This is a genomic window from Micromonospora sp. NPDC007208 (genome assembly GCF_042869175.1).
Taxonomy (GTDB): Bacteria; Actinomycetota; Actinomycetes; order Mycobacteriales; family Micromonosporaceae; genus Micromonospora; species Micromonospora foliorum.
The window spans coordinates 1-210,731 of the sequence record NZ_JBIAFG010000013.1; the positions used below are offsets into that span (position 1 = coordinate 1).

The 210,731-nt window shown below is 71.9% G+C and carries 200 protein-coding genes, 4 tRNA genes, 4 pseudogenes and 1 riboswitch; of the genes and pseudogenes, 124 read left to right on the plus strand and 84 right to left on the minus strand.

The features are described from left to right. Positions 1 to 212: 212 nt before the first annotated feature. Complete coding sequence (locus tag ACFYL6_RS23200) at positions 213 to 2,078, plus strand: glycerol-3-phosphate dehydrogenase/oxidase (RefSeq protein ID WP_387174131.1); 1,866 nt, start codon at positions 213 to 215, stop codon at positions 2,076 to 2,078. A gap of 88 nt (positions 2,079 to 2,166) precedes the next feature. Further along, entirely contained in the window at positions 2,167 to 2,703 is a 537-nt protein-coding gene (locus ACFYL6_RS23205) for a hypothetical protein (protein WP_387174133.1), read from the plus strand. A gap of 10 nt (positions 2,704 to 2,713) precedes the next feature. Here ACFYL6_RS23205 and ACFYL6_RS23210 read toward each other — a convergent pair whose 3' ends face one another. Next, a complete protein-coding gene (locus ACFYL6_RS23210; RefSeq protein ID WP_387174135.1) occupies positions 2,714 to 4,114 on the minus strand; it encodes an FAD-binding oxidoreductase in 1,401 nt (466 codons plus the stop codon). Positions 4,115 to 4,182: 68 nt separating this feature from the next. Between ACFYL6_RS23210 and ACFYL6_RS23215 the strand changes: the two genes are divergently transcribed. Next, positions 4,183 to 4,467 (plus strand): DUF4031 domain-containing protein, encoded by a 285-nt coding sequence (locus tag ACFYL6_RS23215; RefSeq protein ID WP_387174137.1) that lies wholly within the window; start codon positions 4,183 to 4,185, stop codon positions 4,465 to 4,467. On the opposite strand, the gene ACFYL6_RS23220 is transcribed toward ACFYL6_RS23215, so the two are convergent. Beyond that, entirely contained in the window at positions 4,439 to 5,095 is a 657-nt protein-coding gene (locus ACFYL6_RS23220; protein WP_387174139.1) for a metal-dependent phosphohydrolase, read from the minus strand. The genes ACFYL6_RS23215 and ACFYL6_RS23220 overlap by 29 nt on opposite strands. Before the next feature lie 107 nt (positions 5,096 to 5,202). On the opposite strand from ACFYL6_RS23220, the gene ACFYL6_RS23225 reads away from it, so the two are divergent. Next, positions 5,203 to 6,438 (plus strand): aromatic acid exporter family protein, encoded by a 1,236-nt coding sequence (locus tag ACFYL6_RS23225; protein WP_387174141.1) that lies wholly within the window; start codon positions 5,203 to 5,205, stop codon positions 6,436 to 6,438. A gap of 13 nt (positions 6,439 to 6,451) precedes the next feature. Here ACFYL6_RS23225 and ACFYL6_RS23230 read toward each other — a convergent pair whose 3' ends face one another. Further along, complete coding sequence (locus ACFYL6_RS23230) at positions 6,452 to 7,720, minus strand: aminotransferase class V-fold PLP-dependent enzyme (protein ID WP_387174143.1); 1,269 nt, start codon at positions 7,718 to 7,720, stop codon at positions 6,452 to 6,454. Positions 7,721 to 7,766: 46 nt separating this feature from the next. Beyond that, positions 7,767 to 7,887, minus strand: a riboswitch (SAM riboswitch). Positions 7,888 to 7,910: 23 nt separating this feature from the next. Here ACFYL6_RS23230 and ACFYL6_RS23235 point away from each other — a divergent pair. Continuing rightward, positions 7,911 to 9,401 (plus strand): PrsW family intramembrane metalloprotease, encoded by a 1,491-nt coding sequence (locus tag ACFYL6_RS23235; RefSeq protein ID WP_387174145.1) that lies wholly within the window; start codon positions 7,911 to 7,913, stop codon positions 9,399 to 9,401. A gap of 64 nt (positions 9,402 to 9,465) precedes the next feature. Here ACFYL6_RS23235 and ACFYL6_RS23240 read toward each other — a convergent pair whose 3' ends face one another. Together ACFYL6_RS23240 and ACFYL6_RS23245 are read right to left on the minus strand one after the other, a co-directional pair. Beyond that, positions 9,466 to 9,633, minus strand: coding sequence for a hypothetical protein (locus tag ACFYL6_RS23240; RefSeq protein WP_167362445.1), 168 nt, complete (start codon positions 9,631 to 9,633; stop codon positions 9,466 to 9,468). A 93-nt stretch (positions 9,634 to 9,726) separates the two neighbouring features. Next, positions 9,727 to 10,065, minus strand: a complete 339-nt coding sequence (locus ACFYL6_RS23245) for a co-chaperone GroES (protein WP_030327790.1) — start codon at positions 10,063 to 10,065, stop codon at positions 9,727 to 9,729. 105 nt (positions 10,066 to 10,170) lie between these two features. On the opposite strand from ACFYL6_RS23245, the gene ACFYL6_RS23250 reads away from it, so the two are divergent. Continuing rightward, positions 10,171 to 11,535, plus strand: coding sequence for an AI-2E family transporter (locus tag ACFYL6_RS23250; protein ID WP_387174147.1), 1,365 nt, complete (start codon positions 10,171 to 10,173; stop codon positions 11,533 to 11,535). A 170-nt stretch (positions 11,536 to 11,705) separates the two neighbouring features. Here ACFYL6_RS23250 and ACFYL6_RS23255 read toward each other — a convergent pair whose 3' ends face one another. Then, positions 11,706 to 13,910, minus strand: a complete 2,205-nt coding sequence (locus tag ACFYL6_RS23255; protein WP_387174149.1) for an ATP-dependent DNA helicase — start codon at positions 13,908 to 13,910, stop codon at positions 11,706 to 11,708. Between the two features lie 102 nt (positions 13,911 to 14,012). Here ACFYL6_RS23255 and ACFYL6_RS23260 point away from each other — a divergent pair, with 102 nt between their 5' ends. Then, the gene (locus ACFYL6_RS23260) at positions 14,013 to 14,519 is read left to right on the plus strand and encodes a DUF402 domain-containing protein (RefSeq protein ID WP_387174151.1); all 507 of its coding nucleotides are present in this window, start codon (positions 14,013 to 14,015) and stop codon (positions 14,517 to 14,519) included. 24 nt (positions 14,520 to 14,543) lie between these two features. Here ACFYL6_RS23260 and sigJ read toward each other — a convergent pair whose 3' ends face one another. Further along, the gene (sigJ, locus tag ACFYL6_RS23265) at positions 14,544 to 15,509 is read right to left on the minus strand and encodes an RNA polymerase sigma factor SigJ (protein ID WP_387174153.1); all 966 of its coding nucleotides are present in this window, start codon (positions 15,507 to 15,509) and stop codon (positions 14,544 to 14,546) included. Positions 15,510 to 15,743: 234 nt separating this feature from the next. On the opposite strand from sigJ, the gene ACFYL6_RS23270 reads away from it, so the two are divergent. The 3 genes from ACFYL6_RS23270 to ACFYL6_RS23280 all read left to right on the plus strand — a co-directional run bounded on the left by ACFYL6_RS23270 (position 15,744) and on the right by ACFYL6_RS23280 (position 18,451). Beyond that, positions 15,744 to 16,685, plus strand: coding sequence for a PPK2 family polyphosphate kinase (locus ACFYL6_RS23270; RefSeq protein ID WP_387174155.1), 942 nt, complete (start codon positions 15,744 to 15,746; stop codon positions 16,683 to 16,685). Positions 16,686 to 16,812: 127 nt separating this feature from the next. Next, on the plus strand, positions 16,813 to 17,439 hold the full coding sequence (locus ACFYL6_RS23275; protein WP_053655020.1) for a DUF47 domain-containing protein: 627 nt from the start codon (positions 16,813 to 16,815) through the stop codon (positions 17,437 to 17,439). Between the two features lie 4 nt (positions 17,440 to 17,443). After that, complete coding sequence (locus tag ACFYL6_RS23280) at positions 17,444 to 18,451, plus strand: inorganic phosphate transporter (protein WP_091402868.1); 1,008 nt, start codon at positions 17,444 to 17,446, stop codon at positions 18,449 to 18,451. Positions 18,452 to 18,507: 56 nt separating this feature from the next. Here ACFYL6_RS23280 and ACFYL6_RS23285 read toward each other — a convergent pair whose 3' ends face one another. Beyond that, positions 18,508 to 19,476: a Gfo/Idh/MocA family protein gene (locus ACFYL6_RS23285; RefSeq protein WP_387174157.1), complete on the minus strand. Its 969-nt coding sequence runs from the start codon at positions 19,474 to 19,476 to the stop codon at positions 18,508 to 18,510. 186 nt (positions 19,477 to 19,662) lie between these two features. Here ACFYL6_RS23285 and ACFYL6_RS23290 point away from each other — a divergent pair, with 186 nt between their 5' ends. Then, positions 19,663 to 20,496 (plus strand): NUDIX hydrolase, encoded by an 834-nt coding sequence (locus ACFYL6_RS23290; RefSeq protein WP_387174159.1) that lies wholly within the window; start codon positions 19,663 to 19,665, stop codon positions 20,494 to 20,496. Positions 20,497 to 20,727: 231 nt separating this feature from the next. Here ACFYL6_RS23290 and pstB read toward each other — a convergent pair whose 3' ends face one another. From pstB to ACFYL6_RS23325, 7 genes are all read right to left on the minus strand, one after another. Then, on the minus strand, positions 20,728 to 21,504 hold the full coding sequence (pstB, locus tag ACFYL6_RS23295) for a phosphate ABC transporter ATP-binding protein PstB (protein WP_112584183.1): 777 nt from the start codon (positions 21,502 to 21,504) through the stop codon (positions 20,728 to 20,730). Positions 21,505 to 21,521: 17 nt separating this feature from the next. After that, positions 21,522 to 22,610: a phosphate ABC transporter permease PstA gene (pstA, locus tag ACFYL6_RS23300; protein WP_387174161.1), complete on the minus strand. Its 1,089-nt coding sequence runs from the start codon at positions 22,608 to 22,610 to the stop codon at positions 21,522 to 21,524. Continuing rightward, positions 22,607 to 23,698, minus strand: coding sequence for a phosphate ABC transporter permease subunit PstC (pstC, locus tag ACFYL6_RS23305; protein WP_387174163.1), 1,092 nt, complete (start codon positions 23,696 to 23,698; stop codon positions 22,607 to 22,609). The genes pstA and pstC overlap by 4 nt, the downstream gene beginning before the upstream one ends. Positions 23,699 to 23,736: 38 nt before the next feature. Then, positions 23,737 to 24,843, minus strand: a complete 1,107-nt coding sequence (gene pstS, locus ACFYL6_RS23310) for a phosphate ABC transporter substrate-binding protein PstS (protein ID WP_238659677.1) — start codon at positions 24,841 to 24,843, stop codon at positions 23,737 to 23,739. Between the two features lie 291 nt (positions 24,844 to 25,134). Next, positions 25,135 to 26,061 (minus strand): mycothiol synthase, encoded by a 927-nt coding sequence (mshD, locus tag ACFYL6_RS23315; RefSeq protein ID WP_387174166.1) that lies wholly within the window; start codon positions 26,059 to 26,061, stop codon positions 25,135 to 25,137. 58 nt (positions 26,062 to 26,119) lie between these two features. Further along, positions 26,120 to 26,998 (minus strand): polysaccharide deacetylase family protein, encoded by an 879-nt coding sequence (locus ACFYL6_RS23320; RefSeq protein ID WP_387174168.1) that lies wholly within the window; start codon positions 26,996 to 26,998, stop codon positions 26,120 to 26,122. Between the two features lie 155 nt (positions 26,999 to 27,153). Continuing rightward, entirely contained in the window at positions 27,154 to 27,873 is a 720-nt protein-coding gene (locus ACFYL6_RS23325; RefSeq protein WP_387174435.1) for a winged-helix domain-containing protein, read from the minus strand. A gap of 241 nt (positions 27,874 to 28,114) precedes the next feature. Here ACFYL6_RS23325 and ACFYL6_RS23330 point away from each other — a divergent pair, with 241 nt between their 5' ends. The 7 genes from ACFYL6_RS23330 to ACFYL6_RS23360 all read left to right on the plus strand — a co-directional run bounded on the left by ACFYL6_RS23330 (position 28,115) and on the right by ACFYL6_RS23360 (position 33,210). Further along, positions 28,115 to 29,173: a hypothetical protein gene (locus ACFYL6_RS23330; RefSeq protein WP_387174170.1), complete on the plus strand. Its 1,059-nt coding sequence runs from the start codon at positions 28,115 to 28,117 to the stop codon at positions 29,171 to 29,173. Between the two features lie 104 nt (positions 29,174 to 29,277). After that, positions 29,278 to 30,066 (plus strand): DUF2993 domain-containing protein, encoded by a 789-nt coding sequence (locus tag ACFYL6_RS23335; protein WP_387174172.1) that lies wholly within the window; start codon positions 29,278 to 29,280, stop codon positions 30,064 to 30,066. A gap of 105 nt (positions 30,067 to 30,171) precedes the next feature. Beyond that, positions 30,172 to 30,249 carry an Ms5788A family Cys-rich leader peptide gene (locus ACFYL6_RS23340; protein WP_310503780.1) on the plus strand — a complete coding sequence of 26 codons (78 nt, stop codon included), beginning with the start codon at positions 30,172 to 30,174 and terminating at the stop codon, positions 30,247 to 30,249. 206 nt (positions 30,250 to 30,455) lie between these two features. Further along, positions 30,456 to 31,304 (plus strand): sulfurtransferase, encoded by an 849-nt coding sequence (locus tag ACFYL6_RS23345; protein WP_238661998.1) that lies wholly within the window; start codon positions 30,456 to 30,458, stop codon positions 31,302 to 31,304. A gap of 2 nt (positions 31,305 to 31,306) precedes the next feature. After that, positions 31,307 to 31,627 carry a DUF1416 domain-containing protein gene (locus tag ACFYL6_RS23350; protein WP_112674100.1) on the plus strand — a complete coding sequence of 107 codons (321 nt, stop codon included), beginning with the start codon at positions 31,307 to 31,309 and terminating at the stop codon, positions 31,625 to 31,627. Between the two features lie 189 nt (positions 31,628 to 31,816). After that, the gene (locus ACFYL6_RS23355) at positions 31,817 to 32,275 is read left to right on the plus strand and encodes a winged helix-turn-helix domain-containing protein (RefSeq protein ID WP_387174436.1); all 459 of its coding nucleotides are present in this window, start codon (positions 31,817 to 31,819) and stop codon (positions 32,273 to 32,275) included. 167 nt (positions 32,276 to 32,442) lie between these two features. Continuing rightward, positions 32,443 to 33,210, plus strand: a complete 768-nt coding sequence (locus ACFYL6_RS23360) for a hypothetical protein (RefSeq protein ID WP_387174438.1) — start codon at positions 32,443 to 32,445, stop codon at positions 33,208 to 33,210. Positions 33,211 to 33,229: 19 nt separating this feature from the next. On the opposite strand, the gene ACFYL6_RS23365 is transcribed toward ACFYL6_RS23360, so the two are convergent. The 3 genes from ACFYL6_RS23365 to ACFYL6_RS23375 form a co-directional block, all read right to left on the minus strand. Then, positions 33,230 to 35,284, minus strand: a complete 2,055-nt coding sequence (locus ACFYL6_RS23365; protein WP_387174175.1) for a glycogen debranching N-terminal domain-containing protein — start codon at positions 35,282 to 35,284, stop codon at positions 33,230 to 33,232. Continuing rightward, complete coding sequence (locus tag ACFYL6_RS23370) at positions 35,281 to 35,661, minus strand: SCP2 sterol-binding domain-containing protein (RefSeq protein ID WP_387174177.1); 381 nt, start codon at positions 35,659 to 35,661, stop codon at positions 35,281 to 35,283. Before ACFYL6_RS23370 ends, ACFYL6_RS23365 begins: the two co-directional genes overlap by 4 nt. Before the next feature lie 78 nt (positions 35,662 to 35,739). After that, positions 35,740 to 36,102 (minus strand): DsrE family protein, encoded by a 363-nt coding sequence (locus tag ACFYL6_RS23375; protein ID WP_387174179.1) that lies wholly within the window; start codon positions 36,100 to 36,102, stop codon positions 35,740 to 35,742. 23 nt (positions 36,103 to 36,125) lie between these two features. Between ACFYL6_RS23375 and mtfM the strand changes: the two genes are divergently transcribed. After that, positions 36,126 to 36,230, plus strand: coding sequence for a small membrane protein MtfM (gene mtfM / locus ACFYL6_RS23380; RefSeq protein WP_030327764.1), 105 nt, complete (start codon positions 36,126 to 36,128; stop codon positions 36,228 to 36,230). Positions 36,231 to 36,232: 2 nt separating this feature from the next. Then, the gene (locus ACFYL6_RS23385) at positions 36,233 to 36,823 is read left to right on the plus strand and encodes an FABP family protein (RefSeq protein ID WP_387174440.1); all 591 of its coding nucleotides are present in this window, start codon (positions 36,233 to 36,235) and stop codon (positions 36,821 to 36,823) included. A gap of 20 nt (positions 36,824 to 36,843) precedes the next feature. On the opposite strand, the gene ACFYL6_RS23390 is transcribed toward ACFYL6_RS23385, so the two are convergent. After that, positions 36,844 to 37,722 (minus strand): aminotransferase class IV, encoded by an 879-nt coding sequence (locus tag ACFYL6_RS23390; protein ID WP_387174181.1) that lies wholly within the window; start codon positions 37,720 to 37,722, stop codon positions 36,844 to 36,846. Positions 37,723 to 37,791: 69 nt separating this feature from the next. On the opposite strand from ACFYL6_RS23390, the gene ACFYL6_RS23395 reads away from it, so the two are divergent. The 4 genes from ACFYL6_RS23395 to ACFYL6_RS23410 all read left to right on the plus strand — a co-directional run bounded on the left by ACFYL6_RS23395 (position 37,792) and on the right by ACFYL6_RS23410 (position 41,234). Further along, a complete protein-coding gene (locus ACFYL6_RS23395) occupies positions 37,792 to 38,220 on the plus strand; it encodes a Fur family transcriptional regulator (RefSeq protein ID WP_238660121.1) in 429 nt (142 codons plus the stop codon). Continuing rightward, positions 38,217 to 39,329, plus strand: coding sequence for a YgfZ/GcvT domain-containing protein (locus tag ACFYL6_RS23400; RefSeq protein ID WP_387174184.1), 1,113 nt, complete (start codon positions 38,217 to 38,219; stop codon positions 39,327 to 39,329). Before ACFYL6_RS23395 ends, ACFYL6_RS23400 begins: the two co-directional genes overlap by 4 nt. A gap of 23 nt (positions 39,330 to 39,352) precedes the next feature. Then, positions 39,353 to 40,180 carry a 3-keto-5-aminohexanoate cleavage protein gene (locus ACFYL6_RS23405; RefSeq protein WP_238660119.1) on the plus strand — a complete coding sequence of 276 codons (828 nt, stop codon included), beginning with the start codon at positions 39,353 to 39,355 and terminating at the stop codon, positions 40,178 to 40,180. Between the two features lie 94 nt (positions 40,181 to 40,274). Further along, the gene (locus ACFYL6_RS23410) at positions 40,275 to 41,234 is read left to right on the plus strand and encodes an asparaginase (protein ID WP_387174186.1); all 960 of its coding nucleotides are present in this window, start codon (positions 40,275 to 40,277) and stop codon (positions 41,232 to 41,234) included. A 185-nt stretch (positions 41,235 to 41,419) separates the two neighbouring features. Here the strand turns inward: ACFYL6_RS23410 and ACFYL6_RS23415 are convergent, their stop codons facing one another. Beyond that, positions 41,420 to 42,217 carry an alpha/beta fold hydrolase gene (locus ACFYL6_RS23415; protein ID WP_387174188.1) on the minus strand — a complete coding sequence of 266 codons (798 nt, stop codon included), beginning with the start codon at positions 42,215 to 42,217 and terminating at the stop codon, positions 41,420 to 41,422. Between the two features lie 113 nt (positions 42,218 to 42,330). Between ACFYL6_RS23415 and ACFYL6_RS23420 the strand changes: the two genes are divergently transcribed. The 6 genes from ACFYL6_RS23420 to ACFYL6_RS23445 all read left to right on the plus strand — a co-directional run bounded on the left by ACFYL6_RS23420 (position 42,331) and on the right by ACFYL6_RS23445 (position 46,584). After that, positions 42,331 to 42,960 (plus strand): helix-turn-helix domain-containing protein, encoded by a 630-nt coding sequence (locus tag ACFYL6_RS23420; protein ID WP_387174190.1) that lies wholly within the window; start codon positions 42,331 to 42,333, stop codon positions 42,958 to 42,960. After that, positions 42,957 to 43,595 carry a hypothetical protein gene (locus ACFYL6_RS23425; protein ID WP_387174192.1) on the plus strand — a complete coding sequence of 213 codons (639 nt, stop codon included), beginning with the start codon at positions 42,957 to 42,959 and terminating at the stop codon, positions 43,593 to 43,595. The genes ACFYL6_RS23420 and ACFYL6_RS23425 overlap by 4 nt, the downstream gene beginning before the upstream one ends. Positions 43,596 to 43,666: 71 nt before the next feature. Beyond that, on the plus strand, positions 43,667 to 43,981 hold the full coding sequence (locus ACFYL6_RS23430; RefSeq protein WP_030327754.1) for a DUF2516 family protein: 315 nt from the start codon (positions 43,667 to 43,669) through the stop codon (positions 43,979 to 43,981). After that, a complete protein-coding gene (locus tag ACFYL6_RS23435) occupies positions 43,978 to 44,865 on the plus strand; it encodes an alpha/beta fold hydrolase (RefSeq protein WP_387174194.1) in 888 nt (295 codons plus the stop codon). Before ACFYL6_RS23430 ends, ACFYL6_RS23435 begins: the two co-directional genes overlap by 4 nt. A gap of 11 nt (positions 44,866 to 44,876) precedes the next feature. Next, the gene (locus ACFYL6_RS23440; protein ID WP_204942278.1) at positions 44,877 to 45,614 is read left to right on the plus strand and encodes an alanyl-tRNA editing protein; all 738 of its coding nucleotides are present in this window, start codon (positions 44,877 to 44,879) and stop codon (positions 45,612 to 45,614) included. 55 nt (positions 45,615 to 45,669) lie between these two features. Then, a complete protein-coding gene (locus tag ACFYL6_RS23445) occupies positions 45,670 to 46,584 on the plus strand; it encodes an SDR family oxidoreductase (protein ID WP_387174197.1) in 915 nt (304 codons plus the stop codon). 13 nt (positions 46,585 to 46,597) lie between these two features. On the opposite strand, the gene ACFYL6_RS23450 is transcribed toward ACFYL6_RS23445, so the two are convergent. Genes ACFYL6_RS23450 through ACFYL6_RS23470 form a run of 5 tightly spaced genes read right to left on the minus strand, consistent with a single transcriptional unit; the run spans position 46,598 to position 51,163 of the window. Then, positions 46,598 to 47,566 carry a helix-turn-helix transcriptional regulator gene (locus ACFYL6_RS23450; protein WP_387174199.1) on the minus strand — a complete coding sequence of 323 codons (969 nt, stop codon included), beginning with the start codon at positions 47,564 to 47,566 and terminating at the stop codon, positions 46,598 to 46,600. A gap of 23 nt (positions 47,567 to 47,589) precedes the next feature. Next, entirely contained in the window at positions 47,590 to 48,231 is a 642-nt protein-coding gene (locus tag ACFYL6_RS23455) for a response regulator (protein WP_387174201.1), read from the minus strand. Continuing rightward, positions 48,228 to 49,496, minus strand: coding sequence for a sensor histidine kinase (locus tag ACFYL6_RS23460; protein ID WP_387174203.1), 1,269 nt, complete (start codon positions 49,494 to 49,496; stop codon positions 48,228 to 48,230). The genes ACFYL6_RS23455 and ACFYL6_RS23460 overlap by 4 nt, the downstream gene beginning before the upstream one ends. An 11-nt stretch (positions 49,497 to 49,507) precedes the next feature. Continuing rightward, complete coding sequence (locus ACFYL6_RS23465; RefSeq protein ID WP_387174205.1) at positions 49,508 to 50,242, minus strand: ABC transporter permease; 735 nt, start codon at positions 50,240 to 50,242, stop codon at positions 49,508 to 49,510. A 12-nt stretch (positions 50,243 to 50,254) separates the two neighbouring features. Continuing rightward, the gene (locus ACFYL6_RS23470) at positions 50,255 to 51,163 is read right to left on the minus strand and encodes an ATP-binding cassette domain-containing protein (RefSeq protein WP_387174206.1); all 909 of its coding nucleotides are present in this window, start codon (positions 51,161 to 51,163) and stop codon (positions 50,255 to 50,257) included. A gap of 197 nt (positions 51,164 to 51,360) precedes the next feature. On the opposite strand from ACFYL6_RS23470, the gene ACFYL6_RS23475 reads away from it, so the two are divergent. After that, the gene (locus tag ACFYL6_RS23475) at positions 51,361 to 52,152 is read left to right on the plus strand and encodes an EI24 domain-containing protein (protein ID WP_387174207.1); all 792 of its coding nucleotides are present in this window, start codon (positions 51,361 to 51,363) and stop codon (positions 52,150 to 52,152) included. Position 52,153: 1 nt separating this feature from the next. Next, complete coding sequence (locus ACFYL6_RS23480; protein WP_387174208.1) at positions 52,154 to 52,666, plus strand: O-acetyl-ADP-ribose deacetylase; 513 nt, start codon at positions 52,154 to 52,156, stop codon at positions 52,664 to 52,666. A gap of 294 nt (positions 52,667 to 52,960) precedes the next feature. Here the strand turns inward: ACFYL6_RS23480 and ACFYL6_RS23485 are convergent. From ACFYL6_RS23485 to ACFYL6_RS23525, 9 genes and pseudogenes are all read right to left on the minus strand, one after another. Beyond that, positions 52,961 to 53,137 (minus strand): annotated as a pseudogene (locus tag ACFYL6_RS23485) (DUF397 domain-containing protein); the annotation flags it as partial. 9 nt (positions 53,138 to 53,146) lie between these two features. Next, positions 53,147 to 54,043, minus strand: a complete 897-nt coding sequence (locus ACFYL6_RS23490) for a GNAT family N-acetyltransferase (protein WP_387174210.1) — start codon at positions 54,041 to 54,043, stop codon at positions 53,147 to 53,149. Between the two features lies 1 nt (position 54,044). Next, positions 54,045 to 54,458 (minus strand): RidA family protein, encoded by a 414-nt coding sequence (locus ACFYL6_RS23495; protein WP_387174212.1) that lies wholly within the window; start codon positions 54,456 to 54,458, stop codon positions 54,045 to 54,047. 210 nt (positions 54,459 to 54,668) lie between these two features. Further along, positions 54,669 to 55,676: a LacI family DNA-binding transcriptional regulator gene (locus ACFYL6_RS23500; protein WP_387174214.1), complete on the minus strand. Its 1,008-nt coding sequence runs from the start codon at positions 55,674 to 55,676 to the stop codon at positions 54,669 to 54,671. 19 nt (positions 55,677 to 55,695) lie between these two features. Beyond that, positions 55,696 to 57,075 (minus strand): GH1 family beta-glucosidase, encoded by a 1,380-nt coding sequence (locus ACFYL6_RS23505; RefSeq protein WP_387174216.1) that lies wholly within the window; start codon positions 57,073 to 57,075, stop codon positions 55,696 to 55,698. Continuing rightward, positions 57,072 to 57,905: a carbohydrate ABC transporter permease gene (locus tag ACFYL6_RS23510; protein ID WP_238660100.1), complete on the minus strand. Its 834-nt coding sequence runs from the start codon at positions 57,903 to 57,905 to the stop codon at positions 57,072 to 57,074. Before ACFYL6_RS23510 ends, ACFYL6_RS23505 begins: the two co-directional genes overlap by 4 nt. Next, on the minus strand, positions 57,902 to 58,885 hold the full coding sequence (locus ACFYL6_RS23515) for a carbohydrate ABC transporter permease (RefSeq protein ID WP_387174218.1): 984 nt from the start codon (positions 58,883 to 58,885) through the stop codon (positions 57,902 to 57,904). The genes ACFYL6_RS23510 and ACFYL6_RS23515 overlap by 4 nt, the downstream gene beginning before the upstream one ends. A gap of 69 nt (positions 58,886 to 58,954) precedes the next feature. Next, positions 58,955 to 60,262 carry an ABC transporter substrate-binding protein gene (locus tag ACFYL6_RS23520; RefSeq protein WP_387174220.1) on the minus strand — a complete coding sequence of 436 codons (1,308 nt, stop codon included), beginning with the start codon at positions 60,260 to 60,262 and terminating at the stop codon, positions 58,955 to 58,957. A 210-nt stretch (positions 60,263 to 60,472) separates the two neighbouring features. Further along, complete coding sequence (locus ACFYL6_RS23525; protein ID WP_387174222.1) at positions 60,473 to 61,231, minus strand: maleylpyruvate isomerase family mycothiol-dependent enzyme; 759 nt, start codon at positions 61,229 to 61,231, stop codon at positions 60,473 to 60,475. A 114-nt stretch (positions 61,232 to 61,345) separates the two neighbouring features. On the opposite strand from ACFYL6_RS23525, the gene ACFYL6_RS23530 reads away from it, so the two are divergent. Next, positions 61,346 to 62,383, plus strand: a complete 1,038-nt coding sequence (locus ACFYL6_RS23530) for a UDP-N-acetylmuramate dehydrogenase (protein WP_387174441.1) — start codon at positions 61,346 to 61,348, stop codon at positions 62,381 to 62,383. A 151-nt stretch (positions 62,384 to 62,534) separates the two neighbouring features. On the opposite strand, the gene ACFYL6_RS23535 is transcribed toward ACFYL6_RS23530, so the two are convergent. Further along, entirely contained in the window at positions 62,535 to 63,323 is a 789-nt protein-coding gene (locus ACFYL6_RS23535) for a class I SAM-dependent methyltransferase (RefSeq protein WP_387174224.1), read from the minus strand. Positions 63,324 to 63,385: 62 nt separating this feature from the next. Continuing rightward, positions 63,386 to 64,147: an SDR family oxidoreductase gene (locus tag ACFYL6_RS23540; RefSeq protein WP_387174226.1), complete on the minus strand. Its 762-nt coding sequence runs from the start codon at positions 64,145 to 64,147 to the stop codon at positions 63,386 to 63,388. A gap of 205 nt (positions 64,148 to 64,352) precedes the next feature. On the opposite strand from ACFYL6_RS23540, the gene mshA reads away from it, so the two are divergent. Both mshA and ACFYL6_RS23550 read left to right on the plus strand, forming a co-directional pair. Next, positions 64,353 to 65,717 (plus strand): D-inositol-3-phosphate glycosyltransferase, encoded by a 1,365-nt coding sequence (mshA, locus tag ACFYL6_RS23545; protein ID WP_387174228.1) that lies wholly within the window; start codon positions 64,353 to 64,355, stop codon positions 65,715 to 65,717. Positions 65,718 to 65,774: 57 nt separating this feature from the next. Next, a complete protein-coding gene (locus ACFYL6_RS23550) occupies positions 65,775 to 66,290 on the plus strand; it encodes a YbjN domain-containing protein (protein ID WP_387174230.1) in 516 nt (171 codons plus the stop codon). A gap of 240 nt (positions 66,291 to 66,530) precedes the next feature. Here the strand turns inward: ACFYL6_RS23550 and ACFYL6_RS23555 are convergent, their stop codons facing one another. Beyond that, the gene (locus ACFYL6_RS23555; RefSeq protein WP_387174451.1) at positions 66,531 to 67,232 is read right to left on the minus strand and encodes a hypothetical protein; all 702 of its coding nucleotides are present in this window, start codon (positions 67,230 to 67,232) and stop codon (positions 66,531 to 66,533) included. A gap of 61 nt (positions 67,233 to 67,293) precedes the next feature. Between ACFYL6_RS23555 and ACFYL6_RS23560 the strand changes: the two are divergent. Continuing rightward, positions 67,294 to 67,683 (plus strand): annotated as a pseudogene (locus ACFYL6_RS23560) (hypothetical protein); the annotation flags it as partial. Between the two features lie 365 nt (positions 67,684 to 68,048). Here ACFYL6_RS23560 and ACFYL6_RS23565 read toward each other — a convergent pair. Both ACFYL6_RS23565 and ACFYL6_RS23570 read right to left on the minus strand, forming a co-directional pair. Further along, the gene (locus tag ACFYL6_RS23565; protein ID WP_387174232.1) at positions 68,049 to 69,344 is read right to left on the minus strand and encodes an MFS transporter; all 1,296 of its coding nucleotides are present in this window, start codon (positions 69,342 to 69,344) and stop codon (positions 68,049 to 68,051) included. A gap of 75 nt (positions 69,345 to 69,419) precedes the next feature. After that, positions 69,420 to 70,697, minus strand: coding sequence for an MDR family MFS transporter (locus ACFYL6_RS23570; RefSeq protein WP_387174235.1), 1,278 nt, complete (start codon positions 70,695 to 70,697; stop codon positions 69,420 to 69,422). A 152-nt stretch (positions 70,698 to 70,849) separates the two neighbouring features. Between ACFYL6_RS23570 and ACFYL6_RS23575 the strand changes: the two genes are divergently transcribed. Continuing rightward, a complete protein-coding gene (locus tag ACFYL6_RS23575) occupies positions 70,850 to 71,617 on the plus strand; it encodes a phosphoglyceromutase (RefSeq protein WP_196919940.1) in 768 nt (255 codons plus the stop codon). A 63-nt stretch (positions 71,618 to 71,680) separates the two neighbouring features. Here ACFYL6_RS23575 and phoU read toward each other — a convergent pair whose 3' ends face one another. Then, positions 71,681 to 72,334, minus strand: a complete 654-nt coding sequence (gene phoU, locus ACFYL6_RS23580; protein WP_238658334.1) for a phosphate signaling complex protein PhoU — start codon at positions 72,332 to 72,334, stop codon at positions 71,681 to 71,683. Between the two features lie 205 nt (positions 72,335 to 72,539). Between phoU and ACFYL6_RS23585 the strand changes: the two genes are divergently transcribed. Then, positions 72,540 to 73,823 (plus strand): sensor histidine kinase, encoded by a 1,284-nt coding sequence (locus ACFYL6_RS23585; RefSeq protein ID WP_387174238.1) that lies wholly within the window; start codon positions 72,540 to 72,542, stop codon positions 73,821 to 73,823. A gap of 24 nt (positions 73,824 to 73,847) precedes the next feature. Further along, on the plus strand, positions 73,848 to 74,531 hold the full coding sequence (locus ACFYL6_RS23590) for a response regulator transcription factor (RefSeq protein WP_030329696.1): 684 nt from the start codon (positions 73,848 to 73,850) through the stop codon (positions 74,529 to 74,531). 108 nt (positions 74,532 to 74,639) lie between these two features. On the opposite strand, the gene ACFYL6_RS23595 is transcribed toward ACFYL6_RS23590, so the two are convergent. Genes ACFYL6_RS23595 through ACFYL6_RS23605 form a run of 3 tightly spaced genes read right to left on the minus strand, consistent with a single transcriptional unit; the run spans position 74,640 to position 76,055 of the window. Then, on the minus strand, positions 74,640 to 74,990 hold the full coding sequence (locus tag ACFYL6_RS23595; RefSeq protein WP_387174241.1) for a type II toxin-antitoxin system death-on-curing family toxin: 351 nt from the start codon (positions 74,988 to 74,990) through the stop codon (positions 74,640 to 74,642). A 32-nt stretch (positions 74,991 to 75,022) separates the two neighbouring features. Continuing rightward, on the minus strand, positions 75,023 to 75,223 hold the full coding sequence (locus ACFYL6_RS23600; RefSeq protein WP_145790112.1) for a CopG family transcriptional regulator: 201 nt from the start codon (positions 75,221 to 75,223) through the stop codon (positions 75,023 to 75,025). A 34-nt stretch (positions 75,224 to 75,257) separates the two neighbouring features. Then, positions 75,258 to 76,055, minus strand: coding sequence for a hypothetical protein (locus ACFYL6_RS23605; RefSeq protein ID WP_387174443.1), 798 nt, complete (start codon positions 76,053 to 76,055; stop codon positions 75,258 to 75,260). Positions 76,056 to 76,135: 80 nt separating this feature from the next. Here ACFYL6_RS23605 and ACFYL6_RS23610 point away from each other — a divergent pair, with 80 nt between their 5' ends. Both ACFYL6_RS23610 and ACFYL6_RS23615 read left to right on the plus strand, forming a co-directional pair. Then, positions 76,136 to 77,080 carry a Ppx/GppA phosphatase family protein gene (locus ACFYL6_RS23610; protein ID WP_387174244.1) on the plus strand — a complete coding sequence of 315 codons (945 nt, stop codon included), beginning with the start codon at positions 76,136 to 76,138 and terminating at the stop codon, positions 77,078 to 77,080. Positions 77,081 to 77,155: 75 nt separating this feature from the next. Continuing rightward, on the plus strand, positions 77,156 to 77,962 hold the full coding sequence (locus tag ACFYL6_RS23615; RefSeq protein ID WP_091402756.1) for a sugar phosphate isomerase/epimerase: 807 nt from the start codon (positions 77,156 to 77,158) through the stop codon (positions 77,960 to 77,962). A gap of 31 nt (positions 77,963 to 77,993) precedes the next feature. On the opposite strand, the gene ACFYL6_RS23620 is transcribed toward ACFYL6_RS23615, so the two are convergent. From ACFYL6_RS23620 to ACFYL6_RS23630, 3 genes are read right to left on the minus strand one after another with little or no spacing between them, the layout of a single operon-like run. Beyond that, on the minus strand, positions 77,994 to 78,581 hold the full coding sequence (locus tag ACFYL6_RS23620) for a CGNR zinc finger domain-containing protein (protein WP_387174246.1): 588 nt from the start codon (positions 78,579 to 78,581) through the stop codon (positions 77,994 to 77,996). 19 nt (positions 78,582 to 78,600) lie between these two features. Beyond that, positions 78,601 to 79,767: a glutathionylspermidine synthase family protein gene (locus ACFYL6_RS23625; protein WP_387174248.1), complete on the minus strand. Its 1,167-nt coding sequence runs from the start codon at positions 79,765 to 79,767 to the stop codon at positions 78,601 to 78,603. A gap of 1 nt (position 79,768) precedes the next feature. Next, the gene (locus ACFYL6_RS23630; RefSeq protein ID WP_387174250.1) at positions 79,769 to 80,041 is read right to left on the minus strand and encodes a hypothetical protein; all 273 of its coding nucleotides are present in this window, start codon (positions 80,039 to 80,041) and stop codon (positions 79,769 to 79,771) included. Positions 80,042 to 80,147: 106 nt separating this feature from the next. Here ACFYL6_RS23630 and ACFYL6_RS23635 point away from each other — a divergent pair, with 106 nt between their 5' ends. The 11 genes from ACFYL6_RS23635 (at position 80,148) to ACFYL6_RS23685 (ending at position 90,782) form a co-directional block, all read left to right on the plus strand. Beyond that, positions 80,148 to 81,068 carry a proline dehydrogenase family protein gene (locus ACFYL6_RS23635; RefSeq protein WP_091402747.1) on the plus strand — a complete coding sequence of 307 codons (921 nt, stop codon included), beginning with the start codon at positions 80,148 to 80,150 and terminating at the stop codon, positions 81,066 to 81,068. A 106-nt stretch (positions 81,069 to 81,174) separates the two neighbouring features. Continuing rightward, positions 81,175 to 81,975, plus strand: coding sequence for an alpha/beta fold hydrolase (locus ACFYL6_RS23640; protein ID WP_387174252.1), 801 nt, complete (start codon positions 81,175 to 81,177; stop codon positions 81,973 to 81,975). Then, positions 81,968 to 82,543, plus strand: a complete 576-nt coding sequence (locus ACFYL6_RS23645) for a TetR/AcrR family transcriptional regulator (protein WP_387174254.1) — start codon at positions 81,968 to 81,970, stop codon at positions 82,541 to 82,543. Before ACFYL6_RS23640 ends, ACFYL6_RS23645 begins: the two co-directional genes overlap by 8 nt. 69 nt (positions 82,544 to 82,612) lie before the next feature. Beyond that, positions 82,613 to 83,902 (plus strand): hypothetical protein, encoded by a 1,290-nt coding sequence (locus tag ACFYL6_RS23650; RefSeq protein WP_387174256.1) that lies wholly within the window; start codon positions 82,613 to 82,615, stop codon positions 83,900 to 83,902. A gap of 35 nt (positions 83,903 to 83,937) precedes the next feature. Next, a complete protein-coding gene (locus ACFYL6_RS23655) occupies positions 83,938 to 85,320 on the plus strand; it encodes an efflux RND transporter periplasmic adaptor subunit (RefSeq protein ID WP_387174258.1) in 1,383 nt (460 codons plus the stop codon). After that, positions 85,317 to 86,381 (plus strand): ATP-binding cassette domain-containing protein, encoded by a 1,065-nt coding sequence (locus tag ACFYL6_RS23660; RefSeq protein WP_387174260.1) that lies wholly within the window; start codon positions 85,317 to 85,319, stop codon positions 86,379 to 86,381. The genes ACFYL6_RS23655 and ACFYL6_RS23660 overlap by 4 nt, the downstream gene beginning before the upstream one ends. Then, complete coding sequence (locus tag ACFYL6_RS23665) at positions 86,378 to 87,562, plus strand: ABC transporter permease (RefSeq protein ID WP_091402733.1); 1,185 nt, start codon at positions 86,378 to 86,380, stop codon at positions 87,560 to 87,562. The genes ACFYL6_RS23660 and ACFYL6_RS23665 overlap by 4 nt, the downstream gene beginning before the upstream one ends. Before the next feature lie 213 nt (positions 87,563 to 87,775). Then, positions 87,776 to 87,985 carry a helix-turn-helix domain-containing protein gene (locus tag ACFYL6_RS23670; protein ID WP_007465625.1) on the plus strand — a complete coding sequence of 70 codons (210 nt, stop codon included), beginning with the start codon at positions 87,776 to 87,778 and terminating at the stop codon, positions 87,983 to 87,985. A gap of 269 nt (positions 87,986 to 88,254) precedes the next feature. After that, complete coding sequence (locus ACFYL6_RS23675) at positions 88,255 to 88,356, plus strand: 30S ribosomal protein bS22 (protein WP_007465623.1); 102 nt, start codon at positions 88,255 to 88,257, stop codon at positions 88,354 to 88,356. A 122-nt stretch (positions 88,357 to 88,478) separates the two neighbouring features. Beyond that, complete coding sequence (locus ACFYL6_RS23680) at positions 88,479 to 89,555, plus strand: NAD-dependent epimerase/dehydratase family protein (RefSeq protein ID WP_387174262.1); 1,077 nt, start codon at positions 88,479 to 88,481, stop codon at positions 89,553 to 89,555. A 345-nt stretch (positions 89,556 to 89,900) separates the two neighbouring features. After that, positions 89,901 to 90,782, plus strand: coding sequence for a lysophospholipid acyltransferase family protein (locus ACFYL6_RS23685; RefSeq protein ID WP_112584240.1), 882 nt, complete (start codon positions 89,901 to 89,903; stop codon positions 90,780 to 90,782). A 46-nt stretch (positions 90,783 to 90,828) separates the two neighbouring features. On the opposite strand, the gene ACFYL6_RS23690 is transcribed toward ACFYL6_RS23685, so the two are convergent. From ACFYL6_RS23690 to ACFYL6_RS23700, 3 genes are all read right to left on the minus strand, one after another. Continuing rightward, positions 90,829 to 91,698 (minus strand): HAD family hydrolase, encoded by an 870-nt coding sequence (locus ACFYL6_RS23690; protein ID WP_387174264.1) that lies wholly within the window; start codon positions 91,696 to 91,698, stop codon positions 90,829 to 90,831. Positions 91,699 to 91,825: 127 nt separating this feature from the next. Further along, the gene (locus ACFYL6_RS23695; RefSeq protein ID WP_387174266.1) at positions 91,826 to 92,695 is read right to left on the minus strand and encodes a DUF5667 domain-containing protein; all 870 of its coding nucleotides are present in this window, start codon (positions 92,693 to 92,695) and stop codon (positions 91,826 to 91,828) included. 289 nt (positions 92,696 to 92,984) lie between these two features. Continuing rightward, the gene (locus tag ACFYL6_RS23700) at positions 92,985 to 93,941 is read right to left on the minus strand and encodes an ECF subfamily RNA polymerase sigma factor, BldN family (protein ID WP_387174268.1); all 957 of its coding nucleotides are present in this window, start codon (positions 93,939 to 93,941) and stop codon (positions 92,985 to 92,987) included. Between the two features lie 586 nt (positions 93,942 to 94,527). On the opposite strand from ACFYL6_RS23700, the gene ACFYL6_RS23705 reads away from it, so the two are divergent. From ACFYL6_RS23705 to ACFYL6_RS23715, 3 genes are read left to right on the plus strand one after another with little or no spacing between them, the layout of a single operon-like run. Beyond that, complete coding sequence (locus ACFYL6_RS23705; protein WP_387174270.1) at positions 94,528 to 96,135, plus strand: AMP-binding protein; 1,608 nt, start codon at positions 94,528 to 94,530, stop codon at positions 96,133 to 96,135. Continuing rightward, the gene (locus ACFYL6_RS23710; RefSeq protein ID WP_030329740.1) at positions 96,125 to 96,379 is read left to right on the plus strand and encodes a glutaredoxin family protein; all 255 of its coding nucleotides are present in this window, start codon (positions 96,125 to 96,127) and stop codon (positions 96,377 to 96,379) included. The genes ACFYL6_RS23705 and ACFYL6_RS23710 overlap by 11 nt, the downstream gene beginning before the upstream one ends. Positions 96,380 to 96,399: 20 nt before the next feature. Beyond that, on the plus strand, positions 96,400 to 97,062 hold the full coding sequence (locus ACFYL6_RS23715) for an HAD family hydrolase (RefSeq protein WP_387174274.1): 663 nt from the start codon (positions 96,400 to 96,402) through the stop codon (positions 97,060 to 97,062). Here ACFYL6_RS23715 and ACFYL6_RS23720 read toward each other — a convergent pair. Further along, positions 97,043 to 97,696, minus strand: a complete 654-nt coding sequence (locus tag ACFYL6_RS23720; protein ID WP_387174276.1) for a response regulator transcription factor — start codon at positions 97,694 to 97,696, stop codon at positions 97,043 to 97,045. The genes ACFYL6_RS23715 and ACFYL6_RS23720 overlap by 20 nt on opposite strands. 177 nt (positions 97,697 to 97,873) lie before the next feature. Beyond that, complete coding sequence (locus tag ACFYL6_RS23725) at positions 97,874 to 99,178, minus strand: sensor histidine kinase (RefSeq protein WP_387174279.1); 1,305 nt, start codon at positions 99,176 to 99,178, stop codon at positions 97,874 to 97,876. A 371-nt stretch (positions 99,179 to 99,549) separates the two neighbouring features. On the opposite strand from ACFYL6_RS23725, the gene ACFYL6_RS23730 reads away from it, so the two are divergent. From ACFYL6_RS23730 to ACFYL6_RS23755, 6 genes are all read left to right on the plus strand, one after another. Beyond that, a complete protein-coding gene (locus ACFYL6_RS23730; protein ID WP_030329747.1) occupies positions 99,550 to 100,320 on the plus strand; it encodes a redox-sensing transcriptional repressor Rex in 771 nt (256 codons plus the stop codon). After that, the gene (locus tag ACFYL6_RS23735) at positions 100,317 to 101,714 is read left to right on the plus strand and encodes a glutamyl-tRNA reductase (protein WP_387174281.1); all 1,398 of its coding nucleotides are present in this window, start codon (positions 100,317 to 100,319) and stop codon (positions 101,712 to 101,714) included. Before ACFYL6_RS23730 ends, ACFYL6_RS23735 begins: the two co-directional genes overlap by 4 nt. After that, positions 101,711 to 102,679 (plus strand): hydroxymethylbilane synthase, encoded by a 969-nt coding sequence (gene hemC, locus ACFYL6_RS23740; RefSeq protein WP_387174283.1) that lies wholly within the window; start codon positions 101,711 to 101,713, stop codon positions 102,677 to 102,679. The genes ACFYL6_RS23735 and hemC overlap by 4 nt, the downstream gene beginning before the upstream one ends. After that, the gene (locus ACFYL6_RS23745) at positions 102,676 to 104,256 is read left to right on the plus strand and encodes a uroporphyrinogen-III synthase (protein WP_387174286.1); all 1,581 of its coding nucleotides are present in this window, start codon (positions 102,676 to 102,678) and stop codon (positions 104,254 to 104,256) included. The genes hemC and ACFYL6_RS23745 overlap by 4 nt, the downstream gene beginning before the upstream one ends. A gap of 20 nt (positions 104,257 to 104,276) precedes the next feature. After that, the gene (hemB, locus tag ACFYL6_RS23750) at positions 104,277 to 105,260 is read left to right on the plus strand and encodes a porphobilinogen synthase (protein ID WP_366333963.1); all 984 of its coding nucleotides are present in this window, start codon (positions 104,277 to 104,279) and stop codon (positions 105,258 to 105,260) included. 498 nt (positions 105,261 to 105,758) lie between these two features. Then, positions 105,759 to 106,235: a helix-turn-helix transcriptional regulator gene (locus ACFYL6_RS23755; protein ID WP_387174289.1), complete on the plus strand. Its 477-nt coding sequence runs from the start codon at positions 105,759 to 105,761 to the stop codon at positions 106,233 to 106,235. A gap of 68 nt (positions 106,236 to 106,303) precedes the next feature. Here ACFYL6_RS23755 and ACFYL6_RS23760 read toward each other — a convergent pair whose 3' ends face one another. From ACFYL6_RS23760 to ACFYL6_RS23770, 3 genes and pseudogenes are all read right to left on the minus strand, one after another. After that, positions 106,304 to 109,582, minus strand: a complete 3,279-nt coding sequence (locus ACFYL6_RS23760; protein ID WP_387174292.1) for a lamin tail domain-containing protein — start codon at positions 109,580 to 109,582, stop codon at positions 106,304 to 106,306. 92 nt (positions 109,583 to 109,674) lie between these two features. Then, complete coding sequence (locus ACFYL6_RS23765; RefSeq protein ID WP_387174445.1) at positions 109,675 to 110,691, minus strand: GNAT family N-acetyltransferase; 1,017 nt, start codon at positions 110,689 to 110,691, stop codon at positions 109,675 to 109,677. Positions 110,692 to 110,763: 72 nt separating this feature from the next. Further along, a pseudogene (locus ACFYL6_RS23770) lies at positions 110,764 to 112,217 on the minus strand (lytic transglycosylase domain-containing protein). 202 nt (positions 112,218 to 112,419) lie between these two features. On the opposite strand from ACFYL6_RS23770, the gene ACFYL6_RS23775 reads away from it, so the two are divergent. Together ACFYL6_RS23775 and ACFYL6_RS23780 are read left to right on the plus strand one after the other, a co-directional pair. Further along, positions 112,420 to 112,635, plus strand: a complete 216-nt coding sequence (locus tag ACFYL6_RS23775; RefSeq protein ID WP_327042027.1) for a zinc ribbon domain-containing protein — start codon at positions 112,420 to 112,422, stop codon at positions 112,633 to 112,635. A gap of 152 nt (positions 112,636 to 112,787) precedes the next feature. Continuing rightward, positions 112,788 to 115,628, plus strand: a complete 2,841-nt coding sequence (locus ACFYL6_RS23780; protein WP_387174294.1) for an ATP-binding protein — start codon at positions 112,788 to 112,790, stop codon at positions 115,626 to 115,628. A 151-nt stretch (positions 115,629 to 115,779) separates the two neighbouring features. On the opposite strand, the gene ACFYL6_RS23785 is transcribed toward ACFYL6_RS23780, so the two are convergent. After that, positions 115,780 to 116,316: a phospholipase gene (locus tag ACFYL6_RS23785; protein WP_357190242.1), complete on the minus strand. Its 537-nt coding sequence runs from the start codon at positions 116,314 to 116,316 to the stop codon at positions 115,780 to 115,782. Positions 116,317 to 116,496: 180 nt separating this feature from the next. Next, complete coding sequence (locus ACFYL6_RS23790) at positions 116,497 to 118,158, minus strand: glycoside hydrolase family 10 protein (protein WP_387174297.1); 1,662 nt, start codon at positions 118,156 to 118,158, stop codon at positions 116,497 to 116,499. A gap of 200 nt (positions 118,159 to 118,358) precedes the next feature. Between ACFYL6_RS23790 and ACFYL6_RS23795 the strand changes: the two genes are divergently transcribed. Then, positions 118,359 to 119,855, plus strand: a complete 1,497-nt coding sequence (locus ACFYL6_RS23795; RefSeq protein WP_387174299.1) for an amino acid permease — start codon at positions 118,359 to 118,361, stop codon at positions 119,853 to 119,855. 51 nt (positions 119,856 to 119,906) lie between these two features. Here the strand turns inward: ACFYL6_RS23795 and ACFYL6_RS23800 are convergent, their stop codons facing one another. From ACFYL6_RS23800 to ACFYL6_RS23820, 5 genes are read right to left on the minus strand one after another with little or no spacing between them, the layout of a single operon-like run. Beyond that, a complete protein-coding gene (locus ACFYL6_RS23800) occupies positions 119,907 to 120,935 on the minus strand; it encodes a glycoside hydrolase family 43 protein (RefSeq protein WP_387174301.1) in 1,029 nt (342 codons plus the stop codon). After that, complete coding sequence (locus ACFYL6_RS23805) at positions 120,932 to 121,789, minus strand: carbohydrate ABC transporter permease (RefSeq protein WP_387174303.1); 858 nt, start codon at positions 121,787 to 121,789, stop codon at positions 120,932 to 120,934. Before ACFYL6_RS23805 ends, ACFYL6_RS23800 begins: the two co-directional genes overlap by 4 nt. Before the next feature lie 10 nt (positions 121,790 to 121,799). Then, positions 121,800 to 122,765 carry a carbohydrate ABC transporter permease gene (locus ACFYL6_RS23810; RefSeq protein ID WP_387174305.1) on the minus strand — a complete coding sequence of 322 codons (966 nt, stop codon included), beginning with the start codon at positions 122,763 to 122,765 and terminating at the stop codon, positions 121,800 to 121,802. 6 nt (positions 122,766 to 122,771) lie between these two features. Beyond that, positions 122,772 to 124,103, minus strand: coding sequence for an ABC transporter substrate-binding protein (locus ACFYL6_RS23815; protein WP_387174307.1), 1,332 nt, complete (start codon positions 124,101 to 124,103; stop codon positions 122,772 to 122,774). 60 nt (positions 124,104 to 124,163) lie between these two features. After that, complete coding sequence (locus ACFYL6_RS23820; protein ID WP_387174309.1) at positions 124,164 to 125,678, minus strand: alpha-N-arabinofuranosidase; 1,515 nt, start codon at positions 125,676 to 125,678, stop codon at positions 124,164 to 124,166. A 146-nt stretch (positions 125,679 to 125,824) separates the two neighbouring features. Here ACFYL6_RS23820 and ACFYL6_RS23825 point away from each other — a divergent pair, with 146 nt between their 5' ends. Next, complete coding sequence (locus ACFYL6_RS23825; protein ID WP_387174311.1) at positions 125,825 to 126,856, plus strand: LacI family DNA-binding transcriptional regulator; 1,032 nt, start codon at positions 125,825 to 125,827, stop codon at positions 126,854 to 126,856. Between the two features lie 14 nt (positions 126,857 to 126,870). On the opposite strand, the gene ACFYL6_RS23830 is transcribed toward ACFYL6_RS23825, so the two are convergent. From ACFYL6_RS23830 to ACFYL6_RS23840, 3 genes are all read right to left on the minus strand, one after another. After that, on the minus strand, positions 126,871 to 127,596 hold the full coding sequence (locus ACFYL6_RS23830) for a methyltransferase domain-containing protein (RefSeq protein ID WP_387174313.1): 726 nt from the start codon (positions 127,594 to 127,596) through the stop codon (positions 126,871 to 126,873). Positions 127,597 to 127,858: 262 nt separating this feature from the next. Next, the gene (locus ACFYL6_RS23835) at positions 127,859 to 128,167 is read right to left on the minus strand and encodes a hypothetical protein (RefSeq protein ID WP_124822832.1); all 309 of its coding nucleotides are present in this window, start codon (positions 128,165 to 128,167) and stop codon (positions 127,859 to 127,861) included. 38 nt (positions 128,168 to 128,205) lie between these two features. Next, complete coding sequence (locus tag ACFYL6_RS23840) at positions 128,206 to 129,843, minus strand: ABC-F family ATP-binding cassette domain-containing protein (RefSeq protein WP_387174316.1); 1,638 nt, start codon at positions 129,841 to 129,843, stop codon at positions 128,206 to 128,208. Between the two features lie 62 nt (positions 129,844 to 129,905). On the opposite strand from ACFYL6_RS23840, the gene ACFYL6_RS23845 reads away from it, so the two are divergent. The 4 genes from ACFYL6_RS23845 (at position 129,906) to ACFYL6_RS23860 (ending at position 132,366) form a co-directional block, all read left to right on the plus strand. Further along, complete coding sequence (locus ACFYL6_RS23845) at positions 129,906 to 130,676, plus strand: ROK family protein (protein ID WP_387174318.1); 771 nt, start codon at positions 129,906 to 129,908, stop codon at positions 130,674 to 130,676. Positions 130,677 to 130,825: 149 nt separating this feature from the next. Beyond that, positions 130,826 to 131,194, plus strand: a complete 369-nt coding sequence (locus ACFYL6_RS23850) for a tetratricopeptide repeat protein (RefSeq protein WP_387174320.1) — start codon at positions 130,826 to 130,828, stop codon at positions 131,192 to 131,194. A gap of 122 nt (positions 131,195 to 131,316) precedes the next feature. Further along, positions 131,317 to 131,571 (plus strand): Smr/MutS family protein, encoded by a 255-nt coding sequence (locus tag ACFYL6_RS23855; protein WP_007465523.1) that lies wholly within the window; start codon positions 131,317 to 131,319, stop codon positions 131,569 to 131,571. A 117-nt stretch (positions 131,572 to 131,688) separates the two neighbouring features. Beyond that, entirely contained in the window at positions 131,689 to 132,366 is a 678-nt protein-coding gene (locus ACFYL6_RS23860) for a hypothetical protein (RefSeq protein WP_387174322.1), read from the plus strand. 40 nt (positions 132,367 to 132,406) lie between these two features. Here ACFYL6_RS23860 and ACFYL6_RS23865 read toward each other — a convergent pair whose 3' ends face one another. Then, on the minus strand, positions 132,407 to 132,976 hold the full coding sequence (locus ACFYL6_RS23865; protein ID WP_387174324.1) for a DinB family protein: 570 nt from the start codon (positions 132,974 to 132,976) through the stop codon (positions 132,407 to 132,409). A gap of 111 nt (positions 132,977 to 133,087) precedes the next feature. Here ACFYL6_RS23865 and ACFYL6_RS23870 point away from each other — a divergent pair, with 111 nt between their 5' ends. Further along, on the plus strand, positions 133,088 to 133,585 hold the full coding sequence (locus ACFYL6_RS23870; protein WP_387174326.1) for an NUDIX hydrolase: 498 nt from the start codon (positions 133,088 to 133,090) through the stop codon (positions 133,583 to 133,585). Positions 133,586 to 133,739: 154 nt separating this feature from the next. Here ACFYL6_RS23870 and ACFYL6_RS23875 read toward each other — a convergent pair whose 3' ends face one another. Then, positions 133,740 to 134,084: a hypothetical protein gene (locus ACFYL6_RS23875; RefSeq protein WP_387174328.1), complete on the minus strand. Its 345-nt coding sequence runs from the start codon at positions 134,082 to 134,084 to the stop codon at positions 133,740 to 133,742. A gap of 26 nt (positions 134,085 to 134,110) precedes the next feature. Here ACFYL6_RS23875 and ACFYL6_RS23880 point away from each other — a divergent pair, with 26 nt between their 5' ends. The 3 genes from ACFYL6_RS23880 to ACFYL6_RS23890 all read left to right on the plus strand — a co-directional run bounded on the left by ACFYL6_RS23880 (position 134,111) and on the right by ACFYL6_RS23890 (position 136,303). Beyond that, positions 134,111 to 134,449: a hypothetical protein gene (locus ACFYL6_RS23880; protein ID WP_387174330.1), complete on the plus strand. Its 339-nt coding sequence runs from the start codon at positions 134,111 to 134,113 to the stop codon at positions 134,447 to 134,449. Positions 134,450 to 134,544: 95 nt separating this feature from the next. Next, positions 134,545 to 135,345 carry a proline hydroxylase gene (locus ACFYL6_RS23885; protein WP_387174332.1) on the plus strand — a complete coding sequence of 267 codons (801 nt, stop codon included), beginning with the start codon at positions 134,545 to 134,547 and terminating at the stop codon, positions 135,343 to 135,345. 16 nt (positions 135,346 to 135,361) lie between these two features. Continuing rightward, positions 135,362 to 136,303 carry a threonine/serine dehydratase gene (locus tag ACFYL6_RS23890; RefSeq protein WP_387174334.1) on the plus strand — a complete coding sequence of 314 codons (942 nt, stop codon included), beginning with the start codon at positions 135,362 to 135,364 and terminating at the stop codon, positions 136,301 to 136,303. A 4-nt stretch (positions 136,304 to 136,307) separates the two neighbouring features. Here the strand turns inward: ACFYL6_RS23890 and ACFYL6_RS23895 are convergent, their stop codons facing one another. After that, positions 136,308 to 138,458 carry a tetratricopeptide repeat protein gene (locus tag ACFYL6_RS23895; protein ID WP_387174336.1) on the minus strand — a complete coding sequence of 717 codons (2,151 nt, stop codon included), beginning with the start codon at positions 138,456 to 138,458 and terminating at the stop codon, positions 136,308 to 136,310. Positions 138,459 to 138,739: 281 nt separating this feature from the next. On the opposite strand from ACFYL6_RS23895, the gene ACFYL6_RS23900 reads away from it, so the two are divergent. Beyond that, positions 138,740 to 139,228, plus strand: a complete 489-nt coding sequence (locus ACFYL6_RS23900) for a hypothetical protein (protein ID WP_387174338.1) — start codon at positions 138,740 to 138,742, stop codon at positions 139,226 to 139,228. A 63-nt stretch (positions 139,229 to 139,291) separates the two neighbouring features. Here the strand turns inward: ACFYL6_RS23900 and ACFYL6_RS23905 are convergent, their stop codons facing one another. Next, positions 139,292 to 141,712 (minus strand): M28 family peptidase, encoded by a 2,421-nt coding sequence (locus ACFYL6_RS23905; protein WP_387174340.1) that lies wholly within the window; start codon positions 141,710 to 141,712, stop codon positions 139,292 to 139,294. A gap of 290 nt (positions 141,713 to 142,002) precedes the next feature. On the opposite strand from ACFYL6_RS23905, the gene ACFYL6_RS23910 reads away from it, so the two are divergent. The 7 genes from ACFYL6_RS23910 to ACFYL6_RS23940 all read left to right on the plus strand — a co-directional run bounded on the left by ACFYL6_RS23910 (position 142,003) and on the right by ACFYL6_RS23940 (position 150,720). Further along, the gene (locus tag ACFYL6_RS23910) at positions 142,003 to 143,202 is read left to right on the plus strand and encodes a PP2C family protein-serine/threonine phosphatase (RefSeq protein WP_387174342.1); all 1,200 of its coding nucleotides are present in this window, start codon (positions 142,003 to 142,005) and stop codon (positions 143,200 to 143,202) included. Further along, positions 143,199 to 144,932 carry an ATP-binding protein gene (locus ACFYL6_RS23915; protein ID WP_387174344.1) on the plus strand — a complete coding sequence of 578 codons (1,734 nt, stop codon included), beginning with the start codon at positions 143,199 to 143,201 and terminating at the stop codon, positions 144,930 to 144,932. Before ACFYL6_RS23910 ends, ACFYL6_RS23915 begins: the two co-directional genes overlap by 4 nt. Further along, the gene (locus tag ACFYL6_RS23920) at positions 144,929 to 145,381 is read left to right on the plus strand and encodes a response regulator (protein WP_030491688.1); all 453 of its coding nucleotides are present in this window, start codon (positions 144,929 to 144,931) and stop codon (positions 145,379 to 145,381) included. The genes ACFYL6_RS23915 and ACFYL6_RS23920 overlap by 4 nt, the downstream gene beginning before the upstream one ends. Then, positions 145,374 to 146,183, plus strand: a complete 810-nt coding sequence (locus ACFYL6_RS23925; protein ID WP_387174346.1) for an inositol monophosphatase family protein — start codon at positions 145,374 to 145,376, stop codon at positions 146,181 to 146,183. Before ACFYL6_RS23920 ends, ACFYL6_RS23925 begins: the two co-directional genes overlap by 8 nt. A 182-nt stretch (positions 146,184 to 146,365) precedes the next feature. Continuing rightward, a complete protein-coding gene (locus ACFYL6_RS23930; RefSeq protein WP_387174348.1) occupies positions 146,366 to 147,382 on the plus strand; it encodes a coiled-coil domain-containing protein in 1,017 nt (338 codons plus the stop codon). 36 nt (positions 147,383 to 147,418) lie between these two features. Beyond that, a complete protein-coding gene (locus tag ACFYL6_RS23935; RefSeq protein WP_387174350.1) occupies positions 147,419 to 148,981 on the plus strand; it encodes a fused MFS/spermidine synthase in 1,563 nt (520 codons plus the stop codon). 71 nt (positions 148,982 to 149,052) lie between these two features. Beyond that, complete coding sequence (locus ACFYL6_RS23940; RefSeq protein ID WP_387174352.1) at positions 149,053 to 150,720, plus strand: protein kinase; 1,668 nt, start codon at positions 149,053 to 149,055, stop codon at positions 150,718 to 150,720. Positions 150,721 to 150,787: 67 nt separating this feature from the next. Here ACFYL6_RS23940 and ACFYL6_RS23945 read toward each other — a convergent pair whose 3' ends face one another. Continuing rightward, entirely contained in the window at positions 150,788 to 151,456 is a 669-nt protein-coding gene (locus tag ACFYL6_RS23945; RefSeq protein ID WP_387174355.1) for a potassium channel family protein, read from the minus strand. Positions 151,457 to 151,524: 68 nt separating this feature from the next. After that, positions 151,525 to 152,859 (minus strand): TrkH family potassium uptake protein, encoded by a 1,335-nt coding sequence (locus ACFYL6_RS23950; protein WP_387174358.1) that lies wholly within the window; start codon positions 152,857 to 152,859, stop codon positions 151,525 to 151,527. A gap of 140 nt (positions 152,860 to 152,999) precedes the next feature. Here ACFYL6_RS23950 and ACFYL6_RS23955 point away from each other — a divergent pair, with 140 nt between their 5' ends. The 8 genes from ACFYL6_RS23955 (at position 153,000) to ACFYL6_RS23990 (ending at position 162,575) form a co-directional block, all read left to right on the plus strand. Continuing rightward, positions 153,000 to 154,112, plus strand: coding sequence for a glycerophosphodiester phosphodiesterase (locus ACFYL6_RS23955; protein WP_387174360.1), 1,113 nt, complete (start codon positions 153,000 to 153,002; stop codon positions 154,110 to 154,112). 446 nt (positions 154,113 to 154,558) lie between these two features. Then, the gene (locus ACFYL6_RS23960; protein ID WP_387174363.1) at positions 154,559 to 155,758 is read left to right on the plus strand and encodes a substrate-binding domain-containing protein; all 1,200 of its coding nucleotides are present in this window, start codon (positions 154,559 to 154,561) and stop codon (positions 155,756 to 155,758) included. A 2-nt stretch (positions 155,759 to 155,760) separates the two neighbouring features. Continuing rightward, the gene (locus ACFYL6_RS23965) at positions 155,761 to 156,504 is read left to right on the plus strand and encodes an ABC transporter ATP-binding protein (RefSeq protein WP_238659585.1); all 744 of its coding nucleotides are present in this window, start codon (positions 155,761 to 155,763) and stop codon (positions 156,502 to 156,504) included. Next, positions 156,504 to 157,229 carry an ABC transporter ATP-binding protein gene (locus ACFYL6_RS23970; protein WP_387174365.1) on the plus strand — a complete coding sequence of 242 codons (726 nt, stop codon included), beginning with the start codon at positions 156,504 to 156,506 and terminating at the stop codon, positions 157,227 to 157,229. The genes ACFYL6_RS23965 and ACFYL6_RS23970 overlap by 1 nt, the downstream gene beginning before the upstream one ends. Continuing rightward, positions 157,229 to 158,119 (plus strand): branched-chain amino acid ABC transporter permease, encoded by an 891-nt coding sequence (locus tag ACFYL6_RS23975; protein ID WP_203150154.1) that lies wholly within the window; start codon positions 157,229 to 157,231, stop codon positions 158,117 to 158,119. The genes ACFYL6_RS23970 and ACFYL6_RS23975 overlap by 1 nt, the downstream gene beginning before the upstream one ends. Continuing rightward, positions 158,116 to 159,219 carry a branched-chain amino acid ABC transporter permease gene (locus ACFYL6_RS23980; RefSeq protein WP_387174367.1) on the plus strand — a complete coding sequence of 368 codons (1,104 nt, stop codon included), beginning with the start codon at positions 158,116 to 158,118 and terminating at the stop codon, positions 159,217 to 159,219. Before ACFYL6_RS23975 ends, ACFYL6_RS23980 begins: the two co-directional genes overlap by 4 nt. A gap of 99 nt (positions 159,220 to 159,318) precedes the next feature. Then, complete coding sequence (locus ACFYL6_RS23985; protein ID WP_387174369.1) at positions 159,319 to 161,451, plus strand: DEAD/DEAH box helicase; 2,133 nt, start codon at positions 159,319 to 159,321, stop codon at positions 161,449 to 161,451. 197 nt (positions 161,452 to 161,648) lie between these two features. Continuing rightward, positions 161,649 to 162,575, plus strand: coding sequence for a hypothetical protein (locus tag ACFYL6_RS23990; RefSeq protein ID WP_387174371.1), 927 nt, complete (start codon positions 161,649 to 161,651; stop codon positions 162,573 to 162,575). A gap of 123 nt (positions 162,576 to 162,698) precedes the next feature. Here ACFYL6_RS23990 and ACFYL6_RS23995 read toward each other — a convergent pair whose 3' ends face one another. Beyond that, positions 162,699 to 163,115, minus strand: coding sequence for a helix-turn-helix domain-containing protein (locus ACFYL6_RS23995; RefSeq protein WP_355426229.1), 417 nt, complete (start codon positions 163,113 to 163,115; stop codon positions 162,699 to 162,701). A gap of 248 nt (positions 163,116 to 163,363) precedes the next feature. Here ACFYL6_RS23995 and ACFYL6_RS24000 point away from each other — a divergent pair, with 248 nt between their 5' ends. After that, positions 163,364 to 163,804, plus strand: a complete 441-nt coding sequence (locus tag ACFYL6_RS24000) for a hypothetical protein (RefSeq protein WP_387174373.1) — start codon at positions 163,364 to 163,366, stop codon at positions 163,802 to 163,804. Positions 163,805 to 163,815: 11 nt separating this feature from the next. On the opposite strand, the gene ACFYL6_RS24005 is transcribed toward ACFYL6_RS24000, so the two are convergent. Both ACFYL6_RS24005 and ACFYL6_RS24010 read right to left on the minus strand, forming a co-directional pair. Then, positions 163,816 to 164,970 carry a class I SAM-dependent methyltransferase gene (locus tag ACFYL6_RS24005; RefSeq protein WP_387174375.1) on the minus strand — a complete coding sequence of 385 codons (1,155 nt, stop codon included), beginning with the start codon at positions 164,968 to 164,970 and terminating at the stop codon, positions 163,816 to 163,818. Positions 164,971 to 165,058: 88 nt separating this feature from the next. Continuing rightward, complete coding sequence (locus tag ACFYL6_RS24010) at positions 165,059 to 166,747, minus strand: DEAD/DEAH box helicase (protein ID WP_387174377.1); 1,689 nt, start codon at positions 166,745 to 166,747, stop codon at positions 165,059 to 165,061. Positions 166,748 to 167,208: 461 nt separating this feature from the next. On the opposite strand from ACFYL6_RS24010, the gene ACFYL6_RS24015 reads away from it, so the two are divergent. Beyond that, the gene (locus tag ACFYL6_RS24015; protein WP_387174379.1) at positions 167,209 to 167,844 is read left to right on the plus strand and encodes a ferritin-like fold-containing protein; all 636 of its coding nucleotides are present in this window, start codon (positions 167,209 to 167,211) and stop codon (positions 167,842 to 167,844) included. A gap of 75 nt (positions 167,845 to 167,919) precedes the next feature. Here the strand turns inward: ACFYL6_RS24015 and ACFYL6_RS24020 are convergent, their stop codons facing one another. Further along, entirely contained in the window at positions 167,920 to 168,147 is a 228-nt protein-coding gene (locus ACFYL6_RS24020) for a DUF3107 domain-containing protein (RefSeq protein ID WP_179781071.1), read from the minus strand. 64 nt (positions 168,148 to 168,211) lie between these two features. Then, positions 168,212 to 168,850 (minus strand): TetR/AcrR family transcriptional regulator, encoded by a 639-nt coding sequence (locus ACFYL6_RS24025; RefSeq protein ID WP_110563158.1) that lies wholly within the window; start codon positions 168,848 to 168,850, stop codon positions 168,212 to 168,214. 1,208 nt (positions 168,851 to 170,058) lie between these two features. Here ACFYL6_RS24025 and ACFYL6_RS24030 point away from each other — a divergent pair. The 6 genes from ACFYL6_RS24030 (at position 170,059) to ACFYL6_RS24055 (ending at position 177,441) form a co-directional block, all read left to right on the plus strand. Then, a complete protein-coding gene (locus ACFYL6_RS24030) occupies positions 170,059 to 172,284 on the plus strand; it encodes a hypothetical protein (RefSeq protein WP_387174447.1) in 2,226 nt (741 codons plus the stop codon). Between the two features lie 23 nt (positions 172,285 to 172,307). After that, complete coding sequence (locus tag ACFYL6_RS24035; RefSeq protein ID WP_387174381.1) at positions 172,308 to 173,282, plus strand: alpha/beta fold hydrolase; 975 nt, start codon at positions 172,308 to 172,310, stop codon at positions 173,280 to 173,282. A gap of 5 nt (positions 173,283 to 173,287) precedes the next feature. After that, entirely contained in the window at positions 173,288 to 174,142 is an 855-nt protein-coding gene (locus ACFYL6_RS24040; RefSeq protein ID WP_387174383.1) for a DUF3152 domain-containing protein, read from the plus strand. Positions 174,143 to 174,244: 102 nt separating this feature from the next. Next, the gene (locus tag ACFYL6_RS24045) at positions 174,245 to 175,072 is read left to right on the plus strand and encodes a DUF3152 domain-containing protein (RefSeq protein ID WP_387174385.1); all 828 of its coding nucleotides are present in this window, start codon (positions 174,245 to 174,247) and stop codon (positions 175,070 to 175,072) included. Positions 175,073 to 175,195: 123 nt separating this feature from the next. Next, the gene (gene moeZ, locus ACFYL6_RS24050; protein WP_387174387.1) at positions 175,196 to 176,377 is read left to right on the plus strand and encodes an adenylyltransferase/sulfurtransferase MoeZ; all 1,182 of its coding nucleotides are present in this window, start codon (positions 175,196 to 175,198) and stop codon (positions 176,375 to 176,377) included. 176 nt (positions 176,378 to 176,553) lie between these two features. Continuing rightward, positions 176,554 to 177,441, plus strand: coding sequence for a prenyltransferase/squalene oxidase repeat-containing protein (locus ACFYL6_RS24055; protein WP_387174449.1), 888 nt, complete (start codon positions 176,554 to 176,556; stop codon positions 177,439 to 177,441). 154 nt (positions 177,442 to 177,595) lie between these two features. Here the strand turns inward: ACFYL6_RS24055 and ACFYL6_RS24060 are convergent, their stop codons facing one another. Together ACFYL6_RS24060 and proB are read right to left on the minus strand one after the other, a co-directional pair. Continuing rightward, entirely contained in the window at positions 177,596 to 178,837 is a 1,242-nt protein-coding gene (locus ACFYL6_RS24060; RefSeq protein WP_387174389.1) for a glutamate-5-semialdehyde dehydrogenase, read from the minus strand. Between the two features lie 90 nt (positions 178,838 to 178,927). Beyond that, entirely contained in the window at positions 178,928 to 180,085 is a 1,158-nt protein-coding gene (gene proB, locus ACFYL6_RS24065) for a glutamate 5-kinase (protein WP_238657422.1), read from the minus strand. 13 nt (positions 180,086 to 180,098) lie between these two features. Here proB and ACFYL6_RS24070 point away from each other — a divergent pair, with 13 nt between their 5' ends. The 3 genes from ACFYL6_RS24070 to ACFYL6_RS24080 are packed head-to-tail and all read left to right on the plus strand — an operon-like array spanning position 180,099 to position 183,361. Continuing rightward, on the plus strand, positions 180,099 to 180,413 hold the full coding sequence (locus ACFYL6_RS24070) for an MGMT family protein (protein ID WP_387174391.1): 315 nt from the start codon (positions 180,099 to 180,101) through the stop codon (positions 180,411 to 180,413). 32 nt (positions 180,414 to 180,445) lie between these two features. Further along, entirely contained in the window at positions 180,446 to 181,831 is a 1,386-nt protein-coding gene (locus ACFYL6_RS24075; RefSeq protein WP_387174393.1) for an MFS transporter, read from the plus strand. Positions 181,832 to 181,858: 27 nt separating this feature from the next. Beyond that, positions 181,859 to 183,361, plus strand: a complete 1,503-nt coding sequence (locus tag ACFYL6_RS24080) for a pyridoxal phosphate-dependent decarboxylase family protein (protein WP_387174395.1) — start codon at positions 181,859 to 181,861, stop codon at positions 183,359 to 183,361. Positions 183,362 to 183,413: 52 nt separating this feature from the next. Here ACFYL6_RS24080 and ACFYL6_RS24085 read toward each other — a convergent pair whose 3' ends face one another. Together ACFYL6_RS24085 and ACFYL6_RS24090 are read right to left on the minus strand one after the other, a co-directional pair. Then, a complete protein-coding gene (locus ACFYL6_RS24085; protein WP_387174397.1) occupies positions 183,414 to 184,619 on the minus strand; it encodes a hypothetical protein in 1,206 nt (401 codons plus the stop codon). Then, on the minus strand, positions 184,612 to 185,178 hold the full coding sequence (locus ACFYL6_RS24090; protein ID WP_387174399.1) for a SigE family RNA polymerase sigma factor: 567 nt from the start codon (positions 185,176 to 185,178) through the stop codon (positions 184,612 to 184,614). The genes ACFYL6_RS24085 and ACFYL6_RS24090 overlap by 8 nt, the downstream gene beginning before the upstream one ends. Positions 185,179 to 185,376: 198 nt before the next feature. Between ACFYL6_RS24090 and ACFYL6_RS24095 the strand changes: the two genes are divergently transcribed. Further along, positions 185,377 to 185,958, plus strand: a complete 582-nt coding sequence (locus tag ACFYL6_RS24095; protein WP_355005696.1) for an NADH-quinone oxidoreductase subunit B family protein — start codon at positions 185,377 to 185,379, stop codon at positions 185,956 to 185,958. A gap of 99 nt (positions 185,959 to 186,057) precedes the next feature. Continuing rightward, the gene (locus ACFYL6_RS24100; RefSeq protein WP_387174401.1) at positions 186,058 to 187,374 is read left to right on the plus strand and encodes a DUF2252 domain-containing protein; all 1,317 of its coding nucleotides are present in this window, start codon (positions 186,058 to 186,060) and stop codon (positions 187,372 to 187,374) included. Positions 187,375 to 187,390: 16 nt separating this feature from the next. On the opposite strand, the gene ACFYL6_RS24105 is transcribed toward ACFYL6_RS24100, so the two are convergent. Beyond that, entirely contained in the window at positions 187,391 to 188,437 is a 1,047-nt protein-coding gene (locus tag ACFYL6_RS24105) for a glucose 1-dehydrogenase (RefSeq protein ID WP_387174403.1), read from the minus strand. A 105-nt stretch (positions 188,438 to 188,542) separates the two neighbouring features. Between ACFYL6_RS24105 and ACFYL6_RS24110 the strand changes: the two are divergent. Continuing rightward, positions 188,543 to 189,139, plus strand: a pseudogene (locus ACFYL6_RS24110) (NADH-quinone oxidoreductase subunit C); the annotation flags it as partial. 416 nt (positions 189,140 to 189,555) lie between these two features. Further along, the gene (locus tag ACFYL6_RS24115; protein WP_030329816.1) at positions 189,556 to 190,518 is read left to right on the plus strand and encodes a complex I subunit 1 family protein; all 963 of its coding nucleotides are present in this window, start codon (positions 189,556 to 189,558) and stop codon (positions 190,516 to 190,518) included. Between the two features lie 143 nt (positions 190,519 to 190,661). Here the strand turns inward: ACFYL6_RS24115 and ACFYL6_RS24120 are convergent, their stop codons facing one another. After that, on the minus strand, positions 190,662 to 191,681 hold the full coding sequence (locus tag ACFYL6_RS24120; protein WP_387174405.1) for a glutathione S-transferase family protein: 1,020 nt from the start codon (positions 191,679 to 191,681) through the stop codon (positions 190,662 to 190,664). A gap of 82 nt (positions 191,682 to 191,763) precedes the next feature. Between ACFYL6_RS24120 and ACFYL6_RS24125 the strand changes: the two genes are divergently transcribed. Continuing rightward, entirely contained in the window at positions 191,764 to 192,192 is a 429-nt protein-coding gene (locus tag ACFYL6_RS24125) for an ester cyclase (protein ID WP_387174407.1), read from the plus strand. Here the strand turns inward: ACFYL6_RS24125 and ACFYL6_RS24130 are convergent. Then, positions 192,173 to 192,301, minus strand: coding sequence for a hypothetical protein (locus ACFYL6_RS24130; RefSeq protein WP_256442179.1), 129 nt, complete (start codon positions 192,299 to 192,301; stop codon positions 192,173 to 192,175). The genes ACFYL6_RS24125 and ACFYL6_RS24130 overlap by 20 nt on opposite strands. Continuing rightward, on the minus strand, positions 192,298 to 192,747 hold the full coding sequence (locus tag ACFYL6_RS24135; protein WP_387174409.1) for a Uma2 family endonuclease: 450 nt from the start codon (positions 192,745 to 192,747) through the stop codon (positions 192,298 to 192,300). Before ACFYL6_RS24135 ends, ACFYL6_RS24130 begins: the two co-directional genes overlap by 4 nt. Before the next feature lie 90 nt (positions 192,748 to 192,837). On the opposite strand from ACFYL6_RS24135, the gene ACFYL6_RS24140 reads away from it, so the two are divergent. From ACFYL6_RS24140 to ACFYL6_RS24180, 9 genes are all read left to right on the plus strand, one after another. Continuing rightward, on the plus strand, positions 192,838 to 193,449 hold the full coding sequence (locus ACFYL6_RS24140) for a NuoI/complex I 23 kDa subunit family protein (protein WP_387174411.1): 612 nt from the start codon (positions 192,838 to 192,840) through the stop codon (positions 193,447 to 193,449). A 43-nt stretch (positions 193,450 to 193,492) separates the two neighbouring features. Continuing rightward, positions 193,493 to 194,053: an NADH-quinone oxidoreductase subunit J gene (locus ACFYL6_RS24145; protein WP_387174412.1), complete on the plus strand. Its 561-nt coding sequence runs from the start codon at positions 193,493 to 193,495 to the stop codon at positions 194,051 to 194,053. Beyond that, a complete protein-coding gene (gene nuoK / locus ACFYL6_RS24150; RefSeq protein WP_387174414.1) occupies positions 194,050 to 194,412 on the plus strand; it encodes an NADH-quinone oxidoreductase subunit NuoK in 363 nt (120 codons plus the stop codon). Before ACFYL6_RS24145 ends, nuoK begins: the two co-directional genes overlap by 4 nt. Next, a complete protein-coding gene (locus tag ACFYL6_RS24155; RefSeq protein ID WP_387174416.1) occupies positions 194,409 to 196,340 on the plus strand; it encodes an NADH-quinone oxidoreductase subunit L in 1,932 nt (643 codons plus the stop codon). The genes nuoK and ACFYL6_RS24155 overlap by 4 nt, the downstream gene beginning before the upstream one ends. 114 nt (positions 196,341 to 196,454) lie before the next feature. Beyond that, complete coding sequence (locus ACFYL6_RS24160; protein ID WP_387174418.1) at positions 196,455 to 197,963, plus strand: NuoM family protein; 1,509 nt, start codon at positions 196,455 to 196,457, stop codon at positions 197,961 to 197,963. After that, the gene (locus ACFYL6_RS24165) at positions 197,960 to 199,462 is read left to right on the plus strand and encodes an NADH-quinone oxidoreductase subunit N (protein WP_387174420.1); all 1,503 of its coding nucleotides are present in this window, start codon (positions 197,960 to 197,962) and stop codon (positions 199,460 to 199,462) included. Before ACFYL6_RS24160 ends, ACFYL6_RS24165 begins: the two co-directional genes overlap by 4 nt. A 115-nt stretch (positions 199,463 to 199,577) precedes the next feature. After that, the gene (gene htpX / locus ACFYL6_RS24170) at positions 199,578 to 200,453 is read left to right on the plus strand and encodes a zinc metalloprotease HtpX (protein WP_387174423.1); all 876 of its coding nucleotides are present in this window, start codon (positions 199,578 to 199,580) and stop codon (positions 200,451 to 200,453) included. 147 nt (positions 200,454 to 200,600) lie between these two features. Next, positions 200,601 to 201,860: an MFS transporter gene (locus ACFYL6_RS24175; RefSeq protein WP_387174425.1), complete on the plus strand. Its 1,260-nt coding sequence runs from the start codon at positions 200,601 to 200,603 to the stop codon at positions 201,858 to 201,860. Between the two features lie 206 nt (positions 201,861 to 202,066). After that, complete coding sequence (locus tag ACFYL6_RS24180) at positions 202,067 to 202,474, plus strand: hypothetical protein (protein ID WP_387174427.1); 408 nt, start codon at positions 202,067 to 202,069, stop codon at positions 202,472 to 202,474. Positions 202,475 to 203,048: 574 nt separating this feature from the next. Here ACFYL6_RS24180 and ACFYL6_RS24185 read toward each other — a convergent pair. Continuing rightward, entirely contained in the window at positions 203,049 to 203,543 is a 495-nt protein-coding gene (locus ACFYL6_RS24185) for a YajQ family cyclic di-GMP-binding protein (protein WP_124774541.1), read from the minus strand. A gap of 147 nt (positions 203,544 to 203,690) precedes the next feature. On the opposite strand from ACFYL6_RS24185, the gene ACFYL6_RS24190 reads away from it, so the two are divergent. The 10 genes from ACFYL6_RS24190 (at position 203,691) to nusG (ending at position 210,574) form a co-directional block, all read left to right on the plus strand. Further along, positions 203,691 to 203,774, plus strand: a tRNA-Tyr gene (locus ACFYL6_RS24190). Positions 203,775 to 204,927: 1,153 nt separating this feature from the next. Then, positions 204,928 to 207,477, plus strand: a complete 2,550-nt coding sequence (locus ACFYL6_RS24195) for a putative bifunctional diguanylate cyclase/phosphodiesterase (RefSeq protein WP_387174429.1) — start codon at positions 204,928 to 204,930, stop codon at positions 207,475 to 207,477. A gap of 93 nt (positions 207,478 to 207,570) precedes the next feature. Then, positions 207,571 to 207,643: transfer RNA gene (locus tag ACFYL6_RS24200), tRNA-Thr, on the plus strand. Positions 207,644 to 207,667: 24 nt separating this feature from the next. Continuing rightward, positions 207,668 to 207,740 (plus strand) — tRNA-Met (locus ACFYL6_RS24205). A 134-nt stretch (positions 207,741 to 207,874) separates the two neighbouring features. Continuing rightward, on the plus strand, positions 207,875 to 208,042 hold the full coding sequence (gene rpmG / locus ACFYL6_RS24210) for a 50S ribosomal protein L33 (protein ID WP_007073056.1): 168 nt from the start codon (positions 207,875 to 207,877) through the stop codon (positions 208,040 to 208,042). Positions 208,043 to 208,167: 125 nt separating this feature from the next. Further along, positions 208,168 to 208,614, plus strand: a complete 447-nt coding sequence (locus ACFYL6_RS24215) for a MaoC family dehydratase N-terminal domain-containing protein (protein ID WP_387174431.1) — start codon at positions 208,168 to 208,170, stop codon at positions 208,612 to 208,614. Position 208,615: 1 nt separating this feature from the next. After that, the gene (locus ACFYL6_RS24220) at positions 208,616 to 209,008 is read left to right on the plus strand and encodes a MaoC family dehydratase (protein ID WP_387174432.1); all 393 of its coding nucleotides are present in this window, start codon (positions 208,616 to 208,618) and stop codon (positions 209,006 to 209,008) included. 129 nt (positions 209,009 to 209,137) lie between these two features. Beyond that, positions 209,138 to 209,210 (plus strand) — tRNA-Trp (locus ACFYL6_RS24225). 213 nt (positions 209,211 to 209,423) lie between these two features. After that, complete coding sequence (gene secE / locus ACFYL6_RS24230) at positions 209,424 to 209,813, plus strand: preprotein translocase subunit SecE (RefSeq protein WP_030329860.1); 390 nt, start codon at positions 209,424 to 209,426, stop codon at positions 209,811 to 209,813. A 38-nt stretch (positions 209,814 to 209,851) separates the two neighbouring features. Continuing rightward, on the plus strand, positions 209,852 to 210,574 hold the full coding sequence (gene nusG / locus ACFYL6_RS24235) for a transcription termination/antitermination protein NusG (protein ID WP_112584800.1): 723 nt from the start codon (positions 209,852 to 209,854) through the stop codon (positions 210,572 to 210,574). Positions 210,575 to 210,731: the final 157 nt, after the last annotated feature.

Consider the following 210,731-nt stretch of genomic DNA (forward strand, 5'->3'; position numbering starts at 1 on the left):
ATGCCAGGCACCATCTACCAGCACACCCAAGATCCCAACCAACTGACACATGTATCGGGACTTCAACACTGACAGATGTCATGGGACTCAATAGTCAGCGGCTGACGGAAACTGTCCAAGATCTGCGAGAGGTCGGCCTGGATCGGGGCTTTCCTCAGACAGAGCGGCTCGCGCCGGGGTCAGTCAGACCGGAGTCGACGGGCGGGCGGCGAATGTCGACCCGGTGGCACGGCGGTTACGGTGGACGGGTGCGCGACCCCAATGTCTCCCGATCCGTCGCCGGTCAGCTCTCACCGGTCCGCCGTGTCTCCGACCTGCGTCGACTGCGCGCCGAGCGCTTCGACGTGCTGGTCATCGGGGGCGGGGTGACCGGTGCCGGTGCCGCCCTGGACGCGGCGTCCCGGGGCCTGAAGGTGGCGCTGGTCGAGGCGCGTGACCTTGCCGCCGGCACCTCCAGCCGGTCCAGCAAACTCATCCACGGCGGCCTGCGCTACCTGGAGCAGTTGGAGTTCCACCTGGTCCACGAGGCGCTCACCGAGCGCGGCCTACTGGCCACCCGGCTCGCGCCGCACCTGGTACGCCCGGTGCCGATCATGGTTCCGCTGCCGGCCGGGCGGGGCCTGCGGGACCTGCCGGCCCGGATCTTCCGCCGCTCGTACTACGGCGCCGGGGTGGCCGCCTACGACGCCTTCGCCGGGGTGTTCGGCGGTGGCCGGGGCATGCCCCTGCACCGACACCTGACCCGGGAGGGCGCTCGGCGGATCTTCCCGAGTCTGCGGGCGGACGCGCTGGCCGGGGCGATCCGCTACTACGACGGTCAGGTCGACGACGCCCGGCTGGTGGTCACCCTGGCCCGCACCGCGGCCAGCCTCGGCGCCACGGTGGTGAGCAGTGCCCGCGCCGTCGGGCTGATCCGGCAGGCGCGCGAGGTGACCGGCGTCCGCGTCCGGGACCTGGAGGCGCCGCCGGGCTCGCCGGACGCGGAGTTCGAGGTGCAGGCCCGTACCGTCATCGCCGCCACCGGCGTGTGGAGCGACGACATGTCCCGGATGCTCAACGACGTGGGCCTGCGGCCCGGCGTCCGGGTGCGCGCCTCCAAGGGGGTGCACCTGGTGGTGCCCCGCTCGGCGATCACCGGCGAGACGGGCCTCATCCTGCGTACGGCGAGTTCGGTGCTCTTCGTCATCCCGTGGGGCGGGCACTGGATCATCGGCACCACGGACACCGACTGGCGACTGGACCGCTCCCACCCGGCCGCCTCGGCCCGCGACATCGACTACCTCCTCCAGCAGGTCAACACCGTGCTGGACCGGCCGCTGACCACCGCCGACATCGAGGGGGTGTACGCCGGGCTGCGCCCGCTGCTGGCCGGCGAGGCCGACTCGACCTCGAAGCTCTCCCGGGAGCACGCGGTCTTCGAGCCGATGCTCGGGCTGCTGCTGGTCGCCGGCGGCAAGTACACGACGTACCGGGTCATGGCGTCCGACGTGGTCGACCGGGCCGCTCGCCGGCTCGGTGGCGCCCGCTCGTCGCGCACCGCCGACCTGCCGCTGCTCGGCGCCGACGGCTACCCGGCGATGTGGCGGGACCGGGCCGACCTGGCTCGCCGGCACGGGGTGCCGGTGGGTGTGGTGGAGCACCTGCTGGAGCGGTACGGCACCCTCACCCTGGACCTGCTGGCGCTTGTCGACGCCGATCCGCTGCTGGCGTCCCCGCTGGCCGGTGCCCCGGAGTACCTGGCGGCGGAGGTCGCCTACGCGGCGCGGGCCGAGGGCGCCCTGCACCTGGAGGACGTGCTGACCCGGCGGACCCGGATCTCGTTCGAGACCAGCCACCGGGGCCTGGAGTCGGCGGAGCACACCGCCGAGTTGATGGGTGCGGTGCTCGGTTGGGACGCGGCCACCCGGGCACGGGAGGTCGAGCACTACCGCGCCCGGGTGGAGGCGGAGCGGCAGTCGCAGTTGATGCCGGACGACGCGGCGGCGGACGCGGCCCGCCTCGGTGCCCCGGACGTCCGGGGTTACGCGGCCGACCGGGGTGGCGACGATCAGGCGGAGCTGCGCTCGTCCGCTCGGTGACGAATTGCGACGTTACCGATGGGTAACCATCGATACCGGCCCGGATGGTGGTTTCGAACGCTACCTACGGTGGGGTAGGTTTCCGCGCGTGCTACCCCGCGCGCGCCCTCGTCTCCTCGTATCCCTCGTCGCCGTCGCGCTCGTCGGTGCCCTGACCGGGTGCTCGCTCTTCGACCGGGACAAGCCGGACGGGCCGGTGGCGCAACCGACCGCAGGCACCGCGGGTGGCGGATCGCAACTGGAGATCCCCACCACGGTCGCCGCCGGTCAGGTCAGCCTGCTCCAGCGGCTCGGCGAGGACGGGCCGATGCGCACCCTCAGCGTCGAGCGCAACGGCGCGTGGCAGTGCGTCGACTGCGCCGGCGACGGCGTGACCTCCCGGGGCACCCTCGCACCGGAGCTGACCGAACGGCTCCAGGTGCTGCTCGCCAACCCAAGGCTGGCCGACGAGACCGACCAGGCGCGGCGGTACCGGACCACCTGCATCGACGCGCTGACGTCCAGCCTCATCACCTCGACCGGGCTGATCACCTCGCAGGACTGCCCGGGTGAGGAGCTCACGCCGGTCGCCGGGGAGATCCTGCTGCTGCTCACCCAGGCGACCCCGGCCGAGGTCAAGGGCTGACCGCAGCCGGTCAGAGCACCTTGCCCGGGTTGAGCAGGCCGGCCGGGTCGAGCGCCGACTTGATCGCCTGATGCACCCGGACCCCGACCGGCCCGATCTCCCGGGCCAACCAGTCTCGCTTGAGCAGCCCCACCCCGTGCTCGCCGGTGCACGTGCCGCCCAGGCCCAGGCCGAGCCGCATGATCTCGTCGAACGCCCGCCGGCCCCGCTCCACGCTCGCCGGGTCGGCCCGGTCGACCACGATGTTCGGGTGCATGTTGCCGTCCCCGGCGTGCCCCACCACGCCGATCGGCACCTCGCACTCGACCGCGATCCGGGCCACCCCGTCCAGGAGCGCGGCGAGGGCACCGCGCGGCACCGCCACGTCGTCGATCACCAGACCGCCGTTGCCGCCAGGGTAGGCGTCCGCCGCGAACTTCTCCATGGCCGGGTGGGCCAGCCGGCGAGCCTGGAGCAGCGCCGCCGCCTCCACCGCGTCGGTGGCCGCGTAGACCTCGTCGGCGCCGACGGCCTCGCACACCTCGGCCAGCATGGCCAGGTCCTCCGCCGCCCGGGTGCCGGTGTCGGCGGCGGCCAGCAACAGGGCCTGCGCGTCGGTCCGCAACCCCATCGGCTGGTACGCCTCGATCGCCCGCAGGTGAGTCTGGTCCAGCAACTCCAGCAGGCTGGGGGTGAGCCCGCGAGCCGCGATCTCGGCCACCGCCGCGCCGGCCGTGGCGGTGGATCCGAAGACCGCCACCAGGGTCAGCGAGTCGGCCGGGGCGGGCCGCAGCGCCACGGTCACCTCGGTGATCACGCCGAGGGTGCCCTCCGAACCGACGAACAGCCGGGTCAGGTCGTAGCCGGCCACCCCCTTGGCCGTACGCCGGCCGGTGCGCAGCACCTCGCCGGAGGCGAGCACCACCTCCAGGCCGAGCACGTACTCGGTGGTCACGCCGTACTTCACACAGCACATGCCGCCGGCGTTGGTGGCCACGTTGCCGCCGATGGTGGACGACTCCCACGAGCCGGGGTCCGGCGGGTACCAGAGGCCCTGCTTGGCCACCGCCCCGGCCAGCGCCGCGTTGACCACCCCCGGCTGGACTACCGCGATGCGGCTCACCGGGTCGATCTCCCGGATCTCGGCCATCGCGACGGTGCTGAGCACCACCGCGCCGTCCACCGCGTTCGCCGCGCCGGCCAGCCCGGTCCGCGCGCCCTGCGGCACCACCGGTACGCCGTGCCGCGCCGCGGCCCGGACCACGGCGACCACCTGCTCGGTGGTGCGCGGACGGGTCACCACCAGCGGAATGCCCGCGGCGCACAGGTCGGCCTCGTCCCGCTGGTGCATGCGCAGCAGGTCCGGGTCGGTGAGCACGGCGTCGTCACCGAGCGCGGCGCGCAGGTCGTCGAGGAGCGCGGTGGGGGCCATACAGCCGAGGCTAGGTCGCCGACCGGCGATCATCAACATGATCGACTGCGCGGGATAACTTGGGCACCATGCTCTATCTGGACCGGCCGGCCTGGCCGTGGCGCGGTCGGCTCTGGTCGCACCTGATCAGTGATGTCTCGTACGCCGAGCTGCACGCCTTCGCCGAGGCACTCGGCGCGTCCCGGCGCGGCTTCGACCGGGACCACTACGACATTCCGGCCGACCGGTTCGCGGCGGCGGTGTGGCTCGGTGCTCAGGTGGTGCCGAGCCGGGAGCTGGTCCGGTTGCTCCGCGCCGCCGGTCTGCGGCGGCCGAAGCACCTGGTCAGCCCGCGTTCTCCGGCTCCCCGGTGAGGGTGGCCAGCTCGCGGCGCACGTTGTCCCGGGCGGGCCCCTCCCAACGGCTCGCCAGCGGTGGCAGTCGGAACAGCGCCGGCAGCGCCAGCAGACCGGTCAACACGGCGGCCCGCCCGGCCCGGAAGGCCGGCTCCGGCACGTGGGCGTACTCCCGGCGGATCGCCGCCGCGTACCGCTCGTAGCGGGCCGGCGGCGCGGCCAGCACGGCCAGGTCCGCGTCGCAGAGCAGCGCGCCGTCCCGGTCGCCCGGCGCCACCGTGTGCCCGGCGGTGAGCAGCACCAACCGGCGCACCTCGGCCACCGTGGGCGTCGGCACCCCGAGCCTGGTGAGCACGCTCTCGGCCAGTGCGGCGCTGTCCCGTTCGTTGGCGTCGCCAGCGGCCCGGGGGTCGTAGACCGCGTCGTGGAACCAGGCCGCCAGCCGGACCACGTCGGCCCGAGCGGCCAGGTCGGCGTGCTGGTCCACCACATCGAGCACCGCCGTCAGGTGGGCCGGCGTGTGATAGTGCCGGTGCGGCTCCCGCCACCGGGCGAGCAGCTCCTCCCCGGCCCGGGTGGTATCCGGATCGGACCTCGCGCCGGCGGCCCGGGCCGCCGCCCGCCACCGGTCCAGCAGTTCACCCACCCGCCCGAGTCTGCCGCATCCGTCCGGGACGCGCCGGAAGGGAGGATTCAGCGGGCCCACCACGGGTAGTCGCGCCCATGGCCGTGGCCCGGGACAAGCGAGCTCCGATGGTGCGACGTACCGCGCTGCGCGACGGGCTGGTGGACGTCGACGGCGCGCGGATCGCCGAGGCCACCGAACAGCTGCGCCACCGTGGCCGGGCCACCCTGCACGACCGGCTGCACCGGGTACGGATGGCCGGCGGACTCGCCGTGCAGGCCGGGTTGGCCGCCGGGCTCGCGTACCTGATCTCGCACAAGGTGCTCGGCAACCCGCAACCGGTCTTCGCGCCGATCTCCGCGGTCGGCACCCTGGCCGCGTCGGTCGGACAGCGGTTCCGCCGGACCATCGAGTTGATCGTCGGGGTGGGGGTCGGGGTGTTCGTCGGCGACCTCCTGATCTACCTGCTCGGCACCGGGGCGTGGCAGCTCGGCCTGGTGGTCACGGTGGCGATCCTGCTCACTATCTTCGCCGGGGCGAGCGTGGCCATCGTCATCCAGGCGGCGGCCACGGCGGTGCTGATCGTGACGCTGAGCCCGTCGACCCAGAACCTGGAGATCCCCCGCTTCGTCGACGCGTTCCTCGGCGGTGGGATCGCGCTGCTGGTCACGGCCGTGCTGCTGCCGCTGAACCCGCTCCGAGTGATCAACCGGGCCGCCCGACCCGCCCTCGACCTGCTCGCCTCCCAGCTCGACGCCACCGCCGACGGGCTACGCAACCGGGACCGCGCCGCCATCCAGAGCGCGCTGGAGAGGCTGCGCAACAACAAGGATGAACTGGCCACGTTGGGCGAGGCGATCGAGGGGGCGAAGGAGACGGCTACCCTCTCCCCGGCCCGCTGGCACCGCCGCGACGAACTCACCCACTACGCGGAGGCAGCCGACCCGATCGACCGGGCGATGCGCAACAGCGGCACGCTGATCCGCCGGTCCGTCACGCTTGTCGAGGACGAGGAACCGGTGCCCGATCCGATGCCGGACGCGATCGGCCACCTCGCCGAGTCGGTCCGGCTGCTCAAGCACGAGTTCGCCGCCGGCGAGGAGCCGCAGAAGGCCCGGGAACGGTCGCTGCGGGCGGTCAGCGAGGCCGGCCGGGCGTACGGCGCCGGGGTGGGCTTCTCCGGCAGCGTGGTGATCGCCCAGATCCGCACCACCGCGAGCGACCTGCTGGTCGCCTCCGGGATCGAGCAGGAGGAGGCGAACCGGTGGATCCGCACCGCCTTCGGGGAGCAGGAACGCCCGGTCGGTGAACCCGCCGAGGCCGGCGAGGCGCCCAAGCCACCCACCGCCCCGCCGGTCGGCTGAGCGCAGGCCGCGGTCAGCCCAGCTCGGCCAGCGCCGCGAGCAGCCGGTCCACCTCGGCTGCCGTACTGCCCAGCCCGATGCTGGCGCGGAGCGCGGTGGGCGGCAGGTCCCGCCGGCCGGTCCGCCCCGCCGCCTCGCTGAGCAGACGCCGGGCCAGCGGGTGGGCGCAGAACAACCCGTCCCGTACGCCGATGTGGTGCTCGGCGGCCAGCCGGGCGGCCACCTCGGTGGAGTCCCATCCGGCGACCACGAACGAGACGATGCCGACGCGGGGCGCGTCCGGGCCGAAGGTGCGCAGCTCGACGACGTGCGGCAGGGCGGCGAGGCCGGTCCGCAGCCGGGCCAGCAGGGCCTGCTCGTGGGCGGCCAGCGCGGCCTGGTCCGCGTCGTCGAGCGCCGCGCACACCGCCGCCAGGGCAACCGCGCCGAGCAGGTTCGGGGTGCCGCCCTCGTGTCGGGCCGGGCCGGTCGCCCAGGTCACGTCGTGGGTGGCCGGCCCGACGTGGCTGGTGGCCCCACCACCGGCCAGGTACGGCGGGGCGGCGTCCAGCCAGTCCGCCCGGCCGATCAGCACGCCCGCGCCGAACGGCGCGTACAGCTTGTGGCCGGACACGGCCAGGTAGTCGACGTCGAGCGTGAGCAGGTCGACCGGGGCGTGCGGGGCGAGTTGCGCGGCGTCGAGCACGATCCGGGCACCGTGCCGGTGGGCCACCCGCGCCAGTTCGGCGACCGGCCACCGCTCACCTGTCACGTTGCTCGCACCGGTCACCGCGACCAGCACCGGCAGCGCCGGGCTGCTGCCCCGGCGCAGCTCGGTGAGGGCGGCGGCGAGGTCGCGTACCGCCCCGTCGGGGTCGGCGGGCACCGGCAGCCGTACCGACCCGCGCGGCCAGGGCAGCAGGTTGGCGTGGTGCTCGGAGGCGAACGTGACCACCGTGGTGCCGGCCGGCACGGCCCGGGCCAGCAGGTTGAGCGCGTCCGTCGTGTTGCGGGTGAAGATCACGTGATCGTCGGCGCGAGCGCCGAAGAAGTCACCGATCGTCTGCCGTGCCTGCTCGTACGCGAGGGTGCAGCGCCGCGACAGCGCTCCCGCTCCGCGATGCACGCTGGCGTACCAGGGCAGCAGCTCGGCCACGGCGTCGGCGGCGGCCCGCGCGCACGGCGCACTGGCCGCGTAGTCCAGGTTGATCTCGCCGGGCACGCCGAGGACGTCGAGCGGCGCGGACGGCGCCGACGGCACGGTGGGCAGGCTGGGCAGTGCGGGAACGAGAGTGACGGACACGCCGGAACCTCCGGGGTCAGGGACCCCGGGTGCGACATCGGGACGGGGTCCGCGCTTGCCCAGCACACCGATCGGGCTGGGCCCGGTCATCACCCGGGGCACCCCACCGCGAACTCGACGAGGGTTGCCGGCCAGCAAGCCGGGGCTTGACGCTGGCGCTCGTGACCTGTCGGCAGCATAGCGGCTACCGATGCGACCGAACCAGCCGGCGGGGGATGGCTACGCTGACCGCATGGCCGACACCCCGCCCGGTTCACCGCTGCCGCCGTCGCCCGCCGCCCCGCCCGCGCCCGCCGCCCCACCCGTGGGCGAGACGCCCCGGATGCCGCTGCGCCGACTGGGCTGGCGGCGGTTCCTGGTGCTGGCCGGGGTGGTGCTGTTGATCGCGGCGTGCGCGGTGTTCATGGTCTTCACCCTCGGCCAGTCGCTCGGTGCGCAGGCCCTGCTGATCGGGGTGGTCGCCGCCATCCTGCCGGTGCCGGTGCTGGTCGCCTGCTTCCTCTGGCTGGACCGGTACGAACCCGAGCCGCTGAAGTACCTGATCTTCTGCTTCGCCTGGGGAGCGTTCGTCTCCACCGCCGCCTCGCTCACCGTGAACGACTTCGCCGCCAACCGTTTCGCCGACTGGGGCCTGCCGTCCGCGCTCACCGGGGTGCTGGTGGCGCCGTTCATCGAGGAGCTGACCAAGGCGCTGGGCCCGATCCTGCTGCTGGTGTTCCGCCGCCGCGAGTGGTCCGGGATCACCGACGGCCTGGTCTACTGCGGGCTCGCGGCGGTCGGCTTCGCCATGGTGGAGAACATCCTCTACCTGGGCGGGTTGGGCTACGCGTCCGGCGCCGACCGCTACGGCCCGGCCACCGGCATCCAGCAGGTCATCGCGATCTTCATTCTGCGGATCCTGCTGTTCGGATTCGCTCATCCCCTTTTCACCTCGATGACCGGTGTGGGGCTGGGTATCGCCTCCCGGACGGCCGACCGGCGGATCCGGGTGCTCGCCCCGATCGCCGGCCTGCTGCTGGCGATGATGCTGCACGGCACGTGGAACCTGCTGCCCACGCTGACCCAGGCCACCGGCGAGGCCATGATCATGCTGTACGGCTTCCTGGGCCTCATGGTGCCGGTCTTCTTCGGCACCGTGGGGCTGGCGCTGTGGCTGCGCGCCTGGGAGGGGCGGCTCACCGAGCGGGCACTGCCCGACTACGTACGCGCCGGCTGGCTCAGCCCGCCCGAGGTGGCCGCCCTGAGCAGTCTCGGCCGGCGACACGCCGCCCGTAGTTGGGCGCGGCGGGTGGCCGGCGACGCCGGGGTACGGGCGATGCGGGGTTACCAGTCCGCCGCCACCCGGCTGGCCCTGCTGCGCGACGGGACGCTGCGCGGCCTGGACCGCAAGCCCGCCGACCAGGAGCGGACGGCCCGCGAGGAGCGGGAGTTGCTGGACGCGATCACCGCGTACCGGTCGTTCTTCGTCGGTCGGGACCCGCAGGCCCCGGCGGGCGTCTGGGACGGCAGCCGCTACCACCTGCGCTTCCCGGACGGCACCGAACGCCCGGTGGACGCGCCGGACGAGCCGGTGGTGCCGATCCCGGTGGTGCTGACTCCCGCCCCGGCTCCGGCGGGGTACGCCCCGCCCGGCTGGCCCGGCCCGCGATCGGCGCCGCCCTGGCCGCCGACCCACCCCTGACGGCTGCCGCCTGCCGGCCGGTGGTCGCCGGCCGGCGGTCGGCGGCACAGGTCAGCAGAGCGGTTCAGGCCAGCAGCGAGGTGAGGAAGTCACCGAGGCCCTGGAACATCGCGATAAGCGCCGCCCCGATCCCTCGGAACATCTGCGCGGCGCCGTCCGGCCGAAAGGCCATGAAGTAGATCAGGAACGCGACACTGCCCCAGGTCAACAGCTTCTTCACGAATACCGGCATCGTCCCTCCCCAGGGCCACGGTCGCCGGATGGCTTCCCGTCGTGCGGCTGGGCAAACGGCGCGCGGCGGGGCCTGGTGGCCGGGGGAGGCGCGTCAGAGGTAGAGGCCGGTCGAGTCGTTCTCGATCCGCTCGGCGGCCACGGCGTGCACGTCGCGCTCCCGTAGCAGCACGTACCCGCGGCCGTGCAGCTCGACCTCGGAGCGGTCGTCCGGGTCGAAGAGCACCCGGTCGCCGGAGACGATGGCGCGGACGTTCGGGCCCACCCCGACGGCGGTGGCCCAGGCGAGGCGCTTGCCGACCGCGGCGGTCGCCGGAATGACGATGCCGGCGGTGGAGCGGCGTTCGCCCTCACTGCCCTCCATGCGCACCAGCACACGGTCGTGCAGCAGGCGGATCGGCAGGCCGGCGTCGAGATCGTTGTCGGCGGTCACGCCGCAGACGCTACCGTGTGGCCGACAGTGGCCTGCCGGTGGTTACGCCGGAGGTGGTCGGGGCATTGTGTGGCGGAACCGCCCTACGGTGTCGGGAACGGACGTATGCTGTCCGACCTGTCGCCGTTGGCGGGCCGGGTTTTCTGCCAGGAGGTGCGCTTGAGCCGCTTCGAGCGGGTACGCGGGCGGCTTCGCCGCGCCTACCAGTCACGACAGGAGTCGGCGCGCGCCGACGAGGGCGCGTCGAGTGAAGCGCTGAACGACGCGTCGGACTCGGCCCGGGTGGCGTCGCCGGCCGTGCCGGGGCCGACCGCGCCGCCGAGCGCCACGGTCTACGGCGCGGAAGCTCCGGTGGACCTGCACAGCTCCACCACCAGCCGGGACGACGCCGACGTTCCGCACGGGCTGCGGATCGCCGCCGCGTGGTGTTGGCGGCTGATCGTGATCGGCGTGGTGGCCTGGGCGCTGCTGCGGATCGTCGGCACGATCAAGATCGTGATCATTCCGCTGGCCATCGCGCTGCTGCTCTCCGCGCTGCTCGCGCCGGCGGTGGGCTGGCTGCTGCGGATCCGGTTCCCCCGGTCGCTGGCGACGGCGGTGGTGCTGGTCGGCGGCCTGGCCGCGGTGATCGGCACGCTGACGCTTGTGGTCAACGAGTTCATTCGTGGCGTACCGGAGCTGAGCGAGAAGTCGTCGGAGGGCGTCCGGCAGATCCAGAACTGGCTGAAGACCGGGCCGCTGCACCTCTCCGACACCCAACTCGACCGCTACATCGACGAGGCGCAGGCCTGGATCAACGACAACACCTCGAAGTTCACCAGCGGCGCGCTGAGCACCGCCGCGACACTGGCCGAGGTGTTGACGGGCACGCTGCTGGTGCTCTTCGCGACGTTCTTCTTCCTGCGCGACGGCAACCGGATCTGGCGCTTCCTGGTCCGGCTACTGCCGGTTGCCGCCCGGTGGAAGGTCGACGACGCCGGCCGCGCCTCCTGGCACACGCTCGGCGCCTACGTCCGGGCGACCGTGCTGGTCGCCTTCATCGACGCGGTCGGCATCGGCATCTTCCTGGTCGTCTTCGACATCCCGTTCGCCTTCCCGCTGGCCGCGCTGGTCTTCCTCGGCGCGTTCATCCCGATCGTCGGTGCGGCGCTCTCCGGTGGCGTGGCGGTGCTGGTGGCCCTCGTCGACAGCGGCCCGGTCACCGCGTTGATCATCCTCGGCGCGGTGATCGGCGTGCAGCAGATCGAGGGGCATGTGCTCCAACCGCTGATCATGGGTCGGGCGGTCGCCCTCCACCCGCTCGCGGTGATCATCGGCATCGCTGCCGGTGTCGTACTCGCCGGCATCACCGGCGCCCTGGTCTCCGTGCCGCTGATCGCGGTGCTGAACACCGCGGTCCGCCGGCTTGCCGCCCGAAGGGTCCCGGACACCCCACCCGACGCCGTCGTCGTCGCCTCCCAGGCCCCCTAGACCCGGCGCGCGTCCCGCTGCGCGCCGGCGTCTGGGCTGCGCGTCCCGCCGCCCGCTAGATCACGCACGATCATGGAAAGAGTGGCCTCCCGCCAGCGGGAGACCACTCTTTCCATGTTGTAGCGCGATCTTGGGTTTGCCCACCCGGCGGCTCGCCTGCGGCGCGGGGGTCAGGACTTGGCCAGGCGTTCCAGGGCGCCCCGGGCCACCTCTGGGCGGGTCGTGTACCAGAACGGGGGCAGCGAACGGCGCAGGAACGGCCCGTAGCCGCGGGCCGTCTCCAGCCGGGAGTCGAGCACCGCGACCACGCCCCGGTCGCCGGTCGCCCGGATCAGCCGGCCCACGCCCTGAGCCAGCCGGACCGCCGCGATCGGCACGCTGACCGCCGCGAAGCCGGAGCCGCCGCCCGCGTCCACGGCCGCCGCGCGGGCAGCAGCCAATGGTTCGTCCGGCCGGGGGAAGGGCAGCCGGTCGATGACGACGAGCTGGCAGGCGTCACCCGGCACATCCACCCCCTGCCAGAGCGACATCACCCCGAACAGGCAGCTGGCGCGCTCCTCGCGGAAGCGACGCACCAGCAGCGGCAGCGCCTCCTCGCCCTGGAGCAACACCGGCAGGTCGGTCCGCGCGCGCAACAGCTCCGCCGCCTGCTGCGCGGCCCGCCGGGAGGAGAACAGCCCGAGAGTACGACCACCGAGTGCCTCGACCAGCCCGAGCAGCTCCTCTCCGGCAGCCTCGGGCAGCCCGGAGACGCTGGGGCGGGGAAGGTGCGCGGCGACGTACAGGATGCCCTGCCGGGCGTAGTCGAACGGCGAACCGACGTCGAGTGACCGCCACCCGGGGCCCTCGGTGGCCGGTACGACGGCGTTCGGGGTGACCTCGCCGGCGAGGCGACGGCCCGGCGTCTCGGCGGCCGGCCGGCCGGGGCCGGTGCGGGCGGCCAACGCGGCTGCGGCGGGGGTCGGCGGGGCGGGCGGTGGCGCGTCCAGCCCGAGGGCGCGGGCGACCGTGTCGAACCGGCCGCCCAGCGCCAGGGTCGCCGAGGTGGCGACGACGGTGCGTTCGTCGTACAGGTGGGTGGCGAGGGTGCCGGCCACCGACAGCGGGGCGACCACCAGCGCCCGGCGGCTGCCGCTGTCGTTCTTCTCCACCCAGGCCACGTCGTGGTCGCCCTCCTCCAGCAGCCGCTGCGCGGTGGTGGAGAGCTCGTCCAGGGCGGCCTTGGCCTGCTGCTTGCGGACCGGGTCGGGGTCGTCGGCCTTGACGTCGCCGATCGCATCCAGGGCGGAGCGGGTCGCCGCGTCGAGCAGCGTGCACGCCTCCCGCAGTGGCGTCGGCAACCCCGCGGTTATCCGCCCGGCCGGCGCCTCGGCCAGCCCGACCGCGAGGGCGTCGCCGGCGGCGGTGAGCGCCTCGGCGGTCTCCGGGCGCAGCAGCGTACGGGCCCGTCGGGTGGTCCGGTCGATCAGCTCCGGCACCAGCTCGGCCTGGGCCGCGGAGGAGACCCGGTCGGCCAGCTCGTGCGCCTCGTCGACGATGAGCAGCTTGTGCGGCGGCACGATGTGCCGGTCGGCGAGCATGTCGACCGCGAGCAGACTGTGGTTGGTCACCACGATGTCGGCCTCCCGGGCGCGGGCCCGCGACGCCTCGGCGAAGCACTCCTGCCCGAACGGGCAACGGGTCGCGCCGACGCACTCGCGGGCCGGCATCGACACCAGCCGCCAGGCCTGGTCGTCGACGCCCGGGTCTAGTTCGTCGCGGTCGCCGCTGGCGGTCTTCTCGGCCCAGTCGCGCAGCCGCTCGACCTGCTTACCCAACCGGCCCGCCTCACCGAGCCACTTCGTCCCGCCACCGGGACGCGCCGCGGGGGCGTCGAAGAGGGTGTCCTCCGGCTCCTCCTCGGTGGAGTTGTCCAGTCGGGCGAGGCAGAGGTAGTGGTGGCGGCCCTTGAGCACGGCGAAGGTGGGCCGACGGCCGAGCACCGGCTCGACCGCGTCGGCGAGCCGGGGCAGGTCGTGGTCGACAAGCTGGGACTGCAACGCCAGGGTGGCGGTGGAGACCACCACCGGGCCGTCCACAGTGAGCGCCGGCGCGAGGTAGGCCAGCGACTTGCCGGTGCCGGTGCCCGCCTGCACGAGCAGGTGCTCGCCGCCGGCCACGCACTCCTCGATCGCCGTGGTCATCTGCAACTGGCCGGGGCGTTCCGCGCCGCCGGGCACCGCGCCCACCGCCGCCGCCAGCAGCTCCGTGCCACTGGGCCGGGCACCCCGCCGCCGGCCCTTGGCACGGGCCGACGGGGTGGCGGAACCGGTGGCGGTGCGGGGCGGAGTCACCGTGCGACGGTACCCGGCGCCGCCGACACCGGCCGCGCCCATCCGCCGCGTGGCGCGAAGCCGACCAAGCAGGGGTCGTGGCCGACCCCGTCCGGTTACGGCCGCGCTACGACGCGTTGGGCTGTATCGGTTAGGGTGCGAATCATGCCGAGCGACATGGTCCGCGTGATCTACCGCAAGTACGACGGCAGCGCCCACCGCGACTACCCGGCCCGCCGGCTCACCGAGGACGATCTCGGCATCTGGCTCGGCGTGCCCGAGGGCACCGAGTCGGTCTACCACGGCCGGCCCTCGGTGGAGAAGATCCCGTTCGTGCTGCTGGTGCCACATCGCGCCTGGTGGACGGCCATGTTCAACCCCCCGCCCCGCACCAGCGAGGTCTACTGCGACATCGCGACCCCGGCCCGCTGGGAGTCCGACGACACCGTCCACCTGATCGACCTGGACCTGGACGTCGTCCGGCGTCGGGCCACCGGCCTGGTGGAGCTGCTCGACGAGGACGAGTTCGCCGAGCACCGGGCCCGGTTCGGCTACCCGGACGACGTGGTGGCCGAAGCCGAAGCCGCGGCACAACGGCTGTTCGGGGCCCTGGGCGACGGCACCGAGCCGTTCGCCACCGCGTACCGCAAGTGGTTGGCCCTGGTGGTCTGACGCCGCCCGCCCGGTCGGGCCGGCTCACCAGCGCGGTGGCCAGCAGTCGTCGGCGTCGAGCGGCGGCAGGTCGGTCAGTTTCTCCGGGTTGAGTTGGTTGTAGATGGCGGTGATCCGGCCCCGGTCCACCGCGAACGCGGTGACCAGACGGACCGGCCGCCCGTCGCTGTGCGCCGTCTCCAACTGAAGACCGAGCGCGCCGTCGACGAGCACGAGCCGCGCCAGGACCCGGTCGGCGTACCGGCCGGTCCGGCCGAACAGGCCGAGCGTGAGGCGACCCACGGCGTCCGCGCCGAGCACCGGCCGACGGGCCGCGGGGAAGTGCCCGCCCGAGTCGCCGACGAAGACCACGTCCGGAGCGAGCACCTGGAGGAGCTGGTCCAGGTCGCCGGACTCGGTGGCGGCGACGAACGCCTTGAGCACCCGACGCTGCTCGGCCGGGCCGGCGGTGTGTCGGGGTACGTCCGGCGCGGTGACCGCCCGTCGCGCCCGGGAGGCGAGCTGCCGGGCGGCCACCTCGGTGGTGCCGAGCACCCCCGCGACCCGGGCGAACGGCAGCGCGAACACGTCGTGCAGCACGAGGGCGACCCGTTGCTCGGGCGCGAGCCGCTCCAGCACCACCAGCAGCGCCGTGCCGACCTGGTCGGTGCGGACCGCCCGTTCCGCCGGGTCGGGCGCGTAGCCGTCGGCCGGCGGCCGGCCCCCCAACGGGCTCACCACCGGCTCCGGCAGCCACTGCCCCGGGTACGCCTCCCGGCGGACCCGGGCCGAGCGGAGCACGTCCAGGCAGATCCGGGCGCAGGCCGTGGTGAGCCACGCGGACAGGTCACGGATCTCGGCGCGGGCCGCCGGGTCGGCCAGCGCCCCGGCGTAGCGCAGCCAGGTCTCCTGCACCGCGTCCTCCGCCTCACTGCGGCTGCCCAGCATCCGGTGGGCCACCGCGAGCAGTCGGCCCCGCTCGGCCTCGAACTCCGTCGCCAGTTCCCGCACGACCCACCACCCCTTCCGGTCGGCGTCCCGGCCTACATCCTCCCGCCGAGCGGGGGTGCCGGCTGCCCCGCAACGGCCCGGCGGGCCGACGCTTTCGGCGGGCGGAGGTCGGCGGACGCCGGTCGGCGGGCCGACGCTTTCGGCGGGCGGAGGCAGCGGGCGCAGGTCGGCGGGCCCAGGCCCGGAGGCGGCTCTCGGCGGGCGGAAAGGCGGTGGGTGGGCGATGATCCGTGCATGAGCGCACCCCAGCAAGGGCGGATCGTGGCACCGGACGGCGGCTCCGTGCGGGACCTGCTGCGGGTCACCGCGCCGGTGGATCTCGGCGCGATCGACCCGCGGTCCATGCCCGGCCTGCCGGAGGTGGCGGGCCGCAGCGAGCACCGTAAGACCTGGGCGCGGGAGCAGGTGGAGCTGGTCGGCGAGGAGCTGGCCCGGCAGCAGGAGATGCTCTTCGCGATGGCCAAGACCGGGTCGGAGCGGCCGGCGCACCGGGTGCTGCTGGTGCTCCAGGCCATGGACTGCGGCGGCAAGGACGGCACGATCAAGCGGGTGGCCGGCGCGATGAACCCGCTGGGCCTGCACATCCGCTCGTTCGGGCCGCCGACCAGCGAGGAACTGCGACACGACTTCCTCTGGCGGATCCGCCGTGAGCTGCCGCCGCCGGGGTACGTGGGGATGTTCAACCGTTCGCACTACGAGGACGTGTTGATCGCCCGGGTCGGCTCCCTGGTGCCGGAGACGACCTGGCGAGTCCGCTATGACGAGATCAACTCGTTCGAGCGGGAGCTGACCGAGGACGGCGTCACCCTGATCAAGGTGATGCTGCACATCTCGTACGCCGAGCAGGGCGAGCGCCTGCTGGACCGGCTCACCGACCCGCGCAAGCACTGGAAGTACAACCCCTCGGACATCGACTCGCGCGGGCACTGGGACGACTACCAGGCCGCGTACGCCGAGGCCCTGAGCCGGTGCGGCACGGAGGCCGCGCCCTGGTTCGTGGTGCCGGCGGACCGCAAGTGGTACCGGGACTGGGCGGTGGCCCACCTGCTGCGTGAGACGTTCGACACGCTCGATCTGGGGTATCCGGCTGCCGATTTCGACGTGGCGCGGGAGCGGAAGCGCCTGCTGGCTGGGGGCGTGGGTGCGGGTGGGGCAGCCGAGATGAACAGCAGGTGAACGAGCGGTGAATGGTGCTTGGCCAGGGGTGGGCCGGCGAATTCCCCGTTCAGCCGTTTCCTAGCATTCACCGAGCGGGCGCTCTCGGGCGCCGCCACCCTTCCACCGACGCGACGAGGTCTGTGCTGTGAAGTTTTCCTTCCGCCCCACCGAGGGCGCCTTCTACGAGCTCTTCACCAGGGCCGCGCAGAACCTGGTCCGGGGCACCGCGCTGCTCAACGAGCTGGCCCTGCCCGGCGTGGACGTGCAGTCCGTCAGCGAGCGGCTGACCGAGGTCGAGCACGACAGCGACCAGATCACCCACGACCTGTACAAGAAGATCAACTCGACCTTCATCACCCCGTTCGACCGGGAGGACATCTACCGGCTCGGCTCGCTGCTGGACGACGTGATGGACCACCTGGAAGCGGTCGGCGACCTGCTGTACCTCTACGGGCTGACCGAGCTTCCGGCGCTTCCCCGCGAGCTGCACGAGATGGTCAACGTGCTCGACCAGCAGGCCAAGCTGACCGCCGACGCGATGCCCCGGCTCAAGTCGATGAAGGATCTTGAGGACTACTGGATCGAGTGCAACCGGCTGGAGAACGAGGGCGACCGGATCAACCGGCAGTTGCTCGTCCGGCTCTTCTCCGGTGAGTACGACGCGTTGACGGTGCTGAAGATGAAGGAGGTCGCCGACGAGTTGGAGGCCGCCTGCGACGCCTTCGAGCACGTGGCCAACACCGTCGAGACCATCGCCGTCAAGGAGTCCTGAGCCGGTGTCCCCTGAACTCATCGCCGTGCTGGCGGTGATCGCGGTGGCCTTGGCGTTCGACTACACCAACGGCTTCCACGACGCCGCCAACGCGATCGCCACAAGCGTCTCCACCCGGGCGCTGACACCCCGGATCGCCCTCGGGCTCGCCGCGGTCGGCAACTTCGTCGGCGCCCACTTCGGCGCGGGCGTGGCCAAGACCGTCGGCGACGGTCTGGTCACCCTCCCGACCGGGGTGAACAGCCTCGGGGTGGTCTTCGCCGGGGTGCTCGGGGCCATCGCCTGGAACCTGATCACCTGGTACTTCGGTCTGCCCTCGTCGTCCTCGCACGCGCTCTTCGGCGGCCTGGTCGGCGCGACCCTGCTCTCCACCGGCGGCATCGTGCAGTGGGGCAACATCGGCGAGAAGGTGCTGCTGCCGATGGTGCTGTCGCCGATCGTCGGCCTCACCCTCGGTTACCTGCTGATGTTGGCCATCCTGTGGCTGTTCCGGAAGGGGCAGCCGGGCAAGCTCAACCGGGGCTTCCGCTGGGCGCAGACCGCCTCGGCCGCCGCCATGTCGGTCGGCCACGGCATGCAGGACGCCGCCAAGACCATGGGCATCGTGGTGCTGGCGCTCTACACAGGTGGTTTCCAGGAGAGCAAGACGCACATCCCGGGGTGGGTGTTCTGGACCTCGGCGACGATGCTGGCCCTCGGCACGTACGCCGGCGGTTGGCGGATCATCCGGACCCTCGGTCGGAAGATCATTGACCTGGGGCCGCCGGAGGGCTTCGCCGCCGAGACCGTCGCCAGCGCGGTGCTCTACTTCAACGCCCTGGTGCTGAAGGCGCCGATCTCCACCACCCACACCATCACCTCGGCGATCATGGGTGTGGGCGCGACCAAGCGACTCTCCGCGGTTCGCTGGAACGTGGCCGGCAACATCGTGCTCGCCTGGATCATCACGTTCCCGGCCGCCGCGCTGATCGCGTGCGTCACGTACCTGCTGGTCCGGCCGCTCTTCGGCTGAGTTTCTGGAAGGGCCCCCGGTCACGGTCTCGCCGTGGTCGGGGGCCCTTCCCCTGTTCAGACGTACCGCACGCCGATCTGCTCGCGGACCGTGTCCAGCAGGGCCATCACCTCGAGGGTCGTGGCGTGCGGCACCACCGGGCTCTCGGTCAGGCCGGCGGCCAGGCAGCGCTGCACCTCGATCGCCTCGTACTGGTAGCCGTTGCCGGCCCCGTCGGCGACGATCGTCTCCGGCTCCGCGCCGGCCCGGTGCACTGTCACCGAACCCGGCCGGAAGAACGGCTCCGGCAGGTCGATCCGGCCGGTGGTGCCCGTTATCGAGGCGGTCTGCCCGCTCAACCCGACCATGCCGCAGCTCAGCGTCGCCAGCGCGCCGCTGTCGTAGCCGAACAGCATGCCGGTGTTCTCGTCCGTCCCCTCCGGGCCGAGCTGCGCCCAGGACCGGACGTGCTGCGGCACCCCGAGCAGCAGGTGGGCCAGACTGATCGAATAGATCCCCAGGTCGAGCAGGGCACCCCCGCCCAGCGCCGCGTTGCGCATCCGATGCTCCGGCGGGAACGGCCCGGCCACCCCGAAGTCGGCCCGGACCCCGGTCACCGTGCCGATCGCCCCGTCCGCGATCAGCTCGACCACCCGCAGGATCATCGGATTCAGCCGCATCCACATGGCCTCCATCAGGAAGACCCCGGCGGCGCGGGCAGTCTCCACCAACTCGGTGCTGGTGGCCAGGTCGAGGGTGAACGGCTTCTCCAACAGCACCGCCCGCCCGGCGGTGAGGCAGGTCATCGCCGCCTCGTAGTGCGCGGAGTGCGGGGTCGCCACGTAGATCGCGTCCACCTCCGGGTCGGCGGCCAACTCCACCCAGGAGCCGTAGGCCCGCTTCGCGCCGTACGTGTCGGCGAAGCGCCGCGCGCTCTCCGCGGCGCGGGAACCGACCGCGACCAACTCGGCGTCCGGCACCAGCCGGAGGTCTTCGGCGAAACGGCTGGCGATGTGGCCGGTGGCCAGGATGCCCCAACGAGTCATGCCGGAACGCTAGCCGAGCCAGGTGAACCGCCCGCTGCTGCCCGCCGTGCTTTGCGCGGCTCGCGTGTTGCGCGGCTCGCGTGTTGCCTGGCCCTGTTTCCTGCCCCGACGCCACCCGACCGAGTCGACCGCTTCGTGGCTTGGCGCGCGGCCGGCGAGCGCGCCGCCGGGAACTAGGCTCGCGGCATGACGATCGACAGTGACGGCTTCGCCGCCCCGGCCGCCCTGGTCGAGCACGCCCGCCGGTTCCAGGCCGAGGGTGGCACCCCGGCGACGCCGCGGGTCGCGGCCACCGTGTTGCTGCTGCGTCCGACCGACACCGACTTCGAGGTGTACGTCATCCGCAGGGTCGCCGCGATGACCTTCGGCGGAATGTACGCCTTTCCCGGAGGCGGGGTGGACCGCTCCGACTCGGAGGCGCACCTGGACTGGGCCGGCCCGACACCGGGCGAGTGGGCGGACCGGCTCGGGGTGGCCCCGGAGGCCGCGCAGGCGGTGGTCTGCGCCGCCGCGCGGGAGGTCTTCGAGGAGGCCGGCGTACTGCTCGCCGGCCCGAACCGGGAGACCGTGGTGGGCGACGTCAGCGGCGACGACTGGGAGGCGGCCCGGCAGGACCTGGAGGGGCGCCGGTTGGGCTTCGCGGCGCTGCTCGCCGACCGTCAGCTCACCCTGCGGTCGGACCTGCTGCTGCCCTGGAGCCGGTGGATCACTCCCGAGTTCGAGCCGCGCCGCTTCGACACGTACTTCTTCATCGCCCTGTTGCCGGCGGGCCAGCGGACCCGCGACGTCTCCGGCGAGGCCGACCACACCCTGTGGATCCGGCCGGCGGACGCCCTGGCCCGCGCGCGAGCCGGCGAGCTGACCATGCTGCCACCGACCATCGTCACGCTGGCCGAGGTGGCGGCAGCCGGCGACCTGGCCGGCGTGGCGCGCGCGGCGGCAGAGCGGGACGCCGCCACCCCGATCACCCCGCGCCTGGACCTGCCCTCGGACGGCGAACCCCGTTTCGTCCTGGGCTGACGCCCCACCCACCCGCCAACGCCCGCCCGCCGAGATCGCGCCGCCACTGGCCGCCCTCGCTGCAAGATCGTGCTCGATCCAGGAAGTAGTGGTGTGGTCGCGCGGAGGAGGCCACTGCTTCCAGGTTCCAGCGCGATCTTGGGGATGGGGCGGGCCGCGAACCGCTCCGGGTACGCAGAAGGGGCGCCGGTCAGGTCGACCGACGCCCCTCGCGGACCGGGAGCCAGCGGCTCAGCCGAAGCGGCCGGTGATGTAGTCCTCGGTCTTCTTCACGCTCGGGTTGCTGAAGATCTTCTGGGTGTTGTCGTACTCGATCAGCCGGCCCGGGTCGCCGGTCTTCTCGATCGAGAAGAAGGCGGTCCGGTCCGACACCCGCGCGGCCTGCTGCATGTTGTGCGTCACGATGATGATCGTGAACTTGTCCTTGAGCTGGAACATCAGGTCCTCGATCGCCAGCGTGGAGATCGGGTCCAGGGCGGAGCACGGCTCGTCCATGAGGACGACCTGCGGCTCGACCGCGATGGTCCGGGCGATGCAGAGCCGCTGCTGCTGACCGCCGGAGAGGCCCGCGCCGGGCTTGCCCAGCCGGTCCTTGACCTCGCCCCACAGGTTCGCGGCGCGCAGGGCCTTCTCGGCCGCGTCCTCCAGGATCGACTTCTTGCGGACCCCGTTGAGCTTCAGCCCGGCCACCACGTTCTCGAAGATGCTCATGGTGGGGAACGGGTTCGGTCGCTGGAAGACCATGCCGATGGTGCGCCGGACCGCGGTGACGTCCACGTCCCGGTCGTAGATGTCCTGGTCGTCGATGGTCAGACTGCCCTCGACCCGGGCACCCGGCAGCACCTCGTGCATTCGGTTGATCGACCGCAGGAACGTCGACTTGCCGCAGCCGGAGGGCCCGATGAGGGCGGTGACCGTCTTCGGCTCGACCGTCAGGTTGATGTTCTCGATTGCCTTGAAGCCGCCGTAGTACGCGGTGACGTTCGAGGCGGAGACGCGCTTGGCCATGGTGGTACCTCCGGGGTTCATCGGCTGAGCCTGTTGCGACGGGCCAGCAGCTTCGCCGCGATCGTCAGGATGAGCACGAGGGCGACCAGGGTGAGTGCCGCGGTCCACGCCCGTGCCGGTGCGTACTTCGACGCGTCACCGGCCTGCTGGTAGACGAAGAGGGACAGCGACGACTGGTTGTTCTCGAACGGGTTGGTGTTGATCGCGGCGCCACCGCCGGCGACCAGCAGCACCGGCGCGGTCTCGCCGGCCGCGCGGGCGATGGCGAGCATGACGCCGGTGACGATGCCGGGCAGCGCCGTCGGCAGCACCACCCGCAGGATGGTCTTCCACTTGGGTACGCCGAGCGCGTACGCGCCCTCGCGCAGTGGCGCCGGTACGAGGCGGAGCATCTCCTCGGTGGACCGGACGATGGTGGGCAGCATGAGCACGCTCAGCGCGAGCGCGGCGGCGAAGCCGGAGAAGCTGGGCCGACCGTCGTTGAACCACGGCGACACGATCAGCACCCAGAACGCCAGCACGAAGAGGCCGGAGACGATCGACGGGATGCCGGTCATCACGTCCACGAAGAACCGGATCGCGAAGGCGAACTTGCCCCGCCCGTACTCGACGATGTAGATCGCGCAGAGGACGCCGAGCGGGACGGTGATCAGGGTGGCGATGCCGACCTGCTCCAGCGTGCCGACGATCGCGTGGTACGCGCCGCCGTTGGCGTCCCGGGCCCCGATGTTGTTCATCGAGGTCTGGAAGAAGTTGACGTCCAGCCGGTCGGTGCCCTTGCTGACAAGCGTCCAGACCACCGACACGAGCGGCAGCACCGCCAGCACGAAGGCGGAGTGGATCAGTGCGCTCCAGGTGCGGTTGCGGGCCGATCGGCGCCCCTCGACCGCGTTGGCCGCGGCGAAGAGCCCGACCAGGTAGAGGATCGCGCCGAGGACGACCACGAGGACCGGGCCGCCGATGCCGGTGCCGTAGACGACCACGGCGGAGAGCGCCAGGGCTGCCACGGCGATGGCCGGGGCGGCGTACCAGGGCAGCCGCTTGGCCCGCAGTGAGTCGGGCTGGGCCGGCGGCCGGGTGCGGTGGGAGGTGACGGTTGTGGTCATGCGGCCGACTCCGTGAACTCCCGGCGGCGGTAGATGATCGCCCGCGCCGTGATGTTGACGATCAGCGTGATGGTGAACAGCACCAGACCGGAGGCGATGAGCGCGCCCCGGCCGGTCTCGTTCGCCTCGCCGAACGCGTTGGCGATGTTGGCGGCGATGGTGTTGCCGCCGTTCTGGATCAGGTTGAACGAGATGCCGAAGGTGATGCCGAGGGTCAGCGCCAGGGCGATGGTCTCGCCGAGTGCCCGGCCGAGGCCGAGCATCATCGCGGCGATGATGCCGGGACGGCCGTAGGGGAGTACCGCGGTGCGGAGCATCTCCCAGCGGGTGGCGCCCAGGGCGAGGGCTGCCTCCTCGTTCGCGGTGGGAGTCTGGAGGAAGACCTCGCGGGAGAGCGAGGTGATGATCGGCAGCACCATGATCGCGAGCACCAGGGCACCCAGCATGACGGACGCCCCGAAGGGACCGTCGCCACCGAACAGCGGGATCCAGCCGAAGTGCTGGTTGAGCCACACGGAGAAGTCCCGGACCGGGCTGCTGAAGACGTCCCGCCCCCAGAGGCCGAAGACCACGCTCGGTACGGCGGCCAGCAGGTCGACCAGGAAGCCGAGCGCGGTGCCCAGCCGGCGCGGCGCGTAGTGCGACAGGTAGAGCGCGATGCCGAGCGCCACCGGCACCGCGATGAGCAGCGCGAGCGCCGAGCTGAGCACGGTGCCGAAGGCGAGCGCGCCGATGCCGAACTTCGGCTGGGTGTCGTTGGGGGACCAGCCCTCGTAGGACCAGAAGTTCTCGGTGTTGGCGCATAGGGCCGGCACCGCCTTGGCGACCAGGAAGATCGCGATGGCGGCGATGATGACCAGAACGGCGGTGCCGGCGGCCAGTGTGAGACCGCGGAAGGCCCGCTCGGCGCCGAACCTACGGCTGCGCGGCAGCGCGCCGCCGCCGCCCAGCCCGGTGCCGCCCGGGGAACGGGTGCTGACTGGTGCCTCGGCCACACGCGCCGAGGCACCGGCGGGCCACTCGTGACTCTGGGTCACGCGCGTCCCGCCGGTGCCGGCGTCGGCCGAGCGGTGAGGGGTTTCACCCATCTGCTCGCTCGATTCGGTTGCGGAGGTGTGGAATCGGGTCAGGAGAGGTTCTTGACCGCGGTCTCGACCTTGGTGCGGACCGTCTCCGGCAGCGGGGCGTAGCCCAGCTCGGTGAGAGAGGCCTGGCCCTCGGCGCTGGCGGCGTGGCCCAGCAGGCCCTTGACCAGCTTCAGCTTGTCGGCGGCGAGGCCCTTGCTGCAGACGATTTCGTACGTCGCCAGGACGATCGGGTAGGCCCCGGCCTCCTTGGTGTTGTAGTCGATCTTCAGCTTGAGGTCGTCGCCCTGACCCTCGACGGCAGCACCGGCGATGGTCTTGCCGGCCGCCTCGGCGGTCAGCGCGGCGAACTCGCCGTTACCGTTGCCGATCTTCGACATCTTCAGACCGGCGTTCTCGGCGAACGACCACTCCATGTAGCCGATGGAGCCGTCCGCGCCCTTGACCCGGCTGGCCACGCCGTCCGAGCCCTTGGCGCCGGTGCCGCCCGGGGCCTTCCAGGCCTTGGCGTTGCCCAGGGTCCAGTCGGTCTCGGCGGTCTTCGAGAGGTACTTGGTGAAGTTGTCGGTGGTGCCCGACTCGTCCGAACGGTGGACGGTCTGGATCGTGGTCGCCGGGAGCTTGGCGTCCGGGTTGTCGGCCTTGATCGTGGCGTCGTCCCACTTGGTGACCTTGCCGGCGAAGATCTTCGCCAGGGTGGCCGGCTTGAGCTGGAGGTTGTCCACGCCGCTGACGTTGTAGGCGACGGCCACCGGGCCGATCACCATCGGCAGGTGGATGGCCTTGCCACCGACGCACTTGGCGTCCGCCTGCGGCTGCTCCTCCGGCTTGAGCGCGGAGTCGGAACCGGCGAAGTCGGCGGTCCCGGCGATGAACGCCTGGATGCCGGCGCCCGAGCCGGAAGCCTCGTAGTTGATCGTGGTGCCCTGGCACTTCTGCTGGTACGCCTTGATCCACTCGGCCATGGCGTTCTTCTGTGCCGACGAGCCCTGGGCGTTCAGCGTGCCGGTAGCGCAGTCGACCGCGGCGGCCGAGCCCGAAGCACTCGCGCCGGAGGCGGGCTCGTTGTTGTCCGAGCCGCATGCACTGAGGCCGAGCGTCGCGGCAAGAGCGAGGCAGGCAATAGTGCCGTACCGCTGGAGCTTCACCTGAGGGGTTTCCCTTCGCGTCTGACTTGGCGCCCCGATCCCGGGGCCCGAGGACCGGCACTGACCGGCTGACACGAAAGTTAGAAGTGCCAGGTAGCCGGTTCGCCGGTCGCAAGTGAACGCAAGGTGAACACGTACGGCCCCCGAGGTGACCGCTTGCTGAGGGTGAGTTGTCCGTTAAGTGAACCCGGGTACACCTGTCGGAAGTATGCGTATATTTCCGGTTCGGCGTTATCCCGCCGATGCCCTGCCGTTACCCACCGGTGACCCGGTCGAGGCGACGGCCGAGGGTCAGCCGAGGTGGTAGTTGATGTGCGCGGACCAGCGGGCGAAGCCCAACCGCTCGTAGAGCGCGACGGCCCCGGTGTTCGAGTCGTCCACGTAGAGCATCACCCGGTCCAGGCCGCGCTTGTCTCGCAGGTGGGCCAGCCCGGCGGTGGTCAGGGCCCGGCCGAGCCCGCCGCCGTGCGCGGTCGGCTCCACCCCCAGGACGTACACCTCGCCGATCCGGGCCGACCCCGGCCGCTCGTGCACCTTTGTCCAGTGGAAACCGAGCAGCCGACCCGTCGCGGTCTCCTCGGCGAGCAGGAAGCCCTCGGGGTCGAACCACGGCTCGGCGAGGCGGACCCGCAGGTCGTCCGACGTCCACCGGCCCTGCTCGGGGTGCTCGGCAAAGGCCCGCGCGTTGAGGGCCAGCCAGGCCGTGTCGTCCGCCCCGGGGCGGAACGCGCGCAGCGCCACCCCGTCGGGCAGGCGGGGCTCACCCAGCGGCGCGGCCAACGGCCGGCGCAACTGCCAGAGCACCCGGGCGCGGGTGAAGCCGAGGTCGACGGCGAGCGCGGCGGCCGACGGGTGGTCGCCGTGCGCCCAGGCCCGCAGCGGCCCGGTGGCCGAGGCGAGTACGCCCCGGGCGAGCGCCCGCCCGGTGCCCCGTCGCCGGTAGGCGGGGTGCACCACCAGTTCGACCCCGATTCCGCCGACCGGGTCCGTGGTGTCCAGGTGCGCGTACCCGGTGAGGGTGCCGTCGTCGGCGCGAGCGATCAGGTGCACGGCGGGGGCCTCGGGGTCGCGCAGCCGAAGCAGGACGTGTTCGTCGAGCGGGTCCGCTCCGTCCGTGTCACCCGAGGTGCTGGCAAGGGCCAGCACCTCGGCGATCTCCGCCGGCGCCAGTCGGTCGCTCCGGGTCACCTGGTCGCTGGTCGGCTCCGCGCTGCTCATTCCGCCACCGTATCCGTTGCGTGTCGTGGCGCCCGGACCGTCGCTGTAAAGCCGAGGCTCACGTCGGTTCGGCGGGGAGTGCCTCCAGCTCGAACCGGGCGGTCAGGTCCGGCAGGATCCGGCGCAGCGCCTCCACCGTGCCCTCTCGGTCCCCACCGGCGTCGTGCAGCAGCACCACCGAGCCCGGTTGGGCCTGGCTCAGCACCGTCGCGGTGATCTTGCTGGCGCCGGGCAGCTCCCAGTCCGACGGATCCACCGACCAGTGCAGCGGGGTCATGCCGAGTTGCCGCGCCACCGACACCACCGGGTACGTCCAGGCCCCGCCGGGCTGTCGGTACCAGACGATCGGGGCGTTCGGCACCGCCGCCCGGATCGCCGCGTTGGTGCGCAGGAGGTCGGCGCGGATGGCGTCGGCCGACCGGGCGCCCAGGCCGACGTCGTGGTGCCAGGAGTGGTTGCACAGGGTGTGCCCGGCGTCCACGATCGACTGGACCAGTTCGGGGTGGTTCTGCGCGTTCTCGCCGACCACGCAGAACGTGGCGCGTACGTCGTATTCGTGCAGGAGGGCGAGGACCTGCGGGGTGTAGCGCGGGTCCGGCCCGTCGTCGAAGGTCAACGCGAGCCGCGGGGTGCCGGTGGTGGAGTGCGCGCCGAACAGGTTGTCGCCGCCGGCGTCCTGTCCGGACCCGTCCTGGCCGGCTTCGGCCGGGCCGGTCTGGGTCGGGCTGGCGCTGGCGCTCGGGGCTCCGCCCGGCTCACCAACGCTGGGTTGGTCGGCGTAGTGCGGCCCGTCGGCGTTCGTGGTGACACCTGTGGAGTGCCGAGGCGTCTGGTCGGGGACGAGGCTGCGGCCCAGCACGTACGCGGAGCCGAGCAGCCCCACCACCACCAGCGTCACGATCCCCGCGGCCCGCGCGGTGGAGCTGCCCCGCGTCACGACTTCCGCCCGGCTCGCCGGTCACGCCGGCCCGTCGCCCCCGTGGTCAGTACGCGCACCGTCGCCCCTTTCTCCGACAAACCCGGCAGTCAGAATAGAACCGCCAAGCTGCGCAAAAAGGGCATATGGGAAATCGGCCGGACCTGGTCCGCAGGTCAGACCGGCAGGGGCGCGTGCTCCGTCTCGGGAAGCGACCGCGACGGCGGGACGACGAACTTGTAGCCGACCTGGCGGACGGTGCCGATCATCGACTCGTACTCCGAGCCGAGCTTGGCGCGCAGTCGCCGGACGTGCACGTCCACGGTGCGGGTGCCGCCGAAGTAGTCGTAGCCCCAGACCTCGCGCAGGAGCTGGTCCCGGGTGAACACCCGGCCCGGGTGTTGGGCCAGGAACTTCAACAGCTCGAACTCCTTGTAGGTGAGGTCGAGCGGACGGCCCTTGAGCTTGGCCGCGTAAGTGTCCGGGTCGATGGTCAGCTCGCCGGCCCGGATCGAGCCACCCGCGCCAGCGGTCGCGTTGCTGAGCCGGCCGACCGCAAGCCGCAGCCGTGCCTCGACCTCGGCGGGGCCGGCCGAGGCGAGGATGACGTCGTCGACGCCCCAGTCGGCGTTGAGCGCGATCAGACCGGCCTCGGTCACCACCGCGACCAGCGGCACGCCGAGCCCGGTGGCGTGCAACATCCGACAGGTCGCCCGGGCCTCGCTCAACTCCGATCGGGCGTCCACCATGACGGCGTCCGGGCTGGGGCCCGCGACCAGGGTGCGAACGTCACGCGGCGCGGTGCGGACCGAGTGCGGCAGCAGGTCGAGTGCCGGCAGCACAGCCGACGGTTCTCCTGCGCGTGCGGTCACCAGCAGCAGGATCTCCACGATCACCTCCGTCCCGGCGGCGCGAGGCCGCACGCGACCAGTCGCACCCATGAAGGAGTGCGCTGAGAAATTGCGTGGTCCCGGCGTCGCTGACGGGCGGGTAACGCGTTGAGCGTAACCGATCGCCTCGGCCGCGCCGTCAGGCCATTTCCCGTTTGTCTATCTTGCCCCTGATCGTGGCACGGATTTTAACGTCGCTGAAACCCGTGACCACCGCGTCGGCCGGTCGGTCTGGCACGATCGGGTCGTGTTTCCCTCCACCTCGCCCGAGGCCGGCCGCGAATCGTGGCCCGCTGGGCCCCAACCGGGCCCGGCCGCCGCACCGACGCGCGGCCAGCCGCCCGCGCCGCGTACCGGTCCGGCCACCACCGATGGCGATCACCGCGAACGGGGTGGGCCGCGCCGTGCCCGCCGTGCCGGCGAGCCGGCCCGCCGATCCGAGGACGAGATCGACGAGCCGGAAGAGGAGGTCATACCCCCGGTCGAGGTGCACCGCCAGCTGGCGCTGACCATCGCCGGCTTCGCCGCGCTGCTCGGTGTCGGCCTGGTGCTCGGCGCGCAGACGTCGGGCCCCGGTCACCGGCTGCCGTTCGCCTTCATCATCTTCGGCGTCCAACTGCTGTTCGTGCTCGCCTGGACGATGGCCATGCGCCCGCCCGCGCTGCTGGTGGTAGCCGGGATCAGCGCCGCGGTCGCGGCGCTCGCCGACATCGCCGCGGTGCAGACCGACGTTGCCGGCCTGGCGCCGCTGGGCTACCTGGCCGCTGGCGGTCTCCTCGCCGCGGTGCTCGGCCAGCTGGTGCGGCGGGTCGACCGGGTGCGGGTCACCGACTCCCTCGGGGCCACGCTGCTCATCGTGGTCGGGGTGGTGGCCTTCGCCACCCTGATCGTGCTCAGCCGGATCCCGGCCGGCACGCAGGCGATCACCGTCTGCCTGACCGCGAGCGGTGTCGCGCTCACCGTCGCCCGGCTCACCGACGCCGTGCTGCCCTGGCCCCGGCTCGCCCCGCAGGTGCCCCGGGGTGCCGCTGGCGTGGTGGCCGGCGCGATGGTCGGCACGTTGACCAGCGCCCTCCTCGGCAGCTATCTGGTGGCTCCCTTCACGCCGACCCGGGCCGCCGTGATCGGTCTGGTCGCGGCGGTCACCGCCGTCCTCTCCGACCTCGCCGTGGGGTACGCGGAGGCGGGCCGGCTGATGGCCGGTGAACCGCCCACGATGTGGGTGGCCCGGCACATGCAGGGTCCGCTCGGCGGCTTCGCCCTGGCGGCGCCAGCCGCGTACGCCATGTGCATGCTCTTCCTCTGAGTCACGGTTGAGCGCGGAGCCGGTCGGGTACCTACGGGTGCGCCGCCCTGCGGCGTCAGTACGAGCGACCCGTCGCGGCGCGACGGGCGGAGACAGGAGGCGGCGTGGCGCAGGACTATCCGGTGGACGAGGCGCGACCCCGACGGCGTGGCCGCAAGGTGCTCATCGGGCTCTTCGTTCTGCTCCTGCTGCTGGCGGGGTTGCTGGTGGTCGCCGACCGGGTGGCGGTCGGGGTCGCCGAGCGGATGATCGCCGACCGCGTGCGTCAGGAGATCACCAAGCAGGGCGCGCAGTCCGCCGCCCCTGAGGTGGAGGTGGGCGGAACTCCGTTCCTCACCCAGGTGCTGGACGGCCGTTACCAGCGCATCACCATCAACCTGCGGGACGTACAGGCCTCGGTCGAGGGCGACGCCGTCCGGCTGCCGGTGCTCGATGTGACCGCGCGCAACGTGCGGGCCTCGCTGGACACCCTGCGCACCGGCCAGGGTGACGTCGTGGCGGACACCGTCAACGGCGCCGGCACGATCAGCTACGAGAGTCTGGCCGCGCTGCTGAACCGCCCGGGCCTCACCCTCGGCGAGCAGAACGGCAAGCTCACCGTCAAGGCTCCGGCCGACATCCTCGGTCAGAAGCTCACCATCAGCGGCACCGCCGACGTCACCGTCGCCGACAACGGCGCGGTCGCCCTGCGCTTCAACGACCTGGACGCCGCGGGTCTGCCGAACCTGCCGCTGGCCCGTGCCTTCCTGAGCAACTACGCCAAGAGCATCTCCATCGACGTTCCCCTCCCGGACCTGCCGTTCCAGCTGGCGGTCCGAGAGGTCCGTCCACTGCCGGAAGGGCTGGCGGTCACCGCCGACGCCAAGAACGTGCCGATCAACTCCGCTGGCTGACGCCGGAGGCGCGGTGGGACGCCGAAATCCTCGGCGGCCCCGGCGATTCCCGGATGGTGGTCGGCTGAGTGGCAGCACGGTCACTGGCTGGTATGGTTCCTGGCCATGGGGACCCACCTCACCAAACGGCGCGCGGTCGACCTGTGCCGCGTGGCCACCTGCCTGTGTCGCCCCGTCATCTGACGGCGGGGCTGTCTCCGGCCGCCTGACGGCGGCCACCGGCACGGGGTTCTCGCACCCTCCGGTTATCCCACCGAACGCCCGGCAGCGGCGCCGTCGCACGAACCCGTGATCCCGTCCTTCCGCTGGGTCCCGCGCGTGGTGCGACTGATACAACCATCGATTCGCGCGCGTTGGCTCACCATCCATCCTCACCAGGGAGTGATTCGATGAGTCGCGACACCGCACTCGTTTCGGCCGAGTGGGCCGAGAAGAACCTCGACGCCCCGGGCGTCGTCTTCGTCGAGGTCGACGAGGACACCTCGGCCTACGACACCGGCCACATCGCCGGCGCCATCAAGATTGACTGGAAGACCGACCTGCAGGACCAGGTCCGCCGGGACTTCGTCAACAAGACGCAGTTCGAGGCGCTGCTCTCCGAGCGGGGCATCAGCAACGACGACACCGTCATCCTGTACGGCGGCAACAACAACTGGTTCGCCGCCTACGCCTACTGGTACTTCAAGCTCTACGGGCACCGTGACGTGAAGCTGCTCGACGGCGGCCGCAAGAAGTGGGAGCTGGACGCCCGCCCGCTCGTCACCGACGCGGTGTCCCGCCCGGCGACCCAGTACGTCGCGCAGGAGCCGGACACCTCCATCCGGGCCTTCCGCGACGAGGTCGTCGCCGCGATCGGCACGAAGAACCTGGTCGACGTGCGCAGCCCCGACGAGTTCGCCGGTCGCCTGCTCGCCCCCGCCCACCTGCCGCAGGAGCAGGCACAGCGGGCCGGGCACATCCCCACCGCGATCAGCGTGCCGTGGTCCAAGGCGGCCAACGAGGACGGCACCTTCCGGTCCGACGACGAGCTGCGCAAGATCTACGGTGACGCGGGGCTCGACGACGGCAAGGAGACCATCGCGTACTGCCGGATCGGTGAGCGCTCGTCGCACACCTGGTTCGTGCTCCAGGAGCTGCTGGGTCACCGCAACGTCAAGAACTACGACGGTTCCTGGACCGAGTACGGCTCGCTGGTCGGTGTGCCGGTCGCACTCGGCGACGAACCCGGGGAGGCCTGATCATGACTCTCCCCACCGCCGCGGGTTGCGCCGCACCGGACCAGGCCGCGCCGCTGCCGGCCAGCCTGGACCTGGAAAAGGAAACCGTCATCACCGGCATCGTCCGTTCCTCCGAGGCCGAGCCGGTGCCGGGCGCGTACGTCCGGCTGCTCGACTCGACAGGTGAGTTCACCGCCGAGGTGGTCACCTCGGCCGCCGGGCAGTTCCGGTTCTTCGCCGCGCCGGGTTCCTGGACACTGCGGGCGTTGTCCCGGCACGGCAACGGCGACACCGCGGTCACCGCCGGCCGGGGTGTCAACGAGGTTGCCGTCACCGTCGCCTGACCCACTGCTCTGATCGACAGGGGCCGGTCACCCTCCCGGGGTGGCTGGCCCCGGTCGTTGCCACGCAGCCGCACGCCGGGGCGGGTGCCGAAATCCATCGGCATACGTCACTATCTACGGGTGGAATTCAGGGATGAAGGTGGCGGGTCCGACGAAGCGGTTCCCATCGTCCTCTGTGTGGGCACCGACATGTCGATGCGGGAGCGGGTGCTGGGCCAACTCGGCGGGCTCGCCCCGGTGCTCACCTGCGCCGACCTGACCGAGCTGCGTGAGCTGCTGTCGTCGCCGACGGCCCCGGCGTCGGTCAATCCCACAGCCCTTCCGCCCACCGAGGCGCAGGGCCTGGTGGAGTGGGGTGAGCTGGCGGTCGACCGGGTCCGCCACCGGATCACCTGGCGCGGCGACCCGCTCCCGCTGACCCCCACCGAACGGGAACTGCTCACCCTGCTCATGGGCCCGCCGCTGGTGGTGTGGAGCTACGAACAGCTCTGCGCCTCCGCGCTGGGTGGCGCGGACATCGCCGCTCTGCAGTCCACGATCAAACGGCTGCGCCGCAGGTTGCGGGGGCTGCCGGGCGGGCCGCAGCTGCACACCGTGCGAGGGGTCGGCTACCGACTCGACCCGCCGGCCCGGCTGAACGACCACTGACCCGCCGTCGTCCCGTCCCGCCGACCGCCTCCGCCGCCGGACCGGCGGCGGGCGCGTGACACCATGGCCGGGTGAGCGGTGCTGTGCAGACGGGTTGGGCCTCCTCGGCCGGACCCGCCGCGCCGGCACCGGCCCGGCCGCGGCGACGTTGGCTGCTGGCCGTGAGCGTGGCATGGGCCGTGTTGCTGGCCGGGCTCACCTGGATGTCGGTGCGGGACGACCCGCCGACCGTGCGCGAACAGCGTTCCCTCGATCAGGCCGGCCCGGTGGTCGACCGGGCGGTCGGCGAGTTGGCCCACGCGGCCGGTGTGGCCGGTCTGCTGGAGCTGGGTCCGGCGCGGATCGCGTCCGGCTGCCGGGTCACCCCGTTCGAGGACGGGGCGAGGCTGCGACGCGAGGTCGGGGTGCTCGCGGCCACCGGAGACGAGCAGGCCGTGCTGGCCGGCATCGCCGAGCGGCTGCCGGCGACCTGGCGGGCCGGGGTCGGGCCCGGGTTGGACGGCCCCGAGCTGCGCGCCGACGCCGGAGAGTTCGTGGCCGTCGAGGGGCGGCCGACCGTCGACGGCCGGGTGCGACTGGTCGTCGACACCGGTTGCCGGCCGGTCGGCGCCGGCTACACGCCGGCTCCGGCCACCGCTGCCGGCCCGGAGACCGCCGCGCTGAGCGCCGCGCTCGGGGCGCTCGATCGGCCGGCTGACGCCGCGCCGGAGCTGGTCACCGCGCCCTGCCCGGGCGGCGGGCTCGCCCGCACCGCCTGGTCCGCGAACGGTCCCGGCCCGGCGGCCTCGCCGGCCGCACTCGCCCCGCTGGCCGGCAACGCCCCACTGCTGGACCAACCCCCGGTGTACGCGTACCGCAGCGGTGCGGTCACCGTGCTGGCCGAGATCAGCCCGGACGCCACCCGACTGGCCGCCACCGTCGGCTGCCCGGGCTGAGCCGGGCCACCCGCTCGGGTCAGCCGTCGCCCGGCTCATCGTCCGGGCCACGGCTGCGGCCCAACGCGTCGACCATGCCCCACCGGCCGGGGATGTCCAGCAGCTCGACGCGGCCCATCCCCGGTGGCACGGCCGGGTCGATGATCAGGTGCTCGCCCTGCGGCTCCAACCCGAGCATCACCCGCAGCAGCAGCAGTGGGGTGCCGGTCGACCAGGCCTGCGGGCTGCACGCGGTCGGGTACTCCACCGGGTAGTCGGTGAGGTCTCGGGCGTAGCCGGCGAACGCCTCCGGCAGCCGCCCCTCGAAGTACCGGGACGCCGCCAGCATCGTGTCGCAGAGCAACCCGGCCTCCTTCCGGAAGCCGTACCGCCACAACCCCCAGGCGATGATCGAGTTGTCGAACGGCCAGACCGTGCCCACGTGGTAGCCGATCGGGTTGTACCGTCCCTCGTCCACGGCGAGCGTCCGTACCCCCCAGCCGGAGAACAGGCGTGGACCGAGCAGGTGCTCGACCACCTTGCCGGCGCGTGACTCGTCCACGATGCCGCTCCACAGCAGGTGCCCGATGTTCGAGGTCAGCGCGTCCACCTGCCGGCCGTCGGCGTCCAGCGCGAGCGCGTAGTACTCGCGGTCGGGGATCCAGAAGTCGCGGTCGAACCGCCGTTTGAGGTCGGCGGCCTGCCGCTCCAGCTCGTCGGCGAAATCCGGGTCGTTCCAGAACGTCCGGGCCATTCGGGCGGCTCGGAGCTTCGCGTCGTACGCGTAGCCCTGCAACTCGCAGGTGGCCCGGGGGAAGCCGGGCAGTTTGCCGTCGGCGTACGAGATGGCGTCCCAGGAGTCCTTCCAACACTGGTTCTGCAGACCGGTCTCCGGATTGCGGGTCTGGTACCAGAGGTAACCGGTGCCGAGCAGGTCACCGTAGGTGTCGATCCACTCCAGCGCCGCGCGGACCTGTGGCTCCAGCCGGCGGACGAGTGCGGTGTCACCGGTCCACCGTTCGTACTCGTCGATCAGGATGATGAACAGGGGCGTCGAGTCGGCCGACCCGTAGTACGGCGAGTGCGGCTGCTCCTCGAAGCCGGCGGTCTCGCCGTACCGCAGCTCGTGCAGGATCTTGCCGGGTTCCTCGTCCCGGAAGTCGTCGACCCGCTGCCCCTGTAGTCCGGCCAGCATCAGGATCGTCGGCGGGACCAGCTCCGGCAGGAACGGCAACACCTGCAACGAGGTGATGATGCTGTCCCGGCCGAACAGGGTCATGAACCAGGGAAGCCCCGCGGCGATCAGCCGCACGCCCAGGGCGATCGACTCGTAGCGCAGTGCGGCCAGGTCGTTGAGGCTGCGCCGGTACGCCCCGGCCAGCGGCTCGCAGTCGCAGCCGAGCTTCGGCGCCCGGTCGATCAGCTCCTGCTGCTCGGCGCGGATGGCGTCCGCGCTGCGGCTGCCGCCGTACGGCAGGGTGGCTCTGATGTCCTCGCCACGGGCTCCGTAGACGACGCTGGACACGTGCAGCCGGGTAGCCCACCAGCCGTTGCTGGCTATCCGGACCTGGAAGGTCATCCCGGTGTCGTCGACCTGCGCCGGCGCGGTGGTGCTGACCACCATCTCCCGGTGGAACGCCTCCCGCCGGTAGGTCAGCCGCAGCTCGTTCTCGGCGACCGTGACGGTGGTCCGGCCCCGCTTCTGCCGAGAATTCTTGATCTCGAACAGATCGGCGAAGTCGGCCCCGATCTCGATCCGAACGGTGCACTCGACCTCCGCGCCGAGGTGGTTCAGCACGGTCAGCTCCTCCTCGAAGCTGCCCACGATCGCCCGGCTGCGGATCACCGACGCCTTGGCGTCCAGGTAGTGCGTGGGTTCGCCGGGGGCGAGGAAGAACTTGGTGCGGTACGACTCGGCGTCGTCGACGGAGAGGGCGTGCAGCCGTTTCCCGTCCAGGGTGAGCACCCAGGTGGACAGGAAGCGGGTGTCGAAGGAGAACAGCCCGGTGGGGAAGTCGTAGGACGGTTCGATGTCCCCGCGCCGGTCGCTGACCAGGAAGGTGTTGCCGTCCAGAATGCTGACGAGTTCCTTCACCTGAGTCGCCCGGCTGCTCGACGGGCCGTTTCCCGGGGGTCGCGGGTGCCGGGCGGGTTCGGAAAGAACCGGCGGAAGGCCAGGAAGAGCACCACGTTCCCGCTGAACGTGCTCTCGTTGCGCAGCACCGCCGCGACCCCCTGGGCCTCGCCGGTGATCAGTCGGTCGAAGAGGGCGGCGCTGCTGTACCAGATGGCGTCGGCCGGGCCCCGTCCACGACTGACCTCAACGAACCCGGGTCGCATCCGGACCAGCCAGTGTTCGGTCCGGTGGTCGTCACCGAGGTCGATCTGGAGGGTGCCGTCGGCCAGGCCGCCCAGGACGTCGGGGGCGCGCGACGGCAGTGCTTCGAAGAATCTCTCCGCCGCCTCGGTCACATCCGAATCGTAGGCAGCCGTCCGAGATGTCGGGTCGGTATCGGCACTCCGCCCGGATCGACCCACCGCCTCGTGCGGTCAGTAGACGAGTGCCTGCGCGCCCTCGGCCAACGCCTCCTCGACGAAAACCGCGGCACCGGCGATCCGGACCCCGGGGAGTACGTCGTCCGGGCCGATCTCCCGTCGAGCCGCGCACTGCGTGCAGGCGGTCACCCGGCCGCTGGTGAGGATGACGTGCAACAACTCGGCCAGGGGTGCGGAGTGCGGCAGGTCGAACTGCTGGGCGCGACCGGGCAGCGCGAACCAGGTCGACTCACCGGTCAGCCAGAGCGAGACGTCCACCCCGGCCGCGACCGCCGTCGCGGCGACGGTGAATGCCTGCGCGCACCGCTCCGGGGCGTCCGCCCCTGCGGTGACCTTGACGACGAGAGAGCGGGCCATGGGCCCAGCATAGGATGGCCGGGATGGTTACCGAGATCGGGTTTGTCAGCCTGCTGGTCGCTGGCCTGGGCGGGCTCGCCGGTGGCCTGGTCTACCTTGCCGTACGCATTTCGAGAGGACGTTGGTGACGCTGGTGAGCGAGAACCCGCTGCAGCCGCCGTGGCTGAACGCGCCGCCGGTCGAGGAGTACCCGTTCGAGGAGAGTCACGACCTGCGGGTCGGGCCGAAGCTGCACCCCGCGTTGGACGCCCTGCTGCCGTACATCGGTCTGTGGCGTGGTCGGGGCAAGGGCGGCTTCCCCACCATCGAGGATTTCGACTACGCGCAGGAGATCCGGATCAGCCACGACGGCCGACCGTTCCTGCACTACGAGTCGCGTGCCTGGATCCTCGACGAGCAGAGCAAGCCGGTCCGTCCGGCCGGTCGCGAGGTCGGCTGGTGGCGGCCGGTGCTGGTGGATGGGCGGGCGACCGACGAGTTGGAGGCGCTGCTGACCACCCCGACCGGGGTGATGGAGCTGCACCTGGGCAAGCGCACCGGCACGCAGATCGAGTTCGCCACCGACGCGGTGATCCGGACTCCGACCGCCAAGGAGGTCACCGGCGGGCACCGGCTCTTCGGCATCGTCGAGGGTGCGCTGCTCTACGCCCAGGAGATGGCCGCCATGGGGCACGGGCTCAGCCCGCACCTGTCGGCCCGACTCGTCCGGGTCGGCGGCTGACCTCGACCGTCGGCGGCTGCCTAGACGGGGAAACCCAGCAGGGCCTGTAGGGCGGGGGTACGCGGGCAGCGAGCCCGACGTACCCCGTCCAGGGTGTGGACCTCGGCGGCTCCGCGCAGCGACGACGTGAACCACACGCCGTCCGCCGCGTGCAGCTCGGCAGCGGTGATCATCCGCTCGGCGGCGCCCAGGCCCAGTTCGGTCGCGTGGGCGAGCAGCCAGGCCGCTGTGGTGCCGGCGAGGATGCCGGTGGTGGCGGCCGGCACCGTGCAGAGCGTGTCGTCGGTGAGCCACACCACATTGGCTGTGGGGCCCTCCAGCGCGTACCCGTCCGAGGAGATCCAGAGCACGTCGTCCACGCCGGCCCGGCGGGCCCAGCGGCGGGCGGCGCTGTTGACCGCGTACGACGTGGACTTGATGCCGGCCGGCAACCAGCTCAGCCCGTTCCGGGCGGCGGCGGGCAGCCCCAGCGGCAGGGTGGCCACCGTGATTCCGTCCCGTCGGGCGGCACGGGCGGGCGCCGGCACCTCGGCCAGCGTGGCGTAGACCGTGGGCGGGCCGCCAGCCTCCGGGCCCCGGGTGCAGACCAGCCGAAGAGCGCCTTCCACCGGCGCTGGCCAGCCTCTACGCACCTCGTCCAACAGGTCGATCAGTGCGGCGGTGGGGGGCAGGGCCAGCTCGACGGCGGCGGCCGCCGTGGCCAGGCGGTCCAGGTGTTCGTCGCGCAGCCACGGCTGGCCGTCGCGCAGGTGCATGGTCTCGAAGAGGCCGTCACCGTGCAGCACCCCGAGGTCGTCACCGCGGAGCACCGGGGCGCCGGGCAGCACCCGGCCGCGGCCCAGGACGGCGATCCGCGCGGTCGGGTCGGCCGCGACCTTCCCGACGGACGACTCCACCATGACCGTCGAGCGTAGTGGTGATCGATCGCGGTGCGGAGAACAGCCTGGTGGCCGAACTATGATCGGACGGTGTCCGAATCCTCCCTCGCGGAAATGCTGCGGGCCCGTGGGCTGCGGCTGACGCCCCAACGGCAGCTCGTCCTCCAGGCGGTGCTCGATCTGGGCCACGCCACCCCGGAGCAGGTGCACACCGCGGTCCGGGAGGTAGCCGCCGGCGTCAACATCACCACCATCTACCGCACGCTTGAGCTGCTGGAACGGCTCGGCCTGGTCACCCACACGCACCTGTCGCACGGCTCACCGACCTATCACGCCGCCGGTGAACACCAGCACGTCCACCTGGTCTGCCGGGAGTGCGGCGCGATCGACGAGATCGATCCGGAGCTGCTCCGCCCCCTCGCCGACCAGTTGGCCGCGCAGCGCGGGTTCCGGGTGGACATCGGGCACGTGTCACTCTTCGGCGTCTGCGTACGCTGCGAGAACGGGGACGAAAAATGATCGACATCGCAGGTGCGGTGGCCGTCGAGAGCATCGACGAGGCCAGCCGTGACCAGCCCGATCCGGCGCACGTCGCGGCCGGCGTCCGGGGGGTGGCCGCGCACTACGGCGATCCGCTGCGTGAGCAGCGCACCCTCGACACCGAGGTCGGTCTGGTCGACCGGTCGCATCGAGGGGTCATCGCGGTGCCCGGGGAGGAACGGGCCGGCTGGCTGCACACGATCACCTCGCAGCACCTGACCGCGCTCTCCGCGGGCGAGGGCACCGAGTTGCTGGTGCTGTCGCCGCACGGCCACATCGAGCAGCACGCCATGGTCGCCGAGGACGGCGAGACCACCTGGCTGGACACCGACCCCGGTGCAACCCAGGGCCTGTTGACCTACCTGGAGAAGATGCGGTTCTTCAGCAAGGTCGAACCACGCGACGCGACGGCCGAGCGCGCACTGTTGTCGCTGGTCGGGCCGGCGGCCATGGAGGCGCTCGGCACGCTCGGCGTGACCGGGCTCGCCGCGCCGGACGTGGTCGCGGTGCCGGGTCCGAAGTTCCCGCACGGTGCCGTGCCACTCCGGGCGAGCGCGCGGTACGACGTACGACCGCTGCCGATCGGCGGCTGGGCCCGACGTGGTCCGCTCGGGGTGGACCTGCTGGTGCCCCGGTCGGCGATGGACCAGGTGGTGGCCGAGCTGCGCGGTGCCGGCGTGCCGGTCGCGGGCCTGTGGGCGTACGAGGCGATCCGGGTGGCCGCCCGGCAGCCCCGGGTCGGCGTGGACACCGACCACCGGACCATTCCGGCCGAGGTCGACCTGATCGCCCCGGCGGTGCACCTGGACAAGGGCTGCTACCGGGGGCAGGAGACGGTGGCGCGGGTGCACAACATGGGCCGGCCGCCGCGTCGCCTCGTACTGCTGCACCTGGACGGGGTGACCACCGATCAGCCGCCGGTGGCCGGTACGCCCGTGACCCTCGACGGCCGGGCGGTCGGCTTCGTCGGCACCGCCGTGCTGCACCACGAACTGGGCCAGGTCGCTCTCGCGGTGCTGAAGCGGAACGTCCCGGACGACGCCACGTTGCTGATCGGCGAGACCGCGGCGGCGATCGACCCGTCCTGAGCGGGCCGTCTAGGATCGCCGGCATGACGACAGGGACGTTGATCACGGTGGCCCCGACCGGCGCTGAGTCGGCCAAGGCGGAGGTGCCGGCACTGCCGGTGACCCTCGACGAGTTGCTGCTCACCGCCAAGGAGTGCGAGGCGCTCGGCGCCGCCGTGATCCACGTCCACATCCGCGACGACGAGGCCCGGCCGACGCTCGACCCGGTGCGTCTGGCCGACACGGTGGCGGCGCTGCGGGACAGCACCGACCTGATCGTGCAGCTCTCCTCCGGCGGCGCGGTGACCGACCCGGAGGCCGCCCGACTCGCCGTGCTCGACGCCCGTCCGGACATGGCCTCCTGCACCATGGGCACTGTCAACTTCGGCGACGACGTCTTCCTCAACCGCTGGGAGTTCATCGTCGACCTGCACACCCGGATGCAGGAACGCGGGATCGTGCCGGAGTACGAGATCTTCGACCTCGGCCACCTGTCCGCGTTGCAGCGGTTGCTCGGCAAGTACGGGCTGCCGGCCGGCGGGCACGTGCACGTCGACTTCGTGATGGGCGTGCCGGGCGGCATGCCGGGCACCACCGAGACCCTGGTCGCTGCCCACCGGATGCTGCGGGACCTGCCCGAGGGCACCACCTTCTCGGCAACAGGCGTCGGCCGGAGCACCATCGCGGTGCTGCTGGCCTCGCTGTCGGCCGGCGGGCACCTGCGGGTCGGCATGGAGGACACCGTGACGTACGCGAAGGGCCGCCCGGTGGAGTCCAACATGCAGTTGGTCGCCCGCGCGGTGGGTTTCGCCCAGCTCGCCCAGCGCCCGCCGCTGACCACCACCGAGGCCCGCGAACTGCTCGGGCTGTAAGGCCGGGTCTGTCCCGCGCTCCTGTCACCCGGGCGGTGGACCTCCTGGTCACCCCGCCGCCGGGCACCCCCGGACCGTCGGTACCGTCCAGCGCGTGACGAAGACGTACGAGGGCGGCGCGCCGCTCGCCGAGGTGGTCCGGTCCGGGTTCGTGGAGGGTGCGCACCGGGGCTCGGTGGTGGTGCTGGACGCCACCGGTTTCGCGGTGGCGTCCGCCGGGGACGTGACCTCGCCGATCTTCCCCCGCTCGGCCAGCAAGCCGATGCAGGCGATCGGGATGCTCCGGGCCGGCCTGGCCCTGACCGACCCGGCCGACGTGGCGCTGGTCTCGGCGAGTCACGCGGGCGAGGAATTCCACCTGGCCCGGGTCGGTGCGCTGCTGGAGCGTGCCGGGCTGGACGAGTCGGCGCTGCACTGCCCGCCCGACCTGCCGGTGGGTGCCGCGGCCCGGGAGGCGGTGCTCCGCGCCGGTGGTGGCCCGAGCCGGTTGCAGATGAACTGCTCCGGCAAGCACAGCGGGATGCTGCTGACCTGCGAGGCCGCCGGTTGGTCGCGGGAGGGCTACTGGCGGCCGGAGCACCCGCTGCAGCAGCGGTTGCGAGCCGCCATCGAGGAGTTCACCGGCGAGCAGGCGGCGGCGGTGGGGGTCGACGGCTGCGGTGCCCCGGTGCTCGCGGTGTCGCTGACCGGCCTGGCCGGGGCGTACCTGCGGCTGGTCGACGCCGAGCCCGGCTCGGTGCCGCGCACGGTGGCCGACGCGATGCGGGCGTACCCGGAGATCGTCGGCGGCACCCAGGCCGACGACACCCGGCTGATGCGTGGTGTGCCGGGGCTGCTGGCCAAGGTCGGCGCCGAGGGTGTGATCGCCGTGGCGCTGCCGGGCGTCGGCGCCGTCGCACTGAAGATCGACGACGGCGCCGACCGGGCCCGGATGCCGGTACTGGTCTCCGCGCTGCGCCGGCTCGGCGTGGACGCCCCGGTGCTGACCGAGTACGCCGAGGTGCCGCTCTTCGGCGGCGGGGTCCCGGTCGGGGCGGTCCGCCCGCTCTGGTGACACCGCCGGCCCGCCGGCCCGCGGCTCGACGCGGCCTGGCGGCTCGACGCGGCCCGGCTGCTTGGCTTGGCGCGGCCCGGCTGCTCGACGCGGCCAACTCCGGATCGAGCGCTATACCTCGCGGGTATGAATATGACTCTGAGGTATAGCGCTCGTCGCGGCAGGTCCGCCGGCGGCGGTGGTGGCTAGCCCAGGAAGTCGAGCAGCGCGGCGTTGACCGGCTCCGGTCGCTCCAGCGGCAGCAGGTGCGCGGCGTCCGGCACGTCGGGCAGTCGTACCGCGTTGGGAACCTCGGCGGCGATCCGGTCCGCGAGCCGACTGATGTCCGGCACGTCCGCGGCACCGGCGGTGACCAGGACGGGGATCTTCAGCTCGCCGAGACGGCCGATCGCCGGTGGCGTCAGCTCTCCCACCTCGACGGCGCCGAGCGCCAGCTCGGCGGCGAGGGCGCGCTGGTCCATCTTGTGCGCGAACGCGAGCAGCTCCGGGTCGACGTCCTCCGGCTGGCGGCCCGGGCCGACCACCCAGAACCGCACCTCACCGGCCGCGCCGGCGACGAAGTCGTCCGGGTCGACCTCGCCGACCAGGTCGTCCCAGAGGTCGTTCGCCTCGTCGGACCACTCGTTGCCAGAGACCGCCGTGTCGAACAGCGCGAGCGCGCTCACCCGGTCGGGGTGGGCCAGCGCGGTGTCGATGGCGACCGCCCCGCCGAAGGAGCAGCCGACCAGGGCGGCCCGGGGCAGGTCGAGCGCGTCCAGCAGTCCGGCCACGTCGTCGTGGTGCGTGAACGGGGCCGGGGGGAGTTCCGAGTCGCCGTAGCCGCGCAGGTCCGGGACGATCACCCGGTGCCGGGCGGCGAGCACGTCCACCTGTCCCCGCCACATCCGCCGGTCGGCGATTCCGGCGTGCAGCAGGACGACGGGCGAACCGGTGCCGGCCTCGTCGTACGCGATGCTTGCTCCATTGACTGTGATCTTGTGCACGGAGGGACCGTACGGATCGACCCGGGCGGCGCGCAAACGGGATGCTGAGACCTTGCTAACTATGGCTAGCGTTTTGCTTGCAAGAGCTAGCGCGGGCAGTTAGCGTCGCTGCCATGGCCACACCCAAGGACCTTCCCGACGTCGGCGGGTTCATCCGCGATCTGCGGCGCAACGCCAAGATCTCGCTACGGCAGCTCGCCGAGCAGGCGGGGGTCAGCAATCCGTACCTCAGCCAGATCGAGCGCGGCCTGCGCAAACCCAGCGCCGAGGTGCTCCAGCAACTGGCGAGCGCGCTGCGGGTCTCCACGCCGGCGATGTACCTGCGCGCCGGTCTGCTCGACGACAAGGAAGGCCACGGGGTCCTCGCCGCCATCGCCGTGGACACCGACCTGACGATGGCGCAGAAGCAGTCGCTCAGTCAGATCTACGAGACGTTCCGCCGGGAGAACACCCGGCTGGCCGAGGCCCAGGCCCAGGCCGAAGCCGAGGCGGCTCAGGCCGACCAGCCCGCTGGTCAGCCCGCCGGTCCGGCCGCCGGCCCGGCCGTCAGCCAGCCGGCCAGCCAGGCCGCCGACCTGGCCAATGTGGCCGCCACCGGCCCCACCACCGTGGGCGGCACTCCGACCGAGGCCGTGCTCGAGTCGGTCGCCGTCACCGAGGCGGGCACCGCCCCCGCCCCGGGCAGCACCAACATCCCCCAGAAGAAGAAGGCCGCCCAGGCGGCCGAAGAGGAGACGTCATGAGCGAGCCGAAGACCAACCGCATCCCCGCCCCGATCTACGCCGCAGCCGGCGCCGGTGAGCTGGCCATCGAGCAGCTGCGCAAGCTGCCGGCCGTGGTCGGCGTCCTCAGCACCCGGGTCGTCGCCGACCTGGGTGGTCGGGCCGTGCTGACCGGCTTCGAGCTGAAGCAGAAGGCCACCGAGACGCTGCGCACCGCCAACGAGACCGCCGACCTGGCGAAGCTGCGCGAGGTGGCCGACATCGACAAGCTGCGCGCCGCCGCGACCCGCAACGCCGCCCTGGTGGTCGCGAGCGCCCATGTCGCCCAGGAGCGCGCGTTCGCCGCGTACGGCGCGCTCGTCGCCCGGGGCGAGCGGGTCGTCGGTGCCGGCGTGCTGGAGGCCGCCGAGACGGTCAACGCCGACATCGAGGCCACCGAGGCCGTGACGCCGGCCACCACCGCGGCTGCCACCACCACCCCGGCCGCCCCGGCCGCCGTCGACGTGCCGACCCCGGCCGATGTGGCCGAGATCGCCGAGGCCAAGCCGGCGGCGGTCAAGAAGGTCGCCCGCGCGCCGAAGGCTGCCAAGCAGCCCGAGACGCCGTCGGCGAAGCTTCCCCGGGCCACCAAGCGGACCCGCCCGGCCGCCGAGTAGCTCGTCCTGTCCACGACCCCGGCGGCGTCCTTGTCGGACGTAGCCGGGGTCGTGGACATAAACTTGCCGGCATGGCCAACGCCGCGCCGATCTTCGCGTTCGAAGTCCGCTACGTGATCGAGCTGATTCTGCTCGTCTTCGCGCTGATCATCCAGGGTGTCGCGCTGGTGCACGCCGTCACGCAGCGCTCCGACGCCTTCCCCGCCATCGGGACGCTGCCCAAGGGCGGCTGGATCGCCATCCTGGCGGTCTGCCTCGTGCTCACCCTGCTCGGCTTCGGTCCGATCAGCCTCTTCGGGCTGATCGGCATCGCCGCCGCGCTCATCTACCTGCTCGACGTCCGGGTCGGCCTGCGCGACCTGAGCGACGGCAAAGGGTTCTGGTGAGAGGTTTTCGCTGGCCGCCCCCGCCCGACAGCGGGCCCCGCACCTGGGGGCCCGGGCCGGGCGGGCCGCGTACCGGCCGGCCGGCGCTGCCGGAACCGGAGACCGAGCTGGTCACCACCCCACACGGCGTACGGCTGGAGCGGCTGGTCACCGGCACAGGTGATCCGGTCACCGTGTTCGCGCACGGGCTGGGCCACGGCATCGCCACCACCCGCCCGTTCGGCAGTGGGGTGAACGGCCGCAAGGTGTTCTTCCAGTTCCGCGGGCACGGCCGTTCCGAAGCCCCGGACGGGCCGTGGGACTACCTGGACCTGGCCCGGGATCTGCGGGCGATCGCCGATCTCGGGGGCGCCAGCCGGGCGTTCGGCGCGAGCCTCGGCGCGGGTGCCCTCTGCCGACTCCTCGCGGAGAGCCCGGAGCGTTTCGACAGGCTGGTCTTCTTCCTGCCGGCGGTCCTCGACGAGCCACGCGGGCCGATCGCCCGGGAACGCGTCACCGACCTGCTGGAGGCGGTGGAGAGCGGGGACGCCTCGGCGGTCGCCGACATCGTCACGCTGGAATTGCCACCGGCGGTGCGCAACACCCCGGCCGGCTGGGCGTACCTGCGGCAACGGCTCGACCAACTGCTCCGCGACGGTCTGGCCGACGGTCTGGCCACGCTCACCGAGCAGACACCGCTGCGCCAGATCGGTGACCTGACGGCGGTCACCGCCCCGGCTCTGGTGATCGGTTGCGCGGGCGACGACCTGCACCCGGTCGAGGTCGCCGAGCGGCTCGCCGTCGCGCTGCCCCAGGCCACCCTGCACGTGTACGACCGGCCGGGCGTGCTCTGGTCGGAACGCGCCGACCTGCGGGACCGCATCTCGGGCTTCCTGAACGAGTAACCTGCCCTGTCATGGGCGTCACACAGCATGGCCGGACGCACCGGCTGGACCTTGCCGACCCGACCCTGCGCGAATGGACGTGCACGGTCCTGCACGCCGACGCGGAGCAGGGCATCGTGCTGGACCGTTCGGCGTTCTACCCGGGCGGCGGTGGTCAGCCACCCGACCACGGCGTGCTGCTCTGGCAGGGCGTGCAGACCCGGATCGTCGGCACCCGCAAGGGCGACGACCCGTACCTGATCCCCGCCGAGGGTGACCCGCTGCCGCCGGTCGGTACCGAGGTCGTCGGCGCGGTGGAGGACGAGCGCCGCACCCGACTGATGCGTACCCACTCCGGGCTGCACGTGCTCTGCGGCGTGGTGTTCCGCGACTTCGGCGCGCTGGTGACCGGCGGCAACATGGAGCCCGGGGAGGCCCGGATGGACTTCAACCTCCCCGAGGTGCCGCCGGACTTCAAGAGCCGCATCGAGGAACTGGTCAACGCCGAGGTGGCCGCCGACCGCTCGGTCGCCACGCGGGTGCTGCCGCGCACCGAGGCGTTGGCCCTGCCGGACATCATCCGCACCCAGTCCAACCTCATCCCGCCGGACGAGCAGGAGGTCCGGATCGTCGACATCGTGGGGTTGGACGTGCAGGCCGACGGCGGCACCCACGTCGCCTCCACCGCCCAGATCGGCAAGGTGCAGGTGGTCAAGGTGGAGAGCAAGGGCCGGGCCAACCGCCGGGTTCGCGTCCGGCTGGTGGACTAGGTCGAGTAACCAAATCGGACGTCGGTTGTCAGGTATTCCTGACAACGTCGCAGGCATGACACAACCGCTCACTGGAAAGATCGCGCTCGTCGCCGGTGCCACCCGTGGTGCCGGTCGGCAGATCGCCGTTCAGCTCGGCGCGGCCGGTGCCACGGTCTACGCCACCGGTCGCAGTACCCGGGCCGGCCGCTCCGAGATGGGCCGACCGGAGACCATCGAGGAGACCGCCGAGCTGGTCACCGCGGCCGGCGGCACCGGCATCGCCGTCCAGGTCGACCATCTGGTGCCCGAGCAGGTCCGCGACCTGGTCGCCCGGATCGACGCCGAGCAGGGCCAACTCGACGTGCTGGTGAACGACATCTGGGGCGGCGATCCGCTGGTCACCTGGGACAAGCCGGTCTGGGAGCAGCCGCTCGACGCCGGCTTCCGTACCCTGCGACTGGCCGTCGACACGCACATCATCACCAGCCACTTCGCCCTGCCGCTGCTAATCCGCAAGCCCGGCGGGCTGGTGGTGGAGATGGGCGACGGCACCAAGGCGTACAACGACGAGAACTACCGGCTGTCGGTCTTCTACGACCTGGCCAAGGTCTCGGTCAACCGGCTCGCCTTCAGTCAGGCGCACGAGCTGAAGCCGCACGGCTGCACGGCCGTGGCGCTCACCCCCGGCTGGATCCGCTCCGAGGCGATGCTGGAGCACTTCGGCGTGACCGAGGAGAACTGGCGCGACGGCGCCGCCACCGACCCGAACTTCCTCATCTCGGAGACCCCGGCCTTCGTCGGCCGGGCGGTGGCCGCGCTCGCCGCCGACGAGGAGAAGGACCGCTGGAGCGGCAGGTCCGTCGACGCCGGCACGCTGTCCAAGGTGTACGGGTTCACCGACCTGGACGGCAGCCAACCCGAGGGCTTCCGCTACATCACCGAGGTGGTCGACGCGGGCAAACCGGCGGACGTGACCGGCTACCGGTAGAGCCCAGAACCGGCTAGAGGTAGAGCGCAGCGAGCCGGTCGGCGCTCTCCGCGAACAACTGCCGCAGCTCGGGTGGACCGAGGACCTCCACCTCGGGGCCGAGCCCCAGCAGTTGGTGGTACGCCACCTGGACCGACTCGACGGGCAGCCGGGCCACCACCCAGCCCTGCCCGTCGGGCGGGCTGGCGGCGGCGAGCATCTCGTCGTACACGAAGGGGGCATCGACCAGGCGCCGGAGCTGGCGCAGGCCGGCGGGGCTCAGCCGGACGGCGACCTCGGCCCCCAGCATGGTCCGCAGGAACGACCCGGCCTGCTCGCGCCAGTGCCCGGCCAGGTCGAAGCCCTCGTCGCGGTCGAAGTGCTCGTCACCGACCTCGACCCCGGTGACGCGGTCCACCCGGTAGGTACGCACATCGCCGCCGACCCGGCCGACCAGATACCAGACGCCGCTCTTGAGCACCAGGCCGTACGGCTGCACCCGGCGGGTCACCTCCCGGTCGCCGCGCCGGTAGCGCAGCTCCACCACCCGGTCTGCCCAGACCGCCCGGGCCAGCTCGGGCAACCAGAGCGGTGGCGCGGTCTCCCGGAACCAGCCCGGCACGTCCAGGTGGAACCGCTGCCCGGCACGGGCCGGCGCGTCACGCAGGGCGGGTGGCAGCGCGGCGAGCACCTTCAGCTCGGCGGACGCGACCGCGTCGGCGAGCCCCATCTCGCCGGCCGGCCCGGGCAGCCCGGCGAGGAAGAGCGCCTCCGCCTCGTCCCGGGTCAGCCCGGTCAGTCGGGTGCGGTACCCGCCGAGCAGGCGGTAACCGCCGGCCCGCCCCCGGTCGGCGTAGACCGGCACGCCCGCCGCGGAGAGCGCCAGGACGTCCCGGTAGACGGTCCGCTCGGAGACCTCCAGCTCCCGTGCCAGCTCGCTCGCGGTCATCGACCCGCGCGCCTGCAACAACAACAGCAACGAGATCAGTCGGGACGCACGCACCCGCCCATCCTGCCCGGTGCCGCTCACCGCCCGCCGGGCGTGAGCAACCCCCGGTCGTACGCGGTGGCCACCGCGGCAGCCCGGTCGTTGACCCCGAGCTTGGCGTACACGTGCAGCAGGTGCGTCTTGACGGTCGCCTCGCTGATGAACAGGCGGGCCGCCGCCTCCCGGTTGGAGGCGCCACGGGCCACCAGCGTGAGCACCTCCAGCTCCCGTTGACTGAGTGGCTCCTCGGCGGGAGCGCGCAGCCGACCCATCAGCCGGCCGGCGACGCTCGGCGCGAGCACCGACTCACCCCGGGCCGCCGCCCGGACCGCGCGAACCAGATCTTCCCGGGGAGTGTCCTTGAGCAGGTAACCGGTCGCACCGGCCTCGATCGCCGGCAGCACGTCCGCGTCCGTGTCGTAGGTGGTGAGCACCAGCACTCGGGCGGCGCTGCCGGCGCGGGCCAGCCTGCCGATGGCGGTCACCCCGTCCATCCCGGGCATCCGCAGGTCCATCAGCACCACGTCCGGTCGCAGCGTCGCGACCAGGACCAACGCCTCCGAGCCGTCCGCCGCCTCGCCCACCACCTCGAAATCGGGGTCACCGGTGAACATGCCCCGCAGGCCGTCCCGCACGACCGGGTGGTCGTCGACGATCAGCAGTCGTACCGGGGAGGTCAACCGGCACCTCCGGGTAGCGCGGGGACGGACGCCGAGATGGCGGTGCCGCTGCCGGGCTCGGACTCGACGGCCATCTCGCCACCGACCCGGGCCACCCGCTGCCGCATGGCGGTCAGCCCGTACCCGCCGCCCGGCTCACGGGGCACCGGCTGGTCGGTGAGGTCGAAGCCCGTCCCGTCGTCACGAACGTCGAGGGTGACGACGTCCGCCATGTACGACAGGGTCAGCCCGACCCGCGACGCGGCGGCGTGCCGGGCCACGTTGGACAGCGCCTCCTGGGCGGCCCGGAGCAGGGTCACCTCGACCTCCGGGTGCAGCGGGCGGGGTGTGCCGGTGGTGGCCACGTCGGCCCGTACGCCGTTCAGCGCCGACCAGCGCCCGCCCAGCTCGACGAGGGCGTCCGGTAGCCGGGCCGTCTCCAACGGTTCCGGACGGACCGCCTGGACCGAGCGGCGGGCCTCGGTGAGACTCTCCCGGGCCAGTGCGAGTGCGTTGTCGACGTGCCGGCGCCAGTCGGCGGACCGGTCGCGGGTCTGCTCGGCCGCCTCCAGTTGGGTGATGATGCCGGTCAACCCCTGCGCCAGGGTGTCGTGGATCTCCCGCGCCATTCGTTGCCGTTCGTCCAGCACGCCGGCCTCCCGGGCCTGGGTGAGCAGTTGGGCGTGCAGCCCGGCGTTCTCACTGACCGTCTCGGTGAGTTGGCGGTTGGTCTCGCCGAGTTCCGCCACCAACCGCTTGCGTTTGGCGTCCTCCTGTTCGGCGACCATCGCGAACCAGCTCACCGACCCGGCCACCAGCAGATTGAACAGCACCAGCACCAGCCAGAGCGGCCAGTGCGACACCACCACCGACAGGCCACCGCCCTGAGACGTGGCGACGAGGGCGGCCGTGGTGACCACGCCGGCGACCCTCCACCGCCCGGGCAGCACCGGAAAGGCGTGGATGTAGCCGATCCAGGCGAAGAAGCCGTACCACGGGCTGGCGGCCACGAGTGCGGCGGCGAACGTGAGCAGCCCGGCGTAGTAGACCGCCATCAGCCTGCGGCGGTTCTGCCAGCCGGGATGCAGGGTGACGAACCAGGCGACCCAGCATCCGGCCGCCACAGCGACCGCGAGGGTGGGCAGCGCCGCCAGATGATGGGGTGCCGGTGCGACGAGGGCCAGCAGGGTGCCCAGGACCAGCCCGCCGAAGGGGAAGACGCGGTAGAGGGCCGCCTCGCGTTCCCGCCAACTGGTCAGACGGTCGTGCCCACCGTTGCAGGTCATCGCATCTCCGCTCACTCCCAGCGGAACAGTTTCGCCGCGCCGACGCCGGCCACCACGGCGATCACCGCCATTATCCCCAGGTGCAGCGGCCGCGGCGGGGTGCCAGTCCAGGCGTCGAGGAGCGCCTGCACCCCGGGCGGCGTGTAGTCGCCGATCCGCGCCACGAAGTCCGGAAGCAGGAAGCGGGGGAGGTAGACCCCGCCGAAGAACATGGTGACCAGGAACAGCGGCACGGCCAGGGCCTGTGCCGCCTTCGTCGTCCGGGCCACGGCGGCGACCAGCAGGCCGAGCGACAGCAGCGCGGCCGTGCCGAGGATGAACGCCAGCGCGAAGCCGAGCGGGTGCCGAGGGAACGGCACCCCGAACGCGAGGCGGGAGACCAGGATGAGCAGCAGCGCGCTGGCCAGGATCCCGGCCAGGGCCAACACCAGTTGGGCGGCGAGCAGAGCCGCCGGGTGCGCCGGGGTGGTCGCCAGCCGGCGCAGCACGCCGCGTTCCCGGTAGGTGGCCAGCACGGCGGGCAGGGTGTTCACCCCGACCATGGCGAGGGTGACCACCAGCAGCGACGGGGCGAAGTAGCTGACAAAGGTCTGCCCGTCGAAGGTCGGGTCCGGCTTGCGCAGCGAGGGGACCAGCCCCAGCACCACCAGGATCAGGGTGGGCAGCCCGACGGTGAGGAGCAGCGTCGGCAGGTCCCGCAGATACAGCCGCGCCTCGATTCTCAGGATGTTGCGGAAGGCGTGCACGCTCGCTCCCTCTCAGTTGGCGGGCCGATGCCCGGTCAGCTCGACGAAGGCGTCGTCGAGGGTGGACTGCTCCAGCCGCAGGTCCGCGGCGACGATCTGGTGGCGGGCGAGCACCGAGGTGACGGCCTGCAGCAACTCCCCGGTGCCGGTCACCACCACCTGGCTGCCGGTCCGCTGTACGGCGGACACCTCGGGCAGGTCGGCGAGGAGCCGGTCGTCGACCGGAGCCGAGGGCCGGAACCGGATCCGCTGCTGCGGAGACACCGTCGACACCAGGCCCGCCGGGCTGTCCAGGGCGACCACCCGGCCCCGGTCGATCACCGCGACCCGGTCGCAGAGCCGCTCGGCCTCCTCCATGAAGTGGGTGACCAGCACGATCGTCACCCCGCTGTCGCGGACCTGTTCGATGAGGCCCCAGGTGTCCCGGCGGGCCTGCGGGTCCAGCCCGGTGGTCAGCTCGTCGAGGATCGCGATCTCCGGGTTGCCGACCAGGGCCAGCGCGATGGAGAGCCGCTGCTTCTGACCGCCGGAGAGCTTCTTGTACGCGGTGTTCCGCTTGTCGCCGAGGCCCAGCCTGTCGATCAGCTCGGCGGGGTCGGCCGGGTTCCGGTAGAACGAGGCGTACAACTCCAGTGCCTCCGCCACCCGCAGCCGGTCCGGCAGTTGGCTCTCCTGTAGTTGCACGCCGACCCGCTGGCGCAGCTGGGCCGCGTCCCGGCGGGGGTCGAGCCCGAGGACCGACACCCCGCCCCCGTCAGGGACACGCAGCCCGGCGACGCACTCCACGGTGGTGGTCTTGCCGGCGCCGTTCGGACCGAGGACGCCAAAGATCTCGCCGGCCTCCACGGCGAGCGACACGTCGTCCACCGCCACCAGGTCGCCGTACCGCTTCTTCAGGTGGGTCACCTCGATGACCGGCATCGTGCCGCCTTCCGCCGTCGACTTCGTACCCCTCAAGGGTCGTCGGGGTGACCCGGCGGCGAATCGACCGGTCGGCGACGGGTCCCGGCGTCCCCGGTGGATCGCCGCCGTCCGCCAACCGGTTGATGTGTACGCGACGAGTCGCTGCTAGCGCTCCGCCCGGCGGATTCGATCACCGGTCGTTAGGCTGCTCGTTCGTGGATGCCAGCAGAATCGCCAGCCCGGTGACCGGGGCCGTCGGACGTTTCCTCGCCGGGGCGGGGCTGCTCCTTCGCGGGTTGGGCCTCTACGTCCGCAGCCCCGGTTTGGTGCTGCTCGGCATCGTGCCGGCGCTGATCTCCGGCGTGCTCTTCCTGGCCGCGCTCGCCACGCTCGTGTACTTCGTGGACGACCTCGCGGCGCTGGTCACCCCGTTCGCCGACGACTGGTCGAGCACCGGCCGCAGCCTGGTCCGGGTGATCGCCGGGCTGGCCTTCCTGGGGCTCGGCGGCCTGCTCGGCGTGCTCACCTTCACCGCGGTCACCCTGGTCATCGGCGACCCGTTCTACGAGAAGATCTCCGAGCAGGTCGAGCAGCGGTACGGCGGCACACCGGGGGCGGTGGACGTGCCCTTCTGGTCGTCGCTGCGCCGCAGCCTCGCCGACTCGGTACGCCTGGTGGCGCTCACGGCGCTGGTCGGCATCCCGCTCTTCCTCGCCGGCTTCATCCCGGTGGTCGGCCAGACGGTCGTCCCGGTCATCGGGGCGGCCGTGGGCGGCTGGTTCCTCGCCGTGGAGCTGGTCGGCGCACCGTTCTACCGGCGCGGGATGCGGCTGCCGCAGCGCCGGACGATCCTGAAGGCCGACCGGCCCACCGCGCTCGGCTTCGGAGTGGCCGTCTTCCTCTGCTTCCTGATCCCGCTCGGCGCCGTCCTGATCATGCCGGCCGCGGTTGCCGGCGCCACCCTGCTGGCCCGCCGCTCGATGGGCCAGTCGATCGAGGAGAGCTGACATGGAGATCACCCTGGTCGAGGGGGACATCACCACCCAGCGGGTGGACGCCATCGTGAACGCCGCGAACTCGTCCCTGCTCGGTGGTGGCGGGGTCGACGGCGCCATCCACCGGCGCGGTGGGCCGGCCATCCTGGCCGAGTGCCGGGCGCTGCGAGCGTCCCGCTACGGCAAAGGCCTGCCCACCGGCCAGGCGGTGGCGACCACGGCCGGGGAGCTACCGGCCCGCTGGGTGATCCACACCGTCGGGCCGGTCTGGTCGGCCAGTGAGGACCGGTCGGGGCTGCTGCGCGACTGCTACGCCAACAGCCTCGCGGTGGCCGACGAGCTGGGCGCTGGCACGGTGGCCTTCCCGCTGATCTCCGCCGGCATCTACGGCTGGCCGGTCGACGATGCGGTCGGTCAGGCGCTGGCGGTGTTGCGCGCGGCCACCCCGGCCACCGTCACCGAGGCCCGCCTGGTGCTCTTCGGCGCCGACACCCACGCCGTCGCCCGTCGGGTGTTCGAGAAGTAACCCTCCCCGTGATCACTTGATGCTGAGTAGTTCAACCCCCGCGCTGCCTCGTCGATCATGGAGTTGTGGTGGGTGACAAAGTGCCCGCATGGCCCCAAACCAGGCACCACAACTCCATGATCGACGAGTTCGGGCTCGCCCTTTCCGCGATCTTGCACTTTCTGTCGCGGCATAGGGGGCATTCCGCGCATTCCGGCGACAGAAACTGCAAGATCGACGCGCGGGTGGGGAGATCGCTACTGCGGGCCAGCGGGGCAGAGACTGGACGGGCGCTAATCGCGCGGCTTGACGCGGTTATGGCTGCTCGGAGAGGTCCGCGACGAAGGCGCGCCAGGCTGCCGGCCCGAAGGTCAGGGTTGTGCCGTCACGGTCCTTGGTGTCCCAGACCAGTACGACGCCGGGCAGGTTGTCGGCGACCTCGACACAGTTGCCACCGTTCGTCCCGGACTTCGTCGACTTGCGCCAGCGGGCGGCTGCTGATCAGGTCAGGTCGGCCAGACAGCTCCACTCGGCTGCCACGGGCCGGTAGCCCAGCCGGGTGTTGATCGCGAGCATCGGCCCGTTCGCCTCGTCGTTCGAGGTGTACGCGACGCGCACGCCGTTCGCGGCAGCCCGGTGCAGCGCGGCGGTCTTGGTGAGCCGGGCGAGGCCCCGCCCCCGGTACGCCGGGAGACTGCCGGTGAAGTCCGACCACATCCGGTCCCCGTCCCGCTTCACCAGGCTGAAGGCGGCGATCTCACCATCGACTTCGGCGGCCATGCTGGCCATCTTGTCCAGACCGAGGTTGTCCCAGACGTCGTACTGCCAGCTCTCGTAGCTGATCGAGTCGACCGGCACGTCGCCCGGCTCGTCCAGCGAGGCGGCCACATCGGCCGCGTAGAGCCGGTGCGGGTCGAGGTCGGAGATCGGGAGCAGCCGTACGCCCGGCGGCGGGTCGGGCAGCGCGGGTGCCGGATTCAGATCGAGTGCCGAGAAGCGCAGCTCGCGACTGGGCTCGTAGCCGTGCCGACGGGCGAACGGCAGCGCGTCCGGCTGGGCGAAGGCGCGGAGCCGGCGCACCCCCAGCGGGGCGAGGTGACCTGTCGCGGTCGCCAGCAGCGCGGTGCCGATGCCGCGCCGCCGGTGCTCCGGGTGGACGTGCAGGAGATTGATGTCACCGAAGTTCGCCGTCGAGGTCGAGGCGTTGCGTTGGGCCGTCACCCAACCGACGATCTGGGCATCGACCTCGGCCACGAAGGCGACCCAGTCCCTGCCCGGTACCGGCTTGGCGATCATCTTCCGGGTCGACTCGACGCCGCGCACCTGGTACGGGTAGACGATCGCCCGCAGGGCCACCACGCCCGCAGCGTCGTCCGGCTGCGCCACCCGAATACGCATGTCAGGCCCCCATCCGTACGGCCGCGACTGCCTCGACCTCGACGAGTTGGTCGGTGTAGCCGAGCACTGCCACGCCGAGCAGGGTGCTGGGCGGATCATGGTCGCCGAAGAAGTCCCGTACCACATCCCAGACGGTCACCAGGTCCTTCTGCTGCGACGACGCCACGTAGACCGTGGTCTTGACGACGTCGGTCAGCCGCGCGCCGGCCGCGTCGAGTGCGGTCGCCAGGTTCGTCATCACCTGCCGGGCCTGCGCGGCGTGATCGCCCGGCGCGACAGTGCGTCCCTCGGCGTCCAGCGGGCACGCCCCGGCGGTGAACACCAACCGGGCAGGTGACTCGACGGTGGCCGCGTACGCGTACTCGGCTGCGTCGGAGAGTGCGGGGACGTGCAGCAGCGCGACGGGATCCGGCATGTCGGCGAGGCTAACCATGATCCTCCGTCCGGGCGACGCATTAACCACGCGCCCCCGCAGGCCGCGACCGGGCACCAGGCAGCAACTTCAGGGAAATCGTGGCCTCCGAGCGCCGTGAGACCACTATTTCCCCGAAGTTGTGCGGATCTTGCGGGACGAGCCCGGCGTGGGGCAAGCCCGGCGCGGGACGGGCCCGGCGCCGGCTGCGGGTCAGGCGGAGGCGCGGCGGATCAGTTCGGTGGGGAGCATGACCGCCTGCTCGATGGCCTCCCCGGCGGCCAGCCGGAGCAGTTGTCGGGTCATGCGGCGGCCGAGTTCCACGATCGGCTGCCGGACGGTGGTCAGCGGCGGCTCGGTGTAGGCGGCGGTCTCGATGTCGTCGAAGCCGACCACCGCCACGTCGTCGGGCACCCGCCGACCAGCCTCGCGCAGCGTCCGCAGGGCGGCGTGCGCCATCAGGTCGCTGGCGGCGAAGACGCCGTCCAGGTCGGGATGTTCGGTGAGCAGGCGGCGCATCGCGGCCGACCCGGATTCCCGGGTGAAGTCACCGATGGCGATCAGCTCGGGCAGCCCCGCGTCGGCGACAGTGCTGCGGTAGCCGCTGAGCCGTTCGATTCCGGCGACCATGTCCTGTGGCCCGGCGATGGTGGCTATCCGCCGACGACCGCTGTCGATCATGTGTCGGACGGCCGCGGTCACCCCGCCCACGTGGTCGACGTCGACGTACGGGACGGGCACGTCGCCGAGTGGCCGGCCGCTGACCACCACCGGGATGCCGAGTCGGGCCAGTGTGCCGGGCAGCGGGTCGGCACCGTGCAGCGACGCGAAGAGCACGCCGTCGACGTGCCGGCCGGTGGTGTACCGCTCGACCCGAGCGTGCCCGGCCGGCGAGCCGGCGAGCATCAGCACCAGTTGCTTGTCGGCCGCCTCCAACTCCTGGCTGACGCCCCGGATGATGCCGGGGAAGACCTGGTCGTCGGAGAAGACCCGGGTGGCCGCCTCCGGCATGACCAGGGCGATCGAGTCGGTGCGTTGGGTGACCAGGCTGCGGGCGGCCAGGTTGGGGACGTACCCCAACTCGGCGACCGCCCGGGTGACCGCCTCGCGGATCGGTTCGGCGACGGTGGTGGAGCCGTTGACCACCCGGGACACGGTGGCGCGGGACACCCCGGCCCGCGCTGCCACCGCTTCGAGCGTCGGCCGCTGCGCCGTCGTCATCGCGCCTTCCCCCCGCTCGTCACAGCCCGTTCCGGGAGATCACCTCCTGGTACCACCGGGCGCTGGCCTTCGGTGTGCGCCGCTGGGTCAGGTAGTCGACGTGCACGATCCCGAACCGCTTGCGGTAACCCTCCGCCCACTCGAAGTTGTCCAGGAATGACCATACGAGATAACCGCGCAGGTCCACGCCCCGGGAGATCGCCTCATGTGCCGCACGGAGGTGCCCGTCGAGGTAGGCGATGCGATCGGCGTCGATCACCTGTGCCGGACCGTCGGGCGCGTCGGCGCCGGGTTTGTCAGGGAACGCCGCACCGTTCTCGGTGATCAGCAGCGGCACCCCGGGGTAGTCGGCGGCGATCCGCTCCAGCAGTCGGGTGAGCCCGGCCGGCTCGATCATCCAACCCATGTCGGTGAGCGGCCCGGCCGGCGGCAGGAAGTGCACCGCGCCCTCGGTGCCCGGGTAGGCGCCGTTGCCGGCGCCGTCGGGCCGGCCGGCCACGTAACTCGGGGCGTAGTAGTTGATGCCGAGCAGGTCGATCGGGGCGGCGATCAGCTTCTCGTCACCGTCGCGGATGAACGTCGGCTCGACGATCCGGGCCACGTGCTCGCGGACGTCGTCCGGGTAGCCGCCGGCCAGCAGCGGGTCGAGGAAGATCCGGTTGTGCAGGCCGTCGACCAGGCGGACCGCGGCGGCGTCGGCCGCGCTCTCCGGGTCGGCCGGGCGTACGTCGGCCGGGTTGACGGTGACGCCCACGCTGCGCGCGCCGGCCGCCCGCAACGCCCGCGCCGCCAGGCCGTGCCCCAACAGCAGATGGTGTACGGCGGTGAAGGCCGCCGCCGCATCCTGCTCGCCCGGAGCGTGCAGCCCGTTGGCGTAACCGAGGTAGGCCGAGCACCACGGCTCGTTGAGCGTGGTCCACACGTCGATCCGGTCGCCGAGGCGGGCGTACACCGCCGTGGCGTAGGTGGCGAAGTGCTCGGCGGTGTCCCGGTTGGTCCAGCCGCCCCGGTCGCCCAGGGCCTGCGGCAGGTCCCAGTGGTAGAGCGTGACGATCGGGTCGATTCCCCGGGCGAGCAGTGTGTCCGTGAGTCGGTCGTAGAAGTCCAGCCCACGGGGGTTGGCCGGGCCGGTGCCGTCCGGTTGGATCCGCGGCCAGGCGACCGAGAACCGGTACGCCCGCAGGCCCAGCTCGGCCATCAGCGCCACGTCGTCGGCGTACCGGTGGTAGTGGTCGCAGGCGACGTCGCCGGTGTGGCCCTGGTACACCTTGCCCGGCGTACGGCTGAAGGTGTCCCAGATGGACGGACCGCGACCGTCGTCGCGGGCCGCACCCTCGATCTGGTACGCGGCGGTGGCCGCTCCCCAGAGAAAATTGTCGGGAAAACGGAGTTCCTTCACGCCTTGACCGCACCTTCCATGATTCCGCCGATGATCTGCCGGCCGAACAACACGAAGACCAGTAGCAGGGGCAGCGTCGCGATGGCCGTTCCGGTGAACACCTGCGACATGTCCTGGTAGTACCCGTCCGACAGTGCCCGTAGGGAGAGTTGCACGGTCGGATTCGCCGGATCGTTCAGTACAGCGTACGGCCAGAGGAAGTCGTTCCAGGTGGTCATGAAGGTGAGCAGACCGAGGACGGCGGCGGCGGGACGCAGCGCGGGCAGCACGACGTGCCACCAGATCCGGGCGGTGCCACAGCCGTCCATCCGGGCGGCCTCGATCAGCTCGTCACTGACCGCCTGGCCGGCGTACTGCCGCATCATGAACACCCCGAACCCGGTGACCAGGGCGGGCACGATGACCGCGGGCAGCCGGTCGTTCCACTGCAAGCGGGTCATCATCAGGTAGAGCGGGATCACGCCGAGCTGGGTCGGCACCATCATGGTCGCGATGATGACGAGCAGCAACGCGTTGCGGCCGCGGAACCGCAGCTTGGCGAAGGCGAAGCCGGCCAGGCTGGAGAAGAACACCACGGACACGGTGACCGTGGTGGCCACGATCGTCGAGTTGATCAGACCGGTGAGGAAGTACGCGTCGGTGTTGTCGAACAGCCGGGCGATGTTGGCGCCCAGGTTGCCGCCCGGCGTCATCGGTGGCGGCAGTTGCCCCATGGCGTCGCTGGATCGGCTGGCCACCACGAACATCCACCAGATCGGAAAGACCGACAGGCCGGCGGCGACGACCAGGGCGAGATAGGTGAGCGGGCTGGCCCGCCAGAGTCGGCTCATCGCGCCGCTCCCTTCTGTGGGCGGTCCCCGCCGCCGAGGCGGCGCAGGAGCAGCACGTTGACCGCCGCGACGATCGCGATGAGCGCGAAGAGCAGCCAGGCCACGGCCGAGCCGTACCCGAAGTTGTAGTGCGGCGCGAAGGCGTTCTCGAACATGTACATGGTGAGTGTCTGCGACTCGCGCATCGGGCCGCCCCGGATCGGGTTGGTGCCGGAGTGGAACAGCCGGGGCTCGGTGAAGAGCTGCAGGCCGCCGATGGTGGCGATGATGGCGCAGAAGATGATCGTCGGCTTGAGCAACGGCACGGTGATCGACCAGAACTGTCGGGCCCGGTTGGCGCCGTCGATGGACGCCGACTCGTACAGGTCGCGGGGGATGGCCTGCATCGCGGCCAGCAGGATCAGCGCGTTGTAGCCGGTCCACCGCCAGTCGACCATGGCGGAGATCGCCACCCAGGAGGCGAACCGGTTGGACTTCCAGCCGATGGCGTCCAGCCCGACCAGATCGAGCAGCCAGTTGATCATGCCGAACTCGCGGCCGAAGATCACCCCGAACACGATCGCCACCGCGGCGGTGGACGTGACGTTGGGGACCAGCACCGCCATCCGCCAGCCGGTGCGGGCCCGCAGGCCGCGGTTGAGCAGGTTGGCCAGCCAGAGCGCGGCGAGCAACTGCGGCACTGTCGAGATGACGAAGATCCCCAGCGTGTTCACAAGCGCGTGCCAGAAGTCGGCGTCGGCCAGCAGCCGGGCGTAGTTCTCCGCCCCGACGAAGGGGTGGTCGGCGCCGAGCAGATCCCAGTCGTGCAACGAGACCCAGAAGGTGTACGCCAGCGGGTAGGCCCCGAAGACCGCGAAGAGCAGGAAGAACGGGGCGATGTACAGGTACGGCGAGAGCCGGGTGTCGAGCCGGCTGAGCCGACCTGACGAGCGCTGGGGGGCCGGTACGACCGGCGGACGGGCGTCGAGCTGGACGGTCATGCCCGGGAACTCCTTTCCGCCGTGCGGGCGGGACTCCGGTCGTCGGAGCCCGCCCGCACGCTGGTTGGGCTACTTGGCGGCGGCCTTCTTCGCGTTGGTCACCGCGTCGGTCCAGCCCTGCGTGGGGTTGCGCTGACCCAGCTCCACGGTCCGTACGGCGTTCTCCACCTCGGTCCGTACGGCCTGGTTCTTCGGGCCCATGTAGACCGGCTTCAGGCTCTTCGCGCCGGTGCCGAAGATCGCGCCGACCGGCGCCCCCGAGAAGTACGCGTTGGTCGCGCCGGTGATCGCCGGGTCGTCGAGCGCCTGCGGCGACGAGGGCAGCGGACCCTTGGCCTTGAACGCCCCGATCTGCCCCTTGGCGCTGGTGAGGAACTTGGCCAGCTCGATCGCCTCGGCCTGGTGCTTGCTCTGCTTGGGCACGGCGAGGTGCGACCCACCCCAGTTGCCGCCGTTACCGGGCACCCGGGCGATGTCCCACTTGCCCTGGGCGTCCGTGCCCGCGTTGGCCTCGATGACGCCGGTCATCCAGGCGGGGCAGGCGATGGTGGCGAACTTCGACTGCTTGAAGGCGGAGACCCACTCCTCCGACCAGGAGCCGTACTTTCCGGAGAGGCCCGAGTCGATGATGTCCATTGTGGTGTCCCACGCCTGCCGTACCGATGGGTTGCTGTCGACGACGAGGTTGCCGCTGGTGTCGTAGTAGCTGTAGCCGGTCGTGTTGCCGGCGGTCTGCAGCAGGATGGTGTTGAAGGTGTTGGTCGCCCCGTCGAGGAAGGACGCGCCGGTCTTCGCCGCGGTGAACCGCTCGCCGGTGGCGATGTAGTCCGGCCAGGTGGGCCAGAGCTTGGAGACCGCGTCCCGCTCGGTGGGCAGGCCGGCCTTCTGGAAGAGGTCCTTGCGGTAGCAGATGGCGATGCCGCCGACGTCGGTGCCGAGGCCGATGAGCTGCTTGCCGTCGGCGGTCAGGCCGGCGTTCCACTTCCACTCCAGGAAGTTGCCCTTGAGGTCGGCGGCGCCGTGGTCCAGCAGGTTGACGAAGTTCGCCGGATTGGCCTTGTACTCGACCAGCAGACCCTCCTCGATGGCCACCACGTCGCCGGCGCCCCGGCCGGCGGCGAGCCACTGTGTCAGCTTCGGCGAGTACTCGTCGAGGTTGGTGCCGGTGCCACGCTCGACGATCTTCACGTCGGGGTTCGCGGCCATGTACTCCTGGTAGAGCTGCTCGTAGCCGAACTGGCCGAAGACGTCGACGGTGAGGGTGATCTTTCCGTCGCCCGGCTCGTCGCCGCCGCCGCAGCCAGCGGTGACGAGCAGGGCGGTGGCGGCGGCGAGGGCCACCGCGGCGAGGCGGCGGCGGCGCGGGAAGGCAGCCATGGTTATCGACCTCTCTCAAGGCGGGTGGGTGATGGCAGATGGCTAAGAGAGCGCTCTCACGACAGGGTGGTGGGTCGCCAACCCGCTGTCAAGAGAGCGCTCTCTCAGCGTTGTGCTCCCGTGATGGACGGGTGAGCGGTGGATCCCTGGACGCCGACGAGGGCGCCACCCCGGATGGGGTGACGCCCTCGTTCGTTCGTGGTGGGTCGGTCAGCCGGTGCGCAGACCATCCAGCAGGGTGCGGTCGCCCGCGACGTCCAGCGTCTCGAAGCTCACCCGCCCCCAGAGCGCCAACAACAGGTCGCTCGCGGTGCCACTGACCTGGGCGCGGGCGTGGTGATCGTCGTGATCGAAGATGGTCGCGGTGTCGAGCAGCGCCACCCCCTCGCCCCGCAGCCGCAGATACCACTCCTGGGCCGCATCGGTCGCGCCGAGCTGCACCACCCCGTGCCAGTCACCCGGCACCTGCCGCCGGCCCGCGGGCAGCCAGGTGTCCAACACCTCGCTCACCCCGTCGGCCGCGAGCTTCGCCTCCACCGGGTCACCAGCCCCGATGGCGAGCTGGGCGTCCCAGCGGTGCACAGCCGTCTCGTGCGCCATCCGACGCGGCCAGAAGCCGGCCTTCTTCGGCTGTGGGGCCCAGTTCCACGCCGGCGCCTCCGGGTCGAGCCCGTCGAAGAGAGTCATCACCCGGTCGTACCCCTGCTGCCACAACTGGAGCGCGTTCACGCCCGGGTCGGCCTCAAGCTTCTCCCGCCGCGGCGGTTGGCTGGTCTGACCAGAACCGGCGAACGACGAAACCCAGTGGTAGATCCCGGCCATGTGCAGTGTGAGGTCGTTGACCGTCCAGCCCGGACAGGACAGCACCGGTGTCTCCGGCGGCGCCTCGGCCACCGCTGCCGCGAAAGCCGGACCCTCCGTCCGGAGCGCCCCGATCCAGAAATCCTTGCTGCCCTGCAGTCTGCTCATCGCCATCCTCCCGGGGGTGCCGGGCGACCAGTAGGTGCCACGGCTAGTTGTCAGCCTAAGGTGAAGGGCGTGCCAGACGCCTCCGCCCAGCCGACAACCGACGCCGATCGTGCCATCCCCGGTCCACTCGCCGGCTACACCACCCTACGCACGGGTGGGCCGGCCGAGCGGATCGTGGCCGCCGGCAGTGCCGACGAGCTCGTCCGGGCGGTGCGGACCGCGACAGAGCCGGTCCTGATCCTGGCCGGGGGCAGCAACGTGGTGATCGGCGACGCCGGCTTCCCCGGCACGGTCGTGCTGGTGCGCTCCCGCGGCGTGCGGGTCATCGCCGAGGACGCCGACTCGGTCACCGTACGGGTCGACGCCGGCGAGCCGTGGGACGACCTGGTCGCCGCCACGGTCGCCAACGGCTGGGCCGGGCTGGAGTGCCTGTCCGGCATCCCCGGCTCGACCGGTGCCACCCCGATCCAGAACGTCGGCGCGTACGGCCAGGAGGTCGCCGAGACGATCACCGGCGTCGAGGTGTACGACCGGGTCGAGGGCACCCGCCAGGTCATCCCCGCCGCCGACTGCGGCTTCGCCTACCGGGGGAGCATCTTCAAGTACGTGGACCGCTGGGTGGTGCTCTCGGTCGACTTCCGGCTCACCCGGTCTCCGCTCTCCGGGCCGGTGCGCTACGCGGAGCTGGCCAGAGCCCTCGGAGTCGAGGTGGGTGATCAGGTGCCGCTGGCGGACGCCCGAGCGGTGGTGCTGCGGCTGCGCGCGGGCAAGGGGATGGTGCTCGACGCCAACGACCCGGACACTCGCTCGGTCGGCTCCTTCTTCACCAATCCGGTGCTCGACCGGGCGACGTACGAGCAGCTCCTGGAACGCTCCGCCGAGCTGGGCGACCCACCCGCCTGGCCCGGGGCCGACGGCCTGGTCAAGGTCAGCGCCGCCTGGCTGATCGACAAGGCCGGCTTCGCCAAGGGCCACCCCGGCGAGGGTGGGGTGGCCATCTCCAGCAAGCACACCCTGGCCCTGACCAACCGCAGCGGCACCGCCCACACCGGCGACCTGCTGACCCTGGCCCGCACCATCCGCGACCAGGTGTACGCCCGTTTCGGCGTGACCCTGCACCCCGAACCAGTCCTCATCAACTGCACCCTCTAACCCACCCCGCCCCCGCCCCTCCCGCCCAGTCGCGTCGATCAAGGAGTTGTGGCGGGAGACATTCGCCTCCCCCGGGCTTAAAACGCCCACCAGAACTCCATGATCGCCGGGGCCGGGGCCGGGGCCGGGGCCGGGGCCAGGGCCGGCGGGGTTAGGGGAGGGGCCAGGGGAGGGTTAGTTCGCCCTGGCGCCAGCGGGTGGGGTTGTCGAGGATGGGCCAGCCCGTTTCGCGGAGACGGGTCACCGCGCGCAGCCAGCGTTGGCGGGGGCCGAAGGTGGCGTACGGGGCGGCGGCCTGCCAGGCGTCGTCCAGGGCGCGGATCAGCGCGTACACCGGCTCACCCGGAACGTTGCGGTGGATCAACGCCTTGGGCAGCCGCTCGGCCAGCTCGGCGGGGCTGCCCAGCGTGGTGAGCTTCGCGGCCAGGGTCAGCGTCCGAGGGCCCTCGGCGTCGATCAGCAGCCAACTGGCGAGCCGCCCCAACTCGTCACACGTGCCCTCGACGAGCACCCCACCGGGGGCGAGCGCGGCGGTCATCGTCTGCCAGGCTTCGGCCACCTCGCTCTCGTCGTACTGTCGCAGCACGTTGAACGCGCGGACCAGCACCGGCCGGAGCCCGGCCAACTCGAACCCACCCCGGGCGAACGTCAGCCCGGGTGGGTCGGCGGCCGACCCCGCGGCCGCCACCCGGGCCGCGTCGATCTCCAACCCGACCAGCCGTACGTCCGGACGGACCCCGGCCGCCAGTCGAGCGCGCAACTCCACCGCGGTCACCGGGGTGGCGCCGTAGCCGAGGTCGACCACCAGGGGGTCGTCCGCCGTCAACAGCAGGTCGGCGCAGGTGGCGACGATCCAGTTATCCACCCGACGGAGCCGGTTCGGGTTCGTCGTGCCGCGCGTGACCACACCGAACGGCCGACGCCGCGCCGCAGGGCTCATGTCGACCTCAGGACCAATCTCCGTTCGCGACTGCGGGGCTCGCAAACCCGGCTCATTCCACGCTAGACCCGGTGAACCTTGTGCTGGGCGGCCTGTGCCCGTGGCCGGACCACCAGCCGGTCGACGTTTACGTGCTCCGGGCGGGTGGCGCACCAGGCGATGCAGTCGGCGACGTCCTCGGCGACCAGCGGGCCCGGCACCCCGGCGTAGACGGCGGCCGCCCGTTCCGCGTCGCCCTCGAAGCGGACCAGCCCGAACTCGTCGGTCTTCACCATGCCCGGGTCGATCTCGATGACCCGCAGCGGCCGGCCACACAACTCCAAGCGGAGGGTGCCGGCGATGGCGGTCTGCGCGTGCTTCGCGGCGGTGTAGCCGCCCCCGCCCTCGTACACGGTCAGGCCGGCGGTGGAGGAGACCACCACGATGGTGCCGGAACCGGAGGCCTCCAGCGCCGGCAGCAGCGCCTGGGTGACCCGGAGGGTGCCGAGCACGTTCACGTCGTACATCCACTGCCAGTCGGCGACCGAGCCGGACTCCACCGGGTCCAGCCCCCGGGCTCCGCCGGCGTTGTTGACCAGCAGGGTGACCGGCCCGGGTGCCTGGGCGGCGGCCTCGGCCAGCCCGGCCACCGACTCGTCCGAGGTGATGTCGCAGGTCACGGCGGTGGCCTGCCCGCCGGCGGCGGTGATCTCGGCGACCAGCTCGGTGAGCCGTTCGGCGCGGCGGGCGGCGGCGAGCACGTGGAAGCCCTCGGCGGCGAGCCGGCGGGCGGTGGCCGCGCCGATCCCGCTGGACGCTCCGGTGACGATGGCGACTGAGGTCATTCCGACATTGTCACCCCGGGCGTACGACCCACCCCGACCGGGCGCAGGGCAGCCATCGGAGGGCGTTCGGTGATGAGGTCCGTCACCCCGAGGGGCCGCGCCGGGGAATTTCCGAAGCCCGATGGGGAAGATGACATCCGGCGTACAGGTTGACCGAGAAGCGCCGGTCGTGCGAGACGGCATCAACCGTGACGAAGGAGCGGATGTGGCGGAAATGCACACCGGTGTCGGACGTCAGCGAGGTGCCCAACCGTGGCCCCAGCCTCGCCGTATCGCCACCCTGTCGGTACACACCTCCCCCCTGCACCAGCCCGGCACCGGTGATGCCGGCGGAATGAACGTCTACATCCTCGAGGTCGCCCGGCGTCTCGCCGAGGCCAACGTGGAGGTGGAGATCTTCACCCGGGCCACGTCCGGCGACCTCCCCCCGGTGGTCGAGATGGCGCCCGGCGTGCAGGTCCGACACATCACCTCCGGCCCCCTGGAGGGTCTCACCAAGGAGGAGCTGCCCGGGCAGCTCTGCGCCTTCACGGCGGGGGTGCTGCGCGCCGAGGCGTCCCGTCCGCCCGGCCACTACGACCTGATCCACTCCCACTACTGGCTCTCTGGCCAGGTCGGCTGGCTGGCCAAGGAGCGCTGGGGCGTGCCGCTGGTGCACACCGCGCACACCCTTGCCAAGGTCAAGAACGCCCAGCTCGCGGCCGGTGACCGCCCGGAGCCCAAGGCCCGCGTCATCGGCGAGGAGCAGGTCGTCGCCGAGGCGGACCGGCTGGTCGCCAACACCCGGTTCGAGGCCAGAGACCTGATCGACCGGTACGACGCCGACCCGACCCGGGTGTCCGTCGTGCAGCCGGGCGTCGACCTGGCCCGGTTCCGCCCGGCGCCGGGCGACCGGTCCGCGGCCGCCCGCCAGGCCCGCCGCCGGCTGGGGCTTCCAGTCGACGGGTACGTGATTGCCTTCGTCGGTCGGATCCAGCCGCTCAAGGCCCCCGACGTGCTGATCCGCGCGATCGCCGCGTTGCGGGAGCGCGACCCGGCGCTGGCCGACCAGGTGACCGTGGTGATCTGTGGTGGGCCCAGCGGCAGTGGGCTGGACCGGCCGACCGCCCTGATCGAGCTGGCCGCCAAGCTCGGGGTCACCGACGGGGTGCGGTTCCTGCCGCCGCTCACCGGGGACGACCTTCCGGCCCTGTACCGGGCGGCGGATCTGGTCGCGGTGCCGTCGCACAACGAGTCGTTCGGCCTGGTCGCCCTGGAGGCGCAGGCCTGCGGTACGCCGGTGCTGGCCGCCGCCGTCGGAGGGCTGGTCACCGCCGTACGGGACCAGGTCAGCGGCGTACTGATCGACGGGCACGATCCGGTCGACTGGGCCCGTGCGCTGGGCAACCTGCTGCCGAACCGGGCTCTCCGGTCGGTGCTGGCCCGAGGTGCCGAGCAGCACGCACGGCGCTTCTCCTGGGACCGTACGGTCGAGGGTCTGCTCGGGGTCTACGGCGAGGCCATCGCCGCGCACCGCACCCGGCTCGCGGCCGACCTGGTGGGCGACGCGGCGCTCTCCTGCTCCTGGTGACCCGGGGCGCCGGTCGTCACCCGGTGCGTGGGCCGGGTCGGTCGTAGAGTGGGTCCGGTGAGCCCGAAGAGCGATCTTGCGTCCCTGATCGAGTCGGTCTGCGCCGAGCGGGACCTGGCCTGGGAGTCGACCGGCCCCGGCTCGTACGCGGTGACGCTGCCGGGCACCCACAAGCTCAAGACGATCTGCAACCTGATCGTCGGCGAGCACGCGCTGCGGATCGAGGCGTTCGTGATGCGCCAGCCGGACGAGCGCCGCGAGGAGCTGTGGGCCTGGCTGTTGCAGCGCAACGCCCGGATGTACGGCGTCTCCTTCTCCACCGACGCGGTCGGCGACGTGTACCTGACCGGGCGGGTCAACCCGGCCGGCGTGGACGCCGACGAGTTGGACCGACTGTTCGGCGCCGTGCTCACGTACGCCGACGAGTCGTTCGACACGATGCTGGAGATCGGCTTCGGCAGTTCGATCCGGCGCGAGTACGAGTGGCGGGTCAAGCGGGGCGAGTCGACCGCCAACCTGGCCGCCTTCGCCCACCTCTTCGAGCCCTCCACCGCCGGCCCCGACCCAACCTGACGCAACACCCGGCGCTCCGCACCCGCACCCGCGCCCCGCGGCCCCATCCCATGATCGTGCTCGAACCAGGAAGTAGTGGTGTCGCCGACGCGGCGATGCCACTCGATCCTGGATCGAGCACGATCATGGCGAGCTGACGGTGGTTCGGACTGCTCCTGACGGGTATGCCGCACCGCGCGGTGCGGCAAGGGACCCCCGCGCGCCGATGACAGAGTGCCAAGGAGCGGAGCGTCCCATGGCTCAGCGGAACAGCTCAGGTCGCGGCGCGACTGCGACCAGGACGAAGCGACAGGCCGGCAACCAGACGCCGGGTACGCCCGGAGTCTCCGAGTCGGAGATCTCCCGGATGCGGGTGGACGACATCCGCGGGCAGCTACGCAAACGCGGGGTCTCCGGGATCTCCGCGCTGCGCAAGCCCGACCTGGTGAAACAGTTGGTGCGCTCGATGCGCGCCGGCGCGGGTCGGAGCAGCACCGGCCCTTCGGGCCGGGCCACCGGCACCCGGGCGTCGGCGGGTCGTGCCGCCGCCACCAAGAAGTCGGCGGCCAGGCCGGCATCGAGCCGCGCGAAGGCCGCGCCGGCGAACAAGAGCGCGCCCGCGAAGCGGGCCGCCGCAACGAAGGCGACCGCCGGGCGGAAGTCGACGGCGGCGGCGAAGAGGGCGCCGGCGAAGAAGGCGACCACCGCGAAGAAGACGACAGCGGCGGCGCGCAAGACCACGGCCGCGAGCAGGACGACCGCCGCCCGGAAGACCGCTGCCGCCCGGAAGACCACGGCGGCGCGGAAGAGCACGGCGGCCCGTAAGACAGCGACGGCGCGTACCGCGCCCGCTCGGAAGGCGCCGGCGAAGAAGGCGCCGGCGCGGCCGGCGGCGAAGCGTACGACGGCGGCCAAGAGCGCGCCGGCGAAGCGTACGACGGCGGCCAAGAGCACGGCGGCCAAGCGCACGGCACCTGCCAAGGGCACGGCGGCGGCCAAGCGCACGTTTACGCCGTCGAGCGGTGGCGGGACGACGGCCGGGGGGATCCGGACCGGACGGGGTACGGGTCGGTCGGTCCGCAGTTCGCAGGTGATCTCGTCGATCACGGACCGACCGGAGCGCCCGGGGCGGAGTCTGATCACGGCGAACCACGAGGTGATCCAGCGCTGGGCCCGGGAACGTGGGGCGAAGCCGGCGACCATCGCCGGTACCGAGCGGGATGGCCGGGCGGGTGTGTTGACGTTCAACATTCCCGGATATCGGGAAAGCAGCCGGATCCGCGAGATCACCTGGGATGACTGGTTTTACACCTTTGACCTGCGCCGGCTGAACCTGATTTATCAGGAACAGATGCGGGACGGCCGGCAGAGCAACTTCTTCCGGACCGAGTCACCCGATCGGGAAGACGGTTGAGGTGTTTGGGGGAATGGCCGACGGGTACCCGGCTGTTGCCAACGGACGAGGCCGGAGCAGCGGATACTCGCCAGTTGTGACGGGCGAGACAGCCGTTCTGGGTTGAATCCAGAATCCGGGCGAACTAGCTTTATTGCACCGCGCCACGTTTGGAAACGTTCGGGGGAGCGGCGGATCGATCAGATCCGCGCACCAGACGAGGCGCGAGGGGACGGGTGGATTAACCGTTGGGGGACGGTGCCCACCTGTTAGGACCGGCGGCGTGAGCGGGCGATGCTTACGGGGGTGAGTGTTGCCCGCCGCCGCCGGCCCCACCGGCGGGCGCCCACCACGACCTCAGGGACGTGGTGGGCGCTTTGCGTTGGTTATCCGGTCGGTACGCGGTCTGTGGGGGCTTTCGGCTCCATGCCGGCGACCCGGCGCAGCGCGGCGACGTGCCGCTCCCGGGGTGGTCCGGCGAGCAGGTGCCCGAGCGCGGCCAGCAGACCCAGCCCGCCCACGATCAGCCAGTGTCGGTCGCCGAGGTGCTGGAGGCTCACCCCGCCGAGGGTGGGCGCGACGAACGCCGCGGCCGGGAACGTCAGGTAGAAGACCGACTGGTAGCGCGCTCGTAGCTGCGGTGGTGCCAGGTCCGCGTTGATCTGCGCGTTCGGCGGGGCGGCGAGCATCGAGCCGACCGTCCAGACCACGGCGGCACCCAGGTAGATGGCCAGTTCGTCGGCGATGGCGAGCGCCCCGAAGCCGAGCGCGAGCAGTGCGGTGGAGGCGGCCAGCACGACGTCCTTCCGGTGCCGGTCGATCAGCCGGGGCACGAACAGTTGCCCGACCACGATCAGCGCGCCGCCGAGCGCCACCACCAGCCCGTACGCCGATGGGCCGAGGCCGTCCGCGCGCATGGCCAGCGGCATGATCGTCGACGTCTGCATGGTGAGTACGGCCAGCACGAAGGTGAGCCCGACGAAGACCAGGAAGGTACGGTCGGTGAGCGCGGTGTGCAGACCCGGCCGGCGGGTCCGGACGGAGCTTGGCGCCGCAGGGGTGACTGGCGGTAGGTCGGCCGCCGGCCGGGCCAGCCGCAGGGTTTCCGGCACCTTCCAGCCGATCACGGCGGCGGCGGTCAGGGTGGCGCCCGCGTCGACCAGGAACAGCGCCGTGAAGCTCGCCTCGGCCAGGACTCCGGCGAGCAGCGAGGCGACCGCCATGCCGAGGTTGAACGCCCAGAACTGGAGATTGAACGCGCGCGAGCGGCGTTCGGCCGGCACCACGTCGACGATCGCCGCCACGAACGCCGGGCTGGGCATCGAGTGGACCACGCCGATCAGCGCGGAGAGCACCGCGATCAGCAGCAGGGGTCGAGTGAAGGCGAGCGCCACCATCAGGCCGACCGTGGCCAGGTGCGCGGCGAGCAGGGTCGCACGGCGGCCCCAGCGGTCGGCGAGAACTCCACCGAGCAGTACGCCGGCCGCCCCGCCGGCCCCGTACGCGCCGACCACCGTGCCGGCCAGCGCTTCGCTCGCGCCGCGGACGTCGGTGAGGTAGAGCGAGAGGAACAGCATGGCGAACGCGCCGGCCCGGTTGATCAGCAGGCCGGCCCACAGGTACCAGAAGGTGGCGGGGAGGCCGCCTGCGGTGTCGTGCCACCAGCGCCGCAGGGCGTACACCCGACCTCCCGACAGTTCAGATTGTTAACTGTTTCCACCGCACAGTAGGAAACTCCGGCACCGCCGCGCCAGTCATTACGCCTCGGCCGGCTGCGGCGTTCGGGACGCGGTGGTCGGTGCCAACGCCTCGCCGGATCGGCGTAGCGCGGTCGCTCGCCGTTCGCGGGCCGGCCCCGACACGAGGTGGGCCACCGCGGTCAGCAGGCCGAGCGCGGCGCAGCCGTACCAGAGCGTGTCGTTGCCGGCATGCTCGCGCACCAGGCCGCCGAGGATCGGCGCGCTGGCCCCGGCGATCTGCCACGAGAGGGAGAACACGCCCTGGTAGCGGCCGCGCAACTCGGCCGGGGACAGCTCGGCGATCAGCGTGGAGTTGGAGGGCGAGTTCAGCATTTCGCCGACCGTCCAGATCAGCACGGTCAGCCCGTAGAACCAGGCGGTCCCGGCGAACGCCGTCAACCCGAACCCCACGCCCATCACCACGGACGCCAGCGCGAGCACGTGCGAGCGGCTCCGACCCCGGATCAGCCGGGGTACGAAGAGCTGGCCGACCACGATGAGGACGCCGTTGAGCGCGATCACCGAGCCGTAGGTGGCCGGGCTCAGACCGTCGTCGCCCATCGCGATCGGCAGCATCGAGATGTGCTGGAGGAACACCAGCGCGGCGAACAGGTTCAGTGCCACGAAGCCGAGGTAGACCCGGTCGGTGAGGATCGTGCGCAGGGCGCCACGCGGTGCCGCCTGCGCCGCGGCGGCGGCGGGGCCGGCCTGTCGGGTCTCCGGCACCCTGCTGAAGATGATCAGCGCGGTGATCAGCATGGTGGCCGCGTCGACCACGAACAGCAGCAGGTAGTCGGCCTGTGCGGCGAGGCCGGCGAGGACGGCGGCGCAGGCGAAGCCCAGGTTGATCGCCCAGTAGTTGAGCGAGAAGGCGCGCAGCCGGTCCTTCGCCGGCACCACGTCGATCATCATCGCCCCGAACGCGGGCCGGGCCGCCTCGGCGAACATGCCGAGCAGCAGCGCGCCCAGCGCCACCGCCCAGAGGTCCCGGGCCAGCCCGAGGCCGAGCATCATCGCCGCCGCGCCCACGTGGGCGGTGAGCAGCGTGGGTCGGCGACCCCAGCGGTCTGCGAGAGTGCCACCGGCGGTCGTGCCGAACGCGCCGCCGACGCCCCAGAGGCCGATCACCAGGCCGGCCTGCGAGGCCGAGAAACCACGTTCCTGGGTCAGGTAGATGGCGAGGAAGACGAGGACGAACGAGCCGAGCCGGTTGATCAGGGTGCCGGACCACAGGTACCAGAAGGTGGTCGGCAGGCCGCCGGTGGTGTCCCGGAACCAACTCCGCATCGTCCGCATATGGCGCCCCGCTTGCAAGTAATGACCGATGTGACTGGCGTGCCTTACAACCCTAGTGGCGGGCGGATCCGCTGGTCATCCGCTTTTTCACGTGGTGGTCGTCACGACGGCTGCCCGCGTGTCCGCCGGGCGGTTGAGGCAGGATGATCCGCATGACTGCGAGCGAAGGGCCCACCGTCGGGACGCTGGTCCTGCTGCGACACGGTGAGAGCGACTGGAATGCCAAGAACCTTTTCACCGGCTGGGTGGACGTCGACCTGACCGAGAAGGGCGAGGGCGAGGCGCGGCGCGGCGGCGAGTTGATGCGCGAGCACAGCCTGCTGCCGGACGTCGTGCACACCAGCGTGATGCGCCGTGCCATCCGCACCGCCGAGCTGGCGCTCAACGCCGCCGACCGGCACTGGATCGCCGTACGCCGGTCGTGGCGGCTCAACGAGCGGCACTACGGCGCCCTGCAGGGCAAGAACAAGAAGCAGACCCTCGACGAGTACGGCGAGGAGCAGTTCATGCTCTGGCGCCGGTCGTACGACACCCCGCCGCCGCCGATCGACGACAACGACGAGTGGTCGCAGGTGGGTGACCCGCGCTACGCGCTGCTGCCGACCGAGCTGATGCCGCGCACCGAGTGCCTCAAGGACGTCGTCGAGCGGATGCTGCCCTACTGGTACGACTCGATCGTGCCGGACATCCTGGCCGGCCGGACGGTGCTGGTGGCCGCGCACGGCAACTCGCTGCGCGCCCTCGTCAAGCACCTCGACCAGATCTCCGACGAGGCGATCGCCAAGCTGAACATCCCCACGGGCATCCCGCTGCGCTACGACCTCGACCCGCAGCTGCGCCCGCTCACCCTGGGCGGCACCTACCTCGACCCGACGGCTGCGAAGGCAGCCGCCGCGGCGGTGGCCAACCAGGGGCGCTGAGCCACGGAAAAGGGGCCCCTCGTCATCGCGGAGAGCGACGACGAGGGGCCCCTGCCGTAGGCGTCAGGTGCTGCTGGGCGCGCTCTGCCCGGTGATCAGGTAGATCACGTGCTCGCCGGCGTTGACCGCGTGGTCGGCGAAGCGCTCGTAGAAGCGGCCCAGCAGGGTGGCGTCGATCGCCGTTTCCACCCCGTACGGCCAGTCGTCGCCGAGCAGCACCGCGAACAGGTTCTTGTGCAGCTCGTCCATGGCGTCGTCGTCGCGGTCCAGCTCGCCGGCGAGGTCGGCGTCGGGCTTCGCCAGCACCGAACCGATCTTCACGGCCATCCGGTCGGCGATCTCGGACATCTCGGTGAAGACCGTCCGCAGCTCGGCCGGGACGGCGGGGGAGGGGTGCCGGCGCAGCGCGGTCTTCGCCACGTGCTCGGCGAGGTCGCCCATCCGCTCCAGATCGGCGGCCACGTGCAGCGCGGTGATCATGGCCCGGAGGTCGGAGGCGACCGGCGCCTGTCGGGCGAGCAGGTCACAGACCCGCTCCTCGACGTGCCGGTAGAGGTCGTCGATCTCGGCGTCCCGCTCGATGACCGTCTCGGCGGCCTGCCGGTCGGCGGTGAGCAGGGCCCGGGTGGCCTGGCGCATGGCGGCGCGGACGCCCTCCGCCATGTCCACCAGCAGTTGGCTGACGATCTGGAGGTCGGCCCGGAACTCGTCGCGCATCATCACGTCCTGTGGTCGGTCGCCGCCGACGGGTGCCGGCGCAGGGGGTTGAGCAGGTGCGACGCCAACGGTAGGGGCGCGCGGACGGATCCCGGATGAACCACGGTGAACGACGCCAGACGTGGGGGTGAACACTTCCGTAAGTGAGGGTAGTTCGTCCCGGTCTGTGTGGTAGCCAGGTTAACAATGGCCCTACGATCGCCGGGTGGAGTGGGCGGTGGCGGTCGTGGTGGCCGTGGCGTTGGTGGCCGGGATGGTCGCCGGTCTGCTGCTGCCCCGGTTCCTGCCGAGGCGGGACGGTCGCTCCACGTCGACGGGGAGCGGCAGCTTCCGCTGGAGCAGGGGGAGGCCCGCGATAGCCGACGAGCAGCAGGCCGGGCTCGGCCGCCGGACGATCGACTCACTCCGGGCCGGTGTCGTGGTACTGGACAACGACGACGTCCCCGTGTTGATCAATCCGGCCGCCCGCGCGATGGGACTGCTGCGGACCGGCAGCACCCCCGGCTCCATCGCCGCGCACCCGCTGATCCGTACCCTTGCCGGCCAGGTGCGACGCACCGGCGTGCGGCGCGAGATCGAGCTGGACCTGCCCCGGGGTCGCGACAGCGCGGGGGAGAACCCGCTCGGCGTGCACCTGCGGGCGATGGGTCTCGGCAACGGCTTCATCGCGGTCGAGGCGGTCGACGTGACCGAGTCGCACCGGCTGACCCGGGTACGACGCGACTTCGTGGCCAACGTGAGCCACGAGCTCAAGACCCCGATCGGGGCCCTGCAACTGCTCGCCGAGGCGTTGCTGGACGCCACCGAGCCGGCCGACGCCGCGGCGCCCGACCTCTCCGAGGACCTGGTGGCCGCCCGCCGGTTCGCCGAACGGATCCAGCACGAGTCGACCCGGTTGGGCCGGCTGGTGCAGGAGTTGCTGGAGCTGACCCGGTTGCAGGGGGCTGAGCCGCAGCCGCCACCGGAGCCGGTCGCGCTTGACTGGGTGATCGCCGAGGTGGTCGACCGGACCCGCACCACGGCCTCCGCCCGGGGGGTCGCGGTGACCGTGGACGGGCAGCGTGGCCTCACCGCGTACGGCAACGACTCCCAACTCGCCACTGCGGTGGCGAACCTGGTGGAGAACGCCATCAACTACTCGGGCGAGGACACCACGGTGCGGGTGACCCTGCGCGGCGACGACGAGCACGTGGAGGTCGCCGTCGCCGACCAGGGCATCGGTATCGCCCCGACCGACGTCGATCGGATCTTCGAGCGCTTCTACCGGGCCGACCAGGCCCGCTCGCGTGCCACCGGCGGCACCGGGCTCGGCCTGGCGATCGTGAAACACATTGCGAGCAACCATGGCGGACGGGTCGAGGTGTCGAGCACTCTTGGTGGTGGATCGACGTTCACCCTCCGGCTGCCCGCCAGTCCACCGGACGACCTCCTGGCGACACTGCCGCCGGTTGGGATCGAGTCCGGTCCGACTGGGCTACGGCAGGTCTGACAGCAAATGGAAAGGAAATCCCCGTTGAGCCGCGTTCTCGTGGTCGAGGACGAGGAGTCGTTCTCCGACGCCTTGTCGTACATGCTCCGTAAGGAGGGCTTTGAGGTTTCGGTCGCCGCGACCGGCACCGACGCCCTCACCGAGTTCGACCGGACCGGCGCCGACATCGTGCTGCTCGACCTGATGTTGCCCGAGATGTCGGGGACCGAGGTCTGCCGGCAGTTGCGGCAGCGCTCCGCCGTGCCGATCATCATGGTCACCGCCCGGGACAGCGAGATCGACAAGGTGGTGGGGCTGGAGATCGGCGCCGACGACTACGTCACGAAGCCGTACTCGCCACGGGAACTGGTCGCCCGGATCCGGGCCGTGCTGCGCCGGCAGAGCCCGGAGGTGGCCGAGGCGGGTGCGCCGACGCTGGCCGCCGGGCCCGTGCGGATGGACATCGAACGGCACGTGGTGACCGTCGACGGCGGGGCCGTGCAGCTGCCGCTGAAGGAATTCGAACTGCTGGAGCTGCTGCTGCGCAACGCCGGTCGGGTGCTCACCCGCGGCCAGCTCATCGACCGGGTCTGGGGTGCCGACTACGTCGGCGACACCAAGACGCTGGACGTGCACGTCAAGCGGCTTCGCTCCAAGATCGAGCCGGAGCCGTCCGCGCCGCGCTTCATCGTGACCGTGCGGGGTCTGGGCTACAAGTTCGAGCCGTGAGCGGCGTACCCGATGGGGGTCTGCGCTCGACGCAGGCCCCCTCTTGGGCTGTGCTGCAGTGCCTTTGGAGGCCGTCGGGCGAGAAGTGCGGTGATCGGCGCCCAGAGCTCAGAACAGCTTGCGTAACGCCGCGGCGATCTCGGCCACTTCCGTCAGCCGGCTCTCTGCCACACCGATGACCAGGTCGTACGCGACGTCCTGATCGGTCTCGTCGAGCTGCGTGATCGTGATGGCGCGGTTCTGTAGCAGGAAGGTGATGGCCACGATCCAGCCGATCCGTTTGTTGCCGTCCACGAACGGGTGGTTGTTGACCAGTGAATGCAGCAGCGCGGCGGCCTTGGTCCACAGGTCGGGGTAGGCGTCTTCCCCGACCACGCTCGTCTGCGGCCGGGCCACGGCCGACTCCGCGAGGCCGGCGTCCCGGATTCCGACGCCGAGCTTGCGGGCGATGCCCGCCACGTCAGCGAGCGTGGGATAACGGACGTCTGTCATCACTCCGCCAGGCGGGCGAGCAGCGTGGCGTGGCGTTCGATGATTTCGTCAGCGAGGTCGCCGAACTCCTTGGCGTTCCGTCGAGCCAGGTAGTCGTCGATCGCGGTGACGACGACGGCGTGCATCGACCGCGCCTCCTCGTCCGCCACGAGACGGAGCCGCCGTTCACGATCGTCGTCAAGCCGGAGCGTCATGGCCACGACGCAATGGTAGCAGGACTGCTACCAAGATCAGCTAGACCTCGTCGGCGGGGTGCGGGGCGATCATGCCCTGCTGCGTCCTGGTCGCGCACAGCTCGGCAAGCCGCTCGTACGCGGGGGCGCCGATCAGGGCGGTCAGCTCCGGCCCGTACGACAGGTACATCGGCTCGGTGCCGACGTGCGCGTCGGTCGAGGAGGTGCACCACCAGTCCAGGTCGTGCCCGCCGGCTCCCCAACCCCGCCGGTCGAACTCGGACAGCGTGGAGACCAGCACCTTGCTGTTGTCCGGCCGCTTCACCCAGTCCTGGTCGCGGCGGATCGGCAGCTGCCAACACACGTCCGGCTTGTATTCCAGCGGGTGCACCCCGTCGCGCAGCGCCTGGGCGTGCAGCGCGCAACCGCCCCCGCCGGCGAAGTCGGCGTCGTTGAGGAACACACACGGACCGTCGGCGCCCTGGGTGGCGGTGCGGCGGGCCGGGTTCTTACCGTCGATGGTGTCCTCGTCGGTCCAGTTCTTGAACCCGCGCCGGAAATGCTGCCAGGTCGACGGGGTGAGCCCCCGGACCGCCTTGCGAACCCGCTTCTCGTCGTCCGAGTCGGTGAAGAACGCCCCGTGCGAGCAGCAACCGTCGGCGGCCCGACCGGCGATGATGCCGTGGCAGCCCTTGCCGAAGATGCAGGTCCAGCGGGAGAGCAGCCAGGTCAGGTCGGCCCGGATCAGGTGCGTCTCGTCGGCCGGGTCGGCGAACTCGATCCACTCGCGAGGGAAGTCCAGGGGCACCTCGCGGCTGCGCGGGTCACCCGGGTCGTCCACCAGCACACGGAGCTCCATCGTCACTCGGCCCAGCCTACGCGCGGTCACGTCCGCAGGCCGGTGAGCCGCGCAAACGTGTTGCGCCTAGGGTCTTCACCATGCGACTGGGTGTCCTCGACGTCGGATCCAACACGGTGCATCTCCTCGTGGTGGACGCGCACCACGGCGCGCACCCGTGGCCGGCGCACTCCGAGAAGGTGGTGCTCCGGCTGGCCGAGCAGATCGGCCCCGACGGCGCGTTGACCGAGGCGGGCGCGGACGGCCTGGTCAAGGCGGTGGGCATGGCCAAGGCGGCGGCCACCGGGTTGGCGGCCGACGACCTGATCGCGTTCGCCACGTCCGCGGTGCGCGACGCCACGAACGCGGCCGAGGTGCTGGCCCGGGTCCGGGACGAGACCGGCGTACGCCTGGCGGTGCTGTCCGGGGCGGACGAGGCGCGGATGACGTTCCTGGCCGTACGGCGGTGGTTCGGCTGGTCGGCGGGCCGGCTGCTGGTGCTGGACATCGGTGGTGGCTCGTTGGAGATCGCCGCAGGCATCGACGAGGACCCGGACGTCGCGGTCTCCCTGCCGCTCGGGGCCGGTCGGCTGACCCGCGAGCGGCTGCGGGTCGACCCGGCCAGTGCGACCCCGCCGTCGGCGGAGGCCGTCGACAAGCTCCGGGAGTACGTGGACGGCCGGCTGGACAAGGTCGTCGACCAGATGACCGAGGTGGGCTGGGGTCGGGCGGTGGCCACCTCGAAGACGTTCCGCACCCTGGCCCGACTGGCCGGGGCAGCCCCGTCCGGTGCCGGGCTGTGGGTGCGACGCAGCCTGACCCGGGAGGGCCTGCGGCAGGTCATCGGCTTCATCCGGCACATCCCGCCGGCGCAGTTGATGGAGCTGGAGGGGGTCAGCACGGGTCGGGCCCACCAGTTGCTGGCCGGTGCCGTGGTCGCCGAGGCGGTGATGCGCCGCCTGGATCTGGACTCGCTGGACATCTGCCCGTGGGCGCTGCGGGAGGGGGTCATCCTCCGCCGGCTCGATCAACTCGAACCGATCTGATCCGGCGGCCGTTTTCGGTCGATTTGCCGGTGCTCGTCACGATGCCCCCGGCGCTGCCGGGCTACGCTGGCTGATGTGACTTCCCGCGTTCCCGTGCTCCTGTCCAGCTCGTCGGTCTTTCCCGAGCCGACCGCGGCGGCGTTCCAACTGGCTGCGGCGCTCGGTTACGACGGCGTCGAGGTGATGGTCTGGACCGACGTGGTCAGCCAGGACGCGGGCGCGCTGCGCGGCCTCTCCACGCACTACGACGTGCCGGTGCTCTCGGTGCACGCGCCCTGCCTGCTGGTCACCCAGCGGGTGTGGAGCCCGGACCCGTGGGAGCGCCTGCGAAAGGCCGCCGAGTTGGCCGAGACGCTGGGCGCTCCGACCGTCGTGGTGCACCCACCGTTCACCTGGCAGCGCGACTACGCGCGTAACTTCGCCGAGGGCCTGGCCACCGTCGCGGACCGGTTCACCGGGCTGCGCTTCGCGGTGGAGAACATGTACCCGGTGCGGATGGCGGGTCGGCAGTTCGTCCCGTACGTGCCCGGCTGGGATCCGACCGACGCCGGCTACCCGTCGTACACCCTGGATCTGTCGCACTGCGCGGCCTCGCACAGCGACCCCCTGGAGATGGCCGACCGGATGGGCGCCGGGCTGGCGCACGTGCACCTCGGTGACGGCACCGGCGAGGGCCGCGACGAGCACCTGGTGCCCGGGCGCGGCACCCAGCCCTGCGGGGAGTTGCTCTCCTCGCTGGCCGGCCGGGGTTTCACCGGGGCGGTGGCGGTGGAGGTCGCCACCCGGGGCGCGAAGAGCCGCGCGGTGCGCGAGGCTGACCTGCGCGCCGCGCTGGAGTTCGCCCGCCAGCACCTGACCGCCTCGTCACCTGTCGACGCCTGACCCGTCCGCCCAGGATCGGGCGGTGGCGGTGTCAGCTGACCGGTGCGAGGGAGTCGACGGCGGAGGTCGGCTGCGGGGCGACCGGCACCTGCTCGCCGACCGCCGCCCGCTTACGGGCCCGGTGCGCGGCCACGTGCGAGCGGGTGGCGCAGCGCTCCGAGCAGAACCGCCGGCAGCAGTTGGACGACGTGTCCAGGTAGACGTTGCCGCACCGCTCGTCGGCGCAGACCCCGAACCGGGCGCTGCCGTACTCGCAGAGCCAGACCGACAACCCCCAGACCGCGCCGGCCAGGTATTCGGCACTGACCGACGCACCCCGACTGGTCACGTGCATGTGCCAGTCGCTGGAGTCGTGCCCGGAGATGCGCGGCTGCACCGGGAACGCCTCAAGCAGCGCGTTCAGCTCGGTGACCGCCTGGGCGTCCCGCCCCGAGGTGCCGTACTCGAAGACGTCGCGCAACCGTTTCTGCGCCCGGCGGAAGATCGCCACGTCCCGGTCCGCGACCTCGTCGCGCATCCAGGCGTTGTCGTCGGGGAAGAGGGCTCGCAGGTCGTCGAGGTCGTCCAGGCGGGCGTTGACCAGGTCAACGCCGGTCCGGGCGTACGCGTCGAAGTTCACGCCCCCAACGGTAGACGACTCAGCGGGTGCGCGGCGCGTCGATGTAGTGCGGCAGGAACCGCGCGTAGCCATCGGTGATCAGACTCGCGCTCTCCCGGACACCCACGCCGGCCGACTCGCCGTCGACGATCCAGCTGCCCAGCACCATCCGGTTGCCGGCGAACTGTGGCAACGCCCGGAACTCCTGGTAGCACCAGCCCTCGTCGCCGTAGATCCCCGGGTTGGTGATCTCCTCGTCGGCGGTGACGATGCGTACCGACCCGCCCTCGCGGCCGAGCAGTGGCTTGGCGACGTACTCCGGCATGCCGCGCGGTGAGTCGAGGTACGCCGGGAGCAGGTACTCGTGGCCGGGGTACAGCTCCCAGAGGACCGCGAGCAGCGCCTTGTTGGAGAGCAGCAGTTTCCAGGCCGGCTCGATCCAGGTGGTCGGGGTGCCCGGGGCCAGGGCCGCCGGCCCGTACGGCTCGGCCAGCATCCACTCCCACGGGTAGAGCTTGAAGCAGGTGGTCACCGGGTTGTCGTCGGCGTCGACGAAGCGGCGGCCGTCCCAGCCGATCTCCTGGATGGGCTGGAGCTCGACGGTCAGGCCGGCCTGCCGGGCGGTCTCGGCGAGGTAGCCGGCGGTCATGTGGTCCTCGCCGGACTCCTCCTCGTTCGACCAGAGCACGTGCACCCGAGGGTCGTGCAGCCCGGCCCCGATCTTGGCCCAGGCGCCGACCAGTCGCTCGTGCAGGCTGTTCCACTGGTCCAGCTCCGGTCGGGTCTGCTCCAGCCAGTACCACTGGATGATGCTCGCCTCGACCAGCGCGGTGGGGGTGTCCGCGTTGTACTCCAACATCTTCGGGGGCCAGCTGCCGTCGTACGCCAGGTCGAAGCGCCCGTACAGCGTCGGTGGCGCCTCACGCAACGACCGGGCCACCGCCTCGGCCGCCCACTCCGGGATGCCGAACTCGGCGTACCGGCGCTGCGCCACCACGTGCTCGGCGGCGGCCACCGACATCCGGTGCAGTTCCTCGGTGGCCTCCTCCAGCCGCAGCACCTCGTCCAGCTCGAAGGCGTACGCGGCGGTTTCGTCCCAGTACGACATGATCCCGCCGTCGGGCAGCTCGGTGTCGACGTAGACCAGCCCCTGCGACCGGATGGTGGCGTCCCAGTCGGGGCGCGGCGCGACCGTCTCGCGGCGCACGTCAGCCGCCGCAGGCGGCGAGGTGGGTGCCGAATCCGCCGCGTTCGGGCAGGGCCGCGGTGGTCGGCTCCGGGGCGGTGCGACCGGCGGCCGGGTCGGTGACCCGCATCGCCAGCGCGACGGTTCCGCCACCGCCGACCGGCCCGAGGGCGCAGTCGTCGTCATCGTCGTCGTCCGAGGTCATGTTGCAGCCGGAGAGGGCGAGCGCGAGAGCGGTGAGCGCGCCGAGCTGCACGGAGGCCGAGCGGAGTCGGCGGCGGGGGCGTTGGTCCACGGCATCGTTGTAGCCGATCGACGCCACCGCCGCCGCCCCGCCCCCGTGCCGAGGTGGCCCGGCCGCCCCTCGGCGAGGGCCCTGGCAGGGGCGTTACGCTCGGCTCATGCTCCGTTCCGTCATCCTCGCCGCCTCCCGGTCATCCCAGGTCGAGCGGCTCGTCGCGACCGCCCCGTACACCCGGGACGTCGTCCGCCGGTTCGTCGCCGGTGCCGCCACCGACGACGCGTTGCGCGCGACCCGCGGGCTCGTCGACGACGGCCTCGCGGTCACCCTCGACCACCTCGGTGAGGACACCGTCCGTCCCGAGCAGGCCACCGCCACCCGGGACGAATACCTGAAACTGCTGAAGATGCTCGGCGCCGCAGGGCTCACCCCGGCCGCCGAGGTGAGCGTGAAGCTCTCCGCCCTCGGCCAGATGTTCGACGAGCAGTTGGCGTACGACAACGCGCGGGCGATCTGCGCGGCGGCCGACGCGGCGGGCACCACTGTCACCCTGGACATGGAGGACCACACCACCACCGACTCGACGCTGGAGGTGCTGAGCCGGCTGCGCAAGGACTTCCCGTCGACCGGCGCGGTGCTCCAGGCGTACCTGCGCCGGACCGAGTCGGACTGCCGGGAGCTCTCCTCGGCCGGGTCCCGGGTGCGGCTGTGCAAGGGCGCCTACAAGGAGCCGGAGTCGGTGGCGTACCAGTCGGCCCGTGAGGTGGACAAGTCCTACGTCCGCTGCATGAACATCCTGATGTCCGGCGACGGGTACCCGATGCTGGCCACCCACGACCCGCGGATGATCGCCATCGGTGAGGACCGGGCCCGGTGGTTCGACCGGGGGCCAGAGCGCTTCGAGTTCCAGATGCTCTACGGCATCCGCCCCGAGGAGCAGGCCCGCCTGGCCGGTGAGGGCTACACCGTGCGCACCTACGTCCCGTACGGCGACGAGTGGTACGGCTACCTGATGCGCCGGCTCGCCGAGCGCCCCGCCAACCTGGTCTTCTTCGGCCGCGCCCTGATCTCCAAGAAGTAGTTTCTCCGGTTCGGCCGACGGGCCGGCGGCGACCGCTCGGGTCACCGCCGGCCCGTTTCGCACATCTGACTTGCCAATGCTGGCTAAGTCGCTTAGCTTTAAGGCTATGACAACTAGCCAGGTGCGGCGGGACGGCGGACACATCGCGTACGAGGCGCGGGGCGAGGGGCCGTTGGTCGTCCTCGCGCACGGCATGGGCGAGAACAGGGCGAGCTTCCGGCACCTCGCGCCCCTGCTGGTCGCCGCCGGTCACCGGGTCGCCTCGGTCGACGTCCGGGGGCACGGGGAGTCCAGCGCCGGCTGGCCCACGTACGCCCCGGCAGAGGTCGGCGCGGACCTGCTGGCCGTGGTCCGTGACCTCGACGCCGGTCCGGCCGTGCTGGTCGGCAGCTCGTCCGCCGCGGCGGCGGTGGTCTTCGCCGCCACCGACGCGCCCGAGCTGGTCACCGGCATCGTGCAGATCGGCGCGTTCGTCGGTCAGCCGAAGCTCAACCCGCTGCTGCGGATGGCGATGTGGTCCGTGCTGCACAGCCCTCGACTGTTCGGGATGTTCCACAACACCCTGTTCCCGGTGCACCGACCCGCCGACGACGCGGCCTACCGCCGCTCGATGGTGGCCAACCTGCGCGAGCCCGGTCGGATGGCCGCGACGCGCGGCGTCATCGCACCGGCCGAGCCACACTGGACCGCCCGCGCCCCGCAGGTGCGCCAACCGGTGTTGGTGCTGATGGGGTCGAAGGACCCGGACTTCCCCGACCCGGGAGCCGAGGCGCGAGCCGCCCGGCGACTCTTCGGCACCGCCGAGGCCCGGATGATCGAGGGGTCCGGCCACTACCCGCACGCCGACCAGCCGCAGCGCACCGCCGAGGAACTACTCGGCTTCCTGGCGGTGTGCGCCGGTGCCTAGGGTCGGCCTCAACCAGCAGACAGTCGTACGGGAGGCGGCCCGGCTGGCCGACGAGGTCGGCTTCCAGCAGCTCACCCTCGCCGCGCTCGCCAGCCGGCTCGGGGTCGCGCTGCCCAGCCTCTACAAGCACGTGAAGGGCGCGGACGCACTGGTCCAGAAGTTGGCCGCGCTGGCCACCGCCGAGCTGGCCACCGAGATGACCACCGCCGCCGTCGGCCGCTCCGGTGGCGACGCGCTCCGGGCCATGGCGGACGCCTACCGTGACTACGCCCTCCGCCACCCCGGCCGCTACCCGGCGACGCAGCGGGTGCCCGACCCGGCCGACCCGGAACACGTCGAGGCGGGCGAACGCGCCGTCGGTGCCATCTTCGCGGTGCTGCGCGGGTACGGGCTCACCGGCGACGACGCCGTGGATGCCACCCGCGCGTTGCGCAGCGCCCTGCACGGCTTCGTGACCCTGGAAGCCGGGGGCGGCTTCGGCCTGCCCCGCGACGTCGACCGCTCGTACCACCAGTTGGTCGCCGGCTTGGACATCTCGTTCCGCTCCTGGCCGCGTACCGGCGGGTGAGCGAGCGGCCGGGCCGATCGGTCCGGGGCGGCCTCGCCGCGTCCAGGTGTTGGTCGTACCCTTCGGCGGGTGACTGACGAGGTGCAGCAGCCAGCACCACGGCGGCTTTGGCCGCTGTGGACGGTGCTCGTGGTGGTCGTCCTCCTGCTGGGCTGCGGCCTGCCGGCGGCGCTCGTCGTCGGAGTCATCCGGGAGACAGGCTCGCGCCCCACGGTCAGCCGGGTCGGTGCCTCGGCGGCCGACGACCCGGCCACCGCCGTGGCCCGCGGGTTGAACGACCGGATCACCGCCCAGCTCCACCGGCAGTCCGCGGCACTCCTCGGCGGCGACCGCGCCGGGTTCCTCGCCGTCGCCGATCCCGCCGCCCACAACGACCTGCGCCGACGCTTCGCCGCACTCCGCGAGCTCAAGGTGACCGGCTGGCGGGCCGAGCCGAGTGGCCTGCCCGTGCCGATCATCGGCAAGCCCGGCGAGTGGCGGCTGCTGGTGCGCTTCCAGTACTGCTTCGTGACGCCGAACTGCCGGCCCAGCCCCGTGCTGATCGGCACCCGGTGGCGGGAGAACGGCGACCAACCCCGGATGGTCGCCATGGAGGAGTCCAAGTCGGTGGAGACCGGCACCCGGCCGTGGGAGATCAGCGACCTGGCGGTCGCCATCGGCGCGCGGACCATCGTCGCCACCACCCCGGCACTGCGCGGCAAACTGCCCGGCCTGCTCGCACAGGCCGAGGCGGCGGCCAAGGTCGCCGACGGGTACGCGGTGACCGGATCACCGCCGGACCGGTACCGGATCTTCTACGCCGGGCGCACCGAGTGGCAGCGCTGGTACGGCGGGGAGCGCCCAGAATGGACCGGCGGCTACGCGGTGACCGTTGGCGGCGGCCACCACGAGGTGGTGCTCAACGCCGAAGGGCTCTCCAACAGCGGCACCGACGACCTGCTCCGGCACGAGCTGACCCACGCGGCGTCGCTGCCGGAGCGCGGCTACCCGGGCAAGCTCACCTGGTGGTTGGTGGAGGGCCTGGCCGAGTTCGCCGGTGCCGGCGGCCAGGCGGTCGACCGGTACGAGGGGATCGCCGACGTACGCAAGATGGTCCGGGGCGGCTGGGACGGCAAGTTGGAGGGCATCAACCCCGCTGACGACGCCTCCGCCGAACGGGTCGCCGCCAGCTACGGCATCGGCTACCTGGCCGTTCGACACCTCGTCGACCGGTACGGGCCGCTGCGGCTGCTCACCTTCTTCAAGACCGTGGTGCACGACGGCCGGACCATCGACGCGGCCTCCGAGAAGGCGTTCGGTGAGCAGTGGTCGACGCTGCACGACGAGTGCGTGGCGTACATCCGCGCCACCGCCGCCTGACGCAGCTCGGAGGCGGTGCGCCGTACCATCGATGGGTGCGCCGCCCCTACCCGCCGCGGCCGCTCAGCGCCACGCGGCCCCGCCTGCTCATCGCCCTGACCGCCGTCGTCGTCCTCACCGCCACCACCGCCGCGTCCTGCGGCGACGAAGGCCCCGACCTCGCGCTGGCGTCGGCCGCCCGCAACCCGGTCACCGAGGTGATCGACGCTCCGGCCACGGTGACCGCCCGCGCCGCCGCCACCCTCACCGCCCCGGCCGACGGCACCCTGTCCAGCCTGCGGGTCCAGCCTGGACAGCGGGTGAAGCGCGGTCAGGTGCTGGCCGTGGTCGACTCACCGAACGCGCAGCAGCGTCTCCGTCAGGCGAAGGAGGCGCTGACCGCCGCGAAGCGCGCCGGCCGGGGCGTCGGCGCGGGCAGCCTGACCAGCAGCCGGCGCGGCACCGACAAGGCGGCCGACGAGGCGTTCGACGCGGCCCGGAAGGCCGCCGACAAGATCGCCGACCCGCAGTTGCGGGACGCGCTGCTGACCCAGGTGACCTCCGCCCAACGCCAGTACACGGCCGCCGCGCGCAGCGCCGACCAGGCGGTACGCGCGGTGCAGCGGGGAATCAACGGGCTGAGCTCCGCCGTCGGCGCACTGTCCGCGGCGCAGCGGCTCCAGGCCCAGCAGGCGTACGACCTGGCGAAGGCGACAGTCGACGCGCTCACCCTGCGCGCCCCGATCGCCGGGGTGGTGCAGCCCGGCGGTACCCGGGCCAGCGGTGGCGCGAACGCTGGTCTGGCCGGTCTGTTGGAGCAGGCCGGTGGCGCCGGCCTCGACCCGTCCGTGCTGGCCCCCAGCCAGGGCGGGCCACCGGCCGGCGTGGACGACGCGGTCGCGGTCGGCGGGCTGGTCACCGCCGGCGCGCCGGTGTTGACCGTGGTGGACATCGGACAACTGGGTCTGCTCGCCGAGGTGGACGAGACCGACGTGCTGTTGGTCAAGGCCGGCGTGACCGCCACTGTCGAGCTGGACGCCGTCACCGGCGCCAGCTACGACGCCACCGTCCGGTCGGTCGACGTGCTTCCCACCAACTCAGCGCAGGGCGGGGTCACCTATCGGGTACGCCTCGCGTTGGGCGCCGGGAAGTTGGCCGAGGACGAATCGGCCCCGACGCCCCGCCCCGGCATGAACGCGATCGTGCACCTGCGGGTACGCGAGGCGGCGGACGCGGTGACCGTCCCCGCCTCGGCGGTGTTCTCCGCTGACGGCCGGGACGCGGTCTGGGTGGTCCGTGACGGTAAGGCCGACCGTGCGTCGGTGACCGTGGGCGTCCAGGGGTCCGACCTGGTGCAGATCCTCAACGGCGTGCAGCCCGGCGACCGGATCGTGGTGCGCGGCGCCGACCAGGTGCGCGACGGCCAGGAAGTCCAGTGACCGAACCCGCCGTGGCAGGTTCGCGCGGCGACCGGCCGGCAGGGGAGCGCGTTCCGGCCATCGAGGCGGTGGACGTGTCCCGGACGTACCAGCTCGACGGGGTCTCGGTGGAGGCGCTGCGCGGGGTGTCGCTCACCGTGCAGGCGGGGGACTACGTGGCCCTGGTCGGCCCGTCCGGCTCGGGCAAGTCCACCCTCATGCACCTCCTCGGTGGGCTGGACCGGCCCACCGGTGGCCGTCTGGTGATCGGCGGGCGGGACGTCAACGCCCTGGCCCCACCGGAGATGGCGACCCTGCGCAACGAGACGATCGGCTTCGTCTTCCAGGCGTTCCATTTGCTGCCGCGTACCTCGGCGGTGGAGAACGTGGCGTTGCCCCTGGTCTACCGGGGGGTGTCGGCCCGGCAGCGCCGGGAGCGGGCGGCGGCGATGCTGGGCCGGGTCGGCCTCGGGCACCGGCTCGACCACCGGCCCAACCAGATGTCCGGCGGTGAACAGCAGCGGGTGGCGATCGCCCGCGCGCTGGTCACCGAGCCGACGGTGCTGCTGGCCGACGAACCCACGGGCAACCTGGACAGCGTCACCGGCGCCGCCGTGCTGGAGCTGTTGGAGCAGTTGAACGCGGAGTCCGGGGTGGCGCTGGTGATGGTCACCCACGACCAGGAGGTGGCGGCCCGCGCCCACCGCCGGATCACCATGCGCGACGGCGTGGTCGTGGCGGACAGCGCCGCGACCGCACCCCCGCCGGGCGCGGACAGCGCCGCGACCGCACCCCCGCCGAGCGCGGGCACCGCCGACCCGCCCGCTCATGATCGACCGCCGTCCGTTGATCACGGTCGACCTGCGACACTGGTCCCCGCTCCCAGCGCGGAGCCCCGGTCCGCGTCCGGAAGCGGTCCGGGGCACCCGTCCGGTGGCTCCGGTGGCGCCGCCGGAGCCACCGGGCGCCTTCCGCACGACGCCGAGCGGTCCGATACCAACCCGCGCGACGCCGACCCGGGCGAGGCGCGCGAGGGCGCTGCGGGTGGGCGAGAGGTCGAGCAACCCGGGGGTACGGCGTGAGGGTCGCCGAGGCGTGGCGCGTGGCGCTGGACGCCCTACGGGCCAACCGGCTACGCAGCGCGCTGACCATGCTCGGGGTGATCATCGGGGTGGCCTCGGTGGTCCTGCTGGTGGCCATCGGCACCGGTACCAAGCAGAAGGTCGAGCAGCAGGTCGAGGGCCTCGGCTCCAACCTGCTGCTGGTCGTGCCCGGCCGGATCGAGGTGGGCAACGCGCCGGTCGTCTCGCCGCTGACCCTCAAGGACGTGGACGCGGTCACCCGCGTGGTCGGCGATCCCGATCGGGTGGCGGTCACCGTCGCCTCCGGGGCGACCGCGCGGGCCGGCGCCCGTTCCGACTTCACCACCGTGCAGGGCGTCCTGGAGACGACCCCGGCGGTGTTCACCCGGTCGCTGGCGCGGGGGCGCTACCTCACCGGCACCGACGTGGACACCAGCCGACGGGTGGCGGTGCTCGGCGACTCGGTCGCCCGTGCGCTCTTCCCCGACCGGGACCCGCTCGGGCAGCAGGTGGCGCTGGCCGGGGTGCGGTTCCGGGTGATCGGTGTCTTCGCTCCCCTCGGGCAGAGCCTCGGCGTCGACCGGGACGACGAGGTGCACGTGCCGGTGACCGCCGCGCAACGGCTCTGGGGCACCCAGCGGGTCGACGGAATCGCGGTGAAGGCGCCGGACCGGGAGCGCATCGACGAACTGGGCGAACGGATCGTCGCCGAGCTGAACCGCCGTCACCCGGACACCGAGTTCAGCGCGGTCACCCAGCAGCAGATCCTCGGCGTGCTCGGCGACATCCTCGGTGTCCTCACCGGCGTACTGGCGGCCATCGCCGGCATCTCGCTGCTCGTCGGCGGCGTCGGCGTCTCCAACATCATGCTGGTCAGCGTCCGGGAGCGGACCCGGGAGATCGGGCTGCGCAAGGCCGTCGGCGCACGTCCCCGCGACATCGGCGTGCAGTTCCTGCTGGAGGCGGTGCTGCTCACCACGATCGGCGGGCTCACCGGAATGGCGCTGGGCGTGGGTACCGCCCTGCTGGTCGACGCGCTGTCGCCGATCCCGGCCGCGATCACCTGGTGGTCGTTGGCGCTCGCCTTCGGCGTGTCGGCGGTGGTGGGCATCGTCTTCGGGGTGGTCCCCGCCCAGCGCGCCGGCCGTCTCGACCCGGTGGTCGCGCTACGCACCGAGTGAGCGGCGACCGGAGCAACCGGACGGCGGACGCGCAGGGGCGGATACCGGGAGCACGGATCGGGTGAACCGGCCACCGAAGCATGATCAGTTGCAGGAAGGGATCGCGCCGGTCACAACCGCCCCGCTACCGTACTGGTAACACGCGCGTCGTCGGCCCGGCCCGGAGCATCCGTCGGGTTGGCACGCGCCGGGCATGGGATGGGTCGGTGAGCCATGGCCGGGTCACAGTCCGACGGACGGCTGTCGGAGGTCAAGTTCCTGACCGTCGCGGAGGTGGCGACGGTCATGCGGGTGTCAAAGATGACGGTCTATCGCCTGGTGCACAGCGGTGAACTCACCGCCGTCCGGGTCGGCCGGTCATTCCGGGTGCCCGAGCATGCGGTGCACGAATATCTCCGGGGTGCTTTTCAGGAGACCGCCTGAGCCACCGCCCGCCCCCCGATCGCCAGCTGACCGGCATCGGTGAGCGTAAGGAGTGGGCCTGCGCGCGCCGCGGTCGCGAACCAGAGGCGGCCGCGACGGGGGCGCGTTGGTCCGGCTGACGCCCTGCGGCTACCCTGGAGCCCGACCGAGACCCCACCGGTGCGCCCCGCCGCCCAGACTGGTCCGGTCCGTTGTCCGCAAGCGGTCGCCGTCGCCACCTGCGTGGTGTCATCCGGTCCGCCCCGCACGTTGTATCGAAAGGCTGTCGTATGGGCTCGGTGGTCAAGAAGCGCCGTAAGCGCATGGCTAAGAAGAAGCACCGCAAGCTGCTGCGCAAGACCCGCGTCCAGCGTCGCCGTCTCGGCAAGTGATCGTCGCCGGGCGCAAGGCCCGGCATTCGGCGTCACTTGCCAAACTGTCGACCTCCGGAGGCTCAGGTGATCAGGCCGTGGTCGTCCCGGCTCGGTCCATCCTGCCGGGGTAGGTGCGTCAGATGACCCCCGGTGGCACCTCAGGTGCTCCGGGGGTCGTCGTCGTCACCGGAGTGGGCCGTTACCTGGGTGCCCACGTGGCGGCCCGACTGGCCGCCGACCCGCGTATCGAACGGGTCATCGGGGTCGACGCACCGGACTCCGGCACCGAGTTCACCGACCTGCTGGACCGGGTCGAACGGATCCGCGTCGACAACGGGGCGCTCGGTGGCCTCCTCGCCGACCTGGACGTCGACGCGGTGGTGCACCTCGCGCTGGTCACCTCACCCGACCCGCAGCATGGTGGGCGGTCCGCGATGAAGGACCAGAACGTCATCGGCAGCATGCAGATGCTCGCCGCCTGCCAGCGGGCACCCCGGCTGCGCAAGCTCGTGGTCCGTTCCTCGACCGCCGCGTACGGGGTGTCGTTCCGGGATCCGGCCGTCTTCACCGAGGAGACCGAGCCCCGCGAGGTGCCGCGCGGTGGTTTCGGCCGCGACATCCTCGACCTTGAGGGGTACGTGCGTGGCTTCCGGCGCCGCCGGCCCGACGTCACCGCAACGGTGCTGCGCTTCGCTCCGTTCATCGGCTCGACCGCCGACACCACGTTGACCCGCTACTTCTCCCAGCCGTTCGTGCCGACCGTCTTCGGCCGTGACCCCCGCCTGCAGTTCCTGCACTTCGACGACGCGTTGGAGGTGCTGCACCGGTCGATCGTGGAGGACCATCCCGGCACGTACAACGTCGCCGGCCCCGGGGTGCTGTCGCTGACCCAGGCGATCCGGCGTGCCGGCCGGGTGGCCGTGCCGGTGCTGGAGCCGGGTCTGTCCGGGGCCGCCGCGCTGGCCCGCACCATGGGCTTCGGCCGCTACGGCCTGGACCAGGTCGACCTCTTCGTGCACGGCCGGGTGGTCGACACCAGCCGGCTTGAGCAGGAGTACGGCTTCACACCCCGGTCGACCGCCGAAGCGTTCGAGGACTTCATCCGCGCCCATCACGGTGGGGTGGTGGTCACCCGGAACCAACTGGCCGCTGCCGAGCAACTCGTCCTGGACGGCATCCGGCAGGTCCGCTCAGCGGTCCGGGAGCGGTCATCGTGAGCGCGAGGAGTGAGCCGGTCTTGCGAGCCCCGCAGTCGCGAACCGAGGCGGCATCGTGAGCGCGAGGAGTGAGCCGGTCTTGCGAGCCCCGCAGCCGCGAACCGAGGCGGCATCATGAGTGGGCCGGAGGAGGGGCGCGACCCGCAGTCGGTCGGGCGTTTCGACGTACCCGAGCAGGTGCCTCCGCCGGACGCGGAGCCGGCGCGGCGCAACGGACATCGTCCGGCCGCGCAGGCCGCGCCGACCCCCGCACCGTCGGCCTCGACCGCAACGCCGGCCCCGACCCCGACCCCGGCCCCGACCCCGGCCCCGACCCCGCCGTCGGCCGACGAGGTCGACGCCGGGTTGACCGGCGGCACCGAGCCGGCGGTGTCGGACCGGCCGGGGGACCACTGGGACCGCAAGGTCGCGAACGGGTTGGCGTTCCTGCGCCGGCGGCTCTCCGGTGACTACGAGGTCGACGAGTTCGGCTTCGACTCGGAGCTGACCGACGCGGTCTTCCACCCGCTGCTGCGGCTGCTCTACCGGGACTGGTTCCGCACCGAGGTCAGTGGGGTGGAGCACGTCCCCGTGGACGGGCCCGCCCTGGTGGTCGGCAACCACTCCGGGACGGTGGCACTGGACGCCCTGATCCTCTCGGCGGCGTTGCACGACAAGCATCCCGCCCACCGCTACCTGCGGCTGCTCGGCGCCGACCTGGTCTTCCGGATGCCGGTGGTCTCCGAGCTGGCCCGCAAGACCGGCGGCACGGTGGCCTGCAACCCGGACGCCGAGCGGCTGCTCGGCGGCGGCGATCTGGTCGGTGTGTTCCCGGAGGGCTTCAAGGGCATCGGCAAGCTCTACGCCGACCGGTACAAGCTGCAACGCTTCGGGCGGGGCGGGTTCGTCTCGGCGGCGCTGCGCACCGGCACCCCCATCGTGCCCGTCGCCATCGTCGGCGGCGAGGAGATCTACCCGATGCTCGCCGACATCAAGCCCCTGGCGCGGCTGCTGAAGCTGCCGTACTTCCCGGTCACGCCGACGTTCCCGCTGCTCGGCCCACTGGGCATGGTGCCGCTGCCCAGCAAGTGGCTGATCGAGTTCTGCCCGCCGATCCCCACCGCCCACCTGACCGACTCGGCGGACGACCCGCTGGTGGTCTTCAACCTCGCCGACCAGGTGCGGGAGACCATCCAGCAGACCCTGCACACGCTGCTGGAGCGACGGCCCGACCCGTTCGGCCCCTAGGGCGCGGTGGGCGCCGAGGCTTCCACACCAGTCCGAGCGGGGGGTCTCAGCCGGCGCGGCGGCGGCGCTGGAGGGCCAGGCCGGCGGTGACCGCGCCGGCGACCAGCCCGGCCGCCGCGGTCGACGGTACGGCGATCTTGACCGCTCGGCGGCCGGTGCGGAAGTCCCGCACCTCCCAGCCGTGCTGGCGGGCCTGCCGCAGCAGGGCGCCGTCCGGGTTGACGGCCACCGCCCGGCCCACTGAGCAGAGCAGCGGCAGGTCGTTCGCCGAGTCGCTGTAGGCCGCGCAGCGGGCCAGCTCGAGCCCTTCCACGGCGGCGAGCTGGGTGACCGCCTCGGCCTTGGCCGGCCCGTGCATCAGGTCACCCACCAACCGCCCGGTGTACGCCCCGTCGAGCACCTCGGCCACCGTGCCGATGGCACCGGTCAGACCGAGCCGGGCGGCGATCACCCGGCCGATCTCGACGGGGGCGGCGCTGACCAGCCAGACCCGCTGACCGGCGTCCAGGTGACGCTGAGCGAGCTGGTGGGTGCCGGCCCAGATCCGAGGGGCCATCATCTCGTCGAAGATCTCCTCGGCGAGGTGTTCGACCTCGTTGACCCGCCAGCCCTGGACGAAGGCCAGCGCCGCCTCCTTGGCCAGGGACATGTCGCCGGCGTGCTCCCGGGCCAGCAGCCGGAAGCGGAGCTGCTGCCAGGCGAATCGGGCCAGGTCGGCGGTGGTCACGTAGTTTCGGGAGGCGAGCCCACGGGCGAACCAGTAGATCGACGCGCCCTGCATCATCGTGTTGTCCACGTCGAAGAACGCCGCGGCGGTCGGGTCGGGTGCGCTGACCGGGGCCAGGTCGGTCTCCGCCCAGCCCGCGGTGTGCCCGTCGGTGTCGGTACTGACCGTCACCTTACGGCTACGCGCCACGCGATTCCCTTCCTGACCGGTACGACGGATGCCTCCTCGCGAAGGGTATCCGCCGTAGACGGGCGACCGGCCGGGCACACAGCGAACTGTGGCGCGGCCGGTCGGACGTGCGGTATAGGGGCGCGGGTCAGCGGGCCCCGGGGCAGGCGCTCGGGTTTGGGCCGAGGGCGTCGCTGGCGGTCGGTGCCGGCAGGCCGCAGGTGATCGCCGCGCGCAGGTCGTCGGAGCGTTCCCGGATGCTGTCCAGCAGCAGCAGCGACCGCTGGGTCCGGTCCCGGTCGACTCGGGTGCTGCCGTCGAGCAGGCCGCGTACCGCCCGGCGCTGGCTCGACACGAAGGTGTTGAGGGTGTCCAGGCTGCCCGGCTCGGCCCGCTGCACAGCGGCCGAGGTCAGCAGGCGAACTCCCTGCCGGCTGTCGGCGTCCATGTCGTCGAGGACTGCGCTGTAGCCGATCCGGTCACCGCGAAGCTTGGCGGCCTCGCCGACCCTGGTGCGGGCGAAGTCCAGGAAGAGTTGGCCGCGGCTGATGTCGGAGCTGGCCAGGGCGAGCTGTGCCCGTTCGGTCGAGCGCTTCATGCCGTACAGCGCGTCACCGGGCACCGCGTTCTCGCTGGCGGCTGAGATCCCGGAGACGGCGATGGCCCCGGCGGCGATGCCGACCAGGATCGCGCCCCGTGCTCGGGCCCGCCGTGCGGTGACCGCCGGCAGCAGCCGCCCGCGGGTGGTCGTCGCGGTCGGTTCGCTGACCGCCGCTGGTGTGCTGCCCAGCCCTTCCCGCTCGGCGGTGGCGAGCAGCATCGCTCGCAGGCCGGTACGGAAGTCCTGGTCCACCTCGACAGCCGGGGGGTCGACGCTGAGCCGCTGACCCACTGCGACGAGCGGCGCCAGTTGGCCGTCCACACGGGATCGCACGTGGTGTCGTCGAGCGCCGTTGGCCTCGTCGAGAAGCTGCGCGAAGCGCTCCGCGCGCCGGCGGGAGAAGAGGGTGTTGTCCACCGCAGGCACCTCCTCTCGCTGGTCACGGCCGGTCGGCCGCCGTCGTTGCCAGCGACCGGGCGGCAGTGTGACACCACGGAGGTGAGGTGCCGCCGGCGTGCCGGTCGGACCTCGGTGACCCGGGCCTGCCGGGACTTCCACCGGTCGCACCCGGAGAAACGCGGCGGACCGGGCACGGGTTACGGGCCTGGCGGAGCGGAAATTACAGAAAGTGATGGTCATCACCGGGCGGGACCGACTCTGAGCTGCGCGGACGTTGATCGACGTCCGTCGGTCCCGCCGTAACAAACTACGGCTGGAAGCCGTCGGGCAGGAGGCGGGCCAGGGCGCGGACGGCGCGGTACTGGAGGGCCTTGATCGCTCCCTCGTTCTTGCCCATCGCGCGGGCCGTCTCGGCGACCGAGAAGCCCTGGAGGAACCGGAGCACGATGCACTCCTGCTGCTCCGGGTTGAGCTGCTTCACGGCGGTGAGGAGCGCGACGTTGGTGATGTGCTCCACCACCGCCGCCTCCGGGCTGCCCTCCGGGCCGCGGTCCTCCCGGTCGGCGTCGAGCACGTCGCCGGTGGTGACCTCCAGCCGGTACCGGCCCGACTTGAAGTGGTCCGCGACGAGGTTGCGGGCGATCGTCACCAACCAGGCGCCGAGGTCGCGGCCCTGCCAGGTGAAGCTGCCGATCCGCTTGAGCGCGCGCAGGAAGGTGTCCGAGGTGAGATCCTCGGCGAGTTGCCGGTTGCCGACCCGGAAGTAGACGAACCGGAAGACGGTGTCCACGTACCGGTCGTAGATCAGACCGAACGCCTCGGACTCGCCGGCCTGGGCCCGCTCGATCAGCGTCCAGACCTCGGTTGCCGGGTCGGACGGGTCCGGGCGGCTCGGGAAACCGGTCGGGGTGGTGGCGGTGGTGGCCGGCACCGCCGGGATCACCGCTGTCTCACCCGCCGCCGGGTCGGTGGTGACCGCCGGTGTGTCGGTTACCCGACGGCCCTGCACGGGCATGGTGGGTCGGGGCGGCACGACGACCCGGCCGCCGGCCGGCTTCGCGTTTCCACCGGGCACCGCGGGCCGCGGCGGTGGCTCGTTGTGGTGTGGCCGGCTGCGGGTCCGTTGCGCCGCGCCGTCGCCCCGCACGACGCCGTTGTGCTGCTCGTCCAGTGGGGCACGGGCCGCGGGGCGTTCGTTGGTGTGGGAGCGGGCCGGTTGACCGGTCAGGCCGACCGGGCGTTCCGCGTAACCGAAGGTGGTCACCGTGTTGCCCCCGTCCCGTCGGTCACCGGGCGGGCCGGTCTAGGTCTGGTCGGGGCGGACCGACCGGGGGACCGGTCGGGCAGGACGGTCGCGGGAGTTGCCGACGGGCGGCAATTCCCCTGGAGGTGCTGGTCCAATGCGCTCACAGGCACGGGGGCCTCCTCGGGCTGAGGGGTGTCGACTCACGGCAAATGGGGTGACCCGACCCGAGTGATGATAGGGCCAACGTCACCCGCGCGTGGCAAGTCCGTTACACAAGGCGGAAGTATTTCCCGCTCCCTCGCACCGACGGCGGACCGGTTGTCCGTCGTGTGCGATTGACTTTCCGTCGGCCCGGTGATCCACGATGGATGCCCTGGTAGGAGGCGTGTCGCCTGTTCGGCTGACCCGGCGTGCCGGCCGGTTGGCCGGGGGTGGCCGAACTGCCCGTGGCCGGCGTCGCACGTCCCATCGACAGGACCTGATCGGATCGTCGATGGCACACGGGACAGTCCCGTACATGGGACTGTTGGGGTGCCGTCCTCCGGGCGTGGCCCCGACCGTCGGGCGTGGCCCGTCGCCGCCCGCTGTGCCAGACTCGATCACCGTGCAGGACGCCTCGGAAAGCCTCGCGCCGAACCTCGCCGACCGGGTCCGCCGGGTGGCTCTCGACCGCGCCGACCGGCCCGCGCTGCACTGGCGTGCGCACACCCTCAGCTGGTCCGAGCTGGACGCCGCGGTCGACGCCGCCGCCCGCGGCCTGTCCGTCGCAGCGCCACCCACCGACCCCGCCGGTACGCCACCACGCGTCGCCATCGCGCTGCCCAACACGCCGGACTTCGTGATCTCCTGGCTCGGCGCCCTCCGCGCCGGGCTGGTCGCCGTGCCGGTAAACCCCGGCTTCACCGCCCCGGAGCTACGGCATGTGCTGGCCGACTCCGGCGCGTCGGTGCTGATCGCCACCGACCGCGTACGGGAGTTGGTCGCCGGCGTGGCCGCCGAGTTGCCCGCGCTGGCCCGCGTGTACGGCACCCCACCGACCGCCGAGGCGCCCGGACCGGCCCCCCGCCCTCGACGAGGCGGCGCCGACCTGGCTGTACTGCTCTACACCTCCGGCACCGAGGGGCGGCCCAAGGGCGCGATGCTCTCGCACCAGGCGCTGCTCGCGAACCACGAACAGGTCGCGGAGATCGAACCGCCGGTGGTCGGGCCGACGGACACTGTTCTCCTCGCGTTGCCGCTGTTCCACGCGTACGGGCTCAACTCGGGGCTCGGCGCGGTGGTGCACCACGGCGCGACAGGCGTGCTGCTCGACGAGCCCGGCCCGACAGCGGGGCTGGACGAGGTCGCGCGGCACCGGGTCAGCGTGCTGGTCGGCGTACCGTCGATGTTCCTGACCTGGGCCGAAGCGGCCACGGCCCGCGCGGCGACCGCGTCGGTGCGGGTGGCGGTCTGCGGCGCGGCGCCGCTCGAACCCGCGGTCGCGGCCCGCTTCACCGAGGTCACCGGGCACCAGGTGCACATCGGGTACGGCCTCACCGAGACCGCGCCGGTGCTCACCTCCACCCTGGTCGGCGGTGTGGCCAAGCCGGGTTCGATCGGCCGGCCGCTGCCCGGGGTGCGGCTGCGCCTGGTCGGCGCGGACGGGGTGGACCTGTGGCGCGACGGGCTGGCCGTCCCCGACGACGACCCGGATGAGCTGGACATCTCCGACGTGGCGCCGGGCACCGACCCGGGACAGATCGTGGTGTCCGGCCCCAACCTCTTCACCGGCTACTGGCCCGACGGTCGGGGTGGCCCGGACGCCGAGGGTTGGTGGGGCACCGGTGACGTCGCGTACGCCGACGAGGACGGCGACCTCTTCCTGGTCGACCGGCTCGGCGAGTTGATCCTGGTCAACGGGTTCAACGTCTATCCGCACGAGGTCGAGCTGGTGCTCGCCGGGCACCCCGGGGTGGTCGAGTCGGCGGTACTGGGTGTGCCGCACCCGCGGACCGGCGAGACTGTGCGGGCGTACGTGGTGCCTGTGCAGGGCCGATCGGTGACCAGCGAGGAGTTGCTCGCCCACTGCGCACGGAACCTGGCCCGGTTCAAGTGCCCGACCGCCGTCGAGTTCGTCGACGCCCTGCCACACTCGGCGATTGGCAAGGTACGTAAGACCCAGCTCCGGTCGGCGCCGCCGACCGACCGCACGGAGGTAACCGATGGCCACTGACGCCCGACTCGCCCTGATCACCCGACCCGGCTGCCACCTGTGCGACGACGCCAAGGCGGCGCTCGACCGGGTGGTGGCGGTCACCGGCGACAAGTGGGTCGAGTGGGACGTCACCGGCGACGAGGGGCTGGAGCGGGAGTACGGGGACCGGCTGCCGGTGGTGATGCTCGACGGCAAGGAGCACGGGTACTGGCGGGTCGAGGAGGACCGGCTGCTGCGGGACCTGACCACGCCGCAGCTCTGAGAAGTGCCTATGGTGCTCTGATGACCCCTGCGCCCCCGCACCTCGTCTGGGACTGGAACGGCACCCTGCTCAACGACCTCAGCCTGGTGGTGTCCGCCACCAACGTCGTGTTCGCGAGCCTGGGCGGGCCGACGGTCACCCCGGAGGAGCACCGGGTGCGGTTCCGCAGGCCGATCGCCGAGTACTACGCCGAGGTGCTCGGGCAGGCCGTGGACGACGACGAGTTCGGCCGACTGGACAAGATCTTCCACGACGCGTACCGCACCGGGTTGACCACCTGTGAGCTGGCCGCCGACGCGCGCGCCGCGATGGCCGCCTGGCCGGGCAGCCAGAGCCTGCTGTCCATGTGGTTCCACGAGGAGCTGGTCCCGACCGTGCACACGTACGGGTTGACCAGCCACTTCGCCCGGGTCGACGGGCTGCGGGCCACGGTCGGCGGCGGACGCAAGGCCGAGTCGCTCCAGCTGCACCTGGCCGAATTGGGCGTGGACGGCGCCTCGGTGGTGCTGATCGGCGACTCCATCGACGACGCGGACGCGGCGCTCGCGGTGGGCGGCCGTGCCGTGCTCTACACCGGCGGGTTCACCGACCCGGCCCGGCTGCGCGCCTCCGGTCACCCGGTGGCCGACACCCTCACCGACGCGGTGGCCCTGGCCCGGGAGATCAGTTCCGCAGATAGGTGAGGACCGCCAGCACCCGCCGGTGCTGTTCGGTGTCCGGCGGCAGGGTGAGCTTGGTGAAGATGTTGCGCACGTGCTTCTCCACCGCCCCGTCGCTGACCACCAGGGCACGCGCGATGGCGGTGTTCGAGCGCCCCTCGGCCATCAGGGCGAGCACCTCGCGCTCACGGGGGGTCAGCTCGCGCAGCGGGTCGTCCCGGCGACGCCGGGCGAAGAGCTGACCGACCACCTCCGGGTCGAGCACCGTGCCACCGCCCGCCACCCGGCGCAGCGCGTCCAGGAACTCGTCGATCGCGGCCACCCGGTCCTTGAGCAGGTAGCCGATCCCGCCGCCGGCGCCGCCGGTGGTGGCGAGCAGATCATCGGCGTACGAGACCTCGACGTACTGGGAGAGCACCAGGATCGGGGTACGCGGCACCAGCCGGCGTGCCTCCACCGCAGCCCGCAGCCCCTCGTCGGTGTGCGACGGCGGCATCCGGACGTCGACGATCGACACGTCGGGGCGGTGCTCGACCACCGCCTCGACCAGGGCGCCACCGTCCCCGACGGCGGCCACCACCTGGTGTCCGCTCTCGGTCAGCAGCCGGACCAGCCCCTCCCGGAGCAGGACGGCGTCGTCGGCGATCACGATGCGCATGGCTGTGTTGTCTACCACGTCTGTCCCGTCGTACGGGTTCGACGCGGTCCCCGAGCGCTCACGGCATTCTCCTTTGTTCGCGACTGCGGGGCTCGCAAACCCGGCTCACTCCTCGCGCTGACGGCATCTCCTTTGTTCGCGACTGCGGGGCTCGCAAACCCGGCTCACTCCTCGCGCTCACAGGGGAAGCTCGGCGCGGATCTCGGTGGGGCCGCCGGTCGGGCTGACCACCATCAGTTCGCCACCGGCGGCCCGGACCCGGTCGGCGATGCCGGCCAGCCCGTGCCCCTTCGCCAGGTGTGCACCGCCCTGCCCGTCGTCGCCCACCCGTACCTGCAGGTGGGTGCCCTTCCGGGCCACGGCCACCGTGGCCTCGGTGGCCCGGCTGTGCTTCGCGACGTTGGTCAGCGCCTCGGACACCACGAAGTACGCGGTGTTCTCCACCGCCGGGTCGAGCCGTCCGGCCGGGGTGCCGAGCTGCGGGTCCACCTGGAGCTCGATCGGGATCAGCCCGCGGCCCGCGATCGCGGCCAGGGCGCTGGGCAGGCCCCGGTCGACCAGGATCGGCGGGGCGATTCCCCGGGACAGCGCCCGCAGCTCGGCAAGCGTGTCCCGGGTCTGGGTGACCGCCTCGTCGATGGTGCGGCCGGCCGCCTCCGGGTCCGAGGCGAGCTGCATCCGGGCCCGGCTGAGGTCCATCGCCAACCGGACCAGGCGCTGCTGGGGGCCGTCGTGGATGTCACGTTCCAACCGGCGCAGCGCGGAGGCCTCGGCGGACACGGCGGCCCGCTTCTGCTCCTCCAGCACGGTGATCCGGTCACGCATCTCGGCCACCCCGGTCAGCATGGCCTTGGCGAAGCTGGCCTGGAGCAGTGCGCAGCCCCGCACCACGATCGGCAGGGTGATCAGGAAGAACACCCCGAGCGCGGTGTACAGGCCGATCCGGGCGGTTGTCGAGTCGCCCAGGCCAAGCAACTGCGCCAGATCCTGGTCACCCTCGCCGTCGGCCCGGGGCAGGGCCCAGTCGTAGGCCCAGTAGAGCGAGCCGGCGATCGCCGCGGCCCACCAGGACAGCGTCACCACGAAGGTGCCCGCCGCCGCGATCAGCCGCAGGATGCCGTGCGCCAGGTCGAGCCAGGACTGGGCGTCCCGCATCGGCACGAAGATCCGCCGCCAGGCGTTCGCGCCCGCCTCGGGCAGCCGGTAGTGCGGCCGGATCCGGGGTTGGTGGAGCACCGCGGGCAGCCGCAACCGCTCGACGTCGGCCAGCCCACGGGCGGCGTACAGGGTGCCGCTGAGGATCGGCAGGCCGATCACCGTGACCACCAGACCGATGCCGACCGCGAGGCCGACGATGAGGACGACGAAGCTGGCCACCGCCAGGGGCAGGCCGAGCACCACGTACCCGGAGTCGACGAAGAGCTGGCGGGGGATGCTCGGTGCCAGCGTCGGTCGGTCGCTGGTGGCGGCAACGGCGGTCATGCTCAAAGGCTAGGCAGCTGGGCTCGGTGTCCCCATCCCGAAACCCCGCCTCTCCTCCGTAGTGCTGCCCCTACCACCGCCGGGACGTCCCGGGGAAGGGGTCGGCGCGGGATTGGTCAGAGAAGTCGGGATTGAGTAATAATCGCCTGGGCGGTGAGCGGACCAGGCCGTTCAATCGATCTTGCGGAATGGAGGTGCTGGTGGGGTTGCGGCACGCAGCGACAAGATCGCGATTTGTGCACGTCTTCACAAGCGCCTACGCTGTGACTCCGACGCGCCCTGCTAGCACAGCCGGCAACCTCGGTCGCCAGCGGGAGTCCATAAACGGCCGACCAGCGGAGTTGGCCGAGGATCGCACCGCACGGAGTCTCATGAGTCAGCACCGTCACCCAGGCGCGCCCGGCCGCGCCGGTGCCGTACCAGCGCTCCCGGATCTGCCCGAGGCGACCGTCGCTCGGCTCCCGGAGTACCTGCGCGCGCTGCACAACCTCGCCGACACCGGGCACGAGACGGTCTCCAGCGAGGGCCTGTCCGCCGCCGCCGGGGTCAACTCCGCCAAGCTCCGCAAGGACCTCTCACACCTCGGCTCGTACGGCACCCGGGGCGTCGGCTACGACGTCGCGCTGCTGATCGAGCAGATCGAGTATGTGCTCGGGCTCACCCAACGCCGGGCGGTCGCCCTGGTCGGCGTGGGTAATCTCGGTCACGCCCTGGCCGGCTACGACGGCTTCGCCAGCCGGGGCTTCCGGATCGCCGCACTGCTCGACGCCGATCCCTCCCGGGTCGGTGAGGAGATCAACGGCCTGGTGGTCCGGCATGTCGACGACCTGCCGACGGTCGCCGCGGAGGAATCCCTCGCGATCGGCGTGATCGCCACCCCGGCCGCCGCCGCCCAGCAGGTCGCCGACCAACTGGTCGCCGTCGGCGTGACGAGCATCCTCAACTTCGCGCCGTGCGTACTCTCGGTTCCGGAGGGGGTCGACGTGCGCAAGGTCGACCTCGCCATCGAGCTGCAGATTCTGTCCTTCCACGAACACCGCAAGGCATCGCTGACCGCGCTGCCCGCCACCGGCGGGTCCGCGCTCACCGCCCTGCCCGGCGGGTTCGCGGCCACCGACACCCAGGAGGCGATCGGCACGTGAAACTGCTCGTCGTCGGCGCGTCCTACCGGACCGCCCCAGTCGCCACGCTGGAGCAGCTGGCCGTGCCTCCCGCCGACCTGACCCGCACACTGGACCGCCTGGTCGCCCAGCCGTACGTGGCCGAGGCGGTGATCGTCTCCACCTGCAACCGGGTAGAGGTATACGCCGCCGTGTCCGGTTTCCACGGTGGGCTCGGCGACGTCTGCGCCGTGCTGGCCGAGCAGGCCGGCAGCTCGCCGACCGCGCTCGCCAGCCACCTGTACGTGCACTACGACACCGCCGCCGTGGACCACGTCTTCCGGGTCGCCACCGGTCTGGACTCGATGGTGGTGGGCGAGGCGCAGATCCTCGGCCAGTTGCGCGACGCGTACCACTGGGCCACCGGCGCCGACTCGGCCGGCCGCCTGCTGCACGAACTGATGCAGCAGGCGTTGCGGGTCGGCAAGCGGGCTCACGCCGAGACCGGCATCGACCGGGCCGGCCAGAGCGTCGTCACCGCCGCGCTGGAGCTGGCCGCCGGGCACCTCGACGGCGACCTCGTCGGCCACCCGGCCCTGGTGGTCGGTGCCGGCGCGATGGGTTCGCTCGGGGTGGCCACGCTGTCCCGGCTGGGCGCCGGGCCGCTCACCGTCAGCAACCGGGGCGCCGACCGGGCCGTCCGGCTCGCCGAGTCGTACGGGGCGAGCGCCGCGCCGATGACCGAGCTGGCCGACACCCTCTCCACAGTGGACATCGTAGTGGCCGCCACCGCGTCCACCGAACCGGTCCTCACCCGGGCGGTGGTCACCGCGGCGCTGGCCGAACGCGACCCGGCCCGGGGCCCACTGGTCCTGCTCGACCTGGCCGTCCCGCGCGACGTCGAGGATGGCGTCGCCGAGCTGCCCGGCGTCGAGGTGATCGACATCGACCGGATGGCGGCGCTACTCGCCGACGGTCCGGCGGCTGCCGACGCCGCGGCCGTCGAACGCATCGTGCTCGCCGAGGTGGAGGGCTTCCTCACCTGGCTGCGCGGCGCCGACGTGGCACCCACCGTGGCCGCGCTGCGTGGCCGGGCCGACGACGTGGTCACCGCCGAGCTGCGTCGGCTGGCCCAGCGTCGCCCCGACCTCGGCGACGACCTGCGGGCCGAGGTGGCCCGCACGGTGCACCGGGTCGTGCAGCGGCTGCTGCACCAGCCCACCGTCAAGGTCCGCCAGTTGGCCGCGGAGCCCGGCGGCGACCAGTACGCGGCACTGCTGCGCGAGCTGTTCGACCTCGAGGTGCCGCAGACCTCGCCGGTGGACACCGTCCCGGACGTGCTGACCCCCGACCTCGGCCTGGCGCTCCCCGGCACCGACCCGGTGTCCGGAGCCGACGCCGTCGAGCCGACCCCACCCACCGGAGGTGCGCGTTGACCGCCCCCCTGCGCCTCGGCACCCGGGGCAGCGCCCTGGCGATGGCCCAGTCCGGCCAGATCGCCGAGGCGGTGACCGCCGCCACCGGCCGCCCCGTCGAGCTGGTCGAGGTGGTCACCGCGGGCGACCGCTCCAGCGCACCGGTGCACCGGCTGGGCGTCGGGGTGTTCGTCTCCGCCCTGCGTGACGCGCTGACCGCCAAGACGATCGACTTCGCGGTGCACTCGTACAAGGATCTGCCCACGGCTGCCGCCAGCGGGCTGCACATCGCCGCGGTGCCGGCCCGGCAGGACCCGCGCGACGCGTTGGTGGCCCGCCACGGCCGGACGCTCGCCGAGCTGCCGCCCGGGGCCACCGTGGGCACCGGCGCGCTGCGCCGGATCGCCCAGTTGCACGCCCTCGGCCTGCAACTGGAGGTCACCCCGATCCGCGGCAACGTCGACACCCGCCTGGCGCGGGTGCTCGGCCCCGAGGCCGACCTCGACGCCGTCGTCCTGGCCCGGGCCGGTCTGGCCCGACTCGGCCGGCTCGACGTGATCACCGAGTCGCTGGACCCGATGCTGATGCTGCCCGCGCCCGCTCAGGGTGCGCTGGCCGTGGAGTGCCGGGTCGACGACCAGGACCTGGTTGAGCTGCTCGCGGTGCTCGACCACGGACCGTCGCGTGCCGCGGTCACCGCGGAACGCGCGTTTCTGGCAACCCTGGAGGCCGGGTGCAGCGCACCCGTCGCCGCCTTTGCCGAACTCGCCGAAGGCGAGACCGGCGATGAGATCTACCTGCGCGGGGCGGTGATCAGCCCGGACGGCACTCGTGACCTCCGGCTGTCCCGCACCGGAACGCCCGCCGACGCGGCGGAGATCGGTAAGGCACTCGCCGCCGAACTCCTCGACCTCGGCGCCGACTCGATCCTCGGCCACGAAGGACACACCGGCCCGGGGACCCAGCAATTTGGGAGCACAGAATGACCCGCACCCGTAAGCCCGTCGGCCGTATCGCGTTCGTCGGGGCTGGCCCCGGTGACCCGGGCCTGCTGACCCGTCGGGCCCACGACGCCCTGGTCGACGCCGACCAGGTGATCTACGACCGGGGAGTCCCGGAGTCGTTGCTCACCGTCGTTCGCGCCGAGGCCAGGAACGATGCCGAGTTCACCCCGGCCGAGGGCGCGCCGGGGGACGTGGCGAAGGTGCTGATCTCCGCGGCCCGCTCCGGGCTGAACGCGGTGCACCTCGTCGCCGGCGACCCGTTCGGGCACGACTCGGTGGTCAAGGAGGTGCAGGCGGTGGCCCGCACCGCCGCCCACTTCGAGGTGGTGCCCGGCGTCGGCCAGGCCGAGGGCGTGGCCACCTACGCCGGGGTCCCGCTGCCGGGTGTGCGTACGGCCGCCGACGTCGAGGACGTCAGCGCGCTGGACTTCGAGGCGCTGGCCACGGCCGTCGGCCGGGGTTCGCTCGCGCTCGCTGTGGACGCCGGTGACCTCGCCGCCGTCCGGGACGGACTGCTCGCCGCCGGGGTCGACGGCACCACCGGCGTCGGGGTGACCGGCGACGGCACCGGCGAGACGCAGTACACGACCACGTCGACCGTGGACAGCTTCGTGGCCGCCGCGCTCGGCTTCACCGGCCGGGTGGTGCTCACCGTCGGTGTCGGCGTGGGGCAGCGCGACAAGCTGAGCTGGTGGGAGAACCGCCCGCTGTACGGCTGGAAGGTGCTCGTACCCCGCACCAAGGAGCAGGCCGGCGCGATGAGCGCCCGGCTGCGGGCCTACGGGGCGATCCCGTGCGAGGTGCCGACCATCGCGGTCGAGCCGCCGCGCACCCCGGCGCAGATGGAGCGGGCGGTCAAGGGCCTGGTCGACGGCCGGTACGCCTGGGTGATCTTCACGTCGGTGAACGCGGTCCGCGCGGTCTGGGAGAAGTTCGCCGAGCACGGTCTCGACGCCCGGCACTTCGGCGGCGTCAAGATCGCCTGTATCGGTGAGGCCACCGCGGACGCGGTCCGCGCGTTCGGCATCCAGCCGGAGCTGATCCCCGCCGGGGAGCAGTCCTCCGAGGGTCTGCTGGCCGAGTTCTCGCCGCACGACGAGATCCTCGACCCGGTGGGCCGGGTGCTGCTGCCGCGCGCCGACATCGCCACCGAGACGCTCGCCGCCGGGCTCACCGAGCGCGGTTGGGAGGTCGACGACGTGACCGCGTACCGGACGGTGCGGGCCGCTCCGCCGCCCGCCGAGATCCGCGACGCGATCAAGTCGGGCGGCTTCGACGCGGTGCTCTTCACCTCGTCTTCGACCGTGCGCAATCTGGTCGGTATCGCCGGGAAGCCGCACGCCCGGACCGTTGTTGCCGTGATTGGGCCCAAGACGGCGGAGACCGCGACGGAGTTCGGCCTGCGGGTCGACGTCCAGCCACCGCACGCCTCGGTGCCCGACCTGGTGGAGGCGCTCGCCGCCTACGCCGTCGAGCTTCGGGAGAAGCTGGCCGCCATGCCGGCCAAGCAGCGCCGTGGCTCGAAGGTGCAGGGCCCGACCGCCCTGCGCTTCCGGTAGCCGTTCGAGGAGGCCCTTCCATGTCGTACCCCGAGATCCGGCCCCGCCGACTGCGCCGCAACCCGGCGGTCCGCCGGCTGGTGTCCGAGACCCGGGTCGACCCGGCCGAACTGGTCGTGCCGATGTTCGTCAAGGAGGGGCTGACCGAGCCCCGGGCCATCGGGTCGCTCCCGGGGGTGCTCCAGCACTCCCGGGACTCGCTGCGCAAGGCGGCGGCTGAGGCGGTCCAGGCCGGTGTCGGCGGGATCATGCTCTTCGGCGTGCCGGAGCAGCGGGACCCGACCGGCTCCGGTGGCATCGACCCGAACGGCATCCTCAACGTCGCCATCCGCGACGTGGTCGCCGAGGTGGGTGACGCCACGGTGGTGATGAGCGACCTGTGCCTGGACGAGTTCACCTCGCACGGGCACTGTGGGCTGCTCACCCCCGACGGCGAGGTCGACAACGACTCCACCCTGGCCGCGTACGCGGAGATGGCGGTGGCCCAGGCCGCCGCCGGGGTCGGCATGGTCGGGCCGTCCGGGATGATGGACGGCCAGGTCGGCGTGGTACGCCGGGCGCTCGACGCCGCCGGGTACCAGGACGTCTCCGTGCTGGCGTACGCGGTGAAGTACGCCTCCGCCTTCTACGGCCCGTTCCGCGAGGCGGTGGAGTCGGCGCTGGAGGGCGACCGGCGCACCTACCAGCAGGACCCGGCCAATCTGCGGGAGTCGCTGCGGGAGGTCGCGCTCGACGTCGCCGAGGGCGCCGACCTGGTGATGGTCAAGCCGGCGTTGCCCTACCTCGACGTGGTGTCGGCGGTGCGGGCCGCGGTGGACGTCCCGGTCGCCGCCTACCAGGTCTCCGGTGAGTACGCGATGGTCGAGGCGGCCGCCGCGAACGGCTGGATCGACCGGGAGCGGGTGATGCTGGAGACGCTCACCTCGATCAAGCGGGCCGGCGCACAGGTCATCCTCACCTACTGGGCCGTCGAGGCCGCCGGCCTGCTCCGCCAGCGCTACTGAGCGGCCCGCCTGCGGCCATCGGCTGATCGCGCACCGATCCTGGCGCGCTCGGTGCAGCGGGCACAGGACGCGGCCTTGACGGTTGGGGTCCTGTCTCGTCCGCCGGATTCCTGGCCTCGACAATTCCCTCCGTGGCTGCCTTTGCTCTGCACCCGCGGACGCGACGGCTGTGGCCGGCGACCGGTGCCTATCCGGGTGCAGAGCAAAGGGGAAGGGTCAGCGGTTGGCCCCTTGCTCCGCTGCGGCGCGGACGTGCCGCTCAATGCCGCCGTTTCGCCGGCCGTGCGGGAGCCACCTTCCCAGCGCTGACGAGCCCTCGGTTGTCCACAGGTGCTTCCGTTGTCCACAGGCCCGCAAAACGGGACTGCGAGGAACGGAGCGAGCCGGGACGGTGGCGGCATGGACGACTCACCGACACCCCCGGATACAGGAGCACCTGGCGCCGACAGCTGGATCCCCGACGGTCCGAGCCCCAACGTCGCGCAGCGGAAAGTCACAGTGAGCGAGCCCTCCGACTCCCCGTGGCCGGTCGCTGGCATCGTCCGGGCGGTCCGTCGTCACGCCGACCTGAGTCAACGTGAGCTGGCCCGGTGGGCGGGGGTGCACCATGCGACTATTGGCCGCATCGAGGCCGGTCGGACTGTTCCAAGTATCGAGCTGCTCCGCCGGATCATCGGGGTCGTCGGATGTCGGCTGGCCGTCGTCGACGAGTTCGGCCGGGTGCTCAGGCCAATGCGGGACTGGGACGAAACGCGCGATGGTGCGGGGCGCCGCTACCCGTCGCACCTGGACACCATCCTCGACCCGGAGCCGGGGGAGTGGTGGGCGGACATTTACGGGCTGGCCCGCCCGCCCGAGACGTTCTACCGCAATCGGGAGGTCCGGGACGCGATGCGTCGGCGCAGCCGATGGGAGGTGCGGGTAGCCAGGCACCGCGGGGATCCGCCGCCGCCACAGCTCTGGCGGTACCGCTGACGCAGGATGGACGACGGCCCGCCGAACCCCACTCGGGGCGGCGGGCCGTCGTCGACCTCGTTCCCCGGTCAGTCGTCGTTGGTGATCGTTCCGGTCGCGAGAGGGTCGGCCAGCCGCAGGCCGGGCACGCCGGCCACCAGCAGCGTCAGCTTCTCGTCCGGCTCCCGCTTACGGTCACCGCGCACCGTCACCGGGAACGCCACCGACGTCTGCCCGGCGGCCAACACCTTGCAGCCGGCGTACGGGTCGAAGTCCGAACCCGCCTGCGCCGTGAGGCCCACGGTGGCGGCGCAGAGCAGCACCGACTGGGACAGCGGCCGGGACACGGTGGCGCTGAAGGTGAGCTGACGGGTGCCCTGGTCGCCCTCGACCACCGCCGTGTCGGCCACTGTCAACGACGCACGGGACCGGAACCGGGCCACCTGCGGGTCGTGGTCACTGGAACCCCGTGAGCCGTCACCGGCGAACTCAGCAGGCCAGTCGGCGTTGATGTGCGCCGCCCGCACCTGCACCAGGTCGGCGTAGAACGCGTCGTTGACGAACAGGTGGTCGAGCGTCTGCGCCTGCCCCTCGAAACTGTACGAGTAGGCCGAGGCCGGCACGTCCGCGACGAGGTTGTCCCACAGGTTGTGCAGGCCCGCCTCGTACAGCGGGGCGAGCTGGTCCGACGGCGTGGGCTGGCTGCCCGTCGCGATGGGATCGTCCGGGCGGGGGAAGACGTTCAGGTCCCCGCCGTAGACCACCCGGGCGGTCTGGTCGGCCGCCTCGATCGCGGTCACGATCGCCGCGCCGTAACGGGCCTGCTCCCGCCGCTGCCCGACCCGGCCGTCCGGGCCCGAGGAGTAGTGGTTGCTGAGCGCGTACAGGGTGAACCGCTCGGTCGAGCCGGGTGCCGCGGCCACGCTGAACTTGCCCAACTGCGGAGCACGGGTGAAGACGTTGTTCCCGTCCCGACCGGTCGAGGTGTCCACATCCGCCGGCAACACCGCGTTGAGGGCCTTCGGGTTCTGCACGTCGGCGTTGGCCGGCAGCCCCGGAGCCCGGTACTCAACAGTCGGCGCCGAGCCGAGCAGGGGGTCGTTCGCCGTCGCGGCGGCCAGCGACACCCGGTCCGTGCGGTACAGGAACGCGGCGGTGATACCGCGGGCGTCCGCGCCGGTCCGGTCATAGGCGGCGGCGTACGCGGGCCCACCGGCCGCCGACACCGTGAGCGCCAACTCCTGGATGCTGTCCGGGGCGCCATCGGCGTTGTTGGTGTCGCCGCAGCTCAGGGCCGCCCCTGAGACCGTGCAGATGTCCTGGTCCTCGGCCTCCTGCACCAGGATCAGATCCGGTGCGTGCAGATCCTTGACGATCTGGTCGGCGAGCGCCGCCAGCTGTTCGCGGTATTCCGCCTCGCTGCCCGGAACGTAGTCGAACGGCGGGTCGACGCCCACGCACCCGGCGTTACCGGCGAAGTCGCAGCCGTCGAACGGGTCGTCGCGGTAGTCGTACAGGTTCTCCACGTTGTAGGTGGCCACGGCCACCTCCTGCGACCGGTCGGCCGGCTTGGGCGGGTTGTTCTTCGACGGGTCGGCCCCGGCGGCGAACTCCGCCCGCTCGACCTGGACGCCGTACTTCTCGAACGAGTAGTAGACCCCGCCCACCGCGTCCGTCCGCAGCGTGTCGAAGGTGTGCGCCGGCGGGAGCAGCGCAGCGCTGTCCCCGGCGGTGGCCTTCACGCCCATGCTGCCGAGCAGCGTCCGCTGGCCGTTGCCGTCGTCGAAGCGGCGGGTCGGGTCGTTGTCCAGCGGGTGCGAATCACGGAAGACGCGCCGGGAGTACGGGTCGGCGCGGTCCAGCAGAGGGTCGTCGCGGTCGACCACCCACAGCTCCGCGTCGGCGGTGGAGGCGAAGACGTCCCGGCCGCTCACCGCGCCGCTGCCCGCGCGTACCCGCATGCGGGTGCCCTCGTGCCGCTCCCAGAAGCGCTCCGCGTCGGTCAGCACGGCCGGCGGCACCGCGTCGGTCACCGCGACCGCGGTGTCCACGGCCAGGCCGCCGCCGATCCGGCGGACCAGCGACGCGCCGGAGAGCTGGGTGAAGTTGTAGTACTCCGACACCCGGGCCCGCAGCACGACCTCGTCGCCGACGGTCGGCACGTAACCGCCGATCAGCGAGGTGAACGTGCCCATGAACACGAAGATGCCGTCGGAGCTGGTCGGGTCGCCGTCGGTGTCACCAACGCGGCTCTGCAGGAAGAACCCGTGCTGCTCCGCCCCGGCCGAGGTACGGGCCAGGGTCAACTGGGTGATCACGCCGCGTACGTCGTACAGCGTGCTGCTCGTGCCGTTGCCGCTCGCCGGTGCGAGCGGCGACCGGTCGGTCGGACCCGACTCGGCGTCGGTGGTCGGACCCTGCACCTCGCCGACGGTCAGTTCCCGCGTCACCTGCACGACCAGGGCGCAGCTCGCGGTGCCACCGCCGGCGTCGGTCGCGGTGAGGGTGACGGTGTACGCCCCGGCGGCGAGGTCGGCGCTCACGCCGACCGTGCCGCGGGCGGTGCCGCCCACCCCGTCGGCGGGGGTGAAGGCGGTACGGGTGATCGAGCCGGCGGTCGGGCTCGGGCTGATCGCGGTCACCGCCAGGTCGACGATCGTGTCGTCGGGGTCGGCGGCGGTCACCTCGCGGCTCGCGGCCGTGCCGGCGGCGGTGACCAGCGGCCCGCCACAGGTCACCGTGGCCGGCACGTCCACCGGGCCACCGCCGTCCACGGTGTGCGCGCCCAGTCCGTCGAACGTGTCGACGGGGAAGCCGGCCCACTGCGTGGCGGGGTCGAACGCGTCCGACGGGTCGGTGTCACCGGCGGCCACGCTCGGCAAGCGGCGCAGGGTGTTGTCCGCGGTGCTGGTGACGCCGGCACCCCACTCGGTGCCCGGGTCGACGCCCACCTGGCCGATCGAGTCGAGCACTGTGGTGCCCCGGCGCAGCACGATCGCGTCGTCACCGTTGAAGAGGCTCGCCCCGGTGGTCTGGTCGGCCTGGGCGAGGATGGCGGCCCCGGCCGAGGCGCTGGCGAACACGAACGCGTCGCCGGCGGCCACGCTGCCGGTCAGGGCGATCGTGGTGGCCGTGGTGGAACCGTTGAAGTAGAGCTGCAACTGGTAGCCGCCGGCCGCCAGGTCGACTGCGGCGCCGGTGCCGTTGAACAGCTCGATCGCCTTGTTGTTCGACGAACCCTCGACGTACTCCGAGATGAAAAGGTCGGTGGGCGCGGCGCTGGCCGCGGTGGGTGCGACGCCGAGCGCCGTGATGGTCACGGCGGCGGTGGCGGTCGCGAGCGCGGCGATTGAGCGGCGCGGGCGCATAGGGCCTCCACGATGGGTGGATGGGGGTCAACGCACGTTAAGGTGCGCGACTGTCCACCGTCCATCCCCTAGTGGACAGTTTCGTGAATTCCTCAGCGCGGCGGGTCGAGGCGGTGCACCAGCTCAGCGACGTCGACGCTGTATTCGCACCAGTCCCGGTCGGGGCGGTAGCCCAGCTCCGCGTTGACCTTGAGCATCGCCTCGTTGGCCTGCGCGTTCCAGGTCTGCACCTCGATCAGCTCCGGCTCGGCGGAGCGTAGCTCCAGCAGCATCCGGGCCTTGATCGCCCGATCGATGCCGTAGCCCCGGTGATCCTGCGCGACGATCGTGTCGTACTGGTCGGCACGGGTCGGGTGCTGCGCCGGCACCACCACCTCGGTCAGGCCGGCCACCTCGCCGCTCTGCTCGTGCCGGGCGAGCACGATGTACGGCTTCATGCCCCGCCGGTGCAGCGTGTCGAGGCTGTCGCGCAGCCGCTCCGGGTCGTAGGAGCTGGGCCGCAGCTCACCGTCGTCGACGTCGCGCACCTCGGCCTTGGCCCGCGCGTACGCCTCGATCAGGTCGTCCGGCGGCCCGCCCGGGAAGAACTCCAGCTGGTAGCCCGCCCCGATGCCGGTGGCCATCTCGGCCAGCTCGGCCCAGTCCACCGCGGTCAGGTCGAGGACGCTGCGCGTCTCCACGTACTCCCGGGTGAAGCCGAGCGACTCGTAGAACCCGATCGCGGGCGTGTCGCCGACGACCTCGACCCCGATCGACCGGAAGCCCTCCTGGTAGACCCGGCGGGCGGCACGCAACACCAGGTCACGACCGAGGCCGGTGCGCCGCGCGGACGGGTGCACCAGCACCTCCAGCACGCCGATGTCACCCAGAAGGAGTACGTGCACCTGGCCGAGCACCGCGCCCGTGTCGCCCGGGGTGGTCGGCTCGGCCTGGGCGATCCAGGAGATCCGCCGCTCGCCGGGCATCACCTCGGCGAGGTATTCCCGCAGCGAAGTCTCCCGCCAGGGCGGGTCCTGCGGCAGATCGGCCGCCAAAACCGCGTTCAGCGTGGCCAACAGCGACGCGATCTCGGCGGACGACGCGGTCCTGGGGTCCCACTCGCGCACCATCACCCGTCTAGCTTGCCGCTAACAGAGGCCCGGGGGAAGTGTCCAGTTCTCCAACGTATCGAGACGATCACTTCACGACCGACTGGACCGTCCGTACCGGTTCGCGGTGTCGTAGACGTCCTGGGCGTACCGCCGTACATCGTTGTAGGAGAGGATCGCGTTCCACCAGTCGCCCGGAATGCTCAGGTTTCGGCCGCCCTTGCAGAGGTAGTGTCCCGCTGCCAGGGCGGCGTCGTCCAGGTCGTGCGGGTCCTTGAGCCCGTCGTTGTCGGCGTCCGCGCCGATCTCCTGCCAGGTGGTCGGGATGAACTGCATCGGCCCGATCGCGCGGTCGAGGGTCGAGTCCCCGTCGAGCGCCCCACGGTCGGTGTCGATGATCCGCATCCGGCCGCCGTTGCCGTCCAACGGCAGCCCAATGATCTTCGGTGTTGCCTTGCCGTCCTGCCCCAACCGCGCGCCGTTGGCCGAGCCGTGCCCCGATTCGACCTGACCGATCGCGGCCAGCGTGGTCCAGCTCAGCGCACAGCTGCGGTTGGTCTGGGCGAGCACCAGCTCGGCGTAGCCGTACGCCTGCATGGCGACCGGGGGGACACCGACCTTGGCGCCGACCTGCTGCGCCCAGCCGGCCAGGGCGTCCGACGGTCGGCCACCGATCACCGACCCGGTCGGCAACCCGTTGCCGGGCAACCCGCCGCTGGGCAGCGGAAGGGTCGGCAGCGGCCCGGTGGGCAGAGGGCTGGTGGGCAGGCCGGACGGCACCCCCGGCGGTGCGACCCCGGTCGGCGCGGCCGAGGCGTCGACCGCGACCGGGCGCGGTGCGCGGATCGCGGCCGGCACGAGCAGCGCTCCCGCCGCGGCGGTCACCGCCACCAGCGCCAACAGGAAGACGCCAGGCAGGGTCAGCCGACCACTCGGCCGGCGAGCCCAGGCACGCGTCGCCCGAGCCGCGGAGGCCGCTGCCTGGCGTGGCGGCAGCCGTACCGCGTGCGCGAACTGCACCCGCCGCCGACGGGCCGGATCGGACGCCGGCACGACCGGCATCTCATCCACAGTGGTCTTCGCCGGATCCGCGGCACCGGCGGCGGTCTTCGCGTCGTCTGCCGGCGTGTCGGCGCTCGACCCGCCGGCCGACTTCGGCGCGGCCGGGTCGCTGGCCTTGCCGTCCGCCTCCGGGTCCGCGCTTTCCGTGGCGTCGGTCCTGGGGGTGTCGGCCTGGTCTTCGGTCTTGGGGGCGTCGGTCTTGACCGCGTCGGCCTTGGCGGCCTCGGTCTTGACGGCCCCGGCGTTCGCGGCCTCGGCCTTGGGTGCCTCGGCCTTGGCGGCCTCGGTCTTCGCGGCCTCGGCCTTGGGTGCCTCGGCCGGCGGGGCGGCGGCCGGGGCGGGCTCGGCCGGGGCCTTCGTGCCGGTGGCGCTCGCGCGCGGGTCGGACCCGGCGAGGTCGGTCGCGGTGGGCTCACCCGCTGGCGGGGCCGGCGCGGTGGCCGGTGGTGTGGTCGGCGCGGTGGCCGGTGGTGTGGTCGGCGCATCCGCCGAACGCCCGCTCAGCCAGGGGCGGCGGGGGCGGGGCACCTTGCGCACCGGATCGGGCGCGGCCCCCGAGCCTGCGAGCGGCCCGTCCAGCGGCGCGGCCGGTCGTAACGGTTGCACACGCGTGTCGTCCTCGCCGTCCACCACCTGTCGAGTATCACCCATGCTTCGCCAAGCGTCAGATCCACTACCCTGGGTGGCATGCCCCGGTACGAGTTCCGCTGCCGCGCCTGCGGCGACACCTTCGAGGTCAACCGTTCGATGGCGGCGGCCGGTGAGCCGGCCAGCTGCCCACAGGGACACGCCGACACGGTCAAGCTTCTTTCCGCGGTCGCGGTCACCGGCCGGGGTGGTGCCGCCGGTGGCGCCCCGGCACCCGCCGCTGGTGGCTGCTGCGGCGGTGCCTGCGGCTGCTGATCGGGCCAATTCGCCGCCGCCTGGTGGGCCGGCCTTGCCGGGAGCGGGTCCGAGTGGCACGTTGAGGCGGCACTTGCCCAACCGTTCTCACGATGTGTGATCGTCCGGACTCAGGCAGCATGAACCCGACGTCACGGGCGGAGGTTCCTCGCATGTCGCCACGGATCCAGCTCCCGAGCGGTTGGGTGACCTTCGTATTCACCGATATCGAGGGCTCGACCCGACTGGCCCAGCTACTCGGCCCGGACTACCGCCCGGTGCTCGCCGAGCATCGACGGCTGCTGCGTCGCACGCTGGCCAGCACGGGTGGCGCGGAGCTGCTGACCGAGGGCGACTCGTTCTTCCTGGCCTTCGAGGAAGCGACCGCGGCGATGACCGCGTGCCTGACCGCCCAGCGCGCACTGTCCAGCCACGACTGGCCCACCTCCGAAGCCGCCCCCCGCGTGCGAATGGGCCTGCACACCGGCTACGCCGAGCCACGCGACGGCGAGTACGCCAGCCCCGAGGTGCACCGGGCCGCCCGGGTGGCCGCCGCCGCGCACGGCGGGCAGGTGCTCTGCACGGCGTCCACCGCACGTCGAGCCGAGCCGTTGCCGCCGGGTGCGACCCTGCTCGACCTGGGCCTGCACCGACTGCGCGGCTTCGACGACCGGGAACGACTGTTCCAACTGATCGCACCGGGTCTGGAGCGGCAGTTCCCCCGGCCCCGCACCGCCGACGCGGTGGCGCACAACCTGCCCACCCAGGTGACCTCGTTCGTCGGCCGGCAGGCCGAGCGCATCGAGTTGGGCCTCCTGGTGCGACAGCACCGCCTGGTCACCGTGCTGGGCGCGGGCGGGGCGGGCAAGACGCGGCTCGCGGTGGAGCTGGCCAGCGGACTCGTCGAGGCGTACCCGGATGGGGTCTGGTTCGTCGACATCGCCTCGGTGACCGACCCGGGGCTGGTGGCGTTCGCCATCGCCGCCGTGCTCGGCCTGCGACCCGAGCCCGGCCGGCCGATGCTGGACACCCTCGTCGAGTACGCGGCCGGCCGCCGGATGCTTGTCGTACTGGACACCTGCGACACCCAACCGGCCGCCTGCGCGGAGGTGATCGCGCGTCTGCTGTCCGGCGGGGCCGGCGTACGGGTGCTGGCCACCAGCCGTGAGTCGTTCAGCCTGCCCGGCGAGGTGGTGTGGCGGATTCCGCCGCTCTCGGTCGACCCGCGCGCGGACGGTGCGGAGAGCGACGCGGTGGCGCTGCTGCTGGACCGTACGGCGGCGGCGCGCGGTGGTCGGCAACCGGACCCGGCCGAGTCCGCCGACCTGCGTCGGGTCGTGCAGCGGCTGGACGGACTGCCACTCGCCATCGAGTTGGCCGCCGCCCGACTGCGGGTGCTCTCCGTCGGTCAGCTCGCCGAGCGGCTGGACGATGTCCTCGGCACCCTGGACGCCGGCCGGGAGGACCATGATCCGCCGCCGGTGGAGCGGGGCTGGTCCGGCAACCAGCAGGACACCGTGGACCTGGTCGCGGCGGCGGCCGGTGCGTCGCCGCCCACTCCGGCGAGCCGGGCGGTGCAGCGCTCGGCCACCGAACGGCACCTGACCATGCAGGCCACCGTCACCTGGTCGTACCGGACGCTGGGGCCCCGGGCCGCCCGCCTGCTGCGGTGGCTGGCGGTCTTCGCCGGCCCGGTGGATCTGGCGACGGTGGAGTGGCTGCTGGGTGACGATCCGCTGGACCCGCTCTCGGTCCTGGTGGACAAGTCGATGGTGTTGGCCGAGCCTCGTGCCGCCGGCAGCACCTACCGGATGCTCGACCCCATCCGGGCGTACGCGGCGCGGCGGCTGGCCGAGGCGGGTGAGGAGCAGGCCGCTCGGGACCGGCACGTGGCCTGGTCGGCGCACGCGTTGGACCGGGCCCACCTGGGCCAGGACGGCCGGCCGGTGACGCTGTCGTTGTATGCCCTCGATCCACTGGCCGGGGAGTTGCGCGCCGCGCTGCGGTGGTGCGCCACCGGCGGCAGCGCCCGTGCCGGTCTCGGTCTGGCGGGCGGGCTGGACCAGTGGTGGCTGGAGCGGGGCCTGGCCCGCGAGGGGCGGCTGTGGCTGTTCCGGCTGTACGGGCGGATCGCCGAGACGGGGGAGCGGATCCCGGAGGCGGAGCTGGCGGCGGCGTACCACATGCACTCGCTGCATGCCGGCGCAGACGGCGAGTTCGCCGAGGAGCTGCGCTACTCCCAGCGCGCGGAGGCAGCGGCCCGGCAGGCCGGCGACGCCGGGCTGCTGGCCCGGGTGCTCGCCGGCCGGGCCGCGCCGCTGGTGGACATGGGGCAGTTCGTCGAGGCCGAGCGGGTGTGCCGGGAGGTCATCGACTGGGCGCACGGGCAGGACGTGGTCGGCGAGGCACTGTTCGCGGTGTTCAGCCTGGCCGAGCTGCTCTGGCGGCGGGGCGCCCTGGAGGAGGCGGCTGAGCTGCTGGGCGCGGTGCGTCCGGTGGAGGCGGCCCGACCCGTGGAGCGGGGCCGGCGTTCGGTGGACATGCTGCTCGGCATGGTCGCGCTGGCCCGCGGTGACGTGATCGCCGCCCACGAGCATCTGCTGGTGGCGCTGCGCTCCCGGATGGGCCACGGCTACCACGGCCGGGCGTGCGACACCTTGAACGCGGTCGCGGTGCGTTGCGCGATCGGCGGCCAGCGGTTGACCGCAGCCCGCCTGTTCGGGGCCGCGCAGGCCACCCGGGCGAGCATGCGTGCCACCCCCGGCATCTACGGCGGTTACTGGGCCGAACAGCAGGCGGAGTTGCGCGCGGTGTTGGGCGACGCGGCCTTCGACGACGCGTACGGCGAGGGCGCCGAGTTGGGGCTGGACGAGGCCGCGGCGCTGGCACTCGACGTGGAACACCCGGACCTTGCGGCGGACTCGACCCGCTTCAGCACCGGCCTGTCCCAACCAATCCCCCGCCGTCCCACCGACTCCGACCGCCACCCAGCCACCCGAACCGAACGCGCCTAACCCCTGCCCCACCCATCCCCCCCACCCCCACCCCCACCCCCACCCTTGTTGATCAAGAGGTTTGCGTCAGGAAACGCGCTTCCGATGACCGAAATCTCTTGATCAACGCGGGTGGTGCGGGGGAGGGGGCGGGGGAAGGGGTGGGGTGGGGTTAGTGGGTTGCGGCGTTGGCTTCGGCTTGGGCCTTCATTCGGGCGGCGCGGTCGATGTCGGCCTGCTGGACGGCCGCTACCGAACCGAAGATGCTGACCGCCTGGTAGTACGTCCAGGCCAGGCTGTAGCAGGCCGGCCGGACGACCGAGTTGTACGTGGTGCAGACGCGCTTCAGGTCCTCGTAGAAGGCGCTGTCGAGCCGGGACTTGTTGGCGGAGAACTGGCCGACCGCCTTGTAGTTGCGGTAGCCGAAGTCGTGCCGGTAGCAGCCCAGGTTGAAGGTGAAGCCGAGCGGGTTGTCCGGGCTGGACGAGCAGTAGTCGGTGGACCAGTTGAAGTTGTACTCGGCCCAGGGGGCCCGGTTGACCCGGGCGCTGTTCCACGAGTTGTAGCTGGACGCACTGGTCTGGGTCCAGCTGGACAGCACCGAGAGCCGTTGGGCGGGGGTGACGGCGGCGGCGGGGGAGGCGATGGCGAGGGTGGCGAGCAGCGCTAACGCGCCCGAGGCGAGCAGGGTGGCGAGACGTCGGGGCACGGGTTACCTCCGCAGGGGTGAGCGGGTGGGACGGAAGTTACCGGCGGGTTACCGGATGTCGATGAGTGTCGATCAGCTGATCAACTAGGCGGTATGCGCGTCGCCAACTATTGGTGACATACGTTGAAACAGACGAATGCCCCGGACGCGCGAGGCGTCCGGGGCATTCAGCGAAGCGGGTCAGTGCCTGACGAATACCGGCGGGCTCGTGGGGCTCTCGTTGGCCGACCGGTCCAGCGCGGTGAGCTGGTAGGTGTAGTGCCGACCGGGCTCGGCCGAGGTGTCCACCCAGGACTGGGTGCCGCCGGGCGTGGCCCGGACGGTGTCGACCAGGTGCGCGGCGTCGGCCGTGGCACAACGGCCGGGCAGCGTGGTGCCGTCGAAGCGGTAGATCGCGTACGAGGTGGCGGTGCCGAGCGGGCCGACGCCGTCGGCGGGCTGCCGCCAGGTGAGCCGGACCCCGTCGGCCTGCCGGGTCGCCTTGCTGAGCACCGGGAAGAGCAGCGGCCGGGCCGGCAGGTGGGGCATGGCCGGCACCAGCGCCGGGCGGGAGTAGTGCTCGCCCGCGTAGATGTCGGTGGCGCCGAGCCGGTTGGCCCGCACCTGCACCGCGGAGAAGTGCACGTTGCCCTGCACCTCCGGGTACGACCGGTTGAGCGTCAGGTGGTCGGACAGCTCACGCGGGTTCTGCCAGTACGGCCCGTACGCCGGGTCGCCGCTCTTGTAGTCGGCCTGGCCGATGTAGAGCTGCACGCGGGTGCCGCGCACCGTCTCGGCCCACCACGGCACGAGGCGCGCATAGTCGGCGGCGGGGTACTGGCCGATGTACCAGTACAGCTGCGGCACCACGTAGTCGATCCACTCCTGCTTGATCCACTTGCGGGTGTCGGCGGAGATGATGTCGTACGACTGGCTGCCGGTGGTGTCCGAGCCGAGCGGGTCGGCGGTCTTGTTGCGCCAGATGCCGAACGGGCTCACGCCGAACTTCACCCACGGCTTCGCCGCCTTGATCTTGCCGTTCATCTCCTGGATCAGCAGGTTGATGTTGTCCCGCCGCCAGTCGGCCCGGTCGGTGAAGCCCCGGTTGTGGGCGGCGAAGGTCGCGTCGTCCGGCACCTGGTACGTGCCACTGGGGTAGGGGTAGAAGTAGTCGTCGAAGTGGACGCCGTCGATGTCGTACCGCTTGACGGCGTCCATCATTGCGGTCTGGACGAACTCGCGAACCTCGGGGATCCCCGGGTTGTAGTAGAGCCGGCTGCCGGCCACGCCAGCCGGTGGGTAGGCGAAGGTCCAGTCGGGGTGCTGCTGGGCCGGGTGGCCGGGGGCGAGCTGGGCGAGGTCGGCGCCGGCGCCGCCGGGGGCCGGCATGGACACGCGGTACGGGTTGAACCAGGCGTGGAACTCCAGGTTCCGCTTGTGCGACTCGTCGACCAGGAAGGCCAGGGGGTCCCAGCCCGGGTCCTGGCCGCGTACCCCGGTCAGGTACTCCGACCAGGGCTCGTACGGTGAGGGCCAGAGCGCGTCGGCGGTGGGTCGGACCTGCACCACGACGGCGTTGTGGTGCAGTCGCCCGGCCAGGTCGAGCAGCTCGCGGTACTCGGCCTGCTGGGCCGCGATCCGGTCCGGGTTGGTCTGGGACGCCTTGCTGGGCCAGTCGATGTTGACCACCGACGAGATCCACATGGCCCGGAACTGCCGCTTCGGGGTGGCCGGGTCGGTGGCGCAGGTAGCGGTGCTGGTGATGTCGGCCGCGCCGGGTGCGGCGCTCGCGGGGGTGGCGGTGACGAACGTGCCGAGCAGGGCTGCGACCAGCCCGGCGACTCCGAGTCGGGTGGCTTTCATGCGGTCTGTCCCTTCGTTGGGGCTCCCGGATGTTTCACGCGGCGCGGCAAGATTCGCCGTCGATGTCCGCGTTGCTGGTAGGAAATTTTCACAGTCTGGCCATCGCCGCAAGAGTTCGTGGTTGACCAATCGCGCCGGTGGGTAGCAACGGCGGTCACCGGCCGCCGCGGAGGTGGTCGCACGGTGGGAGGGGTGACCGGGTGTCCGTGCTGCGCACAAAACCAATCAAGGACGTGATAGCCCAAGGTGAGGCGGACGGCAGCGACGGCCAGCTGGGGCTGAAGAGGCGGCTCGGCGCGATCGACCTCACCGGCTTCGGCATCGGCATCGTGATCGGCACCGGCATCTTCACGCTCACCGGGATCGAGGCCCGGGACAGCGCCGGGCCCGGCGTGGTGATCTCCTTCGCCATCGCCGGCGTGGTGGCCCTGCTTGCCGCCCTCTGCTACGCCGAGCTGGCCTCCAGCGTGCCGACCGCCGGCAGCGCCTACACCTACGCGTACGCCACGATGGGCGAGATCGTCGCCTGGATCATCGGCTGGGACCTGCTGCTGGAGTTCGCGCTCGGCGCCGCCGTGGTGGCCCGAGGCTGGTCCGGCTACCTCGCCGAACTGCTCGACCTGCCGACCCGGTGGTTCGGCGAGGAGGGCAGCACTGTCAACGTGGGCGCCATCGCCATCGTGTTGATCCTCGGCATCGTGGCGATCGTCGGCATCCGGGAGTCCGCCCGGATCACCAACCTGCTGGTGCTGGTCAAGGTGGCCATCTGCGTCTTCGTGGTGGTCGCCGGGCTGTTCTTCGTCAAGGCCGCGAACCTCACCCCGTTCATCCCGCCGGCCGAGCCCGCCGGTGGCGGCGACGACGGCATCAAGCAACCGGTCACGCAGGCGCTCTTCGGGCTGGAGCCGTCGGTCTTCGGCTTCGTCGGGGTGCTCAGCGCCGCCGCCGTGGTCTTCTTCGCGTACACCGGCTTCGAGGCCGTGGCCAACCTGGGTGAGGAGACGAGGAAGCCCAAGCGGGACCTCACCCTGGGTCTGCTCGGCACGCTGCTGATCTCCACCGTGCTCTACATCGGCGTCTCGCTGGTGGTGGTCGGGATGGTGCCGTACACCGAGATCGACCGGGGCGCCCCGATCGCGTCGGCCTTCGAGTCGGTCGGCGCGGGCTGGGCGGCCGTGCTGGTCTCCATCGCCGCCGTCGCGGGCCTGACCAGCGTCATCCTGGTCGACCTCGTGGCGATGGGCCGGATCGGCTTCGCCATCGCCCGGGACGGGTTGATCCCGCCCTCGATCGCGAAGGTGCACCCGCGCTGGGGGACCCCGTACCGGATCTCGGCGATCATGACGGTGGCGGTCGCGCTGCTGGCCGGCTTCCTGCCGCTCTCCGCGCTGGCCGACCTGGTCAGCATCGGCGCGCTCTGCGCGTTCGTCCTCGTGTCGGTGGCGGTGCCGATCCTGCGCCGCAAGCGTCCGGACCTGGAGCGGCCGTTCCGGGTGCCGTTCTCGCCGGTGCTGCCGATCGTCTCGGCGCTGGCCTGCTTCTACCTGATGCTCAACCTGTCGGTGGAGACCTGGCTGCGGTTCCTGGCCTGGATGCTGCTCGGCGCGTTGATCTACTTCGGTTACGGCTACCGCCGCAATCGGCTGGCCCAGCACGAGCCCGCCGTCGCCCCGGCTCCGCGCGAGCCGACCGACTGACCTGCGAGGTGCGGAAGGGCCCCGTTTCGGGGGCCCTTCCGCACGATCAGCTCAGGGGCGGGGCTGCGGCGTGGCCGTCGGGCCCTTGACGACCGGCTTGCCGTCGACCCAGGTCACCTCATCGAGCCACACCTGCCGGCCCGGGTCGGTGCTGCCCTCCTGGCCGGGCGGCCAGGCGTGGTACAGCAGCCAGGTCCGCCCGTCCTTGACCACCATCGACGCGTGGCCGGGGCCGGAGGCGGCCTCGTCGCTCTTCAGGATCGGGTTCTCGGCGGCCTTCACACACGGGCCGGTCGGGCTCTCGCAGACGGCGTAGCCCTCGGCGTACTCCGCCCGGTCGTACGCGTTGGCGGCGAAGAAGAGCAGCAGCCGGCCGTCCTGACGGTGGAAGAACGGCCCCTCGATCAGTGTGCCCTCCCACGGTTCGGTCTGCTTCAGCAGCTTTGTCGGCTCGCCGATGAGGGTCAGGCCGTCGTCGGCGAGGCGCTGCGACCAGAGCCAGGTGTCCATCCCGATCGCGTTGCCATCGTTCTTCCACAGCAGCCACAGGCTGCCGTCGGTGTCCCGGTACGGGCTGGCGTCGATCGCCCCGCCAAGGTCGGCCTGGCAGATCAGCGGGCCGGCCGCATCGTCCCGGTACGGCCCCTGCGGTGCGCTGGCCACCGCCCGCCCGACGCACTGCCGCCCCGACTCCCGGCCGGCGACGGTGTAGTAGAGCAGGAAGCGGTCCGGCGCGAGCTGGATCGCCTCCGGCGCCCAGGTCTTACCAGCGTCCGCCCAGTCCGGCAGCGCCGGCAGGGCGTCCCCGGCCTCGGTCCAGTCGACCAGATCCGTCGAGGTGAGCACGGGGACGTTGCGGCCCCCGGAGTTGGTGTGGAACAGGTACCAGGTGTCGCCCACCTGGATCGCCTGCGGGTCCGGGGCGTCCGTCTTCACGACCGGGTTGGTGAACATGCTGGGGTCGCTCCCGCTGCTCGTGGTGGGGGTGGGTTCGGTGTCGTCGGAGCAGCCCGCAACGAGCAACGCGGCGGCGAGAACGATCGCCGCCGCGCCACGTCGCCGGGCGGTCGTGCGCGTCATCCCTTCAAACCGCTGCGGGAGACACCCTGGATGATGTGCCGCTGGGCCAGCACGAAGAGGATCAGCACCGGCAGGCTGGCCAGCACCGCGCCCGCCATGATCACCGGGTAGTCGGTGACGTACGAGCCTTGGAGCAGGCCCAGACCCGGCGGCAGGGTGAGCTGCTCCGGGCTGAACAGCACGAAGATCGGCCAGAGGAAGTCGTTCCAGTTGGTGAGGAACGACAGCACGGCCAGGGTGGCGAGCGCCGGCTTGGACAGCGGCAGCACGACCTTGTAGAAGATCTGCCACTGGTTGGCGCCGTCGAGCGTGGCCGCCTCCTCCAACTCGTTCGGGAGCGAGAGGAAGAACTGCCGCAGGAAGAACACCCCGAACGCGCTGGCCGCGCCGGGCACCACCACCACGGCGAGGGTGTCGATCCAGTTGAGCTGGTCGACGATCAGGAAGTTCGGGATGATCAGCGAGGTCGGCGGGATGAACAGCGTCCCGACGATCAGGGCGAAGGTCACCCCGCGACCGCGGAACCGCAACCGGGCCAGGGAGTACGCGGCCATCGAGGCGGTCACCAGCACCAGCGCCGAGTGCAGCGTGGCGGCCACCATGCTGTTGAGGAACCAGCGCAGCACCGGGTTCGCCGAGTTGTTGAGGATCTGCTCGTAGCCGTAGCCGGCGAGCGGGTTCGGCAGCCAGCTCGGTGGGATCTGCTGAGCGGCGGTGTAGGTCTTCAGCGAGGTGATGACCATCCACACCAGCGGGACCAGGAAGATCAGGGCCAGGGCGACCAGGGTGGCGTAGAGCCCGACCCGGCGCAGCCCCGGTGCGGAGCCGTCGGTGGTCGGCGTGGGCTTCGTCATGGCGGTCCCCTCAGTCTTCCTTGTAGCGGAAGAGGCGGAAGTTGGCGATGCTCACGACCGCCAGCAGCAGGGCGAACACGATGCTCATCGCGGCGGCGCGACCGGCGTTGTTGTTCCGCAGGCCCTCCTCGACGATGAACCACACCACCGTGCGGGTCTCCGTGCCGGGCGTCCCCTGGGTGATCAGGAACGACTGACCGAACATGTTGGCCGAGGCGAGCACGGTCGTCGTGATCACGAAGAGCAGCACCGGCCGCAGCCCGGGCACTGTGACGTTGCGGAACCGCTGCCACGCGTTCGCGCCGTCCATCCGGGCCGCCTCGTACAGCTCCGGCGAGATGTCCTGAAGACCGGCCAGGTAGATCACCGCGTTGAAGCCGGACGTCCACCAGACGGTCACCCCGACCAGTGAGATCCACGCCCACGGCATGTTCGTCACCCAGGGGGTGTCCGACGGCAACCCGACCACGCCGAGGAGCCGGTTGACCAGGCCCAGGTTGGCGTCGAGCAGGAACCGCCAGAGCAGGCCGATCACCGCGACACCCAGCACGTACGGCGCGAAGTAGATCGCCCGGAAGAACGTCCGGCCCGGGAAGGAGCGGTTGAGTAGCAGTGCCAACCCCAGCGGTACGACCACCAGCAGCGGCACCGACAGCACCGTGAAGATCGCGGTGGCCCGGATGCTCTGCCACCAGTCGCCGTAGACGGCGGAGTCGCTGGAGAAGAGCTGCTTGTAGTTGTCCAACCCGACGAACGGACGGTTGGGCAGCTGGAAGTCCCACTGGTGCACGCTCAGCCAGAGGCCGAGGACGATCGGCAGCAGGCCGAACACCCCGAACAGAACCAGGTAGGGGGCGAGGAACAGATATGGCGTCGCCCGTCTGGTCCGACCCGCCGAGGCGGCCCGGCGGGCTGCGTTGGCCGCCGGGGGCGGCGCGTCACCGCGCGCCGCCCCGACCTCGATCACGTCCGCCACGGGGTATCAGCTCCCGTACTTCTTGCGGTTGTCCTCGAGCTGCTTGTTGGCCTTCGCCACACCATCGTCCAGCGCCTGCTTGGGCGACTTCTTGCCCAGCGCGGCCTCGTTGAAGGAGTTGTAGAAGGTGGTCATGACCTCGCCGAGACCCGGGGCCGCCGGCGGGAACGCCGCGTACTCCAGCTCGGGGGCGAGCGACGAGATCTCTGGCAGCGCCTTGAACTCGGCGCCCTCGCGGACGGCCTTACGGGCCGGCACCTGGCCGCCCTTCGCCCAGTCCAGCGAGTGCTCACTGAGCCAGTTGATGAAGACCTTGGCGCCGGAGACCTTGTTGGCGTCGTTGGCCCGCTGCTTGACGATGGTGAAGTTGTGCGAGTTGGCCCACGCGGCCGGCTTGCTGCCGATCTGCGGGAGCGGAGCGACGCCCCACTGCACCTCGGGGCTCTTCTTTAGATCGTTGATCTGCCAGATGCCGTTCCAGGTGAAGGCGTTCTTGCCGCTCTTGAACGACAGGTAGTCGGCGTCCTGACCGACGTTGGCCGGCGAGAAGCCCTGCTTGATCATGTCGACCAGCCACGTGCACGCCTCGACCGCCGGGTCCGAGTTGAAGGTGGCCTTGGCCACGTCCGCGTCGAACAGGGTGGCACCCCACTGGTTGAGCAGCGAGTAGAAGGTCATGCCGCCGGTGAACTGGAACGGGCTGACCCAGAAGCCCTGGATGCCAGCCTTCTTCAGCTCGGTCAGCGCGGCGACGTAGTCGTCCTTGGTCGTCGGCGGCTTGTTCGGGTCCAGGCCGGCCTTCTGCATGACGGTCTTGTTGTAGTAGAAGCCCAACGGGTGCATGTCCAGCGGGATGCCGTACCGCTTGTTGTTGTAGAGCCCGCCCTTCCACACCGTGGGGGCGAAGTCGCCCTCGGCGAGCTCCAGGTTCTTGGCCACGTCGTCCAGCTCGGTGATCACGCCGCGGGCGGCGAAGGTGGCGAGCTGGTCCATGTGCATGACCGCGATGTCCGGGCCGTTGCCGCTGGAGGCCGCGCCGGGGAGCTTGTTGTAGTAGTCCTCCCACTGGTACGTGGCCACCGACACGGCGATGTTCTTGTGCTCGGTGTTGAACTGGTTGACCAGCGTCTTGAAGATCTCGCCGTCACCGCCGGTGAAGCCGTTCCACAGCTTCAGGTCCACCTTGGGGCCGGTGTACGCCTTGCCCCCGTTGCCGGCGGCGGGCCCGGAGGCGCTGTCATCGCCGCCGCCGCAGCCCGCGAGGGTCAGCGAGGCCGCGGCGCCGAGTCCGAGACCGAGGCCGAGCAGGCGTCGCCGGCTCATGTCGTTCTGGATCATGCTTTATCTCTCCTTGAGGGGGAACGGAATGAATTGTGCCTGCTCAGGACCGGTGCGACATCAGGCGCTGGTCGGGCCGAAGCGGAGCACGCTCCAGGACACGGCGGGCAGGCGCACGGTGCACCTGCCGCCGTCGGGGGTGGGGGTGGGCAGGTCCCGCGGCGTCACCCGGTCGGGGTCGGCCTCGGTGTTCGTCGCCGTCGGGTCAGACCCGGCAGCGATGCTCTGAAAGGAATAACCGGACAGTCCTGGCAGACCGCGCAAATCGATGTCCAATGCGAGGTCCGTCTGGTCCCGGTTGACCGCGAAGACGGTCAGCTCGCCGGTCTCCTCGTCGTGCACGGCGACGGTGTCGAGCACCGGCACGTCCCCGTACCTCTTCGTGTCGTAGCGCGGCGACACCGGGTCGGTGCGCAGCACGGTGCCCCGGGCGTAGCGCGCGGTCAGCGCGAACGGGTGGAAGATGCTCTGCCGCCAGGCGGGGCCGCCGTTGCGGGTGCGGATCGGCGCGATCACGTTGGCCAGTTGCGCCTGGGCGGCCACGCCGACCCGGTCCGCGTGGCGCAGCAGGGTGATCAGCAGGTCGCCGACGACCACCGCGTCGACGGCGGTGAAGTCATCCTCGATCAGCGCCGGAGCCTCGACCCAGCCGCGCCGGTCCAGGTCCGCCTGGAGGCGGGACTCGTACCAGACGTTCCACTCGTCGAAGGAGATCTTCAGCTTGCGCTTGTGCCGCTGCTTGGCGGCCACGTGGTCGGCGGTCGCGACGACCTCGGTGATGAAGTTGTCCATGTCGACGGCCGAGGCCAGGATGCTGGCCTGGTCACCGTCGGACGGGTCGTAGTAGGTGTGCGCCGAGATGTAGTCGACGTGCTCGTAGGTGTGCTCCAGCACCGTTGCCTCCCAGGAGGCGAAGGTGGGCATCCGCCGGTTGGAGCTGCCGCAGGCGATCAGGCTGATCGACGGGTCGATCATCTTCATCGCGCGGGCGGCCTCGGCGGCGAGGCGGCCGTACTCGTCGGCGGTCTTGTGGCCGACCTGCCACGGGCCGTCCATCTCGTTGCCCAGGCACCACAGCCGCACGCCGTACGGGTCCTCGGCGCCGTGCTTGCGCCGCAGGTCGGAGAGCTCGGTGCCGCCCGGGTGGTTGGCGTACTCCAACAGGTCCAGTGCCTCCTGGACGCCCCGCGTGCCGAGGTTGACCGCCATCATCGGCTCGACGTCGGCCTCGGCGGCCCACGTCATGAACTCGTCAAGCCCGAAGGCGTTGGTCTCGATCGTCTTCCAGGCCAGGTCGAGCCGACGCGGCCGGTCACCGACCGGGCCGACCCCGTCCTCCCAGCGGTATCCGGAGACGAAGTTGCCGCCCGGGTAACGGACGACCGAGACGCCCAACTCGCGGGTCAGATCCAGCACGTCACGGCGTAGGCCGCGGGAGTCGGAGGTGGGGTGGCCGGGCTCGTAGATGCCGCCGTAGACGCACCGCCCCATGTGCTCGACGAAGGAGCCGAAGAGGCGTCGGTCGGCCGGGCCGATGGAGAAGGCCGGGTCGATCGTCAGCTGCGCGGTCCGCAAGGGGGTGCCACCTTTCCTCGTGCCGATGCTCAGGTGAGCGCGGTCACCGTTCACCTGGTGTCCACCGTTTTACAACGTTGTAGGCAACGTTGTAAAGGGTTGCTGAGGCGGTAGGGTGCGGAGTGTTACATCGGGGAGGTTTCGGAGTGCGGCAAAGGCTCAAGGATGTGGCCGAACGGGCCGGGGTGTCGGTGAAGACCGTCTCCAACGTGGTCAATGGTTACGTGCACGTTCGGCCGGACACCCGCGCCCGAGTCGAAGAGGCGATCGCCGAGCTCAACTACCGGCCCAACCTCTCCGCCCGTCACCTCCGCAAAGGCCGCACGGGCGTGATCGCGCTGGCCGTTCCGGAACTGGACATCCCGTACTTCGCCGAGCTGGCCCGCCATGTGGTCACCGCCGCCGCCCAGTACGGCTGGACGGTGCTGATCGACCAGACCGGCGGTCGGCGTGAGCAGGAGCGGGTGGTCGCCTCCGGCATCACCGACCACCTGATCGACGGGCTCATCTTCAGCCCGTTGGCGCTCACCGCAGAGGATCTGGCCGGCCTGGACGGCACTCCCATGGTGCTGCTCGGCGAGCGGGTCGATCATGGCCCGGCGGATCGAGTGGTGATCGACAACGTGACAGCGGCCCGGGAGATCACCAGTCAACTGATTCAGCTCGGCCATCGCCGGATCGCGGCCATCGGCTCGCAGCGCACCGACGAGGGTGCCAGCGCCCGACTGCGCCTGGCCGGTTACCGCGACGCGCTGCTCGCCGCCGGGCTCGGCTACGACGAGACCCTGGTGGCGCCCGCGCCGGCCTGGCACCGCGCCGACGGCGCGGCCGCGATGCGCGGCCTGCTCACCTCCGGCGTACGCCTCGACGCCGTCTTCTGCTTCAACGACACGCTTGCCCTGGGTGCCCTGCGCGCTCTGCACGAGGCCGGCCTGCGGGTGCCGGAGGATGTGGCGGTGGTCGGCTTCGACGACATCGAGGACGGCCGCTTTTCGATTCCGACCCTGACCACCGTCGCCCCGGACAAGGAGCAGATCGCCCGCCTGGCCGTCGAACTCCTGGCCAACCGTCTGGACGGCGATCGTGCCGCCCCTGCGAAGGAAGTCAAAGCCCCGTACCACCTGGAACTTCGCGAATCATCCCAACCCCGGCCCCTCCGGTCCGCCATTCAGCAGTAACGGTGGCTCGGCGGTCAGTCGAAGAAGCGGGCCAGGTGGGACTGGGGTGCCGGATCGGCGTCCGGGGGGAGGGGGGTCAGGTCGGCGAAGATCGAGGCGCCGTCGCAGCCGGCGTGCAGTGGATACCACCGCGGCGTGCCCGGTGGCCGGAGCTGGCAGATCCCCTTGAACGTCTGCACGTCCATCAGCCGGACGTGGGTCGGGTCGGCCACCGCGTTCACGTGCCCCCACCAGGGGCTCATCACGTGCAGCACGCCACCGGGGCGGAGCACCCGATGACACTCGTCGACCAGCGGCAGGAAGTCGATCAGGTGCTCCAGGATGTGCACCGCGAAGAGGACGTCGACCGAGTTGTCGGCGAGCGGCAGTGAGCCGGACAGGTCCGCGACGGCGTCCACGCCGGGTGCCGGGTAGATGTCCAGCCCCAGGTTGCTCGACCACTGCTTGGTCGGCCCGCAACCGAGGTCCACGATCACCGGCGCCCGTCCGCCGATGCCCACCCGGCACCAGACGCCGTAGACACCGGCCAGCCGCCCCACCAGATCCCGCACCAGCCGTAGCTGAGCGGGCTCGGCCACGTCCCCGCTCAGATGGGCGACACCCCGGTCGAACCGCACCTCGACCGCCAGGTCCCGCAACCGATCGTCGTGGCGGACCTGGTCCGCCCATGCCTGACCGAGGAATTCGTCGATCGCCCGCAGCCGGTCGGCCGAGGGCGGAGTCTGTGCCAAAGCGACCATTCGGGCCACCTCCCGCCGCGCGATACCCGCAATCGCGCCCGTTATGCCCCGCTCGTCCGCCTCGTTGCCGACTCGGGTGCGGCCCACCGATGGGGATGTCGCAGGATGCGGGGCAGGACCGCAGTCATCGTGATGCCACACAGGCATCAAGATGACTCTGAGGCATCACGCTCAACGGAGACATCGGCTCCGCCCGGGCACGGGGCCGAGCGGCGAACGACCAACTCGGCCCACGCCACCGCAGTCGGCGCGGCGCCCTCGGTCAGCCGGAGAGGGTGCGGCGGCCCCCGCGCATCCGCTGGCGAGGTGGCGGGTCGGCGGGCTTCGGCCGCTTGAGGTGGTAGCGGTGCAGTTCGTGGTTGCCGGGCAGGGACGGGTCCTCGCTCATCGCGACCAACTCCCAGCCCTGGTCACCGGCCCGGTTCAGGTGGGCCAGCGAGGTGTCGCCGTACGGCGTCACGTCGACCATCGAGCCGTCCGGGCCGTACCAGACGAAGACGACCTCCCAGCCGAGGTCGTTGGTCGCGGCCTGGCGGCGGCGGACCAGCAGGGCGTACTCCCACTTGAGCATGGCGTCATTCTCACCCCGCGCCGGCCCGCGGGCACGGATCAATCCTCGGCGATCCGCCCGCCGTCGACGCGGAGTCGCCTGTTGGTCTCGATGGCGGCCAGCATCCGCCGGTCGTGGGTGACCAGCAGCAGCGTTCCGGGGTAGCTGGCCAGCGCCGATTCGAGCTGCTCGATGGCGGGCAGGTCCAGGTGGTTGGTGGGTTCGTCCAGCACCAGCAGGTTGACCCCACGGCCCTGGAGCAGGGCCAGCGCGGCCCGGGTCCGCTCACCGGGGGAGAGGGTGGCCGCCGGTCGGGGCACGTGCGCCGCCCGCAGGCCGAACTTGGCGAGCAGGGTCCGCGCGTCCGCCGGCGACAGGTGGGGTACGGCCGCCTCGAACGCGTCGATCAGCGGCACGTCGCCGAGGAACAGCCCGCGGGCCTGGTCCACCTCGCCGACCACCACGCCGGGCCCGAGCGACGAGGTGCCGGCGTCCAGCGGCAGCCGCCCCAGCAAAGCGGCCAACAGGGTGGACTTGCCCGAGCCGTTCGCCCCGGTCACCGCGACCCGATCCGCCCAGTCGATCTGCAGGTCGACCGGGCCGAGGGTGAAGTCACCCCGGCGTACCACCGCTCCGCGCAGCGTGGCCACGACGGCGCCGGCGCGGGGCGCGGCGGCGATCTCCATCCGCAGCTCCCACTCCTTGCGGGGCTCCTCGACCACGTCGAGCCGTTCGATCAGCCGTTCGGTCTGCTTGGCCTTGGCGGCCTGCTTCTCGCTCGACTCACTGCGGAACTTGCGGCCGATCTTGTCGTTGTCGGTGGCCTTGCGGCGGGCGTTCCGCACGCCCTTCTCCATCCAGCCACGCTGGGTGCGGGCGCGTGCCTCCAGCCCGGCCTTGGTGTCGGCGTACTCCTCGAAGTCCGCGCGGGCGTGCCGGCGGGCCACCTCCCGCTCCTCCAGGTAGGCCGCGTAGCCGCCGCCGTAGTGGTTGACCTGCTGCTGCGCCAGGTCCAGCTCCAGCACCCGGGTCACCGTGCGGGTGAGGAACTCCCGGTCGTGGCTGACCAGCACCGTGCCGGCGCGCAGCCCGGTGACGAACTCCTCCAGCCGCTCCAACCCGGCCAGGTCCAGGTCGTTTGTCGGCTCGTCGAGCAGGAACACGTCGTACCGGCTGAGCAGCAGCGACGCGAGCCCGGCCCGCGCCGCCTGGCCGCCGGAGAGCCCGGTCGTCGGGTGGTCCAGGTCGACCGCGAGCCCCAGGTCGGCGCTCACCTGCTCGGCGCGTTCGTCCAGGTCCGCGCCGCCGAGGGCGAGCCAGCGCTCCAGGGCGTCGCCGTACGCGTCGTCCGCGCCCGCCGCTCCTGCGGTCAGCGCCTCGGTCGCCGCGTCCAACGCCGCCTGCGCGGCGGTCACCCCGGTCCGGCGGGCCAGGAAGTCCCGTACCGTCTCGCCCGGTCGCCGTTCCGGCTCCTGTGGCAGGTGTCCGACGCTCGCGGTGGGCGGGCTGAGACGCACGCTGCCGGCCTCGACCGGCAACAACCCGGCGAGGGTACGCAGCAGCGTCGACTTCCCGGCCCCGTTCGGCCCGACCAGCCCGACCACGTCGCCGGGGGCGACCACCAGGTCCAATCCGGCGAAGAGCGGGCGGTCGCCGTGCCCGGCGGCCAGGTCCTTGACGATCATCGTGGCGCTCATCAGGACGGCAGCCTATCCGGCCCCCCGCATACGACCGACCGGCAGCGGGCAGACTCAACGACGTGGTGACCACACTGGCGATCGACTGTGGCGGCGGAGGCATCAAGGCGTCCGTGCTCGACGAGGCGGGAACGATGCGGGCCCGGCCGTTGCGGGTGCCCACCCCGTACCCGTTGCCGCCTGCGCTGTTTGTCCGGACCCTGCGGGATCTGGGCGGGCGCCTGCCAACGGCGGACCGGCTCACGGTCGGCGTACCCGGGATGATCCGGCACGGAGTGGTCGTGAGCACGCCGCACTACGTGACCCGCAACGGCCCCCGCACCCGGGTCGACCCGGACCTGCTCGCCGAGTGGTCCGGCTGGGACGCGCGAGGCGCGCTGGCCGACGCCTTCGGGGTGCCGGCGCTGGTGCTCAACGACGCCGAGGTGCACGGCGCCGGAGTGGTCGCCGGCACCGGCTGCGAGCTGGTGCTGACCCTGGGGACAGGGCTGGGCAGCGCGCTCTTCGACGGTGGGGTGCTCGCTCCGCACCTGGAGCTGTCGCACGCGCCGGTGCGCTGGGGCACCACCTACGACACGTACGTCGGCGAGCCGGAACGGCGGCGGCTCGGCGACGCCTTCTGGTCCCGACGGATCCGGCAGGTGGTGGACGGGCTCCGCCCGGTGTTCCGCTGGGACCGGCTCTACCTGGGCGGAGGCAACGCCCGACTGATCCGGCCCGAGCAGCTGACCCGGATGGGCGACGACGTGGTGGTGGTGCCGAACACGGCCGGAATCGTCGGCGGTGTCCGCGCCTGGGAACTGTCCGCCGGACGCCGGGACGCCCGCACCTGACCCTCCGGCGCCCGTCGGCACCCGTCGGCGGCGTTCGGCGGCCTTCGACGGCCCGAACTGACCCGATCTCGACCCCGGGAACAGTCGCCAAACGCCCGGTGTTGTGCCAGCGTCGGAACAGGTGACGGTGCGACCCGAGGAGGTGGCAGATGGATCTTCTGGCGGACTACCGGCGGGCGGCCATGTTCTTCGAAACCGGTGACCCCAGCGGGGCAGCCCGACTGCTGGAGCCGATCATCGACGCCGAACCCGGCAACGCGGCGGTCCGGCAGCTGCTGGCCCGGGCGTACTTCCAGTCGGCCCAGCTCAACCGGGCCGAGGAGCACCTGCGCGAGCTGGTCGAGCGGGACCCGAGCGACCACTACGCGCACCACGTGCTCGGTCGGACGCTGGAGCGGCTGAACCGACACACCGACGCGCTGCGGCACCTGCGGATCGCCGCCGCGATGTACGCGGCGAACGACGACTACCGGACCGCGCTGGAGCGGGTGGAGACCCGAGTGGGCGGCCGGCGCTGACCGTGCGGCGTGACGTGAGATGGGGCGGTCCTTCGGGGCCGCCCCTTCCGTCGCCCGGTTGGCGGGCCGGCGGGCGTGCCTAGGATGGCGGACATGGGACCTGACCGGCCGGGGGCTGCGGCATGAAGCTCAAGCTGGACCTGCACGAGATCTTCAACAAGGGCCAGGACATCGACCGGGCGTTGCGCGGGATCATGGACGAGGCGGTGGCGAAGAAGGCCACCCTCGTCGAGATCATCCCCGGCAAGGGGTCCGGCCAGCTCAAGAAGCGGGTGCTGCGGTTCCTCGACCAGAAGGACGTCAAGCAGCTCTACCACCGCGTGGAAAAGGACTCGAAGAACTTCGGCCGCCTCTTCGTCCACTTCCGCTGGAAGTAGCCCCGGCTTCCCGACCTCCCGCGTCAACCCGGCATTGCCCCTGACCTGCGGACGCGCCAACTGCTCGCTGTGACCGAGGTCGGCGAACGGACGTATCCGGGCTCTATGCTCCCCCGCATGCCGATCACCGCCGTGCTGCGCCGACGGCAGGGCGTAGCCGTCGTGGCCTGTTTGCTCCTACTGCCCATCCTGTCTGGCTGCTTCGACCAAGAGCGAGATGGCGTCGTGCCGCCGGGCACGTTCTCGACAACGACGATGTCTCCGCATGCGGCGGGGGGCACACGCGCCGGCAACCCCGCGCCGTCACCGACCCCGGTGCCCGTGGTGTCTTCTTCCACATCGGTCGCCCCTATCGGCACGGCGGCACAACGGGTACCCGGGATTCGGTCACTGATCGCGGACCCAGGCCGAGTGGACCCACTCTCCTGTACACCGCCCGACCCGCCCGAGCGGCCCGAGGTGGTCGTCGAGTTGGACGAGACGGGCTCAGGTCTCGCCGCCATTGTGGTGACGCTGAGCTACGGGGTCTTTGGGACGGACTATCAGGGCGAGGTTCGGATGAGGTACGACCCGGACCGGAAGGTGTTTACCCACCGGTTGCCGCCAGTGACTAGGACGGCGGCAGGCGAGAGGGTGCATGGCATCTGGCTGTCGGCTCAGGCCGAGAACCCGTCGATCGGGCCGAATTGGGTGCCGCCCCCGACGCGCGGTTGGATCGCCTTCGCCAGCCGGTGCCTCGGTGAGGTCCAGAATGGCCCGCTCCCGGAACCGGTGCCCGAAGTGTCCCAGGGCTAGCGCCCGACCGGCGGTGGCCCGGTGACGAGCCGGATTGTGCCTAATCTGTTCCCGCACGCGTTTGACCTGCGTACTGCCAGCGGTAGAGGTCGCGCAGCAGGGAAATCTCGGCGCCGTGATGGATCAGCTCCCTGTTGACGTGCAGGACGATGCCCTCCATGGGGAACCGCTCGGGACCGGCCGTGGGCGGGTTTTCCAGGTCGGCGTCCGAGAGCTCGCGGACCCCCGCGTTCCATCTCCCGTACATCTCATCGAGCTGGTTCAGCGCCTCGTCAGCGGTCCCCGCGTAGGCGAACGTCTGGGAGTCGACGTCCTGGCCGCCGAAGTGCCATCCGACCCGATAGCTGAGGCAGGAGACGATGATGTGCGCCAGCCGCCAGGCGATCGTGGTCACCGGCGCCGGCACTGGGTCAGGGGACGCGGAGTCCATCGTCCATTCCCCCGAACCTGCCGACATCGCTGCGGCCGACGTGCCACGTGGGCGGATGCTCCAGCAGCCACGCACCGGCTCCCAGAAGTACTCCTCATCGACAAGGCCGTGCAGCCGAGGCCGCAGGTTTTTGTGCCAGTGCCGGTCCAACTGGTCCGCGATTCGCTCGCTCCTTGTCATTTCCGCACGTTACCTACAGCGGAGGACCGCATTGATCGGCGGGAGCGGTTAGCGTGCGGAGGTGCACCACGATCCCGTCGGCCCGCACGGTCTGACCCGTAGGGTGTCCTGATGTCGACGGTGAACCTGCGGCGTTCGGCGCGGGCGGTCGTCGTCGATGAGGACGACCGTGTTCTGCTGCTCCGACTCGCCATTCCCGATCCGGCTGGCACGATCGCCGTTTGGATCACTCCCGGGGGTGGCGTCGAAGACGGCGAGACGCCACTGGCCGCGCTGCGGCGAGAGCTGCACGAAGAGGTCGGAATTGCTCTCGATGCCGACCCGCCTCAGGTCTGGCGCCAGGAGATAGTCGCCGCCGGGTTCGCACCCGGCCACGATGGCGTCCTGAACGACTACTTCCTCGTTCGGACCGCGTCGTTCACGCCGCGCGGTGCGATGAGCGATGAAGAACTCGCCGCAGAGCACGTCATCGGCTGGCGTTGGTGGTCACTGTCAGAGATCAGGGAACACGGCGGTCCGGAACTGTTCTCGCCACGCGACCTCGCCACGCCGTTGGCCGCATTGATCGCTGACGGAGTACCAACCCAACCCGTCGCGCTCGGCCTCTGAACCACATCCCTGCGGGACGTAGTGCCCGGCGAGGTCGATCAATTCATGATCATGTGATGAGAAGTAGGTTCCAGGAGCGAGTTCGACCTACTTCTCATCACAGGATCACCACGCCGCCCAAGGTCAGGCGTGGCGGATGATCAACGGAGCCCGGTCAGAGGCTGGTGGCGAGGAGACCGCAGACGAGCAGCGGAAGCACCGCGGCGAGAGAGCCCACCATTGTCGACGAACGGATCCGGGTGCGGGCGAGGAGCACCGCGAGCGTCGCCAGACTGATCAGAAGCGCCAGAAACATCGCCGGCAGGGCCACGTATAGCCCGAACATCAGCATCTCCGATCGTTCGGAGTCGCACACCTCACCGCAGTCCGCCGGAACCGACCCGGAGAGCATGCCGAGGAACAGGCCGAATGCCACGACGACGGCCACGTACCAGCCGGCCAACACCAGCAACGAGGAGCGCCCGTCGGCGAGGTCGGTGCGGGGCGGCGCAAGGGTCATGGGCGAAGTATCCGCCGTCACGAGCGGTGTCAGCCCGCGAGGGCGTCGGCGCGGGCGGGGCGTCGGGACCAGCACTGCGGGCGCTGCCGGACGGCGAGCTCCAGAGCCTGATGGTCGGACTCGATCATTTCCCGGGCTATTCGACGCGCCATTTCCAGGCGGTCGACGTGCAAGTCAAGATCCGTCGGGCCGGCGCCTGCCATCTCGAACTCCTTGTCAGCGTTCGAACTAGTCGCATCATGCTTCACGCCGAGAATCGTCACCATTCCCCGATCGGTGGAAAGCTTCCGCCGTACGGTTCGGTGTCGCGTACCCCGCTTGCGCCGATGGTAGCGGTGGCCGTGCCAACTCGCCCGGAACTGTGAATGCCTCGCCTTGCTTGTGGTTTGTACATTGCACGGTGCGCGGATCGGGGGGCGCGACAAGTCCGGTGAGGGATCTTCGTTACGGGAGGACCGCCGTGCAGCATTCGAGCAGGACCGACCCCTTGTTCGTCGTCGTCGAATCAGAGTCGATCACCCGCGCGGATGTCGCTGGGCTCATCGCGGGACGGCTGGCCGCCGTTCGGGTGCCGGGGTTGCTCTCCGCGGCCCGGTGTCAGGCGATCACGGCCGCCCTCGCCGACGCGCCGATGGACCGCTACGACGAGAGCCGGGTCTTTCCCGTCGTCGCCAAGTTCGGCCCGGCCATCAACGATCACCGGTCCACCGGTGAACTCCGCGAGGACTACTGGGACGCGGCCCGCGCGGCCGAGAAGAGCTGGTCGACGCTGGGGTTGGCGGACTCGCCCCGGGACCTCTGCCTGGCCGCGTTCCGAGGGGCCTGGCCGGACGTCGCGGCCGGGCGGCGGCAGGGCCGAGAGATGCACGTCGGCATCGTCCGTGAGATCAACGCGGGGCTCCAGGTGCACTTCGACGACGCGGTCCGGGAGTACGCGGGTCGGCTGCTCGACAGCGAGGTGGTGGCGCAGTTGGCGTTCAACATCTACATCCGGGTGCCACCGGCCGGTGGTGAGACCGTGCTGTGGCGGCGGCGCTGGCAGCCGGACGACGAGACGTTGCGGGTTCCCGGCGGGTACGGCTTCCAGGAGGCAGTGGCCGCCGACACGCAGTCGTTGACGCTGCGCCCCGCGCTCGGCGAGGGGTTTCTGTTTGATCCGCGGCAGTACCACACGGTGCGTCCCGCGTCGGATGGCCGACGCATCTCCATAGGATGTTTCGTCGGGCTCACCGACGATGGTCGACTGGCCCTCTGGTCGTAGTGAAGGGCGTTTCCCCATGGTGGACAGAAGCGACGTCGAGGCGGCCGCGGCCCTAGTCGAGGGACGGGTCCGGGAAACCCCGGTCATCGCCATCGACGGCGCCGATCTGGGTGTGCCCGGGCAGCTCAGCCTCAAGCTGGAGTTGCACCAGCACACCGGCTCGTTCAAGCCGCGTGGCGCGTTCAACCGGATGCTCCAGGGGGCGTTGCCCTCGGCCGGGGTGATCGCCGCGTCGGGTGGCAACCACGGCCTCGCCGTCGCGTACGCGGCCCGGTCGCTGGGCGTGCCGGCGGAGGTCTTCGTGCCGGTCACCGCCTCGCCGGTGAAGGTGCAGCGGTTGGCCGGGTTGGGCGCCCAGGTGCGCCAGGTGGGCCAGCACTACGCCGAGGCGTTGGCGGCGAGCACCCAGCGGGCCGGGGAGACCGGCGCGCTGGTCGTGCACGCGTACGACCAACCGGAGGTGGTGGCCGGTCAGGGCACCGTCGGCCGGGAGTTGGAGCGGCAGGTGGACGGGATCGACACCGTGCTGGTGGCGGTCGGTGGCGGCGGGCTGGTGTCCGGTATCGCCAGTTGGTTCGGTGGTTCGGTACGCGTCGTCGCGGTCGAGCCCGAGCAGATCCCCACGCTGCACTCGGCTCTCAAGGCGGGTCGGCCGGTCGACATCGAGGTGGGTGGCATCGCCACCGATTCACTGGGTGCCCGGCGGATCGGCGAGATCGCCTTCGACACCGCCCGCCGGACCGAGGTGGTGTCCGTGCTGGTCCGCGACGAGGACCTGGTGCGGGCGCGCCGGTTGCTCTGGTCGGAGCTGCGGGTCGCGGCCGAGTTAGGTGGTGCCGCCGCGCTGGCCGCGCTGGTCGGCGGCGCGTACGTGCCGCAGCCGGGGGAGCGGGTGGCCGTGATCATCTGTGGCGGCAACACCGACCCGAGTGACCTGGGCCCGGTCGCGCCGCACTGAGCAGTCAGTCGCCGTCGCGCAGCCGGCGCAGCGCGTGCTCCACCTGGAGGGTGTCCAGGTGGGTGTCGCCGAGGAGTCGCCGGCGGTCGGCCAGCAACTGCTCGTACACCTCGATCGCCGCGTCGACCTGCTCGTCCAGCAGCAGCACCAGGCCCAGGGTGAACCGGATGGCGAGCACCTCGCTGCGGTCGGCGTGCCGGGGCTCGACGGTGGCCAGGGTGGCCCGTAGCTCGGCCTCCGCCTCGGCGAGCCGGCCCTGCGCCTGCATGCACCGGGCCAGCGTGTGCCGCGCCTGCCAGGTCTCCGGTTGGTTGAGCGGCCACAGCCGGTAGCGGACCTCCAGGATGGCGTGCAGCATCTCCTCGGCCTCGGGCGCCCGTTGCTGGGCGAGCACCGCCAGCGCCAGGCTGTGCCGCACGATCATGGTGTCCCAGTGTTCCGGGCCGCGTACCTGGTCCTCGGCGGCGACGATCTGCCGCAGCTCCACCTCGGCCTCCGGCCACTGGCGCTGCGCCATGATCGCCTTGGTGAGCTTGTGGCGGCTGGCGAGGGTGTCGGCGTTGTCGCTGCCCAACACCCGGGTACGGTCCGCGATCACCTCGCGGAGCACCCGGTCGGCCATCTCCGGCTGGTTGCGCTCCAACCAGGTGCGGCCCAGCTCGTGGCGCAGCGCCAGCACCTGCGGTCGGTCCAGGTCGTGGTCGTACGCGGCGCAACCGCGCACGATCGGGTCGAGGATGTCGAAGGCCGAGCCCGGTAGGCCGACCGCGATGAGGTAGCGGGCGGTGAGTCGGGTCAGTTCCAGCGCGCGGCGTACCGTCTCGGGGTCGTGCTTGTGTTTCTGCGGCACGAGGTATCCCCGCACGGCCTCGACCAGGTGCGGCACCAGCACGTCCCAGTTGGTCCAGGCCGCCGAGTCGTCCGGGTTCTGCCCCTCGGTGGCGGCGAGCAGTAGCTTCATGACCAGCCCGTGGTAGTCGGCGATCTGCTCACGGACCTCGTCGCGGTCGCGGAACATCGCGTGCACCAGTGGGTGCAGCGAGAGTACGTGCGCGAACGCCGGGTCGGTGACCTCCTCCTGAACGTCGAAGTCGACCAGGGCCAGGTTGCCGATGCCCTCCAGCACCTTCACCCGCTGCCGGCCGGTGAGCCCCTTGAAGAGCGGCGACTCGGCCAGGATGGCCGGCTTGAGCACCACCTCGTAGGGCACCGGGGAGGTGCTCAGGCAGGCCAGCACGTTGAGCAGTGGTCGGCTCTGTTGGAGCTGGCGGCGGGCCAGCAGGTCCAGTGAGATGTCGTCGACCTCGCGGACGATCTCCAGGCCGAGGGACTCGTCGAGGTCGACGTCGGCGGCGTCGCGCGGCGAGCGGAACCGACGCTGCACCGCCGTCCGGTAGTCGGCGAAGGTGGTGATGGTGGACGAGCCGCGCCAGACCGGGCTGGCGTTCACCGACCGCAGGTAGTTGCCGGCGGCGCGCAGGGCGAGGGGCAGCCCGCCCAGCTCCCGGGCGAGTTCCCGGGCGTCGGCCAGGCCGCCGGCCTGGGCGCCGGCCCGGTCGATCAGCACCTGCGCGCCGGCGTCGGCGTCGAGCGGGCGCACCTGGTGCAGCATCGACCAGGTGCCCCAGGTCGCCCGGTTGCCATCCCGGCTGGTCACGATGACCATGCCGTCGTCGGCCTCCGGGCTGCGCAGCCAGCCGGTGCCGTCGGCGAGCACTCCGTCGGTGGGGCCCAGGCTGGCGGGCTCGTCCGCGCTGTCGAAGATCAACAGCCAGGGCTGCGCGGCCTGGTTGAGGTAGCGCCATACCAGGTCGGTGGCGCTGATCATTCCGGTCCAGGCCTGGTCGACCTGGGTCTCCGACGCGCCGAGTTGGCTGACCACCTCCCGCATCCCGGAGTTGAGCCGCCCCGCCTGCACCCACCAGACCGTCCGGCCGTCAGCCCGGGCCCGACGGGCGATCTCCAGCGCGACGTGGCTCTTGCCGGACCCGCCCATGCCACACAGGATGTGCACCGAGGGTTGGCCCCCGGCGCCTTCCCCCGGCTGCACGATCTTGTCGATCAGGTCGTCGCGACCGTGCAGGGGGCTGTCCAGTCGCCCGAGCGGTGGATCTACGGAGACCCGACTCGGCCGGTCGTAGGCAGGCCGAGGCACGCCGGCATCCTCGGGTGGAACGTCCGCAGTCAATGCGGTCCCCCTTCGGTGGCGAATTCGCAATGGGCCGGCGACGAAAGATCCTGTCCATCTGGTGGACAGTCGGAGGGATTGCCACCCGCACCATGTCGACCGCAAGCGTATCCACCGCCGTACTGGGTTGCACACTCTCCGTTTAGGCCGCCCGACCGACCGGAATCGGTGCCCGAATTCCCAATTCGCGGTTGATTCCGGCCGATCCGCCGTGCGTGGCACTCGACAGGTGCATCCACGATGGACTTATGAACTGGTCGCCAATCCAGGACGTCATCGACTGGGGAACCGTGCCGGACTGGTTCGGCGCGGTCGGCTCCATCGCCAGCGTGCTCTTCGTCTATCTCGGATTGCGGCGGGAAATTCGCGCCCGGCGCAACGACGATCTACGAAGCCGGGCCACCCAGGCGCGTTTGGTGTCGGCGGTGGCCGAGATCCGCGGCACCTCGGTGCTGCGGGTCGCCGTGGCCAACGAGAGTGACGCCCCGGTGCTGGACGTGGTGGTCCTGGCTCGGCTCGCCCCGCCCGACGACCCGGACGCCCCGCCGGTCGTGCTGGCCCCGGCGAAACAGGTCCGTCGGATACCCGGCCGCGACGTGCACGACCTCTTCGTCACCGTCGCGGCGGAGCACCGGCTCCGCCCGGCCGACACCGTTCTGGTCGACCTCACCTTCACCGATCACGACGGCAATCGCTGGCACCGGATCGGTGCCGGCCAACCCGAGCCGGTGGGCTGACCGGAGGAAACGAAACGGTGGTCCGGCGGAAAAGACGCTCCGCCGGACCACCGTTTCGGTCGGTCAGATGGGATAGGTGCGGGCGACCGCCAGCATCTCCGAGCTGTGCGACCCGACGACGCCGACGGCCGGCGGCCGGGGGCGGAAGCCGGGCAGCGCGTCCAACCCGTCGCTGGCGTCCATCACCCGCAGCGCCACCTGCCCGGCGATCGGCCGCAGCGTCAACGTGACCTCGACACCCTCCGTCGGCGGGGCGTGGAACACCAGCCCGAAGCCCCACGTGCCCGCGCGGGGCTCCACCGGTACCGACCGCCCCGCCACCTCGGCGCGCAGCACGGTGGCGGTCGACGTGTCGACGTGCAGGGTGGCGAGCCGGGCCGCCCGCTGCGAGGTGAGCCGCAGCCGCAGCGTGCGTTCGCCACCGGAGGTGGCGTCGGCCACCACCTCCAGCTTCGGCGCCGGCAGGTTCGCCGACTGCGCCGGGCCGGCCCGTAGCTCACCGTCGCCGAGCCCGGGGAAGTCGTCGCCGACGTCGGTCACCCCGTCCACGTAGCCGTCCGTCCACGGCTGGGGGTCGCTCTCGTGGCTGAGCCAGCGGGCCTGGCCGGTGTCGGCGTCCATGGCGTACATCAGGTGGGTGGGCGCGGGGTGGGCGGCGTCGAAGCGGTCCACGGCCAGCCCGACCCCGGCGAGCACCACCGCCGCCACCGCGGCGGCGCCGGCCGGTAGCACCGCGAGCCGCCGGGCCCGCAGCGCGAGCAGGCCACGCTGGCCGCCGGCCTGCGGGTGCAGCAGGTCGACCACCGGCAGGGCGACCAGGCCGAGCAGCACCGCGACCAGCGCGGCCACCCCGCCCATGGCCATCCCCAACGCGGGGAAGAGCAGCACCACGGTGGGCAGCAGGATGACCACACCGACGGCCGCGGCGGCCGTCACCGCCACCACCGGCCACGGTCCGGTCTGCCGGGTACGCAGCGCGGCCAGCCCGCCGAGGGCGCCGGCAAGCGCCGGCAGGGTGGTGAGGTACGCCCCGCCCGGCACCGCCACGGCGAGCAGCACCCCGAGCAGGGCCAGCCAGGCCAGCCCGCCCACGGCGAGCGCGGCCGGTCCGATCCGGCGGCGGGTCAGCGCGTACCAGGTGAACAGGATGGCGGTGGCGAGCGCCACGACGGCCAGCCGGTACCAGATCGGTCGGTACGGGTCGAGCAGCTCCGCGTACCCCGGTCGGATCGTGGTGATCGCGAGCCAGAGCAGTTGGGCGGCGACCGGCGCGGCGACGATCGGCACCAGGGTCAGCGCGAAGGCGGCGGCCAGCCGGCCGGTGCTGGCCCGGCCGCTGCGGCGGGTCAGCCAGCCCAGGGCGGCAACCAGGGCCACCGCGAGCAGGGCCAGCGGCAGGGTGAGCCAGCCCGGGTAGCGGACCAGCCCGCCGGGGACGGGGAAGTAGGTGGCGTCGTGCCCGGAGCGCAGGTCGGTCAGGTCGGTACGGCCGAACTCCCGGGCCAGGCCCAACGCGTTGTCCCCGTGCTGCTGGAGGCTGCTCCGGTCCATGGCGGCCGGAGTGTCCAACGGCGTGTGGTAGATCGCCCCGCCGTCGATGTACGCCGAGTTCAGCCCGACGAACTTCTGGTCGAGGAAGGCGGTGAAGTCGGTGTCGTTGGGTAGCGCGCGGTAGATCTCCACCGCGAACGAGGTGCCGACCGGGTGTGGGGCGGCCCGGCCGAAGAAGTCCACCAGCTTCGCGTTGTTCCGGGACGTCTCGAACATGATCACCGGACCGGTGGAGCCCCGCGCCTCCAGGTTGAGCACCACCCCACCGTCAGCGGCCAGCGGGTGACTGGCGGCGAACGCGGACGCGCCGCAGAGGCACGCCTCCTCGGCGTCGGTCAGCACGAAGACGATGTCGTTGCGGGGCCGGGGGCCGGTGGTCAATGCGCGGGCCACCTCCAGGATGGTCGACGTGCCGGCCGCGTCGTCGTTGCCGCCCGGCCCGGTCTGCACCGAGTCGTAGTGGGCGACCAGGAAGACCCGGCCCGTCGAGTCGGTGCCGGGCAGCCGGGCCACCACGTTGCGGACCCGGGCCAGTGTCGCCCCGCCTGCCGCCCCGCTGAGCTGGCCAGCCTCCGGTGCCACGGTGTCCTGCACCTCGGTCTCCAGGCCCAGCCCCCGCAACTGTTGCTCGAGGTGCGCACGGACCTGCTCGTTCGCCGGGCTGCCGGCGACGTGCGACCGGGCGGCGATCACCTGGACGTCCTCGTACGCCCGGCCGGCGCTGAACGCGCCCGCCGGCGCGTCGGCCGGCTTCGGGGCCGGGGTGCGCAGGTCGAGCAGACTGCCGGCGCCGACCGCGGCCAGCGCGACCAGGGCCGCAGCGGCGGCCACGAGGCGCCGACGCGGCCGGGTCAGTGCGCGGTTGGCAGAGGGTACGCCCGGAGTCGGACGGGGCGGCGTGCCCGTCGTGGCCGGGGTGGTGGGTGCGCCCACGTGAGCTCCTCGGGGGGTGGTGGGGCCTGGGGTGGGATCATCCTGCCCGTCAGCGGCTGCGGATGGGATGGCCGGTACGCCAGGCGTCCACCAGCCGCCCGGTTTGTCCTCGGGCGGGCAGTGACGCGGCCCATCCCCGCCCGCGCCGCAGGCATCGTGTTGTGTGCGACCGTTGTCTAATACAGGATCAGCAGGGCACTCGGAAGGAGCCCGACATCACCAGCGAACTCCCGCGTCTCGCGGCGGTGACCCGGCCGCACCGGGGGGCCGGCTTGGCCGGTTCCCCAGTTGTGCCGTACCCGCACGGTGGCCTGGCGCGGCACGCCAACCTGCCGCCGGGTGAGCGGCTGCGGGTGCTGCTGGTGGAGGACGACGAGGGCGACGCCTTCCTGGTCGGTGAGCTGCTCGCCGAGACGAACTCGATGATCGACTTGCTGGTCGCCACCAGCCTCCGAGAGGCGCGGCAGCGGATCGGCGGCGTCGACTGCGTCCTGCTCGACCTGGGCCTGCCCGACGCGCAGGGGCTGGACGGGCTGCGCCAGGTGCTGGAGATGTCCAGCGGCGCCGCGGTCTGCGTGCTGACCGGCCGCACCGACGAGCACCTGGGCGTTGTGGCGGTCGCCGAGGGTGCCCAGGACTACCTGGTCAAGGGCCAGGTCGACGGGGTGCTGCTGACCCGGGCGCTGCGCTACGCCGTGGAGCGTAAGCGCGCCGACGAGAACGCCCGCCGGTTGCGCGAGGTCGAGCTGCGCCAGGCCGAGTCGGCCCGACTCGAACGCGGCCTGCTGCCCCAACCGCTGATGACAACCGATCAGGTGGCGGTGCACACCTTCTATCGGCCCGGCCGGCACGCCGCGTTGATCGGCGGCGACTTCTTCGACGTGGTGCAGACCCATCCGGACCGCCTCGACCTGATCGTCGGCGACGTCTGTGGGCACGGGGTGGACGAGGCCGCGCTCGGGGTCGAGCTGCGGGTGGCCTGGCGGGCCCTGGTGCTCGCCCGCGTGCCGGACGACGAGGTGCTGCCCGCCCTGGAACAGGTGCTGATGAGTGAGCGCCGGCTCCAGGAGATCTTCGCGACGGTGGCCACCGTCAGACTCCACCTGGACGCCAACCGGGCCACCGTCCGTCTGGCCGGGCACCCGCCACCGCTGCTGCTCTCCGGCGGCCGGGTCGCCCCGGTGCCCGCGCCCGGCGGCCTGCTGCTCGGCGTACGTCCTCGCCGGCCGATCGCCTACGACCTGGAGTTCGACACCGATGACTGGTCCCTGTTGATGTACACCGACGGCCTGATCGAGGGGCGGGTGGGTGCCGGCAACGAACGGCTCGACGTGCCGGGCCTCAGTGGGTTGCTGGACGAGCCGGCCAACCGTTCGGTGTCGCTGCCCGAGCTGCCGGCCTGGCTGGTCGGGCGGGCCGAGCGGCTCAACGGTGGCCCGCTCGCCGACGACGTGGCCATGCTGCTGGTCAGCCGGGGCGGTGGCCGGTGAAGCCCGTGGTCGGCGGCTGGAGTCTGCGCCGCCGGGTGATCACCCTGCTCACCGTCGTGGGTGTGCTGCTGATCGGCCTGGCCGCCGCCGAGGCGGCGATGGCCGCCCGTAACCGCACCCAGATCGACGCCGTGCTGAACGAGACCGGTCCGTTGCGGGTGCAGTCCCAGGAACTGCTCAACGCGCTGCTCGACCAGGAGACGGCGATCCGCGGGTACGCGGTCAGCGGCGACCCGGACGACCTGACCCCCTACCGGGAGGGGCTCGCCCAGGAGAAGAGCGTCACCGCCTCGATGCGGACGCTGCTCGACAACTATCCGCAGATCAGCCAGGAGTTGCAGACCGTCGAGGAACGCGTCACGCGGTGGCGGCAGTCGGTCGCGGAGCCGGTGATCACCACCACCGAGCAGAGCGGCACCCGCGCCGGCCAGGCGTTGGTCACCGAAGCGGCCCGGCAACAGTTCGACGAGGTGCGCTCGGCGGTGAACGACCTCCAGGGGGAGGTCCTGGCCGCCCGGGAGCAGACAGCCCACGATGTGCGTACCAGCAGCAACGTACTGGTCGTCCTGCTGATCGTCGCCGCGCTGGTGGTGGTCGTCGCCGGTGCGGTGCTGCTGCTCTCGCTGGACCGGATGGTCATCCGTCCCCTGACCGGCCTTGCCACCCAGGTTCGCGAGGTCGCCGAGGGCGACTACCAGCACGGCATCGCCACCGTCGGCCCGCCGGAGTTCATCCAGCTCGGCGAGGACGTGGACGCGATGCGGCAGAAGATCGCCGCCGACCTGGCCGAGGTCCGGGCCGCCCGCGAGCGCATCGAGTGGGTCAACAACCAACTCCAGAAGCAGGCCGAGGAGCTGACCCGGTCCAACCGTGACCTGGAGCAGTTCGCGTACGTGGCCTCGCACGACCTGCAGGAGCCGCTGCGCAAGGTCGCCAGCTTCTGCCAGCTGCTTCAGCGCCGTTACGCCGGCCAGCTCGACGAGCGCGCCGACCAGTACATCGCCTTCGCGGTGGACGGCGCGCAACGGATGCAGCGCCTGATCAACGACCTGCTCGCGTTCTCCCGGATCGGGCGGCTCACCACCGGCTTCGTCGAGGTCGACCTCAACAAGGTGATGGGCGACGTGGCCGGCCAGACCGAGGCCGCCCGGCAGTACGCGGACGCCGAGCTGACCTGGGCCGACCTGCCGGTGATCTTGGGTGAGGAACCGCTGCTCACCAACCTGCTGGCCAATCTGGTCAGCAACTCGATCAAGTTCCGCCGTCCGGACGTACCGTCGAAGGTGCACGTCTCGGCCCGGTTGGTGGGCGCCGAGTGGGAGATCACCTGCCAGGACAACGGCATCGGGATCGAACCGGAGTTCGCCGACAAGATCTTCGTGATCTTCCAGCGGCTGCACTCGAAGGACGCGTACCCGGGCACCGGCATCGGGTTGGCTATCGTCAAGAAGATCGTCGAGTACCACGGCGGTCGCGTCTGGGTGGACACCGACGTGCCGGAGGGCACCGCGATCCGGTTCACCCTGCCGGCGCTTCCGGAGGACGTGGAGGCAGCTGCCGCTGCCGATTCCGCGGCGGAGCCGAACGCCCTGACCGCAGGCGACACGACGCCCTCGACCGAGGCTCCGGCTGCGCTGACGGAGCAGGCCGACGGGCCGGACCAACCGGACCGGGCCGACGACACGCTGGAAAGCGGTAGAACGGGTGACATGAGGGAGACGGTGGGATGACCGCGCCGGCGGATGGCAAGAGCCCGATCGAGGTCCTGCTCGTGGAGGACGACCCGGGTGACGTGCTGATGACCCAGGAGGCGTTCGAGGAACACAAGCTGCGCAACCGGCTGACCGTCGTCTCCGACGGGGCCGAGGCGCTCGCCTACCTGCGACGGGAGGGTCAGTACGCCGACGCGGTGGCGCCCGACCTGATCCTGCTCGACCTCAACCTGCCCCGGCGTGACGGCCGGGAGGTGCTGGAAGAGATCAAGAAGGACCAGGACCTGCGCCGGATCCCGGTGGTGGTGCTCACCACCTCGCAGGCCGACGAGGACATTCTGCGCAGCTACCAGCTGCACGCCAACGCCTACGTGACCAAGCCGGTGGACTTCGAGCGCTTCATCTCGGTGGTCCGCCAGATCGACGAGTTCTTCGTCAGCGTGGTCAAGCTGCCGCCACGTGGCTGACACCCTGCTGGACGACGTTGGCGACCTGCTCTGGGAGGCCGCCGAGCAGGTCGTGCTGCCACTGTTCCGCAAGCTCGACGACGATGACGTGTCGGAGAAGGCGCCCGGCGAGGTGGTCACCGTCGCCGACCGCCGGGCCGAGGAGCTGCTCTCGGCGGGTTTGCGCCGGCTGCGGCCGGGCTCGATGGTGGTCGGCGAGGAGGGTGTCGCCGACGACCCAGGGTTGCTGCGGCACCTACGCGACGGCGGGGACGTCTGGCTGGTCGACCCGGTCGACGGCACCGCCAACTTCGCCGCGGGTCGCCGGCCGTTCGCCCTGATGGTGGCGCTGCTGCGCGAGGGGCGGCCGACCGCCGGCTGGATCCTCGACCCGCTCGCCGACACCCTCGCCGCCGGCTCGGTGGACGAGGGCACCCTGCTCAACGGTCGGCCGGTGGACGGGCCCGGCCTGGTGCCGCCGCTCGGCGAGTTGCGCGGCGCGGCGATGACCCGGTTCCTGCCGCCGGAAACCCGCGACCGGGTCCGCGCGGGCGGTCGGCGGCTCGGTGAGCTGCTGCCCGGCCAGCACTGCGCCGGCCGGGAGTACCTGGACATCCTCACCGGCGAGCAGCAGTTCGCCCTGTTCTGGCGCACCCTGCCGTGGGACCACGCCCCGGGCACCCTGCTGGTCCGTGCCGCCGGGGGCGTCGCCCGCCGGTTCGACGGCGTCGACTACCACCCCGCCGACGACGGCCGCGGTCTGCTCGTCGCGGCCAACGAGCAGGTCTGGGCCGAGGTGCACGACGCACTGCTCAGCACCTGATCCGCGCGCTGCGCAACCGCGTTGGGACGCTCCGTCGACATCGAGACGGCCCGGGGGTCGGGGGGCTGGTCACCGGCCCACAGTCCGGTATCGTGACCGGCGGTCTCCCGCCAGCAGGCCGCCGACCGGCGCCGCCGTGCAGTGTTCAATGGGGGGCCGGCGGTCGACGGAAGGACGCTTTCGTGCCCAGGACCAGGCTCAGCCCGCGGCTCGGTCGCCGCGCTCTGCTCGCCCTGCTCGCCGCCGCCGCGCTGGTGCTCGGCGGTGCCGCCGTGCCCGCGTACGCGGAGCCCGGCGAGGGGGGCAGCAAGAAGCTGCAGGACGCGCTGGAGCTGACCGCCAAGGGCCACATCGAGGCCAAGGCGAAACTGGACAACTCCAAGCGTCGGCAGACGGCGCTGACCGGTGAGCTGACGTCACTGGAGGGTCGGCTGGTCGGGCTGAGCAGCCAGGTGGGCGAGGTGGCCGCCCAGTCGTACCGCGTTGGTCGGCTGAGCGCGGTGTCGATGCTGCTCAACACCGCCACGCCGGAGGCGTTCCTGCAACGCGCGGGCGACCTGGACCTGATGGCCCAGCGGGACAGCAAGCGGCTGCGTGATCTCACCGCAGCCCGGCAGCAGGCGCAGCAGGCCAAGGTCGCCATCGACGCCGAGGTCCGCGAACAGCAGAAGCAACTCGCCGTGATGGCGAAGAAGAAGAAAGAGGCCGAGGAGGCGCTCGCCGAGGTCAGCTCCGGCAGCAGCAACGGTTTCAGCGGTGGCAACTCCGCCTCGGCGAAGCCGGCCCCACGTAACTCCGACGGGTCCTGGCCGTCGGAATCCTGCTCGGTGAAGGACCCGACCACCTCCGGGTGCATCACTCCCCGCACCCTCAACGCGCTCAAGCAGACCCAGGCGGCCGGCTACAAGCGGCACGTCTCCTGTAAGCGCAGCGGCGGCGGTGGCGAGCACCCGAAGGGACGGGCCTGCGACTTCTCCGCCGCCACGAACGGCTTCGAGGACAAGAACGCGACCGGCGGCGACAAGGCGTACGGGGACAGCCTGGCCGCCTGGCACGTGCGCAACGCCGACCGGCTGGGCGTGCTCTACGTGATCTGGTATCGGCAGATCTGGCATCCCGGCACCGGTTGGCGCTCGTACAGTGGAAGCGGCAGTCCGGCGGCGTCCCACACGAACCATGTTCATCTCTCGATGTACTGACCCGAAGCACCAGCTTCGCTGCGTACCATCGCGACGATGAGTTCCCCACCGTCCGACGTAGCGGCCCCGCTGGCTTCCCCGGCCCCGCCCGTGCCGGTCACCGGCCGGGCGCTGCCCAACGGCCTGGCCGCCTTCCTGGTCTTCTTCTCCAGCGGTGCCGTGCTGGTGCTGGAGACCGTCGCGCTGCGCCTGGTCGGCCCGTACGTCGGGGTGACCCTCCAGGTGACCAGTTCGGTGATCGGCATCGCGCTGGCCGCGATCGCGTACGGGGCGTGGTCCGGCGGCTGGCTGGCCGACCGGCGCAACCCGCGGGGCCTGCTGGCGCCCGCGCTGCTGCTGGCCGGCATCGCCACCGCTGTCACCCTGCCCGTCGTCCGCTACGCCGGTGAGGTGCTGCGCGGTGGTGCGGCCAGCGGCATCCTGCTGCTGGTGGCGCTGGCGGTGTTCGTGCCGGCCGCGCTGTTGGCCGCGGTCACCCCGTTGGTCGTGAAACTTCAGCTCGCCGACCTGCGCCGCACCGGACAGGTGGTCGGTCGGCTCTCCGGGATCGGCACCCTGGGCGGCATCACCGCAACCCTGCTCACCGGGTTCGTGCTGGTCGCCGCCCTGCGCAGCACCGTCATCCTGCTGGCCCTGGCGCTCGCGCTCGGGCTGGTCGGTATCGGTCTCGGCTGGTACCTGCGCCGGCAGGAGCCCACCGAGCTGCCCGGTCCGGCCCGGGCCCGAGCCGCGCTGGCCGTGCTCGGCCTGGTCGGGGCGGGGCTGACCACCGTGGCACCCAACCCGTGCGACATCGAGACGGCGTACCACTGCGCCCGGGTCACCTCGGACCCCTCCCGGCCCAGCGGCCGTACGCTGCTGCTCAACTCCGCCCAGCACTCGTACGTGGACCTCGCCGACCCCAAGCACCTGGAGTACGCGTACACGAAGTGGATCGGCGCGGTCGCCGACGTCGCCGCGCCGGCCGGTCAGCGCCTGGACGCGCTGCACCTGGGCGGCGGCGGGTTCACCGTGCCGCGCTACCTGACCGCCACCCGACCGGGCACCGACAATCTGGTGTTCGAGATCGACGGTGGGCTGGTCGAGCTGGGCGAGCAGGAGCTGGGCGTACGGCCGGGGCCGGAGCTGCGGGCGGTGGTGGGTGACGCCCGGATGCTTGTGGCCGGCGAGCCGGCCGACAGCCGTGACCTGGTGGTCGGCGATGCGTTCGGGCACCTGGTGGTGCCGTGGCACCTGGCCACCCGGGAGATGGCCGCCGACGTCCGGCGGGTGACCCGCCCCGGCGGGGTGTACGTGCAGAACGTCATCGACTACCCGCCGTTGCGGTTCATCCGCGCCGAGCTGGCCACGGTGGCCGCCGAGTTCCGGCACGTCGCGTTGATCGCGCCCCCGGAGGCGCTCGCCGAGGAGCAGGGCTCCAACTTCCTCATCGTCGGCTCCGACGCGCCGCTGCCGCTGGAGGCCGTACGCGCCCGGCTGGCCGAGGTGGACCCGAAGGTCAGCCTGATCGCCGGCGCGGCGCTGACGGACTTCGTCGGCGGGGCGATGGTGTTGACCGACGACTACGCCCCGGTGGACCAACTGCTGGCCACTGCCTGATCGGGTGACAATCCTGACCGATTCCGATACCCCAGGTGTAGGCGGGCAGTTCCTGGGCAACATCGCTCACCATGGGTGGTGGGGATCGAAACGGCGCGCAGTTGCTCGATGAGCGGTACCGGCTGATCGAGCAACTCGGCGCTGGCGGAATGTCGGTGGTCTGGCGTGGCTACGACGAGGTGCTCGGCCGCCAGGTCGCGGTGAAGGTGCTGGCCTCCCGGCTCGCCAGCGACCGGGCCTTCCGCCACCGCATCCGGATCGAGGCGCAGGCCGCCGCGCGGCTCTGCCACCCCAACATCACCAACGTGTACGACTACGGCGAGTCCGAGCAGGTTGGCCTCACCGTGCCGTACGTGGTGATGGAGCTGGTCGACGGCGCTTCGCTGGCCCACCGGTTGGGCCGGGAGAGCCGGCTGCCGTGGCGGGACGCGGTGACCATCGGCGCGGAGGTCAGCTCGGCGCTGGCCACCGCGCACGCCCGAGGTGTGGTGCACCGCGATGTCACCCCGGGCAACGTCATGCTCACCTCGACCGGGGTCAAGGTGGTCGACTTCGGCATCTCCGCGCTCGTGGGGGAGAGCGAGAAGGGGCCGGACGGCGCACTGTTGGGCACTCCCGCGTACCTTGCTCCGGAACGGCTGGACAACGGCCAGGTCTCCCCGGCCACCGACGTGTACGCCGTGGGGCTGTTGCTCTACCGGATGCTCACCGGCCGACTGCCGTGGCAGGCCAGCACGACGACCCAGATGCTGCGCGCCCACATGTACAACGACCCGGAGCCGATGCCCAGCGTCCCGGGGCTGCCCGACGGGGTGGCCGAACTGGTCGCACGCTGCCTGGCCAAGCGGCCCGCCGACCGGCCGGCCACCGCCGAGCTGACCCGGACGCTCGCCGACGCGGCCGGCATGCTGGCCGCGGTGCCGGTCTCTCCGGCCGCCGGGCCGCTGGACGAGGCCCTGCTCGGCAGTGTGGGTACCACGATCCTGCCCTGGTCGGCGGCGACCGACGCGTTGCCGTTGTCGCGGACCCGCAACCGGGACCGTCGGACGCAGCAGCGGGTGACCCGGCGTCGACGGGTGGAGGCCGGAGTGGCCGCCGTCGGTCTGATCGCGGTCACCGGGGCGATGTGGGGGTTCACCTCGCGCAGCCCGGCCAGCGGCGGGGACCGGCCGACGACCGAGGCGCGGATGGGTCTGCCGGCGGCCGCACCCTGCGAGGTGGCGTACGCGCTGCGCACCGACTCCGGCAGCGAGTTCGCCGCCGAGCTGACCCTGACCAACACCGGGGGCCGTGAGCTGCGGGACTGGACGATGAGCTTCAGCTTCCCCGGAGAGCAGAAGGTGACGAAGGCGGAGCCCGCGCCGGTGCACCAGCAGGGGAGCACGGTGCTGGTCCGGCCGACGGCCCAGCGCACCACGCTGGCCCCCGGTGCGGCCGAGAAGGTGACCCTCACGGGGCGGTACAGCGGGGCGAACCCGTTGCCTGTCGAGTTCCGGCTCGGCGAGGCGACCTGTGGGGTCCGGGTGTCCGGGGTCGCCGGCAGCGCACCGTCCACGGCCCCGCCGAGCAAGGCCGCCACGACGAAGGCCCCGCCCAAGCCCGCCACGCCGAAGGCCCCGACGGTGCGGAGCGGCTCCGGTTCGGGCGGCGGTGCCACGAAGGCCAAGCCGCCGAAGGCGCCGAAGGGCCCCGAGAAGCCCAAGGCCGCGGGTGGTGGTTCGGGAAAAGCGGAAAGGTGACCAAGGGGCCGGGTGGTCACCGGAAGAAGTAAGCAGGCCACACCGTGTCGCCGACGCGCGCATTAGGTCATTGCAGACCCGCGAATCGCTGCACCTGGTCGATCCGGCCCTCGACGATGACCACCCCGCCCCGGGGAAGTGCGATGTCGTCGGACGCGTACTGGAAGCGTTCGCCCGGCAGCTTGGCACCGACCACGCGGACCCCGTAGCGCTCCTCCGGTCGCAGGTCGAGCAGGGTGCGCCCGACCAGGGACTCCGGCACCCGCACGGTGGCGATGGCGAAGTCTTCGTCGAACTCGATGAAGTCGAGCAACCGACTCACGATCAGGTGCGCGACCCGGTCCCCGGTCTCCGCCTCCGGGAAGATCACGTGGTGCGCGCCCACCGACGCCAGGATCTTGGCGTGCTTCTGCGAGGTGGCCCGCGCCCAGATCTGGGGCACACCCAGCTCGACCAGCGCCAACACGGTGAGCACACTCGCCTCCACCGAGGCCCCGATGGCCACCACCGCCCGCCCGAAACTGGTGATGCCCAGCTGCCGCAGCGCCCCCTCCTCGGTCGCGTCGGCCTGGACCACCCGGTCGAGCTGCGCCGACCAGCGCTGCACCTTCGCCGGGCTGCGGTCGATGGCCAACACCTCGCGGTTCATCCGGGTAAGCGACCCCGCCAGGTGACAACCGAATCGACCCAGCCCAATCACCACGACGCCGCCGCTGTCCGCCCGTCTAGCCGACACCTCGGCCCTCCCTGCTTCCAAGGGCTCGTTCCCGACCTGCGGGCCGGCCGACACGTCGGAAACACGCCCTAGCCGACAATGGGTTGCTCCTGGGGATAGCGGTAGAGCCGGCGTCGAGTGTTCAGGGCAATCGCCGACCCCAGGGTGAGCGTCCCGACCCGGCCGATGAACATCAGCACCGTCAGCGCCAGTTGGCCGCCGGCCGGCAGTTCGGCGGCAAGACCGGTGGTCAGCCCGGTGGTGCTGAACGCCGAGGTGATCTCGAACAGGGCCGCCACGAAGCGGACGCCCTCGGTGAGCAGCAGCAACAACATGGTTCCGGCCGTCACCAGTGCGACGCTGAGCAGCGCCACGGTGATCGCCTGCCGCTGGCTCGCGGTGGCCACCCGCCGGTGCCCGACCGTCACGTCTGGCTCACCCCGCAACTCCGCCCAGATGGTGAACGCCAGCAGGAAGAACGTGGAGACCTTGATGCCACCGGCCGTGCTGGCACTGCCGCCGCCGATGAACATCAACACGATCAGCAGGGGGTAGCTCTCCTCCTGGAGGGCGGTGATGTCCAGGACGCTGAACCCGCCGGTGCGGCTCAGCGCGATCTGGGTGAACGACGCGAGGATCTTGCCCGGTACGTCGTACTGGCCGATCGTGCCCGCGTTGGTCCACTCGGCGGTGAGCAGGCCAGCGAAGCCGACCAGCAGCAGCACCACGCTGCCCCAGATGGTCAACTTCGTCGCCACCGCCCAGTGCGCCGGCTGACGCCACTCCCGGACCGCCTCGAACAACGCGGGAAACCCGAGACCGCCGATGATCGCGCCGAACGCCAGCGGCAGCGACACCCACGGGTCACGACTGAAGGCCAGCAGGCCGTCGGTGTAGAGCGCGAAGCCACCGTTGTTGAACGCCTGCACGGCGTGGAACACGCCCGACCAGAGGGCCTGCCCGAAGGGATAGTCGTAGGTCAGCCAGAGCCGACCGGCGACCAGCACGGTCATCACCGCCTCGCAGGCGAAGACGGTCAGCGCGATCCGGCGGAGCAACCGGCCGACGTCACCGATGCCGAACTCCGCCGTCTCGGCCTGCACCAGCAACCGGTTGCGCAGCCCGAGCTGACTGGAGACCACCAGGATGACCAACGCCGCGACGGTGAGGATGCCGAGGCCGCCGAGCTGGGTGAGCAGGGTGATCACCAACAGTCCCCCGCTGGACCAGTAGTTCGGCGTGTCGGTGATGGCCATGCCGGTGACCGACACGGCCGAGGTGGCGGTGAAGAGCGCGGTGACCAGGGGCGGGCGCTGGTGTTCGACTGTCGCCCAGCGCGTCATGAGCAACCCGGTACCGAGCAGGATCGGCACCAGGAACGCGAACGGCACCAGCCGCACGGGATTGCGGAAAAACCGGCGCACCAGACAATCTTCCTGTCCGCCCGCGGCTCCGGAGTGGGAACGGGCATTCCGGAGATTCATCTGCCGGCCAGCCATCGACCAACTCCTGGCAAATCGCGGGCGGTCTGCTTACCCGGACCAATCGATGACAGGAGACGGCGTTGCGACGTACCCTCTCGACCCTCGGCGTGGCCGGCGCTCTGCTCGCCGCCGCCGTGGCCCTGCCAACCACGGCCGTGGCCGAGCCGGCCGCGAACGCGAACCGCTCCCAGGCCAACGACCGACCACTCGTGATCGGTCACCGTGGCGCCAGCGGTTACCGGCCGGAGCACACGCTGGAGGCGTACCGGTTGGCGATCCGGATGGGTGCCGACTACATCGAGCCGGACCTGGTCTCGACCTCCGACGGCGTGCTGGTGGCCCGGCACGAGAACGAGATCTCCGGCACCACCGACGTGTCGACCCGCCCGGAGTTCGCGGCCCGCAAGACGACGAAGACCATCGACGGCGTCGCGGTGACCGGTTGGTTCACCGAGGACTTCACCCTCGCCGAGCTGAAGACGCTGCGGGCCAAGGAGCGGCTGCCGCAGGTACGCGTGGCGAACACCGCCTTCGACGGCCGCTTCGAGGTGCCCACCCTCCAGGAAGTCATCGACCTGGCCCGGACCGAGGGGCGGGCACGGGGCCGCACCATCGGCATCTACCCGGAGACCAAGCACCCGAGCTACTTCGCCTCGATCAAGCTGCCGTTGGAGGAGCCGCTGCTCCGGGTGCTGCGGCAGAACAAGTTGGACCGGAAGAACTCGCCGGTCTTCATCCAGTCGTTCGAGACGGCGAACCTGCGTCGCCTGAGCCGGCTGACCGACGTGAAGCTGGTCCAACTGCTCGACGCGACCGGCCGCCCCTACGACTTCACCGTCGTCGGTGACGCCCGCACCTACCAGGACCTGGCCACGCCGGCCGGGCTGAAGTGGATCGCCGGGTACGCCGACGGCATCGGCGCGAACAAGAACCTGATCGTCCCCCGGAACGCCGCCGGCGCCCTGCTCGCCCCGACCAGCGTGGTGCGTGACGCGCACCGGGAGCACCTGCTCGTGCACTCCTGGACGTTCCGCGCCGAGAACCAGTTCCTCCCGGTGGACTTCCGGATCGGCACCGACCCGAACGCGCGCGGCGACATCACCGCCGAGTACGAGCTCTTCCTCGGCCTGGGCCTCGACGGTGTCTTCAGCGACCACCCGGACACCGCCGTCGCCGCCCTCGCCGGCCGCTGACCCAAACCCCGGCCCGGAGCTGATCCGCTCCGCGCCGATCACCGGGCCGACCACGCCCGGCACACACGCTGGCCCGTCGTCCGCCACCCGGACGACGGGCCAGCGGCACGCCGGGGCGGATCCGCCGCAAGATCGCACTCGATCCAGGAAGTAGTGGTGTCCAGGCCGCCCGACGCGACTACATCCAGGATCGAGCACGATCTTGAGTGGGTGGCCCTTACCGAACCGGGCGAATGGCGCGGGGCGACACACGGCTCGGGTGGTCCGTGGGGGTTCGGGCCATCGAGGGCGTGGGCTCCCGCCTGGTAGTGCGGCCCGTTGTAACCTCCGGCCACCTCAATCCTGTTACTTGTGTGTTTCCGCCACATAGCTCGTGGGTGACGTCACTTCTAGCGTGAGCCGTCACGAAGAAGTTCTCTCCCTCTGAGTCCTCATGTGGAGTCGCAATGACGGTCCGGACGACGCGGCGGGCGTTCCTCTCCGCCGCCACGATGATGGCCGCGGCGCTGGCCGCCACGGCCTGTGGCAGCCCGCAGGACACCGCCACCGGCGGCGGCGACAGCGCCGCGCCGGTCAAGGTCGGCCTGGTGTACTCCCAGTCGGGAGCCCTGGCCAGCTACGGAAAGCAGTACATCGAGGGGTTCAAGGCGGGGCTGGACTTCGCCACCAAGGGCACCGGCAAGGTCGGTGACCGGAAGATCGAGCTGACCGAGGTCGACGACGCGGGCGATCCGGCCAAGGCGGTCTCCGCGGCGAAGGACCTGATCGGCAAGGGCACGAAGATCATCGCCGGCTCCACCGCCTCCGGTGTGGCGCTCCAGGTCGCGCCGATCGCGGCGCAGAACAAGGTCCTGTTCATCTCCGGTCCGGCCGCCACGGACGCGGTGACCGGCGCGAACAAGTACACCTTCCGCTCCGGTCGGCAGTCCTACCAGGATGTGGTGACCGCCAAGTCGTTCATCGGCGACCCGACCGGCAAGAAGGTAGTGGTCTTCGCCCAGGACGGCGCGTTCGGCGACGCCAACGAGGCGGCCGTCAAGGCCGTCATCGGCACCGCTGGCGCGACCGTGAGCAGTGTCCGGGCCCCGGCCAGCGCCACCGAGTTCACTCCGTTCGCCAGCCAGATCAAGGCCGCCAAGCCGGACCTGCTCTTCGTGGCGTGGGCGGGCACGACCGCCCCGGCCATGTGGCAGACCCTCGACCAGCAGGGCGTCCTCTCGTCCACCACTGTCGTCACCGGCCTGGACATCCGCGCCTCGTGGCCGACCTTCGGCGCTGCCGGCGCGAAGATCTCCTTCCTGTCGCACTACTTCGACGGTGCCAGCGACACCGAGGCCAGCAAGGCGCTGAAGGCCAAGGTCAACACCATCGACCTGTTCCACCCGGACGGCTTCGCCGCCGCGCAGATGGTGGTCCGTGCCGCGCAGGAGGGCGGGGACGACGTCGACAAGATGGTCACCGCGCTGGAGGGCTGGAGCTTCGACGGGGTCAAGGGCAAGATGACCATCCGGGCCGCCGACCACGCGCTGCTCCAGCCGATGTTCCAGGCCAAGCTGACCGGCAGCGGCACCGCGTTCACCGCGACCGCGCAGAAGAGCCTCACCGGTGACGAGACCGCGCCGCCGGCCGTGGCCATGAAGGGCTGACCATGCTCGCCACCCGTGGTCTGACCTGGCGGATCGGTGAGGTCGCCATCGTCGACAGCGTCTACCTCGATCTGGCGCCCGGGGAGTTCCTGGGCGTCATCGGGCCGAACGGCGCCGGTAAGACCTCACTGTTCAACCTGATCACCGGCCTGCGCCGGGCCACGGAGGGTCGGATCACCCTGGACGGGCAGGACATCGGGGAGCTTCCGCCGCACCGGCGGGCCCGCCTCGGTCTGGGCCGTACCTTCCAGGCGTCCTCGGTCTTCGGCTCGCTGAGCGTGCGGGAGAACGTCCGGCTCGCCGTGCAGGCGCACCGCGGGGGCTCGATGGCACTGTGGCGGCGGGCGGCGGCCGACCGGGAGGTCGCCGCCGCCGCCGACGCGGCGCTCGACCGGGTCGGCCTCGCCCACCGGGGTACGGCCCTCGCCGGCACCCTGGCCCACGGCGAGAAGCGCAAGCTGGAGATCGCCCTGCTGCTCGCCGGTGAACCGCGGGTGATGCTGCTGGACGAGCCGATGGCCGGGGTCAGCGCGGAGGACGTACCGGAGCTGGTCGCCGTCATCAAGTCGTTGACCGGCGACAGCGGCCGGGCGGTGCTGATGGTCGAACACCACATGGACGTCATCCTCGAACTGGCCGACCGCATCGCCGTCATGCACCACGGCGCGCTGCTGGCCTGCGACACCCCGGAGACGGTGATGGCCAACCCCACGGTGCAAGAGGCCTACCTGGGGGAGTCGCTCTAATGGAACCGATCCTCACTGTGGAGGAGCTGTCGGTCCGGATCTCCGGGTTGCACATCCTCCAGGGGGTGACCTTCACGGTCGCCCCGACCGGCGTGACCGTCCTGCTCGGTCGCAACGGCGTCGGCAAGACCACCACGCTGCGCGCGATCGTCGGCCTCACCCCGCCCGCCGGGGAGGTCCGCGGCACCATCCGGATGGGCGCTCAGAGTCTGCTGGCCCGGCCGACGCACCGGCTGGTCCGTGGCGGGCTCGGCTACGTACCCGAGGACCGCTGCGTGTTCGCCGGGCTCACCGTCGCCGAGAACCTGCGGCTCGCCGAGCGGCGCGGCACCAGCCCGGCGTACGACAAGGTCTTCGCGCTCTTTCCGGAGCTGGACCGGCGCGGACGGCAACGGGCCGGTTCGCTCTCCGGTGGGCAGCAGCAGATGCTGGCCATCGGTCGGGTGCTGCTCAACGACAACCGGCTGCTGCTCGTCGACGAGCCGACCAAGGGGTTGGCGCCGAAGGTGGTCACCGAGGTGGCCGAGGTGTTGGAACGGGTCGCGGAGTCGGTGCCGGTGCTGCTCGTCGAGCAGAACCTGGCCGTCGTACGCCGGCTGGCCCGTGACGCGGTCGTGCTGGCCGCCGGCAAGGTGGCGTGGACCGGCGACGCCCACGAGTTGCTGTTGGAGACCGCGTTGACGAAGTCGCTGCTGGGTGTGGGCTCGGCGGAGGTGAAGCACTGATGGGCACCGTGATCCTGTTGGCGCTGACCGGGCTCGGCCTGGCGGCGCTGTACTTCCTGGTCGCCTCCGGTCTGTCCCTCGTGTTCGGCCTGGCCGACGTGCTCAACTTCGCGCACGGGCTGTTCCTCGGTGTGGGCGCGTACGGCACCTGGTGGGCGGCGGGCAACCTGCCGGGCGCCGGGCCGGACGGGTTCGGTTTCGTGCTCGCGGTCGCCTTCGGGGTGGCCGCCGGCACGCTCGTGGCGATCCTGGTCGAGCTGGTGCTGATCCGCCCGCTGTACTCCCGCACCATCGAGCAGGTGCTTGTCACCGTCGGGCTGTCCCTGGCCGGGGTGGCGTTGCTCCAGGCCACCTGGGGTGCGGACGCGCGGCCGTTCCCGCGTCCGGACTGGACCCGGCAGGTGACCGGGATCCTCGGCGCGCAGGTGCCCAACGGCGGCCTGCTGCTGATCATCGCGGCGGTGCTGGTGCTCGGCGCGATCCTGGCGTTCCTGCGCTGGACCCGGTACGGCCTGGTGATCCGGGCCGGGGTGGAGAACCGGGAGATGGTGACCGCGCTGGGCATCGACGTTCGCAAGGCGTTCACCCTGGTCTTCGCGATCGGTGGGGCGGCCGCCGCGCTCGCCGGCGCGCTCGGCGGGGTCTACTTCGGCACCGTCTCGCCCGGGCAGGGCGGCTCACTGCTGATCTTCGCGTTCATCGTGGTGGTGATCGGCGGGATGGGCTCGGTGGTCGGCTCCGCGTACGCGGCGGTCGTGGTCGGGTTGGTGCAGCAGTTCGTCAACTACTACGGCACGTCCGGGCTGGGCGACATCTGCGTGGTCGGACTGCTGGCCGTGGTGCTGCTGCTGCGCCCGCAGGGCATCGCCGGAAAGGTGGCAACGGCATGACGGTGATCGACGCGCCTCGCGCGCAGGTACCCGACGAACTGAGTCCGCAGCGGGGGCGATGGCACCGGGTCCGCCCGTTCCTGCCGCTGGTCGCGCTTGTCGTGCTGGCGATCCTGCCGTACTCGACGATCTCCCTGCCGGGGATCTTCGAGGGGCCCGTCAACTCACCCGGCACCCTGCAACTGCTCGCCATCTGCCTGATCTTCGGCGGGTTGGCGGCCGGGTACGACCTGCTCTTCGGCCGGACCGGGATGCTCTCCTTCGGGCACGCGCTGTACTTCGCCGCCGGCGTCTACGGCACCGACATCCTGGTCACCCGGGCCGGTCTGCCGCTGTGGCAGGCGGCGCTGCTGACCATCACCGGCGGCACCATCCTCGCGGCGCTGCTCGGCGCGGTGGCGCTGCGGACGGTGGGCATCGCGTTCGCCATGGTCACGTTGGCCTTCGCCCAGGTGGGCGCGATCCTGGTGGCCCGGGACTTCGGCGGGCTGACCGGCGGCGAGGAGGGCCTGCCACTGGACGTGTCGGGGCTGCCCGCCGGGCTGGTGGGGGTGACCAACACGGTCAACCTGTACTGGTTGGCGCTGGCGTACCTGACCCTGGTGGTCTTCGTGGTGCACCGGGTGAGCGGGTCACCGACCGGTCGGGTGCTCGCCGGGCTGCGCGACGACGAGCGGCGGATCGGCGTGCTCGGGTTGGACCCGTACCGCTACAAGCTGGTGGCGTTCACCCTGGCCGGCGGCTTGGCGTCGGCGGGCGGGGTGGTCTACGTCCTGATCGTCGGCGGCGCGTCGCCGCACATCACGTCCTCCGAGCTGACCCTGTCGCTGCTGGTCATGGTGGTGCTCGGCGGGCCGGGCACCCGGTGGGGTCCGGTGCTCGGCGGCGTCCTCTACATGTACCTGGACCACCGGCTCACCGCCTTCGGCACGAGCGACGCCGTGGACAACCTGCCGGCCGTCCTCAGCCGCCCGCTGAGCCAGCCGCTGTTCGTGCTGGGCACGGTCTTCATCCTGGCCGTCTACTTCTTCCCCGGAGGCCTGACCAGCCTGGCCCCCCGCCTCTCCCACCTAACCCGCGCCCTCCGCCCCCGCCGATAACCCCGTTGATCAAGGGGTTTGCGTCAGAATCCGGCCGAATGATGACGCAAACCTCTTGATCAACAAAGGCTTGACGGACGGCGCTGGTAGAAATGCCGGGTGGAGACAGCAGAGCGGGCAGGGGTACGGGAGCGGGCTGAGGCGGTGCTGCGCCGGCTGGCCGGTGACCACGCCCGGCTGCGCGAGGATCAGTGGCGCGCCATCGAGGCACTTGTCGTCGACCGGCGACGGGTGCTCTGCGTCCAGCGGACGGGTTGGGGCAAGTCGGCGGTCTACTTCGTGGCCACCGCCCTGCTCCGGGACCGCGAGCAGGGCCACCAGGCCGGGCCGACAGTCATCGTCTCGCCGCTGCTGGCGTTGATGCGCAACCAGGTCGAGGCGGCCGCTCGGGCCGGCATCCGGGCCCGCACGATCAACTCGGCGAACCTCGACGAGTGGGACGAGATCACCGCCGAGATCCAGACCGGCGCGGTGGATGTGCTGCTGATCAGCCCGGAACGGCTCAACAACCCGGACTTCCGCGACGGCGTCCTGCCCAAGTTGGCCGCGACCACCGGCCTGCTGGTGGTCGACGAGGCGCACTGCGTCTCCGACTGGGGGCACGACTTCCGGCCAGACTACCGGCGGCTTCGGACGTTCCTCGCCGAGCTGCCCGAGCGCACCCCCGTGTTGGCGACCACCGCCACCGCCAACGCCCGGGTCACCCAGGACGTCGCCGAGCAGCTGGGTGACGCCCTCATCCTGCGCGGCACCCTGGACCGCGAGTCGCTGCGCCTCGGGGTGCTCGACCTGCCCAGCCCGGCGCACCGGCTGGCCTGGCTCGCCGACCACCTGGACCAGCTGCCCGGCTCGGGCATCGTCTACACGCTGACCGTGGCGGCAGCGGGGGAGACTGCCGAGTTCCTGCGCTCCCGGGGCTACCCGGTCGCCTCGTACAGCGGGCAGTCCGACGACGCCGACCGGCGGGCCGCCGAACAGGACCTGCTCGACAACAAGATCAAGGCGTTGGTCGCCACCAGCGCCCTCGGTATGGGCTTCGACAAGCCCGACCTGGGCTTCGTCGTCCACCTCGGCGCGCCGCCCTCGCCGATCGCGTACTACCAGCAGGTCGGCCGCGCCGGCCGCGCCGTCGAGCACGCCGAGGTGCTGCTGCTGCCCGGCGTCGAGGACGCCGCGATCTGGCGGTACTTCGCTTCGCTGGCGTTCCCACCGGAGCAGCAGGTCCGGGCCGTGCTGGCCGCCCTGCACACCGACCGTCCGCTCTCCACCCAGGCCCTCGAACCCCTCGTCGACCTTCGCCGGGCCCGGTTGGAGCTGATGCTCAAGGTGCTCGACGTGGACGGCGCGGTCCGCCGGGTGCGCGGTGGTTGGCTCGCCACCGGCGAGCCGTGGGTCTACGACGAGGCCCGGTTGCGCCGCGTCGCCGAGGCGCGCACCGTCGAGCAACAGGCCATGCGGGAGTACGCGACCACGTCCGACTGCCGGATGCGGTACCTACGGGAACGCCTGGACGACACCGGGGCGGTCGACTGCGGCCGGTGCGACAGGTGCGCCGACCCCCTCTTCGCCGCGGACGTGTCGACGGCCGCGCTCGCCGCCGCGCAGACCTTCCTGGGCCGACCCGGCGTGGAGATCGCGCCCAAGAAGCTCTGGCCGACCGGGCTCGACGCGGTGGGCGTACCCCTCAAGGGCCGGATCGCCCCCGCGGACCAGGCGCTGCCGGGCCGGGCCGTCGGGCGCCTCTCCGACCTGGGCTGGGGTGGCCGGCTGCGTGATCTCGTCGGCCCGGAGGCTCCGGACGCGCCGGTGCCCGACGACGTCGCCGGCGCCGTGGTGGAGGTGCTGAAGGCGTGGGCGCACGGCGACGACCCGTGGCCCCGCCGGCCGGTGGGGGTGGTCGCGGTCGGTTCCCGGCGGCGGCCCCGGCTGCTCGGCTCGCTCGCCGAGCGGATCGCCACCGTGGGCCGGCTGCCGCTGCTCGGCGAGGTCACGGCCGAAGGGTCGGGCGGGCCAGCCGGGCCACGCGGCAACAGCGCCCAACGGGTACGCGCACTGCACGACGCCTTCACCGTGCCGACCGACCTGGCCGACGCGCTGGCCGGGCTGGACGGCCCGGTGCTGCTCGTCGACGACCTGATCGACTCGGGCTGGACGATGACGCTTGTGGCCCGGGCCCTGCGCCGGGCCGGCGCGACCGACGTGCTCCCGCTCGCCCTCGCCGTTGCCGGCTGACCCCCTGCCGAGGTCGGTGGGAAGTTCCCGGGCGGCGTCGAGTGCGACAGTCGCCACGCTGTCCGGGCGTCGGCCTGACCCGGCCGGACGCGACGGTACCGTGGGCGGCATGACCGACCAGCAGCCCGTCCGCCGCGCGTACGCCGGCACGGACCCGACCGCCGGTGGCGAGGCCGGCCAGGCGCTGGGCGTCGGTCGTGACTGATCAGGGTTCCGCCGGGCCGGACCGGAGCACCCTCCGGCTGGCGCTGGTGGTCGGCGGGCTGGTGCTGGCGGTGTTGCTCGGCTTCGGCCTCGGCCGGCTGAACACCACAGGTGCCGCCACCGGCAACCCGTCGTTGGCAGCCGAGCACACCGATCCGCCGGGCGTCGCGCCGCACAACCACGGCTCCGCCACGGTCACCGACCAGGGCGCGGCTACCGAGCCGGGCGGTCTGGCGGTCAGCGCGGCCGGGTTCACCCTGGCCCCCCTGGCCAGCGAGTTCGTGGCGGGCCGCCCCGGTCAGCTCCGCTTCCAGGTGCGCGACGGGCAGCGCCGGCCGGTCACCCGGTTCGCCATCGTGCACGACAAGCCGATGCACCTCATCGTCGTCCGACGGGACCTGACCGGTTACCAGCACCTGCACCCGGCCATGGCGGCCGACGGCACCTGGTCGGTGCCGTTGACCCTCGTGCAGCCCGGCCTCTGGCGCGCGTACGCCGATTTCACAGTCGTCGCCGACAACGGCGCGCAGACCGCGGTGGTACTCGGCACGGACCTGGTGGCGCCCGGCGACTACCAGCCTCGTCCACTGCCGGTGCCGGCCACCTCGACGACCGTGGACGGCTTCACCGTGGGCTACCAGGGCACTCCGCAGGCCGGGACGACCGTGCCGCTGACCTTCCGAGTGGACGGCGGTGGCGGCGCAGCCCCGCTGGAGCGGTACCTCGGGGCGTACGGGCACCTGGTGGCGTTGCGCGAGGGCGACCTCGGCTACCTGCACGTGCACCCGGAGACCGAGCTGGTGGACGGTCAGATCAAGTTCTGGTTGACGACTCCCGGCCCGGGCCGCTACCGCCTCTACCTCGACTTCCAGGTGAGCGCCGAGGTCCGAACCGCCGAATTCACCCTGACCGTCCCCTAGGCCTCGGCCCCCACCCTCTCCCGGTGATCATGAAGTTATCGCCTCTCGCCACGGCGTGTCGGGGCAATAACTTCATGATCAACAGCCCCGGAACCGGGGGGTGGGGTGGGGGTTGGGGTTGGGTTAGCCGGCTCGGCGGATGGGGCGACGGGCCAGGTAGCGGAGCAGGTCGCGGATGTGGTGCTTCTCCTCGGCGGGGACCGTGGGGTCGGCCAGCCGGTCCAGGATGGCCCGGACGTCGGCCTCGACCGGGCCGTCGTCCTGGCGGCGGCGGGGCGCGGGGCCGGCATCGGGCAGCCCGAGCGCGCGGAACGCGGCGGCGACCGGCAGATCCAGTGCGGCGCAGAAGCCGCGCACCTTGGCCAACTCGGGATAGTCCTGCCAATCACCGGCCAGCCAGCGGAAGACGGTGGATCGACCCACGCCCGTGTGCGAGGCAAGATCAGTCACGGTCCAACCACGTTCGTCGCGAGCGTCATCGATGGCGCGCCGGACGAAGCGGGCGAAGGCCATCTGCGGTGATACGTCGGCGGATCCCATCCCTGTGTGTCTTCCCCTCCCACCGGAGCACCGGGACGATGCGCCTTCCGAGGGTAGTACGCCCAGACCCGGAAACAATTGACTGACCGCACAAACTGTCCCGTGGACGAGACTTTTCTCTGGAACCGTGTGTGCAGAACGAAAATTGCATCCAGCGATCATCATCGTTCTTCCATTAAGCTCGGTGCCCGTCCCGACATGGCGTCCGTCGCCTGCCGCGTCCGACCGGACCACCGCCGAGGAGCACCATGGCCGAATCGAGCCGCCCCCAGCCGTACCAGCCCGGTGCGGTGAGCCTCTTCTTCGTCGCCAAGGCCGGCGTCTTCGCTGCCGGGTTCTGGGTCTGGTTGCTGGTCCTGGTGCTCCGCACCGACTCGGCGACCGGTCTCCAGGTGCTGGCCGCCACCGGCACCATCACCACCACGCTGGTCGCGGTCCTGCTCGGTGCCCGGATGGCGTTGCAACACAACGCCGCCATCCGGCACGCCGAGGTGAAGAGGCTGCTGGTGGACATCTCCTGGAACGCCTTCGCGGCAGCCGGCAACGCCGAGACCGGCGGCAAGGTCGTACCATTCCCGACCGCCCCGGGCGACGGTGAGTGGGCCGCCGAGCGACCCGCCGCCGACCGGGTGTCGGTCCTCGACCGTGGTGCCAGCGGGCGCAACGGTGGCCGGGACCGCCGACGCTAGCCACCCAGGAGCTAGGGCGTCTCTCCGGCGGCCAGCAGCGTCTCCAGCCGGGGGGTGACCTGCCACTGGTCCACCAGCTCGCGGTACTCCGCGCGCTGCGGCTCGGTCGCCCCGGCACCGGTACGACGTGCGCGGATCAGCAGGTTACGCGGGGTGTGCTGCGAGTCCACGAACTCCACCACCTCCGCCCGGTACCCGTGTACGCGCAGCAGCCCGGCGCGCACGGCGTCGGTGAGCACGTCGGCGAAGCGTTCGCGCAGGATGCCCTGGCGGGTCAGCAGCTCGTACGGGGCCGGGGCGGGGTGCGCGCGGAGCTGCTTCGCCAGGTCGTGGTGGCAGCACGGCGCGGCGAGCACCCAGCGGGCCTCCCAGCGCACCGCGCGGGCCAGCGCCTCGTCGGTGGCGGTGTCGCAGGCGTGCAACGCCAGCACCAGATCGGGGGCGGGGTCGACGACGGCGTCGGCGATCGTCCCGGCCACGAAGCTGACCTGATCGGCCCAGCCCAGCCGCTGCGCCAGCTCGGTGTTGCGCCGCCGCTGGTCCTCGCGGACGTCCACGCCGATCAGCTGGACGTCGAGCCCTCGGCTCGTCAGGTAGCGGTACGCGGCGAACGTCAGGTAGGCGTTGCCGCAGCCCAGGTCGACCACCCGTAGCGGACCGGTCAGGTCGTCGGGCAGGGTCGCGGCCAGAGCCCGCAGGAACGCGTCCACCTGGCGGCGCTTGGCCGCCGAGCCGCCGATCTCGGCGAAGATCGGGTCACCCGGGTCGAGCAGGTATTCCTTCGTCCGGTCGTTTCCGGTGGGGGTCGCCGCCGGGCGGGACGCCGCGGCCCGGTGCACCTGCGCCTCACCGGACTTGGTCACCCGCAGCTGGAGCGTCGCGTCGGCCGTCTCGACGTGCCAGTTGCCGAACGGCTCGGCGAGCAGTTCGTCGACCGCCGCAGCGGCCTCGGGACCCGAGGCGATGTTGCGGGTGTACGGGCGAGCGCCGTCGGACGTGGTGATCTGCATCCGGGGCCCGGCCTTGAGCGTCACCGGCCGCAGCTCGGCCCGCTCAACGGTGGGGCGGCGCCCGCGGCGGCGTCCGGCGGCGACCGCCCGGGTCAGCGCGGGGTCGAGCAGCAGCGCCCGAACCTCGGTCAGGGCGGCGTCCAGTGGTTGCGGCATCGTTCCATTTTCAGCAGGTGGGGTGGGAGAAGGGAACATCCCCCGCACCGCGCGAGGCGGTGCGGGGGATGTCAGGTGTGGCTGGTGGTCAGTCCGCGGTCGCCTCGGCCGGCGTACCCGCGCCGGAACCGCCACCACGGCGGCGCCGGCGGCGGCGCGGCTTGGACGCCTCGCCGTCGGACGCGGCGGCCGGCTCGGCGGGGCTGGCGTCGGCGGAGATCACCGCGGTCGCCTCGCCCGCGACCACCTCGCCGGACCGGCGGCGACGCCGGCGGCGGGGGGTACGGGTGCCTTCGTCGTCGGCGTCCGCCACGGGCGCCTCGGCGACGGCCGGCGTTCCGGCGTCGGAGCGGTCGCGGCGGCCATCGCCCCGACCACGGCGCTCGCCGCGACCCTCGCCGCGGCTCTCACCGCGTCGGGGGCCCCGACCACCGCTGTCGCCCCGGCGGGAGCGGGTCGTCCCACCCAGATCCTCTTCGATCTCGGCGGACAGCCCGGCCCGGGTGCGCTCGGCCGTGGGCAGCGTGCCGCTGACCTCGGTGGAGATGTGCAGGTCGGTGTAGAGGTGCGGCGACGTGTGGTACGTCTCCGGCGGCTCCGGCATCTCCAGACCGAGGGTCTTGTCGATGATCCGCCAGCGCGGCATGTCGTCCCAGTCGACGAAGGTCACCGCGACACCCGTCGCGCCGGCCCGGCCGGTACGACCGATCCGGTGGGTGTAGGTGTCCTGGTCTTCCGGGCAGTCGTAGTTGATGACGTGGGTGACGCCGGTGACGTCCAGCCCACGGGCCGCCACGTCGGTGGCGACCAGGATGTCGATCTTGCCGGCCCGGAAGGCCCGCAGAGCCCGCTCGCGGGCGCCCTGGCCGAGGTCACCGTGCACCGCGGCGACCGCGAACCCGCGGAAGTCGAGGTCCTCGGCGACCCGGTCGGCGGCCCGCTTGGTACGCGTGAAGATCATGGTCAGCCCACGCCCCTCCGCCTGGAGGATGCGCGCCACCACCTCGACCTTGTTCATCGAGTGGGTGCGGTAGACCAGTTGCTGGGTCTGCGGCGACGGGCCGGTCTCGGCGGTGTGCCCGGCGTGGATCGTCATCGGTTGGCGCAGGAAGCGCCGCGACAGGGTGACGATCGGGTCCGGCATGGTGGCCGAGAAGAGCATCGTCTGCCGGTCTTCCGGGAGCATCGCCAGGATCTTCTCGACGTCGTCGAGGAAGCCCAGGTCGAGCATCCGGTCGGCCTCGTCGAGGACGAGTGCGTGCACCCGGTCCAGTCGGAGGTGCTTCTGCTTCTGCAGGTCCATCAGTCGGCCGGGAGTGCCGACCAGGATCTCGACGCCCTTGCGCAGCGCGTCGATCTGCGGCTCGTACGCCACTCCGCCGTAGATCGGCAGCACCCGGACGCCGCGCGTCCGGCCGGCAGCGGCCAGATCCTTGGCGACCTGGATGCCCAGCTCACGGGTGGGGACGACGACCAGCGCCTGGGGGACGCCGTCGCTGCCCTCGCCCGGGGCGAAGACCCGGTCGAGCAGTGGGACGCCGAAGCCGAGGGTCTTGCCGGTGCCGGTGGGCGCCTGACCGATCAGGTCGACGCCGCGCAGCGCGATCGGAATCGCGTACTCCTGGATGGCGAAGGCGCGGGTGATGCCAGCCGAGGCCAGGGCCTCGACGGTCTCGGCGCGGGCGCCGAGTGCGGCGAACGTGGGGGCCTCCGGTCGAACCGGGGCGATGGGGGCCAGTTCCTGGCCGTCCAGCAAATCTTGAGTCAGGTCGCTCATGTGGATGTGGGGGTGCCCTCTCGTGGGTGCGCCCGTCATGTCCTCAGGGCGCGTTCGGTATGACGCGGGCCACACGGTCGGCGGCAGATTGCCGAGCCGGACCGGGCCGCACGCGCGCCGCGGGCTGAGCTTCGATCAGATCGGCGCCCACGGCAACTGCTCCATGTTACCTGAACAGGCACGCCCCCGTCCCGATTCCCAGTCGGCCCCTCGCCACGCGGGGCAAGCAAATGTGACCTAGACCACAACCGCTGCCCTGCCTCGCGCTGCGCAGGCCTCGCGCGGGCCTCGCGCAGGCCTCGCGCGGGCCTCGCGCAGGCCTCGCGCCCGTCGGCGTCGATCATGGAGTTGTGGTGGGGTGCAAAGTTCGCAAATTATGTCAAGGCGGGCACCAGTACTCCATGATCGACCCGGAGATGGCGGGACGCCCGCGCAGAGCGATACGCGGTAGCCTGCCGCTCGTGTCTGCTTTCGCCGTCGCTGACCTTTTGGGTCTCGTCGCCTTCGGTGAGCTGCTCGCCTTCGAGCGGATGGCCGGCGACGCCCGGCTCGCCCCCGACCTGCGCCGCCGGGCCGCGTTGAACGAGATGGCCGCGGCCGAGATCGTCAACTACCGGCGCCTCGCCGACCGGCTCACCGCGCTGGGCGTGCCGCCGGAGGATGCGATGGCGCCCTATGTCGAGCCGGTGCAGGCGTACCACGACTCGACCGAGCCACGGGACTGGGCGGAAGTGGTCACCAAGGCGTACGTCGGCGACGCGATCACCGACGACTTCGTTCGCGAGATCGCCGATGCGCTGGAGGAACCGGACCGGGGGTTGGTGCTGGACGTCCTGCACGACTCCCGGTACGCGGACTTCGCCGCGGCGGAGATCCGGCTGGCCGTCGCCGACGACCCCCGGGTGGCTGGTCGGCTCTCGATGTGGGCCCGGCGGCTGGTCGGAGAGGCGTTGTCCCAGGCCGGCCGCGTCGCCGCCGAGCGGGCCACCCTCACCGCGCTGGTCGCGCGGGACGGCCGGGTCGACGTGCCTGGGCTGTTCGGCAGGCTCACCACCGCGCACACCGCGCGGATGGCCGCCGCCGGGCTGAACAACTGACCGCCCGGCCGGGTCGGGCCGGTGCCGGCCTGCGGCAGGTGGCCAAGTGCCGACCTGCCGCGATGGCCGGACCGGTCAGCGGACGGTGAACCCGACCGCCCGGGGCGACGCCTCGGCGATCTCCACGTAGGCGACCTTCTCGACCGGAACGATCACCCGCCGGCCCTTCTCGTCGGTCAGGGAGAGCGTGCCGCCGTTGCCGGCGAAGGCGTCGGTCACGATCTGCTCGATCTCGGCCGGCGACTGCGCGCTGTCCACTACCAGCTCGCGCGGCGCGTACTGCACGCCGATCTTGACCTCCACTGTGCCTCCTCAACTGGGGCGAAAGAACCGCCCTGCGAAGGCTATCCGATCACGGGGTCGACGGTCAGGCTGACTCACCTTGCAGCGGGAAGCTCGCGATGCCCCGCCACGACAGCGCGGCCACCAACGCCTCGGCCTCGGCCTTCGGCACCTGCCGGCCACCGGCCAGCCAGAACTGCGCGGCCGTCTCCGCCGCGCCGACCAGCCCGGAGGCGAGCAACTCGGCGTGCGCCCGGCTCACCCCGGTGTCGGAGATGATGGTGTCGGTGATCGCCGCGATGCAGCCCTGCTCGACCCGCTCCACCCGCTGCCGCACCGCCGGGTCGTTGCGCAGATCCGACTCGAAGACGAGCCGGAACGCCTCGCTCTCGTGGTCGACGAAGTCGAAGTACGCCCGCACCGACGCGCCGACCCGCTCCTTGTTGTCGCTGGTGCCGCGCATCGCGTCCTGCACCTGAGCGACGATGGCGTCACAGTGCGTGTCGAGCAGCGCCAGGTAGAGATCCATCTTTCCGGGAAAGTGTTGGTAGAGCACCGGCTTCGAGACCCCGGCCCGCTCGGCGATGTCGTCCATCGCGGCGGCGTGGTAGCCCTGCGCGACGAACACCTCCTGCGCCGCAGCGAGAAGCTGCTTACGGCGCGCGGAGCGGGGCAGGCGGGTGGGCCGGCCGGCGGTCTGTGCACCGTTCCCCGCAGCGGTCATGGGATCCTCCGAGTTCTCCGTACGAGCCGGCATTTTCCCCCCAGACCGGGCGAGGCCCGTGACCTCGGTCGTGGAAATGGCCCGCCGCTGTAACTTATCGCCACTCTCGGCACACGGTAGCCTCAGCGGGGGCGACCAAGGAGCGCGCGGTGAGTGAAACAGGGCAACCCGGAGCCGCCACCCCGGGAGAGCACGGTGACGGAGCGGGTCAGCACGACGACCCGAGCCGTTCCGTCAGCGGGTGGGCGCCTCCGGCGGGTGGGTGGCCCCGAGCCGCCGACCGCGAGGACGCCCGGGACGAGGCGCCGCGCTGGCAGCCGGACCCGGCGTCGGGCTGGCGGACGTCCTCGACACGGCACGGCGACCTGCCATCGCCGCTGGTCGGGCGGTCGGGCGACTCGGAGTCGCCGGCCCGCAGCAACGGCCACCACGTCAACGGCGTGCACCACCCGGACGACGTCAACGGCGTCCATCACCCCGGTCTCGAACCGCCGACGGGACGCCCCACCCCGGTGAGCGCGCCGCCCGGGCTGCCCGCCGAGGGTCGACCCGGGGCGGCCGGCGACCGGCTCGTGGTGCCCGCCCAACGTCCCGCACCTCCGGCGGAGCAGGGTGCCGTCGAGCCCGACCCGGGCCCCGCCCCGCACTCCACCGTCGATCCGGCCGCCGCGCACCGTGCCCGCTGGGCCGAGCCCGGGTTGCCCACCTCGGCCCCACCGGCCGTCCAGGTGCCGCCCGTCGGCACCGCGGCGTCGGGTTTCGAGGTGCCTCCCGGTTTCCACGCGCCGACCGGCGAGCGACCGGCCGCCGACGAGAATCCGACCGCGCCACGCGACTGGCGGGACCCGCTCGCCCCGGAGCACGCGGCGACCGCGGGACGCACCCCGGGCCCGGCTGGGCCCGCCGACGAGGGCGAGCCCGGTCGCGCCGCCGAGGGCGCCCGGCCGGCAGAGACACACCGCGCCGGAGACACGCACCTGCCCGGCGACACGCACCGGGCCGGGGAGTCGTCGGCCATCGAGCCCGACTGGTCGGGGCCGAGCTGGAACCGTCCGAGTTGGGGTGGCGGGTGGGCCCCACCCTGGTCCCGTCCGGACGACGAGCCGGTTGGCCCGGCAGCACGGGACGAGTCGGCGCCGGGCTGGGTCGCCGAGCCCAACCAGCCGTACGAGCCGGTGCGCGCCGAGGTGCCCCGCCCGTACGAGCCGGTGCGCGCCGATCCGCCCCGTGCGTACGAACCCGGCCGGGGTGGATCCGAGTCCACGCCGGAGCGCCCCGCCGAACCGACCAGCGCACCACCGGTTGACCGTCCGTCCTGGGCGGGGGGTGCGTCGCCGACCAGTGGTCCGCCGGCCGACCGTCCGTCCTGGGCCGGGGGTGCCACGCCGACCGGTGGGTCCCGGGCCGACCGTCCGTCCTGGGCTGGCGGGGCCGCCCCCGACCCCACCAGCGCGTCGCCCGCGCGTCCCTCCTGGGCTGGGGGGTCCGATCCGACGCCGACCAGCGTGCCGCCGGCGCGGCCGTCCTGGGCCGGCGGGTCCGAGGCAGCGACAAGCGTGCCGCCGGTACGACCGTCCTGGGCTGGCGGGTCCGAACCGCCGACGACCAGCGCGACGTCGACGCGGCCGTCCTGGGCCGGGGGTTCCGATCCGGCACCGGCCAGCGCGCCGCCGACGCGACCCTCCTGGGCCGCCAGCCCGTCAGCTGCCGACCCGCCCGCAGCGGCCGAGGCGTCACCTCCGGCACCCGCCAGCCCGCCTCCGGCACCCGCCGGGCCACCTCCCACGCTGACCGAGGCGCCACCGGCTCCGGCAGGCCCGTCGCTGGTCGCGGAGCGGCCGACCTGGACCGGCGGTTCGCCGACGGCGAGCAGTTCGCGGGCCGAGCGGCCGGACTGGTCCGAGGGTCGGATCCCCGCGACCCCGGTCGAGCGTCCGTCCTGGCCGGCCAGCCGATCGGCCAGCACCGGTGGGGGCGACGTCGGCGAGACGCCCGGCCGGTCCCGGCCCGAGGTCCGGCCGACCGCACCGTTCCGGCTCCGGCCGGAGTCACCCGAGCCCGGTCCGTCACCCGTCGAGGCGCCCCGACCGGCCGCGCCGGGCAGTGACCTGCCATCGAGTGACGCCACGCCGTCCTCCGCCGCAGCGGTCCCGCCCGCCGCCGCGAAGGGTTCCGGCCGCCGCGATCAGCCCGCGTCGGCGTCCGCCTACGCGGCGCGCCGATCCGCCCCCGACCCGACGTCGCCGGGGGACGATGGCCGGCAGTCGGACCCGAGCGCGGTGGTGCTGCCGCAGCGCGTCCCCGCGGAACCGGACGTGCCCGTCGTGCCGGAGCCGCCAGCCGTGGAGCCACCCGCCGAAACCCCGGAACTCGCCCGCATCGCCACCCACCTGCGTCGGGACGACGAGCCAGCCCCACTGCGGGAGCGCCCCGAGGGGTTCGACGTCAACGCCATCCTGGACGCCGTCCGGGAGGTGGCCGGTGTCCGCGACGCGGCCCTGCGCCGTACGCCGGCCGGGGCGCACAGCCTGCGACTGGACCTGGCCGACGGCGCCGACCCGGCCGAGGTGAGCCGGCAGGTGGCCCGGCTTCTCCAGGAGCGGATGGGGTTGGCCGCGGCCCCGCAGAACGTGCCCGGCCTGCCCAGCACGCCACCTCCACCGGTTCGCCGTCGCGCGGCCGAGCCCCGACCCGCCGAGCGGCGTACCCCGGAAACCAAGAACGCGGCTTCGCGCGATTCCGGCGAGGTTCGGGCGGCCGAGTCGCCAACTGTCGTCCGCCCTTCCGGCGCTCGGGTCGAGGCCCCGCCGGCCGGCCCGGAGCAGCGGACCAGCACGGACCCGACGCGCCGCCGCCGGTCGACCGCTCCGCACCGGGGTCGCGCCACGGTGGAGGAGCCCGGCTCGGTCTCGGCAGCGCCGACCGGCGGCGCGACCGGTAGCCCGGCGACGCTTGGCACGTCGTACTCCGGTGGTCAGGTGACCACGACGGAGTCGGCGCCGTCCCGGCCGCTGGAGACCGGCGACACGCCGGGGCCTCGCGTGGTGATCGACCACGTGCAGGTCAGCACCTTCGGCCTGGACGCGAACGTGGAGGTCCGGCTGCTGGCCGGGGGCGACAGCGCCTCCGGGTACGCCACCGGGCCGGCGGTGGACGGTTACGTGCTGCGGCTCTGCGCGGTGGCCGCGGCCGCCGCGGTGGACGAGTTGCTGCGCGGCGCCGACAACGCCGAGCGGGGGCGCTGCTTCGTCGAACACGCGGCGGTGGTGCCGTTCGGCAATTGCGAGGTGGCCACCGTGGTGGCGTTGCTGGTCTGTGAGGGTTGGGTCGAGCAGCTCGCCGGGTCGGCCCTGGTCGCGGGGGATCCGCGTCAGGCGGTGGTCCGGGCGACGCTGGCGGCGGTCAACCGTCGGCTGGAGGCGCTGCTGTCCTGAGTGGTCCGGGGCAGACTGGAACGATGAGAAGCGCCACCCTCTGGCCGGACCATCTGCTCCCCGATCACCGTGTCCCGCCGCCGTGGCCGGGTCGGGAAGTCCGGCTCGACGGCCGGGTCACGTACGTGCGGGACACCCCGGCCACCGCCGCTGGGGCGGAGCCGGCGCTGTACGTGCACGGGCTGGGCGGGTCGTCGCAGAACTGGACCGACCTGGCCGGGTTGCTCGCCGACCGGCTGGACGGTCAGGCCATCGACCTGCCCGGCTTCGGCCGTAGCGAGCCGGGCCCGCGTTACACGATCCCGGCCTTCGCGGATCTGGTCGTCCGCTGGATCGAGCATTCCGGTCGGGGTCCGGTGCACCTGTTCGGCAACTCGCTGGGCGGCGCGGTCGCGGTCCAGGTCGCCGGGCTCCGGCCGGACCTGGTCCGTACCCTCACCCTGATCTCCCCTGCGCTGCCGTTCCTGGATTTTCGGCGCTCGTTGCAGGGGCGGATGCTGCCGGTGCTCGCCATTCCACGCGGGGAACGGCTGGTCGCCCGACGACTCACCTCGCTCGCGCCCGAGGTGATGGCCCAGCAGGTGCTGGAGGCGTGCGTGGCCGACCTCAGCCGGATCTGCGATCAGCGCCGGGCCGAGGCGCTGGAGGAGATCCGGGTGCGGTACGAGGCCGAGCACTACGCCGCCGCGTACGTCCGGACGTTCCGTGGGCTGGTCTCCAGCTTCCTGCGGGCGTACCTGCCGGGGCCGGGGTCGCTGTGGCGTCTCGCCGAGGCGGTTCGCGCGCCGACCCTGGTCGTGGGCGGTCGGCAGGACCGCCTGGTCGACGTGCGGGTCGCGCCGCAGACCGCACGGGTCATTCCGGACAGCCGATTGATGATGCTCGACGGTGTGGGTCATGTGGCGCAGTTGGAGGTTCCCCGGCTGGTTGCCCGCGCGGTGGTCGGCCTGCTCGCCGAAACGGAGGACGCCGCGGGGCGGTCCGATCTGGCAGGCTGACGTGGATGCCCAGCTCAGCCCGCCTCCCTGGTCGCCGTCGGCGACGGTTCGCGCTGCTCGCCCAACTGGTGGCGGTGGTGGTGGCCGTCGGCGCGGCGGTGACCGTGATCGCCGAGGGGCCGGGCGGGCACCCCGGCGCCGACCGGCTGGCCGCCGAGGAGATCGGCACGCCGCCGCCGCTGGTGGCCGGGCCGCTGCCGCCGTCGGCCGAGCCCTCGCCCTCCGACGCGGTGCCGTCCAGCTCGCCCCCGCTGTTGCGGGTGCCCGGGGCGGTTCCGAGCGCCGGCACGGGCAGGTTCGGCTACCACCCCCGCTCCGGCCCGGTGCTGGGTCGGGCGGGTGAGCTGCGGCGTTACCGCGTCGCGGTGGAGTCGGGCAGTGGTGCGGACGCCGCCGAGTTCGCCCAGGCGGTTCAGGTGGCGCTCGCCGGGCCGGGCAGTTGGGTCGACAGCGGTCGGCTGCGGCTACAGCAGGTGCCCGGGGCTGCGCCTCGGGACTTCACCGTCTACCTGGCCACCGCCCGCACCGCGGGTCGGATGTGCGCCGAGGGTGGGGTGGACATCCGCATCGACGGTCGGCCGTACACGTCCTGTCGGGCGCCCGGCCAGGTGATCATCAACCTGGATCGGTGGCGGTTGTCCGTGCCGCACTTCGTCTCGGCCGGCGTGCCGCTGACCGTCTACCGGACGTACGTGGTCAACCACGAGGTGGGTCACCAGCTTGGGCATCGGCACGAGCGCTGCCCCGGTGCGGGCCGGCCGGCGCCGGTGATGATGCAGCAGACGCTCTTCCTCAACGGGTGCCGGGTCAACCCGTGGCCGTACCTGAACGGGCGTCGGTACACCGGCCCCGCTCTCTGAGCCGATCGGCCCGACACGCCGAGCACTGACCCCCATCAGGCGGGGTGCGGCAATAGCGATAAAAATGGAGAAATGCCCGAATAATCTGGCACGCTTGACTCCATGACGCCGTCGTCCCCTTACGGCCCGCCCCGGCCGCCCGACCACCGGTCGGCGTTTCGGGGTGTGCGTCCCGCGTTCGTCCGGATGCACAGGCGTCGTCGCCGCAGCGTGCTGCTCGGCCTGCTCGTGCTCGTGCTCGCCGCCGCCATCGGCGTGACGGTGAGCCGAGGCGGTGAGCCGTCAGGCGAGCCGCCGGCCACCACCCAGGGCGGAATGGGCCACGGAGGTGGGGTGGCCGCGCACCCGGCGCCCACCAGCTACCCGTCGGTCGGAGCGGGACGCTTCACGGTGGCCGACGGCGAGACACCTGTGCACGGCACGGACGGGCCGCTGCGCCGTTACCGGGTCGTCGTCGAACGCGGCGCCGGCCAGGACGCCGACGTGTTCGCCGCCAGGGTGGACGAGGTGCTGGCCGACCCGCGCAGTTGGATCGCGTCCGATGGGCTGCGGGTCCAACGGGTGGACGACGCCGGGGCCGCCGACTTCACCATCTACCTGGCCACCCCGGTCACCTCCGAGCAGATGTGCGCCGAGGGCGGGTTGACCACCGAGCGCTACACCTCCTGTCGCCTGCCCGGCCAGGTCATCATCAACCTGGCCCGCTGGATGGAGGCGGTGCCCGACTACGGCGCTTCGCTGGACACCTACCGGACCTACGTCATCAACCACGAGGTGGGCCACGAGTTCGGCGAGGACCACGAGGCGTGCCCCGGCCCGGGGGAGCCCGCCCCGGTCATGCAGCAGCAGACGTACGGCCTGCACGGCTGCGTCGCCAACGCCTGGCCATACCTCGACGGTCGTCGCTACGCGGGGGACATCGTCCCCTGATCGGCCGGGTCGTCGGTTATTCCCGCTCCCGCATACCGGACCACGTGTCGTCCCTCATGGCCGAGCGGGGCTCCCGCGAGCAACAATGGCGCGGTTCACACCGCCGATCCCGGGGAGTCCACCGTGTCGTTGCCCCCGCTCGTCGAGCCCGCCGCCGAGCTGACCGTAGACGAGATCCGCCGCTACTCACGTCACTTGATCATTCCGGACGTCGGGGTGACCGGCCAGAAGCGGCTGAAGAACGCCCGGGTGCTCTGTGTCGGCGCCGGTGGCCTCGGGTCGCCCGCCCTCATGTACCTCGCCGCGGCCGGGGTCGGCACGCTCGGCATCATCGACTTCGACACCGTCGACGAGTCCAACCTGCAGCGCCAGATCATCCACGGCGTCTCCGACATCGGCCGGTCCAAGGCGGAGTCCGCCGCCGCGTCGATCCGCGAGATCAACCCGCTGGTCAACGTGGAGATCCACAACACCGCGCTGGACCGGGAGAACGTCCGCGAGATCTTCGCTGAGTACGACCTGATCGTCGACGGCACCGACAACTTCGCCACCCGCTACATGGTCAACGACGCGGCGGTGCTGCTCGGTAAGCCGTACGTCTGGGGCTCGATCTACCGCTTCGACGGCCAGGCGTCGGTGTTCTGGGCCGAGCACGGCCCCTGCTACCGCTGCCTCTACCCGGAGCCGCCGCCGCCCGGCATGGTCCCGTCCTGCGCTGAGGGTGGCGTGCTCGGCGTGCTCTGCGCGTCGATCGGCTCGATCCAGGTGAACGAGGCGATCAAGCTGCTCACCGGCATCGGTGAGCCGCTGGTCGGCCGCCTGATGGTCTACGACGCCCTGGAGATGGAATACCGCAAGATCAAGGTCCGCAAGGACCCGAACTGCGCGCTCTGCGGCGACAACCCGACGGTCACCGACCTGCTGGAAGACTACGAGGACTTCTGCGGCGCGGTCTCCGAGGAGGCCCAGGAGGCGACGCTCGACTCGACCATCACCGCCCTGGAGCTCAAGGAGTGGCAGGACGCCGGCAAGGACATCTTCCTCGTCGACGTGCGCGAGCCGGCCGAGTACGAGATCGTCCGGATCCCCGGCGCCACCCTGATCCCCAAGGGCGACATTATCTCCGGTGAGGCCCTCGCGAAGCTGCCGCAGGACCGGCAGATCGTGCTGCACTGCAAGTCCGGCGTCCGCTCGGCGGAGGCGCTCGCCGCGCTCAAGGCGGCCGGATTCAAGGACGCCGTGCACGTGCAGGGCGGCGTGCTCTCCTGGATCAAGCAGATCGACCCGTCGCTGCCCGCGTACTGACCAATCGAGCCGGGGCGGCCAGGCCGCCGTGCCGGGGCCGCCCACCGGCCGTGCCGGGGCCGCCCACCGGCCACACCGCCACACCGCCGGGCCGGGGCGGCCCACCGGCCGCCCCGGCGAATCGACGCAGATCACGCCGAGCGGCCGTCCGGCGGGAGCGACGCAGCCATTCCGGGCTGGCCGATTCTCCGAGGCGGCATCGCGTCTGCGCAGGTAGCGTCTCCGCCGTGGTCGACTTGGAAGCCGCGATCGGGTTCGTCGTGGCGCACGGGGATGCGGTGGAACGCGCCCGCCTCTCCTGGCTCCGCAACGGCACCCCCGTGCCCGCCGAGTTGCTGGAGACGGCCGAGGTCGGCCAGTCACCGGACGGCGGTTGGCCGGCCACCTGGGGCGGCGAGATCGCCTCGATCGACGCCACCTGCTTCCGGCTCGCCGAGCTGGACGACCTGGGCGCGCTCGGCCGTCCCGCCGCCCGCCGCGCACTGGACTGGCTGGCGTCCCGACAGCAGGCCGACGGCGGTTGGGAAGAGGACGTGTCGCTGACCGACTCGGCACCGGAGTGGGCCCGGCCCGGCGACCCGGAGGCCGGGTTCCTCGTGTCGGCCAACGCCGGTTTCTGGCTCACCGTCGCCGGCCTCGACGCCCGGGCCTCGGGTCCGCTCGATCATCGGGTCGGCGGGGCGTACGCCGGGGTGGTGCAGGCGGCGGCCCACTCGCTCGCCGCGCGGCTGCGCCCGGACGGTAGCTGGCCGTCGTTCCTCGCCGCCGGTTGGCTGAGCGCGGCCGTGCTGCACCGGCAGGAGATGTTCCAGGAGTCGGCGCGGATCCAGGTGGTGCTCGCCGAGCGGATGCCGAAGATGTCCCCGGGGGACGTGGCGTGGCTGGCGGCCACGCTGCGCTGCGCCGGGATCGACCTACAAGACTGGATCATGGTGCGGGCGCTGCGTCGGCTGACCGAGACCCAGCGCAGCGACGGCGGCTGGGAGAGCGAGGACGGCCACCAGTTCGACGTGCACGCCACGCTGGCCGCGATCCGGGCGGCCCGGCCCGCGCCGCCCGGCTGACCCCGCGCCCCCGCGCGCCCCCGCCCTCTGCGGCGATCTTGCAGTTCCTGTCGTCGATGTGCGCTGATTGCACCTTATGTCGACGCAGTAAGTGCAAGATCGCCATGTCGACGCAGTAAGTGCAAGATCGCCGCAGGGGGGCGGGGGTAGGGCTCTAGCGCAGGTGCCCGTCGCCGGTGACGACGTACTTGGTGCTGGTCAGCTCGGGCAGGCCCATCGGACCGCGGGCGTGCAGCTTCTGGGTGGATATGCCGATCTCCGCGCCGAAGCCGAACTCGCCCCCGTCCGTGAACCGGGTCGAGGCGTTCACCATCACCGCCGCCGCGTCCACCCTCGCGACGAAGTCGCGGGCCGCGCTCGCCGAGTCGGTGAGGATCGCCTCGGTGTGCCCGGTGCCGAAGCGGCGGATGTGCGCGACCGCCGCGTCCAGCGAGTCGACCACCGCCACCGAGATGTCGGCGGACAAGTACTCGGTGGCGTAGTCCTCCTCGGTGGCCGGGACCACGGCTGCGGAGTACGCGGCCACCTCGGGTGAGCCGTGCACTGTCACCCCCGCCTCGGCGAACGCGGCCAGCACCGACGGCAGGAACGCGTCGGCGATGCCGGCGTGCACCAGCAACGACTCGGCCGTGTTGCAGGTGGACAGGCGTTGCGTCTTGGCGTTCAGCGTCACCGCGACGGCCTTCGCCAGGTCGGCGGCGGCGTCGACGTAGACGTGGCAGTTGCCCACCCCGGTCTCGATCACCGGCACTGTCGACTCCTCGACCACGGTGCGGATCAGCGACGCGCCACCGCGCGGAATGAGCACGTCGACGAGCCCTCGGGCGCGCATCAGCTCCTTGACCGAGTCACGGGAGCTGGCGTCGAGCAGCTGCACCGCGTCGGCGGGCAGACCGGCCCCGGCGACCGCGTCGCGCAGCACCGCGACCAGCGCGGCGTTCGAGTGCGCGGCCGACGACGACCCCCGCAGCAGCGCCGCGTTGCCGGACTTGAGGCAGATCCCGGCGGCGTCCACTGTCACGTTGGGCCGCGCCTCGTAGATGATGCCGACCACTCCGAACGGCACCCGGATCTGGCGCAGCTCCAGGCCGTTGGGCAGGGTGGACCCGCGGACCACCTCGCCGACCGGGTCGGGCAACGCGGCCATCTCGCGCAGCGCGTCGGCGATGCCGGCCACCCGACCGGCGTCGAGCGCGAGCCGGTCCAGCACGGCCGCGCTCAGTCCGGCCTCGCGGCCGGCCGCCAGGTCCGTCTCGTTCGCGGTCAGGATCTCCGGGGTACGCGCCACAAGCGCGTCGGCCATCGCCACAAGCGCGGCGTCCTTGACCGTACGCGTGGCCACGGCCAACTCCGCGGCGGCGTCCCGCGCCCGTCGCGCCTGCTCAACCACGCTCATGCCGGCACTCCGCTGCGCTCCGTGCCGCCCTGAGGCACCAAAGCCCTGAGCCGATGACTCGCTCGCTGACGCTCACTCATTGTTGACTCCTTAGAGCAGCACCAGGTCGTCGCGGTGGACGACCTCTCGTTCGTACGCCGGGCCGAGCGCCGCGGCGAGTTCGGACGTGGAGCGGCCGAGCAGCCCGGGTAGCTCCACCGCGTCGTAGTTGACCAGCCCTCGGGCGACCGATGCGCCGGCGGTGTCCACCAGGTCCACCGGGTCGCCGGCGGTGAACGTGCCGTCCACGGCGGTGATGCCGGCCGGGAGCAGCGACTTGCGCCGCCCGACGACGGCGGCGACCGCGCCCGGGTCGAGGTGCAGCCGGCCCCGGGGTGAGGTGGCATGGGCCAGCCAGAACAGCCGGGCCGTCGGGCGTTGCCGCTGCGGGTGGAAGAGCGTGCCCACCGGTTCGCCGGCCAGCGCCTGCGTGGCCAGGTCGGCGGCGGTGAGCACCACCGGGATGCCGAAGCCGGTGGCGATCCGGGCCGCCTCGACCTTGGTCACCATGCCGCCGGTGCCGACGCCGGACCGGCCGGCCCCGCCGATGGTGATGCCGGCGAGGTCCGCGTCGTCGCGCACCTCGGCGATCCGGGTCGAGTGCGGGTTGGTGGGGTCGCCGGTCCAGAGCGCGTCCACGTCGGAGAGGAGCACCAGCAGGTCGGCGTGCACGAGCGCGGCCACCAGGGCGGCCAGCCGGTCGTTGTCGCCGAACCGGATCTCCTGGGTGGCCACCGTGTCGTTCTCGTTGACGATCGGCACCGCCCGCAGGTCGAGCAGCTTGCGCAGCGTCCGGTACGCGTTGCGGTAGTGCGCCCGCCGGGTCACGTCGTCGACGGTGAGCAGCACCTGCCCGACGGTGCGGCCGTGCCGGGCGAAGCTGGCCGCGTACCTGCCGATCAGTAGCCCCTGCCCGACGCTGGCGGCGGCCTGCTGGGTGGCCAGGTCGCGCGGGCGTCGGGACAGCCCGAGCGGGGCGAGCCCGGCGGCGATGGCGCCGGAGGACACCAGCACCACCTCGCGGCCTTCCGCGGTGAGCCGACCGAGGGTGTCGACCAGCGTGTCGACGCGCTCGTCGGCCAACCCGCCGGTGGCGGTGGTCAACGAGGAGGATCCGATCTTGACGACGACCCGCCGGGCCGTCGTGACTGCGTCGCGCACCCGACCATTCTGCGTGGTCACGGCCGCACCGCCCGGCGGCGTTCCCATATGGTGGCGGATTGTGACTCCTGACGAGTACGTCGAGGCGGTGCTCGACCTGGTCGAGCGGATCCCGGAGGGCCGGGTCATGTCCTACGGCGGGGTGGCCGACGCGCTGTCCGAGCGCTCGGGACGCGCCTCGGCCCGGCTGATCGGCAACATCATGGCCCGGCACGGAGGCTCGGTGCCCTGGCACCGGGTGGTGACGGCGAGTGGTCGCCTGCCGCCGGGGCACGAGCGGGAGGCGCGGGCCCGACTGCGGGCCGAGGGAGTGCCGCTGCGCGGCGAGGGAGTGGACATCACGGCAGCGGGCTGGTCGCCTGATGAGGGGATGTGACCGCCGTCCTAACGTGAGTAACATTCGGGCCCATGAAAACGCCGCCGGGCGCCGGCTCGTCAGCCAACGGCTCGCTGCCCCGCTCGGTGCACGCCGGCTACGCGCTCGGTTCACTGGCGACCGGAGCGTTCGGCACCGTCCCCGGCCTGCTGCTGTTGCCCTACCTGACCGACACCCTGGGCGTGGCCGCCGGGCTGGCCGCCCTGCTGGTGCTGCTGCCCAAGGCCTGGGACGTGTTGGTGAACCCGGTCGCCGGGCGGATCTCCGACCGCACCCGGTCACGGTGGGGAGCCCGCCGGCCGTATCTGCTCGTCGCCGGCCTCGCGCTCGCCGTCCTGTTCGCGTCGATCTTCGCCGCGCCCTTCGGCAACGGCCCGGCCGCCGTGGCGTACGTGGCGTTCGCCTTCCTCGCCACCGCCACCGCGTTCGCCTTCTTCCAGGTGCCGTACGTGGCGATGCCGGCGGAGCTGACCGGCGACTACGCCGAGCGCACCCGGTTGATGACCTGGCGGATCGCGGTGCTGGCGCTGGCCATCCTGGTCTCCGGCGCGGTCGCGCCGCTGGTGGTGAGCGCCGGCGGTGACGGTGTGGTCGGGCACCGCTGGATGGGTCTGTTCGTGGCCGTGCTGATCGCCCTCGGCGCGATCGGCGCGTTCCTGGGCACCCGGTCCGCGCCGACCGGCACGGTGGGCGAGAGCGAGCCGACCCTGCGCGCCCAGCTCGCCGTGGCCGGCGCCAACCGGCCGTTCCGGGCGCTGCTGATCTGCTTCGTGGTGCAGTCCGCCGGGGTGGCGACGATCCTGGCCGGGGTCAACTACTTCGCCGGGCAGATCCTGCGCGACGAGGAGAGCGGGCCGACCCTGCTCTTCGTCTGCTTCGTCGGGCCGGCGCTGTTGGTGATGCCGATCTGGACTCGGATCGGTGCCCGCCTGGGCAAGCGGACCGCGCTGGTCGTCGCCTCGCTGATCCTCGCCATCGGTGCGTTCGCCCTGGTCGCCGCGCCGGTGCTGCCGCCGGTCGCCGTCTATCTCGTGGTCGCGCTGATCGGCGTCGGGTACGCCGGGCAGCAGGTCTTCGCGCTGGCCATGCTGCCGGACTGCATCGCGCACGAGACGGCGCGCACCGGTCGACGGCAGGCGGGCGTCTTCACCGGGCTGTGGACCGCCGGGGAGACCTTCGGCCTGGCGCTCGGCCCGGGAATCTACGGCCTGGTGCTCCAGCTCTCCGGCTACGTCTCCTCCGACACCGGCTCGGCGGCGGCCCAGTCCGACACGGCGAGACTGGGAGTGCTCCTCGGCTTCACGCTGATCCCGGCCCTGCTGATCGCCCCTCCGATCCTCCTGCTCCGCCAGTACACCCTCACCGCCCACAGCGACCGGGTCGATCACGGAGTTGTGGTGGGGGACGAAAGTCGTTGACCGTCACGAGAAGGGCACCATGACTCCATGATCGACGAGAACAGGGTTGAGGCTGGGGCGCTTCCCGCTGCCGGCGTTCCCGCCGAGGTTGCCCTTTCCGAGGTTCGGCAGTTGCGGGGCGCGGACCGGCCCACCCACGGGGGACGGCTGTTCGCGTACGTCTACGACCCGGCGGTACCGGGGCTGGACGACCTGGCCGCCGCCGCCCACCGGGAGAGCGCCCACGTCAACGGCTTGGACCCGACCGCGTTCCCGTCCCTGCTGGCCATGGAGAACGCGCTCGTCGGCGCCGCCGGCCGGGTGCTGGGCGCCGGCCCGGGCACCACCGCCCCGGACGTCGTCGGCAGCGTCACCAGCGGCGGCACCGAGTCGCTGATCCTCGCCGTCAAAACGGCCCGGGACGCCCACCCGGAGATCACCGCACCCCGGATCGTGGTGCCGTCGAGCGCGCACGCCGCGTTCGCCAAGGCGGCGCACTACCTGCGGGTGGCGCTGGACGTCGTGCCGGTCTCCCCGGAGACGCTGCGCCCCGACCCGGCCGCGATGGCCGCCGCGATCCGCCCGGAGACGGTGCTTGTCGCCTGCTCCGCGCCGTCGTACGCGCACGGGGTGGTCGACCCGGTCGCGCAGATCGCGGCCGCCGCGGCCGAGGCCGGGGTGCGCTGTCACGTGGACGCCTGCTTCGGCGGCTGGACCCTGCCGTACCTGCGCCGCCTCGGGGAGCCGGTGCCGGCGTTCGACTTCGCGGTGCACGGGGTCACCTCCATCTCGGTCGACCTGCACAAGTACGCGTACGCCCCGAAGGGGGTGTCGGTGCTGCTGCACCGCGACGCCACCCTGCGCGCCCCGCAGTACTTCGCGTACGCCGACTGGCCCGGCTACACGATGATCAACCCGGTGATCGCGTCCACCCGCTCGGGCGGCCCGATCGCCGCCGCGTACGCCACCGTGCGGCACCTCGGCGACGACGGTTACCTGCGGTTGGCCGCCGTCACCCGGGACGCGGTCGCCGGTCTGGCCGACGCGGTCCGTGCCGTCGACGGGTTGCGGCTGATGGCCGAGCCGGAGTCGACAGTGGTCTGCTTCACCGCCACCGAGGGTGGCCCCGACCTGTTCGTCCTGGTCGACGAGCTGACCGCGCGGGGCTGGCACACCCAACCCCAGCTCTCGTACGCCGGTCTGCCCGCCAGTGTGCACCTCACGGTGACCGCTGCGGTCGCGCCCCGGGTGGCCGAGTTCGGGCCGGACCTGGCCGAGGCGGTGGCCGCGGCCAGGGCCGCCGGCCCCGTGCGGCTGCCCGCGGAGTTGGGCGCGATGGTCGGTGCCATCACCCCGGATGCACTGACTCCGGAGATGGTCGTCGGGCTGGCCGCCGGCCTGGGTCTGGGCGGCGATCCGGACGCGGGCCCACTGCCGGAGCGGATGGCGCTGGTGAACACGCTGCTCGACGCCGCGCCATCGGCGCTGCGCGAGCGGTTGCTCGTCGAGTTCGTCAGCCTGCTCCAGCGCCCCACCTGGGCACCCAGCTGACCGTGCGGCACCGGGCCCGGCCGGCAGTACCGGCCGGGCCCGATCGGCCGGGTCAGGAAACCACCCGCACCTTCACGTAGTTGTCTTTGAACGTCCGGTCCTGCCAGTGCCGGTCCTGGTCGTCGAAGTGCACCACCCGGACGCTGGGCTGGTTCAGCGGGGTCGGATCGACAAGCAGATGGAACGTGTACGCCCGGCGCTCCCCCGAGCGCAGGCCGGCCGAGCGGCAGGTGGTCCCCGACTCGTCGCCTCCCCGCCACGGCACGCAGATCGACGAGTCGGAGTTGTTCATCGCCCCGATGCGCTCGATTTCGGCGAAGCCGAGGTGCGCCACGTCCACCGGCCCCTTGTTCGTCACGGTCAGGGTCAGGGTGCCCGGACGCTTCCCGTCGGTGCCGGCCGGCCCGAGCGTGAGGTTGCCGCCGGTCAGCACCAGGTTGGTCAGCCGGGGGTCCTTGCCGAAGGACCTCGGCCCGTCGCTCTGGGTGAACCGGCCGTCGTGCCAGCGGTACGTCCGCCACTGCTTCTGCGCCCAGTAACTCGGCGTCGAGCAGCAGGGCTGGATGTCGGCCACCTCCGCCCGCACCCTCCCGTCCTCGGTGACGGAGGCGTCCGTGATGTCGTCGAGCCCCTCCTTGGTGCCGACGACCCGAGCCATGGTCACGATCCGACCGTGCCCGTCGCGGTCGAACGCCACGAGCTGTTTCGCCGAGGCCTCGCCGAGCCGGCAGGTGACCAGGGCGACCGTCTCGGTCGCGCCGTCGCCGTCCAGGTCGGTGTAGCTCAGGTCCAGGTCCGCCAGTGTCGACACACTCGTGTCGCGTCCCGAAGGCCGCAGCCGAACGTCCGAGGTGGCGCAGTTCGATGCGTACGAGGGCCAGGCCGGCAGGTCGACGCGGGCGGCCAGCAACTGCGCCCGGCTGATCCGGCCGTCCGGCGCGGCCGGACTCGTGGTCGTGGTGGTGCTGGGCGTGAGCGGGGTGGATGGCGTCGGTGCGGGAGCGCTCGTCGGCGGTGTCGTCGGCTCGCCGGTCTGCGCCGGCACCGGCACCGACCCGTCGTCCCGTAGGGCGGCGTTGGCGACGATCGGTGCGACCGCCAGGGCAATCGCCGTCACGGCCACCGCCACCGCCTTCGTGCGCCGACGCCGACGAAGGGTACGCCGGGCCTGGTCAGGTCCCGGACCGGTGATCTGGCAGACCGTCTCGGCGCGGTACGCGGCGAACCGGTCCCGTAGGCACGGATCGATGTCAGACATTGCCTGTCCCCTCGGTGCTCTCGTCGAGCAGTCCCGCCAGCGCCAGCCGACCGCGGTGCAGCCAGGACTTGACCGTGCCCTCGGCCACCCCCTCCTGACTCGCGATCTCGTTGACCGGCAGGTCGGCGAGGTAGTGCAGGATGACGGCCCGTCGGTGGTTGGCGGGCAGTTGGGCCAGCGCGGTGTCGATCGCCACCCGATCGGGCGTCGGCCCGGCCATCGTGGCCTCGGTCCGCCGCTGCCGGAGCAGGTGGTTGCGCGCGGTCCGGAGCCGTCGCCAGCGGCTCCGGGCGAGGTTCCAGGCGACCTGACGGACCCAGGCGACCGGGTCGTCGTACCGGGCCAGCCGGTCCCAGCGGGCCAGGGCCCGGCAGAACGCCTCCTGCGCGAGATCCTGGGCCTGCGAGAGGTCGCCCGTGTAGGCGCCCAGTTGGGTGGTCACGTTGCGGAAATGCGCGTGGTAGAAGTCGTCGAAGCTCACCGTCACGGTGTGCTCCCCGGCCATCGCGGCGATCGCCCCCGGTGGCTCGTTGGCACGGGCTCCCGTCATCACTGTCACTGCCCCTCCCCGTTCGCCGTCGGGCCCGTACCCGAGGCGGTCGTACCACTCGCTGATCTGCCGGGGTTGTTCCCGTGCTCCCCGTTGCGGCGGTCGTGCTCGGCGCGCCGTACCCCGTTAGAAGCCTCGAACGGGCCTCGGGGTTGCAGCCGGGCGCTGTGGTTGACTGTCGTGTGGGGGACAGGGAAGGGGGCGGTCGTGCAGCTGCCGGCAGTGCTCGGTGAGCCGATCCGGTTCGTGCTGAACTGGGGCCGCCGCTACTCGCTCTGGGTGTTCAACTTCGGTCTGGCCTGCTGTGCCATCGAGTTCATCGCCACCAGCATGGGTCGGCACGACTTCATCCGGCTCGGCGTGATCCCGTTCGCCCACGGCCCCCGCCAGGCCGACCTGATGGTGGTCTCCGGCACGGTGACCGACAAGATGGCCCCGGCGATCAAGCGGCTCTACGACCAGATGCCCGAGCCGAAGTACGTCATCTCGTTCGGCGCCTGCTCCAACTGCGGCGGCCCCTACTGGGACTCGTACTCGGTGACCAAGGGCGTCGACCAGCTCATCCCGGTCGACGTGTACGTGCCCGGCTGCCCGCCCCGGCCGGAGGCGCTGCTGCACGGCATCCTGCGCCTGCAGGAGAAGATCGCCGCCGAGCAGTCCGGCATCGGGGGTGTGCCGCAACGGGACGTGCTGGCCGCGCCGCTGGACGCTCCGCCCCGCGAGGCCGCCGCCCCACGCTCGGTGGACTCGCTCACCGCCCCGCCGGTACGCCCACCCGCCGCGACCTGAGGTCGGTGCGCGCTCCTCGCGCCCGGACGCCAGGCAGCACCATCAATGGGTGGCTGGTTCGCCACCCCGTGGTGGATCCGCCGCACTAGCCTGCGCACTATGAGCAGCTCAGTGGACCAGCGGTCCGCCCACATCGTCGACGTGCTCACCGAGGAGTTCGGCGCGTCGATGGCGATCGACCCGTCCGCCTTCCGCCGCAAGTTCCGCAAGATGGCGGCCTCTCCGTTCGCCTTCTACCGGGGCAGCGCCGCGCTGTTCTACGCCGACCAGCGCGGCGACTTCGCCGACGACCGGTTCTCCGACGAGCGGACCAGCCGGGTGTGGATCCACGGTGACCTGCACGCGGAGAACTTCGGCACCTACATGAACGCGTCCGGGCAGCTGGTGTTCAACGTCAACGACTTCGACGAGGCGTACGTCGGGCCGTTCACCTGGGACCTGCGTCGGCTGGCGGCCAGCGTGGCGTTGCTCGGCTACGGCAAGGCGCTCTCCGACACGGCGATCGGGGAACTGGTGGCCGGGTTCGCCCGGTCGTACCTGACCGAGCTGCGGGCCATCGCCGCCGGCGGCGACGACGCGATCGGCTCGATCACCCTGGACAACGCCGACGGGGTGCTGCGCCGGGTGCTCCAGCGGGCCCGGCTCAACACCCGCGTCGACCTGCTCGCCGCGCAGACCACCATCGACAACTACGAGCGACGCTTCTCCATCGGCGACGGCGTCTTCGAGATCGACGACGCCACCCGGGACCTGGTCAGCGCCGCCTTCCAGGACTACCTGGGCACCCTGCCAACCGCCTCGGCGCAGCTCCGCCCGGTGGCGGCGCGGATCAAGGACGTGGTGCTGCGCAAGGGGGTGGGCATCGGCTCGGCCGGGCTGCCGTCGTACAACCTGCTGCTGGAGGGGCACACCCAGGCACTGGAGAACGACGTCGTCATCTACATGAAGCAGGCGCAGGTGCCGGCCGTGGCGCGGTACGTCAGCGACGAGTCGGTCCGCGGCTACTTCCAGCACCAGGGGCACCGGACCGCCGAGTCGCAGCGGGCGTTGCAGGCGCACGCCGACCCGTGGTTGGGCTTCACCGAGCTGAACGGGGCCGGTCAGCTCGTCGCCGAGGTCTCCCCGTACGCCGCTGACCTCGACTGGTCGGACGTGAACGAGCCGGAGGAGCTGACCGGTGTTCTCGTCGACCTTGGCCGGGCGGTGGCCCGGATGCACTCGGTCGCGGACGACGAATCCAGTCACGACCTGGTGGATTACTCCACCGAGGAGGCGATCGTGGCGGCGGTCGACGCCGACGAGGCGGGTTTCGTCGCCCATCTGGTGGAGTTCGCGCACGCGTACGGGGTGCGCGCCCGCCAGGACCACCAGCTCTTCGTCGACCTGTTCCGCAACGGTCGACTGCCGGGCATCTGAGCGGGTGCGGCCTCGCTCAGGAGGCGAACTCCAGCACCACCTTGATGTCGTCCGGCCCGGGGGTGTACGCGTCGGCATACCGGTTCACCGGCACCCGCCGGGTGATCAGCGACTCGAGCCAGACCTGGTCGGCGCGGGCGAGTGCCTGCGCGGCCATGGTCCAGTGCCGCCGGTTGGCGTTCACCGAGCCGAACACCACGTTGTTCTCCAGCACCAGCGCCCGGTTGAGAGCCCCGGCGTCGAAGTCGATGGTCCGGCCACCGCTGGACACCCCGGCCAGGCAGACGATCCCGGTCGGCGCCGCCTTGCACATCACGTCGAGGACCACCGTGGGAGCGCCCGTGCACTCGATCACCACGTCCGGCTCGAAGGGCAGGTCGTTGACCGGCACCGTGTGGTAGGTGGCGCCGAGCCCGGCGACCAGCTCCGGCTTCGGCCCCTCGGTGTTCCGGTCCAGCACGTGGACGGTGAGCCCGCGCTGGGTGCCGAGCAACGCGGCCAGCAGGCCGATCGGCCCGGCTCCGGTCACCAGGACCGTCTGCGGCTGCCACTCGGCCCGATGCCCGATCCGCTCGATGTGGTCCCAGGCCTTCGCCACCACACTGGTCGGCTCCAGCAGCACGCCGACCTGCGCCAGCGTCGGGTCGAGCCCGACCGCGAACCGCGGCTCGACCCGCCAGCGGTCCCGGGCGAACCCGGCCAGCCCCTTGATGCCGTGTTCGGTGTACTGACCGTTGCGGCACATGTCCCACTCGCCGACCGCGCAGTTCGAGCAGGGCACCGGGTCGGGGTAGCGGACGATCCCCGCCACCAGGTCACCAGGTTGCAGGGTGCCGCTGGAGTCCTCGATCACCCGGCCCAGTGACTCGTGCCCGATGACCAGGCGGTCCGCACCCGGCGGCGCCTCGCCGTACTCCCCGGCGATGATCTCGTGGTCGGTGCCGCAGATCCCCACCGCCAGCGCCTCGACCAGGACAGAGCCCTCCTCGGCAGCCGGCTCCGGCTGATCCTCGACGAGGTTCAGCGAGTTGGCGACCCCGGGTCTCACTGTCACAGCGCGCACACCCTCATCTTTCCCCGCCGGGACGTGCGCCGCGCCCAAAGCCGGCAGATCGCTGGGCATCGGCGGCGGCCAGGTGCCGGCCCGGCCGGCACTAGGATCAGCGGCATGACTCCCGAAGAGGTCGGCGCTCGACTGGTCGCGCTGCTCGCGCCGGTTGAGGCGACCCCGTCGGTCTCCGGCGGGCAACGGTTCGCCCGGGCCACAGTCGACGTGCCGCCCGCGAGTTGGCTGACCGCGGTCTCCGCCGCCCGTGACGACACCGAGCTGGCCTGCGACTTCTTCGACTGGCTCTCCGCCGTCGACGAGTTGGCCGAGGGCTTCGACGTGGTCGCGCACCTCTGGTCGACGCGACTGCGCCACGGCCTGCTGCTGCGTACCCGGTTGCCGCGCGGCGCGCCCACTGTCGCCTCGGTGGTCGACGTCTACCCCGGTGCCGCCTGGCACGAGCGGGAGACACACGAGATGTTCGGCATCGACTTCGCCGGCCACGGGGAGCTGCTGCCACTGCTGCTGCCCCCGGAGTTCGAGGGCCACCCGCTGCGTAAGGAGTTCGTGCTCGCCTCCCGGGTGGCCAAGCCCTGGCCGGGTGCGAAGGAGCCGGGCGAGTCCGAGGCCGGCGGCGGGCGTCGACCGATCCGCCCGCCGGGCGTTCCCGCTCCGGGCGAGTGGGGCCCCACGCCCACCCCGGCTGGCGCCGGTGGGGTGGGGGAGGGCCCGCGTGGCGGCACCCCGGCCAGACCGGCCCGTGAGCGTCCGGCGCGGCCCGCCCCGGGGGCCCGTCCGGCGCGTACACCCCGGCCTGCCGGCACCAACGACGGCCCGACCCCCGCCGACCAGCCCGCGCCCGGCGCTGGCCCGGCGGCCGATCCCGTGCCCGGCGCTGGCCCGGCTGCCGAGTCCGTGCCGGGCGCTGGCCCGGCTGCCGAGCCTGTGTCCGGCGCTGGCCCGGCTGCCGAGCCTGTGTCCGGCGCTGGTCCGGGGGCCGAGCCGGCGCCTGGCGCGGCCGCACCTGACAAGCCTGGCGCAGGCCCGGCCGACCCGGCCGCATCGGGCGGCGGGTCGATCGCGGACCCGCCGGGCCGCGCTGGCCAGAGCGACCACGACGGGGGTACGGCCTGATGCCGCTCTGGGTGGAGCTGGTGCTCCGGATCGGCGGCGTGGTCGTCGCGTTCCTCACCCTGCCGTTGCTTGTCGGCCAGGCCGAGCACAAGGTGATGGCGCACATGCAGGGCCGGCTCGGCCCGATGTACGCGGGCGGCTTCCACGGCTGGGCGCAGCTCGTGGCCGACGGCGTCAAGTTCGTGCAGAAGGAAGACATCACGCCACGCGAGGCGGACCGGGCGGTGTTCCGGCTGGCGCCGGCGGTGGCCCTGGTGCCCTACCTGCTGGTGCTGTTGGTCATCCCGCTCGGTCCGAACGACCTGGTCGGGCAACCGTTGGACATCGGCCTCTTCTTCGTGCTGGCCGTGGTCGGCGTCGGGGTGGTGGCGGTGCTGATGTCGGCGTGGGCGTCGGCCAACAAGTACAGCCTGCTGGGCGGGCTTCGCGGAGCCGCCCAGTTGCTCGGTTACGAGCTGCCGCTGGTGCTGGCCGCCGCGTCGGTGGCGATGGCGGCCGGCACGCTCAGCCTGTCCGGCATCGTCGAGGCGTGGCAGCCGTGGTGGCTGCTCTGGCAGGCACCCGCGATGATCATCTTCTTCGTCGCCGGGCTGGCCGAGATCCGTCGGCCACCGTTCGACATGCCGGTGGCCGACTCGGAGCTGGTCTTCGGTTACATGACCGAATACACCGGTCTGCGGTTCGCGTTCTTCCTGCTCGCCGAGTACGTCGGCATCGTGGTGATCGCCGCGCTGACCACGGTGCTGTTCCTGGGCGGTTGGCAGGGCCCGTTCGCCGACGACCAGCTGGGCTGGCTCTGGACGCTGCTCAAGATCTTCGCGGTGTCCTTCGTGATCATCTGGCTCCGGGTGTCCTACCCGCGGCTACGCGAGGACCAACTGCAACGCCTCTGCTGGCTGGTGCTGGTACCCGCATCCCTGGCGCAACTGGTCCTCACCGCAGCCGTCCGCATCGCCCTGTAACCCGCCCCCGCCCGCGCCCCCCCCGCCCCCCCCGCGCCTCCCCGCCCCTCTCCCACGTCGATCTTGCACTTTCTGTCCCGGCGAATCCTGCCAAGGTGGGCATTTCGGCGACAGAAAGTGCAAGATCGGCGCGTGCTGGGGGGTTAGCGCAGCGGGGTGTGTGCGGGGTCGACGGGCTCGGCTGGGGGTGGGGGCGGGGTGCCGTCGCCGAAGGGGCGGCCGCCCAGCGTTTCCCGGCCGTGCGGGGTGAGCCAGTTGGACAGGTCGGGGCCGAGCGGGACGATCCCGGTCGGGTTGATGTCGCGGTGCACCTCGTAGTAGTGCCGCTTGATGTGGTCGAAGTCGATGGTGTCGCCGAAACCGGGGGTCTGGAAGAGGTCGCGGGCATACGCCCACAGCACCGGCATCTCGCTCAGCTTCTGCTGGTTGCACTTGAAGTGGCCGTGGTAGACCGGGTCGAAGCGGACCAGCGTGGTGAACAGCCGCACGTCGGCCTCGGTGATGGTGTCGCCGACCAGGTAGCGCTGGTCGGTCAACCGCTCGGTGAGCCAGTCCAGCCGGTCGAAGAGTTGGTGGTACGCCTTGTCGTACGCCTCCTGGCTGCCCGCGAAGCCGCACCGGTAGACGCCGTTGTTGACGTCCCGGAACACCACGGCGTTGACCTCGTCGATCTGCTCCCGCAGGTGCTCGGGGTAGAGCTGCGGGGCACCCTCGCGGTGGTACGCCCTCCACTGCGTGGACAGGTCCAGGCTCATCTGCGCGTAGTCGTTGGTCACCACCTGCCCGGTCGGCACGTCCACGATCGCCGGCACGGTGATGCCGCGCTCGTACCCGGGGAAGCGCTTGAAGTACGCCTCCTGGATGCGCTCGATGCCGAGCACCGGGTCCCGGCCGTCCGGGTCGAGGTCGAAGGTCCAGCTCCGGGCGTCGTGGGTCGGGCCGGCGACCGCCATCGAGATGGCGTCCTCCAGACCGAGCAACCGTCGTACGATGATCAGCCGGTTGGCCCAGGGGCAGGCCCGGCTGACCGCGAGCCGGTACCGGCCCGGCTCGACCGGATAGCCGTCGCGCCCGTCCTCGGTGATCCGAGTGGCGATGTACCGCTGGTCGCGGGTGAACTCGCCGCCCGGCTCGACGTACTTGCCGCCTTGTTCCTCGCCCACGTCGCTCCTCCCGGTCTGGTCAGTGTCTCTACCCAATCCTCGCGGATCTACGGCGCACCGTGGTCCCGGATACCCTGCCGGCATGACGGATGTGGAGGCGGCGGCCCGACGGTTCATCGCGGATGTGTGGAATGCCCGCCAGGAGGAGTCGGCGTACGAGCTGGTCGCCGAGGAGTGCCCGGGGCTGGGCGGCACCGGGCCGGAGGCGACGCTGGCCTGGCACCGCGAGCGCCGGGCGGCCTTCCCGGACCTGCGCTACAAGATCGTCGACGTGGTCGCGGCCGGCGAGCGGGTGGCCGTGCACTGGCGGGCCGCCGGCACCCACGTCGGGCAGTTCGGGCCGGTGCCGCCGACCGGTCAGGTGGTCAGCTACTCGGGGGCGACGTTCCTGCGCTTCGACCCGGCGGGCCGGATCGTCGAGGTGTGGAGCTGCAACGAGCTGTTCCAGTTGCTGCAACAACTCGGCGTCGAGATGCTCCCACCGGCCGTCGTCAGCGGACCCGGGGCGTGATCCGGCTGATCGGCAGATTGATCGGAAAGGGCTCGCCGGTGTCGACGAACTTCGTCCACCGCCCGGTCTCGGTGTAGACCTCGTTCACCGCGTCGATCCGGTAGGTCACGACCTCCAGCGCGCCTTCGGTCTCGATCCGCCAGTAGAAGGGGATGCCGGCCTGGGCGTACACGCCGGCTTCAACACCCGGTCGATCGTCTCGGTGCCCTTGCCGACGACCTCGACGGCGATCACGACCTCGCTCGGGGCAAACCAGTGCCGGTGCCCGTCGTCGTCGCCGGTGACCCGGAGGACCACACCGTCGGGCACGAACGTTCGGCTGTTGCTCACCCGCACCTCCACACCGTGGACAGCGACGTACCCGTCGGATGACATTTCATCGAGCGCTGCCATGAGACGTGCCGTGACCTGCTGGTGCGAGGTTCGAGGAGGCGGCGGCATGAGCAAAATGCCGTCGAGCAGCTCGCGGCGGCGATTGTCGTCGGGGAGTCTGTCGAGATCCCCGGCAGTCCAGCCGCCCTCCGGAGTGCAAAACGTTTCCAGTTCGGTCGTCATCGATCCTCCGGGCGGTTCGTGCTTCCCGGGTACACCCTAGGGTCGTCGACCTGTGGGTGGTGGTCGCGCGCGCCGTGGCCACAGGGCAGGATGGTCGACATGAGCGACCCCAGCGAGCGCGGTGACGCCAGCGACCGTGGCCTTCCCGGCGCGGGCCTGGTCAAAGGGCTGGCGGTCACCCTCAAGACGATGACCAGCCGTTCGACCACCCAGCAGTACCCGGACACGGCCCCCGACCTGCCGCCCCGCTCGCGTGGCGTGATCGCCCTGTCCGAGGAGAACTGCACGGTCTGCATGCTCTGCGCCCGCGAGTGTCCGGACTGGTGCATCTACATCGACTCGCACAAGGAGGAGGTGGCGGTGCCCGGCGCCGCCCGCCCCCGCCAGCGCAACGTGCTCGACAAGTTCGACATCGACTTCTCGCTCTGCATGTACTGCGGCATCTGCATCGAGGTGTGCCCGTTCGACGCGCTCTACTGGTCACCGGAGTTCGAGTACGCCGAGTACGACATCAAGGACCTGCTGCACGACAAGGACCACCTCGGTCAGTGGATGGCCACCGTTCCGCCGCCGCCCGCGCACGACCCGAACGGCGAGCCGGCCAAGGAGGAGACCGCCGCCGCGCGCAAGGCCGCCGCCGCACGTCCCGCTCCGCCAGCGGTACGCCCCGAGCCCGACGCCGACCCGGGTCCCGCGTCGTGAGCGCCCGAGCCGTCGTGAGCGCCCGAGCCGGAAGGGCGGCCCGGTGACCGGGGCGGATGTGCTGCTGCTCGCCCTCGGCGCGGTGGCGGTCGGTGCCGGCGTGCTGGTGGTGACCACGAAACACCTGGTCCGGGCCGGGCTCTACCTGGTGGTGTGCCTGGGCGCGTTGGCCGGTGACTTCCTGGTGCTCAGCGCCGAGTTGGTGGCCTGGGTGCAGGTGCTGATCTACGTGGGTGCGGTGGTGGTCCTGCTGCTGTTCGCGGTGATGCTGACCCGGGCTCCGATCGGCGCCTCCGACGACCTGGACCGGCCCGGCTGGCCGGCCGCGCTGATCGGTGGTGGCGCCGGGCTGGGGCTGACCGCCCTGCTTGTCGACGCGTACCGATGGAGCACCGTCGCACTACCCGCCGCGGGCACCGCCGAGCGGCTGGGCGAGCAGATCTTCCAGTCCTGGGTGCTGCCGTTCGAGGTGCTCTCGGTGCTGCTGCTCTCCGCCCTGGTGGGTGCGATCGTGCTGTCCCGGCCGGACATCGGCCGAGCCGCCCCGCAACGCGACGGCACGGCGGCCGACCTGGTCGACAGCGACTCCGGGGGGCGCCGGTGAGGCCGGTCATCCCGTACGTCACCGCCGCGCTGCTGTTCGGCCTCGGCGTGTACGGCGTCCTGCGCCGCCGCAACGCGGTGCTGGTGCTGATGTCGGTGGAGTTGATGCTCAACGCGGTCAACCTGATCCTGGTCACCGCTGACACCACCGCCCGCGCCGTGCTCCCGCACTCGGGGCAGGTCTTCGCCCTCTTCGTCATCGTGCTCGCCGCCGCCGAGATCGGGGTGGGGCTGGCGATCGTCCTCCAGCTCTACCGGCTGCGGGCGACAGTCGCCGTGGATGACGTGCCGCTGACCGAGCCGTCGGATCACGTCGACGGGCGCGAGCCGGCTGTCCTGGACGCGGAGGCGGGCCGGTGACCGGGCTGCTCGGGGCGCTGCTGCCCGCCGTACCGCTGGTCGCCGGGCTGCTCGGCCTGCTGCTGCCACCGGCTCCTCGGCGTGACAGCGCGACCGGCGGCGACCGGGCCCGGACGACAGCCGTGACGCTCGGCGTCACCGGCGCGGCCGGCGCGTTGGCGTTGGCCGTCGCGCTGCTGTTCACGGTCGACGGGCCGACGGAGACGTCAGCCACCTGGGTCGACATCGGCGGGCTGGCGGTGACCCTCGGCGTACGGCTGGACGGCGCCGCCGCGCTGGTCGCGGTGGCGGTCACCGCGGTCGCCCTGGCCGTGCAGGTCTACTCGATCGGCTACCTGCGGCGCGGCCCCCACGACGACGTCGACGTGGACCACCGCTACCCGCCCTACGCCGCCCAGATCAGCCTCTTCACCGGTGCCATGCTGCTGGTGGTGGTCGCCGGCGACCTGATCATGCTGTTGGTCGGCTGGGAGGTGATGGGCCTCTGCTCGTACCTCCTGATCGCCCACGACCGCCGACTGGCCGGCGCCCCCGCCGCCGCCATGAAGGCCTTCCTGGTGACCCGGGTCGGTGACGTCGGGTTCCTGCTCGGCATCGCGCTGCTGGGCGTGTCGACGGGCAGCTTCCGGATCGCCGACGTGCTGGCCCACGACCACTCCGGCGCGACGTTGACCGCCGCCGGCCTGCTGCTGCTCGCCGGTGTGGCCGGCAAGAGCGCGCAGTTCCCGCTGCACACCTGGCTGCCGGACGCGATGGCCGGCCCGACCCCGATCTCCGCGCTGATCCACGCCGCGACGATGGTCGCCGCCGGGGTGTACGCCGTGGCCCGGCTCTACCCGCTGTTCACGGCCGCGCCGGTGACGCTGACCGTGCTGGGGGTGCTCGGCGCGATCACGCTGTTGCTCGGCGCGCTCGCCGCCACCGCCCAGGACGACATCAAGCGCGTGCTGGCCTGGTCGACGGTGTCCCAGTTGGGCTACATGACCGGCGCGCTGGCGGTCGGCTCACCCTCGGCCGCATTGTTCCACCTGCTCACCCATGCCGCCTTCAAGGCGCTGCTGTTCCTCGCCGCCGGCGCGGTGATCCACGCCGTCGGCACCACCCTGATGTCGGAGATGGGCGGGCTGCGGCGCAGCATGCCGGTGACCTTCTGGTGCACGGTGGTGGGTCTGGGTGCGCTGGCCGGCGTGCCGCCGCTTGCTGGTTTCTGGAGCAAGGACGGCGTACTCACGGTCGCCGAGTCGGCCGCGCTGGAGGGCACCGGCCCGGCCCCGTCCTGGGTGGGCTGGATCGTCTGGGTCGCCGGACTGGTCGGCGTGGCGGTCACCGCCTGGTACGCCGGTCGGCTGCTGCTGCGCACCTTCTTCGGCGCTCCACGCCTGCCCCTGCTCCGGCCGCACGACCCGCCGGCGGTGCTGCGCTGGCCGGTGGTGCTGCTGGCCGTGCCGGCCGCGCTGCTCGGTCTGGCCGGGTTCGTCGGGGCGTTCGCCGACCGCCTGCGGTTCCCCACCGTCCCGGTGGCGGGCTCCGAGGACGGCCTGGTCCACCTGGGGCCGGGGGTGCTGTTGCCGCTCGCGTTCCTGCTGCTCGGTGCCGGCCTGGTGACGCTGGGCTGGTGGCGCGACAGGGCCGCCGACCCGGCGGCCGCGCTGGGTCCGCTGCGGCCGGTCTTCGCCCGCGCGTTCCGGCTCGACGACGTCCAGCACACAGTCGTGGTACGCCCCGTCGGCGCGCTGGCCCGCGCCGCGCGCGCCGGCGACGAGGTGGTGGTGGACGGCGCGGTCGAGGGCAGCGGGCGAGCCGCGTCCGGTCTGGGCGCAGGGCTGGCCGCGCTGCACCGCGCGGCGCTGCCCCGAGCCGCCGCCGGCGTCCTGGCCGGTGCGCTGCTGATCGGCCTGGCCGCCGCCCTAATTGGAGTCAACCAGTGAGCGCGAGGAGTGAGCCGGGTTTGCGAGCCCCGCAGTCGCGAACAGAGGTAGTCCAGTGAGCGCGAGGAGTGAGCCGGGTTTGCGAGCCCCGCAGTCGCGAACAGAGGCAGTCCAGTGACGTTCGGGCAGGGGTTGCTGGTCGCTGTCCTGGCGCTGCCGGCGCTGGGTGCGGTCGCGGTGGCGGCGACGCCCCGGGACCGGGCGGCCCGGGTGGTCGGCACGGTCGCGGCGGCGTTGACCCTGTTGGCCGCGGTGCCGCTGGTGTTCGGCGGTCAGGGCTGGGTCGCCTGGTCGGCCGGCGCGCCGGCGGTGCGCCCGTGGCACCAACTGGACCTGCCCTGGGTGCCCGGTCTGGAGTTGCGCTTCCACCTCGGCGTCGACGGCATCTCCTGGCCGCTGGTGGTGTTGACCGCGCTGCTCACGTTGCTCTGCTGCGCGTACACGATGTGGCGGGTCCCGGACGGCGGCAGCGGCCGGGCGCTTGTCGCGCTGCTGTTGGTGGTCGAGGTGGGCATCCTGGGCACCTTCCTCGCCCTGGACCTGGTGCTGTTCTTTCTCTTCTTCGAGGTCGTCCTGCTGCCGATGTACGCGATCATCGCCGGGTGGGGTGGTGCGGACCGGCGTCGGGCGGCCCGGAAGTTCGCCCTCTACACGCTGTTCGGGTCGGTGCTGTTGCTGGTCGGTGTGTACGTCGTGGTCGCCGCCGCCGGCACCGCCGACCTGGTGACGCTCACCGGTGGCGCGGGGATGTCCCGGGGCACCCAGTTGGCCGCGTTCACCCTGCTCGCGTTGGCGTTCGCGGTGAAGAGCCCGCTGTGGCCGTTGCACTCCTGGCTGCCCGACGCGCACACCCAGGCACCCACGGTGGGCAGTGTGGTGTTGGCCGGTGTGCTGCTCAAGATGGGCACGTACGGCCTCATCCGGGTGGCGGTGGGGGTGGCGCCGGAGGGCGCGCGCTGGGCGGCGCCGGTGCTCGGCGTGCTGGCCGTCGCCGCGATCCTGATCGGTTCGCTGGTCTGCCTGGCCCAGTCGGAGGTGAAGCGGCTGATCGCGTACTCCAGCGTGGGGCACATGGGCTTCGTGCTGCTGGGCGTCGCCACGCTGACCGCCACCGGCATCCAGGCGGCGTTGATCGGCAACGTCGCGCACGGCGTGATCACCGGCCTGCTGTTCTTCCTGGCCGGGGCGGTGAAGGACCGTACCGGCACGGGCACCCTCGCCGAGCTGTCCGGGCTGCGGGAGACCGCGCCCCGGTTGGCGGGTCTGCTGGCGTTCGCGGCGATCGCGTCGCTGGGCCTGCCCGGGCTGGCCGGCTTCTGGGGTGAGGCGTTCGCGGTGATCGCCGCCGTGCAGGTGGGCGGCCCGCTCTGGACCACCCTCGGGGTGCTGGCGGCGGTCGGTGGGGCGCTCACCGCCGCGTACTTCCTGCGGTTGTTGCGCCAGGTCACCCACAACCGCCCGAGCCCCGCCGTCGGCCAGGTCGGCCCCGGCCTGGCCGGTGCGGAGCTGACCGCCTGGGTGCCGCTGGTGCTGCTCGCGTTGGCCATCGGGCTGGCACCGACGCTGGTCCTCGGCGTCGCCGAGGCCCCCGTCGACGCCCTGATCGGAGTGGTCAAACCATGAACGTCGTGCAGAGCGTGGACAGCGTCGCGCTGCTGCCGGCCTACCTAGCCGCCGGCACGGCCGTACTCGTGCTGATCACCGATCTGCTCGTGGCCCGGCCACGGGCCACCATCGCGGTGGCCGCGCTCGGCGCGGTCGGCACCGCCGTCGGCTCCGCGCTGGTCGGGGCGGGTGCGGAGCGGCGGACGTTCTGCGTGGGCGCCGACTGCTCCTGGATCTTCGGTGGTCGGGCGGCCCTGGTCGGCGTGGTGGTCGCGCTGCTCACCCTGGGCGTGCTCGGGCTGTCGGTGCCCGCGCTGCGGGCCGGGCGGTCACCGGTCGGGGAGTACGCCTTCCTGCTGGCCTGCTCGATGACCGGCGGCGTGGTGCTCGGCGCGGCCGGCGACCTGATCACGCTGATCGTCGCCCTGGAGACGCTGACCCTGCCGCTGTACGTGCTGGTCGGCCTGCGCCGGGGGAGCCTCGCGAGTGCCGAGGCGGCGTTGACCTTCTTCGTGGTCAGCGTGGTGGCGACCACGCTGACCCTGCTCGGCGCGGCGCTGCTGTACGCGGTGACCGGTGGGCTGCACCTGGACCGGCTCGGTACGTTGCTCGCCGAGCAGCCGGAGTTGCGGGACCTGCCGTTGACCACCGCCGCGGTGGCGGTGCTGCTGGTCGGGTTGGCGTTCAAGGTGGCGGCGGTGCCGTTCCACGCGTGGGCGCCGGCCACCTACGACGGCGCGCCGCTGCCGGTGGCCGCGTACCTGTCCACCACGTCGAAGCTGGGCGGTCTGGTCGCCCTGCTCGCCGTGGTGCAGCGGGCGCTGCCGGCGGACCAGACCGGTCCGGTGCTCGCCCTGCTCGCCGTGCTCACCATGACCGTCGGCAATCTGGTCGCCCTGCGTCAGCGGCGGACCGTCCGGCTGCTCGCCTGGTCGTCCGTCGCGCAGGCCGGGTACATCCTCGCCCCGTTGGGAGCGCTGGCGCTGGCCGCCGGGCGCACGGACGAGGCCCGGTCCGCCGCGTACGCGGCCGCCGTGGCGTACGCCGTCTTCTTCGTGGTGTTGGAACTGGCCGCCTTCGCCGGAGTGACCGCGCTGCGGCCGGCGGGCGCGGACGGCGGCACGCTGGACGACCTACGCGGGGCGGCCCGGCGGCACCCGTGGCGGGCCGCGGCGCTCGGTCTCGCGCTGGTGGGTCTGGCTGGTCTGCCGCCGGGGCTGGCCGGCCTGTTCGCGAAGGTGACAGTGGTGCGGTCGCTGCTCGACGGCGGCGCGGCCTGGCTGGCGCTGGTGGTGGCGCTGAACGCAGTGATCGGCCTCGCCTACTACCTGCGGGTGACCGCCGGGCTCTGGGCACCGCCGACGACGACGCCCGGCCCGGCCGCGGCGCTCGCCGGTGGCGGAGCGTCGGGCGTACCTCTGGTGGGTGTGGTGGCCGTGGTGCTGGCGGTGGCGACGGTGGCCGCCGTGGTGCTCGGCGTCGCCCCGCAGCTGGTGCTCGACCTGGCCGGCCGCTGACCCCACCTGGGCCCTGGACTCAGTCAACTCTCAGCGTTGAGACGGATGGTTGGCGGGTACCGGGTTGTTACACCGGTCAGCGGATCCCGGCGATCCGTGCACCGAAGGAGACATCGTGCACCACAACCGTCTGAAGACCGCAGCGCTGCTCGGCCTGCTCAGTGCCCTGATCCTGGCGGTGGGCTACTGGTTCGGCGGCAGCGGCGGCCTGGTCATCGCCGTCCTCGTGTCTCTGGTCATGAACGGCGTTTCCTACTTCTACTCCGACAAGCTCGCCCTGCGCTCGATGGGGGCGCAACCGGTCACCGAGGCACAGTTCCCCGAGCTGTACCGGATGGTCCGGGAGTTGGCGACCGACGCCCGGCAGCCGATGCCGCGGCTCTACGTCAGTCCCACCGCGCAGCCCAACGCGTTCGCCACCGGGCGCAACCCGCAGCACGCGGCCGTCTGCGTGACCCAGGGCATCACCGAGATCCTCGACTACCGCGAGCTGCGTGGCGTCATCGGGCACGAGCTGTCCCACGTCTACAACCGGGACATCCTGATCTCCAGCGTGGCGGCCGGCCTGGCCAGCATCATCACCCTGCTGGCGAACCTCGCCTTCTTCATCCCGCTGGGCGGCGGGGACGACGAGGACCGACCCAACCCGGCTGTGCTGCTGCTCACCCTGATCCTGGGCCCGATCGCGGCCACGGTGATCCAGTTGGCGATCAGCCGGAGCCGCGAGTTCCAGGCGGACGCCTCGGGCGCCGAGCTGAGCCGCGACCCGCTGGCCCTGGCCAGCGCGCTCCGCAAGATCGACGCGGTGGCCTCACGTCGGCCGTTGCCGGCCCAGGGCCAGCTCACCAGCACCGCCCACCTCATGATCGCCAACCCGTTCCGGGGCGGCGGCATGGCCGCGCTCTTCTCCACCCACCCCAAGATGGAGGACCGCGTCGCCCGGCTGGAGCAGATGGCCCGCAACTCGGGGCCGGTGCAGTTCCAGCGTTGATCCACTGATCGGCCGCATCCGCCCGTATCCGGCAGCGCCGGGTACGGGCGGATCGCTGTGTCGAGGAACTATTCCGCTGTCTTCCTGTCCGTCGGCGGCGTTAGGGTCGTAACGGCTCACGCTCATTACACCCTCGGGAGGTTCACGGTGACCGCGCTGCGTCAGTACCTGGGTGTCTGGCGGATCCCCGGCGCGCCCATGCTGCTGATCACCGGCATCATCGGGCGGCTCGGCATCGGCATGACCCCGCTGGCGCTGCTCCTGGTCGTCGAGCACGTCACCGGGCGCTACTCGCTGGCCGCCATCGCGGGCGGCATCTACGCCCTCGCCGGCGCCGCGCTCAGCCCGGTGGCCGGACGGATCGCCGACCGGGTCGGCCCCAGCCCCGTCCTGCTGCTCACCGCCGTGGCCCACCCGCTGGCGCTCGTCGGGTTGCTGCTGGCCAGCCGCTCCGGCGACGACGCTCTCCCCGTCATCTACCTCGCCTCAGGCGTGGCCGGCGCCACCTATCCGCCGCTCACCGCCGCCATCCGCGGCGCCTGGAACGACCTGACCAGCCCCAACTCCGGCCGACACCACCTCCGCAACACCGCGCTGGCCGCCGAGACCACCCTGTTCGAAATCGTCTTCGTCCTCGGCCCGCTGCTCGTCGCCGGCTTCGTCCTCGTCGCCGACGCGGCGGCCGCGCTGATCGGTGCCGCCGTGGTCACCCTGGCCGGCACGACCGCCGTGGCCCTCGGCCGGGTCATGCGCGGCTGGCGTCCACACCCCCGGGAGCACCACGCCCGCGGGCTCGGCCCGCTGCGGGTCCCCGGCTTCCCGGCCCTGCTGATCTGCGTGGCCGGCCTGGGCATCGCTTTCGGGGCCGCCGGAGTGATCGTGCCGGCCTTCGCGAGCGACCACACCACCGACGACCCGGAGAGCCTCGCCGGCGTGCTGCTCGCGGTCTGGGGGATCGGCAGCGCCATCGGTGGGCTCTGGTTCGGCGTCCGCAAGCCGGCACCAAACATGACCCGGCAGTTCGCCCTACTGCTCGCCGCGCTGGCCGCCACCTTCGCCGTGTTCGCGGTGATGCCCACCCCGCTGGCGTTGGGCGTCGCGCTGGTCGCCGGCGGAGCTACCATCGCGCCCGCGCTGACCCTGGAGAACACCCTGGTCGGCCGGATCGCCCCGACCGGCATGCTGAACGAGGCGTACACCTGGGTGGTCACCGTCGCGGTCGCGGCGAGCGCCGCCGGCGGCTCGGTGGCCGGCGTGATCGTGGACCACGCCGGCGGCGTCCGCTGGGCGTTCCTGTTCGCCGGGGCGGCGGTCGCCGTCGGGGCCGCGGTCGCCGCACTACCCGCCGGGCCCATCGCCCGTGCGGAAACCACGGCGGTACGCACCGAAGAGCCCGTCACCGTCTGACCACGTGGCCCGGTCGCCCCGCACCTCGCGCGGCGTCTCGGTCGGCCCGCGCCTCGGTCGGGTTCTCCTTGATCGACTCGGCTTCCTGAAAGTCGCGGTGTTCCAGTCGCCCGGATGCCCCGACTTCCAGGAACCCGAGTCGATCTCAGCCGGGCGCACTGCGTCCGGGGATCGCTTCATCTTCGCCGGGACGGCAGTATGCGAACGTGCTTATTAATGGGTACGAGAACGACCCGCTGGTCGACGGCGGTCAGTTCCTGAGTGACTCGCTGTTCTGGCCGACCTACCTGATTGACACCATGGCGTCCCACGACCCCTCAATGGTCACCGCCGCCTTTGAGGTCAGCGAGGATGATTGTCTTAGTTACTTCCGTCGCCTGACGGATCCGGACGGGTGGCCGGTGTTTCGGCTCGGGCTTCCCGACCGGCACGAGATCGACGTGGTCTACCGGAACCTGACCGGGGACATGGGTACGGAGTTCGTCCTGTGCCGGTCCGGTGGGAATTCCAAGCTGGACCTGGCGAACGTTGGGGGGCACGAGTTCCGTCCGGGGCTGAGCTGGCCCGAGCTGTCGCCGTCGCGAACTGGTCGGACGCGCCGCACGGCGTGGTGAAGCCACACGCTCGGTTGCTGCTGTTGCTGCCCGCGTTGGGCGATGCGGACCTGCCCTCAGAGGCGATGGCGATGGCGACGGTTGCATTGACGGGGTGCGGTGCCGGGCCTCGGGCAGGCGAGTTGAGTGAATGGTTGCTGCAGGAGCCACAGGGGTGGCCGCACTGGCGTCAGCAAGGCGATGGTGCTCTGGTCTGTGATGGCCGGTACAGTCGCCGCAATCCTGAGGGGCCGGCCGGCCACCCACCCGCTGACCTGCTGGCAATTTCGTCGGCGCTGCGGATCGTCTAGCCGAACACGTCATCCACGTCCTGCGATCTGTCACGCAGGTCCCGAGACCCGACAGCCCGCTGCCGGCGAAGTGGTTCGACCAGCCGGCGACCCGGGCGAGCCGAGCAGACCACTGCCCGACCCGCCAGCGTCCGACCGTTCTGCCTAACCGGCTTTGTTAAGGGCCCCAAACGCGCCAGGCCGTCGGGCGCTGAACACCAGCGCCCAGGGACGGCCGTTGGCGACGACGTTTACCGAGGTCACAACAAGTGACCTACGACGGCACCGGCGGAAATGATCGGGCCTTACCTGTAGTTGTTGAACTGGAGAGCGACGCCGAAGTCCTCGCCCTTCAGCAGCGAGATGACGGCCTGCAGGTCGTCGCGCTTCTTGCCGGTCACGCGCAGCTGGTCACCCTGGATCTGCGCCTGCACGCCCTTGGGGCCCTCGTCGCGGATCTTCTTGCTGATGGCTTTGGCCTTGTCCGTCTCGATGCCCTGGATCACCTTGCAGTCGATCTTGAAGATCTTGCCCGACGGGCGCGGCTCCCCAGCATCCAGCGACTTCAGCGAGATGTTCCGCTTGACAAGCTTCTCCTTGAATACGTCCAGTGCGGCGCGGACGCGCTCCTCGGTCTCCGCCTGAAGGCCGATCGCCTCCTCGCCGGACCAGGAGATCTCAGCGCCGGTGCCGCGGAAGTCGAACCGCGTCGCGAGCTCCTTCTCCGCCTGCCGAAGGGCGTTGTCGACCTCCTGACGGTCAACCTTGCTCACGATGTCGAACGACGGGTTCGCTGCCATGTTTCTGCTCCTGCTGTCCGGCGGTCTGGGCCTGCCGTCGGCCGCCCACCAGCGGCACGACCCCCTGACCGTACCCGGTTGCGTCGGCACCGGGGGGAGCCGCTATTCTTGCTTCCGCCGCCGCGTTGCGACGCGGTGGGGTGCCCTGGCGGGTTGCCCGAGCGGCCAATGGGAGCGGACTGTAAATCCGTCGCGAAAGCTTCAGAGGTTCGAATCCTCTACCCGCCACCAGGTGCAGACACGGCCCCTGACCAGCAGAGATGCTGATCAGGGGCCGTTGTCGTTGATCTAGCCGAGTCCCGCTCAGCCTGCTCTGCCTCGCGCAATCCAGCTGGCTGAGCTTCCTTACGTCACCGAGATCAAGTCGATCCGGCTCGCCGGCGGCCCCGCCGCGAGCAGGGCGGTGCCGAGGATGGATGGCATGGGACGGACTTCTTCGGAGCGTCGTCGGGCGAACCGTGCGCTCAGCGTAGGCGCGTGCGTCGCGCCACCAGGGTGCCGTCACCTGGCCGACCTGCGAAGAGTGACTCCGGAACACGGCCACTTCGCGGCCTGGGAGGAGCCGGAACTCTTCGCCGCCGAGGTGCGGGCCGCACTCCGGCCGCTGCGGTAGTCCCGAGCCGCGACAGTCGGCCCTGCGATGGCGGGCCGCGAGGTCCCGGTGGTGGCGGTCGAACACCAGCGGGCAGCCGTGTGGAGCTCGCCGATCCGTCGCGAAGGCTACAGAGTCTCGAACCATCCTCCGGTGGCAGTGATAATCGAGAGACTCCGATCCTATGGATCCGAGAGGATTGTTGTGTTCAACTGGTCACCGGTTGCGAACCGCCGACCGGCGCCAGTCGTCCTGGGGGAGTTCCGGTGGTGGAGAAGTTCCGGTGCCGCCCACGCTTGCCGGCTTTGGGTTCCAAGCGGGCTTTGCAACTGGAAGCGGCATCCATGACGTAGATCCAAATTGTGGCTATAACTTGAACATGCATCATCTGCGCGCCTCCTGGGGCGAGCCAACGACCTTGCTGGGCATCCGTCGTTGAAGCGTTCGGGCCGACTGGACGGGCCCGCGCTGCTCAGCCGTCCGACCGCTTTGCGGGCTGCCCCGGGTGTGGCACCATCGTGGAATCTTGCCTTCCCGACACCCCTGCCACGAGGAGCACGCGATGTCTGGTCAAAGGCTGGCCCGGCGGGTCGGCATGGTGTTCGCAGTTCTGGCTCTCGCCGTGATGGCTGGCGGGGCCTCTGGTTACGGGGAGTTCCAAGCCTTCGATTTCGTCTGGACGGCACCACTCCGCTAGGTCGGGCAGGCGGCATCGGCACCGTGATCGACGTTGCCGCCAGCTTCGTTCGCCGGCCGTGCATGGTTCTGTGGCAGTGACCGGTAAGGAGTGGTATGGCCGAGCGTCGGCCCGCATCGGGTGGCTCAGGGTCTCCTAGCCGCCCTGCCCAGTACGCCTGGTTCATCACCGGGCCGTTGGCATTCGCGGCCGCGATCTTCTCGACGGCTATCGGGTTGGCCAGCCATGACCATTTCCGATCCTGGGGGCTCGCCGCCGTCCTGTTGGCCGTGATGGTGGTCGCCGGCCTACCGATGCTCAACTTCGTCATCGGGCGCCAGTCCTTCGGGTCGCGGCTGACCGAGATCCCACTCGTGTTGGCGTTCTTCTTCCTGCCGCCGTTGATGGTGGTCGCGGCGTACACGCTCTCGACGCTGATCACCCATCTGCGCTACCGGTTCGGCCTCGCGAAACTGGCCTTCAACGTCGCGAACGCCTCTGCCGCCGCATCGCTGGCCGGGCTCGTGCTGCTGGCGCTCCCGCCCATTCAGGGGGAGGTCGGGCCACGGACCTGGGCCGTGCTCTTCGTCGCGGTCAGCACGATCCTCATCTCGACGTTGGCCGGTGTGGCCGGCGTCATCGCGATCATGCACGGCTGGCAGGCGGCACTGGGTGTGCTGCGCAACGCGTTGCCGCCCCTGCTGACCTCCGGGGTCAACATCGTCGTCGGGCTGGTCGTCCTGATCGCGGTGCGGACGACGTGGTGGTCGTCCGTGCTGATCGTCGTGCTCGCGGCCGCGCTCGCGAAGGTCTACCGCTCGTACGAGCAGTTCTTCCGTCAGCACCGGACGCTCGGCGACATGTACGAACTCACTCAGGCGATGACCGCCAACGGGCAGAGCGGCAACCTGGCCGACGTCCTCCTCGGTCGGATCCGAGGGCTCATGCAGGCCGAGTACGCGACGCTGTGGCTGCCCGCCCAGGGGCGTCACCCGGAGGTGATGCTGACCGCGCGGGTCGACGACGCCGGCCTGCTGGACACGTCGCCGACGCCGGTGGTCGTCCGCGAGGAGGCCCGCCGTCAGCGCCGCAGCCTGGCGATGGGTGTTCGCCTCGGGGACGAGGAGAGCCTGCGGGGTTCGCTGCGCGCCACCGGTGTGAAGGACATCATCGTGGTGCCGCTCTACTCGGGACAGGCGGTGATCGGCACGCTCGAGGTGGTCAACCGGCTCAGCGACGTCGGTCATTTCACGCCCGGCGACATCCCCGTCTTCGAGACGGTCGCCGCGCACGCGGCAGTGGCCCTGGAGAATTCGCGACTGGTCGACCGGCTCCGGCACGACGCACACCACGACACGTTGACCCGACTGCCCAACCGGCGGCGGATCACCGGGGCGCTGGACGAGTCGGTCAAGATCCGCGCGCCGGGCGAGGTGGTGGCGCTGCTGCTCTTCGACGTCGACGGGCTACGCCAGGTCAACGAGTCCCTGGGTCACGCGGCCGGGGACAAGGTCCTCACCGAGGTCGCCAACCGGTTGCGGGCCAGCGCGCCGTCGTCGGCTCTGGTTGGCCGTGCCGGCGGGGACGAGTTCCTGGTGACGCTGCGGTTGGAGAGCGCTGAGGCCGCGCTCGAGTTGGCCGCTCAACTGCGTGACCAGATCCGCGACGAGATGGTCTTCGACGCGCTCACCCTCGACGTGAACACCGCCGTCGGGGTGGCCGTACACCCGGATCACGGCAGCGACGCGGCGACCCTGCTGCTGCGGGTCGACCTCGCCGCCACCGCGGCCAAGTCGGTGCCGGGCAGCGTGCAGCTGTTCAACCCCGCGCTGGAGTCCCGTTCACTGCGCCGACTGGGTCTCGCCGGCGACCTGCGCCAGGCACTGGACAAGGACGAGTTGGAGGTCTACTTCCAGCCGAAGGTGACTCTGCGGGACCGGCGCCTGGTCGGTGTCGAGTGTCTGGCCCGGTGGGAGCACCCGGCGCACGGCACGGTCGCTCCGGAGGACTTCGTGGCGGTGGCCGAGCACACCGGCCAGTTGAGTCGGCTCACCGAGGTGGTGCTCCGCGAGGGCCTTCGCCGCAGTAGGGACTGGGCGCTGGCCAACCAGCCGCTGCCCATCGCGGTCAACCTCTCGGCTCGTACGCTCATCGACCAGCACTTCCCGGACCGGGTCCAGGAGTTGCTGACCGAGTACAAGGTGCCGGCGCAGCGCCTCACCCTGGAGATCACCGAGTCGGGGGTGCTGGACGGCACGGACCGACCCATCCCCACCCTGCAACGGCTGCGGGATCTCGGCGTACGGCTGTCGGTGGACGACTTCGGCACCGGCGACTCGTCCCTGGCGCACCTGCGGCGGCTGCCGGTGCACGAGGTGAAGGTGGACCGCTCCTTCGTGCAGGGCATGGCGACCGATCCCGGGGACCTGGCGATCGTCAACGCGGTGGTGACCCTCTCCCAGCAGTTCGGCCTGGCTGTGGTGGCCGAGGGGGTGGAGAGCGAGCTGACCCTGGAGCTTCTCCAGGACATCGGCTGTGAGATCGGGCAGGGCTTCCTGTTCAGCCGGCCGCTGCCGTACGAGCGGTTGGCTGCCTGGTTCGGCGCCCAGGTCGAGCCGGAGACGATCTCCAACGGGGAGCTGCCGCGCCTCCGTGTCGTGCCCTGAGCAGGGTGCGGACGATCACCGGGGATCCGATTTCACCTGTCGAGCCGGGCCGTGTACTCTTACTCCTGCGCGCCCCACGGGGAGATCGCGCAGGCCCCCTTAGCTCAGTCGGCAGAGCGTCTCCATGGTAAGGAGAAGGTCTACGGTTCGATTCCGTAAGGGGGCTCGAGGGTTCAGCTGGACCCATCGCAGCGGTGTAGCTCAGATGGTAGAGCAAGCGGCTCATAATCGCTGTGTCGCCGGTTCAAGTCCGGCCACCGCTACTCTCGTCTTCCGGGCTCGTTGCCGGTGGTCGTAAGAAAATGGGCGCTTCTGGCGCCCACTTTGCATGTCCGCGCTGTCAGCGTCTAGGCTGGCGCGTCGTAGTTGTTTCCGTTAGCGAGGAAGGCACTCCGCCGTGGCGAAGGCTACCGATGTCCGGCCGAAGATCACTTTGGCGTGTGTGGAGTGCAAGGAGCGCAACTACATCACGCGCAAGAACCGCCGCAACGACCCCGACCGCATCGAGCTGAAGAAGTTCTGCCCGCGCGACGGTCGGCACACGGTCCACCGCGAGACCCGCTGATCGCGGGCCGGCTTCGGGCCGGCCGCTGTCGAAGCTTTCCGATCGCCGATCTGACCGGTTTGGTGCGGCTCCGCCGCCGCCTCCCGATCAGGTCGGCGATTGGGCTTTCCGTGTAGGTTCGCGGCATGTCTCTGGACCCTTCCTTCGTCGGCCGGACCTATCCGCCGACCGCCCCCTATCAGGTGGGCCGAGAAAAGATCCGCGAGTTCGCCAGCGCCATCGGTGCCACCGACCCGGCCCACCACGACCCGGAGGCCGCGCAGGCGCTGGGCCACCCCGACGTGGTGGCCCCGCCGACCTTTCCGGTGATCGTGACGATGGCCGCGAGCCGCCAGATCATCGAGGACCCGGCCCTGGGTGTCGACTACAGCCGCCTGGTGCACGGCGACCAGCGGTTCGCGTACACCCGGCCGGTGTTCGCCGGTGACGAGCTGGTCTGCACCAACACCATCGAGGACGTCAGCACCCGGGGTGGGCACGGCTTCCTGACCACGCGTACCGACGTGAGCACCGTCGGCGGGGAACCCGTGGTCGCCGTCTGGGCCAGGTATGTCATTCGCGGGGAGGCCTGAGATGGAGTTGCCAGCACAGACGTTCCGGGTGACCCGGGCGGACCTGATCCGTTACGCCGGCGCATCGGGTGACTTCAACCCGATCCACTGGAGCGACCGGGTCGCCACCAAGGTGGGTCTCCCCGGGGTGATCGCCCACGGCATGTTCACCATGGCGTTGGTCGGCCGGGCGGTCACCGAGTGGGCCGGCTCGCCGGACGCGGTGGTCGAGTACGGCGTGCGCTTCACCCGGCCGGTGGTGGTACCGGACGACGACCAGGGGACCGAGATCGAGGTGACCGCGCGGGTCCGTGAGGTGACCGAGGACGGTCTCACCCGACTCGAGGTGACCGCCACCTGCCTGGGTGAGAAGGTGCTGTCCCAGGCGCGGGCAACCATCCGGACGGCACGCTGAACCGAGCCCGCCACGCGTGGCGGAGAGACCGGTTGGGAAAGTCGGGCGGCTACCCGTACACTGGTCCGCCGTGGGGCAAGTGACCCCTGCTCGGTCGTCTGTGGCCGCGTGGGGCGAGTGTTGCCGCATAGGGGTGTAGCTCAATTGGCAGAGCAGCGGTCTCCAAAACCGCAGGCTGCAGGTTCAAGTCCTGTCACCCCTGCGCCTCAGGCCTGACCGTTCCCGTGGGTCGCGCCGCCAGCTTGGCGGCGTCCGGCCCGTGGTGGTGGCATCGGCGGGGTGGCTCCGAGGCAATCGGGCCCTCCGGGTGATCCACCGGCCGCGGCCCGTCGCGGGACGGTTGGGTCCGGCCGGCGTGACCAGCGCCGCGTACGCCACTCGGCGTGCGACCTGAGATTCCGCGACGGAGGGCGAAGTGGCCGACAACAAGCGGCGCGACGACGACGGCGACGATCGTCTGGACGACGAGATCGTCGACGACGTAGCCGACGACGACGCCTCCGGCGCGGACGAGCCGGTTTCCCGGGGAGGCACCGCCACGCGGTCCCGTGCCCGGGCGGAGTCGGCGGACAGCCGACCGACCACGCGGTCGGAAACGGGTCGGGTAGGCGTCTTCGGCCGCATCGCCCGGTTCTTCCGCGAGGTCGTAGCCGAACTGCGTAAGGTCATCTGGCCGACCCGCAAGGAGTTGCTGACCTACACCGCCGTGGTGGTGGCGTTCGTCGCGGTGATGCTGACGATCGTGGGTGTGCTGGACTTCGGCTTCGCCAAGGTCGTGTTGTTTGTCTTTGGCAACTCGGACTGACCGGCTGCCTCCAGCCATAGTGACGGAAGTGAGCGAGCGTGCCTGAGTACGACGAGACCGCCGGACCGGTGGACGAGCAGTCCACGGTCGCGACGGCGGCTGGTGACGAGTCGGTTGAGGCCGCCAGCGAGCCGGAGTTCCCAACGACCGAGCCCGCACCGGACGAGGACTACGACCCCGTCGCGGAGCTGAGGCAGAAGCTGCGCTACGCGCCGGGTGACTGGTACGTGGTGCACTCGTACGCCGGCTACGAGAACAAGGTCAAGACCAACCTCGAGACCCGGATCACGAGCCTCGACATGGAGGACTTCATCTACCAGGTCGAGGTGCCGACCCGGGAAGAGGTCGAGGTCAAGAACGGTAAGCGTTCGCAGATCCAGGCCAAGGTCTTCCCGGGCTACATCCTGGTCCGGATGGAGCTGACCGCCGAGTCCTACTCCTGTGTCCGGAACACCCCGGGTGTGACCGGCTTCGTCGGCGCGACCGACCGGGCCGACCGGCCCGCTCCGCTCTCGCTCGACGAGGTGCTGAAGTGGCTGGCACCGGCTGTCGAGACCGAGCAGAAGAAGGCGAAGCCGGAGATCAAGGTCCTCGACTTCGAGGTGGGCGACTCCGTCACCGTCACCGACGGCGCGTTCGCGTCGCTGCCGGCCACGATCAGCGAGATCAACGCCGACCAGCAGAAGCTCAAGGTGCTGGTGTCGATCTTCGGTCGTGAGACTCCGGTGGAGCTCAACTTCAACCAGGTCGCCAAGATCTGATTGGTCGTCGGCGGCGGGCCCGGCCCGGCGCCCGCCGGGGGGGGGGCCCCCCCGCCCCCCCCCGGCGGGGGGGGGGGCGGGGGCCGGCGCGACACAGGTATGTCGCCCCGGGGGCCCCGCGCAGACCGTGGCGGCCCCGCGGGGGGGGCCAGCCGCC

What these genes read in the sequence shown, in the direction of transcription:
- ACFYL6_RS23200 (WP_387174131.1), top strand. Translation starts at nt 213, where the DNA reads ATGTCGACCCGGTGGCACGGCGGTTACGGTGGACGGGTGCGCGACCCC.
- ACFYL6_RS23210 (WP_387174135.1), bottom strand. Translation starts at nt 4,114, where the DNA reads ATGGCCCCCACCGCGCTCCTCGACGACCTGCGCGCCGCGCTCGGTGAC.
- ACFYL6_RS23215 (WP_387174137.1), top strand. Translation starts at nt 4,183, where the DNA reads ATGCTCTATCTGGACCGGCCGGCCTGGCCGTGGCGCGGTCGGCTCTGG.
- ACFYL6_RS23225 (WP_387174141.1), top strand. Translation starts at nt 5,203, where the DNA reads ATGGTGCGACGTACCGCGCTGCGCGACGGGCTGGTGGACGTCGACGGC.
- ACFYL6_RS23235 (WP_387174145.1), top strand. Translation starts at nt 7,911, where the DNA reads ATGCGACCGAACCAGCCGGCGGGGGATGGCTACGCTGACCGCATGGCC.
- ACFYL6_RS23240 (WP_167362445.1), bottom strand. Translation starts at nt 9,633, where the DNA reads ATGCCGGTATTCGTGAAGAAGCTGTTGACCTGGGGCAGTGTCGCGTTC.
- ACFYL6_RS23250 (WP_387174147.1), top strand. Translation starts at nt 10,171, where the DNA reads ATGCTGTCCGACCTGTCGCCGTTGGCGGGCCGGGTTTTCTGCCAGGAG.
- ACFYL6_RS23255 (WP_387174149.1), bottom strand. Translation starts at nt 13,910, where the DNA reads ATGGGCGCGGCCGGTGTCGGCGGCGCCGGGTACCGTCGCACGGTGACT.
- ACFYL6_RS23260 (WP_387174151.1), top strand. Translation starts at nt 14,013, where the DNA reads ATGCCGAGCGACATGGTCCGCGTGATCTACCGCAAGTACGACGGCAGC.
- ACFYL6_RS23270 (WP_387174155.1), top strand. Translation starts at nt 15,744, where the DNA reads ATGAGCGCACCCCAGCAAGGGCGGATCGTGGCACCGGACGGCGGCTCC.
- ACFYL6_RS23285 (WP_387174157.1), bottom strand. Translation starts at nt 19,476, where the DNA reads ATGACTCGTTGGGGCATCCTGGCCACCGGCCACATCGCCAGCCGTTTC.
- ACFYL6_RS23290 (WP_387174159.1), top strand. Translation starts at nt 19,663, where the DNA reads ATGACGATCGACAGTGACGGCTTCGCCGCCCCGGCCGCCCTGGTCGAG.
- pstB (WP_112584183.1), bottom strand. Translation starts at nt 21,504, where the DNA reads ATGGCCAAGCGCGTCTCCGCCTCGAACGTCACCGCGTACTACGGCGGC.
- pstA (WP_387174161.1), bottom strand. Translation starts at nt 22,610, where the DNA reads ATGACCACAACCGTCACCTCCCACCGCACCCGGCCGCCGGCCCAGCCC.
- pstC (WP_387174163.1), bottom strand. Translation starts at nt 23,698, where the DNA reads ATGGGTGAAACCCCTCACCGCTCGGCCGACGCCGGCACCGGCGGGACG.
- mshD (WP_387174166.1), bottom strand. Translation starts at nt 26,061, where the DNA reads ATGAGCAGCGCGGAGCCGACCAGCGACCAGGTGACCCGGAGCGACCGA.
- ACFYL6_RS23340 (WP_310503780.1), top strand. Translation starts at nt 30,172, where the DNA reads ATGGGGACCCACCTCACCAAACGGCGCGCGGTCGACCTGTGCCGCGTG.
- ACFYL6_RS23345 (WP_238661998.1), top strand. Translation starts at nt 30,456, where the DNA reads ATGAGTCGCGACACCGCACTCGTTTCGGCCGAGTGGGCCGAGAAGAAC.
- ACFYL6_RS23350 (WP_112674100.1), top strand. Translation starts at nt 31,307, where the DNA reads ATGACTCTCCCCACCGCCGCGGGTTGCGCCGCACCGGACCAGGCCGCG.
- ACFYL6_RS23355 (WP_387174436.1), top strand. Translation starts at nt 31,817, where the DNA reads ATGTCGATGCGGGAGCGGGTGCTGGGCCAACTCGGCGGGCTCGCCCCG.
- ACFYL6_RS23375 (WP_387174179.1), bottom strand. Translation starts at nt 36,102, where the DNA reads ATGGCCCGCTCTCTCGTCGTCAAGGTCACCGCAGGGGCGGACGCCCCG.
- mtfM (WP_030327764.1), top strand. Translation starts at nt 36,126, where the DNA reads ATGGTTACCGAGATCGGGTTTGTCAGCCTGCTGGTCGCTGGCCTGGGC.
- ACFYL6_RS23390 (WP_387174181.1), bottom strand. Translation starts at nt 37,722, where the DNA reads ATGGTGGAGTCGTCCGTCGGGAAGGTCGCGGCCGACCCGACCGCGCGG.
- ACFYL6_RS23400 (WP_387174184.1), top strand. Translation starts at nt 38,217, where the DNA reads ATGATCGACATCGCAGGTGCGGTGGCCGTCGAGAGCATCGACGAGGCC.
- ACFYL6_RS23405 (WP_238660119.1), top strand. Translation starts at nt 39,353, where the DNA reads ATGACGACAGGGACGTTGATCACGGTGGCCCCGACCGGCGCTGAGTCG.
- ACFYL6_RS23420 (WP_387174190.1), top strand. Translation starts at nt 42,331, where the DNA reads ATGGCCACACCCAAGGACCTTCCCGACGTCGGCGGGTTCATCCGCGAT.
- ACFYL6_RS23425 (WP_387174192.1), top strand. Translation starts at nt 42,957, where the DNA reads ATGAGCGAGCCGAAGACCAACCGCATCCCCGCCCCGATCTACGCCGCA.
- ACFYL6_RS23430 (WP_030327754.1), top strand. Translation starts at nt 43,667, where the DNA reads ATGGCCAACGCCGCGCCGATCTTCGCGTTCGAAGTCCGCTACGTGATC.
- ACFYL6_RS23440 (WP_204942278.1), top strand. Translation starts at nt 44,877, where the DNA reads ATGGGCGTCACACAGCATGGCCGGACGCACCGGCTGGACCTTGCCGAC.
- ACFYL6_RS23445 (WP_387174197.1), top strand. Translation starts at nt 45,670, where the DNA reads ATGACACAACCGCTCACTGGAAAGATCGCGCTCGTCGCCGGTGCCACC.
- ACFYL6_RS23460 (WP_387174203.1), bottom strand. Translation starts at nt 49,496, where the DNA reads ATGACCTGCAACGGTGGGCACGACCGTCTGACCAGTTGGCGGGAACGC.
- ACFYL6_RS23470 (WP_387174206.1), bottom strand. Translation starts at nt 51,163, where the DNA reads ATGCCGGTCATCGAGGTGACCCACCTGAAGAAGCGGTACGGCGACCTG.
- ACFYL6_RS23480 (WP_387174208.1), top strand. Translation starts at nt 52,154, where the DNA reads ATGGAGATCACCCTGGTCGAGGGGGACATCACCACCCAGCGGGTGGAC.
- ACFYL6_RS23490 (WP_387174210.1), bottom strand. Translation starts at nt 54,043, where the DNA reads ATGCGTATTCGGGTGGCGCAGCCGGACGACGCTGCGGGCGTGGTGGCC.
- ACFYL6_RS23495 (WP_387174212.1), bottom strand. Translation starts at nt 54,458, where the DNA reads ATGCCGGATCCCGTCGCGCTGCTGCACGTCCCCGCACTCTCCGACGCA.
- ACFYL6_RS23500 (WP_387174214.1), bottom strand. Translation starts at nt 55,676, where the DNA reads ATGACGACGGCGCAGCGGCCGACGCTCGAAGCGGTGGCAGCGCGGGCC.
- ACFYL6_RS23510 (WP_238660100.1), bottom strand. Translation starts at nt 57,905, where the DNA reads ATGAGCCGACTCTGGCGGGCCAGCCCGCTCACCTATCTCGCCCTGGTC.
- ACFYL6_RS23515 (WP_387174218.1), bottom strand. Translation starts at nt 58,885, where the DNA reads ATGACCGTCCAGCTCGACGCCCGTCCGCCGGTCGTACCGGCCCCCCAG.
- ACFYL6_RS23520 (WP_387174220.1), bottom strand. Translation starts at nt 60,262, where the DNA reads ATGGCTGCCTTCCCGCGCCGCCGCCGCCTCGCCGCGGTGGCCCTCGCC.
- ACFYL6_RS23525 (WP_387174222.1), bottom strand. Translation starts at nt 61,231, where the DNA reads ATGAGCAGACTGCAGGGCAGCAAGGATTTCTGGATCGGGGCGCTCCGG.
- ACFYL6_RS23535 (WP_387174224.1), bottom strand. Translation starts at nt 63,323, where the DNA reads ATGAGCCCTGCGGCGCGGCGTCGGCCGTTCGGTGTGGTCACGCGCGGC.
- ACFYL6_RS23540 (WP_387174226.1), bottom strand. Translation starts at nt 64,147, where the DNA reads ATGACCTCAGTCGCCATCGTCACCGGAGCGTCCAGCGGGATCGGCGCG.
- ACFYL6_RS23570 (WP_387174235.1), bottom strand. Translation starts at nt 70,697, where the DNA reads ATGCGGACGATGCGGAGTTGGTTCCGGGACACCACCGGCGGCCTGCCG.
- ACFYL6_RS23575 (WP_196919940.1), top strand. Translation starts at nt 70,850, where the DNA reads ATGACTGCGAGCGAAGGGCCCACCGTCGGGACGCTGGTCCTGCTGCGA.
- phoU (WP_238658334.1), bottom strand. Translation starts at nt 72,334, where the DNA reads ATGCGCGACGAGTTCCGGGCCGACCTCCAGATCGTCAGCCAACTGCTG.
- ACFYL6_RS23605 (WP_387174443.1), bottom strand. Translation starts at nt 76,055, where the DNA reads ATGGAGCTCCGTGTGCTGGTGGACGACCCGGGTGACCCGCGCAGCCGC.
- ACFYL6_RS23610 (WP_387174244.1), top strand. Translation starts at nt 76,136, where the DNA reads ATGCGACTGGGTGTCCTCGACGTCGGATCCAACACGGTGCATCTCCTC.
- ACFYL6_RS23635 (WP_091402747.1), top strand. Translation starts at nt 80,148, where the DNA reads ATGCTCCGTTCCGTCATCCTCGCCGCCTCCCGGTCATCCCAGGTCGAG.
- ACFYL6_RS23640 (WP_387174252.1), top strand. Translation starts at nt 81,175, where the DNA reads ATGACAACTAGCCAGGTGCGGCGGGACGGCGGACACATCGCGTACGAG.
- ACFYL6_RS23670 (WP_007465625.1), top strand. Translation starts at nt 87,776, where the DNA reads ATGGCCGGGTCACAGTCCGACGGACGGCTGTCGGAGGTCAAGTTCCTG.
- ACFYL6_RS23675 (WP_007465623.1), top strand. Translation starts at nt 88,255, where the DNA reads ATGGGCTCGGTGGTCAAGAAGCGCCGTAAGCGCATGGCTAAGAAGAAG.
- ACFYL6_RS23680 (WP_387174262.1), top strand. Translation starts at nt 88,479, where the DNA reads ATGACCCCCGGTGGCACCTCAGGTGCTCCGGGGGTCGTCGTCGTCACC.
- ACFYL6_RS23710 (WP_030329740.1), top strand. Translation starts at nt 96,125, where the DNA reads ATGGCCACTGACGCCCGACTCGCCCTGATCACCCGACCCGGCTGCCAC.
- ACFYL6_RS23715 (WP_387174274.1), top strand. Translation starts at nt 96,400, where the DNA reads ATGACCCCTGCGCCCCCGCACCTCGTCTGGGACTGGAACGGCACCCTG.
- ACFYL6_RS23720 (WP_387174276.1), bottom strand. Translation starts at nt 97,696, where the DNA reads ATGCGCATCGTGATCGCCGACGACGCCGTCCTGCTCCGGGAGGGGCTG.
- ACFYL6_RS23725 (WP_387174279.1), bottom strand. Translation starts at nt 99,178, where the DNA reads ATGACCGCCGTTGCCGCCACCAGCGACCGACCGACGCTGGCACCGAGC.
- ACFYL6_RS23730 (WP_030329747.1), top strand. Translation starts at nt 99,550, where the DNA reads ATGAGTCAGCACCGTCACCCAGGCGCGCCCGGCCGCGCCGGTGCCGTA.
- ACFYL6_RS23745 (WP_387174286.1), top strand. Translation starts at nt 102,676, where the DNA reads ATGACCCGCACCCGTAAGCCCGTCGGCCGTATCGCGTTCGTCGGGGCT.
- hemB (WP_366333963.1), top strand. Translation starts at nt 104,277, where the DNA reads ATGTCGTACCCCGAGATCCGGCCCCGCCGACTGCGCCGCAACCCGGCG.
- ACFYL6_RS23760 (WP_387174292.1), bottom strand. Translation starts at nt 109,582, where the DNA reads ATGCGCCCGCGCCGCTCAATCGCCGCGCTCGCGACCGCCACCGCCGCC.
- ACFYL6_RS23765 (WP_387174445.1), bottom strand. Translation starts at nt 110,691, where the DNA reads ATGGTGCGCGAGTGGGACCCCAGGACCGCGTCGTCCGCCGAGATCGCG.
- ACFYL6_RS23775 (WP_327042027.1), top strand. Translation starts at nt 112,420, where the DNA reads ATGCCCCGGTACGAGTTCCGCTGCCGCGCCTGCGGCGACACCTTCGAG.
- ACFYL6_RS23780 (WP_387174294.1), top strand. Translation starts at nt 112,788, where the DNA reads ATGTCGCCACGGATCCAGCTCCCGAGCGGTTGGGTGACCTTCGTATTC.
- ACFYL6_RS23790 (WP_387174297.1), bottom strand. Translation starts at nt 118,158, where the DNA reads ATGAAAGCCACCCGACTCGGAGTCGCCGGGCTGGTCGCAGCCCTGCTC.
- ACFYL6_RS23800 (WP_387174301.1), bottom strand. Translation starts at nt 120,935, where the DNA reads ATGACGCGCACGACCGCCCGGCGACGTGGCGCGGCGGCGATCGTTCTC.
- ACFYL6_RS23805 (WP_387174303.1), bottom strand. Translation starts at nt 121,789, where the DNA reads ATGACGAAGCCCACGCCGACCACCGACGGCTCCGCACCGGGGCTGCGC.
- ACFYL6_RS23815 (WP_387174307.1), bottom strand. Translation starts at nt 124,103, where the DNA reads ATGATCCAGAACGACATGAGCCGGCGACGCCTGCTCGGCCTCGGTCTC.
- ACFYL6_RS23830 (WP_387174313.1), bottom strand. Translation starts at nt 127,596, where the DNA reads ATGGTCGCTTTGGCACAGACTCCGCCCTCGGCCGACCGGCTGCGGGCG.
- ACFYL6_RS23835 (WP_124822832.1), bottom strand. Translation starts at nt 128,167, where the DNA reads ATGCTCAAGTGGGAGTACGCCCTGCTGGTCCGCCGCCGCCAGGCCGCG.
- ACFYL6_RS23840 (WP_387174316.1), bottom strand. Translation starts at nt 129,843, where the DNA reads ATGAGCGCCACGATGATCGTCAAGGACCTGGCCGCCGGGCACGGCGAC.
- ACFYL6_RS23850 (WP_387174320.1), top strand. Translation starts at nt 130,826, where the DNA reads ATGGATCTTCTGGCGGACTACCGGCGGGCGGCCATGTTCTTCGAAACC.
- ACFYL6_RS23855 (WP_007465523.1), top strand. Translation starts at nt 131,317, where the DNA reads ATGAAGCTCAAGCTGGACCTGCACGAGATCTTCAACAAGGGCCAGGAC.
- ACFYL6_RS23860 (WP_387174322.1), top strand. Translation starts at nt 131,689, where the DNA reads ATGCCGATCACCGCCGTGCTGCGCCGACGGCAGGGCGTAGCCGTCGTG.
- ACFYL6_RS23865 (WP_387174324.1), bottom strand. Translation starts at nt 132,976, where the DNA reads ATGACAAGGAGCGAGCGAATCGCGGACCAGTTGGACCGGCACTGGCAC.
- ACFYL6_RS23870 (WP_387174326.1), top strand. Translation starts at nt 133,088, where the DNA reads ATGTCGACGGTGAACCTGCGGCGTTCGGCGCGGGCGGTCGTCGTCGAT.
- ACFYL6_RS23875 (WP_387174328.1), bottom strand. Translation starts at nt 134,084, where the DNA reads ATGACCCTTGCGCCGCCCCGCACCGACCTCGCCGACGGGCGCTCCTCG.
- ACFYL6_RS23890 (WP_387174334.1), top strand. Translation starts at nt 135,362, where the DNA reads ATGGTGGACAGAAGCGACGTCGAGGCGGCCGCGGCCCTAGTCGAGGGA.
- ACFYL6_RS23900 (WP_387174338.1), top strand. Translation starts at nt 138,740, where the DNA reads ATGAACTGGTCGCCAATCCAGGACGTCATCGACTGGGGAACCGTGCCG.
- ACFYL6_RS23920 (WP_030491688.1), top strand. Translation starts at nt 144,929, where the DNA reads ATGACCGCGCCGGCGGATGGCAAGAGCCCGATCGAGGTCCTGCTCGTG.
- ACFYL6_RS23935 (WP_387174350.1), top strand. Translation starts at nt 147,419, where the DNA reads ATGAGTTCCCCACCGTCCGACGTAGCGGCCCCGCTGGCTTCCCCGGCC.
- ACFYL6_RS23940 (WP_387174352.1), top strand. Translation starts at nt 149,053, where the DNA reads ATGGGTGGTGGGGATCGAAACGGCGCGCAGTTGCTCGATGAGCGGTAC.
- ACFYL6_RS23960 (WP_387174363.1), top strand. Translation starts at nt 154,559, where the DNA reads ATGACGGTCCGGACGACGCGGCGGGCGTTCCTCTCCGCCGCCACGATG.
- ACFYL6_RS23965 (WP_238659585.1), top strand. Translation starts at nt 155,761, where the DNA reads ATGCTCGCCACCCGTGGTCTGACCTGGCGGATCGGTGAGGTCGCCATC.
- ACFYL6_RS23970 (WP_387174365.1), top strand. Translation starts at nt 156,504, where the DNA reads ATGGAACCGATCCTCACTGTGGAGGAGCTGTCGGTCCGGATCTCCGGG.
- ACFYL6_RS23975 (WP_203150154.1), top strand. Translation starts at nt 157,229, where the DNA reads ATGGGCACCGTGATCCTGTTGGCGCTGACCGGGCTCGGCCTGGCGGCG.
- ACFYL6_RS23980 (WP_387174367.1), top strand. Translation starts at nt 158,116, where the DNA reads ATGACGGTGATCGACGCGCCTCGCGCGCAGGTACCCGACGAACTGAGT.
- ACFYL6_RS23995 (WP_355426229.1), bottom strand. Translation starts at nt 163,115, where the DNA reads ATGGGATCCGCCGACGTATCACCGCAGATGGCCTTCGCCCGCTTCGTC.
- ACFYL6_RS24000 (WP_387174373.1), top strand. Translation starts at nt 163,364, where the DNA reads ATGGCCGAATCGAGCCGCCCCCAGCCGTACCAGCCCGGTGCGGTGAGC.
- ACFYL6_RS24005 (WP_387174375.1), bottom strand. Translation starts at nt 164,970, where the DNA reads ATGCCGCAACCACTGGACGCCGCCCTGACCGAGGTTCGGGCGCTGCTG.
- ACFYL6_RS24010 (WP_387174377.1), bottom strand. Translation starts at nt 166,747, where the DNA reads ATGAGCGACCTGACTCAAGATTTGCTGGACGGCCAGGAACTGGCCCCC.
- ACFYL6_RS24025 (WP_110563158.1), bottom strand. Translation starts at nt 168,850, where the DNA reads ATGACCGCTGCGGGGAACGGTGCACAGACCGCCGGCCGGCCCACCCGC.
- ACFYL6_RS24035 (WP_387174381.1), top strand. Translation starts at nt 172,308, where the DNA reads ATGAGAAGCGCCACCCTCTGGCCGGACCATCTGCTCCCCGATCACCGT.
- ACFYL6_RS24040 (WP_387174383.1), top strand. Translation starts at nt 173,288, where the DNA reads ATGCCCAGCTCAGCCCGCCTCCCTGGTCGCCGTCGGCGACGGTTCGCG.
- ACFYL6_RS24045 (WP_387174385.1), top strand. Translation starts at nt 174,245, where the DNA reads ATGACGCCGTCGTCCCCTTACGGCCCGCCCCGGCCGCCCGACCACCGG.
- ACFYL6_RS24060 (WP_387174389.1), bottom strand. Translation starts at nt 178,837, where the DNA reads ATGAGCGTGGTTGAGCAGGCGCGACGGGCGCGGGACGCCGCCGCGGAG.
- proB (WP_238657422.1), bottom strand. Translation starts at nt 180,085, where the DNA reads ATGGGAACGCCGCCGGGCGGTGCGGCCGTGACCACGCAGAATGGTCGG.
- ACFYL6_RS24075 (WP_387174393.1), top strand. Translation starts at nt 180,446, where the DNA reads ATGAAAACGCCGCCGGGCGCCGGCTCGTCAGCCAACGGCTCGCTGCCC.
- ACFYL6_RS24080 (WP_387174395.1), top strand. Translation starts at nt 181,859, where the DNA reads ATGATCGACGAGAACAGGGTTGAGGCTGGGGCGCTTCCCGCTGCCGGC.
- ACFYL6_RS24085 (WP_387174397.1), bottom strand. Translation starts at nt 184,619, where the DNA reads ATGTCTGACATCGATCCGTGCCTACGGGACCGGTTCGCCGCGTACCGC.
- ACFYL6_RS24100 (WP_387174401.1), top strand. Translation starts at nt 186,058, where the DNA reads ATGAGCAGCTCAGTGGACCAGCGGTCCGCCCACATCGTCGACGTGCTC.
- ACFYL6_RS24115 (WP_030329816.1), top strand. Translation starts at nt 189,556, where the DNA reads ATGCCGCTCTGGGTGGAGCTGGTGCTCCGGATCGGCGGCGTGGTCGTC.
- ACFYL6_RS24125 (WP_387174407.1), top strand. Translation starts at nt 191,764, where the DNA reads ATGACGGATGTGGAGGCGGCGGCCCGACGGTTCATCGCGGATGTGTGG.
- ACFYL6_RS24135 (WP_387174409.1), bottom strand. Translation starts at nt 192,747, where the DNA reads ATGACGACCGAACTGGAAACGTTTTGCACTCCGGAGGGCGGCTGGACT.
- ACFYL6_RS24140 (WP_387174411.1), top strand. Translation starts at nt 192,838, where the DNA reads ATGGTCGACATGAGCGACCCCAGCGAGCGCGGTGACGCCAGCGACCGT.
- ACFYL6_RS24165 (WP_387174420.1), top strand. Translation starts at nt 197,960, where the DNA reads ATGAACGTCGTGCAGAGCGTGGACAGCGTCGCGCTGCTGCCGGCCTAC.
- ACFYL6_RS24185 (WP_124774541.1), bottom strand. Translation starts at nt 203,543, where the DNA reads ATGGCAGCGAACCCGTCGTTCGACATCGTGAGCAAGGTTGACCGTCAG.
- ACFYL6_RS24195 (WP_387174429.1), top strand. Translation starts at nt 204,928, where the DNA reads ATGGCCGAGCGTCGGCCCGCATCGGGTGGCTCAGGGTCTCCTAGCCGC.
- ACFYL6_RS24215 (WP_387174431.1), top strand. Translation starts at nt 208,168, where the DNA reads ATGTCTCTGGACCCTTCCTTCGTCGGCCGGACCTATCCGCCGACCGCC.
- ACFYL6_RS24220 (WP_387174432.1), top strand. Translation starts at nt 208,616, where the DNA reads ATGGAGTTGCCAGCACAGACGTTCCGGGTGACCCGGGCGGACCTGATC.